The 193,591-nt window shown below is 37.3% G+C and carries 159 protein-coding genes and 2 riboswitches; of the genes, 68 read left to right on the top strand and 91 right to left on the bottom strand.

What is annotated here, in order from left to right:
- The first annotated feature begins 83 nt into the window (after nucleotides 1-83).
- From K5G00_RS09775 to K5G00_RS09825, 12 genes are all read left to right on the top strand, one after another.
- Nucleotides 84-389: a hypothetical protein gene (locus K5G00_RS09775; RefSeq protein ID WP_238765982.1), complete on the top strand. Its 306-nt coding sequence runs from the start codon at nucleotides 84-86 to the stop codon at nucleotides 387-389.
- Nucleotides 390-893: 504 nt separating this feature from the next.
- Complete coding sequence (locus tag K5G00_RS09780; protein WP_238765983.1) at nucleotides 894-1,670, top strand: hypothetical protein; 777 nt, start codon at nucleotides 894-896, stop codon at nucleotides 1,668-1,670.
- Nucleotides 1,671-1,688: 18 nt separating this feature from the next.
- Nucleotides 1,689-2,456: a fibrobacter succinogenes major paralogous domain-containing protein gene (locus K5G00_RS09785; RefSeq protein ID WP_238765984.1), complete on the top strand. Its 768-nt coding sequence runs from the start codon at nucleotides 1,689-1,691 to the stop codon at nucleotides 2,454-2,456.
- A gap of 35 nt (nucleotides 2,457-2,491) precedes the next feature.
- On the top strand, nucleotides 2,492-4,387 hold the full coding sequence (locus tag K5G00_RS09790) for an Ig-like domain-containing protein (RefSeq protein WP_238765985.1): 1,896 nt from the start codon (nucleotides 2,492-2,494) through the stop codon (nucleotides 4,385-4,387).
- 37 nt (nucleotides 4,388-4,424) lie between these two features.
- Nucleotides 4,425-4,940, top strand: coding sequence for a T9SS type A sorting domain-containing protein (locus K5G00_RS09795; RefSeq protein WP_238765986.1), 516 nt, complete (start codon nucleotides 4,425-4,427; stop codon nucleotides 4,938-4,940).
- Nucleotides 4,937-5,494 (top strand): hypothetical protein, encoded by a 558-nt coding sequence (locus K5G00_RS09800; RefSeq protein ID WP_238765987.1) that lies wholly within the window; start codon nucleotides 4,937-4,939, stop codon nucleotides 5,492-5,494. Before K5G00_RS09795 ends, K5G00_RS09800 begins: the two co-directional genes overlap by 4 nt.
- Nucleotides 5,495-5,700: 206 nt before the next feature.
- A complete protein-coding gene (locus K5G00_RS09805; RefSeq protein ID WP_238765988.1) occupies nucleotides 5,701-7,782 on the top strand; it encodes a tetratricopeptide repeat-containing sensor histidine kinase in 2,082 nt (693 codons plus the stop codon).
- Nucleotides 7,754-8,533 carry a LytR/AlgR family response regulator transcription factor gene (locus tag K5G00_RS09810; protein ID WP_238765989.1) on the top strand — a complete coding sequence of 260 codons (780 nt, stop codon included), beginning with the start codon at nucleotides 7,754-7,756 and terminating at the stop codon, nucleotides 8,531-8,533. The genes K5G00_RS09805 and K5G00_RS09810 overlap by 29 nt, the downstream gene beginning before the upstream one ends.
- 434 nt (nucleotides 8,534-8,967) lie before the next feature.
- A complete protein-coding gene (locus K5G00_RS09815) occupies nucleotides 8,968-9,654 on the top strand; it encodes a hypothetical protein (RefSeq protein ID WP_238765990.1) in 687 nt (228 codons plus the stop codon).
- A 67-nt stretch (nucleotides 9,655-9,721) separates the two neighbouring features.
- Nucleotides 9,722-9,889: a hypothetical protein gene (locus K5G00_RS09820; RefSeq protein ID WP_238765991.1), complete on the top strand. Its 168-nt coding sequence runs from the start codon at nucleotides 9,722-9,724 to the stop codon at nucleotides 9,887-9,889.
- 10 nt (nucleotides 9,890-9,899) lie between these two features.
- A complete protein-coding gene (locus K5G00_RS29745) occupies nucleotides 9,900-10,034 on the top strand; it encodes a hypothetical protein (RefSeq protein WP_262921324.1) in 135 nt (44 codons plus the stop codon).
- Nucleotides 10,021-10,458, top strand: a complete 438-nt coding sequence (locus K5G00_RS09825; protein ID WP_238765992.1) for a hypothetical protein — start codon at nucleotides 10,021-10,023, stop codon at nucleotides 10,456-10,458. Before K5G00_RS29745 ends, K5G00_RS09825 begins: the two co-directional genes overlap by 14 nt.
- A gap of 189 nt (nucleotides 10,459-10,647) precedes the next feature.
- Here the strand turns inward: K5G00_RS09825 and K5G00_RS09830 are convergent, their stop codons facing one another.
- The 5 genes from K5G00_RS09830 to K5G00_RS09850 all read right to left on the bottom strand — a co-directional run bounded on the left by K5G00_RS09830 (nucleotide 10,648) and on the right by K5G00_RS09850 (nucleotide 13,914).
- Complete coding sequence (locus K5G00_RS09830; RefSeq protein ID WP_238765993.1) at nucleotides 10,648-11,310, bottom strand: nucleotidyl transferase AbiEii/AbiGii toxin family protein; 663 nt, start codon at nucleotides 11,308-11,310, stop codon at nucleotides 10,648-10,650.
- A gap of 4 nt (nucleotides 11,311-11,314) precedes the next feature.
- Complete coding sequence (locus K5G00_RS09835; RefSeq protein WP_238765994.1) at nucleotides 11,315-11,830, bottom strand: helix-turn-helix transcriptional regulator; 516 nt, start codon at nucleotides 11,828-11,830, stop codon at nucleotides 11,315-11,317.
- A gap of 72 nt (nucleotides 11,831-11,902) precedes the next feature.
- Nucleotides 11,903-13,111: a site-specific integrase gene (locus tag K5G00_RS09840; protein ID WP_238765995.1), complete on the bottom strand. Its 1,209-nt coding sequence runs from the start codon at nucleotides 13,109-13,111 to the stop codon at nucleotides 11,903-11,905.
- A 276-nt stretch (nucleotides 13,112-13,387) separates the two neighbouring features.
- Nucleotides 13,388-13,690: a thioredoxin gene (trxA, locus tag K5G00_RS09845; protein ID WP_238765996.1), complete on the bottom strand. Its 303-nt coding sequence runs from the start codon at nucleotides 13,688-13,690 to the stop codon at nucleotides 13,388-13,390.
- Nucleotides 13,687-13,914: a hypothetical protein gene (locus K5G00_RS09850; protein WP_238765997.1), complete on the bottom strand. Its 228-nt coding sequence runs from the start codon at nucleotides 13,912-13,914 to the stop codon at nucleotides 13,687-13,689. The genes trxA and K5G00_RS09850 overlap by 4 nt, the downstream gene beginning before the upstream one ends.
- 169 nt (nucleotides 13,915-14,083) lie before the next feature.
- Here K5G00_RS09850 and K5G00_RS09855 point away from each other — a divergent pair, with 169 nt between their 5' ends.
- Nucleotides 14,084-16,897, top strand: a complete 2,814-nt coding sequence (locus K5G00_RS09855; protein ID WP_238765998.1) for a M16 family metallopeptidase — start codon at nucleotides 14,084-14,086, stop codon at nucleotides 16,895-16,897.
- 52 nt (nucleotides 16,898-16,949) lie between these two features.
- On the opposite strand, the gene K5G00_RS09860 is transcribed toward K5G00_RS09855, so the two are convergent.
- Complete coding sequence (locus K5G00_RS09860) at nucleotides 16,950-18,413, bottom strand: hypothetical protein (RefSeq protein ID WP_238765999.1); 1,464 nt, start codon at nucleotides 18,411-18,413, stop codon at nucleotides 16,950-16,952.
- Nucleotides 18,414-18,468: 55 nt separating this feature from the next.
- Between K5G00_RS09860 and K5G00_RS09865 the strand changes: the two genes are divergently transcribed.
- The 3 genes from K5G00_RS09865 (at nucleotide 18,469) to K5G00_RS30335 (ending at nucleotide 20,190) form a co-directional block, all read left to right on the top strand.
- The gene (locus K5G00_RS09865) at nucleotides 18,469-18,990 is read left to right on the top strand and encodes an O-acetyl-ADP-ribose deacetylase (protein ID WP_238766000.1); all 522 of its coding nucleotides are present in this window, start codon (nucleotides 18,469-18,471) and stop codon (nucleotides 18,988-18,990) included.
- Between the two features lie 6 nt (nucleotides 18,991-18,996).
- Entirely contained in the window at nucleotides 18,997-19,443 is a 447-nt protein-coding gene (locus tag K5G00_RS09870) for a YybH family protein (RefSeq protein ID WP_238766001.1), read from the top strand.
- 294 nt (nucleotides 19,444-19,737) lie between these two features.
- Entirely contained in the window at nucleotides 19,738-20,190 is a 453-nt protein-coding gene (locus K5G00_RS30335) for a cold shock domain-containing protein (protein WP_317235539.1), read from the top strand.
- A gap of 15 nt (nucleotides 20,191-20,205) precedes the next feature.
- Here K5G00_RS30335 and K5G00_RS30025 read toward each other — a convergent pair whose 3' ends face one another.
- Together K5G00_RS30025 and K5G00_RS09885 are read right to left on the bottom strand one after the other, a co-directional pair.
- A complete protein-coding gene (locus tag K5G00_RS30025) occupies nucleotides 20,206-22,902 on the bottom strand; it encodes an alpha/beta hydrolase family protein (protein WP_238766002.1) in 2,697 nt (898 codons plus the stop codon).
- A 192-nt stretch (nucleotides 22,903-23,094) separates the two neighbouring features.
- The gene (locus tag K5G00_RS09885) at nucleotides 23,095-23,796 is read right to left on the bottom strand and encodes an RluA family pseudouridine synthase (RefSeq protein WP_238766003.1); all 702 of its coding nucleotides are present in this window, start codon (nucleotides 23,794-23,796) and stop codon (nucleotides 23,095-23,097) included.
- A 604-nt stretch (nucleotides 23,797-24,400) separates the two neighbouring features.
- On the opposite strand from K5G00_RS09885, the gene K5G00_RS09890 reads away from it, so the two are divergent.
- Both K5G00_RS09890 and K5G00_RS09895 read left to right on the top strand, forming a co-directional pair.
- Nucleotides 24,401-25,528 carry a dipeptide epimerase gene (locus tag K5G00_RS09890; protein ID WP_238766004.1) on the top strand — a complete coding sequence of 376 codons (1,128 nt, stop codon included), beginning with the start codon at nucleotides 24,401-24,403 and terminating at the stop codon, nucleotides 25,526-25,528.
- Between the two features lie 47 nt (nucleotides 25,529-25,575).
- Nucleotides 25,576-26,043: a methionine-R-sulfoxide reductase gene (locus tag K5G00_RS09895; RefSeq protein ID WP_238766005.1), complete on the top strand. Its 468-nt coding sequence runs from the start codon at nucleotides 25,576-25,578 to the stop codon at nucleotides 26,041-26,043.
- 56 nt (nucleotides 26,044-26,099) lie between these two features.
- On the opposite strand, the gene K5G00_RS09900 is transcribed toward K5G00_RS09895, so the two are convergent.
- Nucleotides 26,100-28,349, bottom strand: a complete 2,250-nt coding sequence (locus K5G00_RS09900) for a DUF349 domain-containing protein (RefSeq protein WP_238766006.1) — start codon at nucleotides 28,347-28,349, stop codon at nucleotides 26,100-26,102.
- Between the two features lie 375 nt (nucleotides 28,350-28,724).
- Between K5G00_RS09900 and K5G00_RS09905 the strand changes: the two genes are divergently transcribed.
- A complete protein-coding gene (locus K5G00_RS09905) occupies nucleotides 28,725-29,201 on the top strand; it encodes an arsenate reductase/protein-tyrosine-phosphatase family protein (protein WP_262921325.1) in 477 nt (158 codons plus the stop codon).
- 19 nt (nucleotides 29,202-29,220) lie between these two features.
- On the opposite strand, the gene K5G00_RS09910 is transcribed toward K5G00_RS09905, so the two are convergent.
- On the bottom strand, nucleotides 29,221-30,606 hold the full coding sequence (locus tag K5G00_RS09910; protein ID WP_238766007.1) for an aminopeptidase P family protein: 1,386 nt from the start codon (nucleotides 30,604-30,606) through the stop codon (nucleotides 29,221-29,223).
- Nucleotides 30,607-30,898: 292 nt separating this feature from the next.
- On the opposite strand from K5G00_RS09910, the gene K5G00_RS09915 reads away from it, so the two are divergent.
- Nucleotides 30,899-31,621 (top strand): cytidylate kinase-like family protein, encoded by a 723-nt coding sequence (locus tag K5G00_RS09915; RefSeq protein WP_158870744.1) that lies wholly within the window; start codon nucleotides 30,899-30,901, stop codon nucleotides 31,619-31,621.
- On the opposite strand, the gene K5G00_RS09920 is transcribed toward K5G00_RS09915, so the two are convergent.
- The 5 genes from K5G00_RS09920 to K5G00_RS09940 form a co-directional block, all read right to left on the bottom strand.
- Complete coding sequence (locus K5G00_RS09920; RefSeq protein ID WP_158870742.1) at nucleotides 31,618-32,379, bottom strand: uracil-DNA glycosylase; 762 nt, start codon at nucleotides 32,377-32,379, stop codon at nucleotides 31,618-31,620. The genes K5G00_RS09915 and K5G00_RS09920 overlap by 4 nt on opposite strands.
- A gap of 83 nt (nucleotides 32,380-32,462) precedes the next feature.
- The gene (locus K5G00_RS09925; protein WP_238766008.1) at nucleotides 32,463-33,935 is read right to left on the bottom strand and encodes a DUF1080 domain-containing protein; all 1,473 of its coding nucleotides are present in this window, start codon (nucleotides 33,933-33,935) and stop codon (nucleotides 32,463-32,465) included.
- A gap of 42 nt (nucleotides 33,936-33,977) precedes the next feature.
- Nucleotides 33,978-35,324: an MFS transporter gene (locus K5G00_RS09930; RefSeq protein ID WP_238766009.1), complete on the bottom strand. Its 1,347-nt coding sequence runs from the start codon at nucleotides 35,322-35,324 to the stop codon at nucleotides 33,978-33,980.
- 313 nt (nucleotides 35,325-35,637) lie between these two features.
- Nucleotides 35,638-35,940: a hypothetical protein gene (locus K5G00_RS09935; RefSeq protein WP_238766010.1), complete on the bottom strand. Its 303-nt coding sequence runs from the start codon at nucleotides 35,938-35,940 to the stop codon at nucleotides 35,638-35,640.
- 19 nt (nucleotides 35,941-35,959) lie between these two features.
- Nucleotides 35,960-36,343: a diacylglycerol kinase family protein gene (locus tag K5G00_RS09940; protein WP_238766011.1), complete on the bottom strand. Its 384-nt coding sequence runs from the start codon at nucleotides 36,341-36,343 to the stop codon at nucleotides 35,960-35,962.
- Nucleotides 36,344-36,513: 170 nt separating this feature from the next.
- On the opposite strand from K5G00_RS09940, the gene K5G00_RS09945 reads away from it, so the two are divergent.
- A complete protein-coding gene (locus tag K5G00_RS09945) occupies nucleotides 36,514-37,983 on the top strand; it encodes a sodium/proline symporter (protein WP_238766012.1) in 1,470 nt (489 codons plus the stop codon).
- Nucleotides 37,984-38,026: 43 nt separating this feature from the next.
- On the opposite strand, the gene K5G00_RS09950 is transcribed toward K5G00_RS09945, so the two are convergent.
- Nucleotides 38,027-39,310, bottom strand: coding sequence for a right-handed parallel beta-helix repeat-containing protein (locus K5G00_RS09950; protein WP_238766013.1), 1,284 nt, complete (start codon nucleotides 39,308-39,310; stop codon nucleotides 38,027-38,029).
- 490 nt (nucleotides 39,311-39,800) lie between these two features.
- Here K5G00_RS09950 and K5G00_RS09955 point away from each other — a divergent pair, with 490 nt between their 5' ends.
- Together K5G00_RS09955 and K5G00_RS09960 are read left to right on the top strand one after the other, a co-directional pair.
- On the top strand, nucleotides 39,801-40,595 hold the full coding sequence (locus K5G00_RS09955) for an SDR family NAD(P)-dependent oxidoreductase (RefSeq protein ID WP_238766014.1): 795 nt from the start codon (nucleotides 39,801-39,803) through the stop codon (nucleotides 40,593-40,595).
- A 22-nt stretch (nucleotides 40,596-40,617) separates the two neighbouring features.
- On the top strand, nucleotides 40,618-41,685 hold the full coding sequence (locus tag K5G00_RS09960; protein ID WP_238766015.1) for a VOC family protein: 1,068 nt from the start codon (nucleotides 40,618-40,620) through the stop codon (nucleotides 41,683-41,685).
- A gap of 51 nt (nucleotides 41,686-41,736) precedes the next feature.
- Here K5G00_RS09960 and K5G00_RS09965 read toward each other — a convergent pair whose 3' ends face one another.
- The gene (locus tag K5G00_RS09965) at nucleotides 41,737-42,864 is read right to left on the bottom strand and encodes an aldose epimerase family protein (protein WP_238766016.1); all 1,128 of its coding nucleotides are present in this window, start codon (nucleotides 42,862-42,864) and stop codon (nucleotides 41,737-41,739) included.
- A gap of 171 nt (nucleotides 42,865-43,035) precedes the next feature.
- Between K5G00_RS09965 and K5G00_RS09970 the strand changes: the two genes are divergently transcribed.
- Entirely contained in the window at nucleotides 43,036-44,241 is a 1,206-nt protein-coding gene (locus tag K5G00_RS09970) for an L-serine ammonia-lyase (protein ID WP_238766017.1), read from the top strand.
- On the opposite strand, the gene K5G00_RS09975 is transcribed toward K5G00_RS09970, so the two are convergent.
- Nucleotides 44,236-45,033 carry a glycoside hydrolase family protein gene (locus K5G00_RS09975; RefSeq protein ID WP_238766018.1) on the bottom strand — a complete coding sequence of 266 codons (798 nt, stop codon included), beginning with the start codon at nucleotides 45,031-45,033 and terminating at the stop codon, nucleotides 44,236-44,238. The genes K5G00_RS09970 and K5G00_RS09975 overlap by 6 nt on opposite strands.
- A gap of 63 nt (nucleotides 45,034-45,096) precedes the next feature.
- Nucleotides 45,097-45,963, bottom strand: coding sequence for a hypothetical protein (locus tag K5G00_RS09980; RefSeq protein ID WP_238766019.1), 867 nt, complete (start codon nucleotides 45,961-45,963; stop codon nucleotides 45,097-45,099).
- 225 nt (nucleotides 45,964-46,188) lie between these two features.
- Between K5G00_RS09980 and K5G00_RS09985 the strand changes: the two genes are divergently transcribed.
- On the top strand, nucleotides 46,189-47,628 hold the full coding sequence (locus tag K5G00_RS09985) for an MATE family efflux transporter (RefSeq protein ID WP_238766020.1): 1,440 nt from the start codon (nucleotides 46,189-46,191) through the stop codon (nucleotides 47,626-47,628).
- A 100-nt stretch (nucleotides 47,629-47,728) separates the two neighbouring features.
- On the opposite strand, the gene K5G00_RS09990 is transcribed toward K5G00_RS09985, so the two are convergent.
- The 9 genes from K5G00_RS09990 to K5G00_RS10030 form a co-directional block, all read right to left on the bottom strand.
- On the bottom strand, nucleotides 47,729-48,226 hold the full coding sequence (locus tag K5G00_RS09990) for a hypothetical protein (protein WP_238766021.1): 498 nt from the start codon (nucleotides 48,224-48,226) through the stop codon (nucleotides 47,729-47,731).
- Nucleotides 48,227-48,245: 19 nt separating this feature from the next.
- Nucleotides 48,246-48,797, bottom strand: coding sequence for a PepSY-associated TM helix domain-containing protein (locus tag K5G00_RS09995; RefSeq protein ID WP_238766022.1), 552 nt, complete (start codon nucleotides 48,795-48,797; stop codon nucleotides 48,246-48,248).
- Between the two features lie 396 nt (nucleotides 48,798-49,193).
- Nucleotides 49,194-49,607: a DUF134 domain-containing protein gene (locus tag K5G00_RS10000; RefSeq protein WP_158870710.1), complete on the bottom strand. Its 414-nt coding sequence runs from the start codon at nucleotides 49,605-49,607 to the stop codon at nucleotides 49,194-49,196.
- Nucleotide 49,608: 1 nt separating this feature from the next.
- Nucleotides 49,609-50,682 (bottom strand): chorismate synthase, encoded by a 1,074-nt coding sequence (gene aroC / locus K5G00_RS10005; protein ID WP_238766023.1) that lies wholly within the window; start codon nucleotides 50,680-50,682, stop codon nucleotides 49,609-49,611.
- 217 nt (nucleotides 50,683-50,899) lie between these two features.
- Complete coding sequence (locus K5G00_RS10010; protein WP_238766024.1) at nucleotides 50,900-51,496, bottom strand: FKBP-type peptidyl-prolyl cis-trans isomerase; 597 nt, start codon at nucleotides 51,494-51,496, stop codon at nucleotides 50,900-50,902.
- A 133-nt stretch (nucleotides 51,497-51,629) separates the two neighbouring features.
- Entirely contained in the window at nucleotides 51,630-53,561 is a 1,932-nt protein-coding gene (locus tag K5G00_RS10015; RefSeq protein WP_238766025.1) for a DUF4465 domain-containing protein, read from the bottom strand.
- A gap of 96 nt (nucleotides 53,562-53,657) precedes the next feature.
- A riboswitch (cobalamin riboswitch) is annotated at nucleotides 53,658-53,865 on the bottom strand.
- Nucleotides 53,866-53,887: 22 nt separating this feature from the next.
- Entirely contained in the window at nucleotides 53,888-54,934 is a 1,047-nt protein-coding gene (locus K5G00_RS10020) for a YncE family protein (protein WP_238766026.1), read from the bottom strand.
- Nucleotides 54,931-56,889 (bottom strand): TonB-dependent receptor plug domain-containing protein, encoded by a 1,959-nt coding sequence (locus K5G00_RS10025; RefSeq protein WP_238766027.1) that lies wholly within the window; start codon nucleotides 56,887-56,889, stop codon nucleotides 54,931-54,933. Before K5G00_RS10025 ends, K5G00_RS10020 begins: the two co-directional genes overlap by 4 nt.
- On the bottom strand, nucleotides 56,889-59,234 hold the full coding sequence (locus tag K5G00_RS10030; RefSeq protein WP_238766028.1) for a T9SS type A sorting domain-containing protein: 2,346 nt from the start codon (nucleotides 59,232-59,234) through the stop codon (nucleotides 56,889-56,891). The genes K5G00_RS10025 and K5G00_RS10030 overlap by 1 nt, the downstream gene beginning before the upstream one ends.
- A gap of 68 nt (nucleotides 59,235-59,302) precedes the next feature.
- A riboswitch (cobalamin riboswitch) is annotated at nucleotides 59,303-59,482 on the bottom strand.
- Nucleotides 59,483-59,552: 70 nt separating this feature from the next.
- Here K5G00_RS10030 and K5G00_RS10035 point away from each other — a divergent pair.
- Nucleotides 59,553-61,883 (top strand): TonB-dependent receptor, encoded by a 2,331-nt coding sequence (locus tag K5G00_RS10035; RefSeq protein ID WP_238766029.1) that lies wholly within the window; start codon nucleotides 59,553-59,555, stop codon nucleotides 61,881-61,883.
- Nucleotides 61,884-61,890: 7 nt separating this feature from the next.
- Here the strand turns inward: K5G00_RS10035 and lgt are convergent, their stop codons facing one another.
- Nucleotides 61,891-62,706 carry a prolipoprotein diacylglyceryl transferase gene (lgt, locus tag K5G00_RS10040; protein WP_238766030.1) on the bottom strand — a complete coding sequence of 272 codons (816 nt, stop codon included), beginning with the start codon at nucleotides 62,704-62,706 and terminating at the stop codon, nucleotides 61,891-61,893.
- Nucleotides 62,707-62,729: 23 nt separating this feature from the next.
- Entirely contained in the window at nucleotides 62,730-66,050 is a 3,321-nt protein-coding gene (gene secA / locus K5G00_RS10045; protein WP_238766031.1) for a preprotein translocase subunit SecA, read from the bottom strand.
- Nucleotides 66,051-66,280: 230 nt separating this feature from the next.
- Between secA and K5G00_RS10050 the strand changes: the two genes are divergently transcribed.
- Nucleotides 66,281-66,472 (top strand): hypothetical protein, encoded by a 192-nt coding sequence (locus K5G00_RS10050; RefSeq protein WP_238766032.1) that lies wholly within the window; start codon nucleotides 66,281-66,283, stop codon nucleotides 66,470-66,472.
- Nucleotides 66,473-66,523: 51 nt separating this feature from the next.
- Here the strand turns inward: K5G00_RS10050 and K5G00_RS10055 are convergent, their stop codons facing one another.
- Nucleotides 66,524-66,994: a hypothetical protein gene (locus tag K5G00_RS10055; protein WP_238766033.1), complete on the bottom strand. Its 471-nt coding sequence runs from the start codon at nucleotides 66,992-66,994 to the stop codon at nucleotides 66,524-66,526.
- 261 nt (nucleotides 66,995-67,255) lie between these two features.
- Here K5G00_RS10055 and K5G00_RS10060 point away from each other — a divergent pair, with 261 nt between their 5' ends.
- On the top strand, nucleotides 67,256-67,768 hold the full coding sequence (locus tag K5G00_RS10060; protein WP_238766034.1) for a nitroreductase family protein: 513 nt from the start codon (nucleotides 67,256-67,258) through the stop codon (nucleotides 67,766-67,768).
- A gap of 4 nt (nucleotides 67,769-67,772) precedes the next feature.
- On the opposite strand, the gene K5G00_RS10065 is transcribed toward K5G00_RS10060, so the two are convergent.
- Nucleotides 67,773-68,915, bottom strand: a complete 1,143-nt coding sequence (locus K5G00_RS10065) for a pyridoxal phosphate-dependent aminotransferase (RefSeq protein WP_238766035.1) — start codon at nucleotides 68,913-68,915, stop codon at nucleotides 67,773-67,775.
- Nucleotides 68,916-68,996: 81 nt separating this feature from the next.
- Nucleotides 68,997-69,899: a fructosamine kinase family protein gene (locus K5G00_RS10070; protein WP_238766036.1), complete on the bottom strand. Its 903-nt coding sequence runs from the start codon at nucleotides 69,897-69,899 to the stop codon at nucleotides 68,997-68,999.
- A gap of 184 nt (nucleotides 69,900-70,083) precedes the next feature.
- Between K5G00_RS10070 and K5G00_RS10075 the strand changes: the two genes are divergently transcribed.
- Nucleotides 70,084-70,719, top strand: a complete 636-nt coding sequence (locus K5G00_RS10075) for a cyclase family protein (protein WP_238766037.1) — start codon at nucleotides 70,084-70,086, stop codon at nucleotides 70,717-70,719.
- Here the strand turns inward: K5G00_RS10075 and K5G00_RS10080 are convergent.
- The gene (locus K5G00_RS10080) at nucleotides 70,716-72,056 is read right to left on the bottom strand and encodes a hypothetical protein (protein WP_238766038.1); all 1,341 of its coding nucleotides are present in this window, start codon (nucleotides 72,054-72,056) and stop codon (nucleotides 70,716-70,718) included. The two genes, K5G00_RS10075 and K5G00_RS10080, sit on opposite strands and share 4 nt — an antisense overlap.
- 293 nt (nucleotides 72,057-72,349) lie before the next feature.
- Here K5G00_RS10080 and K5G00_RS10085 point away from each other — a divergent pair, with 293 nt between their 5' ends.
- Entirely contained in the window at nucleotides 72,350-73,426 is a 1,077-nt protein-coding gene (locus tag K5G00_RS10085; RefSeq protein ID WP_238766039.1) for an NAD(P)H-dependent flavin oxidoreductase, read from the top strand.
- Between the two features lie 29 nt (nucleotides 73,427-73,455).
- On the opposite strand, the gene K5G00_RS10090 is transcribed toward K5G00_RS10085, so the two are convergent.
- The 4 genes from K5G00_RS10090 to K5G00_RS10105 form a co-directional block, all read right to left on the bottom strand.
- Complete coding sequence (locus tag K5G00_RS10090) at nucleotides 73,456-74,034, bottom strand: DUF2179 domain-containing protein (protein ID WP_238766040.1); 579 nt, start codon at nucleotides 74,032-74,034, stop codon at nucleotides 73,456-73,458.
- Nucleotides 74,035-74,052: 18 nt separating this feature from the next.
- The gene (locus K5G00_RS10095; protein WP_238766041.1) at nucleotides 74,053-75,627 is read right to left on the bottom strand and encodes a peptide chain release factor 3; all 1,575 of its coding nucleotides are present in this window, start codon (nucleotides 75,625-75,627) and stop codon (nucleotides 74,053-74,055) included.
- Between the two features lie 132 nt (nucleotides 75,628-75,759).
- Complete coding sequence (locus K5G00_RS10100) at nucleotides 75,760-76,947, bottom strand: MFS transporter (protein ID WP_238766042.1); 1,188 nt, start codon at nucleotides 76,945-76,947, stop codon at nucleotides 75,760-75,762.
- A 101-nt stretch (nucleotides 76,948-77,048) separates the two neighbouring features.
- Entirely contained in the window at nucleotides 77,049-78,161 is a 1,113-nt protein-coding gene (locus tag K5G00_RS10105) for a gamma-glutamyl-gamma-aminobutyrate hydrolase family protein (protein ID WP_238766043.1), read from the bottom strand.
- Between the two features lie 140 nt (nucleotides 78,162-78,301).
- On the opposite strand from K5G00_RS10105, the gene K5G00_RS10110 reads away from it, so the two are divergent.
- Together K5G00_RS10110 and K5G00_RS10115 are read left to right on the top strand one after the other, a co-directional pair.
- On the top strand, nucleotides 78,302-79,120 hold the full coding sequence (locus tag K5G00_RS10110) for a prohibitin family protein (RefSeq protein WP_238766044.1): 819 nt from the start codon (nucleotides 78,302-78,304) through the stop codon (nucleotides 79,118-79,120).
- A gap of 56 nt (nucleotides 79,121-79,176) precedes the next feature.
- Nucleotides 79,177-79,662, top strand: a complete 486-nt coding sequence (locus tag K5G00_RS10115) for a PaaI family thioesterase (protein ID WP_238766045.1) — start codon at nucleotides 79,177-79,179, stop codon at nucleotides 79,660-79,662.
- A 107-nt stretch (nucleotides 79,663-79,769) separates the two neighbouring features.
- On the opposite strand, the gene K5G00_RS10120 is transcribed toward K5G00_RS10115, so the two are convergent.
- A complete protein-coding gene (locus K5G00_RS10120; RefSeq protein WP_158870665.1) occupies nucleotides 79,770-79,955 on the bottom strand; it encodes a hypothetical protein in 186 nt (61 codons plus the stop codon).
- Between the two features lie 249 nt (nucleotides 79,956-80,204).
- On the opposite strand from K5G00_RS10120, the gene K5G00_RS10125 reads away from it, so the two are divergent.
- The gene (locus K5G00_RS10125) at nucleotides 80,205-82,130 is read left to right on the top strand and encodes an OmpA family protein (RefSeq protein WP_238766046.1); all 1,926 of its coding nucleotides are present in this window, start codon (nucleotides 80,205-80,207) and stop codon (nucleotides 82,128-82,130) included.
- 4 nt (nucleotides 82,131-82,134) lie between these two features.
- On the opposite strand, the gene K5G00_RS10130 is transcribed toward K5G00_RS10125, so the two are convergent.
- The gene (locus K5G00_RS10130) at nucleotides 82,135-82,593 is read right to left on the bottom strand and encodes a c-type cytochrome (protein WP_238766047.1); all 459 of its coding nucleotides are present in this window, start codon (nucleotides 82,591-82,593) and stop codon (nucleotides 82,135-82,137) included.
- 49 nt (nucleotides 82,594-82,642) lie between these two features.
- Nucleotides 82,643-83,914 (bottom strand): PQQ-dependent sugar dehydrogenase, encoded by a 1,272-nt coding sequence (locus K5G00_RS10135; RefSeq protein ID WP_238766048.1) that lies wholly within the window; start codon nucleotides 83,912-83,914, stop codon nucleotides 82,643-82,645.
- A 137-nt stretch (nucleotides 83,915-84,051) separates the two neighbouring features.
- Here K5G00_RS10135 and K5G00_RS10140 point away from each other — a divergent pair, with 137 nt between their 5' ends.
- The 3 genes from K5G00_RS10140 to K5G00_RS10150 all read left to right on the top strand — a co-directional run bounded on the left by K5G00_RS10140 (nucleotide 84,052) and on the right by K5G00_RS10150 (nucleotide 89,195).
- Nucleotides 84,052-85,065 (top strand): GntR family transcriptional regulator, encoded by a 1,014-nt coding sequence (locus K5G00_RS10140; RefSeq protein WP_238766049.1) that lies wholly within the window; start codon nucleotides 84,052-84,054, stop codon nucleotides 85,063-85,065.
- Nucleotides 85,066-85,265: 200 nt separating this feature from the next.
- The gene (locus K5G00_RS10145) at nucleotides 85,266-87,749 is read left to right on the top strand and encodes an alkaline phosphatase D family protein (RefSeq protein WP_238766050.1); all 2,484 of its coding nucleotides are present in this window, start codon (nucleotides 85,266-85,268) and stop codon (nucleotides 87,747-87,749) included.
- Nucleotides 87,750-87,848: 99 nt separating this feature from the next.
- On the top strand, nucleotides 87,849-89,195 hold the full coding sequence (locus K5G00_RS10150) for an outer membrane protein assembly factor BamB family protein (protein ID WP_238766051.1): 1,347 nt from the start codon (nucleotides 87,849-87,851) through the stop codon (nucleotides 89,193-89,195).
- Nucleotides 89,196-89,261: 66 nt separating this feature from the next.
- Here K5G00_RS10150 and K5G00_RS10155 read toward each other — a convergent pair whose 3' ends face one another.
- The 10 genes from K5G00_RS10155 to K5G00_RS10200 all read right to left on the bottom strand — a co-directional run bounded on the left by K5G00_RS10155 (nucleotide 89,262) and on the right by K5G00_RS10200 (nucleotide 100,981).
- Entirely contained in the window at nucleotides 89,262-89,693 is a 432-nt protein-coding gene (locus K5G00_RS10155) for a DUF4890 domain-containing protein (protein WP_238766052.1), read from the bottom strand.
- 202 nt (nucleotides 89,694-89,895) lie between these two features.
- Nucleotides 89,896-91,824 carry a membrane protein insertase YidC gene (gene yidC / locus K5G00_RS10160; RefSeq protein ID WP_238766053.1) on the bottom strand — a complete coding sequence of 643 codons (1,929 nt, stop codon included), beginning with the start codon at nucleotides 91,822-91,824 and terminating at the stop codon, nucleotides 89,896-89,898.
- On the bottom strand, nucleotides 91,817-93,436 hold the full coding sequence (locus K5G00_RS10165) for a CTP synthase (protein ID WP_238766054.1): 1,620 nt from the start codon (nucleotides 93,434-93,436) through the stop codon (nucleotides 91,817-91,819). Before K5G00_RS10165 ends, yidC begins: the two co-directional genes overlap by 8 nt.
- 367 nt (nucleotides 93,437-93,803) lie before the next feature.
- Nucleotides 93,804-94,226, bottom strand: a complete 423-nt coding sequence (locus tag K5G00_RS10170) for an energy transducer TonB (RefSeq protein ID WP_238766055.1) — start codon at nucleotides 94,224-94,226, stop codon at nucleotides 93,804-93,806.
- A gap of 101 nt (nucleotides 94,227-94,327) precedes the next feature.
- On the bottom strand, nucleotides 94,328-94,834 hold the full coding sequence (locus K5G00_RS10175) for a flavodoxin (protein WP_238766056.1): 507 nt from the start codon (nucleotides 94,832-94,834) through the stop codon (nucleotides 94,328-94,330).
- Between the two features lie 10 nt (nucleotides 94,835-94,844).
- Nucleotides 94,845-96,893, bottom strand: coding sequence for an alpha-ketoacid dehydrogenase subunit alpha/beta (locus K5G00_RS10180; protein WP_238766057.1), 2,049 nt, complete (start codon nucleotides 96,891-96,893; stop codon nucleotides 94,845-94,847).
- A gap of 10 nt (nucleotides 96,894-96,903) precedes the next feature.
- Nucleotides 96,904-98,211, bottom strand: a complete 1,308-nt coding sequence (locus tag K5G00_RS10185; protein ID WP_238766058.1) for a dihydrolipoamide acetyltransferase family protein — start codon at nucleotides 98,209-98,211, stop codon at nucleotides 96,904-96,906.
- A 226-nt stretch (nucleotides 98,212-98,437) separates the two neighbouring features.
- Nucleotides 98,438-99,349 (bottom strand): dihydroorotate dehydrogenase, encoded by a 912-nt coding sequence (locus K5G00_RS10190; RefSeq protein ID WP_238766059.1) that lies wholly within the window; start codon nucleotides 99,347-99,349, stop codon nucleotides 98,438-98,440.
- Nucleotides 99,343-100,116, bottom strand: coding sequence for a dihydroorotate dehydrogenase electron transfer subunit (locus tag K5G00_RS10195; protein WP_238766060.1), 774 nt, complete (start codon nucleotides 100,114-100,116; stop codon nucleotides 99,343-99,345). Before K5G00_RS10195 ends, K5G00_RS10190 begins: the two co-directional genes overlap by 7 nt.
- A gap of 493 nt (nucleotides 100,117-100,609) precedes the next feature.
- Nucleotides 100,610-100,981, bottom strand: a complete 372-nt coding sequence (locus K5G00_RS10200) for a helix-turn-helix domain-containing protein (protein WP_238766061.1) — start codon at nucleotides 100,979-100,981, stop codon at nucleotides 100,610-100,612.
- An 856-nt stretch (nucleotides 100,982-101,837) separates the two neighbouring features.
- On the opposite strand from K5G00_RS10200, the gene K5G00_RS10205 reads away from it, so the two are divergent.
- A complete protein-coding gene (locus K5G00_RS10205) occupies nucleotides 101,838-103,028 on the top strand; it encodes a metallophosphoesterase (RefSeq protein ID WP_238766062.1) in 1,191 nt (396 codons plus the stop codon).
- On the opposite strand, the gene K5G00_RS10210 is transcribed toward K5G00_RS10205, so the two are convergent.
- A complete protein-coding gene (locus tag K5G00_RS10210) occupies nucleotides 102,999-105,884 on the bottom strand; it encodes a TolB-like translocation protein (RefSeq protein WP_238766063.1) in 2,886 nt (961 codons plus the stop codon). The two genes, K5G00_RS10205 and K5G00_RS10210, sit on opposite strands and share 30 nt — an antisense overlap.
- Before the next feature lie 96 nt (nucleotides 105,885-105,980).
- Nucleotides 105,981-106,682: a DUF975 family protein gene (locus tag K5G00_RS10215; protein ID WP_158870628.1), complete on the bottom strand. Its 702-nt coding sequence runs from the start codon at nucleotides 106,680-106,682 to the stop codon at nucleotides 105,981-105,983.
- A 172-nt stretch (nucleotides 106,683-106,854) separates the two neighbouring features.
- Between K5G00_RS10215 and K5G00_RS30030 the strand changes: the two genes are divergently transcribed.
- A complete protein-coding gene (locus K5G00_RS30030) occupies nucleotides 106,855-107,805 on the top strand; it encodes a helix-turn-helix transcriptional regulator (protein WP_317235541.1) in 951 nt (316 codons plus the stop codon).
- A 9-nt stretch (nucleotides 107,806-107,814) separates the two neighbouring features.
- Here the strand turns inward: K5G00_RS30030 and K5G00_RS10225 are convergent, their stop codons facing one another.
- The 7 genes from K5G00_RS10225 to K5G00_RS10255 all read right to left on the bottom strand — a co-directional run bounded on the left by K5G00_RS10225 (nucleotide 107,815) and on the right by K5G00_RS10255 (nucleotide 114,752).
- Complete coding sequence (locus tag K5G00_RS10225) at nucleotides 107,815-109,068, bottom strand: tetratricopeptide repeat protein (protein WP_238766064.1); 1,254 nt, start codon at nucleotides 109,066-109,068, stop codon at nucleotides 107,815-107,817.
- A gap of 39 nt (nucleotides 109,069-109,107) precedes the next feature.
- A complete protein-coding gene (locus K5G00_RS10230; RefSeq protein ID WP_238766065.1) occupies nucleotides 109,108-110,535 on the bottom strand; it encodes a M56 family metallopeptidase in 1,428 nt (475 codons plus the stop codon).
- Nucleotides 110,519-110,914 (bottom strand): BlaI/MecI/CopY family transcriptional regulator, encoded by a 396-nt coding sequence (locus tag K5G00_RS10235; RefSeq protein WP_238766066.1) that lies wholly within the window; start codon nucleotides 110,912-110,914, stop codon nucleotides 110,519-110,521. Before K5G00_RS10235 ends, K5G00_RS10230 begins: the two co-directional genes overlap by 17 nt.
- A 211-nt stretch (nucleotides 110,915-111,125) precedes the next feature.
- Entirely contained in the window at nucleotides 111,126-111,812 is a 687-nt protein-coding gene (locus tag K5G00_RS10240; protein ID WP_238766067.1) for an energy transducer TonB, read from the bottom strand.
- Nucleotides 111,813-111,843: 31 nt separating this feature from the next.
- Entirely contained in the window at nucleotides 111,844-112,536 is a 693-nt protein-coding gene (locus K5G00_RS10245; protein ID WP_238766068.1) for an energy transducer TonB, read from the bottom strand.
- Nucleotides 112,537-112,838: 302 nt separating this feature from the next.
- Nucleotides 112,839-113,609, bottom strand: coding sequence for an amidohydrolase (locus tag K5G00_RS10250; RefSeq protein WP_238766069.1), 771 nt, complete (start codon nucleotides 113,607-113,609; stop codon nucleotides 112,839-112,841).
- Between the two features lie 102 nt (nucleotides 113,610-113,711).
- The gene (locus K5G00_RS10255; protein ID WP_238766070.1) at nucleotides 113,712-114,752 is read right to left on the bottom strand and encodes a zinc-dependent alcohol dehydrogenase family protein; all 1,041 of its coding nucleotides are present in this window, start codon (nucleotides 114,750-114,752) and stop codon (nucleotides 113,712-113,714) included.
- Between the two features lie 439 nt (nucleotides 114,753-115,191).
- On the opposite strand from K5G00_RS10255, the gene K5G00_RS10260 reads away from it, so the two are divergent.
- Nucleotides 115,192-116,901 carry a histidine kinase N-terminal 7TM domain-containing protein gene (locus K5G00_RS10260; RefSeq protein ID WP_238766071.1) on the top strand — a complete coding sequence of 570 codons (1,710 nt, stop codon included), beginning with the start codon at nucleotides 115,192-115,194 and terminating at the stop codon, nucleotides 116,899-116,901.
- 50 nt (nucleotides 116,902-116,951) lie between these two features.
- Here the strand turns inward: K5G00_RS10260 and K5G00_RS10265 are convergent, their stop codons facing one another.
- Nucleotides 116,952-118,556 (bottom strand): fumarate hydratase, encoded by a 1,605-nt coding sequence (locus K5G00_RS10265; RefSeq protein WP_238766072.1) that lies wholly within the window; start codon nucleotides 118,554-118,556, stop codon nucleotides 116,952-116,954.
- A gap of 182 nt (nucleotides 118,557-118,738) precedes the next feature.
- Between K5G00_RS10265 and K5G00_RS10270 the strand changes: the two genes are divergently transcribed.
- From K5G00_RS10270 to K5G00_RS10300, 7 genes are all read left to right on the top strand, one after another.
- Nucleotides 118,739-120,259: an alpha/beta hydrolase gene (locus tag K5G00_RS10270; protein WP_238766073.1), complete on the top strand. Its 1,521-nt coding sequence runs from the start codon at nucleotides 118,739-118,741 to the stop codon at nucleotides 120,257-120,259.
- 172 nt (nucleotides 120,260-120,431) lie between these two features.
- Nucleotides 120,432-121,058, top strand: a complete 627-nt coding sequence (locus tag K5G00_RS10275) for a hypothetical protein (RefSeq protein WP_238766074.1) — start codon at nucleotides 120,432-120,434, stop codon at nucleotides 121,056-121,058.
- Nucleotides 121,051-121,356 carry a winged helix-turn-helix domain-containing protein gene (locus K5G00_RS10280; RefSeq protein WP_238766075.1) on the top strand — a complete coding sequence of 102 codons (306 nt, stop codon included), beginning with the start codon at nucleotides 121,051-121,053 and terminating at the stop codon, nucleotides 121,354-121,356. Before K5G00_RS10275 ends, K5G00_RS10280 begins: the two co-directional genes overlap by 8 nt.
- A gap of 49 nt (nucleotides 121,357-121,405) precedes the next feature.
- Nucleotides 121,406-123,364 (top strand): sialate O-acetylesterase, encoded by a 1,959-nt coding sequence (locus tag K5G00_RS10285; protein WP_238766076.1) that lies wholly within the window; start codon nucleotides 121,406-121,408, stop codon nucleotides 123,362-123,364.
- 90 nt (nucleotides 123,365-123,454) lie between these two features.
- Nucleotides 123,455-125,887: a GH36-type glycosyl hydrolase domain-containing protein gene (locus K5G00_RS10290; RefSeq protein WP_238766077.1), complete on the top strand. Its 2,433-nt coding sequence runs from the start codon at nucleotides 123,455-123,457 to the stop codon at nucleotides 125,885-125,887.
- Between the two features lie 129 nt (nucleotides 125,888-126,016).
- Nucleotides 126,017-128,431, top strand: coding sequence for a TonB-dependent receptor (locus K5G00_RS10295; protein ID WP_238766078.1), 2,415 nt, complete (start codon nucleotides 126,017-126,019; stop codon nucleotides 128,429-128,431).
- Nucleotides 128,432-129,214, top strand: coding sequence for a PhzF family phenazine biosynthesis protein (locus K5G00_RS10300; RefSeq protein ID WP_238766079.1), 783 nt, complete (start codon nucleotides 128,432-128,434; stop codon nucleotides 129,212-129,214).
- Between the two features lies 1 nt (nucleotide 129,215).
- Here K5G00_RS10300 and K5G00_RS10305 read toward each other — a convergent pair whose 3' ends face one another.
- Nucleotides 129,216-130,463: an outer membrane protein assembly factor BamB family protein gene (locus tag K5G00_RS10305; RefSeq protein ID WP_238766080.1), complete on the bottom strand. Its 1,248-nt coding sequence runs from the start codon at nucleotides 130,461-130,463 to the stop codon at nucleotides 129,216-129,218.
- A gap of 75 nt (nucleotides 130,464-130,538) precedes the next feature.
- On the opposite strand from K5G00_RS10305, the gene K5G00_RS10310 reads away from it, so the two are divergent.
- The 7 genes from K5G00_RS10310 to K5G00_RS10340 all read left to right on the top strand — a co-directional run bounded on the left by K5G00_RS10310 (nucleotide 130,539) and on the right by K5G00_RS10340 (nucleotide 137,197).
- Nucleotides 130,539-131,243: a class I SAM-dependent methyltransferase gene (locus tag K5G00_RS10310; protein WP_238766081.1), complete on the top strand. Its 705-nt coding sequence runs from the start codon at nucleotides 130,539-130,541 to the stop codon at nucleotides 131,241-131,243.
- Between the two features lie 202 nt (nucleotides 131,244-131,445).
- The gene (locus K5G00_RS10315; protein ID WP_238766082.1) at nucleotides 131,446-131,682 is read left to right on the top strand and encodes a hypothetical protein; all 237 of its coding nucleotides are present in this window, start codon (nucleotides 131,446-131,448) and stop codon (nucleotides 131,680-131,682) included.
- A gap of 133 nt (nucleotides 131,683-131,815) precedes the next feature.
- Entirely contained in the window at nucleotides 131,816-132,625 is an 810-nt protein-coding gene (locus K5G00_RS10320; protein WP_238766083.1) for an FRG domain-containing protein, read from the top strand.
- A 56-nt stretch (nucleotides 132,626-132,681) separates the two neighbouring features.
- Nucleotides 132,682-133,602: an aldo/keto reductase gene (locus tag K5G00_RS10325; RefSeq protein ID WP_238766084.1), complete on the top strand. Its 921-nt coding sequence runs from the start codon at nucleotides 132,682-132,684 to the stop codon at nucleotides 133,600-133,602.
- A 1-nt stretch (nucleotide 133,603) separates the two neighbouring features.
- Complete coding sequence (locus K5G00_RS10330; protein ID WP_238766085.1) at nucleotides 133,604-134,620, top strand: pirin family protein; 1,017 nt, start codon at nucleotides 133,604-133,606, stop codon at nucleotides 134,618-134,620.
- A gap of 275 nt (nucleotides 134,621-134,895) precedes the next feature.
- Nucleotides 134,896-135,543: a phosphatase PAP2 family protein gene (locus K5G00_RS10335; RefSeq protein WP_238766086.1), complete on the top strand. Its 648-nt coding sequence runs from the start codon at nucleotides 134,896-134,898 to the stop codon at nucleotides 135,541-135,543.
- 7 nt (nucleotides 135,544-135,550) lie between these two features.
- Nucleotides 135,551-137,197: an ArnT family glycosyltransferase gene (locus K5G00_RS10340; protein WP_238766087.1), complete on the top strand. Its 1,647-nt coding sequence runs from the start codon at nucleotides 135,551-135,553 to the stop codon at nucleotides 137,195-137,197.
- A 6-nt stretch (nucleotides 137,198-137,203) separates the two neighbouring features.
- Here K5G00_RS10340 and K5G00_RS10345 read toward each other — a convergent pair whose 3' ends face one another.
- The gene (locus tag K5G00_RS10345) at nucleotides 137,204-138,076 is read right to left on the bottom strand and encodes a tetratricopeptide repeat protein (RefSeq protein ID WP_238766088.1); all 873 of its coding nucleotides are present in this window, start codon (nucleotides 138,074-138,076) and stop codon (nucleotides 137,204-137,206) included.
- 147 nt (nucleotides 138,077-138,223) lie between these two features.
- The gene (locus K5G00_RS10350) at nucleotides 138,224-140,884 is read right to left on the bottom strand and encodes a WD40/YVTN/BNR-like repeat-containing protein (protein WP_238766089.1); all 2,661 of its coding nucleotides are present in this window, start codon (nucleotides 140,882-140,884) and stop codon (nucleotides 138,224-138,226) included.
- Between the two features lie 208 nt (nucleotides 140,885-141,092).
- On the opposite strand from K5G00_RS10350, the gene K5G00_RS10355 reads away from it, so the two are divergent.
- From K5G00_RS10355 to K5G00_RS10370, 4 genes are all read left to right on the top strand, one after another.
- Entirely contained in the window at nucleotides 141,093-141,770 is a 678-nt protein-coding gene (locus K5G00_RS10355; RefSeq protein WP_238766090.1) for a DUF6962 family protein, read from the top strand.
- A 16-nt stretch (nucleotides 141,771-141,786) separates the two neighbouring features.
- The gene (locus tag K5G00_RS10360; RefSeq protein ID WP_238766091.1) at nucleotides 141,787-142,323 is read left to right on the top strand and encodes a GNAT family N-acetyltransferase; all 537 of its coding nucleotides are present in this window, start codon (nucleotides 141,787-141,789) and stop codon (nucleotides 142,321-142,323) included.
- A gap of 177 nt (nucleotides 142,324-142,500) precedes the next feature.
- A complete protein-coding gene (locus K5G00_RS10365; RefSeq protein ID WP_238766092.1) occupies nucleotides 142,501-145,125 on the top strand; it encodes a DUF5916 domain-containing protein in 2,625 nt (874 codons plus the stop codon).
- A 122-nt stretch (nucleotides 145,126-145,247) separates the two neighbouring features.
- Nucleotides 145,248-145,931 (top strand): hypothetical protein, encoded by a 684-nt coding sequence (locus K5G00_RS10370; RefSeq protein ID WP_238766093.1) that lies wholly within the window; start codon nucleotides 145,248-145,250, stop codon nucleotides 145,929-145,931.
- 43 nt (nucleotides 145,932-145,974) lie between these two features.
- Here K5G00_RS10370 and K5G00_RS10375 read toward each other — a convergent pair whose 3' ends face one another.
- Nucleotides 145,975-147,153: a S8 family peptidase gene (locus K5G00_RS10375; RefSeq protein ID WP_238766094.1), complete on the bottom strand. Its 1,179-nt coding sequence runs from the start codon at nucleotides 147,151-147,153 to the stop codon at nucleotides 145,975-145,977.
- A gap of 227 nt (nucleotides 147,154-147,380) precedes the next feature.
- Complete coding sequence (locus K5G00_RS10380; protein WP_238766095.1) at nucleotides 147,381-149,987, bottom strand: glycoside hydrolase family 3 protein; 2,607 nt, start codon at nucleotides 149,985-149,987, stop codon at nucleotides 147,381-147,383.
- Nucleotides 149,988-150,094: 107 nt separating this feature from the next.
- On the opposite strand from K5G00_RS10380, the gene K5G00_RS10385 reads away from it, so the two are divergent.
- The 3 genes from K5G00_RS10385 to K5G00_RS10395 are packed head-to-tail and all read left to right on the top strand — an operon-like array spanning nucleotide 150,095 to nucleotide 151,855.
- A complete protein-coding gene (locus tag K5G00_RS10385; protein ID WP_238766096.1) occupies nucleotides 150,095-150,625 on the top strand; it encodes a YkgJ family cysteine cluster protein in 531 nt (176 codons plus the stop codon).
- A 5-nt stretch (nucleotides 150,626-150,630) separates the two neighbouring features.
- Nucleotides 150,631-151,401, top strand: coding sequence for an SDR family NAD(P)-dependent oxidoreductase (locus K5G00_RS10390; RefSeq protein WP_238766097.1), 771 nt, complete (start codon nucleotides 150,631-150,633; stop codon nucleotides 151,399-151,401).
- 34 nt (nucleotides 151,402-151,435) lie between these two features.
- Nucleotides 151,436-151,855, top strand: coding sequence for a DsrE family protein (locus K5G00_RS10395; protein ID WP_238766098.1), 420 nt, complete (start codon nucleotides 151,436-151,438; stop codon nucleotides 151,853-151,855).
- A gap of 62 nt (nucleotides 151,856-151,917) precedes the next feature.
- Here the strand turns inward: K5G00_RS10395 and K5G00_RS10400 are convergent, their stop codons facing one another.
- The 4 genes from K5G00_RS10400 to K5G00_RS10415 all read right to left on the bottom strand — a co-directional run bounded on the left by K5G00_RS10400 (nucleotide 151,918) and on the right by K5G00_RS10415 (nucleotide 154,071).
- Entirely contained in the window at nucleotides 151,918-152,139 is a 222-nt protein-coding gene (locus K5G00_RS10400) for a DUF2795 domain-containing protein (RefSeq protein WP_038562297.1), read from the bottom strand.
- Nucleotides 152,140-152,231: 92 nt separating this feature from the next.
- Nucleotides 152,232-152,789, bottom strand: a complete 558-nt coding sequence (locus tag K5G00_RS10405) for a cob(I)yrinic acid a,c-diamide adenosyltransferase (RefSeq protein WP_238766099.1) — start codon at nucleotides 152,787-152,789, stop codon at nucleotides 152,232-152,234.
- A 4-nt stretch (nucleotides 152,790-152,793) separates the two neighbouring features.
- The gene (locus tag K5G00_RS10410; protein WP_262921327.1) at nucleotides 152,794-153,495 is read right to left on the bottom strand and encodes an ABC transporter ATP-binding protein; all 702 of its coding nucleotides are present in this window, start codon (nucleotides 153,493-153,495) and stop codon (nucleotides 152,794-152,796) included.
- A 33-nt stretch (nucleotides 153,496-153,528) separates the two neighbouring features.
- Nucleotides 153,529-154,071 carry a hypothetical protein gene (locus K5G00_RS10415; protein WP_238766100.1) on the bottom strand — a complete coding sequence of 181 codons (543 nt, stop codon included), beginning with the start codon at nucleotides 154,069-154,071 and terminating at the stop codon, nucleotides 153,529-153,531.
- 37 nt (nucleotides 154,072-154,108) lie between these two features.
- Here K5G00_RS10415 and recG point away from each other — a divergent pair, with 37 nt between their 5' ends.
- The 3 genes from recG (at nucleotide 154,109) to K5G00_RS10430 (ending at nucleotide 158,551) form a co-directional block, all read left to right on the top strand.
- The gene (recG, locus tag K5G00_RS10420; RefSeq protein WP_238766101.1) at nucleotides 154,109-156,211 is read left to right on the top strand and encodes an ATP-dependent DNA helicase RecG; all 2,103 of its coding nucleotides are present in this window, start codon (nucleotides 154,109-154,111) and stop codon (nucleotides 156,209-156,211) included.
- A 70-nt stretch (nucleotides 156,212-156,281) separates the two neighbouring features.
- Nucleotides 156,282-157,034, top strand: a complete 753-nt coding sequence (locus K5G00_RS10425) for a DUF1835 domain-containing protein (protein ID WP_238766102.1) — start codon at nucleotides 156,282-156,284, stop codon at nucleotides 157,032-157,034.
- A 296-nt stretch (nucleotides 157,035-157,330) separates the two neighbouring features.
- On the top strand, nucleotides 157,331-158,551 hold the full coding sequence (locus K5G00_RS10430; protein WP_238766103.1) for an outer membrane beta-barrel protein: 1,221 nt from the start codon (nucleotides 157,331-157,333) through the stop codon (nucleotides 158,549-158,551).
- Between the two features lie 77 nt (nucleotides 158,552-158,628).
- Here K5G00_RS10430 and K5G00_RS10435 read toward each other — a convergent pair whose 3' ends face one another.
- The 20 genes from K5G00_RS10435 to dacB form a co-directional block, all read right to left on the bottom strand.
- A complete protein-coding gene (locus K5G00_RS10435; RefSeq protein ID WP_238766104.1) occupies nucleotides 158,629-159,948 on the bottom strand; it encodes an ATP-binding protein in 1,320 nt (439 codons plus the stop codon).
- Between the two features lie 35 nt (nucleotides 159,949-159,983).
- Nucleotides 159,984-162,344, bottom strand: a complete 2,361-nt coding sequence (locus tag K5G00_RS10440) for an eCIS core domain-containing protein (protein WP_238766105.1) — start codon at nucleotides 162,342-162,344, stop codon at nucleotides 159,984-159,986.
- Between the two features lie 7 nt (nucleotides 162,345-162,351).
- Nucleotides 162,352-163,179 carry an N-acetylmuramidase domain-containing protein gene (locus tag K5G00_RS10445; RefSeq protein ID WP_238766106.1) on the bottom strand — a complete coding sequence of 276 codons (828 nt, stop codon included), beginning with the start codon at nucleotides 163,177-163,179 and terminating at the stop codon, nucleotides 162,352-162,354.
- A 102-nt stretch (nucleotides 163,180-163,281) separates the two neighbouring features.
- Nucleotides 163,282-163,623: a hypothetical protein gene (locus K5G00_RS10450; protein WP_238766107.1), complete on the bottom strand. Its 342-nt coding sequence runs from the start codon at nucleotides 163,621-163,623 to the stop codon at nucleotides 163,282-163,284.
- A gap of 7 nt (nucleotides 163,624-163,630) precedes the next feature.
- A complete protein-coding gene (locus tag K5G00_RS10455; protein WP_238766108.1) occupies nucleotides 163,631-165,553 on the bottom strand; it encodes an eCIS core domain-containing protein in 1,923 nt (640 codons plus the stop codon).
- A gap of 15 nt (nucleotides 165,554-165,568) precedes the next feature.
- The gene (locus K5G00_RS10460) at nucleotides 165,569-167,023 is read right to left on the bottom strand and encodes a contractile injection system tape measure protein (RefSeq protein ID WP_238766109.1); all 1,455 of its coding nucleotides are present in this window, start codon (nucleotides 167,021-167,023) and stop codon (nucleotides 165,569-165,571) included.
- 1 nt (nucleotide 167,024) lies between these two features.
- Entirely contained in the window at nucleotides 167,025-171,260 is a 4,236-nt protein-coding gene (locus K5G00_RS10465; protein ID WP_238766110.1) for a PKD domain-containing protein, read from the bottom strand.
- Nucleotides 171,261-171,270: 10 nt separating this feature from the next.
- Complete coding sequence (locus tag K5G00_RS10470; RefSeq protein ID WP_238766111.1) at nucleotides 171,271-174,003, bottom strand: hypothetical protein; 2,733 nt, start codon at nucleotides 174,001-174,003, stop codon at nucleotides 171,271-171,273.
- The gene (locus tag K5G00_RS10475) at nucleotides 173,991-177,140 is read right to left on the bottom strand and encodes a baseplate J/gp47 family protein (RefSeq protein WP_238766112.1); all 3,150 of its coding nucleotides are present in this window, start codon (nucleotides 177,138-177,140) and stop codon (nucleotides 173,991-173,993) included. Before K5G00_RS10475 ends, K5G00_RS10470 begins: the two co-directional genes overlap by 13 nt.
- 13 nt (nucleotides 177,141-177,153) lie before the next feature.
- Nucleotides 177,154-177,564, bottom strand: coding sequence for a GPW/gp25 family protein (locus K5G00_RS10480; protein WP_238766113.1), 411 nt, complete (start codon nucleotides 177,562-177,564; stop codon nucleotides 177,154-177,156).
- A gap of 3 nt (nucleotides 177,565-177,567) precedes the next feature.
- Complete coding sequence (locus K5G00_RS10485) at nucleotides 177,568-177,861, bottom strand: PAAR domain-containing protein (protein ID WP_238766114.1); 294 nt, start codon at nucleotides 177,859-177,861, stop codon at nucleotides 177,568-177,570.
- A gap of 2 nt (nucleotides 177,862-177,863) precedes the next feature.
- Nucleotides 177,864-179,612 (bottom strand): type VI secretion system tip protein VgrG, encoded by a 1,749-nt coding sequence (gene vgrG, locus K5G00_RS10490; RefSeq protein WP_238766115.1) that lies wholly within the window; start codon nucleotides 179,610-179,612, stop codon nucleotides 177,864-177,866.
- A complete protein-coding gene (locus K5G00_RS10495; protein ID WP_238766116.1) occupies nucleotides 179,612-180,328 on the bottom strand; it encodes a CIS tube protein in 717 nt (238 codons plus the stop codon). Before K5G00_RS10495 ends, vgrG begins: the two co-directional genes overlap by 1 nt.
- Nucleotide 180,329: 1 nt before the next feature.
- Entirely contained in the window at nucleotides 180,330-180,488 is a 159-nt protein-coding gene (locus K5G00_RS10500) for a DUF5908 family protein (protein ID WP_238766117.1), read from the bottom strand.
- Between the two features lies 1 nt (nucleotide 180,489).
- On the bottom strand, nucleotides 180,490-180,921 hold the full coding sequence (locus tag K5G00_RS10505; RefSeq protein ID WP_238766118.1) for a phage tail protein: 432 nt from the start codon (nucleotides 180,919-180,921) through the stop codon (nucleotides 180,490-180,492).
- Nucleotides 180,922-180,924: 3 nt separating this feature from the next.
- Nucleotides 180,925-181,359, bottom strand: a complete 435-nt coding sequence (locus tag K5G00_RS10510; RefSeq protein WP_238766119.1) for a phage tail protein — start codon at nucleotides 181,357-181,359, stop codon at nucleotides 180,925-180,927.
- 27 nt (nucleotides 181,360-181,386) lie between these two features.
- Nucleotides 181,387-183,300: a phage tail sheath family protein gene (locus K5G00_RS10515; RefSeq protein WP_238766120.1), complete on the bottom strand. Its 1,914-nt coding sequence runs from the start codon at nucleotides 183,298-183,300 to the stop codon at nucleotides 181,387-181,389.
- 17 nt (nucleotides 183,301-183,317) lie between these two features.
- Nucleotides 183,318-184,193, bottom strand: coding sequence for a hypothetical protein (locus K5G00_RS10520; protein WP_238766121.1), 876 nt, complete (start codon nucleotides 184,191-184,193; stop codon nucleotides 183,318-183,320).
- Nucleotides 184,194-184,787 carry a DUF4255 domain-containing protein gene (locus K5G00_RS10525; protein WP_238766122.1) on the bottom strand — a complete coding sequence of 198 codons (594 nt, stop codon included), beginning with the start codon at nucleotides 184,785-184,787 and terminating at the stop codon, nucleotides 184,194-184,196.
- A gap of 343 nt (nucleotides 184,788-185,130) precedes the next feature.
- A complete protein-coding gene (gene dacB, locus K5G00_RS10530; RefSeq protein ID WP_238766123.1) occupies nucleotides 185,131-186,567 on the bottom strand; it encodes a D-alanyl-D-alanine carboxypeptidase/D-alanyl-D-alanine endopeptidase in 1,437 nt (478 codons plus the stop codon).
- Between the two features lie 95 nt (nucleotides 186,568-186,662).
- Between dacB and crcB the strand changes: the two genes are divergently transcribed.
- Together crcB and K5G00_RS10540 are read left to right on the top strand one after the other, a co-directional pair.
- Nucleotides 186,663-187,067, top strand: coding sequence for a fluoride efflux transporter CrcB (gene crcB / locus K5G00_RS10535; protein WP_238766124.1), 405 nt, complete (start codon nucleotides 186,663-186,665; stop codon nucleotides 187,065-187,067).
- Nucleotides 187,068-187,191: 124 nt separating this feature from the next.
- Complete coding sequence (locus tag K5G00_RS10540) at nucleotides 187,192-187,560, top strand: DUF190 domain-containing protein (RefSeq protein ID WP_158870511.1); 369 nt, start codon at nucleotides 187,192-187,194, stop codon at nucleotides 187,558-187,560.
- Between the two features lie 103 nt (nucleotides 187,561-187,663).
- Here K5G00_RS10540 and K5G00_RS10545 read toward each other — a convergent pair whose 3' ends face one another.
- The gene (locus K5G00_RS10545) at nucleotides 187,664-189,631 is read right to left on the bottom strand and encodes a metallopeptidase domain-containing protein (protein ID WP_238766125.1); all 1,968 of its coding nucleotides are present in this window, start codon (nucleotides 189,629-189,631) and stop codon (nucleotides 187,664-187,666) included.
- A gap of 366 nt (nucleotides 189,632-189,997) precedes the next feature.
- Here K5G00_RS10545 and eno point away from each other — a divergent pair, with 366 nt between their 5' ends.
- The 3 genes from eno to K5G00_RS10560 all read left to right on the top strand — a co-directional run bounded on the left by eno (nucleotide 189,998) and on the right by K5G00_RS10560 (nucleotide 193,350).
- On the top strand, nucleotides 189,998-191,296 hold the full coding sequence (gene eno / locus K5G00_RS10550; protein WP_158870507.1) for a phosphopyruvate hydratase: 1,299 nt from the start codon (nucleotides 189,998-190,000) through the stop codon (nucleotides 191,294-191,296).
- Between the two features lie 375 nt (nucleotides 191,297-191,671).
- A complete protein-coding gene (locus tag K5G00_RS10555; RefSeq protein WP_238766126.1) occupies nucleotides 191,672-192,508 on the top strand; it encodes a C-GCAxxG-C-C family protein in 837 nt (278 codons plus the stop codon).
- Nucleotides 192,509-192,750: 242 nt separating this feature from the next.
- Nucleotides 192,751-193,350, top strand: coding sequence for a MarC family protein (locus K5G00_RS10560; RefSeq protein WP_238766127.1), 600 nt, complete (start codon nucleotides 192,751-192,753; stop codon nucleotides 193,348-193,350).
- Nucleotides 193,351-193,591 lie beyond the last annotated feature (241 nt).

Genomic DNA, 193,591 nt, shown 5'->3' on the forward strand with positions numbered 1-193,591 from the left:
TTAATTTTACAGAACCAGAGAACAACTAATCCTCAACAGAAAAGTCAACAATATAAACCAGATAAAAAACGAGGATTCAGGTTATGAGAAAAAATTTGTCACAACAAAAGTTGCTGGAAATTTTGGTCGCTGAGATTGAACTTCTTCAGCAAACCACAAAAAACATTAAAGAAGTTGCTCCTGAAATTGCCAGGCAACTGCATGAACTACAAACTACAAAAATGAAGGTTGACCTAAATACAGACGAACTGGAACAGCTTTTGGAAGACTATAAAAAAGAGTTGAAAAAAAGTGCGGTTATTTCGAAGTGGTTTTTAGTGTTGGTTGGTATTATAGCTTTTTTGTCCGCAGTAATAAGTATTAAAATGTTTATTCCATATATTGATTAAACACATTTCAACAAGCAGTTTTCATTTTCGAATTTTTAAAATGAACTACCTCGGGGCGGAGCCCCGAGGTAGCAAACTCCATATGCTATACAAATATATTAGTCTCCTATCCAGAGGGGTGGGGTATTAAACCACATTATGAATAAAAAAATCTTAGTACATGACAAAAAATTAAATATCCGCCCTCTAAAGAAGGTGGACTTGATTAGCCCCTAAAAGGGGCCAGTTTACAGCAGAGCATAAAAACAAGATTAATATGAGTTTAACAAAAATAGATAGACAAAAACATTTCAAGCAAACCCAATTGAACATGACCACCCCCAAAGGAGGTGGTTTTAACAATTATAATAAAAAAGGGACTTTAAAAAAAATACAATTCAACCCATGATAAAAACTGTTCAAACAGAAAATAGTTCCATTCATCAAAAGAGTAACAAATATGTGCTTCCAAACTTAATTTAAGAGAGGTAGATTTGAGAAAAATAACCTTTAAAATTATTTTATATGAAAAAATTGTTGTTGACCATTTCTGTAATACTTGGAGTTTTACATCTTTGTATTGCACAAGATTTAATCACAAAAATAACAGGAGAAGACATTCAGGCAAAAGTTTTGGAAGTCAATCAAGGAGAGATCAAATACAAACGGTTTTCTAACCTTGATGGACCTGTTTTTACCCTCTCAAAAGCAGATATATTAATGATACGGTACGAAAATGGAACAAAAGACATTTTTTCAGTGCAGCCAACAAGACAGGCTACACAAAGAACTGTTCAAAAGACGAGTACAAATTCTCTATCTCTGAACCGTGGTACAGGATTAAAATCAGGGTATACGTCAAATGTAGAGATTGGTTATTGTTTTGGCGCAGGCGATTACCCGTATAGCAGATTTAAATTAAATGTAGTCGGTAATTACCAGATAAATCCACATTTCTCACTTGGTGCAGGAAGCGGATTGAGAGCTTATTCTGATATTGAAACACTACTAATGCCAATTTTTACACAAATAAGAGGTTATATCTTTGATAATAATATAAGCCCCTATGGCTCAGTTGATATTGGCTATTCAGTCAGTTTAACCGGAGACGGCATTGATGGAGGATTCTATTTTTCACCCTCATTGGGCGCAATTTTTAATGTCGCAAATAATTTGTGGTTTAGTTGTGGTTTGGGGTATGAAATGCAAAAGATAACCGAGCAGTGGCGATATGGTACTAATATATACGAAGATGATTATAAACTCGGAGCAATTACATTAAACGTTGGGTTAGTTTTTTAATAGATAACAGTGATTACAATGAAAACAAAATTATTACTTATAACAGGTGTAATTTGCCTGACAATAGCATCATGCGATTGGTGGGAGGCAGAGTCAAATAATGACGAAGACCTAATTCAAAAAGTAACCGACTTTGATGGCAACACATATAATGCTGTGAAAGTTGGAGAGCAAGTCTGGATGGCAGAGAACCTAAAAGTAACCCATTATCCTGATGGCAGGGAAATTCCATTGATAACGAACAATTATATATGGGCAAATCAAACAAACAATAATACATCTGATGCTTACTGTATTTATTTTAATGATATGAGCGGAGAAAAGGATATTTATGGCGCTTTATATACCTGGGCTGCTGCAATGGGGGACAATGCTGTTGCCAGCAGTCAAAATCCAAGTGGGGTACAAGGAGTTTGCCCCAGTGGTTGGCACCTGCCAAGCGAAAGTGAATGGGACGAATTAATTGACTTTGTCGGTGAAAATGGGTATGACGGCAAAGAGGCCGTTGTATTAAAAGCAACTGAAAAATGGACTTGGAATAATTTCGAAGATGCAACTGGTTGTGGAACGGATGACTATAACTTTGCAGCATTGCCCGGAGGTTCGAGGTTTGCGAGTACCGGAGAATCTCAAGGCATGGGATATAACGGGAATTGGTGGACAAGTACAAAAGGGAGCCGTAGTACCGACGCCATATGCTTCACAATGTATAACGCACGAATTGACGTGTCACGATTAGTTGGAAGTAAATCTCTTGGATTTAGTGTTCGTTGCGTTAAGGATTGATATTAAAAAAAATCCCAATTAATATTATATAGATAATGAAACGAATAATAAGACATAGTTCCCTTTTATTTATTTTATTATTATTCTTTTTTGGGTGTACCAAAGAAGAAAATGACAGAAATATCAGTCCAACTTGTGAGATTACTACACCGGTAAACGGAGAGGAGTACAAAAAAGGAAGCGTTGTGACGATATCTGCTGAAGCTCAGGATGAAGATGGCGAAATCGCAGAAATTAGGTTTTACATTGACGGCGTGGGAATGAGCAGTTCAACTTCTTTCCCTTATAAATACAACTGGGAGTCAGGAGAATCTGCACTTGGAAACCATACAATAAAAATAGTTGCCAGCGACGATTCGAATCTGGAGGCTTCAGATGAAATTATTATCACATTAATTTCCAAAACACTACCTGTGGTTTCAACAATAAATGCAACACAAACGAACCTCACAGAGGCCGCATGTGGAGGAAACGTTACTGACGAAGGCGATAGCCCGGTTATTATGCGAGGTGTTTGCTGGAGTATGGAAAACACACCAACCACTAATGATAGGAAAACTGAAAACGGGAGAGGTTTAGGAACCTTTTCCTCAGTATTAACAGCGCTCCAAGCGAACGCCGTTTATAAAATCAGGGCTTATGCAACAAGCGAAGTGGGAACAGCTTATGGAAACCTTATTACACTTGAACTAAAAGAAAATTTTGGGACACCAACCGTTGAAACAGGAATCAACTCTGAAGTTACAAGCAGCAATGCACAGTGTTATGGCAAGGTAATTAATCAGGGGAATAGTAGTATTATAGAACGCGGAATATGCTATAATAAAGAGGGAGATCCAACAACAAATGATCTAAAAGTCACAGTGTCTACAAACGGAGAAGGTGAATTTGTTTGTGAACTGCAAGAATTGAGTTCTGAAACAAAATATTACTACCGTGCTTTCGCTACAAATGAGCAGGGTACTGCCTATGGTGAAGTGAAAACATTCCAAACTGCTCAGGCTCCTCCTGCACAATGGGAGTTTATCGCTGATCTTGAATACGAAATAGATGGTGATTTATGGAATCAGGTTTCTTCTGACAGTATTTTGTTTTTACTGAACAACAGCCTTTATGTATTCGACCTTAAACAATTACAGCAATCAAAAATTTGTGATTTACCGTATTCTTTTAGAGAATTAACAGACAATGTCTGGGTGTCTCCGACCATGATTAATTATAATTCAGGCATTGTTCATATTGGACTTGGAGCAACACTGACAGGTTATATATATACATCAGATGGTATTTGGACTTATAATACTAATTCTGGCATATCCGAACAGGTATGGAGCCCGGATTACGCACATTATGTTGACCAGTTTTGTTTTAAAATTGGCCGAATTTTCTTTTTTGGTGGTGGTTATTGGGATCAAAATGGAACATTAACTACTGCAAAAAATGATTTTTATTGCTTTAATTATATGACAAATGAGGTATTAACGAGAACTTCTCTACCCAGCCAAATAGAATCAGTAACAAGAAATAATTGTATGACAATTTCATCTGAAAGAGACGTTGGTTACATATTCTTTAATAGCACAAGTGGATTAGGTGAAGGTCAGTTAGAAAATGAAAACGAGCTTTATTCTTACTCAGAATCAGACAGGATATGGAAGTACATAGGAGAAATTGACGAACGAATACAATACGGTAGGTATCTGGGGGGATTATTGAATTTCAAAAGCATAAAACTAACACATTTTGCTTTTAACGATGAAATTTATGTCATTGAAAACAATACGACTTATAGGTTTAACCTCGAAGAAAATGTTGTTACCCCTCTGATTGCATGCCCTGTGGACGATGATGACATAACCCTGATGTTTCAATGCGACAACATGTTGTATTTTATAAAAAATAAAGAATTGTGGGGATTAAAATTGAACTAAAGCTAGTCTTTTTGACAACATATAAACCAATATGATCATGGAGAATTATAAAATAAAAACATTGATTATTATCTTCCTATTGTTTACTTTCTTAAACGATTTAAAGGCACAAAACTTAATTATTAAAGACATTGATGGTACAACAAAAGCAATACAATTAAGTTGGATAAAAAAAATAGCCTTCTCCTCCGGGAAACTAAAAATACAAACCTTAAGTAATGAGAATCTAAATTTTACAACTAATCAAATAAAGCTCTTAAGTTTTAATGATAATATCTCTAATTCGATTTCGCGTACAACAAATTATAAATCACTTTTTGACTGCTACCCCAACCCAGCCATGAGTATTCTATATTTGAAAATTAATTCTCCCGTAAGAAAAAATGTAGAAGTAAAAATTATTGACCTTAATGGCATAAGACATTTCAATAAAGAATTTAGAATTCTGGAACCTTATATCAAAATTGATTTATCAAGCTTATTGGATGGAATATATTTCATTCAGGTTAACAATTATGAAATTATTGAATCAAAAACAATTATTAAACAATGAAGAGGATTTTATTTATATGTGCTCTACTTTTAATAGCCAAGTTTGGAGCTGCACAAGATACTATGTACGTTATGAGATCTGGTCAGGTGTTAGAAATGTATAGTACAGAAGAAATTGATAGTATAATTTTTTATAAACCTGAAATTTTAAATAGTGATAGATGGATTACATTATCTTCGCCAATAATTACAAATACAGGGGTACATCCTGCGGATTCGATGTGTTATGGTGGAGCATTTAATATCTATTACCTTTCCTTTACTCATAATGATACACAAGGAGTTATTGCATCAGATCTACATAATTTAATTATTCAATATGAGTTTGAAAACAATGGGTGTCTCTCAACATGGAACATTTCTAGAGCTGATACATACTTTGCAAATTATCCCATTACAAATTCTCAAAATACAATATCTATACCTTTCGGATGTAGTTTGGGGGATACAAACTCTAATTGGTGTAAAATATCTCTTATTGTTCGAGATATAGTTAATAATCAGGATACTTCGAATAAAATCTACTTTTTTATCAGAAGAGGAGTTAACTATTGATCAGAAATAATAGCCTTATACTCTTCTAAAGTTTGAAATACAAAAGAAAAACACTTTTTGAACTACTCTTAATCAATGTTTAAATTATAATTAATAAAAACGATAGAATCAGTTTAGGTAAACACTTGTGACATTTAATTTATACTTTCGAAACAGGTTAACAATAATAATTGTTGATAGTCAACCGAACCTTTAACTGATTTTAAATGGACCCTGTAATAAAAGCCATATGTATATTACTGCTGTTTTTTTTAACATCCTCATGTAAAAATAATGCTCAATACCAGCAATCAACTGGCGAAAAAATATCAGCCACCGATTCTATTTTAAACAATTTAGTAAGCCTGGCAAATTCTTATCCCGATTCTGCCCGAAGGGAAATACGTGAATACATGGATGACCCGTTTTTTTCTAAAGACAGTAACCTTTATTATCATCTGCTTAAATATTATGGAGGATTGGTACACAGTTATGGTGAGATCGACTCCAGTAATTACTATTTATTGAAAGCTTTAAAGTATTGGGAAAAACAAAAAACAGAAAAAGGACAATACACACATAGCGTTGTATTAAACAACTTAGCTTTCAATTATTTTACCTTGGGATTAATCGATTCCAGCTTGTATTATCATAATAAGGCTATTGAAATAGCAACAGCCGGCAGTTATAATGACATTCTGATTTCAACATTGCTCTCAAAATCCAACTTATCCAGGTCGAGTGATAAGTATGGAGAAGCAATAGAAAGCATTGAAAAAGCAATTACGGTTGCAGATATAGAAAAAGACAGTGCGGGGATGATTTCCAGTCTTCAGGCCTACGCCGATTTATATGTAGACTGTGGCTTTTATGAAGAAGCAGAACAGCAGTTTCGGGAAGCATTGAAATATAAAAAACATTTTACTCCTTATTCAAAATATGCTCATTTTAATAGTAAAGGACGCATGTATTATTTGCAAAATGAGTACGAAAAGGCTAAAAATGAATTCCTTAATGCATATAAACAATGGGATTTTATTGATTTATTTTCAAAACTTTTAATTTCAAACAATCTCGCTGAAAGCTATTTATATTGTAGCAAAATTGACTCGTCAAGAATTTACCTCAATTTTTTACAATCACAGCTACCGGTTTTTAAAGGAATACCTGATTTTGAATTTAATTATTATAGCCTGCGGGGGGAGTATTTTGAAAAAAAAGGAGATTTAAAGAAGGCGGCGGTATTATTTCTGAAGGCTGACTCTGTTGGGGTGTCAAACAGTATTGATGTGGTATTAAATAAACTTCATACTCAAAGAAATGCTGAGCATTACATAAAAATAAATAATTTCAAAAAGGCGTATGATGAAGTACAAAAATACAATCAGTTAAACCAGAATATTTTAAAAGAGAATAACCGAAAGCAAATATCTGCATTAAAGTATCGCTACCAAAGAGATACAACTTTAATCAAACAGCAGGAAACGATACTTCTTAAAGACGCTGAGGTCAGAAATTTGGCCGAAAGGCAAAAATTAATTGTTATTATCGTTTTGCTTCTTCTATTCATAACTGGAGGATTTATTTTTTGGAGGAGAAATTCCGAGAGAAAAAAAAGAGAAATGCTGGCTTTAAAATTTACAAATGATATTGCAGCTTTACGGATGGAAAGTACCCGAAACCGTATCAGCCCTCATTTTATGTTCAATGTATTAAATAGTATTGTAAAAAAGAAAGGCTCAATAGAAGAGGTGGAAACCAGTTTAAAAACTTTTATTGGTTTGTTACAATCTAACCTGATAAATATTGATTCGTTAGGAGTTCCTCTGAGTCAGGAGTTAAAATTTGTGAAAGACTTTGTTGCTCTGGATAACCTCAGATTTAATTCAGATGTTGAGTATATTGAGGAAATTGCAAAGGGAGTTAATCTGGAAATGTTGATTCCTTCCATGAGTATCCATATTCTGGTCGAAAATGCCATTAAACATGGATTAAGACCTCGGGAAGGAAAAAAAGTTTTAACTATTTCTGTAAAATCTGACGGACGAGGAACAACCATAGATGTGAAAGACAATGGCGTTGGAAGAAAAGCAAAATATAAGACACATGGTGCGGGAGTTGGTTCCAAAGTGTTGAATCAGTTTATTTCGATAATAAATCAAAACAATAAAGAGCAAATACAAATGGAGTATATTGATTTGATCGATGATCTCGGTGAAGCGATGGGGACCATTGCCCGACTATTTGTTCCGAACCATATAAATCTAAATTTTCTGAACCATGAATTATCAAAAAATAGCAATAATTGACGATTCTTCCGCCAATATTAAAGATTTAAAAGAAGAACTTGCCCGATATCAACATATTAAAATTGTAGGTAGTGCAACCCAACGGGAGCAAGCTATCAGATTAATAAAAAATGAAAAGCCCGATGTTGTTTTTCTTGATGTTCAGTTGGAATTGGACGGAATTACCGGCTTCGAACTTTTACAGGAATTAAAGGAATTGGAATTGGTAAACTTTGTCGTAATTTTCTATACTGCTTACGAAAAATATGCCATTGAAGCAATCCGGGCTTCTGCCTTCGATTTTTTATTAAAGCCAATTGACCCTATTCAATTATCTATTGTTATTTCACGCATTCAGGCAAACCCGGTTTTTAATACCAATATAAATGTCGAGAAATTGATCAATCAGTTAAGTCCTTCACCTAAAGTTGCCTTACAGACCATTAAGGGCACCCGCTTTGTCAAACACCAGTCAATTGTTTTTATTCAGTTGGAAAACAAAGGAAGAGTAGCCAAACAAGTCGTTGTAAATTTAATTGACGGAGAAAAAATAAAACTTGCCGGGAATATTACCATAAATGGCATGTTGAAAAAAATCGATAACAACGACTTTTTTAAAATCAGCAGACAAACAATTGTTAATATACATTATCTGGATGAAATTGAAAACTCTTCTGACATATGCAGAATGGCAAATCCTTACAGGGGAGTTGAATTAAAAGTTTCCCGGAACCATATGAGCGAATTAAGGAGAAAGTTTAGTTTATCTTAATTCGCTTTTACAGCCAATTTTCACATTAATGCAGCTTATTTATCAATCTGCAGTATTGGGAGAATGAATTGTTTTTACAAAAAAAAAAACAGAATTATATTTTATCTGGGAGAAGTTGTGAATTACACAGTAATCTAAATTTATTTAGAAATCACGAAGACATATACATTTTCTGGTAAGGTTGGCTATGACATACAGAGACTCTATCTTGTAAAAAAAAACTCAATTGCCAGATATAAAAAAGCGATCAAAAATCTCATTTTTTTCTTATTTATTTGAAAATTTCCGTAAATATTGGCCCATTCGTCGCTTTAATTTCACCGTTCAGGTACTCAAGGTTTCTTTTCAACCCTCAAAGACTAAAATCCGGCTTTTAACAAGGGCAGTTTTGGCTTAGTTTTAAGGTAATTAATAACCTTAAAAAACAAAAAATCATGAAAAAAAGAAATCTATTTTTTATTGGAATTACATTGGTTAGCAGTATCCTATTTCTCAGCTGTGGAAAAGATGACGAAAGTCTTATAGAAGAAAATGGCTTAAGCAAGGACATTAACGACTTTATGCCACAGGCTATCCTTGATACCATGGAATCGTTGGGGATGCCAATTTTTACAGGGGGCAATCCTCGAGATATTGAGGGCACTTATTTGGTCTCTCCTGGGATTCTTTATGCCAGCAATATAGAAGGCGATGAGATCGGTGAAAGATACGCGGATGAAAATCTATCTTTTTCATCTCAAAATAATAGCAACCTTTCCCTAACAATTAAAATAAATGATTGGTCATCTGAGGGCGAAGAGACAGGAAGTTATATTGTTGGTGACAATAACGAATTTTCAGTATTTACAAAAATGATGATGTACGATAACGAAGTTAACGACTCAGCGTTGATATCGTATACCTGTTCAGGAACAATTAGCGAAGATGGGATTGAAGACCTATTTGAATGTCTGGTAATGATAGACGATTTTGGCGATCCAAACGACCAATATATAGAAATAGGCGCAGCCAGGGTATTTTATGATGAAGATGGCTTGGCAGAAAGAATGGAAGAAACGAAATCCGCCGTTATTGGAGATGATATAAATTATAAAAAACTAAAATCTGCAACAGAGAACTAATTCCAATAATGTTGCATTTTGTCATATTTATCAATCATAAATTACTAACAAGAAACATTAAATTATCATGGAAGTAATAGGAATAATAATTGCAATTATTGTAGGTATTGTTATAGCTCAAGACGCAAATAAAAGAGGGATGAACGGAACCCTTTGGGGAGTATGTGTGGCTCTCTTAATGATTGTATTTTTGCCCATCTACTTCATCGTTCGTAAACCCAAAGTTTTATATTAAAAACATTATTATGATACGTGCAATACAATACCTGACCTTAAAAATATGGGAAGGGACATTTAACCCATGGATGCTAATTCTATTGGTGGTTGCCGGGATTATTTATCTAATAAATAGAAGGATATCGTCCAATGAGACTAAATAATGCAATAAAGATATTACTATCATTTATGGCAATTGCCATAAATGATAGTGCATGGGGGCAACAAAGCCCAATAAATGGAGAATTTATCGAATACAAGGAAAACGATGGAACGATAACAGCCCTTTTTCACGGTCAGGTAAAATCAAAAACAAATATTAACAAAATAGTTGTTGATTGTTTGAGAAAATCGGGAGAGGCAACAAAGAATGTGACCTTAAACAACCTGGGTTATGCCGATGAGTTTTTTATTGGTCCTGAAGAAGGGTGGGTTTGGGAATACGAAGACAAAATTAAGGTTACCTGTGATGATGGGAGAAGCCCTCCGGTTTTCAAAAGCTTCCGGCATAAAACCATTCATTCCAAAACCGAAAGAGTTGGTTTTCTCCACCACATATGCCAAATTCAAAAGATTCAACCTGCATAAACTCCGGTTAAAACTTTTTGAAATCCCGCACCAACACTTCTGTTTTTTTTTCATTCATTCTTTATTCCTTTTCCTTTTGAAAATTTTACGAAAATGTTAAAGGAAGTGTTTACGGGGTTGGATGAGAACACTCTCCCCCTACGAATATATACCGACACCCAAGGGACAGCAAAATAGAATAATCTGAATCTAAGATTGCTCTTTGCTTAACGTCTCAATTGCTTCAACAAAATCCAACTTAATGAGTTCCCAATATTTACCTTTTAAGCAAATTGGTTCGAAATCATTATCGGCTATTTCAAAATTGGTAAAGTTTCTGAATATTTCATCAGCATCATGCGAGTATGGGTAACGCTCTTCATGCAACTGGATCATTTGAGGGATTGAATAGAAATCTAACAACTCGTGTAAATCCCAAAAGTCTTTCTTCCGTGCTCCACGACTTACTACATCAATCTTCATTGCAGTTATGTCGTAGAGAGTTGCCAGCCTAATATTGTCAGTCTTTAAAGCAGGTTGTATGAAAGGATCGGTATAAAATAAATCAAGCTTGATACTTTCTTCAGCAGAATTACCTATAAAATACGACTTGCCCATTGCAACCGGTACATCAGGAGAATCAACGTATTCAAAATTATCTTTTAAATATTTATCAATAGCATCAAAATTTATTTCGCCATAAGGAGCCTCGGTAAATAAATCAATATCAACGGATTCACGATGTCCCAATTGCAAACTTAACGCAGTACCTCCAACCAATCGAAATGGATCAAAAATTTCTTGCTCCATCAACCATGATAAAATATTCTTCAGTTGAGGCTTTACCGTTTTGTATTTTAATTGGCTGATCATTTACTCATCGGAGATATTTCTCCATATTGCTTTCCATTACTGAGGATCGATTTGAGATATGAGCTAAAATAGTTTGAACTTCTTTTTTACCATAGAAACGAATTATCTCCATAATTTCCTGACTGTTGCCCCGCTCAAATATGCGTCTAATTACACTGGCTTTACTCTTTTCCCAATTAATCGAATTAAGGTCTGTATCCCAAAATAAAACAGGTCTCAATAGTCTTAAATTAGGGTGATATTTTTGGGCTTGCTTTTTCTTTTGTTGTTCAATATCGTAATAGGCTTGTAAAACAGAAAAGAAACTTTCGTCTATACCTAAAGCATCGCCAAGTCTAATGGATAGTGCCGGATTGATGCGACGTTTGCCTTTAGTAATATCTCCTAAAAGTTGAGGGTATTCTCCAATTGTCAAGGCAATACGTCTTTTGGGAAGTTTTCTCTTCTTTAACTCCCTATCAAGAATAATTCCCGGATGTATCCCCTTTAATAATGTGATATTTTCTTCTATGGTGCTCATGATAATAATAATTACAAATATAAACAAATTTGTTTACATTGAGGTGTATTTAATTTTGAGAATACTTTAATTCTATAGCAATACTTCCATGGCTTCATCGACAAGTGAATTATCAAGTTCTTTCAGGTAAGCCTGAGTAATTGCCAAATTTTGATGTCCCATCGATTCACTGATAATATCAGTAGAAATTCCTTTTTGCTTTAGGCTGTTGGCATAGCTATGCCTGGCAACATAGCTTGATACTGATTTATTTATCCCACATAATCCAGCAATTTCCTTTAAATCTTTATTGTATTGCTTTAATGTTTTTTTCTTCCTGTTTTCGATTTGAGTCGGGGTTAGTTTATCTTTTAGCAGTATTGGAAAAACATAACTCGTACTACTCTTCTTATTTCGGTAATATTCCAAGATCTTTTGTATAGGAGGCAGAATCTTGATATGAAAGTTTGTTTTAGTTTTTGATCTTATATAGTATATTCTGTCTTCTGATACATCTTTCCACTGAAGTTTCATCATATCTGCAAAGTTCATTCCTCGTGTATAAAAGCTGAAGACAAAATAATTTCTGGCATTTATGAGCCGCTGATGACTTGTCAGGTCTAGGTTTATCAACTTTTGAACTTCTTCAAATGAAAGAGCTTTTTTAAGTCCCCGCCCTTTTAATTTGGAAACCTTATATACTTTGAACGGATAAACGTTTGGCTTTATCAATTCCCGTTTTATTGCAGAATTAAAAACCGCCCTAATCGTACGCATTTGCACGCTTATTCCTCCGTCAGTCCCCTTTCTTGATCTTAAATAAGCCTCATATTTCTCCAGAAAAGCCGGGGTAATATCTTCAAACAAAAGTATTTTTCTATTCACATATTTTTTAACTGATTTAGACGTATCTCGATATATTCTCGCATTCCCAGTCCTCCCTGCTTTTTCCATTTCGGCAATGAGCTCTTCCCAGAACTTAAATATGTTTTGGTGAACTGGATTAGCACTTATGCGAATTTCTCTTTCAACTTCCGACAAAGTATAACTTCCCTTTCTCTGATGCAGTTCTGTAACAATACCCGTGGCCTGGTCAATAAGTTTGAGCAATAACCGATTTTTATTCAAATAATTTATTGAGTTTTGATTGAATACTCCCTTTTTTGCATTCCATTCCCTTATTTCTGCGGTATACGGAGTACGAAAAAAGATAGAATTTCTGTCCTTGGAAATACGTAAATAAATCGGATATTTACCGGTAGACAACTTCTTTTTCCTTAAAACAGCCTTAAAACTAATCATTTACATATATTTTGGGTACAACATAGGTACAACAAATGGGTATTTAAAGGTAAATAAATAATATTTCATAGCAAACTAAAAACACATTTTATATTGTTTTACAGATACATACAAACATATGACAATTTATGAAAAATGAATATTTCTGTCTGGGGGGCGAGGGGTCGCAAGTTCAAATCTTGTCATCCCGACAAAAGAAAAAGCCGGTTAATCCCGGCTTTTTCTTTTAACTTTCAACAAACGATTAAAATACTTTTTATTCAGAGGTTTCTAAAACTATTCGCAAATGTCTTTGATTATTTCTTTTAACTCACTGGCATGCCTTACCCCCACTCCAGTCCATTGCGGCATTCCGTTCTGAAATATAATCAATGTAGGAATACTTTTAATTTGGTATTTTGAAGCGATAAAAGGATTACGATCTACATTGACCTTTATTATACGTACTTTATCTTTCAAATCTTCCTTTACCTCTTTCAGAATTTGCGGAACCTGCTTGCAGGGGCCACACCAATCGGCATAAAAATCAACCAATACCGGCCGCTTTGATTTAATTATGCTCTGAAATTTTCCGTTCACTGTTTTCCTCCTTCTTTTTCTTTTTTTCTGACCAAAATGTCATTTACAAAATCCCCGGCCAGATATCCAACTGCCGTTCCCCATAAAGTACTCCAATACCACACCGAACGAATCGGGCAAGTACCATTTAAGCATCCAACAAATCTCCAGTACAAAAAACCGCCAACAGCACCTGCAAAAGCAAGAGCGAACTGGACTTTATATTTTTCAACTAAGTTTTTCATATTATGTAGTTAATAAAACAATAGAGAAAACTTTTGGTTTTTTAGCCCCCAATCAATAATAATTATTACGGATAGAGATTATTGAAAGCAAGAAAATATAAACGAATATTCAACGTTATGTTGGTATTAATTTTGTTAACTTCGTTATATTATCAACTTATCACCAGTTATGAAAAAAATCAGTATCTTTTTTGCAATTTCTTTATTAATCGGTCTGTTTTCTTGTACGACAACCGAAAAATCAGACGAAAAGCTAACGATTTCTTATGAGCAGTATGAGCTTGCAAACGGGCTCAATGTAGTTCTGCATCAGGATAAATCAGATCCTATTGTTGCTGTTGCTATTCAGTATCATGTCGGCTCCAATCGCGAAGTTCCCGGGAAAACAGGATTTGCGCATTTGTTTGAGCATATGATGTTTCAACAGTCGGAAAATGTAGGACAGGATGAGTTTTTTAAAAAGATTCAGGGAGCCGGAGGAACTCTGAACGGAGGAACAAACTACGACGGTACAATTTACTACGAGGTTGTTCCTAAGAATGCACTTGAAATGGCACTTTGGTTAGAGTCAGACCGAATGGGATACCTCGAAAATACGGTTACAAAATCGGCTTTTGCGAACCAACAGAACGTAGTTCAAAATGAAAAAAGACAATCTTATGACAACCGCCCATACGGATTTAATAATCTGTTGATTGGCAAAAATCTGTATCCGGAATCACACCCGTATAATTGGACTGTAATTGGAGAAATGGAGGATTTGTTTAATGCAACGGTTGAGGATGTAAAAGAATTTCACTCAAAATATTATGTGCCAAATAATACGACACTTGCTTTGGCCGGTGATTTTGAAATAAATGATGTAAAACCGCTTATTGAAAAATATTTTGGTGAGATTCCGGCAGGCGAAAAAGTTGTAGACATGGAACCGATGCCTGTTACTTTAAAGGAAACAAAAAAACTATATCATGAAGATAATTTTGCAAAAACTCCGCAGCTAACCATGGTTTGGCCAACTGTTGATGAGTATACTAAAGATTCGTATGCGTTGCAATTCCTTGGGCAAATATTAGCCGGCGACAAAAAATCACCTTTCTACAGGGTAATCGTAAAAGAAAAGAAACTTGCTCCGAGAGCAGGTGTTTATAACAGTTCACGAGAATTGGCGGGGCAATTTACAGTTTCGGTAAATGCGAATGTAAATACCAGTTTAGCGGATGTTGAAGATGCTGTTTTTGAGTCATTTAAACTATTTGAAGAAGAAGGAATTACTGAACGCGATTTAGAAAAACAAAAAGCAGGCTTGGAAACAAGTTTCTATAATAACATTAGTTCAGTATTGATGAAATCATTCCAGTTGGCCAGTTACAATGAATATGCCGGTTCTCCGGGGTTTATCGAACAAGATATTGCAAATATCAAAGCGGTTACAATTGATGACATATTAAATGTCTATGAAAAATACATAAAAGACAAACCTTTTGTTTCAACCAGCTTTGTACCCAAAGGACAGGTTGAGTTAGTGGCCTCAAACTCTTTGGATGCAGGCATTGTAGAAGAAAATATTCTGGAGGCTACGGAAGTGGACCAGTCTACAATTACGGAAGAAGAAAAAATCAAAAAAACGGTTACCAAATTCGATCGCACAGTTGAACCGGAAAAAGGTCCTCAACCTGAGCTGAAAACTCCGGAAGTATGGACAGACGAAATTACTAATGGAATAAAAATTTACGGAATTGAATATAATGAATTGCCTCTTGTTCAGTATTCTATTTCGATGGATGGTGGGCATATACTGGAACCAAAAGAAAAGGCAGGAGTTGCCAGTTTTCTTGCCAGCATGCTAATGGAGGGAACGGAAAATAAAACACCAGAAGAATTGGAGGAAGAAATAGATTTGCTTGGTGCCAGAGTAAATGTATACGCCGGAACCGAAGGAATGCAGGTATATGTAAATAGCTTAACCCGGAATTTTGAAAAAACACTCGCTTTGGTGGAAGAAATTTTGCTGAAACCACGATGGGATGAAGAGCAATTTGAACTTGTAAAATCAAGAATGATTAATAATGTAAAAAGAAACGAAGCCAATCCCGATTATCTTTCCTATGTTACTTTTAACAAGCTTGTATTTGGCGACGATAATATTCTCTCCGTTCCGTCAGAAGGAACTGCAGAAACTTTGGAGTCAATTACAATGGAAGATCTGAAAGAATTTTACAAACGCACATTTTCACCATCGGTTGCGCGAATGCATGTTGTTGGCAAAATTAGCCGGGACCGCGTAAAAGAAGGATTGCAGAGTCTTTCAACAAACTGGAAGCCTTTTAATGTTGAAATTCCAGAACTTGAGCAACCCAAACTTCCGGGAAAATCGAAGATTTATTTTGTTGATGTTCCGGGCGCAAAACAGTCTGTGATTAACATTGGGCACCCGTCAATTACACATACATCTATCGATTTTCAGCCTGCAACGGTAATGAATTATAAATTGGGAGGAAGTTTTAACGGAATCGTAAATATGATCCTGCGTGAGGAAAAAGGCTTCACTTATGGTGCACGCACTTATTTTCAGGGGGGAAAGAATTATGGTTATTTTGTCGCTGCTGCAAGTGTGCGTTCATCAGCCACTGAAGAATCGGTTCGGATTTTTAAAGAAGAAATAGAAAAATACAGAAATGGAATACCGTCTGAAGACCTCCAGTTTACAAAAAGTGCGCTCATAAAATCCAATGCTCGTGGTTTTGAAACATTGGGAGCACTTCATAATATGTTAACAGAAATAAGTAATTACAATTTGCCTTTTGATTACGTAAAACAAGAGGAAGAATTTATCAATTCGCTAACAGTTGATGGACATCAACAATTGGCGCAAAAACTTATACAACCTGAACACATGTATTATGTGGTTGTTGGAGACGCTGAAACTCAACTTGATGCTTTGAAAAATATAGGGTTAGGCGATCCGGTTTTGGTTGAATTGTAGAAAAATAGAGTAAAAATCAATAATAATGGCCCGGTATTTCCGGGCTTTTTTATCAATTAGCCACAATACGCAGAGCAATCATTTCTTTAAAAGGAGGAATTGATAATTCTCTTTTTTCGTTTTTATCTTGTTTGAAAAATCCTTTTTTAAACGTTTTTCCATTTAGCGGAGAAATAAGCTGGTAATTATAATTTCCTTTCGGGAGGTTTAATTTTATTTTTTCCAGCTCGTCGCCGGTGAAAACTACAGCATATTGTTTCCCCTGTTCTGATATACATTGACTTTCTGCGCCGGGAGAATGGTATACCGTCGTAAAATCAGGTGCCATTTTAACAAAATTGAACGATTCTATAAAATTTTTCAAAATCTTTAACTGGCTCCGCAAATTGGCGCCGCCTCCCCCAGGTGCAATATTTTGTCCGGTGCCATCCTCCTTTCCTACAAAAAATGAATAGTCAAGATTATTAAAAACTGCTCCCCCTGCTAAAATAAACTGCCAGGCTTGCCGTAAATAAGCTGTATCAGAACTACCTGCAAACCCCGATTCGTCAAAACTTACAGGCCGGTGCCATCCGTAATTTAACCAAACAGCTTCGGGCCAAACATAGTGGAAGTTAAGGATAGACACCTTCGCATCAACCTGCGCAAGAGAATGTTTGAAGTTTGTGTAATTCTGTGCAATTAAATGTTTTTTTGGTAGCTCGGATTCCGTCTCAACCACTACACTTGAAATTTCTTTTTGCCATTCCAATGACGCTTCGGAAGCCTTTTTAGCCCATTTAAACCAACCTCCCTGTTCCGGGTCTAATGTTCGCAATGTTCTCATTCCCTTCTCCGGATTATCAGCCCAGGGTTCATTTTGAATTTCATAAAAAACGTTGTCGAATGTGTTTAACTCAGTAACAATTTTTTTTACCAGTTCTTTTTGAAATTCAATCAATTTCCCGTTTTGTAAAGTATTGGATTCTCTTCTACCCAAATCTCCGGGGAGATTATTTATATTATTGCCCGGATTAAACGGATCCCTTGTCCAATTTGCATCCTGATACGTAGAACAAAAAAAGGTTACTTCAACAAAAATATTCAACCTGCTTGCCAACGAAATGAAATTTCGAAGTCTTGTAAAGTAGTCAGGATTCCACTGCGACAAATCAAACTTTTCTTCAGCTTCAAAAAGTCCGGGTTCGTTCACTCTTTTCCACGGCGCCAGAAATTTTCCTGTTTCCGGCGCAAGAGTATTATTTTGAATACCAAAACTACCAGGAATCTCAACATACGAACCGGTAAAAATTCTTGTATAATTCATTCCTGTTTTGTTCAGTTCGTGTAAATATTTTTCGTAATCGAAAGCAGAATTTAAAACAGCCCCGTAGTGTTCCGCTGATGTTATCAGAATAACCGGTTTACTTTTGTAAGTAAAATAATGAGGATTTTTAGGATGTAACGCAAGTGGTTGATTTTTAGCAGAGATAAATGTCAAAACTAAAACAAAAAATAAGACAATTCGTTTGTACATGGCATCAGGCTTTTCTAAATTTATGACATAAATGTAAAAAATATCAGGATAATAAATGAAAGAATTTCAAAACAAGAGAATAAAACTCCATAGAGGCGATATAACAAAGTTACAAACGGATGCAATTGTAAATGCTGCTAATAAGTCGTTGCTCGGTGGAGGAGGTGTAGATGGCGCTATTCATCGGGCAGCAGGAAAACAACTTTTGGAAGAATGTAGGGCATTAAATGGCTGTGAAACTGGTGATGCAAAAATTACCAAAGGATATAATCTTTCGGCTAAATTTGTCATCCACACAGTTGGTCCGGTATGGAACGGAGGAAAATACAATGAACCGGAAAAGCTTGCTTCCTGTTACCGGAGAAGTTTGGAAGTAGCTGAAGAAAACAATCTGATAACTATTGCCTTTCCAAACATTAGCACCGGCGTTTACGGATATCCAAAGAAAGATGCTGCAAAGATTGCTATTCTTGAGGTTTCCGGATTTTTATCAAATAAGGATACAATCAACGAGGTAATTTTTTGTGTATTCGATAGCGAAAACTTTGAGATTTATGAACAGATTTTAAATTCATAACTACAGGTGAAAACAATAAAAAATACTTTACTGTTTTTTGTAATTTTAGCAGTTTTCAGCTGTCATCAGGACGAAAAATCCAGCGTTGAAGAACTTTTCGAGGCTGACAGGCAATTTTCAAAAGCTGCTGAAACGATAGGCTTTAGAAAAGCGTTTGTAGAATTTGCGCGCGCTGATGCCGTTCTTTTACGCGAGAACAGCTTGCCTATTGTTGGGAAGATGGCAATTAAAGATTTGTTTAGCGGGGAAAGTCCCGAAAATATTCAATTTTTTTGGCAACCGCTAAACGGCGAGGTCGCAGTCTCAGGAGAATTAGGTTACACCTATGGAATCTACACGATTAAAAGTGATTCTGTCGTTCAGAAAGGAACTTATATCTCAGTTTGGAAAAAAGACAAAGACGGAAATTGGAAATATATTCTCGACTCTGGCAACGAAGGAATCGGTGAGTAAAATTAATTGATTTATCCGTTGGAAAGCGACTCTCAGTCTATCTGCACTCGGTTTGTGTTTCAAGTTTTAAGTTAGCTAAACTCAAAATAAAATATTACTTTTGTACGACATGCCAGATTTGAGAATTTGCGTTTTTACTAATTCCTGCTCATTATTAGTTTATTATCGCCCTTTTTAAAATCTAACATTTTTCACGCAAAGAGATTGTTTGAAAAGATTTTATCTTTCGGGTTTTGATTAAACAGGAAAAAATTTCAGACTGGAAAATTAGAATATTGAAATTTTAAATATTATATGGGAAGATCACAAGAGACATTTAACAAAAAAGAAGTAAGAAATAAAAAAGAGAAAAAAAGAAAAGAAAAAGCTGCAAAAAGACAGGCGAGAAGAGAGACGGAAAATAAATCGAGCCTTGATGATATGATTGCTTATGTGGACGAAAACGGGATGATTGTAGACACTCCGCCAGACGAAAGTGATAAAACGGAAGTTAAATTGGAAGATATAGAAGTTAGTGTTCCCAAAGGAGGTTCAATGGTAGATGAAGATCCTGTTAAAAAAGGAGTTGTTACTTTCTTTAACGAATCAAAAGGATATGGATTTATCAAAGAAAAAGAAACCCGGCAAGATGTTTTTGTCCATATTAACAACCTCACAGAACCGATAAAAGAAGGCAACATGGTTACCTTTGAAATTGAAAAGGGACAACGCGGGCCAACTGCCGTAAATGTGAAACTTAATAAATAGAAATACTTTGGGCTGTTAATAGCCCGTTTTTTCGCCTTTTTCAGTTGCTGGAACACCTTTCTCCATCCATTCAGGAATTGGTTCGCCTTTTAAATAATGATTAAAAAACTGGAACATTCTTTTGCTTAAATCGATGCGGTTTGCCCAACTCTCTTCTTTTAAGTTGTGCGGTTCATTATTATAAGATAACAACCAAGCCGGTTTGTTAAGCCTTCTCATAGCAACAAAAAGTTCAATTCCCTGGTACCACGGCACTGCTCCGTCATCGTCGTTATGCATCATCAACAAAGGTGTATTTATTTTTGGAACAGAAAACAATGGCGAATTTTCTAAATAAAGCAAGGGTTTATCCCACAATGTTCCTCCTATCCGACTTTGTGTATGTTCATATTGAAACATTCTGCTTTTCCCCGACTGCCATCGGATTCCACCATAAGCGCTTGTCATATTACTTACAGGTGCGCCAGCCATGGCTGCAGCAAACATATCTGTTTGCGTAACAAGATAAGCAGTTTGATAACCGCCCCAGCTTTGCCCTTGCAGGCCGATTTTATCCTTATTAATAAAATCATATTTATGAATTAAATATTGGGTTCCGCTAACAATTGAGTTAAATGCACTTTGCCCCGGATATCCTACTTTGTATGTTATATCAGGAACGAAAATAAGATAACCGTTACTTGCATAAAAGGTTTTGTTAATAACAGAACGACTGGGCGAAGGATGATAGTGTTGATTCAACGATTCAGAGCTTCGTTCATAAAAATATACGATCATCGGATATTTTCGGCCGGGATCAAGATTTTCAGGTTTGTAGAGCAAGCCTTTTAATTCTTCTCCTGAAAACGAATTCCATTTTACCAGTTCAACATTTGCCCAGTTGTATTTGTCTTGTTGCGGGTTGGCTTCCGATACTTTTTTTGAATGTTTAAACTCAAGATTACTTGTCCACAAATCGGGATAAGTTTCGATGTCCTGCTTTCTGAAAATTATTTTATCAGCCTTTTTAGCTTTTTTTAAATCAGAAAAAATATAATTATCCATTATAACATATTCAATATCTTTTAGAGAATTGAATTGAATGCCGAAAAAACCACGCGACATCGTTCTCTCATCAGTCGCACTTAATAAAACAGGTTCAGTTTGCGGAATATATTCCAAATCTTTATCGAGTTTTAAATAGCGGAGGCGCGTATTATTTCTGCGTCCGAAAGCTTTTGTAATATTAACAGGAACCCGCTCGCCGGACGGATCCAATTTCCAAATGTCGTAACGATCATAAATATAAACAAATCTGTCGTCCTGGCTCCATCCTGCAATTCCATATGGTGGTGGATCTGAAGGAGAATCATGCCATTCGTTATAAAACGATACCGGTAAAACTTTTGTAAGAGAAATAGTATCCTGAAGATTCGCATCGTTCGCTAACGAATAGTAACTGCTGTCAACAGGTTCATACCACAAAATATATTTGCCGTGGGGTGACAGGCGAACCCAGCTTTTTCCCTTTAAAACCAATCTTTTTATACCTGACTCTATGTCGATAACATAATAATCTTTCAGATTTTCACCTGTCCAACTGGAAGCACGTATGTACGGTGTGTCATCAACTCCGAGTCCAACATCACCGTTTCCCTTTTGAATAGTTGAAACCTCCCTGATTTTTATATCGGCCAATTGAATATATCGGTTTAAATTAACATGATAAACGCCCAGAAAAGTCCGTTTTTTTTCTTTCTCTGCTTCCACCTTTTGTTGTGGCTGAAGTCTTTCATCTCTCCAGTTCCAGACGTCCAGGTTGGGTTTATCTTCTTTAAGTAGAGTATCTTTAGGTGCCGGAACAGGACTTTCTGCAACTCCCAGATACAATTTTGAACCATCCTGCGAAAAATACAGATCTCCATTTTCACTGGGCGACCAGCCAACTGGAACGCCGCTCGTGTATTTATCCAGCACTTTAGATGGAGGCGTTAAATTTTCTCCATAATATAAAGAGTAAACTTTTTCTTTCACAGTATCCTGTGAACAAAGAAAAGCATACTTTTCTCCTGTTTCATTTGAAACGATTCTTTTTATCCACCCTTCTGTTGAAAAAAGTTTATGACTGATTCCGTTTTCAGTATCAAATACAAAAAAATCAGAGATAGTATGAATAGAATCATCCGCTTGCGTAGAAAAATAAATGGCATCACCCAGTTTTGAATAATGGTATTCAGTCACATTTTTATAAACAGAAGTATCACCATTTTGAATTTTGAAAAGAGTTAAATCATCTCCGGAGTTTTCTCTTTTGTTTGCATTTTTCTCGATGTCTGCTGTATCTTTCACTGTTTCTGACATAAATGCAACCCATTTTGAATTCTCTTCAGGAAGTTTATAAGAATTTAAATTAGGAAATTTATAAATCTTTTCTTTTTTTATGTCATAAATACCCAAGCTATCCTGTGGCATTTTATCCTTTTTAACCTTGTCTTTCTTTGCCTGGCGAATAGCTGACTCGGGTTGCTTTATTTTAAAAACAATAAAATCATTTTCGGCTCCAAATGTTGCAGCGTAACCACGGGGGATAGTATCCGATTTATTTCCGTCGTATATTATTAGATCTCCGTCGCCTTTCTGAGGCACCCTTTCATAGGAAATATAGTCACCATTGTATGAAATGTTTCCATTTGAAAGAACATTCCAGTCTTTGAAATCTTCTATTTGAAGCACCTTCTTAGGAGTTAACTGAGCAAATAAAAAGCCCGGGAATAACAGTAAAATCGAAAAAAATATCTTACTCTTCATTAGAGATGGCAAATAATTCTTATTAAATATAAACCGATTCATTCAAAAATAATGATTTAATTAAATCCCTCTATTCAAATGACAATTATTCCTGATAAAAGTTGAATATACAGCACATCAAGCCTGGTAGTGCTGCAAAACCTGTTGAAATTCTTCGGGTAAATCAGAAGTAAAAGACAATTCTTTGCCTAAAACAGGATGTTTTATTTTTAATTGCCCGGCATGGAGGAATAAACGTTTTACTCCTGTCTTTTCTGTTATTATTTTGTTTAATGTAAAATCGCCGTGATGGGTATCACCAAGTATATCGAAATGGTTTTGAGCAAAATGTTGCCGAATTTGATGCCAGCGTCCGGTTTCAGGTTGAATTTCAACCAAACTAAGGAGAACATTTTCCTTTTCTTTATATGATATGCCAGTCTGAACGGTTTGAAGTGTTTTAAAATTTGTAACAGCCGGCTTTTTAAATTTTGATTTCTTTTTTACAAGTACCTTCGATTCAAATTTTCCCTCGCCAGGATTTCCCTGAACAATAGCAAAGTAAGTTTTCTGAACTTCCTTTCGCTCAAACTGAAGTGTAAGTTCTTTTGCTATCTCCGACGAAAAAGCAAGTACAATTACGCCCGAGGTTTTAGAATCCAAGCGGTGGACATTATAAATCCACCGTTGAGTAATTTCTCCTAGTAATTTTGTGAGATAAGGGGCATCGTGCGGCATAAAATCATTTTTATGTACAGGCAGGTCTACCGGCTTTTCAACAGCGATGAATTGCTCATCCTGAAAAATTATAGGGATGCTGAAAGATTCGTTATTTGACATTTATTACTTACTGGTGGTTTATTTCTTTTATTTATTATTCGTTCAAAAATAGATGAATTATTGAGAATCTGACGTAAAATCTTTTGTTCATTTCGCGATATGTTGTAAAGTCAACTTTTTCAGAACGTTTATCTAGCCGAATAACATTTGATAATAAATACTTTGGTTTATTGATAACTGCTGTAATAGCAATAAAAATGAAGCTGAAAATGTTCAGAATAAACGGCAAGGTTGTTTTTTTATATTCAGTCTGTTTATAACCAGAGAAAACTTATTTAAAAGGAGAAACAAGTGAGGTAGTGCTAAAATCAATTGTTTTTCTGATTCTGATATAGTTTTTACCAGGTATTTCTTTTGGGTAACAACAAATTTGCATTGATAACTTTGTCTTTGGGAGGAGCGAGCTTATTCTCGCTACCAGTTAATAGAACAGAATGGTTTTTATTCTGTTTTTAAAATTTATTCCGAATACCGTAAAAACTCATTTATTAAAGCTTTAAGAATAATTAATTTTGAAGACGAAAGAATTCAGCTTGTTAAAAATCATCCTCGGTATTGGAATTCTTTCTAAAAAAGACAAAAAATTAATTAATTCAGTTGTAAAATGAGTTGCAACAGACGTAATTTTATAAAGAAATCAACAATAATTACTTTCGGAGGAATGGTATTCCCCGGGTTAACATATTCAAACATGAAGGGAAAATTACCGGCACACGGATTAAAGCTAAGTTTAGAGCCATATAATTTACAGCTAAAACATGTTTTTACAATAGCAAACAGTTCCCGGAAAACTACTCCGGTTATATTAACAAAACTGGAATGTAGCGGATACACAGGCTTGGGAGAGGCATCACTGCCGCCGTATCTTGGCGAATCGCAACAAACGGTCACCGAATTTCTGTCACGTTTAAATCTGGAACAATTTAGAGACCCTTTCAGAATGGATGAAATTCTGGAGTATATTGATGAAGCAGCTCCGGGAAACTATGCAGCAAAAGCGTCAGTTGATATTGCTTTGCACGATTTAGTCGGGAAAATTATGGGGCAACCCTGGTATAAAATATGGGGCTTTTCATCAGAAAACACTCCAAATACTTCATACACGATTGGCATCGATAAATCGGATGTTATAAAAGAGAAAGTAAATGAGGCGGCAGAATTTAAAATATTAAAGGTAAAACTCGGGCGTGAAAACGATAAGGAAATGATAGAAACCATACGTTCTGTTTCAGAAGTTCCTTTATGTGTGGATGTTAATCAGGGGTGGAAAGATAAAAAAATGGCGCTTGATATGGTAGTATGGCTAAAAGAAAAAGGTATTGAGTTTATTGAACAGCCCATGCCAAAAGATCGAACCGATGATATTGCCTGGCTGACAGAAAATTCACCGATTCCGATTATTGCCGATGAAGCGGTACAGCGACTTTGCGACGTAAAGAAAGCCGTTGGAATTTACTCAGGTATCAATATAAAACTGATGAAATGTACCGGTATGCGGGAAGCGCATAAAATGGTTAATCTGGCCAGGAATCACAAAATGAAAGTGATGATTGGTTGTATGACAGAAACCTCATGTGCAGTCTCTGCTGCTGCACAGCTTTCACCCAAAGTTGATTGGGCCGATCTGGATGGTAACCTTTTGATTGATAATGATCCTTATACAGGCGTTAAAATTGTTAACGGGAAAATTACACTTCAGGATACGCCGGGAATCGGAATTAGCAATTCTTAACTTTTCAGGGTAAACCAAAGTGAGGGTGAAATTGTCATTATTGTGTTATGAAGACTATAATTGTGATGATTTTATTAAGCGTTGGATTCTCTGCCTGCGGGCAGGTTTCGAAAAAGAATCAGAAACAGCCAACCGAAAAAAGTGATACTATGAAGTTTAACCAATTAACGGATTTTGAGGAATATGTAATTCTTGAAAAAGGAACTGAACGGCCTTTTACCGGGAAATACGACAAATTTTATGAGAAGGGAACCTACGTTTGCAAACGCTGCGGTGCTGCATTGTACCAATCAACAAGTAAGTTTAATTCAGGTTGCGGATGGCCCAGTTTTGACGATGAAATTGAAGGTGCTGTGAGAAGAACCCTTGATGCCGATGGCCGCAGGACTGAAATTACCTGCAACAATTGCGGGGGCCATTTAGGGCATGTTTTTTTGGGGGAAGGTTTTACCGACAAAAATACACGGCACTGCGTTAATTCAGTATCGCTTGAATTTATTCCGGCAGAAAAATAAAAAAGGAGAATTGTAAAACAGTTCTCCTTCGGTTTCAAATTTAGTTTAGTTATTTTTTATTCGTTGGCATCCAAATCGTCGATTACCCGAATCTTTTCTTTTAAAAACTCAATTTTTTGTTTTGTATTTTCAATTTTCTTTTTTACGTCTTCTATAAGCGACTCCGCATTTTTTGATTTGGCAAAGAACCCAATATTATTGTCAAGCAAAACGAGGTCGTTTTCAAGTTGTTTTAGTTTATTCATATACTTGTCGCGTTCCATTCTCATTTTACTCTGCCCCCTTCCCGATTCAGAGAAGGAAGACATTTTACTTCTGAATTTTAAAAGATTACGTTTCTCTTCATCCAGGTTTAATTCATCAAACAGGTCATCAATTGCCTTACGGAAACGATTTTGAACATCGTCTTTCTTTTTAATTGGAACGTGTCCAATTTCTGTCCATCTGCGCTGGAATGATTTTAATTTTTTCAGATTCTCATCAACGTCTTTTCCTGGTCTAAAATCTTCCACCTCACGAATCAATTCGTCTTTCAATTTCAGATTGTCAACCTGTTCCGAATCGATACCAGAGAAATGTTCAGATTTTTTATCAAAGAAATAGTCACATGCTGCGCGGAAACGTTTCCAAACTATGTCGGAGTGTTTTCGTGGTACAGGACCTATTTCTTTCCACTTTTTCTGAATATTAATAAAATCCTGGGTTGTTTTTTTCCAATCAGTACTATCTTTCATCGACTCTGCCTCGTTGCAGAGTTCAATTTTCATCTGAAGATTATTTTGCTGAAGTTCTTTATTTTTTGAATAGAATTCGCGCTTTGCATCAAAAAATTTGTCACATTCGGTACGGAAACGTTCGTAAATTTTATTATTGTCTTTTCGTGGGGCAAAACCAATTGTTCGCCATACTTTTTGAAGTTCAATTAACTCTTTCGATTTTTCGTCCCACTCCTTATGACTGGAAATTTCCAATTGGTTTATCTCTTCAACCTTTTCGCAAAGTGCTGTTTTGGCTTCAAGGTTTTTCTTCTGCTCGTGCTTCCTGTTTTCAAAAAACTCCTGATGCTTCTTATTTATTTTTGATGTTGCTGCTTTAAAACGTTCCCAAATATCATCTTTGTTTTCAATAGGAACCGGTCCAATTTCGCGCCAACGCTCGTGGTATTTCTGGAGCGTATTAAATGCCTTAATTATTGATGGTTCAACTAATAATTCTTCGGCTCTTTCGCAGAGTTTAATCTTAGCCTCAAGGTTCTTTTTTAAATCGAGATCGCGTAATTCCTTGTTGATTTTGATATAATCGTAGAAGTTTTCAACATGAAAATGATAAGTATCCCACAAATTTTTCATTTCCGACTGAGGTACCAATCCAATCTCACGCCATTTTCGCTGTAAATCCCTGAATTCCTGAAATGTTTTGTTTATCGATTCCTCATTGTTAATCAAAGCTTTTATTTCTTCAATTACTTCATATTTTAATTTCAGATTTTCCTCTTTTTCAACCTCAAGCTTTTTGTTGAATTCAATTCGAATTTGCCGGTATCGTTTGAGTAAATCTTTGATGTCCTGCTCATAGGGATCTTTTTCTGCTCTGAATTCTTCAATATTTCCACCTTCTTCCAGAAATTTCTTTTTTTGTTCCTCTAAATCGGTTTTCAAATTCCGGTAGAAAGTGGATTTAATAATATCAATTTCATCTTTTACGTCGTGACTCCCGTTGTTATCCAAAGCATCTCTCATCGCGTTTACCAATTCAACCTGAGAATATTTTGTATAATCCGGCTTTTCCTCTTTAATTTCTTTTATTTTCGCCTCGCTCTTTAGATGAGCAGTTGCTTTTGATTCGGTCTTATCTTTGTCGGGAGATTTATCATCTTCTGCGGCTTCATTTGTAACAGTTTCTTCCGCCTTTTCCTTTTCCTCTTTTTTCTCCTCTGTTTTGTTGTCTTCCTCTTGAGGAGCAATCTTTTCTTCTTTTGGTGAAGCAGCAGCAACAGGTTCACTTTGTTTTTCTGCTACTTGTTCTTCTTGCTCTTCCGAAATTTCTTCCTCAGTCAACTCCTCCGCTTTTTTATCCTGCGGAACTAATTCGTTCTTTTCATCAGTCTCCTCTTCCGTTTTCTCTTCCTGAATCTCTTTATTTGAGGATTCAGTAGTATCTGATGACATAACATTTTCTTCTTCAGAGGATAACTCATTTTTATTTGTTTCTTCCTCTGAAGGTAACACATTCTTTTCAGAATTTTCCAGATCAGCTTTTTCCGTATTTTTTAACTCTTCTGAGTTTTTTAGATCTTTAGGTTCCATTTACAAACTTTTTGTACCATTATAAAACGGTGTGCATACTATGTTTCAGCTACGAAAATAGACATTTACCACTTAATACTCAAAGTTTTTAGTTTAAAATCTATTATCTGTTTGTGGGGTTTTGGTCATTTTTTTTTAATAAAAATCTTAAAGGTTGTTTTAAATTGAAAATGTTAACTGAATTAATCTTTTCTTCCGATGAAGTAACAAACAGTAATTTTTTTAATGATGGTGATATTACAGAAAGAGGACACATGTTCTTAAACAATGTTGAATAACATTTGTAAAACATTAATTTTCAATGCATAATACATCAAAACTAATTTTATATAATTTTCTTTTTCCTTATATTGATCGCTCAATTAAACTATTTTTTTGACAACTAACTTCTCTATAAAACCAACACAAAATGGGATAAAAATCTTTTTTCTAAGCAATCAAAATTCGTGTAGAAGCCAGATGGCCGAAGCAGTTCTAAAAAGTTTTGATAAATTCCAAGAATTGGAGATTTATTCGGCAGGAATTGCTCCTGTAAATCATGTAAGCCCTGTAGCCATTGAAGTTATGGCTGAAATTGGAATTGATTTAAAACAAGGTGCTCCTGAACATTATTCAAAATTTTCTGATCTCGAATTTGATTATCTGATTACTGTAGGTGATGGTACAGCAGATCAGTTAAAACTACCACCGGTAAAATTCAAACGTAAAATGCATCTTGGTTTTCACAATCCTTATAAAAGTTTTCGCGACCGGGAAGAACTAAAGGAAAAATGCCGTGAAATAAGAGATGAGATTAAAATTGAAATGGACTATTTTTATCACAGGATACTGAAAAAAAAAGCAGCCTTTTAAAGCTGCTTTTTTGTTTATCTTATGAAACAATTGATTCAATCTCATCAGGTTCTATAGGTACCCGTTTCCCAAGAATACGACTCCCCTCTTTAGTAACCAGAAGGTCATCTTCAAGCCTAATTCCGCCAAAATCCCGGTACTCATTCGCTTTTTCAAAATTGATAAAATCAGCATTTATTTTTTCTTTTTGCCACTTGTCAATTAAAGCCGGAATAAAATAGATGCCAGGCTCGTTTGTGATTATAAAACCGGATTGTAGTTTTCTTCCCAAACGCAGATATCCTGTTCCAAACTGGTCAACTGGCCTTGTTTCATCATCGTAGCCCACATAAATTTGTCCTAGATCTTCCATGTCGTGAACATCAAGTCCCATCATATGTCCCAGCCCATGAGGAAAAAACATTGCATGAGCCCCATTTTTTACCGCCTCTTTTATATCTCCTTTCATCAAACCCAACTCTTTTAATCCAGATGCAATAGCTTCCGCAACCGCCAAATGAACAGAAAGATATGTTACTCCCGGCTTTGTGAGTTCCCGCGCTTTGTTGTTTGCAGCCAATACGATTTCATAAATTTCACGCTGTTTCTGCGTGAATTTCCCTCCAACCGGTACTGTTCGCGTAAAATCTGATGCATAATGCAAGGAGGATTCGGCTCCTGCATCGGTTAGCATTAACTTTCCCTCCTCCAGGTAGTTGTTGTGACTATGATTGTGTAATGTTTCGCCGTTTTGAGTGAGAATAACAGGAAAAGAAACCATTCCTCCTCCCGAGTTGGCTATGCCCTCGATAATTCCTGTAATCTTTTGCTCCCAAATTCCGGGTTGAGCCATTTTCATCGCAGTAACATGCATTTCGTAACCCGTCAAACACGCTTTCTCAATTTCATCAATTTCTACCTGTTCTTTTATCGAACGCAAATCAACGATAGCTTTTATTAATTCAACCGATGCATACTCATCAATTCTTAACGCCGAAATCCCCAATAATTTTTCAAGAAACAATTTGTTTTCTCCACGGTATGGAGGCGTATAATGAATTTTTCTTCCCTGTTTAATCGCCTGATTAATAAAATCGTATAATTTAGAAAGCGGTGCTGTATTTTCAATGCCAACTTTTTGGCCATTCTCATTTAGTGAAACCTGAGGTCCCATCCAAATGATATCTTCAATCTCTACATCATTTCCAAATAGATATTCTTTTCCGTTATCAAAATCGATTATACCGGTCAACCCGGGAAAATCGAGCCCGAAAAAGTAAAGAAATGTACTGTCCTGTCGGAAATGATAGGTATTGTCCAGACAATTCATTGGTGATTCAACATTTCCCGGGAGTAAAGCAATTCCTTTTAATTTTTTGTTTTTAAGCGCTTTTCTTCGATTTCTATAAATGTCTATCTCAAACATATTTGTTTTTTTATATGTTACGAATTTAAACTGTTTTCCGCTAATCCTTTTTATCTAGAATTAGTAAAAAATACGAGAATTTAAAATTAATCGGTTTCCCTGTGACTATCGATGACAGTTGTCATTTCAATAAAAATATTATCATAATATTTTAAATATCAAAACTTTAATATAGTATTATAAAACACGCAGCGTGCATGGTATCGAATTTGCATCAAAAATCCTACCCCTTTTTACAAAAAAAGTTATAACCAATTAAAACATTCAGCCGTAAAAACAAACAAAAAATATCATGGGCAATTCATTAATGATTTACTTAAACAAACGCCTTAAGGAAGAAGACTCCTATATGAAAAATCCCGCTACAACAGCTGGTCCAGTAATTACAATTTCGCGCGAGGTTGGATGTAACGGGCTAAAACTTGCCAATCTAATTAACGACCGTTTGAACAAAGAAAAAATGTGTTCAGTTTGGAAGGTTTTAAGCAAAGAGGTTTTTTCTCAAAGCGCAAAAGAGTTGAACTTAAAACCGGAAAGAGTGCGGAAAATATTCAAAGAGACAAATAAATATACCTTTGATGAAATCCTGAAAGCTTTCAGTGATAAACAGTTCAAGAGCGAAAAGAAAATCGTCAAAACGGTTTCAGATGTAGTACGAAGTTTTGCAATTGACGGACACTGCATAATTGTTGGACGCGCAGGCCATCTGATTGCAAATGACATAAAAAACGCTCTTCATCTGCGGCTTGTAGCTCCGCTTGAATACCGGATTAATGTTATAATGGAAAATAACAAACTAAACCGTGAAGAAGCAGCCCATTTTATTCAGCGTGTAGAAAAAGAAAGGATTGTATTTCGTAAAGCAATTTTGCAGGGACAAAACATAGAAGATACTTTCGATTTATTGATAAACAGGGCGTCATTTAGCGACGAAGAAATAGTCGATATTATAGAATATACCGTAAAAGAAAAAGGATTATTAAAAATGAACCAGCCTAAAATGGAATTTTACTAAAAAAGTGTTTTCTCTACATTGAATTTATTTTCCAGGTTGAAGCCCGTCCAGTCTATTTCATCTTTTAATTGTTCAAAACAATTGGTTTTTCCAAATAAAAAATCAGTATCCCTGTCGGTTTTATCATAGCACATCATTGGATGCTGACTTATAACTTTGCTTTCTATTTTTAAGTTTCGGGTAGCTTCCAATGCGTGTACTCCCCACAAAAACCATGTTATTTTTGTATGCTCTTCGCTCACAAATTTCAGCAACGTTGAAGTAAAGTTATGCCAAATCTCTTTATGACTTCCAGGTACTCCGGGCTCGCATGTAAATGAAGTGTTTAATAAAAGTACACCTTCACTCTCCCAGTGTTTAAAAAGTTTATCGGGTGAAAGAATTGGAAATTCATTGTCAAATTTCGTTTTAAGTTCATTGTATTTTAAAACTTTTCCTGAATAAGCCTTATACATTGCCCGTAGAATGTTTTTTAACGAAATATTTTTAAACGGTTCATTCCATGATTTCAGAGTCCCGACCTCAAAAGCACGACCCGTTGCTACCTCAGGCTGAGGATAAGGATCCTGACCTAAAACAATGACTTTTACAGAACTCAGGGGCAATTCGAAGAAACGCAGAACTTTTTCTTTTGAAGGTGTATAACTTTCCTTAGAAATCTGAGATTCAATATCTAAAAGAATTGCCTTGTTCTTTTTGTTCAAAAAAGATTTCCAATCATCATGGATATTCAAATTTTTAAGGAAGACAGATTGCATTTTTTGGTTTTGTCTTTATGGAAAATCAGCGGCCAACTTTTGGTCAACCGCTGAACAATATGATTAATAAATTTCTTTTTGGTTTATCCTGTAATTTTATCCGGCAAACCTTTTACATTTATTGGTTTCTTTGCGTCGGGTTTAATTTCAAACATATCGTTCGGAGTGAGTTTGCATTCTTCAATCATTTGAAGGCAATACTCCAATTCGCCTAAATCACGTCCTGTATTATTTGTTCCAAATGAAAATTTCAAACCGGCTTCTTTAGCCATTTTAATCATTTTTGCACTCGGAACTTTGTAACGCGCGTTAATTTCCAATGCGACATTATTGTCAGCTAAAACTTTTATCACCCGCTTCATTCTTTCTTCAGTCCATAAATCTTCATATTCGTCCATTATTTCGGCAGGAAGGACAGTCGGATTAACATAGATATCAACGGGTTCCTGAGAGAAAATAGACTCAATCTTACCTACCAGTTGTTCCATAAATTGTTGTTTGTCATCTACCCACACTTCTTCGGGAATCCAAATACGTGTACGTCGTCCTTTGTAGTCAGTAAATGTCATTGCATCGGTAAAAACATAGTCAAATTTTGCAACCGCTTCTGACGAGAATAAAGTGATCCATTCTCTTCCTTCTGCCTGCATCCCTTTAAACGTAGGACTATTTTTCACATCATTAATGTATTCGAACAAAGTAGAATCGTTGGTTACCGGAAAATGTAAACCACAGTTCGGAGCGATTCCGTAATTTATTCCCAGTTTCTGTGAGTTCGCAACTACTTCGTTCACCGTTAATCCTCCTTTTAAGTGTACGTGGAAATCAATAAAAGGAAATCCGGCTTTCATAAGTTTTGTTATAAGCGTGTCCCATTCTTTATCAACTTCCGGCTCTGTTTTCTCTCCTTCCGGAAGAGGTTTAACACGAATATTGCGGTAATACGTTGTACTGCCGGGATCGTGAGCTTGTAATGCAAAAGTCCCATGACTCAGTTTGCAACTTTCTCCACCTTCCCATCTCCAGGGATTTTCAGGCTCGACATATTCATTTACTTTAATATCGTTTACAAAAATCTCGACTTTATTTTCCACTGCTTTAATCCGCATTGTAAACCATTCGCTATCACCAGCCAGTGAAAAGTATACATTTCTAATGTTATAAATACTTCCGGTTTTTCTGCGTTCGGGATTAGTTTCTGAGCCTCTGTAAGTATTATTTACCTGGATTTCATACCCGTTTGCCGGCCAACCTTCTTTTTGATATTCTGTATGAATAAATATTCCTGAATTCGAATGTTCCATCGCTTTTACTTCCGCTTCAAACTCAAAGTTTTTAAGGTCACCATTGTAAAAAAGATGGGAACGCTCTCCGGCGCATTTAATCATCCCGTCTTCAACTGTAATACTTTCCTGATTTTCGCCGGCCTTTTTCCACCCGTCTAAATTTTCACCGTTAAAAATGGTATTCCACTCTCCCGTTTCTAACCTAGGTTGGCATGAAAATAATGTTGCAAGGAAAAAAAAGTAAGCAAAATAGATTGTTGTTTTTTTCATGATAATTTTAGCTTATGGTTATTTTATGTTGGCGAACCAAAACTAACTAAAATCTTGCACATTTGTATAGTTGTCCTGTGGATTATCTGCTTTATAAGCCAAAAACAGTGCTGCCAGAATTATCAATGCCAAAACGTAAAATCCGATAGAATAATTTTCGGTTTTCAAAAATGAAAAGCTTAAAAGCATAGGCCCCAGGGCACTTGCAAAAACAATCAGTGACATCACAAAACCTGTAATTCGACCCAGATTTTCGCGCCCGTAAAAACGTGGCCACGTTACAGCCATCAAAACATTGTATAAACCACTGGCAATTCCGTTACCCAAAATAAATCCAAAATAAAATATTCCTCCGTTTAAATTTGCAAGACAAACCAGTGCCAGAATCTCTCCAATAAATATCAGGTACAACAGGTATTTTAATTTTATGCGGTCGCTCACCCAACCGCCACCCAATGAAAGGGCAACAGAAATTACTGAAACAGGTATAAACACCGCCAGTGCTTTTTCGCGGCTTAACCCGGCATTTTCAAAAATAGAAACAAGGTGAAAAGTAAATCCGGTTATATATAGCGCATACATGGCAAGCGGAATAGAAAATAACCAGAAACTCATCGTCTTTTTTGCTTCGGATAATGTAAATTGTTTAAATGGTTTTATAATAACGTCGTGTTCTTTGTTTGCATGTTTTTCACCATCGGGGATCATGTCTAAATCCTCAGGGTTATCGCGAAAAAATAAAAATACAAACAGCACAAAGAAAATACCGATAAAAGCCGCCATTAACAGCCATGCCATTCTCCAGGAAGTTCCCTGAATCAACATGTCGAAGGTAAGTGGTGCAACAGAAAATCCAAGTGCCACAAAAATAGCGGAAATTCCGTTTACAAAACCTCTTCTGGCCACAAACCATTTCATCAACATATTCCGTGAAACCATCGTTAAAACTCCCTGTCCGGAAAAACGTAACATAAAAAACAGAATCATCAAAACAGCAACAGCAAATCCGATGTAAAAACCTGAATTGATATCGGAAACAAAGAAATTAATAATTCTGTCTGATTGACTAAGAAGTATGAGGATAAAGGCCAGGGCAACTGCCACAATCATTCCTACCCATCGTGCACCATATTTATCGTACATTTTACCTGCCCAGGTCAATACCAGCGAACTACCTATTGTACCAACCATATAGGCAGTACTTAACTGCGTGCGGCTAATTCCAATGGCATCAATCAAATAATCAGTAAATGTAGATACACCCGTTGTTTGCCCGGGGGCACTTGCTAACACACCAACTGTGGAAGCGAATAAAATAATCCAACCGTAAAAGAAAGGAATTTTATTTGGCGAAAAAGGGAAATTGTTAAGTTGCGTTTTTAACTTCATTCCAAAATTTTTTACAAAGCTAAAGTATGTTTGCCGCAAAAAAGGATTTGAAAGTCTTTTTAAACAAAAGGTAAGATTGCGTTAACTTTAATAGCTGACAAGCAGACTGCCAAAATTTGATTTCAAGAAACGATAGATTGTTACAAAAGATAAAAAAATACAAAAAATCATTCGAGGTTAAACCCGGCATGGCTAACAACGGCTCCCCAAACAGAGTTTGCTTTTCTTTTACAGATAAAAAATAAACGGCTAACGAAAAACATACCAACAACCCAAATCAGAGCCCCGAAGGAATAGGAAATTCCACTTTTCGTCAATAAAAACCAGCCCGAAATGAGATATGTGAATGAGTACAAAATCCACGCTGTCGGCCACCAAAGCTTTTTCCTTCGCCTACTGATTTGGCGAAGGCACCGCGAACTACATCTCGGAAAAACAGTTCCTCACCAACAGGACTAAAAATCATTATCATCTCGATGGAACTGTAACCTCCGGCTACATTAGCCTGCAAAACCAAAATAAACCGGGGAACACAAAGAAGCAAAATCAGGAGAATTCCAAATTTCCAGTTGAATTTGAAAATTTTGCTCCACGTTTGTCTCAGTTCTATTTTCATGATTCGATTAACACATGTTTTATGAAAATAATAAACTGAACCGGGGTAAAAATATAAAGCCGCCTGTAGTTACTGCAACAATAGCGGCGACTAAAACAGCTGCAGCTGCAATATCTTTTACTTTTCCAATTTTTTCATTTTGACCGGGAGAAACAAAATCGGCAAGGTTTTCTACTGCCGTGTTCAGAATTTCAGTAATAATCACAAAAGCTATCGCAAAAATAAGCGCCAGCCACTCAAAACAAGATAACTGTGCAAAAAGTCCCGAGACAATAACTAAAATAGTTGCCAGCAGATGAATGCGGAAATTGTGTTCCTCTTTTGCAAAAATTTTCAAACCGCGAAATGCATAAACAAAACTTTGGATTCGCCCGGGAAAGGAAAACTTTTTATGATTTTTCATTTTGAGGTTATTTTTTATAAACACAAATGTAAAAGAATAATAATGAATAATCATGTCAAATACAGCGCGTAACAATTTATTCGGTATTAAAATCCCTGGTATCCGTTCTGATCTCCCACTTTTCCTAATTCTTTTTTATCTTTATCCGCTTTCAAACAAATTATCAATCCATGATCATCGTTTTTGTAGCCTATATTATTGTATTAATCGGAATTGTTGCTTATTCAGCACGCCGTTCAAAAACCAATGACGACTTCGTTTTAGGTGGAAAAAAAATCTCAGGTTTTTCACTGGCATTGTCTGAGCGTGCAACCGGCGAATCGGCCTGGTTGCTGCTGGGATTGACCGGAATTGCCTATTCTGAAGGGATGGCAGCCATTTGGATTGCAATTGGATGCGTTTCGGGCATTCTTTTTTTGTGGACATTTTTGGCTGAGCCTTTGCAAAAACTAACGGCTGAAACAGGGGCACTAACTGTTCCCGGACTTTTTTCTAAAAAATTTAAAGGAACTCAACGCAGTTTTGGAATTTTGTCGTCGCTAATTATCATTTTCTTTTTTGTGCTCTATATTGCAGCTCAATTTAGTGGAGCGGGTAAAATATTTAACGACACCTTTAACATAGACCCTTTCTGGGGGATGGTTATTGGTTCGGCTCTGGTAACAGTTTATACAATGCTGGGCGGATTTATTACCGTCGTTGCTACGGACGCTTTTCAGGCTGTGTTGATGGTGGTAACCTGTGTTGTGCTTCCCATTGTTGCTTTAGGAATTGCCGCCACTTATAACATCAGTATCGCTGAGGCGATGGCTAATGCCGATTATTTTGTTCCGCTGAACAGCACCTCTGTAAAACAAGCTACAGGTGGATTACTGATTGTAAACGGATTGAGCTGGGCATTTGGTTATACCGGACAACCGCAACTACTCACCCGAATGATGGCAATGCGCAATAAAAAGGAAACTCGCCAGAGTCGCTGGCTTGCTGTTATCTGGACACTTCTGGCTTATATCGGTGCTTTTATGATTGGAATTATCGGTTATAAGTTAGTTGTGGCAGGCGCTTTGGGTGATGCTGCATCGAGTGTTGCCAACGATGCAGAGAAAATTCTGCCGGCGATGGTCATGACCTTGTTAAACCCGATTTTAGCCGGGATTTTACTTTCAGGCGCTGTGTCTGCTATGATGTCAACCGCTTCTTCACAATTGATGGTGGTTTCCTCGTCGATGACCGAAGATTTTTATCTCCATGTAACCCGGCGGAAAATTGAAGAAAAAAGAATGCTGGCGTTAAATAAGATCTTGACTCTTGTTGTTGGACTGGTTGGTTTTCTGTTGGCAATTACCATGGAGGATACGGTTTACGGATTGGTTTCGTATGCATGGAGCGGAATTGGTGCTTCATTCGGACCTGCGATTGTTTTGCTTATTTTTTGGAAAAAGTTTTCGCGGGCAGGTGTTTTTGCCAGCCTGATTACGGGCACGTTATCGGCAGTGATTTGGAAAACCTGGCTTGCTGATCCAACAGGAGTTTCCGAGCGTTTGGCAAGCTATCTGTTGGCGCTTTTTATGGCTATTTTGTTCAGTTTGCTTGTGCCAGAAAAAGCCCCCAGAAATGCTAGTCAAATTTCAACGAAATAACAGTCTTTACATCAAATCTTATATCAACTGGAATTCGATAATTCTATTCTGATTTTTTAGCAGAAACCATTTCACCCAGTTCATGCTTGTCAAAATTATTGTCAATAAGTTTAGGCTGAAGTCCATCGGGATGTATGTAAATAGCAGCCTTTTGAGTTCCGGCAGAATTCTTAAACGAATTTTTTTTCAATACCAAATCTTTGGCCGGAGAATTGACTGAAAATCCATAACCGCCACCATTTATTCCGTTGTTTTCAATTATGTTTTTTACAAAAGTATTTCGGTGCGGTGCATTGGCTTCCCGTTCGCCGCGCAAATGAACACCATCGCTTTTGTTGTCGAAAATATGATTATTTTCAAAAAGGACGTCGACATCTTTGTGCCCGGTGCAAATGCCAAAGCGTCCGTTACTATGAAATTGATTGCCTGTGACCTTACTTTGATAAACCCGCCAACAAATAAATAGTCCATCCTGATCGTTATTATGTACATCGTTATTAGCAATTACCGAAAACGGAGACCCGGTTCCGGGATGCAGCCCCGTATTTCCACTTCCCGAAATTTCGCTGTTTTTTATGGTAATATTTTCAGTGATCTGCCAACTTATTCCTTCTCCGTTAAAATCTTTAACATGCACATTGTCAACTGTTATCTTTTGAGATCTCAAAATAAGGATTCCGGCGCTATTGCAACCATCGGCAAAAAAGTTTTCATCACGGTTTCCATCAGCTGTTAAGTTTGATATTTCTGCATTTTCTGCATCTAACACCTCAATAACCGACGAAGCATTGGAAACCAATCCGTTCTTGTCAGATCGATAGTCGCGAATCAGTCCTTTATCGATATATATCACATTGTCAACAATGTCTGTAATATATGCCGTTGATACGTTCCAGCAACTGCTGTTGTCTGCATCAGTAACCTGAACTTTCATTCCAACTTCAAAATCATCTGCATTTTCTACTGTAATTTTTAATTCTCCATAATCGGCATCAACCGTGAAGTTTGTTTGCACACCTTCTGCTCTTTTTAAAATCGTCTCCTTTCCGGAACCGGTAAGTTTTACATTCGACTTTAACCGCACCGGTGCAACAATATTATACGTGCCGGAAGCAAGTTTTACCACTCCTCCGGTTTTAGCTACATAGTCAACAGCGAACTGAATGGATTGATTGTTGAATCCCTGAACATCAGCATCTTTTCCTCCGACAGTTATTTCACGACCGGCAATTTTTGGGGTTACCAGGGCATCCGCTTGAGGAGATTGAGCCCAGGCTGTTACAACCAAAGAAAAACTAAAAAGCGACAGGAAAAATATTGTTTTCATTTTTAAAAGGTTCTAGTAAGCTGGTTTAAAATTATTGGTTAGTTTTTACAAATTTGTAAAAGTTAAACCGTAACGGAAGATAAATGTTTAATTAGCTAAAAACAAGTGTTAATACAAAAACTATAATTTTACTCGATGAAAAAATGATAGATACAATTGCGGAATATCTGAAAACATAGGCCCTGAGACGAAAATCATTCAATAGAGTGTAAACCCTGTTTCGAGTACTTTTCAAAAGTTTAAGTTCTCTTTCTATTCTTGCCATTCCCGTTGGGTAAAGAGTTAAAAACGAACTAAAAAATTGGAAATCGGAAAAATTAAATCGATATAGAAATGAAAAAAATGCCTGGAAAATGCTTCAAAAAGATGGAGACAAAATAAGGCAAATGGTAAAGTTTAATTCAAGTAAAGCCCTTTAACGTTTCTTAAACTAAAATCGTCATGGTTCAAAAAAATATTATATTATCTTCGTACGCGCTGATTTTATACAATGCAATTTAATAAAAAAACTATTTGGATAACCGGGGCATCCTCTGGAATTGGAAAGGCTATTGCTTTAAAAATTTCGAAGGAAAAATCACATCTTATTCTCTCTGGAAGAAATAAGGAGGAGCTTGAAAATGTCGCACTTGTTTGTAAACAAAACGGTAGTGAAACGACTGTTTTACCTTTCGATTTAGGCGACGAAAAGTCGGTTGAAGAGGCAGTAAATAAAGTGTTTTCTAAAGATATTAATATCGATGCACTTTACCATTTCGGCGGAATCAGTCAACGTTCTTTTGTAAGTGAAACCCCTTTGTTTGTAGATCGTAGAATATTTGAAGTCAATTATTTTGGGACGATCGCGCTTACCAAAGCCATTCTTCCTAAAATGATTCAAAGCGGAGGAGGACATCTTGCGGTTACCTCAAGTATCGTAGGAAAATTTGGGTTTCCGTATCGTTCTTCCTATTCGGCGTCGAAACATGCTTTACATGGTTTTTTTGAAAGTTTGCGCGCCGAAAATGTGCAAAATAACATAAAGGTTTCAATCATTATTCCGGGACGCATAAAAACAAACATTTCAGTAAATGCCATAAATAAAGAGGGAAAAACACACGCAACAATGGATGACGGGCAGAATAAAGGAATGTCGGCAGAGAAATCAGCTAAAATTATCTGCAAGAAATTGAAACGCGAGAAAAAAGAAATACTGGTGGGAGGAAAAGAAATAATTATGGTTCATATAAGGAGATTCCTTCCAGTTTTATATTACAGGTTGTCGTCAAGAGTAAAACCTTTGTAATACGATTTTAAGAAAGTAAAACATGGTAGTAAAAATTAACGGAATACAACAGTTGGGGGTTGGAGTTGAAGATGTTCACGAAGCCTGGAAGTGGTACAGAGAACATTTTTCGATGGACATACGAATGTTTGAAGACGAAGCGGTGGCGGAGTTAATGCTGGCCCATACCGATGGTAAACCAAGAGCCAGACATGCTGTTCTTGCGCTTAATATGAGAGGTGGCGGAGGTTTTGAAATTTGGCAGCATAAAGGGAAAAAACCTAAAACTGCCGATTTTGAAATACAGCTGGGGGATTTGGGCATTAATGTGGGGAAGATAAAAACTGACAGTGTAAAATCCGCTTACAAGAAGTTTTCCGACGAAGGTTTGGATTTACTTACCAAAATAAAAAAAGATCCTGCAGGCAATGATCATTTCTACATGAAAGACATTTATGGCAATATGTGGGAAATAAAAAATCAAAAGGAAGTCTTCAGAAAAAAAGAGAAATCGGTTAGCGGAGGAGTTTTGGGCGCTGTTATCGGTGTGAAAGATATGGAAGAAAGTCTTCCCGTTTACCAGGATATTCTACAGTACGACAAAGTTGTTTATGATAAAACCGGGGTTTTCGAAGATTTTAAGGGTATTAAAGGTGGAGATAAAAAATTCAGAAGAGTATTGTTAAAACATTCTGATGTCAAAAGTGGTGCTTTTAGTCCGTTTTTTGGCCAATCGGTTATTGAATTAGTACAGGCTATTGAACGGGAACCAAAAGATATTTATGAAGGAAGAATATGGGGAGACCCGGGTTTTATTCATCTTTGTTTTGACATAAACGGAATGGACGCATTCAGAGAAAAAGTAAAGGGAATGGGACATCCGTTTACCGTTGACAGTGCAAAAGCTCTGGAGTCTTTTGATATGGGTGAAGCAGCAGGCAATTTTGCCTATATTCAGGCGCCGGAAGGAACGCTGATTGAATTTGTGGAAACCCATAGAATCCCTCTTATGAAAAAGCTGAACTGGTATCTCGATTTCAGAAAAAGAGGAAACCATCCCCTACCCAATTGGATGTTAAAATTGTTTCGCTTTAAACGTGTGAAAAAATAAAAAGTCCGGTAGAAATCATTCCGGACTTTACAATCTATTTTTATATTTTTTCTATTCCTTTACCGAGAATTTGTAAATCGTTGTAGAATTCAACTCCTCTCCTGGTTGTAACAAAGTAGAAGGAAAGTCAGGTTGATTCGGGCTATCGGGAAAATGTTGAGTTTCCAGACAAAAACCAGTACGTTTTGTATAAGCAACACCACTTTTGCCAATTTCAGTCCCTTTCAGATGATTGCCTGTATAAAGTTGAACTCCCGGTTCTGTAGTAAACACTTCCATATATCTCCCACTTTCCGGTTCAAAAGCACTGGCAGCAAAAGCAAGCTCGCCATCCTCTTTGTTGATTACATAGTTAAAATCGTAACCTGAACCATATTTTAGCATTTCATTGTCGGCGTCAATTCGCTCTCCAATAACATGCGGTGTTGTAAAATCAAGTGCTGTTCCGCGAATATCAACAATCTCGCCGGTTGGTATCATTCCGGCATCAGCAACCGGTGTTGATTGATTGGCATTAATAACCAAAACATGATCAAGAATATCGCCGTTCCCTTCACCTCGTAAATTAAAATAACTGTGGTTGGTTAAATTAAAATGGCAAGCTTTGTCTGTGGTTAACTTGTAATCTATTTTAAGCTCATTGTCGTCGGTCAACGTATAGGTCACACTTACTTTTTTGTTACCGGGAAAGCCAAATTCACCATCAGGACTTTCAAGACTAAAAACTGTAATGTTCCCGTTTTTTTCATAATCCCATACTTTGCGATACCAGCTATCGGGGCCAGAGTGCAAACACGCTTCTCCATTGTTTACAGGGAAATGATACGTTTCGTCTTCGATGGTAAATTGCGCATTTGCAATTCGGTTCGCGAACGGACCAACCACCGCTCCATGACTGGCTCCATACTGTTGGTAATCATCTACCGATTTAAAACCCAGCATAACATCAGCATAATTTCCGTTTTTATCGGGCACATAAATCGATACAATTTTAGCACCATAGTTGGTTAACACAACCACCATTCCATTGTCATTTTCCATTGTGAAAGCACGAGTTGTTTTTCCGTCAATAATACTTTCAAAATCAGATTTTTTGTAAGGCATTTCAATACTTTTTTGTTCTGAAGAATTACAGGCTGCAAAAAAGGCAATTAATAATATCAGGCTTAGGTTTTTCATAATCATTAAAAAATTTTGGATTAAAAATACAAAATAGCGTGAAATAGCCGGATAATTTCAAAAAAAGATCATTTTTTCATTCTTATTAAAAACGTTAATTAAACATACATTTAGCATAAATCTTTGATTGTTTCGCGGGAATGTTATTGATTTGTGTTTTAAAATTGAAATATGGAATCGATTCGGGAAATATACAAAATAGGTCATGGTCCTTCAAGCAGTCATACTATGGGGCCGAAAAAAGCGGCTGAACAATTTTTACAGAAAAATTCAGGCGCCAGTCGTTTTGCAATTACACTTTTCGGAAGTTTGGCTGCCACCGGGAAAGGCCATTTAACAGATAAAGTCATCCAGGAGACCTTTAAAAACGAAAATTTTGAAATACTTTGGGAACCCAAAGTATTTTTACCCAAACATCCGAATGCGTTAAAATTTGCGGCTTTTAACGAAGAGAGTACATTGTTAGATGAATGGACTGCATACAGCATCGGAGGTGGTGCCATAATCGATGATTTTTCAGAAACGGAAACAAAGGAAATATACCCACACAAAAATATGGATGAAATCCTAAAATGGTGTAATTCCAACGGAAAACAGTTTTGGGAGTATGTAATCGAATATGAAGGTGAAGAAATCTGGTCGTTTTTGGAAGAAGTGTGGGATGTAATGGAATCGAGTATAAAAAATGGTCTTGAAAAAGATGGTGTTCTTCCTGGTGTTTTAAAACTTCCCCGAAAAGCGCAGTCGTTTTATTTAAAAGGGCAAAATTTTGCTACTCCTTTTAAACGAAGGTCGCAACTGTTTTCCTATGCTTTGGCGGTTTCTGAAGAAAATGCCTCGGGCGGTAAAATAGTGGCGGCGCCAACCTGTGGCGGAAGTGGTGTGCTCCCTGCTGTTCTGAAATATTTCAAAAAAGTATATAAAATTGAAAAAAAGGCCATATTAAGAGCTTTGGCTACTGCTGGTTTATTTGGTAACCTGGTTAAAACCAACGCGTCAATCTCAGGCGCTGAAGTTGGTTGCCAGGGAGAAGTCGGAACAGCCTGTGCAATGGCATCGGCAGCAGCTACACAATTGATGGGAGGAACAATCTATCAAATTGAATATTCGGCTGAAATGGGACTGGAACATCACCTGGGACTGACCTGCGATCCTGTTGCCGGACTTGTTCAGATTCCTTGTATTGAAAGAAATGCGTTTGCTGCCGAACGTGCAGTTTCACACAATACCTATGCATTAATGTCAGATGGCCGCCATCGTATTAGTTTTGACGAGGTGGTTGAGACCATGTATACGACCGGAATAGATTTACAGAGCAATTATCGTGAGACTTCTTTGGGAGGACTGGCACGCTGGAGCGCTTCGCCAAAGTCATAATTCGGCAAAATTTTGGTTTTTATTGGGAAAATGAATTTTTATTTTGTCGCCTTCATGCCATTTTTTGGCAATAAATGCATAATCCCCCGCAGGAGCAGTATATTTAACACCTTCAACAGTGACTGTCGCTCCGTCGGCCCAGCTTGGAATTAGAACAAAAACTTCAATATACCGGTTTTTTTCCATACTAAAACTTACGGAAATATCCCCTGAATCAGGGAAGTTGGTTTCTTGTTTTATTTTTACTTTGCCGTGTAGTGTGTGTTCATATTGAAGTTCAGCCGGAACAAAAAGATTGATATGAACGTGGTCTACATTTTTTGTAAATATGTATGAAGCTACTAAGTTTTCAATTTCTTCGGATTCGTCTTCTGTATTTGTTTTAAAACCGTTAAGAACGATATTCTCCATTTCTTCTGCATATTTTGCTTTGCCCGTAATTTCCATCAAAGTTCCGTTTATTTTAAACCACAAAACCGCATCATTCAAATTTAATTTTGAATGATTCATGTTTGCAGCAACTTCGTTCCAGGCTTTTTCAAAATTTTTGAGGTTAAAATTTGAATCTTTGGAAAGATACATTTCCTGAAACCGGTTCAATTCTCTCAAATATTCGCCGGATCCCGCATATTCTTCGAAAGTTAAATTAGAATCTCTATTGGATAACGCTAACTGCCCGGATATTTTCACCTGATCTAAAGTTACCTTTTCAGAAACCGGCTCAGGAAAACGATTTTCTCTACCACACGAAAGGAGAAAAAAAATAACGGATAAATACAAAAATCGATTCATGACAACTCAATTGTTCTGTTTCAGCATTAGTAACGTTATTCTACTGAATCGGTTCATCCGGGTTTAAAAAATTGTTTTTTGAATATACGAAGCCAGTTTGGAAAAAGAATCACTGTCAACAAGCTTTTCGTAAAAACCTACATAAAATATTTGATTTGAATTAAGCAACGGAGTAGCATTTCTTCCTCTTCCGAAACCAAAAACAACCATACCATCTTCCGATTGCAATCCGCTTTCCGAGTCGCCTAAAAAACCAAAAGTGTCAGAATTCTTGTCTGCTCTTTTTTGTACCAAAAACAGAACTCTATTGAAATTCTGATGCCCAAAGAAAACCCAATCCCATTTTCCATATTCTTCTTCGCCCTTTAAATAATCAGGCATTGATGTTTTTAATCCCTTTTGTGTTCCCCAATATTGTTGTTCTGGATTAAACTCTCCTCCCGGGACGCCTTCATATAGGAACCAATAATTTCGTTCGGAGGCTGGAGTACTTAAAACCTGGATTTTCATATACTTTTGAAAAAACTCATATTGCCATTCCCATTTTCCACTCATACTTTTTATGCGAATCCGGTTTTCTCCATCGTTAAAACACATTACCTTTTCATATCCGGGATGGCCGGTTCCGTTATCATCGCCTCCGTAAACAAAATTTGGCATTCCCCTGAAATCACCCGCCGCTGATTCAGGATATTTTTCTTCAGCTAATCTTTTCCACTGAATCCAATCTTTCCCTTGTTTGTCAGTTAGCGATGAAATCCCTCCAGAATATTTATCAATAAGAAAAGTAGCATTTGATATTTCCACTTTGTAATGTAACCGTTTTTGAAATGTAATTTCTGAAATTTTAACCTGTGCCTGCGCCGTCGGCACAAAAAGAGAAACCCACAATGTCAGGATAATAAATCTTATTTGTATAAATTTATTCATTTTGGTATCACATCTGAATAAAAAGTTTTGCTGTATTTCCCATTTTTTAATGAACAACTAAAATTACAAAAAAATAATTCCATATATTTGCACCATTACTAATTAAAAAAAGCTACAATGAAACTCTCTATTTTCATTTCCGTCATGTCCACGCTGCCGTGCTAGAGCAGTTCAGAGAGATTTTTTAAGTAGTTTATTCACCTTTTTTCATAATTTTCACATATCATGTCAGGCAAAAAAATAAAAGTTTTGTCTTTAACGAGATTTAAAAAGTTAAATTTTAAAGTGATATGGCAGGATATAAAAGAAGCCATATCAGGAACCGAACGCGATTTTACCGAAACCAGCCTTGGACAAGCCATTTTTATCCTTGCTGTGCCAATGGTTTTGGAAATGATAATGGAGTCGGTTTTTGCAGTTGTTGATATTTTCTTTGTTTCAAAACTCGGCGCCGATGCCGTGGCAACCGTTGGAATTACAGAATCGGCAATGACAGTAGTTTATGCCATTGGAATGGGATTGAGTTTGGCTACAACTGCACTTGTTTCGAGACGGATTGGAGAAAAAAACAAAAAGCAGGCAGGAGTTGTTGCTTTTCAGGCAATAATGGTTGGTGTTATTATTTCAGTTTGTATTGCCATACCAGGCATTTTGTTTGCCGGTGAGTTTTTAAAATTAATGGGAGCTACCGACAGCATGGCTGACGAAGGATACATGTTCCCGGCAATTATGTTCGGAAGCAATATGGTAATCATGCTGCTTTTTATTATAAACGCAGTGTTCCGGAGTTCCGGCGATGCGGCAATTTCGATGCGCGTAATGTGGTTTGCCAATATTGTAAATATTATTCTCGACCCGCTGTTAATATTTGGTTACGGGCCATTCCCTGAACTTGGATTGGCAGGTGCAGCAGTGGCAACAACAATAGGAAGAGGTTTGGCCGTTATCTATCAGTTTTATTTGCTGTTTAGGGGAAGCCATCGTATCCGTTTGTATTGGCACAGTTTAAAAATACGGGCAAATGTGATGGCAAAACTTATCAGAATCTCCGGAGGCGGAATATTACAGAACTTAATAGCAACATCGAGCTGGATTTTACTGGTTCGTATCATTGCAGTTTCGGGCCCGGAAGCACTTGCGGGCTATACCATTGCCATCCGCATAATTATTTTTGCACTGTTGCCGGCCTGGGGGTTAAGTAATGCAGCGTCGACACTGGTAGGCCAGAATCTGGGAGCGAAACAACCGGAAAGAGCTGAACGTTCGGTGTGGATCACCGGCTATATAAACATGATTTTTATGGGCAGTTTGGGAGTATTCCTTGCAGCTTTCCCCGAGTTTTTTATTCGTCTGTTTATCGCAGATGCGGCTGTTGTTCAAAATGGTACAATGGCATTGCGAATCATCAGTTTCGGATTTCTCTTTTATGCACTGGGAATGGTTCTGGTACAAGGATTTAACGGTAGCGGAGATACCAACACACCTACCCGGATAAATCTGATAAGCTTCTGGCTGTTTGAAATTCCATTGGCTTATTTTCTGGCTATTGTTATGAAAATGGGATTAACCGGAGCCAGTATTTCCATTGTTGCTGCGGAAACACTGCTGGCTTTAATCGCCCTTTTTATGTTCAGAAAAGGCAAATGGAAATTGAGAGAAGTATAGGTGTTTAACCAAATCATATTGTTTATTTTCTTCGGACAGGGGATAAAAAAAGCCGGCTGTAAAAACCGGCTTTTTTTAAATATTCTTAAGTGCTCTGTTTTTAAAGCTCTTTTACTTTAACGCCTTCAATAAAATAGACAATTTCAGCTTTATCCTGAGACTCGGCTATAATTTTGTGCGCCTGTGCCACTTCAGCATTTTCTTCTGCTTCTGAATCAGCTTCATGTTCGCCCGGATTATGTGCATCAGCTTCCGTTTTAACTTCTTTCAATACGCCAACAATTTCAAGTTCGCTTCCCATTTGCTCCTGACTGAAAGCCCCGATTTTTTCTCCGGCCTCGATTCTGATGTTGATTTCTTCGTTACTTCCCATCAGAAAACAACGTTGTCCCCCGTGCTGACAAACATGCATAACTGTTCCTTTTACAACCACTTCTTTATCAACAACATCAGTGGCATTTTTATATAAATCATCAACGGAATAAACAACTGCTTCAACTTCCGGAGCTGCAGTTGTTGTTTGCTCCTGATTTTTCGGGCTGTTTCCACAACTAAAAAGAAACAGGGCAAATAAACTAAATAATGCTAATTTTCTCATTTACGTATAATTTTAAGGTTTACATGTACACAATTACAAAAAACAAAGGTACAACAATTCCAGCAATTGTTAACCACCATCCCCAGCGACTAAAACCTCTTTTCCCCTTCAATAGGAATAAGCCGGAAACAGCTACAAAAATTAAAACTGTTGCCATAATATCACTTACCCACTTCCAGAGTGTTCCAATAGATGCCTTATGCAATTTATTCATTTCGAATATTACCGGACGTTTCTGCAAATAGTGCATAGTACCCTTCCCTTTTTCCGGATTAATTACAATTTCACCATTTTCTATAAAAATCTTTATCATTCTCTGGTTGTTCAGATAATGCTTTTTGTAGACCACCTTTCTGTCGAGTGATTCTAAAACCGACTTGATTTCATCAGCGCTCGCATCGGCGTTCAAATTTCCGGTGATTTGAAAATCGGTAATAAATATTTTGTAATCAGGATTAAAATCATGCCTGTGATTTAAAAATATGCCTGATAAACCATACACCACTGTCATTGCTACAATAAAATAACCAAAATCACGATGTAAAATGCGCAATAATCTTCTAATTTTCATTTGGAAGAATTTTTTTGTTGCGAATATATTACTATTTGCAAAAACCTAAGGGAAAAGGATTAAATATTATTATTGATAAATATAGTTGTATAAAATTCAAAAAATAAAGTAAATCGGTTTAGCTAAAGTAGCCTGTTTTAACATCTTGTATAAATTTCAAAAAGGTAGCACAATAATCATTGGCACTAACATATTGTTAAAAAAAGCATATGTCAAGTTACTATTGTTAAAAACAAAATGGAATTATACTGGAAATTAACACCTTACAATATTGACAAAGTGCTGGTATTTTCATAACTTGTATATTCCTAGTATACTAGGGCTCTGGTTTTATCACAACTTAATTGGGTGCCACCGGCTATTGAGCCGGTGGTTTTTTTATATACTCATGCAAATTCAGGAAGTATAATATTCATTTAATGAAATAACATCTTCAGAGCTGCAAACGGGGCAACTAACTCCCTCTTCGGCATAATGATTAAAACTGGCCTGGCAGGAGTTACATTTAAACCAGTTTTTATCAAAATAAATATCACCACCTCTGAAAATTATGTCTCTTCCTTCCACAAACGCAGTAGCCACTTTATTTCGTGCCTCTTCATAAATACGCGTTAATGTTGGCCTCGAAATGTCCATATGAACCGCCGCCTCTTCCTGCGTAAGATTCTGGTAATCGAGTAAACGAATCGCTTCATATTCTTCCAGAAGAAGATGAACTTCGTTTGATTTTCTTCCCCGAACACCAAAAACCGACATTCCCTTAATCACAGGGGGTACCTGAATCCTTCTGTTACGTTTTCTTCTAGGCATATTAAATAGTGTTAAGTTTGCTCAATAAAAAATGATCTGCTAAAACCATAGCTGCCATAGCTTCCACAATGGGTACTGCACGTGGCAATACACACGGGTCATGTCTTCCTTTCGGATTTATCGTAATTTCATTGTTGCTCTTGTCAACTGTTTTTTGCTCTTTTAACAATGTTGCAATGGGTTTAAAAGCAACCCGGAAATAAACATCTTCTCCATTTGAAATTCCTCCCTGAATTCCTCCTGAATTGTTTGTTTTTGTTCGCACACCGTCCGCTGTTTTTATAAAAACATCGTTGTGCTGCGAGCCACTGAGTTTTGTTCCTTCAAAGCCGGAACCATATTCAAAACCCTTAACGGCATTTATTCCCAACATAGCAAAACCCAGGTCGGCGTGAAGTTTGTTAAAAACAGGCTCGCCCCACCCTGCCGGAACACCTTTTGCAACACCGGTAATTACACCGCCAACTGTATCACGATCTTTTGCAGCAGCCTCGATTCTTGTTATCATTTTTTCTGCTGTTTCAGAATCGGGGCAACGAACTATATTATCATCTGTTTTTGACAAATCAATTTCAGTATACGATTTTTTTAGCTGAATTTCTCCAACCTGCGATACAAAAGCCTGAATCGATATTCCCCGGCTTGCAAGAATTTGTTTGGCAATTGCGCCGGCTACTACACGGGCAATCGTTTCACGGGCAGAAGAACGGCCTCCTCCGCGATGATCACGCGTACCGTATTTTTTTGTATAGGTATAATCGGCGTGCGACGGACGATATATATCCTTTAAATCGTTATAATCTTTTGAGTGCTGGTCTTTATTCCAAATGGCAAAAGCAATGGGAGTTCCCTGTGTTTTTCCTTCAAAAACTCCTGAAAAAAATTCAACCTGATCAGCCTCTTTGCGTTGGGTAGTAATTTTAGACTGCCCAGGTTTTCTGCGGGCAAGGTCTTTTTGAATTAAATCAATATTCAGGTCCAGTCCTGCAGGACACCCGTCAATTATACCACCAATCCCTCTTCCGTGCGACTCGCCAAAAGATGTTAACCGAAAAATTTTTCCAAATGTATTCACTTATCAAAGTTAATTAAAAACTTCTGTTCACAGCTTTTTGTATAAAACCCTAAGGATACAATTTTCATGCAGAACCGCGTATTTTCCGGTAACTCCTTTCAACTTATGGGTTATAAAAAAGTTGTTCCAGAATATTAAAACAAAAACCTCGTTTCCTGGTTCAACAAGAAAACGAGGTTAATGTTAAATAAATTGAACTAATAATCAAAATATCTTATTAACAGCCACAACCACATCCACCATTAGAATGGTCAGAGCTGCATGAATCTTCCGTTCCGCAACCGCCGCTTCCACATCCGCAACCGCCTCCTGAAAGTACCTGAGAAAGCTCTTCTTCTGACGCTTCTCTTACTTCCAAAACTTTCCCGCTAAAATGTAAATCTTCTCCGGCAAGCGGGTGGTTAAAGTCCATTTTAACAGTATCATCATTTACTTCAAGCACAAGACCGTTCAAGCGCTGGCCATTACTGCTCATCATGGGAACCATATTTCCCTCTTTAATCAATTCTGAGTCAAAGTTACCATCCACTAAAAAAACCTGTTTGGGCAACTCCACAACAGCATCCTCGTTTACTTCACCGTAAGCATCGTTTTTTTTCAGCTTAATTGTAAATGGTTCTCCCTCAGTCAAACCAGCGAGGTGTGACTCAAACTTTGGCAGCATAACTCCGGCACCATATAAAAATTGTAATGGTTGCGCTTCTGTTGCCTGCTCAATTACCTCTCCCTTCTCGTCGTCGATTCGTAAATCGTACGTTAACGTAACCATCGAATATTTACCAACTTCTATGGATTGTTTTTCAACTTCTAACATATAAATGATCTTTTAAACTTTATTGCAAATAAACACTTTTTAAATCAATGAACAAAATACAAAACTGTCTTTTTATGTCATTATTAACAAATAAGTATTTTATGTCGCTTTTTGTTCAAAGAACGTAATATTGTTACAATTTTACAACTTTCTCAGTTCTATATTCTGAATTTGATTTTACTTTCAGAAAATAAATTCCGGCCGGTGAATTTTGCAAAGCTGAAATCTTTAAATTTTGATTTAAGATTGTTGTATTCCTATAAATAATTTTTCCCGAAATATCATATAAAACAACCTGTTCGGCATTCGAAGGAAGCTCAATACTGAAATCTGATTCAACAGGATTAGGATATACTTTTATTTCTTCGCCATTTTCAGAAATAAAATCAGATGAAACCGGAACTGAAACATACATTTCAAAAGTGTGGTAAACTTTTTTTCCGTTTGAAGTGGCCGAAATTGTAATGTTGGCAGTACCCGTCATGTTTTCAGTAATATTTAATGAAAGTAAGGTTTCCTGCGCATCTGGTGTTCCGCCCTGAACGATGGCTCCAATAAGCAAATCCTGATTGTCAATAGTTTCGAGCTGAATAGTCATTTCTGAATCGTCGTTATCGGGATCCGAAAAAACAGAATCAAGTGAAATATAATAAACATGATCGGGGTAAGTTGCATCGTCAATTGTTGCTACAGGATGTAAAATCTCTGGCGCCAAATCCTGGTGATTTAACTGGTCGATACAAAAATAAGCTGGCGTATTCATTCCCCAGTCACCAACATCGGAAGAAGAAAGGTTGAATTTTAACGCTGCAATATCTCCCAGCGATGATAAATCAAGCCATTTCCAATCGTTTATAATATAGTCTTCAGAGCTGTTTTCTGACCTGAAATCGGCCAGATAGTATTCTATTGTGCCCGTTGTGTCGCCTGCCTCAGAAATGCCAAAAATGTCAACTTTAAACCAGTCAGGATCAGTGCCATTTTCACCTCCAAATTTTTTTGAATAGGCATCACCGTTTTTCATCGATAAATATGCGTAAGTTGAATTGGTAATATATAATCCGGAAACAACTGTTTTTTCAAAGTTGATTTCAGAGTCCATCGAAGCATATGAAACTGCGTATGTTGGAGTTTCGAGAGCCCCGCTTCCATGCACAGCACTGTACTGGTTGCTCCATCCTTCGGTTTGATTATCAGTTATATTTGACGCTGCAAAACCACTCCAGCTGCCCCACTCTGTATTGTAATCATTCAGAAATGTAAACCCTCCGCTTGTAAAGTGCCCGGTTTCGTCGGAACCGTTATAAAAACTTTCTGCTCCCAGTTCCAGATTTTCAAAATCAGCTTCTGCAAGCATTTCCGGTGTGTCTGGTGAGGTTCCGTTAAAATCATCGATACAAAAATAGGCCGGAGTATTCATTCCCCAGTCGCCAACATCACTTGACTCCAACCCGATAGAGAGAGAAACAATTACACCTAAGCTACTCAAATCGAGCCATTCCCAGGTTTTTAAAATATAATCGTTCGCTGAATCATCAGACGTAAAATCAGCAAGATAAAAATCAACGGCTGTTTCATTTCCAAAAATGTCAGTCGCGGAAACCGTTAACTTAAAATAATCGGGATCTTTACCATCTTCTCCCCCAAATTTTTTGGAATAGGCATCTCCATCCTTCATTGAAAGATACGCGTACGTTGAATTGGTCACATAAAAACCGTTTAGTTGAAGGGGATTTTCAAAAACCATATCCAATCCTCCCGACGCGTAAATAACAGCATAATTCTTAGATTGATGGCCTGAAGCAGTTATCGCGCTGTACTGATTTCCCCAGCCGGCTGTTACAGAATCTTTCATGTTTGAAACAGAAAAGCCCGCCCAGCTTCCCCAATCGGCATTATAATCGTTTGGAAATACAAAACCGCCACTTTTAATTTCTCCGGAACCATCTGCTCCATTCCAATAGGAATCGGATTCCAGAACCACATCGTCGAAAGTTGCTACCTGCTGGGCATTTACAGAAAACAGGGTAACCCAAAACCCTACAAAAAAGTAAATTTTTTTCATTGTAAAATTTTTTAGTTCAACAAATCATTTTACAATACCAAAACCCATGGGAAAATTATAAGGTAAATTACCTCAAGCTTTTGGTCCCGAAAGCTTTTAATATTGTTTTAAATGGCAGGTCTTCTGGCTTGTCCCAATTGGTGGCTGCCTTCCCGCTCCGATAATACGGAACAGTGGCGAGGGTTGCTACCAACATGAAAGACTTACAGCTGCGGGTACAGCTCCGGAATTCTTGCCGGTTATTTTGGCAAGTCACCGGATTCCCTTTTCATCTCCAAAGAGAACCAATTCTTTATAAAAATAGATCTAAGTTTCCTAAACCTGATTCACCTGAACAAAAAATCAGACGGATTTACCCCAACCTTAAAAGAGTCGTTTAAAACTCCTGATTGAGAATACCGGTAAATAATTGCATCCTGAGTATAATCTATTGCATCGGAAACATAAATCTCGTTGTTATTAGGGTTCAGTCCCAGACTGTAAAAAAGTTTATCCGCACCTGAAATAAACGCAGAATCGGGCAAAGTTTTACTTTCAACAGCCATTTTACAAACTCCCTGGTTTATAAAATACAATGTGTCTTGGGTGTTATTCAGTTCCAAATCGTAAGGATTAGAGTCGTCTTCAAATCGAAGAATCTTTTCAACCGTAAAAGTCTCAGGATCGACCCTTGTTAATGCAGGCTGTTCATTTCCCGCTGATGAACCTTCAAAACCGCCATCAGAAAAAATCCATAGTTTCCCGTTTTTATCCACTTTTAAATCTTTGGGCTGAAGCGGTACCTCTATTTCGTCAATCAATTCATCTTTTTCAGAATCTATAACCAGAATTTTATTGTCGTACGACCAGCTGGAGATGTATACGTAATTTCCAACTTTTGCCATTTGTTCTGAAGTATGTTCCTCTGAAAGATCAATTTGCCCTGTTTTTTCTAATGTTGAAGGATTAAAAACAGTAATATGGTGAGCATACAAATCAGAAATATAAGCTTTCTCTTCCGTGATAAAAAGAATATAACGTGGTGAAGTCAATCCGGTTATTGCCCCTTTAAACGCTGCTGTTTTGGGATCTATCACATATATCTTTCCGGAATTATTGGCCACAAGAAACAACGAATTTCCGTTTAAATACATCGACTGTGCCACGTCACCCAGCGGGACATTATTGCGGGCATAAAATAAATCATTTTGAACGCTTTTTGTTTTATAATTGTAAAATGAAAGCGAAGCATTTCCGTACATAAAATTTCCTTCACAACTTATAAATACTCCGTTTTCAGTATCAAGATCAAAAAACACAGTTTCGACCGGCTCGTCAGTACACGCTGCCAGGAAAAGGATCGTAAATAATATGTAAGCTATTTTTCGAATCATTTTTTATAGTTCAAAGCCATTGAAAAAGAATAATACCGGCCAGGCATGGGGCGCCATAAAATACTTTGGTAGTCTTCATTAAAAAGATTTTCTGCTGTAAATTTTATATTCATACGAAAAGAATTTATTTCCAATATTTTATCCAACGAAACCTTGCTTAGCCAGTACGGATTTAAAACCCGCTCGAACTCAGACTCTTCATTGCTTGAATTGGTATATCTTTTTCCTGTGTATTCCACATCAAATTTTAATGTAAAATTTTTAACTGAAGCGGCGGCGAAAAGATTTCCTTTATGTTTGGGAATGTATATCAGCTGTTTTCCGCGCGATTTGTCAACCGAACGCATCGCATTTTGATTTGTAGTATGTGTGAAAGAATAGTTTCCTCCCGATTTTAATTTGAAGTGTCTCAAATTTTTGTCTGCTGAGAACCGGTACTCCGCCCCTCTCGACAAAACTTCTTTTACATTGTTTGCTTCCCAATAATATGCACCACTTTGCGAAGGTTGCCAAACAATCCAATTATCAATAAAAGAAACAAAACCGGTTATTTCATTATCAAATGAAAAGTGGCTGTTTTCTGTTTGCCAGGATAACGACAAGTCACCGGTGTAGCCGTCTTCCGGCAAAAGGTCGGGGTTTCCACCGGGCAACCAAAACAAATCATTTAAAGTGGGTTTGTGGTAATTTCGTGCTACATTTGATTTTAACAACAATGGCCATCTTTTTGTTACCTGCCACTCAAAACCAGCACTCGGAATAAAGGGTTCTACATGGTTGTCATAATTTTCAGAGCGCATCAACATAAAAGCAGCAAAACGATCGGATGGTTTCATGTGCCAATTAAAGAGAAGACTGGTTTCGAAACGTTCCTTTTTGTAGCCTTCGCCAGCTATTTTGTTATTAATTTGTACTTCGTAATAATTTATATCTGCACTAACTGTAGCATAGGTTTTCTCATTAAATTCTCTAAAAATCCTGAGATGATTTTGAAAGCCTTTTTCTTTACTTTTAGAATTTTCATTAACAAAATTAAATTCAGGCGTTGCCCGGTAATAATTGAGTATTGTCGAATTTAATCCTGTAAAAAAATGATAATTAAATTTATCAGTATACTTTTTTATATCGTACTGAACCCGAAGTTGATCGTCTTTTTGATATTCTTCCCTCTCGCTACCTTCGTATGACATTAATTGAGGCAAATTTCTGTCGCTTTTTTGAAACCATATGCGTAGAGACATTATTTCGCTGTTAAATGACCGGTAATAAAATTCCTGCAGAATACCGCCTTTTGAGTAATCCGCATTTTCTAAAGTGTCATTCCGTTGTGGAATAACGCCATGGTTATAATACGGGAAATTATTTTCAGAACCTTCGTAAAACAAGCGGGTACTTGATTTTAAACGACCACCGCCAAGCAAAACCTTTACGAATGTTTTTCGCGTTTGAAAAGAGCTTGTTTCAAACAATCCGGCCAATTCCAGGTTTGTATCCCAGTTTATTTGGTTGTTTAAATGAATACTTCCACCAAGCGCCCCGCTGCTTTCGGCCATAGAACTCCCTCCGTGAAGCAGGTAGACGTCATCGGCAAAAAAAACAGGCAGCAACGATAAATCTGCAATTCCGTTCATTGGAGAATTCAGGTTCATACCATTCCATAATACCTGTGTGTGTGTGGCGGCAGTTCCCCGAAAACTTGCTGTTGCTGATGAACCGCGCCCGTACGACTTTATAAAAACCGGAGTGTACTCCGAAATTAATTCAGAAAGAGAAGTAGTTAAAGTTGCGATCCTTGCCATCGAATCAGGACGAGTTAGTTTTAATCCGGCTTCTTCCACTTTTCGTTTGGCGAGTACTTTTACTTCTTCAATATGAATGGTATCGGTCAGATTCTGCGCTTCTACAGTTGTAAAAACCAATATTAAAAAACTGAATATCAGAAGTTTAATTCTCATTACTTTTTAATGAATTTAAATGTTTTAACCTTCGATTTTTTAACAATTTTCAACATATAAATTCCGGGATTAAAATACTGAACATCAATATTTTTGCTAGTTGTAAAAGCCGATTCTGACCATATATTTTTACCATTCATATCAAAGATATACATTTGTGCACCAGCCAAGTTTTTTCCATTGACAATCAATTTACTATCAACGGGATTTGGGAATATCTGTGTTTTCAAATCAGCAAAACTCCGGTTCGAAGTAATTATTTTCTCAGATATCAAAACTGCATCTGTTTCTGAATAAATCGTTAGCGGAGGCGAGGAAGAAATAAGAACAACTGCTTTTCCTGATTCATCTGAAAAATAGTTTGTTTCCCAAGTAAAAATTTCCTGGTTATAAACAGGAACCAATTCGGTTTCCGTAATCACCCCATCTGAAAATGTGCATGCGGCTTTTTGCAGTGTTACTTCAACTTCATCGTTTATACTGGCCGAGTCTTTATTCACATTCATTTGAGTAAAATTCCAGGGATTAATAATTTCTGAAATGTGATACAGCACAATGGTGTCACCATCTGCAATATCAACTTTATCAAAATCATTTAAATACTGGCTTCCTTTTACACGAGCAATCCAAGCCTTTGCAAAGGCAACCGGAGCTGTTTTTCCGCCCCAACCGTATGTAAATTCGCCTTCTTTCTCAACAGAATATAAATAAAGTTTGCCTCCAGAATTTTCATCATCGCGCAAATCAAAATTGACACCAGATTTCTGAAGCCCGGAAACTACTGCATGCGCCAATACATGATGTTCAATTCCTGAAAAATCATTGTTCCGGTTTTCAACAAAAGCATTTAAATCCGGAAGTCTCACCTCAATTTTTTGCAGCGGTATAATATTTTCTGTTTCGGTTTTTGCTGTAAAGTATACATGAATAATGTCGCTTTCTGATGATATCTTAAAACTGACTGATTTTTGAATAAACCCCTCCATCCGAAAAGTGATGGAACCATTTCCCTGTTGCGAAGCCACAAAGTAACTTTTTCCTTCGATTTCAATAATACTACCGACTCCCGGTGTTTCCAACTCAAATTGAATTTCAGCTTCCAGTTTATCTTTGTTATTATCGAAAACATTGGCAGCAAGTAGCACCGTATCACCAATATATACCGATGATAAATCGGATAAGATCTCAATCGAATCAGGAGCAACTACATTTATTTTGGTGGTTTTAGCCTTGCCGTTTGAGGAAACAAGAATCTCTGTCATTCCGATATTTTCAGCGTTTAAAACTCCTAGAGAGTTAACTGTAGCCACTTCCTGATTTTGTGATATAAACGAAAAAGTTGACTCTTCTAATTTCCCATTCTGAAAAAATGCAGCCTCAAGTTGTAATGTTTCGCCGACAACTATTTTTGATTTATGATGAAACACAACCAACAGTTCACTGTCACCCGACATTTCTGCATTTGCATCTACATCAACAAGGTAAGCCACATCAGTAGAAATTTCGCCCAGCCAGCCTACACTGGCAAGATTGCCTGTTGTTATTTTTACAAAATGAATGGAGTCCAAATCCACATAATTTCCATGGTCATCAACTGCCCACGAAATATCTATGGGGTCTCCACCAGCACCCTCAGTTTCATTTGTATACGGATTGTCCGGAATGCTTAAGTCTACTCCCTGTTTTCTTGCATGAACATCGGCATACCCAAAATCCAGAGCTTCTGTAACGTATTGTAGAGGATTTGAACTGTCAACTGCAGGTGCGAGTAATGTGCCTTTAAAAGTAACTGAATCCTGTGGATAACCTGGAAAAAAAATGCTTGTTGGGTAATATTCCTGCGTATTATAGCTATTTGCTTTCAAAGTTCCGGTATCACCCAGATTGTCCTTCCAAAAAATATTACGCGTTGTGGTTTTAAAATAAGTAATACCGTAATCAGTTCTGGTTCCCGAATGAAAATGCTGGCTGCCTTTTATTTCATACCAGGTGTCATCTGCTATTCCGTTTTTATTTTTATCTTTCATTACCCACACCACACCTGGCTCCGATGAACCGCTAAAAGCATTTCCAAAAATGGTAAAGTCAATTCCGTATGGATTTTCAGGATCATTTACACAGGCCTCTTTAAACCCCACCACAATAGTTCCGCCAAAGCTGCCCAACGAAACCATGTTGGTTCCTTCTGCAGGCATATTTTCAGCAGCCTGTGGTGTCCCGATAGACTCAATGTTAATGTGTTGTCCCGGCGCTGGTTTATATTCCATTACCCGGTTGACTACATTTTGCGAAATGGCAAAATAGGGTATCCCAAGAATTGCATACAATAATTTTATTTTTTTCATTCCCCTTTGTTTTTAAAACCATGGGGAAATAAAACTTCAGGTATTGAACCGTCGCTTTTATTCCCGAAAGCATTTTTTTGAAAATGGCAGGTCTTCTGGCTTACTCTTTTTTCCGCTCCTTCCCGTTCATTTGAGTTAAACAGTGGATAATGCCGAAAAATTATGAGCTTACAGCTGCGGGCACAGCTCCGGTTTTTCACCGGATTCCCTTTTTACATTTTTAATGAACCATTTTTCGTCTGCAAAGTTATATATAAATTATTAAGAATGATTCTAAATAATATGTATCTTTACAATTTTAAAATTAAATCAATCAAAATGAAAAAGAGTATACTCTATATTATCCTGATTACGTTACATATCAGCAGCACAGTTAAAGCGCAAGTAAACAGCGATGCGGTAATCACCGGCCACGTGGTATCGAATGGTGAGCATCTTCCTTTTGTAAATATTTATCTTGACCGAACAAACTACGGTACAACTACCGATGTTACAGGTCATTACATGATGGTAGACCTCCCGGTTGGAAAATATACATTGGTAGCCAAAATGGTTGGTTATAAAACCGCTCAAAAAGAAATTGAGTTAAAAGCCGACGAAACACTTGAAATAAAATTCGATCTGGAAGAGGAATTTATTCGTGTGGATGAAGTTGTAATCACCGGAACCAAAACATTTAAAAGACAGACTGATAACGCTGTAATTGTAAATGTATTGGATGCAAAATCTATTGAAAATATTGCAGCACAAACAGTTTCTGAGTCATTAAATTTCCAGCCGGGATTGCGTATGGAAACCGATTGTCAAACCTGTAACTATTCACAACTCAGAATGAATGGTCTGGGTGGTGCTTACAGCCAGATTCTGGTCAACAGTCGTGCCGTTTTCAGTCCTTTAACCGGTTTGTACGGATTGGAACAAATGCCATCAGAAATGGTAGAGCGAATAGAAGTCGTACGCGGTGGCGGCTCTGCGTTGTACGGTTCCAGCGCTATCGGCGGGACTGTAAATATCATTACACGGATGCCACAACGAAATTCATATGAAATAACCACCAATGCTTCTGTTGTGGGAGAAGATGCGGCTGATCTGTCGGTTCATGGAACACTAACTGCATTGTCGCAGAAAAGAAATGCCGGTGTTGCTCTTTACACATCTTACCGCAAAAGAGACATGTATGATCACAACGGGGACAATTTTTCTGAAATGCCCAAACTGGAGAATAATTCCTTTGGCTTAAATTCTTTTTTTAATTTGGATGAAAATCAAAAACTGGAGGCCAATTTTTCAAGTATGTACGAATACAGATACGGAGGTGAAATGGTGGATAAACCAGCTTACCTGGCAACACAATCCGAAGAGAGAACACATAACGTACTGATGGGAGGAATCAATTACGATTATATCAGCGATAACAACCAAACCAGTTTTTCACTTTATTCAGCCGGACAATATACGGGCCGTAAACATTTTACAGGAATAGCGCCAGATGACAGTGAGAAACTAACTAAATACAATTTTAATCCTCCTTACGGAAGTTCAATAAATTATACCGTACAATTTGGCGGACAGGTCAATCATTTGATACATAACTTTATAAAAGGTTCAAACAACATCACTTTTGGAGCGGAATACAAGGTAGATGATGTTTGGGACGAAATTGAGGCGTACAATTACCTTATTGACCAAAATGCCCGAAACTTTGGAAGCTTTCTACAAAGTGACTGGTCGCTCACAGCCAAAACAACATTGTTAACCGGTGTTCGTGCCGACAAACATAATTTTGTTAAAAATCTTATCCTGAATCCCCGGATTTCATTTTTATATAAACCAAATACAGATGCGCAGTTGAGACTTTCCTGGTCAACTGGCTTCCGTGCGCCGCAAGCATTTGATGCCGATATGCATATTGCTTTTGCCGGTGGTGGTATTCAAACGATTCAGCTTTCTGATGATTTAAAAGAAGAAAAATCACAAAGCTGGAGCGCTTCATTAAATTGGGACAAGCCAACGGAGAAACATATTTTTGGCTTTACTATAGAAGGTTTTTATACCCGCTTAAATGATGCTTTTATTCTGGAAGAAATTGGTACCACTGAAGATGGAAATTCAATAATGGAAAAACGAAACGGAGGACAAAGCAATGTTCGTGGTATTACGCTTGAGTTGCGTGCCAATTATAACCGTAAAATCCAGCTGGAAGGTGGTTTGACCCTACAGAAAAGTCAATACGAAGATATTGTAGCCTGGTCGGAAGAATTGCCGGGGACAAAAGACTATTTAAGAACTCCGGAAACCTATGGTTATTATACCTTTACCTGGACTCCAGGGGCTAAATTCAAAGCTTCTCTGGCCGGTATTTACACGGGAACCATGTTCGTTCCACATTATGGTTTGACTGACGACGCCGGAACGCCGGAGCAGGATATACTATTTAAGTCGCCCTCTTTTCTTGAAAACAACCTGAAAATTTCTTATACATTTAGTAGTATTCGTCTTGACTCTTCTATTGAGCTGTTTGCCGGAGCAGGAAATTTATTTGATCAATATCAGGATGATTTTGATTCGGGTAAAAACCGTGACAGTGGTTACATCTATGGCCCCGCGAAACCCAGAAACTTTTTTATAGGAATAAAAATTTATAATTAATCTGTTATTAACCGTTCTTAAATACTTTTTCGGGAAGTTTCATTGCCCTTACAATTAGGAATGCTCCAATCAATACAAAAGGAACACTTAGCCATTGCCCCATATTTAACGCCATTGTGGCTTCAAATGCTTCCTGATCTTCTTTTATAAACTCGATAAAGAAGCGGGCAATAAAAATCAGCACGAAAAATGCTCCAAGCAACAAACCCGGGCGATTTTTTGCGCTTGTTTTTTTATAGAGAAGTATCAAAACTATAAAGGAAATAACATAGGCCAACGCCTCATAAATTTGGGTAGGATGTTTAGCCACCAATTCGCCGTTACGTTCAAAAATAAATCCCCAGGGAAGCTCTGTCTGGACACCGTAGATTTCGGAATTCATCAAATTTCCTGTTCGGATAAATGCCCCTACAAGCGCAGTTGGAACGGCAATTCTGTCCAGTGTCCAAAGTACAGTTCGTTTTGTTACTAACCTTGAATGAATCCAAAGGGCAATAATTATTCCAAGTGCTCCCCCGTGACTGGCCAAACCACCATGCCATACCTTAATGATTTCTTCCGGATGTTGTGAATAGTAATCCCACCCGTAAAAGAATACATGACCCAAACGTGCACCAACAATGGTTGCGATTATAATGTAAAAGAACAGGCTCTCAATCCACTTTTGCGGTACTTTTTCCGATTTTAACATCCATTCTCCAATATAATACCCAATTAAAAGGCCAGAGGCAAATAACAATCCGTACCATCTTACTGAAAGTCCCCCGATATGAAAAATCTCCGGATTAGCATTCCAATGGATAAAACTTAAAATTTGAATCATTTTCTATATTTTGATTTTAGATTTTATGCACCTGTCCGGCCGTGACATTGTTTATATTTTTTTCCACTTCCACATGGGCACGGATCATTTCTCCCTACCCTCTTTTCGACTTTAACCGGCTGTGGTTTCGACTTTTCCTGAGTTTGAGTATTTGCTCCCTCCATCGGGTTATCCACATTCGGAAGGTCTGATTTTTGTGTTTTGTACCGGCTCATATCCGTTCGTTTTCTGGCTTCCGCTTCCCTCACCTGATCCGGACTTTGAATCGGAATCTGCCCCTTCATTAATGTGGAAACCACATCTTTATTGACCTTGTTAACCATTACTTTAAAAAGGTTAAACGATTCAAATTTGTATATTAAAAGTGGATCTTTTTGTTCATAGGTTGCGTTCTGAACCGACTGTTTTAAATCATCCATTTCTCGCAACTGTTCCTTCCAGGCCTCGTCGATGGTACTAAGCACAATCTGTTTCTGATATGATTTTACCAGTTCCTTCCCTTTGTTCTGATAGGCTTTTTCAAGGTTACAAATAATCTGGAATACCCGTTTCCCATCTGAAATTGGAACTACGATATTCTGATACTGTTGCGATTTGGTTTCATATACATTTTTAATTACCGGATATGCCTGTTTCGAAATGGCTTCAACCTTCCGGTTGTAACCCGCAATCATTTTTTCATAAATTGCTTCGGTAATCTCTGTGGTATTCATCTTTTTGAACTCGTCTTCAGTAACCGGAGATTCAATGGAAAGTAGCCTCAAAAGTTCCATATTAAAATCCTCAAACATATCGGAGCCAAAATATTCATTTACGAGCTCTTCTACTGAATCGTACATCATGTTCAAAACATCCACTTCCAAACGCTCACCGAAAAGTGCATGTTTTCGTTTTTTGTAAATCACTTCACGCTGCGAGTTCATCACATCGTCATATTCCAGCAACCGTTTACGGATTCCAAAGTTATTTTCTTCCACCTTACGCTGCGCCCGTTCAATCGACTTTGAGATCATGGAATGCTGAATCACCTCACCTTCCTTCAAACCCAAACGATCCATCACACCGGAAATCCGATCGGAACCAAACAAACGCATCAAATCATCTTCAAGTGAAACATAGAACTGCGAAGAGCCCGGGTCTCCCTGTCTTCCGGCGCGTCCTCGCAACTGCCTGTCAACCCTTCTGGAATCATGCCGCTCTGTGCCAATAATTGCCAGTCCACCGGCCTTTTTAACTTCCGGCGTTAGTTTGATATCGGTTCCACGACCTGCCATGTTTGTTGCAATTGTTACTGTACCTGAACGTCCGGCTTCAGCTACAATATCAGCTTCACGCGCATGCAATTTCGCGTTCAAAACGTTGTGCTTTATACCGCGTATTTTTAACATTCGGCTCAACAACTCCGAGATTTCAACTGATGTTGTACCAACCAAAGCAGGTCTTCCTTCTCCGTTCAGCTTTACAATCTCATCGATTACCGCATTGTATTTTTCACGTTTTGTTTTGTATACCAAATCTTCCCTGTCATCTCTGATAATTGGCCGGTTTGTAGGAATAACAACTACCTCCAGTTTGTAAATATCCCACAATTCTCCTGCTTCTGTTTCTGCTGTACCGGTCATACCGGCCAGTTTGTGGTACATTCTGAAATAGTTCTGAAGTGTAATTGTTGCAAAAGTTTGAGTTGCTGCCTCAACTTTAACCCTTTCTTTTGCCTCAATTGCCTGATGTAAACCGTCGGAATACCGACGTCCCTCCATTATACGACCTGTTTGCTCGTCTACAATTTTTACTTTATTGTCGATTACAACATACTCCACATCCTTTTCAAACATGGTATATGCTTTCAATAACTGATTTATTGTATGAACACGCTCAGATTTTACAGAATAATCCTGTAAAAGCTTGTCTTTTTTTTCCAGTAAATCATCTCTTTCCAACCCAGCATTTTCCAGTTCCGCCATTTTACCTCCCATATCGGGAAGAACAAAAAACTCCGGGTCATCAAAACCGGCCGAGATCAGATCAATACCTTTATCTGTCAATTCAACCGAATTTTGCTTTTCTTCAATGATAAAATAAAGAGGATCGGTAACAATATGCATATTTTTATTGTTCTCCTGCATATAGAAGTTTTCCGTTTTCTGGAGTATACCTTTTACACCCTCTTCGCTCAGAAATTTTATTATTGATTTGTTTTTAGGAAGACCTTTGTGTGCACGCAAAAGCAATAATCCCCCTTCTTTTTTCTCTTCGTCGCTGGCATTTTCTTTTGTGAGCAATTTTTTTGCATCAATAAAAATACGGCCTACTAAATCGCGCTGAGCTTTATAAAGTCTTTCTACGTAATCTTTTAATTCTTCAAACTGTTGATTTTCTCCTTTGGGAACAGGTCCGGAAATAATTAATGGTGTACGTGCATCATCAACCAAAACCGAGTCAACCTCGTCGACGATAGCATAATTGTGTTTTCGCTGAACCAGATCTTCAGGATTTATTGCCATATTGTCGCGCAGATAATCAAAACCAAACTCATTGTTGGTTCCAAAGGTTACATCAGCGTTATATGCTTTTCTTCGCGCTTCTGAGTTCGGCTGGTGTTTGTCGATACAATCTACACTTAAACCGTGGAATTCGTAAATTGGCCCCATCCACTCCGCATCACGTTTTGAGAGATAGTCATTTACAGTTACTACGTGAACTCCCCGACGTGCCAAAGCATTCAAAAAAACAGGCAAAGTTGCAACAAGTGTTTTACCTTCACCGGTTGCCATTTCAGCAATATTTCCCTGGTGAAGTACCACACCTCCGATTAACTGCACATCGTAGTGAACCATGTTCCAGGTAATCTCACTTCCTCCGGCAATCCATTTGTTATCCCAAATGGCTTTATCTCCTTTTATGTTTATACTGTTACGTGTAGCAGCCAGGTCTTTGTCAAAGTCGTTTGCTGTTACTTCAATTTGTTCATTATCGTTAAAACGGCTCGCTGTTTCTTTAATAACAGCAAAAGCAGTAGGAAGAATTTCATTTAAAACTTCCTCTATTTTTTCATCAATTTTTTCTTCGATCTTATCAATCTGCTCATATATCTTTTCACTTTCCTGAATATCAACCTCTTCAACTTTTTCTTTTAACGATGCGATTTCATTCTCTTCAGGTTTTATTCTCTCGTTAATTATTTGCTTCAGTTTGTCTGATTCTTTTCGTAAATCGTCGTTTGAAAGCTTTGTGATACGGTTGTATTCTTCTTTTATCTTTTCTACGATTGGCGAAACTTCCTTAATATCTCTTTCTGATTTATTTCCCAGTAATTTCCCCAAAACTTTGGTTACAAAAGCCATTTCTAAAATCGTTTAATCATTATAATATATGCCAGTGCAAATGTAGTTAATTGTAAAGGCTTAAAAAACTAATAAATTCAAAATAATAATAATTGTGCCAAAAAGATAAATTCCTTAAAACCGGTCATATTTTCCGTTTTTAGATTAAGATTGTGACAAAAAAGAGAGGTTCGGTGAATTGAGATTTATTCTCATACTCAAAATTTGTACTTTCGTAAAGCTTTAAAACCATGAGTGAAATAAAAAATATAAAAAATACCTGTTTTGTTTGTCATAGTGCAGTTACTTCTGAGAATTCAGAATTAAACAAAGAGGTTTTCCTTCCTGTATGTAATATGTGCAAAGGCAGCGATAAAGAAAAAAAGGCAGTGGAAGAACAACTCGACAGTTTGGCCGACGGCTTGGTATGCGGATGTATTTAAACAAAAAAAACCGCAGTTTCCTGCGGTTTCAAAAATGCTGTCTAATATTGCTTAATTTAAAAGATGAGTGTAGTCATCGTTTACCAACATAGGTAAGTAACTGGCAATTAGCCCTAATGCTGTTTCGTCAGTAACTTTGTTTGGTGTAATAATCTCCTGACGTTTCATTTCGTCGCTACTCAAAACTGCGTTGCTGATTTTTTTGGGAACATGCCTCCATGAATTTCTAATTTCTTTAGCTCCAAAACCATCTGAAGTACTGGCATAGCTTACATCAAAATATTTTGAATGAACCACATACTCAACCCCTTCCAACGTTTTGCGTTTCATAACTGTTACAGGCAACTCATTTGAATCGTAACTAATTGTCCAAACCTGCTGAATTTTTTTACTCATAAAAATGTCATCAACTGTTGAGATTTCATAATCACGGAACTCTTTTCTCATTCCTGTAGCATGTGCAGAAACTGATACAACAAATAGGCTAATAATTAGAAAGGATACTAAACTTAACTTTTTCATGACTTTAAAATTTAATTAATTATTGTTTTCTGTTTTGTTTCGTATCCATAAGACGATTAAGTCTCAAAGTCGTTTCACTTAATTATACTGCTAAATAACATGTTTACTTGTCGAAAAGATCTTGTATATTTTAATTCTTCATATTATTTAGATTTAATAAAAATAATTTAAACTCAAAAATGCCATTTAATAATAGATTGTAATTATTTTTGGCTTTTTGCTTACACTATAAAATTTAATAAAATACAAAAAAGTCTTAAAATGGAGTTTCAAAACCTGATAAAAAACCGTTTTTCTGTTCGAAGTTTAAAAAATACAGCCATTGAACCGGCAAAAATAAACATGATTTTAGAGGCTGGAAAATTGGCTCCTTCGGCTGTTAATTTTCAGCCCCGGCATTTTATAGTGGTTCAGCAAACCGAAAATTTAAAAAAGATAAAAGCTATTTATCCACGCGAGTGGATAACCTCCGCTCCGGTGCTTATAATTGCATGTTCTGACCACTCAAAATCATGGAAAAGAAGATTGGATGGAAAAGATTATGCTGATATTGATATTTCAATCGCTGTCGACCACATGACTTTGCAAGCTGTTGAAATTGGATTAGGAACCTGCTGGGTTTGTAATTTTGATGCAAAAAAATGCTCTGAGTTATTTAATATTCCTGAACATATTGAGCCTGTTGTGATATTACCGCTCGGATATCCCGATGTTTCAGCTCCCCAGAAAAAAAGAAAAACACTGGAAGAAATCACACACTGGGAAACTTTTTGATTTTTTAGATTCTAATTTTTAAATATTTCTCAAGCCGGTTACACCCCTCTTCTATATTTTCAATAGAATTGGCGTAAGAAAACCGAAGGAAACCTTCTCCGTTTTCACCAAAATCGACACCGGGTGTAACTCCAACATGTGCATTTTCGAGAATGTGGAAAGCCAGGTTGTAACTGTTGTTTGACAAATGTTTCGCATTTACAAAAACGTAAAATGCCCCAGTTGGTGGTACCAAAATATTAAATCCCATTTTCTGAAGCCTGTTAACAAGATATTTCCGACGCTTGTCATAGGTTTTTCTCATCTGCTCAACTTCTATCGCGGCATTTTTAAGGGCAGAAACTCCTGCTCGCTGAGCGGTTGAACTTGCACATATAAAAAGATTCTGTTGCAACTTTTGCATGGGGCGAATATATTCTTGTGGCGCAATTACATACCCCAGTCGCAAACCAGTCATAGCATATAACTTTGAAAATCCATTTAAAACAAAAGCATCCTTTGAATATTCTAAAATGGAATGAGCACGATTTTCGTAAACCAGTCCGTGATAAATTTCATCGGAAATAACAGGAACATCAAACTTAAGCAAATCCTGCATAACTTCCGGAGATAACAGATTTCCCGTTGGATTCATCGGACTGTTAATCAGAATAGCCTTTGTTTTTTCTGAAATTCTTTTACAAATTTCTTCCGGACGGTATTGAAAACCATCTTCTTCATAAACAGGAATCTTAACAGCTTTTGCCCCTATAAAACGAATAAAATTCTGATAACAAGCGTAGCCCGGATCGGAAAGTATCACTTCGTCATCAGCTTCACACAATACGCCCAGTGTTAATAAAATTGCAGGTGAACTTCCGGAAGTAACAATAATCTGTTCAGGAGAAACAGTAACATCATATTCCCGTTTGTATTTTTTTGCAATTTCTTCTCTTAATTCAGGATCTCCCAGACTGTGGGTGTAGTGGGTTCTTCCTTCAGTATAAGCCTGATTTACAGCTTCAGAAACACATTGAGGTACATTAAAATCGGGTTCTCCCACTTCGAGATGAATTACATTTATTCCTTTTCTCTCCATCTCTGCAGCTTTCTCCATCACCTCCATTACAATAAAAGGTTTTATCTCTTTTGCCTTTTGTGTTATCATTGCTCGTTTTTTGGTTTTGGGAGCTAAATTATGCAGAAATTGATGGTTCAGCAATACCATTTCTCATATTTACCTGATTTATTATATATAATAACGGGCAATCTGATATGCCTGGCTTTGGTATCCGCCTCCGAACAAATAATAATGATTCAACACATGGTACAACTGGTAAAGTTGATTTCTGTCTCGCCAGTCAGAAAACAACGGATTTACCGAATTGTAGGCATCGTAAAAACGCTGACTAAAACCACCAAACATTGTCATAATGGCAAACTCCATTTCCCGGTCGGCATAATATGCGGCCGGATCAATTAAGGCCGGACCTTTTTCTGTAATCATGTAATTGCCAGACCATAAATCGCCATGAATTAAAACCGGTGTTGATTCTTCAGGTACCAGCGCGGGAATTCTGGTCAATAGCTTTTCATAAGCCTGCATTTCAGAAGCGGGTAAAGGTCTTTCATCCTGAATCAATTCGAGCAAAAAACCTAAACGATTATCGCGAAAAAACTCAGCCCAGTTTTTGTTCCAACGATTATTTTGCTGCGTGGCCCCACAATAATTATCGTTGTAAAAACCATTATTTTTGTTGGTATATTTATGAATGACAGCCAACCCCGCTCCCAGTTTCTCGTCGTCACCCGCTTTTGAATATCTTGGCGGTAAAAATTCCTGTACCAAAAATCCAGGGGTATTATCCACCATTTTTGAGGCAAAAACTTCCGGAACAAGTATTTCCTCATTCGCCACTTTATTTAGCTCTTTTAGACTTTCAGCCTCGCGCAAAAAAATATCTGCAGCACAGTTTGCGTTCCACTTCAAAAAAAACTCACCCACATTTGTTTTTATTTTCGATGCATGATTGATACATCCTCCTCCCAAAGAGCCGGAAGATTGAATTTTAACATTCTTTTCAAATTTTTTACTTAGCGCTTTTTCTACTTCTTCCTCAATCCTCAAAGATTTGTTTTGAAACAAACTCATAACAACCTGTTAATATTATAAGGTTAAAAGATAAAATAAAAACAGGCAAAAACGGATCTTCTTATATCATTATTTCCTTATTATTTTCGGATAGCCGTTTGTTTTCTCTTTTTGTTGAGTAAACTATCTTATAATTTTTTTACAAACCCATAAAAGATAATTAGTTTTGAACAAAAACCTGTGAATGAAACTTTACGATTTAACACATCGATTGAATAATGAAAGTCCTGTCTATCCGGGAATCTCTTCACCTCAATTTACTGCCGCTGCAACTATTGAAAAAAATGGCTATCGTGAAACCCATTTCAGATTTCACTCGCATTTGGGAACGCATATTGATGCTCCTGCCCACATGTTAAAAGATGGCCTTTTTCTGAATGAAATGAATGTTGATTCTTTTTTAGGACAAGCATTGATTATTTCTGTTTCATCTGACGTTCAATTTATTGGGAAAGATATTCTGGTGAATTACAAAAAATCGATTTCCAAAACCGATTTTGTACTTTTCAAAACGGGATGGAGCCGCTATTGGGGCAAAGAGGAATATTTTGGCAGATTCCCTGTTTTGAATTCAGAAGCGACGGAATATTTGCTTTCTTTTAAATTAAAAGGTATTGGTTTTGATGTCATTTCCGTTGACCCGATGGAAAGCAACGATTACAAAAATCACTATTCCATTTTTGAAAAAGGTTTGATTATTATTGAAAACCTTGTTTTTCCTGAAAGCCTAAAAGAAGCTACAGGAGAATTTTCCTGCTTTCCTTTAAAATATGAAAAAGCAGATGGTTCTCCTGTTCGGGCAATATTCAGAGTTGATTAGACAGATATTTCTGTAACTCCCTTTTCTAGATTAAAACACAAAAGAGACTCAGAATTATCGGAATAAAATGAGTTTGTTTTTATTTCATTTTTTTTCGAAACCTGATTTAAAACGATCTGATTGTTGATTTTAACCTTACGAACCCGACCGTTTACTTTTATCGTAAAATCGTTGGCGGCAAAAGGTGCTTTTAAACGGATAGTCTTTTTGTCAGCCTCAATAGTTGTTAATTCTTTTGCTGCCCAATAACGCGAAATCTCCGCAAGTTTCATCCAAATTAAATGGTCGTATTTTTGATTCAACCGATGCACCACCTGTTTTAAAATATTAAATCCAACTTTTTCGCCATTGTAATAAATTCCGGGCCAGTGACAAACCATAACAGCGGGCTCTCCTGAATCAATAACCTCAACCATCCTTCCCTGTTGTAAATCGGGTGTAATAAATTTATTCACATCGCCGGGTACCAATCCATCCCAGCCGCCAAACCAGTCTCCGGTACACCCCAAAATTGAAACCACACATTTAGGATCGTCTGTATCTAAATCGGAAGGAAATCTTACTTGCGGGGCAACACTTTTATCCTTTTCTGTATACAAATCCCTAAAATAATGTGGAATTTCAGCGCTATAAACATCGCGAACTGCTTGTAAAGTTCCCAATGCGAGATTATCCTGATTCCGTCCGGCATACCCACCTGGAGTTGTTATTCCCTCACAAGGCAATCCTGCTTCCTTTAAAATATTTAACGCATATGCGTGATATGCTCCCAACTCATCAGCACTTTTATTTTGGCTCCACTCCCAGTTTTCCATGTATTCAGGCGTTGCATGCGGAAAAGGTTTTCCGGTTTTAATATCAATCACCCGGGTATGGCTAACCATTTCAGGGTGAATATCCCAATTGGGCATAATAATCTCGCGAACAAGATTAAGACTATTCTGCAGTTCTCTTTCGGTCCATCCTGGAATAAATCGACTCACCCACCCTGTACACGCCGGATAGGGAACGATGCTGTATTTTCCTTTCACGCCATTCTCTATCGCCCATTCACCGAACTCGCGAACAAAACTATCCGGAATTTCATGCGGCAGCTTTCTCCAGTTCTGTTTGTAATTTTCAGGGAAAACCTCAGCAAATTGCGGAATTCCGTAATAAGCCATGTTTACAAGTGTAGTAGAATCATCTATAATCAGACTTACTGGTACGCGATTTCTAGGATTAACAACTTCGATATTGACAGATTTTTGCTGCGAAAAGCTAATTCCGGGAACAACTGCCATCGCTGCCCCTGCTTTTACTGTAGTATTTAAAAAACTACGCCGACTGGTTTTCATAATTTCAAAAAGTTATGTTTTGTAAGTTAAATAAAAATGAGCTTGACTACAATCCTTGTTAAAAATATTTTTAAAAAAATATGCGCTGAAAACCTGAAAATATGGTTTAAAAGTTCAAAAAAAGAATACTGAAAGCAAATCACAAAAACCTTTCAAAAAACTTATTTTCAAACTTTTAGAATAAACATACAACAATATATCGTACCGGTAATTAAATCATGTCTAAATAATAATTGGTCAATTTCGCGCGATGATTACAATTATCTTTGCCAAATTCACATCAAAAACTAAAAATGAAAGTTTTAAATATTGGAGATTTAAGCATTAAACTTCCGATTATACAGGGAGGTATGGGAATTGGCATATCAATGTCAAAGCTTGCTGCAGCAGTCGCAAATGAAGGAGGAGTTGGCGTAATAGCTGCCGTTGGAATAGGAATGTTTGAAAAGGACTACGCTCGCGATTTTATTGAAGCAAATATCCGGGCATTAAAAAGAGAAATTCAAACGGCGAAGGAAAAAACAAATGGAATTATAGGTGTAAATATTATGGTAGCACTGACCAATTTTTCGGATATGGTAAAAACGGCTATTTCGGAAAAAGTGGATATTATTTTTTCCGGTGCAGGCTTGCCAATGAACTTACCGGAATTTTTGACAAAGGGTTCAAAAACCAAATTGGTTCCTATTGTTTCTTCCGGAAGAGCAGCCGAAATTTTATGTAAAAAGTGGAAACAACTTTATGATTATTTGCCTGATGCTTTTGTTGTTGAAGGTCCAAAAGCCGGCGGGCATTTAGGTTTCAAACGCGAACAACTGGATAATCCTGATTTTGCTCTTGAAAAACTGGTTCCTGAAGTTGTTAGTCATGTAAAACCCTTTGAGGAGAAATACAATAAAAATATACCGGTAATAGCTGCCGGTGGAATATATACCGGCTCCGACATCAAAAAAATTATGGATTTAGGTGCATCGGGGGTGCAAATGGGAACACGGTTTGTAACAACCGATGAATGCGACGCTTCACAGGCGTTTAAACAAACCTACATCGATTCAAAGGAAGAGGATATGGAAATCATTCAAAGTCCGGTTGGATTGCCGGGAAGAGCCATAAGGAATGAATTTATTGAAAAAATTAACCGCGGAGAAAAGAAACCGGTAAAATGCCCTTATAAATGTCTGAAAACCTGCAATTTTGAAAAAACACCCTATTGCATTTTCGCAGCTTTAATGAGTGCTATGAAAGGAAACTTTAACGGTGGATACGCTTTTGCAGGTTCGAATGCATTCAGATCATCCAAAATAATTTCCGTAAAAGAAACTTTTGATTCAATAATAAAAGAATTTAAAGAGGCGATATCGGTTAAATAAGAATAGGAAGACGGTAAAAGCCGTCTTTTTTATTTTCCTTTTCGGATGCGGCGGCGAACCGGTTTAGGATGATACACTCCGCGACTAACTGATTTTACATCCTCTATGGAATAAAAAGCATTTGGATTGGTTTCTTTTACAATCCGCTCTACCTTTTGAATTTCTGTTCGTTTAATGATGCTGTAAATAATGCTTACACTTTCAGAGCCTCCCTGTGCACTGTGATGTGTAATTCCGTACCCGGCTCCTTTTAAATTGCTTATTAAGCTGGCAGCTTCTTTTCGTGTTATAATCTGAATTTTTACAATTCCAACGGCAAGTTTCTCTTCAATTATCAAACCGATATAATTCCCGGTGGCAAAACCTCCCGCATAAGCAAAATAACAAGCCCAGTTGTCTAAATCCTGAAATATTTTAGAAATAGCAACCAGCCAAATAAATACTTCAAAAAAACCTAAAAAAGGTGCCCATGATTTCTGGCCTTTTGAAACCATAACAATACGAATGGTTCCAATTGTAACATCAAAAATTCGTGACAGGAAAATCAGAAAAGGAAGCACAAAATAAGTAAAAGTCGAACTGTCATAGAAAGTATCAAGAATGATCATTTTTTCTATCAAAGGTATTTAAAATTCTGATGTAAAATGAAATCTTATACCCTTAAACTCGTCCTGCGCCATTTGCAAAATAAAAGATGAATCGGCCATAAAAACATCTCTTCCCAATTTGTCTTTAGCCATTTTTTGGTGCTTTCGTTTTTTAAATTCCGTAAGAATTTTTGGGTCATCCGATTCAATCCAACAGGCTTTATACATTGATAGTGGTTCGAAACGGCATTTGGCATTGTATTCATGTTCCAAACGATATTGAATTACCTCAAACTGTAACTGTCCTACAGTACCAATAATTTTGCGACCGTTAAACTGGCTTGTAAATAACTGGGCAACTCCTTCATCCATTAGTTGGTCAATTCCTTTTGCCAATTGTTTTGATTTCATCGGGTCTGCATTTTCAATATACCGGAATAACTCAGGTGAAAAACTGGGAAGTCCCTTAAAATGAATCTCTTCGTTATTCGTAATTGTATCGCCGATTATAAAGTTGCCGTTATCGGGAACGCCGATTATATCGCCGGGAAAAGCCTCTTCAACTATTTCTTTCTGAGATGCCATAAAAGCTGTTGGGCTGGAAATACGCACTGTTTTCCCGGAACGGATGTGTTTATACATCTTATTTCGTTCAAATTTTCCGGAACAGATTTTTACAAAGGCAATTCTGCTGCGGTGATTCGGGTCAATATTGGCGTGAATTTTAAAAACAAATCCTGAGAAACCATTTTCATCAGGTTTTACTTCACGTTCCTCCGCAAAACTGGGTTTTGGCGACGGTGCAATTTGTAAAAATGCATCCAGTAATTCCTGAACACCAAAATTATATAATGCCGAGCCAAAAAATACCGGAGCCAAATCGCCGGCCAGATATTCTTCACTATTAAATTCAGGATAAACCCCTTCTACCAATTCCAGCTCTTCGCGCAGTGTTTCTGCATCTTCACCAATATGATCTTCCAGGTCGGGACTGGTGATGTCCTCAAATTTTATCCGCTCTTCAATTTCCTGAATATTTGGATTAAAAAGCTTTAAACTACGATTAAAAATATTATAAACACCTTTAAAATCGGGTCCATTGTTTATTGGCCAGCTTAAGGGGCGAACCTGAATTTTCAGCTGTTCTTCAATCTCATCCATCAGAGTAAACGAGTCACCCGCCGGACGGTCCATTTTATTTACAAAAACAATAACCGGCGTTTTACGCATCCGGCAAACATTCATTAGTTTTTCTGTCTGCGGTTCTACTCCTTTTGCCGCGTCAATAACAATAATAACACTATCAACCGCGGTGAGGGTGCGAAACGTGTCTTCCTGAAAATCCTGGTGACCGGGCGTGTCAAGAATGTTTACTTTGTAGCCATCGTATTCAAAACCCATAACAGAAGTAGCAACAGAAATACCACGCTGGCGTTCGATTTCCATAAAATCCGATGTAGCACCTTTTTTTATTTTATTGCTTTTCACCGCACCTGCAACACGAATAGCTCCGCCAAAAAGCAACAATTTTTCAGTAAGTGTTGTTTTCCCCGCATCCGGGTGGCTCACAATCCCAAAGGTTCTTCGTCGTTTTATTTCATCCAGAAATTTCATATAACACCCTATTATTTGAGGCCGCAAAAATAGTAAAGATGTTTGAAGTTTAATACTATATGCAAAAAGATTGTATCTGCCTGGTATTGGAAAATTCTTCTTAAGACAAATCTCACTTACAACAGCTGATACTTAGCCTTCGTTTTGTAAGGCTTTCACTTTGGCTACTAAAAGTGTAATCCCGATTCCAAAAATGCCAATAACCGCATAAGAATAACGCAATCCAAAAGCTTCTGCAACAAAACCGATAAGCGGCGGCCCCATCAGAAACCCCAGAAAACTTACACTTGAAACGGTTGCCAAAGCAATTCCTGGTGGAATTTTTTGTTGTTTGCCTGCTGTGCTGTAAACAGTAGGTACAATGCTGGAAACTCCCAGTCCTACTATCATAAATGCAATGGTAGAAGGAATAAGGTATGGAAAAATAACAGAGGTAAAAAGCCCGCCTGAAATCATAACTCCGCAAATTTGCATTAACCGTTTTCTACCTATTTGGGAAATCAGGTAGTCAGCCAGAAAGCGGCCTGTTGCCATCATGATCATAAAAGATGTATACCCCAGAATAACCAAAGAATCAGGTGCTTTTACTACGTCTTTAAAATAAACCCCACTCCAGTCAAACATAGCTCCCTCGCTGGCCATACTGAAAAAACCTATTATGCCGAGTTGCAGCAAAATCCCGTCGGGTTTCATAAAAAATTTCCGACGTGGTTCATTTTTCCCTTTGTGTGCCTCACTGCGCAACAAATAGGGATAATTAATTTTTACAATGCCCCAAACAATCAGAATTATTACGACAAAGTGCCACAATGGAGCCACTTTCAAATTTACCATTACCAAACCAATAAGCGCTCCTGTAAATCCGGCCAGACTCCAACCGCCATGAAATGAAGCCATAATTGGGCGGCCATAAAGGCGTTCAGCTGCAACTCCCTGAGTATTTACGGAGATATTACACATGTTTCCAAAAATACCAAAAAGAAAAAGTACAACCGCCAATTGCCAGCCAGCCTGCACTAATCCAATACTACTTAAAGCAAAAGTGTAGGCAGGTAAAGCAAATTTTAAAACATTATGACTACCAAAACGGGTAACAAGCTTTCCTGAAAAAGGCATCATCAAAAATTGCCCGACGGGAAGTGCAAACAGAATACTCCCAAAAACACCGTCGCTAAGTTGAAGCGTTGTTTTTATATCCGGTATACGACTTGCCCAGGAAGCAAAGGCAAGCCCCATACAAAAGTATACCAAAGAAACCGCCAGCCTCGCCCGCTTTTTATCAATCGTCAACTCCACGTTACCAAGTGCAATTCCCGTCATTTTCCAATTTTTGTAATAAGAGGGCAAAATTATGAAAAGCGGGATATCTGGTTATTACGGTGGATAAATATCGATGATACGTTAAGAAATTGAAAACGACTCTATCTTTTAGTCTTTGCTTTTCTGATGATTTTAGAGATGTGTTCCCAGTAACGTTCGTGAAACTTAACACTTTGTTTTCCAATAATGTCGTTATAACTCATCGCTTCATCTTCGGGATGAAACTTCCTCATATACAAATCTTCGTACAGCCCCGGAACTTCAGGGTGAAACTGAACAGCAAAAACATTGGGATAAACGCTGTGAACAATTCCTTCAACAATTTTTCCATCAGGAGAAAGAGCTGTTACTTCCAATCCTTTTCCAAGCTTTTCAGCAGCCTGATGATGACTGCTGTAAATACGCGGCTCCCAGCGTTTCGAAACCTTTACAACATCACCAAAAAAAGGATTATCAGTAAATCTTATCGTATGAAGATTTATTCCCATTAGTAACGTATCCTGAACAATCTCCTGCCAGTAGTTACGATGCAAATTTGCACGGCCTATTTTTAAAGCTGCTTCAGGATTTTCGGCACCAAAAATTTCAGCAGGGATATCCTGTATCAACGTCCCGCCAGTAGCTACATTCATTGTTTGCATTCCCAGACAAAAACCTGTAACCAAATACTTTGGTTTTTTATTTAAAAAAGGCTCATATTGCTCATTTCGGTAACTCCCCAGAAGATGAAAAAGAAAAGTAGTTTCAAAGTAATGACGGCCAGGGTCGGTTACAATCGACCGTGTATTTTCTTCCCCGTATACGCCGGGAGGAATATCAGGCCCGCCAAAAAAGAACACTCCCACTGAATTTTTAAAAATCAATTCCAAATCTGGTGTACACTCATTTTCCTTAAAAAGATTATCCTCAGTTAAATCTCCCTTTATTTCATGTAAATAAAAATTTTTCAGATTGTTTTCTTCAATATATGCTTTGGTTTGGTCGAAATCGTAGTTCTGTCCTTCAAAATAAACGCCTACAAACCGGGTTTTCCCTTTTTTTATATCAAGTAAACCGGCATTTTCAAGATAGCGAACTGTTTGTAAATTCCTGACTGTTGGATTAGTAAGAAGGACATACTTTTTACGGTTATTAAATTCCTGATGAAAAAAATCCTGGGCACTCGTTACAACAACAGTAAAAGCCAGAAATAACAGAAATATACTCTTTTTCATATTGTCGGGTATTTGAATTCAAATATAATAATCATAATCGTTACAAAACAGTTTTTACTTATTCAATGAATAAAGTGGTTTTATAATTTGCAGACTCCCCAAACTTTGTAAATTTGTGATTAAACAAAAAACTACTTATTATGAAATTCAATTTTAAGACTTCTTACATCGTTATTGCAGTTGTGGTTTTAATTGTGCTATTGCTGTTTAGCGGGCGTATGTTTTTGATAATAGAAGCCGGAGAACGAGGTGTAGTTTTCAGACCTTATACAACTGGTTTAGATAAAGAACATGTTTATGGTGAAGGTTTTCACATTATTGCACCATGGAATGACATGTACATTTACAATGTTCGTGAGCAGCAGCGTGAAGAAACCATGGATGTACTGGATAAAAACGGTTTATCAATTAATACAGATATTACCGTAAGGTTTAATCCTATTTATGATAAAATAGGATATTTACACGAACAATTTGGAGTCAATTATATCAACGTGTTGGTTGTTCCCGAAGTTCGTTCCGCTGTGCGTCAGGTTGCCGGACGTTATACCGCTGAAGAAATCTACTCAACCAAAAGAGCCGAAGTAGAACAAACGATAAAAGATGAAACACGCAAAGTTTTGGAAGAAAACCATATAAACATGCGCGCGTTACTTATTCGTTCTATTAATTTGCCCGAGCAAATAAAAGGAGCCATTGAAAGTAAACTGAAACAGGAACAAGAGGCATTGGCTTATGAATTCAGGTTACAACGTGAAGAATCGGAAGCAGAACGCCGCAGGATTGAAGCAGAAGGGATTGCCAACTATAACCGGATTATTAATGCCAGTTTAACAGACAAAATCCTGCAACAACGAGGCATTGAAGCAACCATTCAACTGTCCGAATCGCCAAATTCCAAAGTGGTCGTAATTGGAAGTGGCGAAGACGGTCTCCCGCTAATTTTGGGAAACAATTAAAAATGCAATAATTCAACAGGCTGGTTTCTCCAGCCTGTTTTTTTTAAATCAATTTTATGAAAAAAATCAAAAATCCTTTTACTGAAAAAGATTCGTCAAGAAAAGAATACAATTGTTTTGGCTGTTCGCCTTTTAATGAGATGGGATTAAAACTGGAATTTTGGGAAAACGGCGATGAAATAGTTGCCAAATGGACGCCGAGCAAATCGATGGAAGGATGGCTGGGGGTTTTACATGGTGGAATTCAGGCTACACTGGTTGACGAACTTGCCGGATGGATTGTTTTGCTTAAAAAAAATACTTCGGGAGTAACTTCTTCTTTAAATATTGATTATTTAAAACCAGTTTATATCTCTAAAGGTGAAGTAACTATAAAAGGTAAATTGACTTCTACTGAAGGAAGAATTGCCAAAATAGAATGCACTCTGCTCGACGGTGAAGGCAAAGAATGCCTGCATGCAAAGGCCGATTATTTTTGTTTTCCTGAAAAAATTGCAAAAGCAAAATACCACTATCCCGGCATCGAGGCATTTTACGAATAAAACAAACAGGAATAATCCTTTGTCGGAAGTCTGGGGTAAAAACTATATGTTGAAATTTTATCTCATTTTAATCTTGCGAAAAAAGTTGGAGACTGGAAAAGATTCGTCTATTTACGTTTCTTTTTGAATTTTTCGTAGTTCTGAAAATCATCATCTTCATCTTCGAAATCTTCATAAATTGACAATCTTTTTTTGGAGCTTTTGCTTTTGGAGCTACCTGCTTTTCTGTTTGAATTAAAATCGGAGTCATCTGCAAAACGATGATTACCTTTTTTAATAATCTTTTTCTTCATTTCTTTTGAAAGTTGCTTAAAATAAAAATAAAGTGTTTAAATAATTTAATTTCATACAGCCGAAAAATAAATATTTTTTACTTATCTGCACATTCTGTTCGAAAAAATTTTTACTTTTCTTTCTCATTGAAAACTAAACGTTTAATTTTTATAACGTTTGATTTGAATTTCTGGTTTATTCCCTTGATCGCTTTTTATGGGGAAATAGAACATTCTTTTAATCGTTTATCGAATAACAAGTTAATAAAAATGAAGCAAAATATGCTACTGAAAAAATTCCTGTTTCTCATTTTTATATTCTTTTTTATAACTCCCTTTTTTTCAGAAGGACAATCAAATCAAAGAATTCAAAAACAGTTTGATAATGCTTTGCTATATTATAAAAATCAGGATTTTTCGTCAGCTATTGGAGAGTTGAATAAAATCATAGAAAAAGATTCCGGCTTTCAGGATGCTTATCTTCTATTGTCAGATGTTTACAAGGAAATGAAAAACGCTGAACTGGAAATCAAAAATCTTATATTGGCTCAGAATATTGCAGAAAAACCACTCATAAACTTTTATCTGGCTGAAGCTTATTTTTCGTTGGCTAATTATAAAAACGCACTTCTTCATTATAAGATCTATTTTGAAAGCGGAAATATTTCAGAAGAAAGAAAATCTGAAATTGCAAGACAGATAGAAAACTGCAAGTTTGCAATAAATGCAAAAAAGAATCCTGTCGATTTTAATCCTCAAAGATTAAGCGACAATATAAACTCGAATAACGACGAATACTGGCCAGTCATTTCATTAGACCAAAAAAAGCTTGTTTTCACCCGCCTGATAAGAATCCCGGGACGGATTCCACAGGAAGATTTTTATTTTTCTGAGTTAAATTCTGCAGGCTGGAATAAGGCCCAACCAATAAGCGAAATAAACACCCATCAAAATGAAGGTGCTGAAATACTTTCTGCCGATGAGAAATTACTGTTTTTTACTGCCTGCAACCGATACGACGGTAAAGGAAGTTGTGATATTTATTATTCGCGTTTTACGAACCAGAAATGGACGCAGGCAAAAAATGCAGGAGTGCAGGTAAATACCGTAAATTGGGAGTCGCAGCCTGCTTTTTCCTCCGACAACCGCTTTTTATATTTTTCGAGCAACCGAAACGGTGGAATGGGAAATAAAGACATCTGGAAAATTGAGTTTAAAGGATTTGATCCGATTGGAAATATTATTTGGGGAGAACCTGAAAATTTAGGGAAGAATATAAATACAGAGGGAAATGAAATTTCGCCTTTTATTCATCCAAACAACAGGAATTTCTTTTTTGTTTCCGACTTCCATACCGGAATGGGCGGTTATGATATATTTACATCTAAATTATCTGCCGATTCTGTTTTTTCAAAGCCGGTGAACCTTGGATACCCCGTCAATACACAAAACGACGAACAGGGCTTGAATATCAGCGCCGATGGAAGAAACGCCTATTTTGCTTCTGCACGCAATGAAAATTCAGGACTGGATATTTACAGATTTGAACTCGACGAAAGCATCAGGCCAACTCCTGTTACATATGCCAAAACAAGTGTGATTGATGCTAAAACAAAGCAGGCAATCCGTGCAAGCATTAATTTAGTTGATCTTTCAGAAAGCAATAATGTGCGGGTAGAAAAAACCGATGATTCAGGAGAACTGCTGGTTTGTATTCCTTTAGGAACAAATTATGCCTTCAATGTTTCAAAAGAAGGATATTTGTTTTATTCGCAGGCTTTCCGCCTTGAAGATGTAAAAACACTTCGTGAACCATATATTTTTACTATTGAACTTCACCCCGTTGAATTGGGAGCCGAAATGAATTTGTATAATATCTATTTTGAAACCGATTCATTTTCTATTTTATCAAAATCAGAACCTGAGCTAAATAAGCTAATCGGCTTTTTGGAGAATAATCCTTCATTGTTGATAGAAATCCAGGGACATACAGACGATACAGGAAACCAGGATAAGAATGAGGAGCTTTCAGAAATGCGTGCAAAATCGGTGGCAGAATACCTGGTAGAAAACGGCATCAACAAATCTCGTCTTAGTTCAAAAGGATTTGGACAAAACCAGCCTGTTGCAAGCAACGAAACAGAGGAAGGGCGCCAGCTGAACCGGCGCACAACAATTAAAATCCTTGGAAAATAATGTTCTACTTTCTTAATTTTTGTACATCTTCCGGTAAAATCGGACCGGAATTATTTCCAAAGCTGCTTCTCACATAGCTTAAAACATCAGCAATTTGTTGATTGGAAAGATGCGCCTGGGGAGGCATAATACTATTGTATATTTCTCCCTTAACTTCTACTTTTCCTGACATACCTTCCAGGATAATTTTTATTAGCTGTTCGGGATCACTGTTTACAAAATCTGATTCATAAATCGGAGGATGCATTCCCGGCACTCCTGAGCCATCAGCCATGTGACAAACCAAACAAACAGAATCATACACTTTTTTTCCAGGATGTTCTTTTTGTGTGGCCGCTTTTTCAGTTACCTGAGCTGACTGGTCGGGTTGCGAAATAACTGATTTTTTATTTTTTTGATTATTCCCTCCGCAGGCAGCAAAAAGAACTGCAAACATCACTAAAACCGCAAACTTATATTTCATTGGTACCATTAATTAAATAAAATATTTTTGGTTAATTTTTTTGATCAATTTATGATGAATACATGATTTTCCATACTTTTCCATCAATGCTATCAACTACATACAAAGCGCCATCGGGGCCCTGTGCCAATCCACAAGGCCGGTGTTCCGCATCACGTGTACTCAATATGTTTTCTGTTCCTGCAAATCCGTCTGCAAAAATTTCCCAGTCTCCCGATGGTAAGGAGCCATCAAAAGGAATAAAAACTACAAAATACCCCTTTTGTGGTTCGGGCGCGCGATTCCATGAGCCGTGAAAAGCAATAAAAGCACCATTCTTGTATCTTTCCGGGAACATATCGCCGGTGTAGAACAGCAAATCGTTTGGAGCTAAATGCCCGGGAAAAGCCATTATCGGATCCGACTTTGTTTCACATCTGCCCTGTATTTCACCATCGCCGCCATATTCCGGTCCCAAAACCTTCTTTTTCTTGAGTTGATCATAATAACAATAAGGCCAACCAAAATCAGAACCTTCAGTAGCCAGGAATAATTCTTCGGCTGGTAATTCGGCATTATCTTCAGCGTCATACAACTCGGGAAAAAACTGGTCGAGCTGATCGCGGCCATGTTGAACCACGTATAGTTCGTCAACGGCGGTATTCCAAAAATTGGCCATTCCGTTTCTGATTCCGGTTACATAACGAACTCCATCAATCATTTGCTCCTGGTTCAAAACATCATCCTTAAATTTCCATGTGCCACCTGAGTTTTCAAGCAACGGACACGGATCCATTCCAGGCGAACCCTTTGTTCTTGATTGTTCCATGCAGGCATTCGACGGCGCTCCCACATTTACATACATATTTCCTTTTCCATCAAAAGCCATAGGTTTTGCTTCATGTTGACGTTCATTTGGAAAACCACGGGCAATCATCTGCCATTCATTTCCCGGAACAAGTTCTCCTGGTGTTATCGGGTAGCGGACAATAGCTGTATCAGCGCCAAAGTATAAATATCCTTTGTGCAGTTTTATTCCTGTACCTGTGTGCTCTCCGGTGTATTCAACAATATCTGCTTTTCCATCTCCGGCGGTATCTCTTAAACAAACAATACCTTTATTATCCGCTTGCTGTCTGAGAGAAACATAAATGTCACCATTGTCGTTTACTGTTATGTGCCTTCCATTTCCGATTTCGTCAGCAACTACCAGGGCTGAAAATCCCTCGGGTAAAGTTAAACCTCCATTGTCAGGATCGGGTACTTGAGTTGCTTTGTGTTCCTGTTGACCACAGGAAAAAATTAAAAACGAGATAAGAATTGCGGGAAATAAATTTTTCATGATTCGTTTTTTTAATTCTGTTTGTTTAACGCGATAATCACACAAAAGTTCAGAAATATTTAAGTTAAAAAATTTAATACCTGTTTTATAGTTTATCTCACAAACACTTTTATAATTTTGTCCTGAACTACTGAGAAATGAACAGGTATTTACGTATAAATCACGATTCCGAAATTCCAAAATATAAACAGGTTGTAAATATTATTATTTCCGATATCGAATCGGGGATTTTCAAAAAAGGACAACGTGTTCCGTCGATTAATGAGACAAGTGAAGATTTATTACTTTCGAGAGATACGGTTGAAAAAGCGTATGTTTTTTTAAAAAAGAAAGGTATTCTTTCATCCGTTCGTGGAAAAGGTTACTATGTTAATCAGGTCAGCGTATTCAAAAAATTGAAAGTGGCTCTTATTTTGAATAAGCTAAGTAACTATAAACGAAGTATTTATTATTCGTTGATTGAAACTTTAGGCACCAAGGCAAGTGTTGATGTTTTTATATACAATTACGATTTATCGCAATTTGAAGATATTATAAACGACCAGATTTCAAGCTACGACTATTTTATAATACTCCCACATTTTAAAAGTGATAATCAACAGGCTGTGAACATTATAAAAAAAATTCAAAAAGAGAAAGTTCTTTTAATCGACCGGAATATAGAATCTTTAAAAGAATATCCGGTTGTTTACCAGGAATATGAAAAAGACATTCAGTCTGCACTTGGAAATGGTATTGACCTGATTCGGAAATACAAAAAAATAAATCTTGTTTTTCCTTCAAATCAATATTATTCCCGATACATTGTTCGTGGGTTTCAAATATTTTGCCAGGTAAACGATTTGCCTTTTTCTATTATTGAAGAGTTTAGCGATAATAACGTGAAAAAGGATGAAGCGTTTGTTTTGGTTTCTGATGAAGATTTATACCAATTTATCAAAGTCTGCAAAAGCAATGATTGGAAGCTAGGGCGCGACGTGGGTGTTGTAGCATACAACGACAACTCAGTAAAAGAAATCTTGGAGGATGGAATTACCACCATCTCAACCAATCACGATGAAATGGGACGTATTGCGGCTGAAATGATAGTAAACAAGAATTTTTACCGGATTAAGAGCCCATTTACATTTATCAAGCGTAATTCACTCTAAAAATTATTCTCATTCATTCTTTTAGAAATATAGTGTGAGAATAGAAAAATAATCTGATTGTATTGTAGTAAATTTAATTTTCAAATATTTTAAGTTTGTTTTATTCTCAAAAAGTATATGTGTTTACGCATAAAAATTCGTCAGTAAAATAGACGAAAACCTAATATTTTTAGTTGTATAAATTATCTAAACCAATTAAAATGAAATTTTCAGGAATTGCTTTAATTGTTTTTTTACTTTTCACGGTTTCTTGCAAACAAAAACTTGAGTTTAAAACTGATTTCGATCAGATTAACGACAGAATCTGGGTTGGAAAAGATTTCTGGTCTGTTCCGTTGGAAGATTGGAAAGTGGAAGACGGGAAACTATATTGCGTGGGCGAGGTTCAAAATTCAAGGGTAAATCTGCTCACCCATGTAATTTCTGAGGAAATGGGCGATTTTAAATTGTCAGCAAAAGTAATGCTCGAAGACAAAGGAAGTGCGCCGGGTTCAGCAGGTTTTCTGGTTGGAATGAAAGACGATGAGGATCCTGACGTTCGGGCTGCCTGTTATTTTGGCGGCGGAATAAAAGCAGGTGTTAATTTGAACGGCTATGCTTTTTTGAAAGACAAAAAAGTAGATTTACCCGAAGGTTTTGATTTTGATGAATTTACAATTACTGTTACGGGGAGCACAACAAAGTTAAAACTCGATGTAGTTGATAAAAACGGAATAAAAACCGAAGAGCTCGTTGTGGATGGTGAAGGAATCCAGGGACTGGTGGCCATTGCCAATAACTTGCCGATGGGCGAAACAGAAAAATCGGGAAAATCAAAATTCTCTTTTGATGATTTTGAATTTTCAGGATCAAAAGTAATTGAAAAACAGGAAAATGCGTATGGTCCAATTCTTTGGACGATGTATACTCTGAGTAATAAAACGGTTAAACTGATGGCTTTACTCCCGCCTATAGGAAACAACGACAACCAGGAAGTGAGCCTTCAATTAAAAAAAGAAGAAAACTGGGAAACCATTGCAAGTAAAAGCATTGAACCAAATTCCAGAACTGCAGTTTTTAAACTCGAAAACTGGGATGACACAAAAGATACAGAGTACAGAATTGAATATATTGAAACCGATAAGACAGGCAAAAAAACTCCTGATTATTATGCCGGTACCATTCGTAAAGACCCGGTTGATAAACCTCTAAAATTTGGTGGTTTAACCTGTCAGTTTCATTTTGGGTTTCCATATACACCATTGGTAGAAAATCTCAAAAAATTAAATCCTGACATTCTTTATTTCTCCGGTGATCAGATTTATGAGGGAAATGGCGGGTATGGAATAAAAAGGGCGCCTGAAGATGTTGCGATAGTCAATTACCTTGGAAAATATTATATGTTTGGCTGGGCATTCAGAGATTTATTACGTGACATACCAGCCATATGCACCCCCGACGATCATGATGTTTTTCATGGAAATTTATGGGGCGAAAGTGGAGTTGCCAAACCGGGTGGTGCAGGAAGTTCTGACACGCGAGGTTTTATGCAGTCGGTGAAAATGGTAAATGTTGTTAATCGTACGCAATGCGGGCAGTTACCGGATCCGGTTGATCCTACGCCAATTGAGCAGGGAATGAGCGTTTGGTACACTGATTTAAACTACGGAAGAATTAGTTTTGCCATTGTAAGTGACCGCATTTTTAAAACCGGTCCGGAGGCCGTTTCCGATTGGGAAGGAAGACATGATCATATGGTTGAACCGCGCGAAGACCTTTCATTTCTGGATAAACCAGGCGTCAAACTATTAGGCGACAGGCAAATGAAATTTCTTAACAATTGGATTACCGACTGGAAGGATGTGGATATGAAAGTTTTGCTTTCTCAAACTGTTTTTGCTAATGCCGCTACACATCACGGCGGATTGGAAGGGTATTTATACGGTGATTTAGATTCAGGAGGCTGGCCAAAGTCGGGCCGGGATAAAATAATAAAACTAATGCGTAAAGGAGCTGTTTTTCATATTAACGGTGATCAACATTTGCCAACGCTGGTGCAATACGGGTTGGAAGATTATCGTGATGCCGGGTGGAGTTTCTGTACTCCCGCAATTGCTGTAATGTATTTACGCTGGTTTTTACCCGATGAAATCGGCTATCCGGTGCTCGATCGCCCGGAACATGGTTATCCGAACACAGGAAAATATACCGATGCATTTGGAAATAAAAATTATGTATATGCCGTTGGAAACCCCGGGAAAATTACAATCGATAGTGAAAGCCGGTATAACCACGCTCAGATTCGTTCTTCCGGTTTTGGCTTTGTGACCTTTGATAAAGATGAACGGTCAATAAAAATAGATGCATGGCGCTTTAAAGCAGACGTTGATAACCCTAATCCTGTACGTGACGAATTTCCCGGCTGGCCAATAAAATTGTCACAATTCGACAATTTCGGAATGGGTGCTGAAAATGTACTTCCTGAAATTGTGGTTGATAAACCCAACCAGATGATAGAAGTGAGAAAATCAAGTAGCAATGATTTGATTCGTATATTCAGAATGAAAGGAAATTCAGTACAGGTAAAACTGTTTCATCCAGGCACCTTTGATATTAAAATTGGTGAGGGCGATAATATAAAAGAGTTCAAAAATCTAAAAACAGAAGCAAAGAACAATAGTCAAAAAATAGCAGTAGAATTTTAAGTTTAGTTAGAAAAGAAAGCACACAAAAGTCCACCCAATTTTACCGGGTGGATTTTTTTATGCAATTTTAGCAGAATCAAAAATCAACTTTCACTATTTATGAAAATAATTGCTTTTACTTTTCTGTCTGTTTTTTCTATACAAACTCTGTTCTCTCAAAATAACTATTTAAACCAATGGCCCGGTTTCAGGGGCCCCTTTGCAAAAGGATTTATCGAAAATTCTGCAACGGTTGAAAACTGGAATCTTGGAACAGGGGAAAATATTTTGTGGCAAACTCCCATACCGGGTTTAGGACATTCATCTCCCGTTGTCTGGGACAACAAAATTTTTGTAACAACTGCTATCAGTGGCTCCGGGGAAAATTATCTAAAAGTCGGATTATATGGTGACGGAGATGCTGTAGATGATGATTCGGAACATGAATTCAAAATTTACTGTCTGGATAAGAATACTGGAAAAATTATCTGGGAGCGGTTGGCTTTTAAAGGCACTCCAGCTGTAAAACGACATACCAAGGCCTCCCACGCAGATTGTACTCCGGCCACCGACGGCAAACATGTTCTTGCTTTTTTTGGCTCGCAGGGATTGTATTGTTACGATTTTGAAGGAAATTTAGTCTGGGAAAAACAACTTGGAAAAATGAATTCCGGTCCATACAACGCTCCTGAATTGGAGTGGGGATTTTCAAGTTCACCAATCATATACAAGGGAAAGGTAATCGTTCAGTGCGATTTTCTTGGCGATGGTTTTCTGGCTTCATTTGATGTTGAAACCGGCAAACAAATATGGCGTACCTCTCGCGATGAAGTTTCGACTTGGAGTTCGCCAACTGTTTTTGAAAAAGGCGGAAAATCACAAATTGTTGTCAACGGATGGAAACATATGGGAGGCTACGATTTTGAAACCGGTCGGGAAATTTGGAGGATGAGCGGAGGTGGTGATATACCTGCTCCTACTCCAGTTTTTGAGAACGACCTCATTTTTATCAATAACGCGCACGGCAGATTTGCTCCTATTTACGCAATTACCCCTTCTGCAAAAGGCGACATCACACTTGCCGAAGATGAACTGTCAAACGATTATATTGTTTGGAGTGTCAAAAGAGGAGGTGCCTACATGCAAACGCCGCTGGTTTACCGCGGATATTTGTACAACCTGCAGGGAAATGGCTCGTTAACTGTTTACAAGGCAACAACGGGAGAAGAAATGTACAAACAAAGCCTGGGGGCAGTCGGAGGATTCTCCGCATCGGGAGTTGCATCAGGTGACAATTTATATTTTTGTGCAGAAAAGGGAGATGTTTTTGTCGTAAAAGCTGGCGAGGAGTTTAAAGAAATTCTACATACTACAATGAATGATGTTTTAATGGCGAGCCCTGCCATATCCGAGAATGTCATTTATTTTCGTGCTCAGAAATCGCTTATTGCTGTCGGCACAAAATAGAACCAGACTAAAAAGCAAAAAGGCTGTTGTTTTAGATCTCAACAGCCTCTTTATGCCTTTGGGGCTCTATTGTTGTCCACCAAAACCACCTGGTCTGCCCTGCCCTCTTCTGGCTCTCATTTCTTCCTGAAAAATTTCATATTTTCCCCATTGGTCGTCAGTTAAAATAGTTTTCATTTTTTTATTTTGTTCCTCACGTGCTTTTTGCATCTGTTCACGCATGGCCTCAAAATCACCGCCACCCTGCCCACGCATCTTACTCATATTTTCAAAATTTTCGATGGTAAGGTCGTAAACCTGTTTTTGCTGATCTTTACTAAGATCTAACTGCTCAGTTAACCTTTCAACCTGACGTTCAGCTATTTCTTCCGGATCAAAATTTCCCCGATCTCCAAAACCTCCGGGGCCAAACTGCTGCGAATTATTATTCCCCTGATTGCCGCAGCCAAAGGCAATTCCGATAAATAAAATCGTAACAAAAAATAATGTCTTGTTCATTTAGTTAAATTTTTTGAGTTAAGAATTCTGTTAATCACTTTTTGAATCCAACTTTGTGTTTTACTTTTTAAACGTTTTGATTCAATTTAAATACAAAAGTTTAATATGAGATTTTCTATTTTTTTGAATTAAAGCCAGAGGAATAAAAAAACCCTGCGAAAAATCTTCCGCAGGGTTTTTTTTACATATTGTAATTCTTCTTTTATTTCTTCGGCATCTGCATTCCTCGTTGTTTAGCCATGTCTTCCAAACGTTTTTGGAAATTTGACTTTTTAGTTGGCTTCTTTTTATTTGCCTGCAATTGTGCCCTGATTTTATCTTCATTAACAAACGAACGAATTAAATAAGTCTGTCCAATTGTTATCAGGTTTGCAAGGAAATAATAATAACTCAACCCGGCCGGATAGCTGTTCAGAATAAAAAGGAACATCACCGGCATCATGTACATCATTGTTTTCATACCAGGCATACCCTGAGTCGATGTAGTTTGCTGATTCAGTCTGGTATAAAAAATGGTTGTTACTGTCATTAACAGACAGAATAAACTCACATGGCTTCCGTATATAGGAATATCAAATGGCAACTGTACTATGGAATCGTAAGTAGACAAGTCGGTAGCCCACAGGAAACTTTCTCCTCTCAACTCAATTGAAGTCGGAAAGAAAAAGAACATCGCAATCAAAATAGGGAATTGAAGCACCATTGGCAAACACCCCCCCATCGGATTTACTCCAGCTTTTCGGTAGAGTGCCATTGTGGCCTGTTGTTTCTCCATTGCCTTGTCGGTACCGCTGCCAAATTTTGCATTAATCTCATCCACCTCAGGTTTTAAAGCTTTCATTTTAGCCTGAGACATATAAGATTTGTATGTAAACGGGAATAGAATCATTTTGATAAACACGGTCAGTAATAAAATGATAATCCCGAAATTTCCGATGTATTTACGCAGGAAATTAAATACAGGGATAATAACATATTTATTTACAGGACGAACAATGGCATATCCAAGATAAATCTGGCGTTCCAAATCAATATCATATTGTTTCAACGTTTGATAATGATTGGGACCAAAATAAAATTGCAGCCCTATATTTTCCTGAGAATTACCTTCATAAGGGAAAGCAATATCAGCTGAAAAATTCGCTAAATAATCCGGATTATCTTCGTATTTGTTTTGTCGTATTTGTGCATTTGGAAAAGCATCGTCAGCAATTATAGTCGAACTGAAAAACAATTGTTTAAAGCCAATCCATTTAACACGAGTACTCAAATCTTCATCGTCGTTTTTATTTTGCGACAGGTTATCAACTTCGTCTTCAAAAAATTTGTAAGTGATATAAGTATTTCTGTCTTCTCCAAAACGCGAAGCCCTCTCCTGGCGCGGTACATCAAACGACCAGGCAAAATTTAAATAAGACTGATTTGACGCAATATACTGGTCCATTCCATTCATATTTAAATCAAAATCAACCATATATGAATTGTAATTCAGCGTATAAACGTATTCCATGTACTTCCCGGGAGCGGGCTCAATCCTGAAAGCAATTGATTCTTTTCCTCCGGGATTTTCTTCATTAAATTTTATTCTGCCTTCGCTTCCGCGTTTTACAGAAGGCCCTGTTATGACTGTATTTTTTCTCTGCGTATTGGTTTTAAAATAAAGTTGTTCCGTTTGTATACTTCTGTTTTGTGCAAAAAAGTTTAATCCAAAAATTGTTTCCGGACCATCAAAAAGTATAAGCGAATCCCCTTGGTATGTTTTATAACCTTTTAGCAGAACAGAATAAATTCGACCACCTTTACTTGAAAAAGTAACCTTCATTAAATTATTTTCAAGCGTATAAAATTCTTCCTGCCCAACTGCACTATTCCCAAATGCGCCAAATTCATCCATTTTCTGTTGTGCCAAAATCCCGGCATCTTCAGTAGAATCTTTTTGAACTTTGTCCTGATTTTTCTGAACTTCAGCTTCCTGTTGAGCTTCGATCGCTCTTTGTGTTTCCACCTGTACAATCGAATCACGTTTTCTTTTGGCTGCTTCTATTTCTTCTTTTGATGGTTGATTTATAAGCGAAAAAACCACCAAGATGGCAAATATGAGAACAATCCCAATAATTGATTTTTTATCCATTTTTATTATCTTCTACTAAAGCGTTTTTTATAAAATCTACAAATAAAGGATGAGGATTCAGAACCGTACTTCGGTATTCCGGATGGAACTGCACACCAACAAACCACTTATGTTTGGGTATCTCCATTATTTCCACCAAATCAGTATCCGGGTTCACCCCAACAGGAATCATTCCCGCTTTTATATATTGTTCTTTGAATGTGTCGTTAAATTCGTAACGGTGACGATGCCGTTCAAAAACAGTCAGTTTATTGTACGCTTTACAAACGTTTGAATCTTTTTTGATTATCCTGCATTCATAAGCTCCCAAACGCATTGTTCCGCCGTAATCGGTAATCCCTTTTTGGTGTTCCATTAAATCAATTACCGGATATGGCGTTTTCGGATTCATTTCAGAAGAATCTGCTTCACTCAGTTTCAAAACGTTTTGAGCAAATTCAATAACAGCAACCTGCATTCCGAGACAAATTCCGAGGTAAGGAACATTTTTCTCCCTCGCAAATTTGGCAGCTAAAATCTTTCCTTTCATCCCTCTGTGGCCAAAACCCGGGGCCACGATAACACCATTGAGGTGAGAAAGCTTTTTAATGTAATTGTTTTGTTTTAATGTTTCGGAATGAATCCAGTTAATATTTATTTTACAGCGGTTAACAGCACCAGCATGAACCAGAGACTCTGCAATAGATTTATATGCATCATGTAATTCAACATATTTGCCGACCAACCCAATCTCAATGGTCTGCGTTGGATTTTTAAGCTGAACCAAAAAATTATTCCATGCAGAGAGATTAATATCTTCGTTTACAGGTAAATCCAGTTTCTTAAGAACAGTCAAATCCAGTTTCTCTTCCAACATTTTTAAAGGAACATCATAAATGGTTGGGACATTAACCGACTGAACCACAGCCTCAAGAGCTACATTACAAAACAATGCCACTTTTTCCCGAATTGAACTGTCGATATCATGTTCTGTTCTTAAAACAAGTACATCGGGCTGAACCCCAGCTTCAAGCAAAACTTTTACAGAGTGTTGAGTAGGTTTTGTTTTGAGCTCTCCTGTTGCTGCCAGATACGGAACCAGGGTAAGGTGAATTACCAATGCTTTTGATCCTAATTCCCATTTTAACTGGCGAACAGATTCGACGTATGGAAGCGACTCAATATCACCAACTGTACCACCAATTTCAGTAATTACAATATCGTATTTTCCTTTTGAACCAAGAATTTTAATTCTTCTTTTGATCTCATCGGTTATATGGGGAATAATCTGAACCGTTTTCCCTAAATAATCCCCCCGCCTTTCTTTACTTATTACTGACTGATATATTCTTCCGGTAGTTACGTTGTTTGCCTGAGATGTTGGTGTATTCAGGAAACGTTCGTAGTGTCCCAAATCCAGGTCGGTCTCAGCACCGTCCTCGGTAACAAAACATTCACCATGTTCATATGGATTTAAAGTTCCGGGATCAACATTAATATATGGATCCAATTTTTGAATTGTTACATTATAGCCACGCGATTGCAGCAATTTAGCCAGCGAAGCAGCTAAAATACCTTTACCAAGCGACGAGGTAACACCACCTGTCACGAATATGTATCTTGTATCAGCCAATTTTCAAGAATTTTTGGTTATTAAAAGGTGACAAAATTAATCAATAAATACGATTTGAAAACATAACTCCATGCAAATTGAAAATTTATAGGAATAAAATAATAACCTTTTATTGTTGATTACTTGTCTACTTAACAATAATAGACTTGATTTAAATACAATAATTAAGTTACCTGGCACCGTTGCACAAAATATTCAAACGTACTATTTAATACGCAAACAAAATCGCACCGTAATCCAATCATGACAGAATGACACTCCCTTGATTTACTTTTGTAAACAACACAAGAATAGCTAAATACATTTGTATAATTATTTTATTTTTAGGTAATTGTGGTTAAAAAAATCAGGTAATAACAAGAAATTTCTATTTCTTAATTTGAATTGAGTAAGAATAATTCTTTGTTTTGGATTTATTTTCAACGTTGTCATCTGTTTTTTTACCGGTAATCTTATAATGAATATTGTTCTCAGGCGGCAGTTTAAAATTTATTTTGAACCTTTTTTTTGTTTTTAGCCGTATTCCCTGATTTTTAACACCTCCAAAACGAATATTTTTAATTAACCGCGTGGCTTCTTCATCACACCCGTAACCCAACCCTTTTTGAATTTGTATTCCTTCAACATCGCCATTATCATTTATTTCAGCTACTAAATAAACAATACCTTCAACACGATGTGCAACCGCCTCTTCCGGGTAGGCTAAATTTTTTTCAATATACTTTTTTAACGCTTCTTTTCCTCCCGGGTATTCCGGGAGTTTAATAAATTTCTTTTCTGTCTTTTTCACAAATAATGTGTTTAACCAAATGTAGCAAAATACGAGACAATAAAAAAGGCTGCCTTTTCTCAGGCAACCTCTCTCAAATCTATCTAAAAGTCTTTATTCTATTACTTCATTTCCTCTTTTAATTGTTCTATCCAGGTCTGAATTCTTTTCTGCGTTAGACGTGCCTGGTTTTCCTGATCTAGAGGTAATCCGACAAAGATATCACCTCTTTGTGCTCTCGACGATTCAAAAGTGTAACCTTCTGCAGGAATTTTTCCAATCACCTTCGCCCCACACTCCTCCAGTATTTCAACTAGTATTCCTACTGCATCGCAAAAATTCTCCGGATATCCTTTTTGATCACCCAACCCAAAAACAGCAAAAGTTTTATTTTTTAAATCCATATCCTCCAACTCAGGCACGAATTCATCCCAGTAGTTTGGAAGTTCGCCATCAAACCATGTTGGTGCACTGAGTATAAAATTATCATAACTTTCCATAGTCTCTGTTGTAATTTCCTCAGCATTTATGGCATCAATCTCATCTTTGCCAAAAACATCAATAATCTTTTCAGCAACTTTTTTCGACTTTTGAGTATGAAAACTATATATTATTGCAGTTTTGCTCATGATTTCAAATTTAATACTTAACTAATTCTTTTACGGCATTATATATTTTTTCCGTATTGGGAAGTATAGCCTTTTCCAGAATACGGTTAAAACCAACCGGTGTAAATGTTGAACCAACTCTTCGTACCGGTGCATCCAAATATTCAAACGCATTTTCCATGATAAAAGAAGCTACTTCGCCACCAAAGCCCCCATGGACTTTATCTTCATGAACAATCAACACTTTATTCGTTTTTTTCACGGTTTCCAAAACCGCTGCTTCATCCATCGGAACCAGCGAACGCAAGTCAAGGACTTCAACACTTACTCCTTCTTCCTGCAATTTTTCTGCTGCCTGTAAACTCAAATGAGTTGTATTCCCGTAGGTAATAATTGAAATATCAGCACCTTCCCTTCGGATTCTCGCTTTCCCAAACGGTACTTCAAAATCATCGGGAACAATAGTTGCCGCCTGTGGTGCCTGGTATAAGGCCTTGGGCTCCATAAACATCGTCATTCCTTTTGAACGAATCGAAGTTCTCAACAAACCAGCAGCATCATCTGCAAACGATGGATAAACTATCCGCACACCAGGTATTGCTGCCAGGGAACCTTCAATATTTTGAGAGTGATACATTCCTCCACCGATATACCCACCCGAAGCCAGGCGAATGGTTACATTCGGACTAAATTTTCCATTCGATCGCCAGTAATCATGACTGGTATCGACATACTGTTCCATTGCCGGCCAGAAATAATCAGCGAACTCAGCTCCTTCAACTACCACTCTGATTTTTTCATTGTAACGCGACATTCCATTTGCGGTACCAACAATAAAGTCTTCAGCAATTGGAGCGTTAAACACCCTTTTCGCGCCAAATTCATGCTGCATTCCTTTTGAAACATTAAATATGCCTCCTTTATCTTTGTTGGCCATATCCTGCCCCCAGATAAATGTGTCAGGATTCTCTCTGAATTCAGTTTTTAATGTTTCATTCAAAGCAGTAATCATTTTCTTTTTTTCTCCCTCTGCATTGTGTAATCCATCAGGATACTTTTGAGAAACATACGGTTCAGGCACAACAAAATCCAAAATGGAATCGGGATCTGGATCGGGTGCTGACATCGCAGCTTTATGCGCCGCTTTTATTACTTTTTTGGTATCTTCTTCAAGTGTTTGAATTTCTTCTTCAGTGAAACGTTTATACCGGATTAACAAGCGTTTAAATTTTGCAAGCGGATCGTATTCTTCCACATAATTCCGTTCTGATTGGCTGCGATATAACAGGTGGTCATCGGAATTGGAATGTGAATGCATACGCACACAGTTGGCTTGAACAATTACCGGTTTTGATTCTTCTATCGCATATTTTTTAGCCTCTTCCATTGCATTCATCGAGTCAAAAACATCTTTCCCGTTGCAATGGATGATTCTTAAATTTTTGAATCCTGTGAAGTTATTGGCAACCTTTCGTTGTGCCGTTTGGTCTTTTTTAGGGACTGAAATTCCATATCCATTATCCTGGATAACAAAAATTACAGGTAATTCTTCCTTATCTGCTCCGTTTATGGCTTCATAAACATAACCTTCACTAACCGAAGATTCTCCCTGACCACTTATTGAAACCGCTTTTTCCCCATAGTATTTAATGGCTCTTGCTGTTCCAACAGCATGTAATGTGTGGTTCCCGGTTGACGAAGAGACACTGTGAATATTCCACTCCGGTTTTGCCAGGTGGTTCGACATGTGTCTTCCACCACTTGACGGATCTGTTGCTTTTGAAATACCATTTAAAATAATTTCCTCTGCTGTCATTCCAGCAGACAGTGCTGTCAGCATTTCACGGTAATATAAAAACAAGTGATCTTTATTTTTTTCAAAAACCTGTCCAACTGCAAGCTGAATCCCATCGTGACCCGCGTAAGGTGCATGATATGACCATCCGATAGCTTGTTTCAGATAGTTTGGGGCTTTATCGTCAATTGCACGCCCAACCGAAAGCAAACGAAACCATTTTTCGAGTGTTTCCTTCGGCGTCTTTTTTATTGAATAAATTTTTGGGATGTCTTTATCTGTCATTTTCCTTGTTTTAAATTGAACGATTAATATCAAACTGCTCCAGATTATCAGCAATCTTTCTCAGGAATGCACCTCCAAGCGCCCCATCAATAATTCGATGGTCGTACGACAATGAAAGAAACATTTTATGTCGAATCACAATGGCATCGCCTGTAGGAGTTTCCATTACAGCCGGCTTTTTTTCTATGCTACCGGTAGCAAGAATGGCAACCTGAGGCTGATTTATAATTGGTGTTCCTATTATGTTTCTAAAAGTTCCAAAATTCGTAATGGTAAATGTACCTCCCTGTATTTCTTCCAAAGAAAGTTTATTGCTCCTGGCTGCATCTGCCAAACGATTCAATTCCTTTGTTATCCCAAGCAAATTCTTTTGTTCCGAATTCTTAATTACCGGGACAATCAAATTTCCATCAGGCTTGGCAACTGCGATACCAATATTAATATCCTTCTTCATAATGATTTTATCACCATCAACCGACGAATTTACCAACGGAAATTCAGCCAAAGCAGCCGCTACTGCTTCAGTAAAAACCGGCATATAAGTAATTTTTTCGCCATATTTTTTCTGGAATTCATCTTTGTACTTATTTCTCCAGAAAACCAACTCGGTAACATCTGCTTCAACAACAGAAGTGACATGCGGAGAAACTTTTTTGGACATTACCATGTGGTCAGCAATCATTTTCCGTACACGATCCATTTCTATAATCTGATCGTTTGCACCAATCGAGACCGGCATTGGAGCATGTTCTTTTGTTTCAGATACCTTAGCTGCTGATACTTTCTTTTCTGTTTGTGCGGCTGTTTCAACTTTTGCTTCTCCTCTGTTTTCAAGGTAGTCCAAAATATCTTTTTTCTGAACTCTTCCATTTGCGCCGGAACCTTCAATGGTTTCAAGCTCCTCCAATGAAATATTTTCTTCTTTGGCAATTGTTCGAACCAAAGGAGAGTAAAAACGGTTTGAAAGTTCTCTTACATTTTTCTGTTCATCAGTGCTTAAAGCGGCTTCTTTTTCTAACTCTTGTTCTGATTCTTTACTTTCTTCAATGCCAGCGTCTTCATCTACACTTATTTCTCCGCTCAGATTCACAACAGCCAAAACTTCGCCTACCGGAACCAAACTATCCTCCGGAAACAAAATCTTTTCAATAATACCGTCAACCGGCGAAGGAATCTCAGAATCAACTTTGTCTGTAGCTACCTCAAACAGCATATCATCTTCTTCTACTGTATCTCCTTCTTTTACAAACCATTTTGTTATCGTGCCTTCCTGGATACTTTCGCCCAGTTTTGGCATTATAATATTAAATTTTGACATAACTTTTTAGGTTTTTTTTCATACTATTTGTAATTTACACATACAATAACATTAGGTAAATTGAAATGTTCACATTACAATTTCAGTATTTAAGATTTTTTTATATCAAATTTTTCTATTGAAAATTTAAACCATCTATAAGTTACAAAAATGTCGTAATTTTTGAAAAAAAAACAGGGGAAAGAAAACTTTTGAAGATGCACCAAAACAGAGCAAAAGTTTTTTTTTACATTTGTAAACAACCAGTTAATTCACTGGCTGATTGAATTTTATGTCTCTCTAGATATTCTTTAATTCCTTCAATTATCTGAAGAGGAATAAATGGATTTTTAAAAATAGCCGTACCAACTTGTACTGCAGTAGCACCGGCCAGCATAAATTCAATTGCATCTGCCGCATTCATAATTCCTCCCATTCCGATAACAGGAATTTTTACAGCATTGTACACCTGCCAGACCATTCTTAAAGCAATAGGCTTTATTGCAGGACCGGAAAGTCCACCAGTGACAGTTGAAAGGAGCGGAATCCTTTTTTCAGAATCAATGCTCATTCCCAAAAATGTATTTACAAGGGAAACGCTATCGGCGCCCTGCCCTTCCACCGCTTTAGCTATCTCAGTAATATCTGTTACATTGGGCGAAAGCTTAACAATAAGCGTTTTATCATAAACCCGCCGTACTTCTCTTGTAACTGCCTCAGCACTTGGGCAACTAATACCAAAAGACATCCCCCCTTCTTTTACATTTGGACATGAAATATTTAATTCTATTGCCGGAATTTTGTCCAATTCGTTGACTTTTTCGGTTACCGCGATATATTCTTCTACCGTGGAACCATTTACGTTTACAATTAATGGCGTATTATAGTCCTTGATCCTTGGGTATATATTTTCAATAAAATAATCAACCCCTTTATTTTGCAGGCCCACTGCATTTAACATTCCGGAAGCTGTTTCAGCCATCCTTGGATAAGCGTTCCCGTCTCTGTTTTTCAGAGTAGTACCTTTTAATAGTAATCCCCCCAATTGACCAACATCGTAAAAATCGGTTAATTCTTCGGCAAAACCCGACGTTCCCGATGCTGTCATTACAGGATTTTTCAAATCCAGATCATGTATTTTTACATTTAAATCTACCATTTCAATTCCTTTATATTAAATACCGGTCCTTCTGTACATATGCAAAGATTTCCTTTTTGTGTTGGCTCGATACAACACAGGCAAACACCAAATCCGCATGCCATAAGGTTTTCCAGAGATACTTCACAAAAGATACCTTCCGTTTGAGCTATTTTGGCAACAGCTTTCATCATTGCATCAGGGCCACAGGCATAAATTTTACTGTAATTGTTTATTTGCTCAAATATGGAGTGATGTGTAACAAATCCTTTTTCACCTAAAGAGCCGTCCTCTGTGGTGTAATGTAAATTTCCGTATTTAGCATAGTCAGAAACATCAATATGCTCCTCTTTACTTCGGGCACCAAGTATAATATCGACGTTTTCTTTAACTAATCCTGTTTCTTTTGCCAGAAACAACATGGGTGCCACCCCACTTCCACCTCCTATTAACAACACCTTATCTTCCTTTTCAGGATAAGAAAAACTCTTTCCCAGGGGATATACTATATTAATGGTGTCTCCCTCTTCTATCTCTGTCAATTTTTTTGAACCACGGCCTAATATTTTAACAATCAGAGACATGGTATTTTGAGTGTAGTCTACTTCAAAAACAGAAAAAGGCCGACGAAGAAAAATTTCCTTTGAATTTTCCACCTCTACGTTTACAAATTGTCCGGGTGCTATCTGCGGTAACGCTTTTTTTGAAAGCAATTTAATCAGGAAATTAGATGAATTTAAAGCTATATTTTTAACTACTTTAAACTCTTCAACAAACTTTCTACTCATCTTAAAAAAATTTGTGCACAAAGATAGCCAATAATTTTAGTAACAAATAAACCGGACAGCAATGTATGAACAAAAAAAGCCGTTATACTATTTTATAACGGCTAGCAACTTCTGTACTCTACGATCTACTAAAATTAACTAAACAAAATTGGGTTTGTAATCACGTTGTATATTTATTATTTAACACCTTGTCTTTTGTAAACATAGATACAAATGTAAATAAAAATATTTAATGCACAAATACAAATGTGAATAATGATTATATTTCTGTTGTTTATTTTTGTGAAATACTTCATTGGAACGGATATATTTATGTAAAAAATATTTAAACATGACAATATAATGCAAAAGATTATCTATGAGTGGTTTATGATTTAGCTTAGTCATTAAACCAAAATAGCCACTTCTAATAAGTAGCTATCTGTATTACCTTTTGTATACTTTCTTTGATTTTTATTTCAAATAGTACGTCTGGAATACCTGAATTTTTGATCTATTTATTATAGGAAACAAATGTACCGTCGTTATATAACAATACTATTTTGTCTATTTGCTTGTTATTATTATTATTAATTAAATAATTTGAGTGCTGGGTACTTTTATTTTGAGTTCTCTCTTCTAAACCTGCTTCACTTTTCACGAGCTGTTCTTCTGCTTTTTCTATCATACTTCCTTCTCCTGTTAATAGCCACCTGGCATTCAACTCAGGAAATACAACAAGCATCTTTTCAATCAAAGAAGCTCCTGGCTTATTTCTGCCATTCAGGATATGAGAGATATTTGAACGCTGCACTTCAAGAACAGAAGCCAGCTCTCCTGCTGCTATTCCTTTATAATCAATAAATTTTTGAATTCGCTCTTTCATCTCTGTTTGATTTTATGTGTCAGAAGCTGTATTCTATCTTTAATAGAGATAGATATACAAATGTAACTATTTTATTTAAAATTACAAATAAATTCACATTACCACTTTACAAATTTGGTTTATAAAAAACGTTAAAACTATTCATTTTATATTATAATTTAGATAAGTTAAATTTCATAATTTGCTTAATATTAATATATTATATCTAAAATCAATATGGAAAATCAGTCATTTTCCGACATGTGAGAAATAATTATTATAAAAAGCTTAAAATAAATATATTTAAATAACTGATTTAGTGAATTATATAATTATTTATTATTAATTAGTAGTGGCTAGAGTGACACCAATTTAATTTCTAAAAACTATTGTATAATTACTACTAGTTTGGTTTACTTTTATAAAGTTTACTACTTTTTCAGATGAACAAAATTGAAATATTAGTTCTACCTCATGAATAAAACCTATATACTTTTATGTACAAGGACACGAAACATATGTAAACTCATATTGCTGTTCGTTAGGATTATACATTATTGTTTCAAAAGTAACATCCATAAACATTGTTAAAGAGGATAGGAAATAGCTAATTTTCACCGTCAACTGTCCTAATTAATGAATGCAGACCGAGATGCAATATTCATATTAAATACGTTTTTTTATTCAAAAATTAGCATTAACATAGCAGGAACAAAAAATTGATGTATATCCAGTCACAAAAAGAAAAATATTGGATTCTCATGGACTTAAAATATAGAAATATTTAAGACAAGTTATTATTGATGTGATACTTAGTTAATAAATTAAGTAATTAAAAATAGTTGAGAAAAAATAGAAATAGATAAAATTAAAAAAAATGCGATCGTTTCAACTGCTATACATACTCCTTTTTGCAGGATTTTACATCCTTGTATGTTTGGGAGCTTATTTTAACCTCGGAAATCTTCTTCGAAACAAAAGTTTTAAGATTGGCTATTGGGTGTATGTTATTATGTTTATTTTCTTTTTTGTTTTTTTATATATCTATCCCAACCAGCCGGGAGAAGCAGATAATTATTTTACTTATTTTTACTTTAATGCGTTTCTGTTTATTGACCTGACATTGAAGATTGTTTTAAGTTTATTTTATGTGTTAAGTAAATTGTTCAGAAGTGGAAAAGTCGTTCCTTTTGCAGGCCTTATCATTTCAATTGGCCTGGGCCTAACAATGCTTTGGGGTTTATCTGCTGGAAAAAATAAGATAAAAACTAAAAATGAAGAACTTTATTTTGCCACGCTTCCTGAAGGGTTTGAAAATTTCAAAGTGGTCCATATCTCAGATATACATTTAGGTAGTATAAGAAAGTCAAGCAGGTTATTAACTGAAGTAGAAAAAGAAATCAGAGATGTTAACCCGGATTTGATTCTGTTTACCGGCGATTTGGTCAATAATTTTTCATATGAAACCGAGGGCTGGAATGGTATTTTTAATAAGTTAAACTCCGGAGGAACAAGCTTTTCTATTCTTGGAAACCACGATTATGGTGATTATATGAATTGGAAAACCGAATCGTTAAAGAAAGATAATTTTGAAGAAATTGTGTTGTCAAATTCAAATCTTGGATTTCAGCTACTGCGAAATGAAAACAAAGTTATTTATCGAGGTACCGACTCCATTTTTGTGGTAGGTGTCGAAAACTGGGGGCATCCGCCTTTTCCACAATATGCTAATCTGGAACGGGCAGGAAAAGGAATTCCTAATGATGCTTTTAAAATTCTAATGACACATGATCCTGCTCACTGGGAAACTGTTGTAAAAGAAAATGGACACTACCAGTTAACCCTTTCAGGACATACACATGGTTTACAATGGGGAATCAAGTTAGGCGGAATTCCTTTTAGCCTTGCTTACTTAACCCGGAAGAACTGGGGCGGGGTATATCAGGATGGAGACAATTTCCTTTATGTAAATACGGGACTCGGAACTGTGGGAATTCCCTGGAGAATTGATATGCCGGCAGAAATAACCGTATTTACACTAAAGCGAGCTAAAATTGACCGAGAATAATAAATCGAAGTACATATTGTTTAATTCAGGCAGATACGATCCACGCAGACCGATACTTGCAGGAGCATAAAACCTCAGAAAGTTAACATCGCCTGTTATTTCAATTCCTACAGAAGAAATATCTTTAGAATATCTTCCAACTATTTCCCCATCATCGTAAACATTTCCTTTCAAGCGGGCAAAATCACCAAAAAAGGAACCTTTAACTCGCTGCAGATACAAGATACCAGCCAAACTCCATTCGGGGTAAAATACCGGAAACTTGTAATCAGTGCCCACTGTGTACATTTCGGTTGTGCTAATTCTACCCCAGCCCCTTGGGTATCTTATAACATCGGAAAAGCTAAAAGACTCACTGATATTCTTATCCTGAATTCCCCCATAGATTCGAATCCCGTGATTCTTCATCAAACCCGGCAAGTATAAAATTGATTGTAAAACACTTTGGTTCCCCAGATCTGTCTCTCCCGACGGCGAATGCTGATAATAGCCGTCAAGCACAATTCCAAAATCAGGATAAACGTCCATTGATGCCTGTTTTAAAAGCTGATGATAATATAACCTGTATGTAACAGACTGAAAATTTCCTTTAAAGAAATTGTCGGGGGTCGATGGATTGTGTTTGTAACTGGTATATTCGTATTGGACCTCTGGCTGAACGAGTCTGTTAAACGGTCCTCTTGTCAAAGTAAAAGGTACGCTAATATTTGCTTCGGCACTTGTAATTTTCCATGTAAAGTCCTGCAAAGTTGTATCCTGATGTATAATTTCACCTTGCTCATTTTTTGTTTGTCGAATCTGATAATATTGTGAAGCCCTGTTTCCCTTACTAATTTCAAAACTCAAAACAGGATACCAACCTTTGTATGTATACCTGGCATAAAACTGCCCCGTTTCTTCTGTAACATCCCATTTGTAACCAAAAATAGTTTCAGCGGTTCCCAGCTTATTTTGTGACATAATACTTGCTCCCGGCGTAATTTCATATGAATTGACGTCGACAAATGCCGGCGCCCAACTATGAAAGTTAAGTAAATGTGCCTTTTTATTGTATTTTTTTGAGCCGTACCTCAAAGTGTCGGGTACATCGAAATCGGGAATACCAGGTTCTTGTTTAGCAAGCTTTTCAGCAAGAAGGTATCGGCCTCTTTGTACATTTGTTATTATAACCGGGCGTGTTTCATTCAGTTTTATTAAACTAAAACCATCAGAAGTGTAATTGCTTAAAAGAATTTTTCGGTTCTCTGAAATGGCCGGGTATTCAGCTCCAAATCTTGGTTCGTATAAATAACGTATATTCTTGTCATTTAAATTATATGAATACAAACCATTCTTACCGGAGTAGCTGCTTATAAAATATAACGTGTTTCCTTCAAATATTAATTGTTTTATTTCACCCAAATCACTGTCTACCAATATTTCCATATCATTTTCCAGGAGGTCTATTTTGGCCAGTTTTTTCCCGTTTTTTGTTAAAACAACAACCGCCATCTCATTCTCATTCAACCATTCGGGTGAAAAAAAATAGTTGTTATTCTCTGATTGAAAACGATGGAGCAATTCTCCCGATGGAACAGAATAAACAGAAACAAAATAGTTATTTGAGAAATCTGTTTCGACCACTGCAACACTCGATTTGTCGGGAGATATGGAAGGACTAAAACCTTTAAACTCCGGATAAAACTCAGCCTTTTTCTTATTGTCAAGATTTAAAATTCTTATTAATGATTTTCCACTATGCGACCAGCGGGGATCAGGTACCTGTTCGGACCAGACAAGTATATTTTCCCTGTAATCAACTGATTCGTTAAAAATAGTTCCGGGGAAAAAGAGATCTTTCTCATTCCCGTATTTGTCAATAGATACAAATCGGCCTATTTTATCGAGAGATGTTTTGTACGAAATTATCAATGAATCGTTTAACCAATGATTATATTTATAACTGGTAAACCTTGTATTCTCTCCTGATATTTTTTGAAATGAGGCTGATGAGTATTTTTTATCTTGTTCTGTCCAAACTGTTTTCAAACTGTCAAAAACAGCTTGGTAGAACTGAACTTTGTTTTTTCCTGTAATTTTTTTCAATGTTGAATTAAACGGAGAAAATGCAAGAAAGCGTTGTCGTCCGACATTTGTCAGCACAGAATCCCAGATTTCAGTACCGTATCTTAAACGACCATTTCCTACCAGGTAGTAACCTAACTTATAGTGATTGGGAACAAAATCCTTGTAGGAGCCATTATAGGCTTTGTCGTAGGAATAAATTCCTTTTTCAACTACCTGCGCCTTATGTTCCATTAAAAAAGAAGGGAAACGTCCCCGCCCATATTTGCTAAGTGCCGTTTCAGTAGCAACTGCATCTCCTTCAATAAACCACCATGGCAAATAACCACCAAAAATAAGTGCCGTTCCCTGTTCACCCAGAATTGCTTTTATGAGCCCGGGGATTTCGCTGTTAATCTTATCAACTTGAACGACATGCCTGAATTCGTGTAAAGCCAATTGCTCCAGCCAATCCTGCGGATAAATATCCTGATGAGGAGTAGTATAAAATTCAGCTCTTTTAGGTGCCCAGGCCACCAGTCCATTTGACTTTACGGTTTGCGTATGAAGAATAACAGAGATTTTTTTTGGTTTGTGTTTTAAAGAGTGGCCTCCGTAGTTATAAACTTTTTCCAAAACCCACGTCAATTTTTGTGCCTGAGTTTCATAATAGTCCGGATAAATAATCTGAAAATTAGTTGTATTGATCTGTCTCCATTTAATAGAAGCAGGGTCTTCGCCTGTTTGAAAATACTGGGCTTTAGATACCACAAAACAAAACAATAAAACAACAGGGAAAAACAATTTCTTCATTCAAGTAGTTTTAGTTTTCCAAAATACGCAAAGAAGTTTAATAAAAACAAAAAGCCCGGAAAAATTCCCAGGCTTTTGTTTTGCTTGAACTTGCTTTTATACTTCGTTAACACCTAGAATGGGTATTGGATTTTCATCATCATCCTGATTTAAAATGGATTGATATAAAGTTGCAAACGCTGAATGTATCCACATAAATGAGAGGAGAACACCCACAAAAAATGCAATTAATCCGCCAATAAAAATAAATATTGAAATTACTCCCATCCAAAATACTTTCCAACCGTGTCCTTTTGTCATTTGCCAGCTTCGTTCAACCGCTTTCATTGGTTCAAGATTTTTATCCATTACCAGCAAAGGCACAAAAACCAATCGGCAGGCAATTATTATTCCGGGAATGATGAGCATTACAAATCCAATCATAACCAGGGCAAATACAATAAGATTAGCCAACACAATGTTTAAGTAGTTGGTTCTGAATCCTTCAAACAACAGTTTGAGGTCAGCTTCTTCATTTCTCATGGCTTTGAGAAACAGGTATTTTTCACCAAAATTTATTACCGGCATAAACATAAACGAATAAGCCAGGCCAAAAATCATTAGCGGTAATAATACTAAGGCTCCCCAGCCCAAATTGCCATCTGCTTTCCATCCAGCTCCAACCGGACCATTGAGAATTCCTGCAATTATTACTGCTACGAGCAGATAGAGAAATGCATTATCAAACATCTTTCGCCAGCCGTAGCTAAAACTCCCACCTATACTTGGTGTCAAACTTAAATATTCCTGATTGTTCATTTTGTTGTTTTTTAAAGTTTCTGTTTTCTGTTAATTCTGAATCGAAATTACGGTTAATTGTAAAAATAACCTTCCAACTTTGGTAGGATTTTGTATATTCACTACTTTGGTAGTTAACTGTATAACAGGCGACTTTGTATTATTGCAGCATACTACTTAAGTTGAAAGAGAAATGCAAATTGAGATTCTAGCTTATATTGTTACTTTTATTATAACCGCAGGATTGGCTGTGATCGGAATCTCAATCTCATACCAACTTTACCAGGGCAACAAAAAAGTAATCTTTCAAATACTGCTTTATCAGCAAATTTTTCTTTTTTCTTTTTTCATATATGGAATTTGGGGAAATATGGTCATTCGCCAATTAATTGCTGATTTTAATCTTAATGCAGAACTAAATGGCAAGCTCGCTTTGTTTATTCCTATGATTGGTATTCCTTTTTTGGTTGTTAGCTGGTTTATGTTGGTAAAATTTGGATTTAATCTGAAGGGATTTCGCATTCCAAAAGGATTTATTTACAGTTTTTTCCCCTTGTTAATATTTGTTCCCTTTATTGTTACCTTTTTGATACATAAAGGTAAAATAAGTACGCCGGCAGATCCTGATCTCTTTATCATACAAATTTTGCTATTGCTAAACCTAATTGTACAAGCTTTGTTTTTTGCCCCTTTGCTGAAGTCAGATAAAAAAGGAAACGAAAGAGATTTCTATATTCATAAAAAATATCTTGCTTTGTATTTGCTAGGTATTGTTATTTATTCTGCTTCCTTGAATTTTTTCCACATTTTCGGATATATTTCAACCTGCATATCAATCCTCTTACTTTTTGGAGTAAATATTCTGGTTCCTCTTTTTTTTCAGATTGAAATGAAATCAAATCCTACAATGGAAGAAGAAAAGAATATCGATTTTTCTACTTTTTGTAACTTGTATGAAATTTCAAAACGGGAGGCAGAAATCATTCTTGAAATTTGTACGGGAAAAACAAACAAAGCGATCTCCGAAAAACTTTTTATTACTTTGCAAACTGTAAAAGACCACACCCACCGAATTTATACTAAAACAGGCGTAAAAAGCAGGGTTCAACTAGCTAATCTGGTACGGGAAAAAACAGGAGGGTAACACTAAATTTTATTCGTCAAAAAACATGTCTTCTTTTATTTTTTCGATGCGGTCTTGCGCGTAATTAAAATTTCGTGCTTTTGCTCCACCTTCTTTTAAATATATTTGATAATAGTTTAAAGCCAGCGTTTTATTGGCATTAAATTCTTCATAGGTAGTGGCAATCTCAAAAAGCACTTCAGGATTTTCGGGATCCATTTCATTCGCTTTTTTTAATGCAACTATCGATTCTTCGAACTTTCGCTGTTGACCAAAAATCTGCCCAAGATGATGATACATTTCAGGAAGGTAAGCTGGAGTTGCCGATTCGATTGCTGCTTTCATGTATGCCTCCGAATCCTCGTATTCAGCTAAACGTTTATAGTTGAGGCTCAAATAAAATAACACATAAGGATCGTTGGCAACTTGCTCTGCACAGATATCCAGAATTGATATCGATTTTCTTTCATCTCGGTCAAAATAAAGACTAATTCCGTAATTCATTAAAACCTTATATAACGAGTCGCCGCCAAACATAAAAGAATTTTCATAGGCACTTCTTGCCTCGGTGTATTGTTTTGACGAAAAATAATAATCGGCCTGTTCTTCAAAAAACTGGGCATCTTCCGGAAAATTTTCCATTCCCCGCTCGATTGTTTCCTGTATTTTACCTGATGGCGGCAATAATTTATACAACCTTATTAAATTAAAATAAGATGAATAATCACGCGGATTGGCTGCGATAACCTTCTCGTACAATGCTACTGCGGTAAAAACCTGCTTCCGCTGATATGCACAAAATGCGAACTGTTTATTCCAATATACGTTTGTAGTATCAACACTATAGATTTGCTCGAATATTGAATATGCTTTATTGTAATTTTTTAGGTTAATATAGTTTCGTCCCAATTTTGCTGCCAATGCCAAGTTATCAGGATCAACTTTTAGAGCTCTTTCATAATATGGAATAGCGTCGATATAATTTCCTAAAATAGAATGTGTTTCAGCAATTTCATCTAAAATATCAAAATTACCTCCATCCAATTCATTTGCGCTTTCCAATGCAGAAATTGCTTCAGAATACATCTGGAGTTTGTTATAAATCAATCCTTTCTTTAAATATAAGTCTGTTTTTTTATCTTCTTTTAATTCCTGCTCAATGAGTTGCAAAGCTTTATTGTAGTCTTTATTTAGAATTAGCAAATCTATTTCTTCCTGAGAAAAAGCAAAACCAGACAGAATTACAAAAAAAAGGAGAATTAATTGTTTATTAAAATTATCCATATCAGCTTTATAAAGAAGTAGTTTAACTAAAAGTTTTCATCAACTGTCTTCATCCATCGAAAAATTAATCGGCACCGTATAATTAACATTTACTACCTGCCCCTTTTGTTTTCCGGGTTTCCACTTGGGAAGACTGTTTACAACACGAAGTGCTTCTTTGTCTAACGCAGGGTCTACACCGTGGTCAATTTTTGCATTTGCGATTGTTCCGTTTTTGGTTACTACAAAAGAAACAAATACTTTACCCTGAATTCCTTTTTCAACAGCGACTTCGGGATAAATAATTGCATTGGCAATATATTTACTTAGTGAATTTTCACCTCCCGGAAATTCGGGCATATCCTCAACAATTAGAAAAACTTGCTCATCAGAATCTAACTGAGAATTCTCAAGCTGGCTTTTTTGAGGAGATAAAACAATATTGTTTCCAACACTATCGTACATGAATTCAATGTTGGAGCTTTCGGAAAGTAAATTTTTTATTTTTTCAATGCCGTCGACAGCTCCTTCAATCTTTAATTTTTGATCTAAAATAGTTACTGTCATTGAGTCATTTTGCTTTACAGGAGTCATTTCATATGATTCTTTTTCTTCGCAGGCAAAAACGATAACCAATCCAACCGCAGCCAAAACACCAAAAATCATTTTCCCGTTGGCAAATTTTGAAGATCTGATTCTTGACATCATTTTAATGCGCCTTTTTATCAGCGAATAATTGAAGTTATTGGCAATTTCAAAATCATATCCAACAAATTGGTTTAAAAGCAGTTTCTTATAAAATCCACGCTTAACCCCCGACTTTAATACCGCCTGATCGGCCAGATATTCATGGTTTTCACGAATTGATCTTCGTAACATCCACATAAATGGATTAAACCATTGAAATGCAGAAAGTATTTCAAGAAAGATAATATCAAATGTATGTCCTTGTTTAATATGTTCCAACTCGTGCGCCAGCATTTTATGGTAACTAATATCTTTTTCCTGCGCCCGATGGACAAAAACATAACTCAGAAAAGAAAAAGGGCTAGTCTCTCTGTCAAGCAGAACAAGTTTAAAACCCTCGTATTTTTGAATTGGATTTTTAAAAATCATATACGTTAGGTCTCCAACCCGAAATAAAAACCGGTAGAGAAAAAAAGTTACTCCAAGCAGATACACTAGAATCAGAAAATTAGCTGAAAGAATTGCTTCTTCAATCGTCCCTGATAAATCTTTTCCATAAACCGTAACTGCTTCTATGAGGTTTTTATACGGTGTTACGGTAATTTCCTCCAACAAAACCGGATTTGCGCTAAAAATCTGAAACTTTAAAAACGGCAGAACAAGTGAAAAGACAATCGCCCCCAACAAAAAGAAACGGTTGAGTTTAAAAAAAGTCTCTCTTCTCAAAAATAAAATATAAATGAGAGCAAGTACGGAGAGACTAATGCCGGATTCAAGAATAAAATTAATCGCGTGATTCATTTTCAGCAGAATTTTCGTTTTCCAAATCGCGTTTTACATCCTCTGCCAATTCATCAAAATCAGCAAGACTCATGTTATCTTCTTTGGCAAAAAACGACACCATCTCCTGGAAAGATCCACTAAAATAGTTCCTCATAAAATTCTTCATAAAAGACCTGGTATATTCCTTTCTTGATATTAAAGGAAAATATTCGTGGGTTTTTCCATAGGCATTATGATCGACAAATCCTTTTTTCTCCAGAATTCTGATAATTGTGGAAACCGTGTTATACGCAGGTTTTGGTTCAGGTATTTTATCGATAATATCTTTTACGAACGCTTTCTCCTGTTTCCAGAGAAGCTGCATTATTTGTTCTTCCGCTTTTGTAAGTTCCTTCATACTGATTAAAAATTTGATAAAGTACAGCTGTTCCTGTAACAAAAACTATACCTAAAACTAATAGATTAGTTTTTAAACTAGCAGTTTAGTTATTTTAGTTGAAATTTTATAAAAACCAAAACCTTCGGTCAACACCGAAGGTTTAATTAAACAGGTATACATTTCCTGCTTGTATAAAAATAAGTATATGGATTTTTTAACCGTTATTTTTTTACTGAAGTTGAAAATTAATTTTTGCATGGTAGTAAACTTTTACTGGCCTTCCTCTTTGTTTTCCCGGCTTAAACCTCGGGAGACTGTTGATCACCCTGAGCGCTTCCGAATCCAATGATGCATCTACTCCGCGGAGAACCTCCGCGCTGCTTGCATTACCTTGTTCGTCAACTACAAACTTTACAAAAACGGTTCCTTCTATACCATTCTCTTGTGCAATAACAGGATACTTAACTGACTTGGATATAAAATTATATAACGCTTTAATTCCGCCCGGAAACTCTGCCGGCTCTTCAACAATAGTAAATATTTCCGGTGCTTCCTCCTCTTCTTCCTCCATTGTTTCAATTACAGGAGCAACGTCGATAATAGTTTCATCGTCTGCTTCCGAATCTTCAATTTCCAGTTCGTCTTCGATTTCAACATCATCATCAACAATGTTCAAAACTTCAACAACTTGTGGTGGTGGCGGAGGTGGTGGTTTTACTTCAGGCTCACGTGTTACCGGAATAAATTCTTCTTCTACAACCATAGATTGAATTTCTCCCAGAGAACTAACTTTGGTTGGTTTTGTAGTCCATTCAAAAGCCAGAAGCGTGACGCCCAAGGCCACAACCAAACCAAATAAAAAAAACATGTTTCTTTTATTTTCAAGGTCGGCCTTTGCTGATTTTTTTTGTTCCATTGCTTTAGCTTTTTAAAGTGTGACAGTTTTATTATTGCAACTGAAAATTAATTACTGCATTGTAATACACTTTTACCGGTTTTCCACGCTGTTTTCCGGGTTTAAATTTTGGAAGACTGTTTATCACACGTAGTGCTTCGGAATCCAATGAAGAATCTACGCCACGAAGAACTTCTGCCCTGCTTGTATTTCCTTGTTCATCGATTACAAATTTTACATACACTTTTCCCTGAATACCGTTTTCCTGAGCAATCACCGGATAATTTACATGGTCACTCAAATATTTATATAAAGCCCGGTCGCCTCCGGGAAACTCAGCAGGTTCCTCAATGATATTAAATAAAATCTGCTCCTCCTCTTCTTCCTCTTCTGCCATAGTAGTAATTACCGGATTAATATCAATTGCTGTTTCGTCATCGATTTCACTATCTTCAATTTCCAGTTCATCCTTAATTTCAACATCATCATCCACAATGTTTAAAACTTCAACAACTTTTGGTGGCGGTGGCGGTGGCGGTGGTTTCACTTCAGGCTCACGTGTTACCGGAATAAATTCTTCTTCTACAACCATTGACTGCATTTCTCCCAGTGACGCAGCTTTATTTGGCTTGCTGGTCCACTCAAATGCGAGAAGTGTGACACCTAAAGCTGCAACTAACCCGAATAAAAAGAACATATTCCTTTTATTCTCAAGATCGGCTTTTTGCGATTTTTTCTGTTCCATAACTTTTAAATTAATGTTTAACAATTCTCTTTCCTCGTTCGAATTCTATATTCAGCCTTTGTCCGCAGCCATTTTTTTTCATTTCTATGTAAACAAACATAAAACTAAATATTTAGTTTTCAAACTAAAATATTAGTTATTTTTCAAATCCCAGCACAAACTACTCACATACAGTAAAATATAAAACTAAAAGATTAGTTCACTTATGAAAAATCCAAAAGGAAGGCTTGAGGAGAAAATAACATTGAGAAAATTATTGGTACACGCAGGAATTAAAACCGATATTGATTTTGTATATAAAACTATTCAAGAATAGAGAATTTATCCATGTCATCCAGTAGTGAAAAATTCTCTCGAAATTGATGTAATTCAGAATATGATATCGAAAAAGTCCGGCTGGTTTCAGTTTCACCTAAAAAATCGCCAAAGCCTTTAGGTGAAATTAAAGTCGAATCTCCCAAGTAATTTATTCCTCCTCCATCGGTACCGATACGGTTTACACCAACACAATACGATTGGTTTTCTATAGCTCGTGTTGTGAGTAAATTTTTCCATACATGGTGCCGGGGCGACGGCCAGTTCGCCATAAAAATTAACACATCATATTTTTCTGTATTCCTGCTCCAAACCGGAAAACGTAGATCGTAGCATATCAAAGGACAAAATCTCCAGCCTCTGAATTCAAGAATCAATTTTTTGTTTCCCCGGGAATAATGGTTATGTTCACCTCCCATAGAAAAAAGATGCCTTTTATCGTAGGTTCGAATGGTTTGGTCAGGATAAACCCAGACCGCACGGTTATAAATCTTCCCTTCTTCTTCGATTATTAGACTTCCGACAATTGCAGCATCTGTTTGCGCGGCCATCTCTTTCATCCACCCGACAGAATTCCCATTCGTGGTTTCTTTAAGTTTTTCAGGTGCCATAGAAAATCCAGTGGTAAACATTTCGGGAAGAACAATTACATCGGTTGGCTCCAGATTGGAAATCATATCCAAATATTTTTCCAGATTTCCCTGAATATCTTCCCAGATAATGTTGGGTTGAATAAGTGTTATCTTTAAATTTTCCATTCTGTTTTACAAAAAAAACAAATAATTTCAGAATTGTCTGTTTTTGTTTTTGCAATAGTATACAAATTGGAATTTGGTTCTACTTTGATGCTTAATCTTCTCCTAAAATTTATCAATTACAGTAACTCCCAAATTTTCAAACTCATCCATATTTACCAGGGCATCAGCAGTTTCTTCCAGCGAAATGGTTTTACCGACCAACAACTCAGGTTTTAATTTGCCGACTTTTATCATTTCAAACATTTCAGTGTATCTGAATGCCTGCATGCCATGACTTCCCAAAATCTCCAACTCATGAGCCACCACCATGTCCATCGGAATTTTAGGATGTTTGTGATCACCGGTCATTAAACCGATCTGGATGTGTTTCCCACGTTTTCGCAAACAGCTTACCGAATTAAAACAAGTTTCCTGACTTCCCAATGCGTCAATAGAAACATGGGCTCCACGGGTAGTCAGTTTCTTAATTTCTTCGGGCACATTTTTAACTTTTCTTGAATTGACTAAAGCAATGGCTCCTACTTTTTTTGCCAGTTGAAGCTTTGTGTCGTCAATATCAACAGCAACCACATTAGCGCCGGCAGCTGTAGCAATCATAATCGCAGAAAGTCCGACACCTCCACAACCATGAACAGCTACCCACTGCCCTGTCGAAACTTTTCCTTGGTCGATAACGGCACGAAACGACGTTATAAAACGGCATCCCAGGCTGGCAGCAGTCACAAAATCAATTTCATCGGGTAATTTTACCAAATTAACATCTGCATATTTAATTTCAACAAATTCGGCAAAGGACCCCCAGGCTGTAAAACCCGGCTGAAACTGGTTATCACAAACCTGATGATTTCCGGATACACATTCAGGACAATGTCCGCATCCACTTACAAACGGCACAGTCACCCGATCTCCCGGCTTCCAATTTCTAATTTCAGTCCCGGTTTGCATAATAACTCCAGCCAATTCATGACCGGGAACATGTGGCAAAATAATATCAGGATCATGCCCCATCCAGCCGTGCCAGTCGCTGCGGCAAAGCCCTGTTGCTTCAACTTTTACAATTACACTGTCAGCCAAAACTTTTGGGTTGCGAACCTGGTGAATCTCAACCGGCCCCCGAAACTTTTCATAAAGAATTGCTTTCATTTTTCAAATTAGAATAAATATAAAACCGAGAATCTTTTATCTGTTTATTTTAAATTTCTTTTGTTATACAACGAGTGAGTTCAAATGTAACAAGAAGAATAAATTATTCTGAATTCATACAAACCTTAAATTTGGTTATCATTTTTTTAATATAAAAGTATCAATCATTTTTTAATATTTTATCACTAAATTTATCCGTCTGAATCCGGAACACTTGACGGAAAAGATCTCCGTTATTTTGTAATAAAGAATAAATCATAAATTGAATAAATACTGAAACAAAGCCAGATTGTTGTCCTTGTTCACAAAAAGCCAGAATCAATTATTATTATGTATCTTAAAAAATCAACGGAAGCTGTTTGGACAAAATGTTTAAACTCTTATTTTTATAATAAATGGTCGACAAATTAATTTAAAAGGAAATTAAGCAATAATCCCGATGATAGATTCATGGCAAATAACTCCATTTTTCTTTTTTTATCTTATTGTGGCAATTTTGTCGTTTGTATTGGCTGCTACCGGACTAAAACTTCGCGAAGTAAAAGGGGCCAAATATTTTAGCATGATGGCTGTTGGAACCGGTTTTTGGTCGCTGGGATACCTCTTAGGTTTTTTCAATACGGATTTGACATGGAAACTTATAATGTTGCGCGTAGAGTATTTTGGAGATATTTGTTCAGCTTTCTTTTGGCTCTTATTTGCAATATCATATACACAGTACGAACAAAAACTATCAAAATTACAAACGCTTTTGCTTGCTATTGTTCCTGTATTTACTTTTATACTGGTTTTGACCGTGTCACAACATCATTTTTTTTATAAATCTTATGATGTTGTTTTGAAAGACAACCTGTTCCTTTTCGTCAAAGAATACAATATTGGCTTTTATATATGGCTTGTTTACGCCTATATTCTTATTTTAAGCGGTGCATTGATCTTTATTTGGGGAATTTTGCACAAACCAACTTTGTATCTCAAACAAATCATCCCCATTGCAGCATCGGTTATATTAATAATAGTTCCAAATATATTGTATGTCACAAAGAACAACCCAATAGCCCCGTATGATCCGACACCACTTTCTTTTTTTGGGATTGGAATAATTTTCATTTTTATTTTAAAACACTATCAATTGTTTGATCTGGTTCCTGTTGCACACCATTTGGTCTTTAAGAATGTAAAGAGTGGAGTGATACTTATAGATAAAAACAAGCGTATTTTGGAAATGAATCCGGCGGCAGAAGAAATAGTGGGAAAAACACAAAATGAGGTCTTGGGAAAAACCCTTTCAAAAGTTTTCACAAAATATAAAAAGCTTATCGATGCGGTTGACGATGTCGCCAAAAAACCAATTGAAATTGAGATGGGCCATAAACGGACATTTGAACTTCAAACAACACCTTTAATTGACTATACCAGGAATGTAGCAGGCAATATTATCATGTTATATGACATCACCGAAAGAAAATATGCATTAGACGAACTTGATGCTTTTGCACGTACCGTTGCCCACGACTTAAAAAATCCATTGGCTGTACAGTTAAATTTTATGGAATTATTGATGTCCGACTATTTGTCGAACGAAGAAAAAAAAGATGCACTTAACTATGTCAATAAAAGTGCAAAGGAGATGGTAGATATTGTTGATTCACTGTTGTTACTGGCTAATGTGCGCGACCAAAATACGCTCAAAATTCAGCCTCTAAATATGAATAAAATTATCGACAAAGTTTTATCGCGTTTAAATATCGATTCTTTTAAAACTGCTCCCCGTATTATCCGGGCAAAAGATTTCCCGGTTGTTTTGGGATATGCTCCCTGGGTAGAGGAAATATGGGGCAATTATGTATTAAACGCGTTAAAATATGGAGGCGACCCCCCAGTAGTAAAAATTGGCTCAGAAAAGCATCAGTCTTCCGTTCGTTTTTGGGTAAAAGATAATGGAGAAGGCTTAACGATAGAAGAACAAAACCTTTTGTTTAAAGAATTTACCCGGCTAAAAAGACATATATCAAAAACCTCAGGCCATGGTCTGGGACTTTCCATCGTCAGGAGAATTGCAGAAAGATTAGGAGGTGAGGTTGGGGTTGAAAGCGATGGGAAAACGGGTTGTACTTTTTATTTCACTTTACAGGAATATTCAAAGTAACAATAAATCCGGCACACAGGCACCGGATTTATTATTTCAAGTATTTAAGATTACAATTCGCTAAAGAAATCATTCCCTTTATCATCAACAATAATAAACGCGGGGAAATCTTCTACTTTTATTTTTCGAACTGCTTCCATTCCCAAATCGGGGAAATCAACTACTTCAACCGATTTGATGCTGTCTTTTGCTAAAATCGCTGCCGGCCCCCCGATAGAACCGAGGTAAAAACCTCCGTATTTTTTACAGGCGTCGGTAACCTGCTGCGAACGGTTTCCTTTGGCCAGCATTACCATTGAGCCACCTAAACTCTGGAACAAATCCACATATGGATCCATACGCCCGGCTGTTGTTGGCCCAAAACTTCCGGAAGCCATTCCCTTTGGAGTTTTTGCCGGGCCGGCATAGTAAACCGGATGATTTTTAAAGTATTCAGGCATTGGTTTGCCCTCGTCAATCATTTTTTTAATTTGTGCATGAGCAATATCACGGGCAACAATCAATGTACCTTTTAGTTTCAAACGTGTTTTTATTGGATATTTGGAAAGCTCTTCCCTGATTTTTTCCATTGGCTGATCCAAATCAATATCAACAGCCGGTTGCATGTGAGGCGCTTCCTTAGGCAGGAAACGGGCAGGATTCTTTTCCAACTCTTCCAGAAAAATGCCATCTTCAGTAATTTTGGCCTTAATATTTCTGTCGGCGCTGCAACTCACTCCCAGTCCAACCGGACATGAAGCTGCGTGACGAGGCAGGCGGATAACACGTACATCGTGAACAAAATATTTACCTCCAAATTGAGCTCCTACTCCACTATCCTGACAGATTTTCTCCACTTTGGCTTCCCATTCCAAGTCACGGAATGCCTGTCCCCCTTCGTTTCCTTCGGTTGGCAGATGATCAAAATAACCGGCAGATGCTTTTTTTACTGCTGCCAATGTCGCTTCTGCCGAAGTACCGCCAATTACCAAAGCTAAATGGTACGGAGGACATGCCGATGTTCCCAAATCTTTAATTTTTTCCTTTACAAATTTGGACAGATTTTCTTCTGTCAGCAACGATTTTGTTTGCTGGTACAGATATGTCTTATTACCGGAACCACCGCCTTTAGTCACAAATAAAAATTCATATTTGTTTCCTTCTTCAGCATAAATATCGATTTGAGCTGGCAGATTTGTCCCTGTATTTTTTTCTTCCAACATCGAGAAAGGAACCACCTGTGAGTAGCGTAAGTTTCTTTCGCTATAGGTATCATAAATTCCTTTTGACAATTTTTCTGCATCGTTCACGCCTGTATACACATTCTCCCCCTTTTTGCCAACTACAATTGCGGTTCCTGTGTCCTGACATGTGGGAAGTTCTCCTTCTGCAGCAACAACCTGGTTGACCAGCATCGTGTGCGCTACAAAACGATCGTTGTCAGTAGCTTCAGGATCTTTAAGAATTTTGGCCAGTTTTTCAAGGTGTTTGGGACGTAAATAAAAAGACACATCTGAAAATGCCTGTTTGGAAAGAAATTCCAATCCTTCAGGGTCTACTTTTAAAATTTTCCGTCCGTCAACCTCAATTGTTGAAACATAATCCGTAGTTAATAACTTGTATGGTGTTTCATCTTTTAAAATTGGAAATGGTTTTTGATATTTAAATTCAGTCATGGTAAATATTTAATAAAATCAATTTCTTTTGACAAAGATATTACTATTCATTTTTTTTACTTTTGATTTTCACAAAATCTGTTTAAAGTTTAACTTTTCTAAATTAATTCATAAAAACAGGTTAAACTTTCAGGTTTGATTTTTATCTTAAAAACGGAAATATTCATAAATCAACTTTACAGATGAAAAAAGCAATCATAATTTTTCTCTCTTTGTTTATCATTCTCCCGGAAATTGTTGCACAGACAAGTTCGTTAAAAGTAAACACTACCGTGTCAAAACAAGTTCGGGATAATTTTATCAACTCCGGGCGGATATTCCTTTTTATAAATCCCAATACAAGAGGTGAACCACGACTAAATACTTTCCCAAGCCAAACCAACTATATTTTTGCTACCAATATCGAAAATTGGGAGGCAACATCTGCGTTTACTTTTGACGGTAAAACTGATGTTATAAAATCTGTTGATATCTCTCTAAACTCTCTTCCTGTTGGAAAATATAGAATTCAGGTTTTATGGGATCAGGATATACAGGAATCAAGAATAAATGCACCAGGAAATTTATATAGTGATGTGGTGGATATTGACCTTCAACAAAATAAAAGCATTGAGATTCCATTAACAAAAATTATTTTACCACGAAAATTGGTTGAAAATAAATATTTAAAGGAGGTGAACCTGAAAAGCGAACTCCTCTCTAACTGGTGGGGAAAAGATATGTTTGTAAAAGCGGCGGTTTTGTTGCCCAAAAGCTTTTATAACAAACCCGACAAAAAATACCCGGTGAGGTATAACATTGCCGGTTACGGAGGAAGATACACGCGTGCAAACAGACATGTGGAAAACAACTCGTTTATGGAGTGGTATCTTTCAGAAGAAGGACCTGAAATGATTACTGTTTTTTTAGATGGCGAAGGTCCCTTTGGTGACAGCTACCAGCTCGACTCAGACAACAGCGGCCCCTACGGAACTTCTCTTACAGAGGAGGTTATACCCTATATTGAAGAGAATTATCGTGGAGTAGCGATTCCTGAATCACGTTACCTGGACGGTTGCAGCACAGGAGGATGGGTATCACTGGCCTTGCAACTTTTCTATCCTGATTTTTTTAACGGTTGTTTTTCTTACAGCCCCGATCAGGTTGATTTCGAAAATTGCCAGTTAATAAATATCTACAAAGACGACAATGCTTTTTATAACGAATTTGGGTACCTGCGCCCTCTCGTGCGAGATGTAAACGGCGAGCCAATGGTTTCTCAAAAAGATTACATTCAATTTGAAAATGTCCAGGGAAGTTCTGACACATATCTTAATTCGGGTGGACAATTTAGTGCCTTCTCTGCCCTTTTTAGTCCCAAAGGAGAGAATGACTTACCCAAACCCCTCTTTGATCCTGCTACCGGCAAAATAGACAGGCAAGTTGCCGAGTATTGGAGAAAACATGATTTAAAAGACATGGTGGAAAACAACTGGGAAACACTGGGTCCGAAAATTCAAGGCAAAATCTGGATTTGGGTTGCGGATATGGATCACTTCTATTTAAATCCTGCCATGCGCGCATTTGATGCGATGTTATACCGAACAGATGACCCGAAATCTGATGCGACGATACATTTTTCGCCCATGAAAGGTCATTGTGAAGAATATGATTTTATTAAAGTCTACCAGCAAATCCAGGAGAAGATAAATCCAGATAAATAATAAAAGACAGTTATAAATCTCTGAAGCATTTATACAAAGTGCTTCGTGGGAAAATCTTTGTTTTTTACCAAGGCGTATCTGCCTGACATTTTTGCTTTTGCAAACATTTTTTTGTTCGAAAATTTGGTTTGTATTACAAACTAGTTTAATTTAGTAAACAAAACCAATTATCATGGAAAAAGCAATAGACCAAAAAGAAACTTTAGACGCAAAAAAATCTCTGCAAATTATAAATGCAACTATCGAGACATCAAAAAAATTGCTTACTGATGATGGATTATTACTTATCTGCTGGGGATTTGTATTTTCTTTTGGCAACTTATGGAGATATTACAAACAGGCCGTTTTAACTGCATGGTGGATAAGAAATATTCTTGACACATTACAAATCTTGTTTGGAATCGCGGTAATCGCTCTAACCGCCTATTTTATCTTTTTCAGAAAAAAGAAAGCAATAACTTACACAGCCATTTCCACGCGTTTTGTTTGGATTGGTGTTATTATCGCTCATAACATGATGGTACTTATTACAAAATATATTTTAACGGATATAAATTTTGCTCTTCTACAACCGCTCCAGTTGGTACTAATTGGATTTGCTTTTTTTGTCTCAGGAGGAATTTACAGGTATTATCTTCTTTCTGTTAGCGGAGTTATAATGTGGATAGCGGCAGTAACTGCAGCAAGATTTTCTTTAAACGATCAATTTTTGATTCGCGGTATTGCAGAAGTTATTTGTTTTATCATTCCCGGAATTTTGATGTATACTTCGCAAAAAAAACAAACCGCCCATGTTTAAAGATCTCGATCCGCTTTTGCATTCACAGGTGCGCCTTTCGATAATGTCAATCTTGCTGCCCTTAAAATCGGCTGAATTTTCATTTTTGCTGGAAAACATTGAAACAACAAAAGGGAACCTGAGCTTTCAACTATCAAAATTAAATGAGGCAGGATATATAAAAATCAAAAAGTCTTTTCGGAACAACTACCCCTTAACCACAATAAAAATCACCGAAAAAGGAATTACAGCCTACGAAAGCTATGTTGCGGCAATTTCTGAATATTTTAAAAAAGCTTCGGGTCCCGGAAACGACTAAAATCATTTCCTTAATTTTTCATAGATTTGGTAAAAATAAAACTTATCTGATGAAAACATTATTACATATCACATTCACTTCTCTCCTTCTTGTTTTTTTATCTCATATCGTAAAAGCAGACGTAAAACTTCCCCGTATTTTTAGTTCAAACATGGTTCTTCAGCAAGGAATTGAAATCCCGGTTTGGGGGTGGGCAGACAAAGGCGAACAGATAATGGTAATATTTAACAAGAAAACCATTCGTACAAAAGCAAATACTGAGGGTAAATGGAAAGTAAATTTACCGGTACAGGAATACGGCGGGCCACATACATTGACTGTAAAAGGTAAAAATACGATTGTTTTTGACAATGTGCTAATTGGTGATGTTTGGGTATGTTCAGGGCAGTCGAATATGGAGTGGAGTGTCGACCGAAGCAAAAATGCTGAAGAAGAAATTGCCTTGGCAAATTATCCGAAAATCAGGCTGTTTACTGTTCCTAAAACAGTGGCGCAATTTCCAAAAGATGATATTTCGTCGGGAGAATGGGTAGAATGTTCTCCAGAAACTATCGGAGGTTTTTCGGCCGTCGGCTACTTTTTTGGAAAAAAACTACAAACCGAACTCGAAGTCCCTATTGGTCTGTTACATACATCATGGGGCGGCACCGTGGCTGAAACATGGACAAGCGCTGAGACAATTTCAGACGACCCCGATTTTAAAGAAATGTTGGTTAAGCTGCAACAGATGAACCTCGAAAACTACAAAGAACAAAAATTGGAAGAAGTAAAAAAGATTCTTGGCGGTGAGTTTCCTACTGAAGACAAAGGAATGGAAAATGGGAAACCGGTGTGGTCGGCTCTTGATTTTAACGACAGCAACTGGAAAACCATCAAAACTCCAACTTACTGGGAAGCACAGGGATATATGGACATTGACGGAATTGGCTGGTACCGCAAAGAAATTCAGTTAACGGAAGAGCAGTCGCAAAGTAACCTCACACTACATTTAGGAAAGGTAGATGATTCTGATATTACTTTTTTAAATGGGATAGAAATTGGTAAAACAGAGAATAAATACAATGAAGAGCGCATTTATACCGTTGACAAAAAGTACATACAACCGGGAAAAAATATGATTGTTGTGCGTGTTGACGATACCGGTGGGAATGGAGGAATTTGGGGAGACCCCAAAGACCAGTTTATAGCGATAGGAAATGAAAAAATGGATATTTCAGGTGACTGGAAATTCAAAATCTCAAAAGCTTCGGTGTCTGCTGTAAATATAGGGCCAAACTCCTATCCAACGCTTCTGTTCAATGGAATGATAAATCCGCTTCTTCCTTATGCAATAAAAGGAGCAATTTGGTACCAGGGAGAATCAAATGCAAGCCGGGCAAAACAATACCAGCGTATTTTCCCAGATCTGATTGAGGACTGGCGTGCGCAGTGGAATCAGGGAGATTTCCCTTTTCTTTTTGTTTCCTTAGCCAACTATATGAAGCCGGTTGAAACACCCGCTGCAAGTGAATGGGCAGAATTACGCGAAGCGCAAACCAAAACCTTATCTTTACCCAATACAGGAATGGCAGTTACAATCGACATTGGCGAAGCAAATGACATTCACCCTAAAAACAAGCAGGATGTTGGGAAACGGCTGGCTTTAAATGCCTTAAAAGTTGCATACGGTAAAGAAATAGTCTTTTCAGGCCCGATGTTTGAATCGGTTGAATTTAGCAAGGGAAAAGCAACTATTGTCTTTTCAGAAACCGGTTCGGGTCTGAAAGTAAAAGATAAATATGGATATTTAAAGGGATTTGAGATTGCCGGGTCCGACAAAAAATTCCACTGGGCAAAAGCAGAGTTGGCAACTAACAATTCTGTCGTGGTTTCTGCAGAAGAAGTAGAAAATCCTGTAGCAGTTCGCTATGGATGGGCTAATAATCCGGACGACCTGAATCTGTATAATAAAGAAGGGCTGCCGGCAAACCCCTTTAGAACCGATGACTGGCCCGGAATTACAAAATAAAATCGTTAATGTTGGTTAAATTTCATTTTTCTTTTTGTCTAATTTACAATAAGGGTTACATTTGCGTAAAATTTGACTAAAGAAAATAAAATGAGATTTGGATTTTTTGACGACCTCAACAGAGAATATGTAATAACCAGCCCAAAAACCCCCTGGCCATGGATCAACTATTTAGGCAATGATGATTTTTTCAGCCTAATATCAAACACAGGTGGAGGATATAGCTTCCACAAAGATCCACGATTCAGGAGAATTACCCGTTTCAGATACAACAATGTACCCATTGACGACAATGGAAAGTACTTTTATATAAAAGAAGGTGAAACAATATGGTCGCCGGGATGGAAACCGGTTAAAACAGAATTGGATAATTATGAATGTCGCCATGGGTTGGGCTATACAAAAATTTCAGGAGCAAAGAATCTACTTTCCGCATTGGTAACCTATTTTGTTCCACTGGGTAAATCTGCCGAGATTCAGCGTGTTCAGTTAAAGAATAATGGTACTGTTCAAAAAAGACTCAAATTGTTTTCATTTGTTGAATGGAATCTTTGGAATGCATTAGATGACATGACAAATTTCCAGAGAAACTATTCCATTGGCGAAGTTGAACTCGACGGCTCTGCGATATATCATAAAAGCGAATATCGCGAACGCAGAAATCACTATGCATTTTATACTGTAAACAAAAAGATCGACGGGTTTGATACCGATCGGGAATCATTTGTAGGATTATATAATTCTTATGCCGATCCGGATGTAGTTCGTGAAGGCAGATCAAAAAATACAGTGGCCCACGGATGGTCGCCCGTTGCTTCTCATATGCTTGAAATTGAATTGAATCCGGGAGAAGAAAAAGACCTCATTTTTATTTTGGGGTACATAGAAAACAAAGATGAAGAGAAATGGGAATCAAAAAAAATAATCAACAAAACAAAAGCGAAACAACTTATTTCTGAATTAAATACTCCTGAACAAATTGAAAAAGAGCTATATAAACTAAGCGAATATTGGACCAAATTACTTTCCAATTTCCAGGTAAAGAGCCATGATAAAAAAATGGATCGTATGGTTAATCTCTGGAACCAGTATCAGAATATGGTAACCTTTAACATGTCTCGTTCCGCGTCGTATTTTGAATCGGGAATTGGCCGTGGAATGGGATTCCGCGATTCGAACCAGGATTTAATCGGCTTTGTGCATCTAATACCTGAAAAAGCTCGCGAACGAATTTTAGATTTAGCTGCCACGCAGTTGGAAGATGGTGGCGCTTATCACCAGTACCAGCCACTTACAAAAAAAGGAAATTCCGATATTGGCGGGAATTTTAATGACGATCCACTTTGGCTGATTCTTTCAACTACTTTATACATCAAGGAAACCGGCGATTTTTCCATTCTAAAAGAAATGGTCGCTTACAATAACGATGAAAGTAAAGCACAACCGCTGCTCGACCATTTAAATCGCTCTTTTTTTCATGTAACAAATAACCTGGGACCGCATGGTTTGCCGTTAATTGGTCGTGCAGACTGGAACGACTGTCTAAACCTGAACTGTTTTTCAAACAACCCCGATGAATCGTTTCAAACTACAGAAAATAAAACAAACGGTGTCGCCGAGTCGGTGATGATTGCCGGAATGTTTGTACTTTACGGTAAAGATTATGCTCAATTATTAAAACAACTGGATAAAACTGTTGAGGCAGAGTTTGTGTTCCGGGAGGTAGAAAAAATGAATCAGGCCATCGCCCTGCGCGGATGGGATGGTGAATGGTTTTTAAGAGCTTATGATTTTTATGGTAAAAAAATAGGAAGCACCGAAAATAGAGAAGGAAAGATTTTTATAGAATCAAACGGATTCTGCACTATGGCGGCAGTAGGAAAAGAAAAAGGCTGGCCGGAAAAAGCACTTGATTCCGTAAAAAAATATCTTGATTGCGAATACGGAATTGTATTGAATAATCCTCCCTATTCAGAATATGATCTGAGCAAAGGAGAAATTACCAGTTACCCGGAAGGATATAAAGAAAATGCCGGAATTTTCTGTCACAATAATCCGTGGATTATAATTGGCGAAACCGAAGCCGGCAATGGAGACCAGGCTTTTGAATATTACCGGAAAATTTGCCCGTCCTATTTGGAGGAGATTAGTGATTTACATCGTACAGAACCTTATGTTTATTCGCAAATGATTGCAGGTAAAGATGCGTGGAAACCCGGCGAAGCAAAAAATTCGTGGCTCACCGGAACTGCAGCCTGGAACTTTTTTGCCATCTCACAACATATCCTCGGAATTCAACCTGATTATGACGGACTCGTGATAAACCCGTGTATTCCCAGAAAATGGGATAGTTTTTCGATACAGCGAAAATTCAGAGGAACCACGTACAATATAAAAGTCTCAAATCCTTTACATCTTTCAAAAGGCGTAGCGGAAATTTTCGTTGACGGGAAACCAATCGAAGGAAACAAAATTCCGTTACAATCGGAAAGTAGTTGCGAAGTGCTAGTAGCATTAGGATAAATCTGGTATTATTTTTTCCGCTGCTCATAACACTTTGTACGGCGGGAATTAAAAAATCCGCTCCTTCAAACAATTTATTTATCAATAAAAAGTTGATAATAAAATCGGATTATTAGTTTTGTGTCCATAATGAATGTCAGACTACTTTTTCTCTTATTATTTATTGTCTCGCTGCAAATTAAAGTACTGGGACAAAGCAATAATGCAACTTTAAAGGGGACGATAACGGATGAAACCGGCATCCCTCTCGACATGGTAAACATTGCCCTGAAAGATTATCCTATTGGAACAAGTTCAAACCGAAAAGGAGAATTTTTATTGCGGATTCCGGCGCAAAAAGAGATAGTAGTTGTATACTCATCGATTGGATATGTGCCTGTTTTAGACACGATTCTTGCTGACATTGAAGAAGACGTTTTCAGGGAAATATCGATGAAAATTCTAAATCAGCAGCTGGGAGAAATAACAGTTCAGGAGCAGCGCCGAAATTCAGGAAACGTTACCCGTCTGGATCCCAAATTTGCCTCCATTCTTCCCGACGCCTCAACTGGTGCAGTTGAAGCACTAATTAAAACATTACCCGGCGTTTCAACAAATAATGAATTGAGCTCGCAATACACCGTTCGCGGTGGAAATTTCGATGAAAATCTGGTATATGTTAACGATGTGGAAATTTACCGTCCTTTTCTGATTCGTTCAGGCCAACAGGAAGGAATGAGTTTTATTAACAGTGATTTGGTTTCAACAATTAGTTTTTCTGCCGGAGGATTTGATGCAAAATATGGCGATAAAATGTCGTCGGTATTGGATATAAAATACCGCAAACCAAGCGAATTCAGAGGTTCTGCTTCGGCGAGCCTTCTTGGAGCCTCGGCACATTTTGAAGATGTTGCATTAAAGGGAAGATTAGCACATATTTCAGGAATTCGCTACAAAACAAATCGTTATTTACTCGGAAGTCTGGATGAGCAGGGCGAATACGATCCAAATTTTATCGACTTTCAAACTTATATCACTTACCAGTTTTCTGAAAAATTTGATGTTTCCTTTCTGGGGAACGTAGCTCAAAATGAATACAAATTTATTCCGCAAACCCGTGAAACAACTTTTGGCACCTGGACAACACCTTTAAATACAAAAGTTTATTTTGACGGACAGGAGATTGATGACTTTCAAACTTATCTTGGTGCAGTAACGGCAAACTATCATCCAAATCGAAACCTGAATCTGAAACTGATTGCTTCAGCTTATTATGCAACAGAGGAAGAAACCTACGACATTACAGGTCAATACTATTTAAACGAACTGGAAAGAAATATGTCATCAGAGGAATTTGGCGACAGCGTTCTGAACCTCGGTGTCGGAACATTTATCAATCACGCACGTAATTATCTTGATGCAACTGTTTACAGCTTATCGCACCGGGGAGCGTACAATTCGGAAAAGCACCTGTTAAACTGGGGAATAAAATATCAGCATGAACAGATTGATAATAAAATAAACGAGTGGATTTACCGGGATTCAACCGGTTATTCAATTCCGTATTCCGATACAGAAGTCAGTTTATTTTACTCACTAAACAGCAAAAGCAACACAAACTCTAACCGTTTGACCGGCTTTATTCAAGACACATACAGTTTACCTGTTTCCAGCGGAGATTTGTACCTCACCGGAGGAATTCGTTTTCATTACTGGGATTTTAACGATGAAATATTACTCAGCCCGCGTGCAACAATACGCTACTACCCTGATTGGGAAAATAAAATTTCTTTTAGTTTATCCACGGGATTTTATCACCAGTCGCCTTTTTTTAAAGAACTGTTAAATACCGATGGCAATATAAATTATGCACAAAAGGCACAGCGCTCATTCCAGCTTGTAGCCGGAACCGATTATATTTTTAACGCCTGGGACCGACCATTTCGTTTCACTGCCGAGGCTTATTACAAAGATTTATACCGTTTAGTTCCTTATCAAATCGAGAACGTTCGGATACGGTATCTGGGAGAACAGGAAGCGAAAGGTTATGCAACCGGTTTGGATATGAAGATTAATGGCGAATTTGTAAGCGGGGTTCAATCGTGGGCTAGTTTATCCATCATGTCGACAAAAGAAGATATTAAAAATGATGGTCATGGATATATTCCCCGTCCCACCGACCAATGGGTGAATTTCAGCCTGTTTTTTCAAGATTATCTACCGGGAAATCCCTCTTATAAAATGCAGCTCTCCGGGTTTTACGGAGCGCGCTTGCCGGTTGGTCCGCCAAACTCGGAGCGTTATATGGATACATACAGAATGCCGGCTTACAGAAGAATCGATTTAGGATTTTCAAAGGTGATCATAAGTGCAGCAAATCCGGTTAACAGAAACTTATTCCGGCATATTAACGACATGTGGTTGAGCCTGGAAGTATTTAACCTGTTAAACATTAACAATACAATTTCGTATTTTTGGGTATCAAGCAATTCCGGCGATCAATATGCCGTACCTAATTATCTTACATCCAGAAAAATTAATTTAAAACTCACGGTTAAATTTTAAATGGAACTTACAATTTATAAAGTAGATGCATTTTCAGACCGGCCTTTTTCAGGTAATCCGGCAGCTGTTGTGCCTCTGGAGAGTTGGCTGCCCGACGAAGTAATGCAAAACATCGCGTTGGAAAATAATCTTTCGGAAACGGCATTTTTTATTCCCGAAAAAAATGATTTTCATATTCGTTGGTTTACACCTGCCTCCGAAGTAAAACTGTGTGGACACGCTACACTTGCAAGCGCTCACGTATTATTCAAACATTTAAATTATAATAAACCTGACATTCGTTTTAATTCGTTAAGCGGAGTTTTAAAGGTAAAAACAAATCATAATATTCTTGTTTTAGATTTCCCGGTTTCGCCAATTTATGAAATTGAAATACCAGAGAATCTCAAGACTGCATTTAATATTCAGGCCAAAAAATGTTACCGGGGAAGAGATGACATTATGTTGATTTTTGAGAAAGAACGGGACATTTATAATCTGGTGCCCGATTTTCAAAAAATTCTTGCTTCCAACACACGGGGAATTATCGCAACAGCCGCATCAATTGATTTTGATTTTGTATCACGCTTTTTTGCCCCGGCGGTTGGAATAAACGAAGATCCGGTAACAGGGTCTGCTCATACAATGCTTATTCCCTATTGGTCAGAGAAATTAGACAAATTAGAAATGAGTGCCAGGCAGGTTTCAAAAAGAGGTGGAATTTTACATTGCAAATCGTCTGGTGAAAGGGTTGAAATTGGCGGAAAAGCAACCACTTTCCTAACCGGAACAATATTTTTATAAATCAGACTTCTTTTATATTGTAAACCATTAAAGCATCGCCGTGCCGAACATACAAACGGCCATCTTCAATAACCGGATGTGCCCAGTGTTCCATCGTCCCCATTGGAACTTCAAAACGATTTACAATCTCAATTTTTTCAGGATTTGCTTTCATTAATGCAATTTCACCATCTCGTTCCGCGTATCCATAAAACATTCCATCGGCATAAATAATTGCCCCACCTCCCAAATCTTTATTTTGAACGATCATTTCACCTGTATTCCAGCTCAATACTTGCCAATCGTTTCGCAAGTAGCCCGAAGCGTAAATACAGGTATCGAGTTTTATTAAACCTCCCATAAAATTTCTCAAACGTTCATTTCTCCACAAAACCTCTGCATCTTTTCCATCTTCCGAAAGTTGTATCAGAATCATACCCGAAGTATCACCTCGATCGGGAGTAGCTACCAATATCCTGCCATCAGAATAAACCGGAGTGTTTGCATGTATTTTATTTCCTTGTGTATGTTCTATCCGCCAGTACATTTCACCTGTGTCAGCGTCAATTCCCATCACCGATTCGGATGTCATACCAACCACCAAACGCTGATTATTATAATTAATTAAAATCGGAGAATTATAAGTTGCCTGCTCGCCGTTTCCAGTCGAACTCCATATTTTTTCGCCTGTAAAGCGGTTTAATGCCACCACATTGTTTTCTTTTCCCCCGGGGATACATATTAAACGGTTTCCATCGATCAAAACCGACTCGGAGTAGCCAAACTGAATAATTGAATCAACCCCCAAATCATCAACAAAATCAACCGACCACACTTCATCCCCATTTTCTGTATTGAGACAGTACACCTTCCCCATTCCACTTTCAAAATACATTAAATCGTCAACAATTGTTGGTGTAGAACGTGGACCATGAAACATCAGGTTATAATCCGGGCCGTATTCTTTTTCCCAAAGCAAATTACCATTTTTATCAAAAGAATATAATGTACCGTTTGAATCAATTGTATCTTTCATTCCGCTTACAAAAACATTGTCGCCGGCAATTGCCACACTGGAATGTCCATAGCCGAGTCCTTCAAAAGACCAAAGTAATTCCGGGCCATTTTCAGGCCATTTTTTTAACAAACCTGTTTCCTGGTATATTCCGTCACGGTTAGGTCCTCGCCATTGTGAAATTTGTGTCTTCTTCTCGGAACACGCGCTAAATACAAAAACAAATCCGATGATAAAGAAAAAAACTCTGGTCATATTGTTTTGGTTTATTTATTAAATTTATACTGTTGGTAAATATAAGTATTACTTTCGTTGAAAACATTACATGTTATGAATGACCCTTTTGGATTAGCTATAAATGATTTTTACCGGAAAGGAAAAGCTCCCGATATAAAAGTCGACAGCAACTATACAAAGGACGAACACATTTCTGTATCCCATTTTTTCAGGGATGAAAATGAAATGCCGGAAATTGAAAAAGCTGCTTTAAAAAAATGCAAAGGAAAAGTCCTTGACGTTGGAGCTGCCGCCGGATGTCACTCTTTAGCGCTTCAAAAAAAAGGGTTTAACATTACTGCACTTGACAAATCGGAGTTGTCAGTTGAGATAATGAAAAAAAGAGGAATTCAAAAGGTTATTTGCTCTGATATTTTTGAATACTCCGGAAATACTTTTGATACTGTTTTGCTGTTAATGAATGGAACCGGAATCGGCGGAACACTTGAAGGATTAAAAAAACTTTTCCGGCATATAAAAACATTGTTGTCCGAAAACGGACAAATTCTGATCGACTCATCGGATATAAAATACCTTTTTGAAGAAGACGACGGTTCGCTTTGGATCGATCTGGCCAGCGATAAGTACTACGGTGAAATGAAGTACAAAGTCAAATATAAAAACGAAACAGATGAATTTAACTGGCTTTTTATCGATTATGATTTATTAAATAAAACGGCACTCAATACCGGATTAAAATGCGAACTGGCTGCATCGGGCAACCATTTCGATTACCTGGCCAGAATTTCATTGAAATAGTTTTTTAAAAAACAGCTAGAATCACATAAAAAATCAATCTCTTTTCATAGACCATTTTGGGGCATTGGCAGAAAAATACGGCTTATTCACAGATAATATTTCCCCATTTACCCTTGTTTCCCTAATTTGGTAAAGAATTTGAAATTCAAAACAAAGCCTGAAAATTAGTGTAAGGATTTACTTCCACAAAAATGAAAAACAAATGAAAGCAATTATTTTAATCTCCTCCATTTTTTATATTCTTGGTTTAAAAATCGGGAATAAAATCGACATTGTAAAAAAAGCAAATCCGGTTGAAAAAATTATCACAAATTGTATTACTCCGTCAAAGCCGTCAAAGTCAATCCAGTTTGAACAAAAGGATATTGAAAAGGCACAACCTGATTCATTAAAAGGTGGAACAACACAACATGAAGACCCGGTTCTTAATGGCAAATAATATTGAATAACGCTTTCCGAAAACAAAAGCAAATTTTCGTTAACAGGAGACCATATTTTATGGTTTCCTGTTTTTGTTTTAGTAAATTGGTAGATCAAAAATCAATTTAGTCAACATCTCATTTATTCGCGAAATGACCTGTAAAATAACATCAAACGACACCGTAATTGAAAGCTGGACACAACTGGTTGACGAAGTATACCACGATGCATGGAAACCACAGATGGGAAGATTCAGAAGTGATTACGCATTTCGGGGCTTATCGGACTGCAGCTACCAGCTAAAAAGCAGTTTTTTAAGAAATTGCGGAGAACATCCTGAGCTCGAATATCACATTCTGAGAAATTTTCGCAAATATGCGCGAACAAGTGAGCCGAGCTTAACAAATACACAACTTCGCTCGCTTGTGTTGGCACAACATCACGGATTGCCCACCCGCCTGCTCGATTGGACCTACTCCCCTTTTATTGCCATGCATTTTGCAACATCGAATACTGAACATTACAATATTGACGGAGTAATTTGGAAAGTGGATTTTGTTAAAGTGAACCGATTAATTCCAGAGCCACTAAAAATCCTTCTTGAGCAGGAAAAATGTAATGCCTTTACAGTTGAAATGTTGGAATCAGAATTTTCTAATGTTCAAAAATTCGACGAGGAAATTGGCCACGGAAATGTGCTCTTTTTTGAACCTCCGTCCATTGACGACAGAATCGTAAATCAATTTGCCCTTTTTTCCATTATGTCAAACCCAATCTCCATTCTCGATGATTGGTTAACAAACCACCCTGAAGTATATCGCAGAATTATTATTCCGGCAAAATTAAAATGGGAAGTTCGTGACAAACTCGACCAGGCGAACATTACAGAACGTGTATTATTTCCGGGACTGGATGGTTTGGCAAGTTGGCTGAAAAGACATTATCAACCAAAAAGTATTTAATTTGTTGATATAGTTGTTACTATCGATTTTTGAAAATAATAACCAACTCAGAAATTATGGAAAAGATAAAAATGAATCGCCGAAAATTTGTTGGGGCTTTATCACTCGGAACAGCACATCTTCTATTCTCAAACCCAATATACGCTGGATTTTCACAACTTTCCTCGATGGATCCGTTGCAAAAAGTGAAACTTGGGAACTCGGGACTGGAAACTACTTTACTCGGCGTTGGAACAGGAGTTCACGCATCAAACAGAACCTCGTATTTAACCCGGCAGGAAGACGAAAAAAGCCTTGCGCTGCTGAGATATGCGTACGAAAGAGGATTTAGAAATTTTGACTGTGCCGACACTTACGGAACACACGGAATGATGGCAAAAGTTCTTCCTAAAATGAACAGGGAGGAAATAACAATTACTTCTAAAATCTGGGTTCGTGGAGGTGGAATTCCGGAAACAGAAAGACCTGATGCTGATGTGGTTGTTGAACGGTTTAGAAAAGAATTAAATACCGATTATATTGATTTGGTTCAAATTCATTGTATGGTTGATGAAAATTGGACCGAAACACAGAAAAAACAAATGGATATTCTGGAGAATTTAAAGTCAAAAGGAGTAATTCGCGCACATGGCGTTTCCGTTCACTCGCTGGATGCAATGAAAGATGCATTGGAAAGTCCTTGGGTTGACGTTATTCACGTCCGGATAAATCCTTACGGAATAGCCATGGATAAACCGGATCCGGAAGAAGTGGTGGAAGTAATCCACAAATTACACAAAGCCGGCAAAGGAATTATCGGTATGAAACTGGTTGGTAACGGACAATTGAGGAACGATAGTAAAAAGATTGACAATTCGCTTCGTTTTGTTCTGGGACTGGGAAGTGTTGATATGATGATTGTTGGATTTGAAGAAAAAGAGCAAATTGACAATTATCTGGGAAGAGTTGAAAAAGCACTAAAAGAAATGAGAAGTTAACATGACAGAACCAATTTTACGAATTCAAAAATTAGGGTTTCCCTGGGTAACACAGGATCCTTTTCTTTTTTGTGTCCATCACCTCGATTATTACCCTAAAGGAAATGATAAACTTGGTCCGGATGCTTCTTTACAAAGAAGAAATTTAGGAAATGACTTTGTTGTAAAAGATGGCTGGCGAATGTACCATGGAACAGAAGTTCCTGGTTTTCCGGTTCACCCGCACCGGGGTTTTGAAACCATTACCTTTGTTTTCAAAGGTATGGTAGACCACTCAGACTCAAACGGAGCAGCGGGCAGATACGGCGAACGCGATGTACAATGGATGACAGCCGGGAGCGGACTGCAACATTCCGAAATGTTTCCTCTATTAAAAAAGAATGAAACAAACACCCTTGAACTTTTTCAAATATGGCTAAATCTGCCCGGAGAAAAGAAATTTGTAAAGCCTGCATATAAAATGTTATGGGGAGAAGAGATTCCTTTAATTGAATTCACTGATGATAAACACAAAAAAACATCGGTTGATGTTATTGCCGGCAAAATTGAAAATATTTCTGCACCTGAACCAACACCTGATTCCTGGGCCTTTAATGAAGAAAACAATATAGCAATCTGGCAAATTACAATGGACGAAGATGCTTCCTGGAAGATTCCTGTTTCAAAAGAAAAAATCAATCGTTCACTATATTTTTTTGAAGGAAATTCGATTCAGATAAACCATAAAAAAATTGAATCAAATCATTTGTTAGAGTTGGACTCAACACAGGAGATAACAATCCACAATGGAAATACCTCCGGCAGGTTTTTATTACTGCAGGGTAAGCCAATTAATGAACCCGTGGTACAATACGGGCCGTTTGTAATGAATTCAGAATTGGAGATAAAACAGGCGTTTTCCGATTACAAAAAAACGCAATTTGGTGGTTGGCCATGGCCTGAAACGGGAATGGTGCACGGCAAAGAACGCGGACGTTTTGCAAAAATGGAGAATGGTGAAGAAATTCTAAAAGATTAGTTACTCCTAAAGAAACAGTTAAAAAACTGAAAATAAAGTATTTATAAAATATTATAAAAAAATCCCGGTCCTCTGACCGGGATTAAACCTATGTAAAGAAACACAACGTAAAGTTGATGATTCCCTTTTTAGACTCACCAAGTTATCCAATGTTTAAAATAGAAGAATCTTTTTTTTAAATTTTTATAATGAATTAAAGATTCGATAAAATAAAAGATTGTTGTAGATTCCGTTTTTTTTAATGAATTTTAGCCACCTGGAAAATATAATGCAGCATGAAGAGACTATTTTATGATAACCGTTACTTTTTTATTCCTTACCTGCTTTTTGTAATTCTGTGTACTATTTTATTGGTTGTATATACAAAAACAGACCTTCATATTTTATCCAATGAAGCAAACTCTCCCTTTTTCGATGTTTTTTTTAAATATGCAACTTATTTTGGCGACGGAGCAGTGATTGTGCTGCTTGCTCTTACTCTACTATTCATAAAATTCAGATATGCCCTGATATTCCTAACAGGCAGCCTGGTAACAGCTTTAATTGTAAACATCTTCAAAAAGGTTATTTTTAACGAAATGTATCGTCCTTCAAAATATTTTGAATTGTATGAAAATTATAAACTTCATTTGGTTGAAGGTGTAAAGTTACACTCACTGCAAAGCTTTCCTTCCGGCCACACAGCCACTGCTTTTAATCTGTTCTTAATGATGGCATTGATGGTCAAAAATAATTTTCTAAAGTTTATATTTTTTATACTGGCGGCACTTGTAGCATATTCACGAGTGTATATTTCACAACATTTCCTTATTGATATCACTGCTGGTTCGATAATTGGAGTTATGTTAATAGTATTAACCTGGCTTTCGTTTGAAAAAATTGACAAACACTGGTTAAACCGCTCTTTTATCCGGCGCTCGTAAAATTAATATGATAAATAAAACTCATCCACTTAAAATTGAACTGTTTATTGTTGCCGTAGCATCAATTCTATTCATTCCTTTTCTGGGAGGCGTTCATCTTTTCGATTGGGACGAAATTAATTTTGCCGAGGCCGCCCGTGAAATGATCGTTACCAAAAATTACCTGACGGTTCAAATCAATTTTCTTCCTTTTTGGGAAAAACCCCCTCTTTTTATCTGGATGCAGGTTCTTTCAATGAAAGTATTTGGAATAAACGAGTTTGCGGCACGATTTCCAAATGCAATTTGCGGCGTGCTTACTTTGCTGGTAATTTTTAAGATAGGCCGAAGAATTCACCACAATCTGTTTGGACTTTTGTGGGTACTCGCATTTGCAGGCTCTGTCCTTCCCTTTTTCTATTTTAAATCAGGAATCATTGACCCGTGGTTTAACTTGTTTATTTTTCTAGGAGTTTATTTTCTGGTCTTGTATTCTTCTCCGGAGAATACAAAAAGAAAACAAAACATTTTTTTTGCCGCCACTTTCGCCGGATTTGCGATTTTAACAAAAGGGCCCGTTGGATTTTTACTGATTGCGCTCACAGCGGGAGTTTTTTTGATTCTTGTCAGATTTAAAGTGAAGGTAAAAATCACTGAAGTCTTGCTTTACTTTTTGATTCTGGCGCTGGTTGGAGGCTCATGGTTTATTATTCAGATTTTGACAGGTCATTACGATACGGTAGTTGAATTTATTGTTTATCAAATCAGACTGTTTCAGACCCAAGATGCCGGACATGGTGGTTTTTTTGCTTATCACTTTGTAATGCTTTTTTTTACTGTCTTTCCCACATCAATTTTGGCGTTAAAATCATTCAAAAGAGAAAACATCAACGATGATTTTCACCGTTTAATGAAAAAATGGATGCTCATCCTGTTTTGGGTCGTCCTTATTCTTTTTTCCATTGTAAAAACAAAAATTGTTCATTACTCTTCCCTCGCCTATTTTCCGTTGACATTTTTGGCAGCCAACTTTGTTTACCGTGCTTCAGAAAATAAACAAATCTGGAAAAAATGGATTTCCGGATTATTGATTTTTGTTGCTGTGCTATTTGCCCTCCCGGTCATCATGCTCCCTTTTGTTGATAAAATAAAAAACAAAATTATCGCAAAAAACTGGATTCACGATCAGTTTACTGTTGGAAACCTGCAGGCAACCGCAAACTGGAATGGTTTTGAATTTATCCCCGGAATTTTCCTGGTTGTTTCTGTCATTCTTATTTTAGTTCGGATTCCTAAAACCGATGTGCTAAAACGAGCTATTTATCTATGGGGAACGACACTCATCTTTACTTTTTTTGTAATTACACTGGTAGTGCCCAAAGTAGAAAAATATTCACAAAACGCCTTGATCGAATTTTTCAAATCCCATGCCGAAGAAGATATTTATTTAAAAAATATTTATTTTCGATCGTATGCTACCTATTTTTATGGTGAAACAACACCGCCTCAAAATAAAAATTTCTACGATGAAAAATGGCTTCTAACCGGCAATATTGATAAGGACGTTTATTTTGTAACCAAAATTCACCGTGCCCAAAGACTGGAAGAATATCAGGATATAAAAAAAATCGGAGAAAAAAACGGGTTTGTATTTTTTAAGCGGGAGGCAAAGTAAACAATATCAATTTAGATATTTTTTGTAGTAGTTCGATTTTTCTTCATTCCCAAAACGGGCATAAATATTGGCCATATAACCTGCATACTTTTCTTCAGGATTTATTTCCCAGAGTTTTTCAAAAAATGGCAACGCTTTTTTAAAATCGGCGGTAACCTTTTCCAGTTCTTCTAATAAAATACGATATTGTTTGGTGGTTTTATTTTTATTGTATTTCTCCATTGCCTCTTTGTATCGATTTTCAGCTTTCACGTAAAACTTTTTGGCATTCCACTCTAAAGCTTCAATATTCTGTGAATCTTTTTCAAGAATAATCAATGAAAGAGAATCGCACACTTCCGTGTTCTTTTTTTCCAGGTTTATTTGAAAAAAATTCTCCTGATTTGCCAGTTCATTCTTTGAAGTTTGCTCCAATTTACCCCAGACTGTAAGCGCCTTATCAAACATTTCTATTTCATAGTAAATCTCAAAAAGGCGGGCATTGATTTCACTCAGGTTTTCATTAAAATTTTCAGTATAAAATTCCAGAGCACTTAATTCTTTTGAAAGATTATCTTCTGTACGAAATATTTTAGCAAGTGATGCATACATTTCTGCACTTGAAAAATTCTTATACCGTGCCTGGTCAAACCAATTTACAGCAAGCTCATTATTGCCAACCTGGAAAGCTGATTGTGCTGCTTTTGCATAAGATGCACCATTTATTTCTTCAGCAGGTTGTTGGTTAAAATACTGTTGCCAGCTTTCTACTGCAAGATTATGATTTCCCTGTAAAGCTGCATTTTCAGCATTATCTTTAAAAGAAGTTAACGATTTGGGCCCGCTGCAGGCAGTCAACACGAAGATACCAACGACTAATATATATATTTCTATTCTCATAATCAATTCATTAAAAGCCGACAAAACTAACACATTTTATTTTTCTACCATATTTTGTGTCAACTTAAAATCGATTTTCAATTTTCTGTTTCAACAAAAAGCCCTGCCAGGAAAGGCAAGGCTTTAGGTCGCTATTTTCAATTCAAACTATCTTCTCCACTGAGCTTGAGTAATACTAAATTCTTTTTCACCGGAAAAATCTGAACCGGTAATTTTTAATTTATACTTTCCCGGCTCTATCATTTCGTCTTCATTCAACATCAAATCCCAGCTAAAGAAATTTAATCCTTTGTCGGCATTAAAGTCAAAACTTTTTTCAATTGAACCATTTTCACCAATAATCTCGACTGAATATTTTCCTTCACTTCTCAAATAAAACGAGGCATACAAATCCTTGGCTGTTCTGCGAAACCACCTACCCGGCCGAACTGGCAAACGACAATCTTCAATTGTTAATATTTTCCCGGCTGTTTGCGGATCGATTTCGGCAACTTCACGAATAAAGCGAATATCCATCGCCCAGGCGCCGCGCCCGTGTGTTCCAATTACTGCATAATCTTCACGTGGATGAATGACCAAATCATGAACATAAGTGGTTGGTAAATTCCCCGGCAAACTACTCCAGCTTTCACCACGGTTTAATGATATATACACACCATAATCAGTTCCCACATAAAGAATATTCTCATTCACCGGATCTTCACGAATCACATTTACGGGGCCGCAAGGAATATTGCCCGTAATATCTTCCCAATTCTGGCCATAATCTTCCGATTTCCAAATGTATGCCGCAAAATCATCATCACGTTTTCCATTCTGGCTCATGTAAACACGGCCTTCAGCAAAACGAGATGCTTCCATTTGCGAAACCCATTTTCTGAAAGGCAATTTTTTGTTTATTTCCTGCCATTCGGTTCCACTATTTTGGGTTACCCAAACACGCCCATCGTCTGTTCCAGCATAAATTAATCCAAATTTTAAAGGCGATTCTGAAATGGTGAAAATAGTCTGATATGGAATATCTCCTTTTTTATCTGCGTCGTTATAAGTTAAATCCGGACTGATTCTCTCCCAGGTTTCTCCCTCGTTCATCGAACGGTGGACAAATTGAGTCCCGTGATAAATGATTCCCGGATTGTGCGGCGATAAAATAAACGGAGCCAGCCACTGACCACGCAATTTGTCTACTCCATCGGGTGTTGGCGGCATTATATTTTTGCTTTGGCCAGTCTTCATATTCGTTTTTGAAATGGTTCCGTAAAATCCTGCTGAATATACTTTATCCGGATTATTCGGGTCGATAAAATGGTTACTGCCTTCTCCACCTGGTGCGCTTTCAAACTCAACAGGTTGAATATTGTTTCTTCCGCGGCTTAAATCAACCACTCCCCGATAACTTCCATGATCCTGCACTGAGCCATAGACATGAAACGGTTCCGCCATATCGACGTTAATATTAAAAAATTGCACCAGTGGAAGATTGTCGTAAAATGTCCTGAAATTTTCCCCGTCATATGAAATTGCAACACCTCCGTCATTTACATTCACTATATAATCTGTATTTTTCGGATCAATCCACAAACCGTGGTGATCCATATGCATTCCGTCAAGGGTTCGAAAAGTTTTTCCTCCGTCTTCCGAAACATTCAAATACAAGCCCAAAACAAAAATCTTATCCGGATTTACCGGATCAACACGCATTTGTCCAAAAACCCATCCATAAGTTCCGGAAAGCCCTTCCATATATGTGTTTTTTTCACTTACCTGACGCCAGTCTTCCCCTCCGTTATCCGAACGATAGACTGTTGCTCCCTTTATTCTCCCGCTACTGGGGCGTCCGTAAGCATCAGACTGATCTTCACCAGTTTCATTTGGCAATTTTTCATAATTGTCAATAAATGCGTACAAAGTGTTTGGAGAACTTTTACACAAATCAATTCCAATTCGGCCTCGGAATTTTCCATCAGGAAGTCCACTGTTTATTTTTTTCCAGTTCTTTCCACCATCTGAAGTTTTAAAAATGTTACTTCCGGTGTAGTCGTCCTCGTTTCTTGGGTCATTCCATTTTTTTCGAATTCTTTGCCATGTTGTGGCATACATTATTTCCGGATTTTCAGGATGAATTATCAAATCATACGCACCGGTTTTTTCATCAACATAAAGAATCTTATTCCAACTTCTACCTCCGTCTTCTGTTTTATAAATACCTCTTTCTTTGTCGTTTGTCCATTCATTTCCACCGGCGGCAACATAGACCACGTCTGAATTTTCAGGGTGAACCAAAATTCGGGCTATTGTATTTGTATTTGTTAGTCCGAGATGTTCCCAGATTTTTCCTGCATCTTTTGATCGATAGATCCCTGCCCCTGCATTTGAGCTGCGAAAAATATTTGCTTCTCCTGTTCCTGCCCAAATTACATTTTGATTTTGCGGATCGAGTGCCAAATCACCAAAAGCTGTCGACATACCATGTTCAAAAACCGGTATCCAGGTAATCCCTTCATTTTTAGTTTTCCAAATTCCTCCCGAGGCACCAGCCACATATATCGTATAATTTTCTCCCTTTGGGGTTACCACTTCAACATCAGTCATCCTCCCACTCACATTTGAGGGCCCAATAAACTGCCATGGTAAATTTTTAAATACCGAATTTTCAGTTAACTGTTTGTGTTTCTCATACGACTCCGCTCGCTGTTTAGCTGATGTTTTTTCAACCACCTCTTGAGAAAAGGCTGAATTGTTACAAAAAACAACACTTACAAAAAATAATAAAAACAAATTTAATCTTGTCGTTCTCCTATTTGTCATGATTGTAATTATTGAAGTAAATATTACTGCAATCTAATTATAAAAAATTAAATATGCTGCTACCAATCACTCGATTTCAAAATAAAAGCAATGAAAATATTTTGTTAAAACATTATAAATCTTTTTTTGGTTAAATATATATGTTCAATAACTTTAAAAAACTTAAAAACATCAGAACCACCAAATTCTGAAAAATTTATATACTTATATGGATGAAATAAATTCGATCGTTTTAGGAGGAATAAGAATAGATGAACCAATAGTTACCATTACCGATTTGCTGGTTTCCGTGCTGTGTTTTATATACGCGTATAAAATTCACAAAAGCGGAAAGAAGGAAAAAACTTTTCTATATTTCAAGATTTACTTCTTTGTAATGGGAATTGCTACCATGCTGGGAGGATTAATTGGTCACGCATTTTTATACGCTTTCAACTTTTATTGGAAATTACCGGGTTGGATTACCAGTATGATTTCAATTATGTTTGTTGAACGTGCAGCTATTGAGCATACCCGGATATGGTTGAAAGATTCTCTCGTAAAGATCTTTGGAATTATTAATATTATAGAATTTCTCACATTTTTAACACTTACTGTTGTCACTCTAAATTTCTTTTATGTTGAATTTCATTCGGGTTACGGATTAATGTTTGTTGTTCTTTCTTTGGAAGGATTTCTTTTTCTCAAAACCAAAAATATTGCAACTAAATATTTACTTACAGGCGTAGCGTTTGCAGCATTGGCTGCAATTTTCTTTATGAACAAAATATCACCACACCAATGGTTTAATTATCTATCTGTTAGCCATGTTTTAATGGCTGTTGCCGCAACTTTTTTTTATCAGGGAGCCAAACGAATCGACATGTCGTCAGCAAAAATTAGCTAGATTTGGTATAAAAAAAATGAAACTTGAAACTAACCGCCTGCAACTTTTTGAAATTTCATGGGATGATTTGGAAAAAATCCATGAATTACACTCAATTCCTGAAGTAGACGAGTTTAACACCCTTGGTATTCCGGAAAATATTGAAGTAACCCGAAAAATTATTTCGGCAGATATTGAAAATCAGTTAAAAAAAACTCGTTCCCGATTTTGCTGGAAAGTTATTATTAAAGAGAATTCTGCCTTTGCCGGATTGGCTGGAATGACACTCTCAAATGACCGTTTTAAAATGGGTGAGTTTTATTACAAACTTTTTCCAAAATTCTGGGGAAATGGATATGCAACCGAAATCGCCAGAGAATTAATATATTTTGGATTCTCCGAATATAAATTACACCGTATAGAAGCCGGTGTCGCTACAAAAAATTTAGCTTCGATAAGAGTTCTGGAAAAAGCGGGGATGACCAAAGAAGGTATCCGAAGAAAAATATTACCTATCAGAGGTGAATGGATAGACAATTATCATTATTCCATCCTCGACGAAGAAATAAAATAATCTATTCATTTTAAACAAAATTCACCTTTCACAAACAGAAAATAAAAAAAACAGAAAAACCTTATAAGTCTACAAATCAACCACCAACGATTACTCCTTTAAAATTTAATAACTGAATTTTACAAAAAGCTGTAACAAGAAAACATTTTTTTAGTCTTACCAGAAAAGCCTAACCTTATGAAAATTGCTGTTGTCGTTGTGTTTTTTCTATCCGTTATTTTTGCTTCAGCACAGGAAATAGAAAAGAAGAACTACTATTCAAAACGAATTAACGATTTAAATCTCACAATTGATGGTTATTTGGATGAAACAGAATGGCAAACAGCCCACTGGAAAAACCAGTTTACACAGTACGAACCTTCCGAAGGGAAATCTCCTCACCAACAAACAGAGTTTGCAATTTTATATGATGAAAACAACCTTTACGTGGGAATAAAGGCACTCGACAAAAGTCCGGACAGTATTTCGATGCGGTTAACCCGCCGGGATGAAACTGACGGTGATTTAGCAGGAGTAATATTTGACTCATATCATGATAAAAGAACCGGATTTGCTTTTATTGTTTCTGCTGCCGGAGTAAAATCAGATTTTATTCAGAGCAACGACGGAGACAACGAAGACAGCACCTGGGATCCGATTTGGTGGGTAAAAACATCAAAGAATAGTGAGGGATGGAAAGCAGAAATGCGCATTCCATTAACACAATTACGGTTTGAAGAAGGCGACGAACAAGTTTGGGGCTTACAGGTTTTGAGGTTTATTTTCAGGAAAGAAGAGCTGTCAACATGGCAACCTATGAAACGCGACGTATCAGGCTTTGTCTCCCAATTTGGGACAATGAGCGGAATATCAGGCATTAAACCTAAGAATACACTAGATGTAATGCCATATGTTGTGGCCCGTGCCGAACGTTTTGAAAAAGAATCGGAGAATCCTTTCAGAGAAAGTGGAAAGAAGAACGGACTGGATATAGGATTGGATGCAAAATTGGGGTTGACAAACTATCTTACGCTCGATCTTACTATTAATCCTGATTTTGGGCAAGTTGAGGCGGACCCCTCAGAGGTTAACCTTTCTACCTTCGAAACATTTTTTGAAGAAAAACGTCCGTTTTTTATTGAAGGGAAAAACATTTTATCATACCGATTAAACTGGGGAGATGGCGACCAGTCTGCTGAAGGTTTATTTTACTCCCGGAGAATTGGAAGAAGACCCCAATATTGCCCTGAATTAGAAGACGAGGAATATGCTGAAGTTCCTGATTTTACCAAAATTATCGGAGCAGCAAAAATTACAGGAAAAACAAAAAAGGGATGGTCTATTGGGATACTGGAAAGTGTAACTGCCGAAGAAAATGCTAAAATAAAAGGAATTGCTGACGGAAAAAAACAGGTGGTTGAGCCACTGAGCAACTTTTTTGTAACTCGTATTCAAAAAGATTTTAATGAAGGAAATACTTATATCGGTGGAATGATTACTGCCGTTAACCGAACAATAAACGATCCACATCTCGAGTTTTTGCATAAAAGTGCTTATACGGGAGGTATGGATTTTGTTCATAAATGGAATAACAAAAATTGGATGATTGACGCTGGCTTTTTCTTTAGCAAGGTAAACGGCACGGAAGAAGCAATTACAGCAACTCAAAAGTCGTACATTCGCAATTTCCAGCGACCTGACGCAGATTATATGAAATTGGACACTACACGAACATCGCTAAGTGGTTACGGAGGTAAGTTTACAATTGGAAAATTAGGGGGCAACCTAAAATTTGCTGCACTGTTCTCGTGGAAATCCCCGGGGCTGGAATTAAATGATATAGGCTACGCACAGCAGGTAGATCAGATTTTACAGGCATTCTGGATGGGGTATCGTATTTATGAACCGTTCTCTATTTTTCGTCAGGTGAGTCTGAACATTAACCAACATACCGTTTATGATTTTGGTGGAAATCTGCTGGCACCAGGGGGAAACATTAACGGATACTTGCAATTCAAAAATTATTGGGGAACATTTTTTAGCACAAATATAAGTGGTAACCAACTATCCAATTCCGCACTTCGTGGAGGCCCGGCTTTAAAAATACCTGGTTATAAAAATTTCTATTCAGGTATTTTTACCAACCAGCAGAAAAAACTGAGCTTTGAACTTAATACAGGCTTTAATGCCAGTAATGTAAAAGGGTATAGAAACATCAGCAATTATAATATTTCAATCGGATACAGACCAACACAAACACTTTTAATAAGCTTGTCACCCGGACTAAACAACTACAAAGATGACATGCAATATGTAACACAGATAGACTACAGTAATAAAAAACGATATATTTTTGCGCATATCGACCGAAAAACATTAAGTATGTCTCTCCGAATGAATTACAACATTACTCCCGACTTAACTATTCAGTACTGGGGACAACCTTTTATTGCAACGGGCAAATACATTGATTTTAAATACATTACCAAAAGTAAAGCAAATAAAGTAATAGACCGCTATCACCTTTATGCGTCAAACGAAATAGTTCTTAATAGTGATACCTATTTTATTGACGACAATAAAAATGGCAGCGCTGACTACAGTTTTGATAAACCAGATTTTAATGTGAAAGAATTTCTTTCAAATCTGGTTGTACGTTGGGAGTACCGTCCTGGTTCTACTGTATTTTTAGTATGGTCTCAAAATAGAAATAATTCTGTTAACAACGGAACTTTTAACTTTTCACACGACATAAACGGACTTTTTGATGTAAAAGCAAACAATATATTTTTAATAAAATTTTCATACCGACTCGGTCGGTAAGGCTCATGAAGGGAAGCTATACGTAAAAGCACAGATATTTAAATTCTGTGCTTTTTATCGTTAAAAATGTACTTTTCAAAAAACAAATCCGTAAATTTATTTCGTTATCTCATCTAAAATCAATGAAAAACTATTTCAGAAATTATCCTCTTGCAAAAACAGGTTTCTTCGTAATACCTCTCGTTGTTTTCACCATAGTCATGGGAATTTTCTTTCCTGGATCAGCACCTGAGCATTTTAGCAGCTTTATTATCGCATTTGAATTTGCCCAATCTCCGGATGATATAAATCTTTTGCTTAGTCCGCTCTCGGTAGAAGAAATCCGACAAGTAGATGTTGGAAATTATATCGATTTTGGTTTTATGATTGCTTACACCGCATTACTAATCACTGCTTTGGGGAAGTGTGCTCAGCTCCTCAATAAAAAGATATTGAAAACCGGAATTTTTATCGCAATAGTTGTTCTGATTAGTGATGTTGCTGAAAATATTTTTTTACTTAGGCTGACAAACAATCATATAAATCAATCACTGAATAGTGAAATAATGTCAAATTTGAGCTATCTCAAAATCTTCACGTGGACAAAATGGATTTCGCTGTCGGTTTTATTCACTTTTTTTTACGCACTGGTATACAACCTGAGATGGCTTTTTAAAATAATAGGGGTTATTTTTCTATTTCCCTTACTCTATCTTATTGCAGCTCCGGAACAAACCCCAGAAATGCTCACTAACTTTACCAATTCAATTTTTTTATGCTTTATAACCCTAATTGTTTTCCTTTTTCTGTATAGAGAAAGGGCATAAAAAAAGTTGCCTTACTGAAGCAACTTTTTTGTCATTCAAATTTTCATTTATGGGCAATCGGATCTGCGTCTCCGTCCGGGTCTCCATCTACATAACCGTCGGTATGTAAATTTCCATTTGAGGCTAGTAATAATCCGCAAACATGTGGTGCAGCCATTGATGTTCCACTCATTGTTGCATAAGCTCCTCCTTTATATGTTGAAAGGATTGAAACACCTGGAGCACAATAGTCAACATGTTCTCCATAATTAGAAAAATATGCCCAATAATCATTGCTGTCCATTGCAGATATTGTATACAGGTTAGTTCCTTCCGCTCTCGCCGGCGAATGATTATCAGCATCATCGCTTTCATTTCCGGCTGCCAATGAAACAAAAACGCCTGAAGCTCCCAGCGATGCCACTGCTATATCGACAGGTTCGTATACTCCACCTCCCAGACTCATATTTGCAGCATCTCCTGCTGTTGCATTTGCCTTAACATAATCGACACCAGCAATAATTGTTGAATAAGCACCAGAACCTTTTCTGTCCAAAACTTTAACCGGTACAACTGTAGCCCCAGCTGCAACTCCGATAACGCCAATTTCATTATCAATTGCACCAATAATTCCGGCACAATGCGTACCATGTCCGTTATCGTCATCAGGAGAAGAAGTTCTTGGTACGTAAGTTACTCCTGAGGCTGCGTCAACGTTAAGATCACCATGATCCAAATCTATTCCTGTATCAATTATCCACGCCTTATGACCGCCAGTATAAGATACACCGCCCCCCACTCTGTCGATTCCATAAGGAATTGATTCGGCAGGAGGATCCGAAGGCAATGTTCCCGGTTTTTTTAAAGTAACCATTTTATCGGGCCAAACACCTTCAACTCCAGGGGCATTTACTATTTTGCTTATTTCATTTTCGCTGACATTTACAACTACTCCTTCAACTGCCGCACTAAAAACCAATTTAGGTGCAGGCAGATCAACTTGCGCGTTTTCAAAAATCAATTGCGCCCTGCTTAAAACAGCTCTGTCGGCGAATTCTCTAGTTTTATAAGCAGATTTTAATCCTTGATTTTCAAAATAAACGATATACTGCCCTGGAATAATCTTTTCTGTAAATCCAACAGGGTCTTCGTCTGGGGCCATAATTTGAAGATCTTCTGTCTTCTCACACGATGAAAAAACAACAGCAAGTGCAGCAACAACTGCGAATAAGATTTTTCTCATTTTGTAAAGATTTAATAGTTAAACAGATGGTTTTGCTTAAACAATATATCGATTATTTCACAAAATGACACTATTTTATAAATGATTTTTATAAACATTTGATTAAATTCAACGAAATAAAACACTACATAAAAGCATTTTATAGTTAACCCAAAGCATTTACCGCCAGATATTTCAAAAAACCTCGAAAATAAAGAGCCTCTTTTATAATCTACAGCGAATTATAATTATTCTTCAAACTTATTCTTGCCTGTTAAACTTATTTCTTTTGAAACAGAGTCCGAACCGCTCATACCAGGTTGGCCTCCTCCTACTGAAATAATAAATTTTCCGTTTTCAATCACTCTTTTGTTTTCCGCGCCTATTAAAGAAAACTGCCGGGGTTCCAAAATAAATTCAATAATCTGCGATTCACCCGGTTCCAGATAAATACGTTGAAATCCTTCCAGTTGAACAATTGGCCGGGGAGTTGAAGCCTCTTTATCTTTGATATACAATTGTACAACTTCATCACCCGCCATTTTTCCTGTATTGGTTACTCTAACTTTTACCGGCACATTCTTTCCAATTTTTGTTTTTGAAGGGATATTCAAATCCGAATATTTAAAAGTTGTGTAGCTTAGTCCGTAACCAAAAGGATACAGAGCTTCGCCAGTGAAATATTTATAAGTTCGCCCCTGCATGTCATATTCATCAAAAGCAGGAAGTTGGTCGATTGACTTGTAGTAGGTGACAGGTAATCTTCCCGCAGGATTGTAATCACCAAACAAAACGTCAGCAACTGCATTTCCTCCCTGCTGACCAGGGTATCCGGCTGAAATAATAGCATCCAGGTTCTGGTCAGCCCAGTTAACTGCAAGCGCACTTCCGTTTAATAGTACCAAAATGGTTGGTTTTCCAACATTTTTAATAGCCGCCATCAATTCACGTTGTGTTTTTGGTAATTTCAGATGTGTACGATCGCCACCGGCAAAACCATCCACCTGGATAGGCATTTCTTCGCCTTCAAGCCGTTGCGACAAGCCCATAACTAAAATTACTGCGTCTGCCTCTTTGGCAACTTCAACAGCCTGCTCCTGCATATCCGGATTTGGAATTGTCCACATTAATTTTGCATCGCCGTCGCCAAACCAATTTTTGTATTCGTAAACAAACTTATATTTTTTCCCCGCCTCCATTTTTATTTCCTTTTCATGGTGGAAAGCATGGTGTTCGGTATTATGACTTAATATTTTTTCACCATTGAACCAAACCTCAAGTGTTGGCATCCCCCAGCAACCAATTTCGTATGTTCCTGTTACAGGTGGCACGATGTAACCTGTCCAGCGGATGCTAAAATCGTCGTCGGGTAATTTTGGTGAAGGAGAGCCTGATTCCCAGTAAAAATCAATATTTGCATCAGTCCTTGTAAAAGTCGGCTCACCTTCCAGTTTTGCATTCGCGAAATATTCTGCTGTCACACCAGGTTCTCCCTCTTTATTCACCAAATATTGCCCTGGAATGGGATGAAGATTGTGAACCCCTTCTGCTAAATGACAACCTTCAGCAAAAAGAATTTCTGTATTTTTCAATTTATTTTTTAATCCCTGTAAAACCGTTACCGGATGTTTTGGGATTCCATTGTAATTTCCAAGTAAAGCTTCCCAGTTATCAGCGTTAGGACCAATTACCGCAATTTTCTTTGTATCTTTTGAAAGCGGCAAAAGTGCTTCTTTGTTTTTTAACAGAATAATACTTTTTTGCGCAGCCTCCAAAGCCAGCATATCATTTTCTTTTGAAGTATTTACAGAAAAAGGAATTTGGGCATAGGGCACATCAGAGTCAAACATTCCAAGTTTAAAACGCGCCGTAAACAACCGTTTTACTGATACATCGATTTCACTTTCTTTAATTATACCGCGTTCCACAGCCTCCCCAAGATGAGCATATGAAACACCACAGTTTAAATCTGTTCCATTTTTTACGGCTATCGCAGAAGCTTCCGCGGCATCTGCAGAATAGTCCTGAAACTGGTAAAAATCTGAAATTGCCCAGCAATCTGATACCACATAACCATCAAATCCCCATTCATTTCGCAAAATATTCTCCAGAATTGGATTTGCACAACAAGGATACCCCCGAAACTGATTGTACGCTCCCATCACCGAATAAACACCTCCATCTTTTACCAAGGTTCTGAATGCCGGCAAATAGGTTTCATGTAAATCGCGCTCGCTAACCAATGCATTAAATTCGTGACGTAAGGTTTCAGGTCCAGAATGTACAGCATAGTGTTTAGCTGTGGCTACAACTTTTAGATAATTTGGATCGTCGCCTTGTAATCCTTTTACAAATTGCAATCCCATCTGGCCTGTTAAGTAGGGATCTTCGCCATAGGTTTCGTGGCCTCTTCCCCACCTCGGATCACGAAAAATATTGATATTGGGAGACCAAAATGTAAGCCCCTGATAAATGCCTCTTTTTCCCCGGCGTACAAACTCGTGGTGTTTTGCCCGGGCTTCATCGGAAATGGCGGTTGCCACCCGAAACATTAATTCTTTATCCCACGAACCGGCAATAGTTATCGATTGCGGAAAAACAGTTGCATAGCCCGCGCGCGCAACACCGTGTAAACTTTCATTCCACCAGTTGTACTCCGGAACCTGCAAGCGCTCAATGGCCGGTGCAGTATAAACCATTTGGTCGATTTTCTCTTCCAGTGTCATCTGGGAGACCAAAATATCAACACGATCCTCAACAGGTAAATTAGTATTTAAAAACTCAAAATTTACATCCTGAGCTGTTGCTGAAAAAGCAAAAATTGAAATAATCAGGCCTAAAAAACTTTTTTTCATAATTTGGTTATTTACTGTTCTGTTCTGGTATGGTAAAAATAATGATTTGATTTTATTCCCTACAAATAAATTTGGTGTATTTTAATTCAATTGCCTAATTTTCGGCCATGAAAATAAATTCAAAACAAAAAGACAACTACAACAAACTCCGCAAAGAAATTGACTCGATTTCAGCAAAACTTGAAAATGAGCATAAAAAACACTTAAGTTGTAAAAGTGGCTGTGATTTGTGTTGCATGGATTACAGCATCTTCCCGATTGAATTTTTCTCGATTCTGGGAGAATTAAAAAAGGAGAATTTTCAACCTGATACTTTAGAGAAAAACAAGAGCAAAAACGAATGTATCTTTCTAAAAGAACATCGTTGTACTATATACCCTTTTCGTCCGATAATATGCCGAACCCACGGACTACCTCTGCTATATGCTAACCATGAGGGAGAATGGGAACTTTCAGCTTGCGAACTCAATTTTACAAAGTTTAGTTTTGAAGAGTTTACTGTTGACAACACATTTCCCCAGGACAAATTTAACAGCAAATTATACCTTTTGAACAAAGATTTTATCACTCAACTGAATGATAAAAATTTTTCGGAATTTGACCTTATTCCAATAAAAGACCTAATAAAACAAATGTAAATACTATGGATACACTTTCATTATTTAACTTAAATGGAAAAACTGCCTTAATAACCGGTTCAGGCAGCGGGATTGGATTTGCTTTGGCCAAGGGACTGGCCGGAGCCGGTGCGAAAATAATCTTGAATGGCAGAAATAAAACAAAACTCGAAGAAGCAAAACTCAAACTAAAAGAAGAAGGGACAACAGCTTTTTCTCTTGCTTTCGATGTTTCAAATTTAACAGAAACGAAAGATGCTATTAAGAATTATGAAAACTGCGAAGGCCCTATTGATATTTTGATTAATAACGCAGGTATCAATATTCGTGGCCCGTTTGAAAAGTTTGATGAAACAGACTGGAAAAAAGTGCTGGATATTAATATCAACGGGGCAATGATTGCTTCCCAGACCGTGGCACCTTTTATGATAAAACGAAAAGCCGGTAAAATAATTAATATCTGTTCCATGCAAAGTGAACTGGGACGTCATTCAATTGTTCCGTATGCAGTTTCAAAAGGTGGGATAAAAATGTTAACCAAAGGTTTATGTGCCGAATGGGCTAAGTACAACATACAGGTCAACGGAATTGGCCCCGGCTATTTTGAAACGGAACTTACCCGGCCACTAAAAGAAGATTCTGAATTTGACAGCTGGTTAAAAAACAGAACTCCATCGAACCGTTGGGGCAATGTTAAAGAGTTAATTGGATCAGCCGTTTTTTTGGCTTCTGATGCCAGTAGCTATGTAAACGGACATATTTTGTATGTTGACGGAGGCTTGCTTGCCACCGTATAAAAATGTAAATTACATTACATTAAATCAAAACAGCATGAAAAAATTATTTGTATTATTAATTGCAATCCCCTTGTTTACAGGGGCTTTTGCGCAAACAGAAGATAAAATGGAGGATAACTCAAACAAACTGGTAGTGCTTTGGACAAGTGGTGATCCGGATGTGGCTGAGAAAATGGGATTTATGTATACGTACAATGCAAAAAAACAAGGTTGGTTTGACGAAGTTGTATTGATTGTCTGGGGACCATCAGCAAAACTCTTAACCGAAAATAAAATGTTGCAGGATTATGTAAAAGAAATGCAAAAAGTGGGAGTAACAGTTGAAGCTTGCACTGCCTGCGCACAAATGTACGGAGTTAATGACCAGCTTTCAGAAATGGGAATTGATGTTAAAGGAATGGGCGGTCCATTAACAAATTATCTAAAAGAAGGCTGGAAGACGCTCACTCTGTAAAATCAAAAAAAAGAAGCATTTGCCGGTTGACAAATGCTTCTGCTATCTTTTGTTCTACTTGCTTAATACTCGTCTTCATTAAAAAAGAAATCGTCTTTACTTGGATAATCCGGCCAAATATCTTCAATACTTTCATACATTTCCCCTTCGTCTTCAATTTCCTGAAGATTTTCAATTACTTCCAAAGGTGCTCCGGAACGAATTGCGTAATCAATCAGTTCATCTTTTGTTGCCGGCCAAGGGGCATCTTCCAATTTCGATGCCAGTTCTAGAGTCCAATACATTTACTGAATTTTAAGCGGTTAAACTCATTTTTAACTTAGCCGCGAATATAATAAAAAAATGAAACGAAAAACAAATGCTCAAAAATTTTTTATCAATGCTTCCAGGGTGTTTCTTCAAAACCATTGTCAGCAGCCAGTTTACGCGCCATAATAAATAAAAAATCAGACAGTCTGTTTATGTATTTAATAATTTCCTTTTCAACAGGCGCATGTTCCGAAAATTCAAGGATACGTCTCTCAGCGCGCCGGCACACTGTTCTTGCTACATGACACTGAGATACAACAGTATTGCCTCCCGGAAGAATAAATTGTCTAAGTTCAGGGAGGTTCTTTTCCAACTCATCAATTGCACTCTCTATTTCCACTATATCCTGTTCTTTTACCGACAAAGAAAGAGTAAATTCATTCCCTTTTTTGTCAGAAGCAAGCCGAGATCCGATATTAAATAATTTATTCTGAATCTGAATTAGATATGTATTCTCATCCTCAGGCAGATGGTGGGAGCGCAATAAACCAATCCATGAATTTAGTTCATCAACTGTCCCGTAAGCTTCCAGTCTGAAATCGTATTTTTTCACCCTGCTTCCGCCAACCAACCCGGTTGTTCCGTCATCTCCTGTTTTGGTGTATATTTTAACTTTTTTACTCATCGAACTAATATACCGGATTTTTATTAATTATATCCGATTCTATTTCTCCATCTTTTAGTTTTACAATACGATGCGCGTGCCTTGCAATATCTTCTTCGTGGGTAACCATTACCAAAGTGTTTCCTTTTCGGTGAATCTCAGCAAATAACTTCATAATCTCCTCTGAGATTTTTGAATCAAGGTTTCCCGTAGGCTCATCAGCCAAAAGTAATGAAGGTTTATTAACCAACGCTCGAGCTATTGCTACTCTCTGCCGTTGGCCACCCGACAATTCGTTGGGACGGTGTTCCATCCTGTCTTCCAATCCAACATCAGTCAAAATTTGCTCTGCCCTGTTTTTTCTTTCATGCTTCCGTATTCCCGAATACACCAAAGGTAACATCACATTTTCAAGAGCTGAATTTCGTGGTAACAGGTTAAATACCTGGAAGACAAAACCTATCTCTGAATTTCTGATTTCGGCCAAACGGTCGTCAGACAAACGACTCACATCTTTCCCGTTTAAAACATATTTCCCGTTGCTGGGTGTATCAAGACAGCCCAAAATATTCATCAAAGTAGACTTCCCTGAACCCGACGCTCCCATAATTGCTACATATTCTCCCCGGTGAATATCGAGCGAAACCGAACGCAATGCCCTGACAACCTGTGTACCTACCCTATAGTTTTTAGTGATATTTTTAATGTGTATTATTTTCTCTTCCATATTTCCAGTTTTAATTATAGGTAAACAAGCTGGCTATTTTATTACATAATGTTGCGATTGAAATTTTTCATCAAATATAATGAAGTCCGCTGTTAAAAGCTCAATCAAAATTGTCCCATCTCCTTTTTCAAGCAAAGGTTTTAAAGTGTAGTTTTCCTTTTTGTCAGTCTTTTGTTTGAGAAAAAAGTACTTCCCGTATTCACAAAAACTTTTTACAATTACATCTGGCTTTTTTCCAAAAATAAAAAAAGCACTTTTTATTTCGATTGTTGATTTTTCTTTCCTAAAAAACTCAGTACCAACACTTTTAAAAACAGTTTCAGAGTTAAATTTTTGAAGCACTCCGGTAACATCAACAGAAATACTTTCATCACAAAAAACATGACAGGGTTGAAAATAGTTTAACAGCCGAAAAAGCAACTTTATTTGATTTTTTTCCCAGGTGCCTTTATTCATTTTTTCAATTTCATCAAAAACATAAAAACCAGCTGAAACAAATAAAACATTGGTTATCAAATTATATACAAATGGAGAATGAATTCCAAAACCCTTTTTATTACTTCTAATTGTTTTCAATCCACTTTGTTTTTAAATGATATAATTATATTTGTTTATGCCAGAATTTCTCGACCAAGATATAAAGTTTCTTCCGGGAGTTGGCCCCAAAAGAGCCGAACTTTTGAACAAAGAGCTGAGCATAAAAACGTTCAGAGATTTAATCTATTATTTTCCGTTTAAATACATCGACAGAACAAAGTTTTACAGGATTGCCGAGATTCATTCGCAAATGCCTTACATTCAAATAAAAGGCAAAATCCGCGCTATAGAAACTGTAGGTACTAAAAACAAGGAACGTTTATCTGCCCGCTTTTTTGATGATTCGGGAAGCATTGAACTGGTTTGGTTTCGGTCGGTAAAATGGCAAAAAGAAAATCTCAGTTTAAACAAAGAGTATATCGTTTTTGGGAAGCCATCTGATTTTAACGGCAAACTGAACTTGGTTCATCCTGAAATGGAAACCGAGGAAGAAATGCAGTTAAAACCTGTGGGCCTTTTTCAGGGATATTATGTTACCACTGAAAAAATGAAAAACAAATACCTCACTTCCAAAACGATAAACAAATTTCAACTTACGCTTATTCAGCTTGCAAAGAATAAGATAAGAGAAACACTTCCGGAACCACTTATTCACAAACTAAAACTCACCTCGCTTGAAAGGGCGCTGACAACCATTCATAAGCCGGAAAATACAATTGATTTAAAAAACGCAACTTTTCGTTTAAAATTTGAGGAACTTTTTCATATTCAGTTAAAAATTCTGGCGCTGAAAAGCAAACGTGAAAGTAAATTCAAAGGCTTTAAATTTGAACACGTCGGATATAATTTTAATACATTTTACAAAGATTTTTTACCTTTTGAACTTACGGGCGCTCAAAAACGAGTGGTAAAAGAAATTCGCCGGGATGTAAACCGTAATGTTCAAATGAACCGGCTTTTACAAGGCGATGTAGGCAGCGGAAAAACACTGGTTGCATTATTAACCATGCTTTTGGCAATGGACAACGGATTTCAAAGTTGTATAATGGCACCTACCGAAATTTTAGCACAACAACATTTCCAGTCAGTTTCGCAATTTTTGCAGGGAATGAATATTGAAGTCGGATTATTAACCGGTTCAACCAAAACCAAAGATCGAAAAATTTTACATGAAAAACTCGAAAGTGGGGAACTTCAAATTTTAATTGGCACCCACGCCTTGATTGAAGATGTTGTTGTTTTCAAAAATCTTGGTTTAGTTGTAATTGACGAACAACATCGTTTTGGCGTTGCCCAGCGAGCCAAACTGTGGCAAAAAAACGATTTGATTCCCCCGCATATTCTCGTAATGACAGCCACACCAATTCCACGCACCCTTGCAATGACGGTTTATGGCGATTTGGATGTTTCAGTAATAGATGAACTGCCTCCGGGACGAAAACCAGTTCAAACCTGGCATTTTTTTGAAAACAAACGCAAACAGGTGCTCAATTTTTTACGACAACAACTGGAAAAGGGAACACAAATATATATTGTTTATCCACTGATTTCGGAATCGGAAAAAATGGATTTTAAAAACCTTGAAGATGGATACAAACAGATAAAAGAGGCTTTTCCTGATGTTGAAATAAGTATGGTTCATGGAAAACTAAAACCCAACTTTAAGGAAAAAATGATGCAGGAATTTAAAGCCGGAAAAACCCGGATAATGGTGGCAACAACAGTAATTGAAGTTGGTGTTGATGTTCCAAATGCATCGGTTATGGTAATAGAAAGCGCAGAACGTTTTGGTCTTTCACAACTACACCAGTTGCGTGGAAGAGTAGGGCGAGGAGCCGAACAATCTTATTGCATCCTGATGTCTTCGTACAAAATTGGCACGGAAAGCAAAAAACGAATGGAAACCATGGTGCGCACCAACGACGGTTTTGATATTGCCGAGGTCGATATGAAACTACGTGGCCCCGGCGACATTGAAGGAACACAACAATCCGGAATTGGTTTCGACCTTAAAATTGCTAACCTTGGCAAAGACGGCAAAATCCTTGAACTTGCCCGAAATACTGCCTCCGAAATTCTCAGTGACGATCCGAATCTGTCTAAAGAAGAAAACCGGCTTTTATTAAAAAATCTGCTTGCTTCAAAAAACACAGATTTCGACTGGAGTTCGATAAGTTAGCCAGTTCCTAAAAAACGATCTTGACGTTTATTAATTTGAAATATAGTCACAAGCATTTTTTGAAAATTTTATGAAGAAACAATATCACATATTAAATGGAGACTCACTTAAACAGCAATTTCCCAAAACTATTGATGGAGAAATTATTGTCGCCAGGGAGTGTTTTGTAGATGGAAGTGTGGAAGGAGAGCAACTGGATGAGTTGTTTGCTTCCAGGGCCAGATTTCTTTATCAGAATTACAAAGAGCCTCAAAAGGCTTATTACAATAATGTGGTTCCTGAGTTTCAAAAAATTCAAAATATAAAAGACAATTCCGATATTAACCTTTGGTTTGAGGATGATCTGTTTTGTCAGGTGAATTTTTGGTTTGTTGCAAGCCTTCTGGAAAAAACAATTTGCAGCAGTAATACGGTATATCTTATTAGACCCAAATCTCATAACCAATATGGTTTTGCAGGCTTAAATCAATCTGAATTAATTTCAATTTATAAAAAAAGAGTACTTCTGACTCGTTTGGATAAAGTAGCAGGTCTGTGGAAATCATATCAAAACAATAATAAAGAAGAATTAATTGCTGCGGCCCGTCAACTAAAAAAATCATTTCCCTTTATCCTTCCTGCAGTACAGGCACATATTGAAAGAATACCAACAAAAAACAGTCCGGGCAGGCCCGTCCTTTCTTTGTTGGAAATAATGAACGATTTAGATACAAAAGAATTTGGACCGGTTTTTAGGGAATTCTGCAAACGGGAAAATATTTACGGATTTGGCGACTTGCAGGTAAAAAGGCTTTTTGATGAAATTAATAAGCCTTCGAATTAAAAAGTTCTGGTTTATTGTCAATAGAATAATATTATCTCCAAAAACCAAAAAGGATTGATTCAAATAACAAGACTACTTTTTTATAAATTTCTATCTATATTAGTACGGTTGAAACCAAAAACGAACAAAGAACTTTCAAAAAAAATTGAAACAAAATAACGCCAAATATAAACAATCTCAAACCACGGAGTAAAAGTTGCTTTCCCTCAATTAAAACAGGCCGCAAATGAAATTATTATAAAACACATACACCTCTTATAAATTTATCTACTAAAAAAATCAAACACTAAACTTTCATGAAAAAACAACTATTAACTGTTGCGCTATTAACAATCGTTTGTATCCATTCATTTTCTCAAATTTTATTTGAGAAAGGATATTTTATCAGTGCCTCAAACCAAAAAATCGACTGTTTAATTAAAAATATGGATTGGAAAAGAAACCCTGTTGAATTTGAATACAAACTCACACAATCTGCAATGCTCCAGACAGCAACGATTGAGACAGTAAAAGAGTTTGGTATCAATGGAGTTTCCAAATATACCAGAGCTATGGTAAAAATTGACAGATCTTCTGATAACATAAATTCTATGAGTTCTGAAAGAAATCCTGTCTTCCTTGAGAAACGACTTTTTCTCAAGGTACTTGTAGAAGGGGAAGCTTCATTATTTCTTTATGAAGATAAAAACCTGACCAGATTCTTTTTCAAAAATAAGGATTCCGAAGTTGAACAACTTGTATTTAAGCGCTATAGGTTAAATAATAAGATTGGTAAGAATGAGTATTACAAGCAACAACTTCTAAATAACTTTAAATCTCAGAATTTATCGTCAAACGATGTTAGATATATAAAATATAACAGAAAAGATTTAGAACAATTTTTTATAACAGCCAACAATCAAACAGGCACTGAATATTCAAGCTACAATTCTGTTGAAAAAAAAGAGCTTTTTAATTTATCTCTCCGACCGGGATTAAACGCAAGCAGCTTGGCGGTACAAAATGCCTCATCAGATTTTAGGAACGTTGATTTTGAGAATAAATATGGACTCAGATTGGGTATCGAAGCTGAGTTTATCTTACCTTATTATAAAAATAAATGGACTATAATAACCGAACCAACTTTTCAATATTATTCTTCAACCAAATCTGAAACAAAAAATATTTCAGGAGGAGAACTCATTTCAGAAGTAAATTACCAATCAATTGAGATACCGGTTGGAGTACGTCACTATTTTTACCTCAATGAAAAATCGAAATTCTTCGTAAATGTTTCCTATATTTTTGATTTTAGTAGTAATTCATCTATTGAATTCACAAGAAACGACGGTTCTTTACTCAGCAAACTTGAAATAGAACCAAGACGAAACCTGGCTTTGGGTATTGGTTATAAATTTAAAGACAAATATGGCCTTGAATTGCGATATTTAACTGACCGGGAGCTTTTAGGCAGCCATGTTCAATGGAGTTCTGAATACAGAACATTCTCTGTAATTTTCGGTTATTCGCTGTTTTAACAAGTATCACAACGTTACAGCCGGGTATTCAGGAGAAATATAGAACGTAGTATCAGATTCCTTGCCGCGCACTTCCTTTAATCCATACGAATCATCTTTCCTTCTTTCTGATATTCCTTCTGGATTCCGGCCATTAAATCAGTTTGGGAAATGGTTGTTGATTTATTCTCAAGCGTTTTAAGTCCGGCGTAGTGAATAACATTAACAATATTAGCACCCGTTAAATCGTATTTTTGCGCCACATCTTTCAATACAATTTTTTTATCGAGCTTTACATGTTCAGGAAGGTAATTTCCCCATAATGTACGTCGCTCAGGAACACCTGGATTTTCAAATTCAACCATAGAATTAAAGCGGCGTGTAAACGAAGAATCGATGTTGTTTTTCAGATTAGAGGCGAGAATAACAAGACCAGAATGAGATTCGATACGTTGTAAAAGATAAGAAACTTCCTGGTTGGCATATTTATCGTGGGCGTCGCGTACGTTGGTGCGTTTGCCAAAAATTGCGTCTGCCTCGTCAAAAAACAAAATCCAGTCTTTGTTGGCCGCCTTGTCAAACAACTTGGAGAGATTTTTTTCTGTTTCGCCAATGTATTTTGAAACCACCATGGAAAGGTCAATGCGATATACATCGCGGTTAGTATATTTTCCCAAAAGGCAGGCCGTCATTGTTTTTCCTGTCCCCGGCGGCCCATGAAACAACACACGAAATCCCGGTTTTATTTTGCCTTTCATTCCCCAGGCATTCAACAAAGTATCGTTATATCTTAGCCATGTCTCAATCTCTTTTATTTCCAACATTGTTTTTTCCTGCAACACCAAATCGTTCCATTCCAACTCAGTTGTAATTCGTTGCGCCGGGAAATCGCTGCTCATACCTGGTTTTGAAATTTTGCCTGAAATAAATAAATCAACATATTCTTCGTCAAGTAAAATGCGCCCGCTCATTTTAGGTTCGCCATGATTTGTAGGTTCGAGATACAATACATTTTTTCGTGCAAACAGGTGTTCATCCTCAAAAACCCCGGCAACTTCAACCCTCTTTTTTAAATCTTTTCCGGCCAGAATGTAAAGGGCTGTCTCGCCTGTAGGTAAAATACCGCGATGATTTTTACCTTTAATGCCGCCAAATTCGGGGAAGTCACCACCATTGGGAAGATAAGCTGAAATAAGCGGCCCAAAAAATCCGGGATCGATATACGGGATAAGCGCCAGAAACAAAACTACTACTTCTGTAAAAGAAAGCCGGTTTTCAAGAATAAACTTCGAAAGTTCCGATTGGTCCATATCCTCCTGTTGAAAAACGGGTAAACGCACTTTATTTCGTTTAAATTCCAGTTCAAAACGCGACTGTATTACTTTCGTTAAATATTCAGGAACTCTTGATGGTTTCATTTATCCGGTCTGTTTTGTATAAATCTGACAACGGTTTACTGACACACATTGTTTTCAGGATTTACTTCATCCATCACCAAAGTAATATTCTCATCTACAATTCGAGACACATACACCATAATATCCGCTCTTCGGTATAGCTGCCAATCATTTTGCGGATCTCCTGTTTCTGCGAGTCCTTCTTCCGAACCCCGGCTTTCTTCATCAAAGTCAACTTCACTGGCCGGTGAACCCTCTTCACACACGCCGGATGGATAAATCGATACCGGAGGCAGCAAATCACTATAGGTATTTAATCCGTCATACAATTCAAAACTTGTGTTTTGTGCCCTTTCCATAGCCAGCGACATATTTTCTTCCGCTGCTCTCTCTTCCGTTCCGGCACCACGCCATATTGGTGAAGCATGCCCCACAACTGAAATAGAAATCGAAGTAAGAAATGGATTATCAAGATTATTGGAAATTGCACCAACAATCTCGGCCAGTGCAGCCTCGTTATTTTCAGCCAGTGCCCCTGAATGTAAGTCACTGCCGGCCGTATTAAAATATACGATTCGGGATACCAGCTGTTCGGTATACTGTGCCATTTCGGCTGTATCGCATTCTCCCTCGTGTGGTTGTATCTCTCCCGGTTCGCCTTCAAAACCACCAACTGAAAACTGACCTCCTCCCTGGATAATATTTATACTTGGTAAATTCAAATGCCCTCCCAGTTCAAGCCCCAAACACGCACCTGATGTATTAAAAAACAAATCATTCTTACCTGGAATAAGCAAGTAAAGGTAGGCCGCATCAACACCTGCTGTTAGCCCCAAACCTGAACTAACCCCGATTGACTGCTCGATGGTGCCACCTTCAAAATCTTTTGGTCCATACCAATCGGGAGTAGGATCCGGATCTGCCGAGCCGGAACATAATTCCTCATTTCCAAAGCTTGATGATACAGCAGGCCCAATGGAAGCACTGATTGAACACTCGCCTGAAAGTCCTGCATTAATTTGCACATACCCCTGCTCGAAGGTCATTCCAATATTGTTGGAATAACGAAAAACCACATAACCACCTCCTATTCCCAATTTCAGGAAACAACCTAATTTTAACTTACCAACCGGCGTTTCGAGGGCTCCGCCCAATCCTGCACCAACTGCGGCAATATCATCTGAATCGCCAACGGCAGCAATAACATTCATAGTATAGTGGTGTTCTACATCACTTTCAGGGTTTAGATTAAAATGATCTTGCAATTCATTTACCCGGTTTTTGTCATATCGCATCCATTCGTTTACCAAATCCAGTTCATAATTGTTTATACCTGCTACAGAACCAGTGCCGTCCATAATCAGTCGTTGAATTTCAGTGTGGGTAAACGGGATTACATAAATCATAGACTCTGTACAATAGAAATCGGTATTGTAAATTGAATTAAATGACGCCAATAAAGGAGAGATAGTTGGAATCGTACTACTCACTGCCGGGTTATCCCAATTTTCCTGATTTCGCCACGATTCCCAATCCTGCACGTCGTCATGAAAAGATCTCAAAAAATCCTCTATTTCAATAACGCTTGATTGCTCAATGTCTCCACATTCTGTTGGCAAGGTATCATTGACATCAAGTGGAGGATCGGTATTTTGAGGCGCTTCGGTGGCCGGGTTGTCCTGCTTTTGAATCACACTTCCTTCCAACTCTTCAAATGGACATGAATTGTCGTTGCAACTGCGCTGAACACGATCAGGTTGTTGTTGCACAACATGAGTCAGCTCATGAGCCAATAATTTCTGCCCCGATTTTGAATCAGGTTGATATTTTCCTTCATTAAAAAAAATATCATTTCCGGTTGAAAAAGCTTGCGCTCCCAGACCTTTATTTAGTTCTGCAGAATACGCTCCTGTATGAATATTAACATCCGAAAAATTAGCTCCGATGTTATTTTCCATTTTACGGCGCACAGTTGAATCCAGTTTCTCCCCGCCTCCTTTTTCAGAATTTATTGCATCTTCAGTTTTCTTCGAAACAAATTGAGATGAAGACTCCGTGCTAAACATAAGAGTTGTGTTACCTTCTCGTTTCGTCTGCAACTCCTCGTCTGAACAATCCGGGCATAATTGCAACTCATCCTCGTCCTCGTCCGACTGTAATAAAACGGTTTCTTGTTCGGCAGTCTGAACCGAAGGATTTACCTTATTAAAGCTCGAATTTCCGGAAGAAGCAAAAAACGGCTGAATTCCTGTATCTTTGCTTTCGGTAACGTGTTCTGCAGCTTTGTCAGCCTCCACTTCAAACTTATCGCCCTGTGTACCCACGTTCATTTTAGGCTGAAAAAAGGGCATATTCTTTTTATTCGCTTGAGAAGACGAATTTGAAGCAGACTTTGTATTTTCAATTCTGTTTAGCATATATTATTTAGAGATTTTGAAAACGCTCATAGGCTTTTTTTAGTTTTTCGTCATATTTATTGGCGGCAAAAGAAGGTCCGTTATAACCACGTGCAAACGAGGCCCAGTTTTTTGACTTTAAATGGCGGATCAGATTATTTTTTTCAAGATATCTGCCAAAGGCCCCCAGATGCTCGCGCTCGTGCTCATACATTTTTGTAACAAAATCATCAACAGAAGCATATCCCAATGATTTATAATGATACCCCATAATTTGAAAAGCCCCCCAGGAAGCGGAAGCATATGCGGCTTCTTTAAATCCGGGCTCAAGTGAAATTGACACTGCCTTTTCCAAGCGGCCATACTCGCCTGCACCTCCCAGATAAAAGTTACGGGTCCACTTTTTATACAATACGTCTTTATTTTCCTCATTTAATGCGCTTTCAGGCGACAAATTAAGTTTCACCAACTGACGCCAGAAAATATGTCCTTCAAACAAAATTTTGGGCCTGCCATCATTTAAAAATCCGCTTCCACGACTTTCTATCTCATTCACCGCCTTTACTGCTGCCAATTCCACGTCGTATTGTTTTGCAAAATCATTTAAATCCTGCTCCGACAATAACTTCTCGTTGAAATCTCCTGTGTTATTTTCCTTCGATTCAAATTTCGCCCAGGTTTTTGAGCCTACAATTCCATCCGCCACAAGATTATTTTTTCTTTGAAAGTCTTTTACCGCAGTCTCGGTTTCTTCACCAAAATAGTCTGAAACCGTAATCTTGTATCCAAGTTTCACCAGCTTTTGTTGAAGAGTTAAAACCTCTTGCCCATTGGAACGGAATTTTATTGTTTTCATATTTTTATCTTCAGCTTATATTATTTATTCATCTCTTACAAACAAGATTTACGTTTTGAGAAAATTCTAAACTATCACTTTATATTACTGCGAAGAAGCCTTCTATTCTTCAACTACAATTTCTTTCTCCCTTACAAGGTCAAACCATTTTAGCTTTAGCCTGTAATTTCCTGAGCTGGAAAACAATCCTTTTCCCAAAGGCCACTCAATCCTGGCAGGTTTTCCGCATAAAATCTTAAGATTGGTTATCGTGCCATTTTGCACTGTCAAATCCCATATAACACACTGTTCATTGTTTATAAACAGCTTTGTATCTGATATATCGAAGGGAATACTTTCTTCTCCTTCGCAGCTAATTTTTAACCCCACTTTAAATTCAGAAAGTTGGTCGAGTTTTACTCTTTCAGAATTTACAAGTAAATCAATATGTATTTTATCGTTCATACTTAGTTTAAAAAACAGTATTGTTTATAAACCGGAGAACCGACGCACCGGCTTTATTAATCATCATTGTACCTCCCGGAAACATAAAAAATGCTTGTACCGTATTGGTAAACAAGCGTCCCTGTGCATCCGATTCTCCATCGATTTTATATCTGTTTGGAATTACCCACTCAAAAGTTCCAAAAGAGAACGGTCCCGGAACGCCATGCCAGGCAGCGTGGTCTCTTAACCCGGTGTTATTATCGTTGAAAGGCAGGTAGTCAGGATTCGGATGATGAAAAATGGTTGCTGCTGCGAACCGATTAAAATAACCGGAAACATTTGTTGCAGGTCCGGGGACTTCGAGCCACTGTGTGCGTCCAAAATTCACATTCAAGGGATTTACAGTTACATTTGTTAACATACAGGCACCAGCCGTTCCTGCAGGGATCCCGTGACGTGTCCCTACAACCATACTTAAATTATTTGGAGGAATTACGGTAAAAGGAAACACTTTTGTTCCTCCCGGAGTTGTGAGTGATATTACTGGATTTGAAGCAGTTGGTGGTGCTTCCCAAACAATATTTGAGCCGGTATTCATACCAATGATGTGTCCATCGGAAACTGTCCAGGTACCCGATGTATTGGCTGTAAAACGTACACGCTCTCCTACTCCAACCGTAGTTCTAGTATCGGGAGAACCATCTGGTGCATTTTTTAATGTTTCTGAAGTTATAACCGGAGGAGTAGTTGGCGGCGGAACTGCCGGGACCGCCGGAGGTAGGGCTGGTGCTCCGCCTGAATACAAAGCATCAAGCGCCGACATGGTATTAGCTCCGAGAACGCCATCAGCACCGAGAGAAGAAGCACGCTGAAAATCCATCAAGGCTCCTCGCGTTTCGTTTCCAAAAATTCCGTCTACACCAAACTGTAGCAGCGAAAAACCAGCATCGACCAAAGCCTGTTGCATAAGTGTTACAGCTGTCCCTGAGTCACCGTTCTGTATTACTCTTTCACCATCAAAACAAGCCTCTAAATCAGCATTTCCGGAAAAACGTGCCGCAGACAAATCATGACCGTCGCCAATTGTCATTTGCAAACGCGCAGGAATCATCGCTTTCTGCTGAATGGTATGGGTTAGTTCATGTGCCAGTAAATGTTTTCCCTCATTTGACTGAGGATTATATTTTCCTTCGTTAAAATAAATGTCATTCCCATGTGTAAAAGCTTGTGCACCGAGCTCTCTGTTTAATTGAACTGCTTTTGCATCCGTATGAATACTAATATGGCTAAAGTCGGCCCCAAAACCTTTTTCCATTTCGATCCGGGTGTTTTTATCGATTTTGTTGCCACTTCCCGACTTACTTTTTATATTTTGCTCGGTAACAGAATTTACGGATCTGCCGTTCCCATAGGGTTTGGTCTGCAACATTTCTTCTTCCTCCTCTTCGCTTTGTCCGGCAACAAATAACTCATCAACAGGGCCTTCTGCTGCTTCACCTGTCTTTGGCTGTAGTTCTTCTTCCTCTTCATCCTGTTCCGGCTGCATTTGTGCCATTTCTTCCTCCTCCTCAATTGGCTGTGTTTGTGCCATCTCTTCTTCCTGCATTTGGAACTGAAGGGATAACTTTGTCTGCAATTCTTCTTCGTCTTCTTCCTGTTTCTGAACCAAAGGTGTTACTGTTTCAGCGATTGGCTTTTCCTGTATAAGCCAACCTTCAGTATTTGAATAAGATGAAGCTCCCGGACTAAAAAAATGCTCGGTTTCGGATTGAGACTGATTAACCACTTTGTCGGCTACAGCGTCAGCTTCCAACTCGTATTTATCGCCTGGATGCCCAACAGAAAGTTTTGCCTGCCCACCGAAAAACCCCGAGCTATTCCGGGCCATAAAAAATGGAGATTTTCTTCTGAATCTGCGTTTTCCACTATGAATTTTTGTTCTCATCATTTTAACTCTAAATACCTACCAATCGACGTATACTAGCCTATCCATCCACGGAATTTTAACCATTGACAAATTCCACGGTAGTTTATCCAACAAAACATCCAGTGCTTTCCGTTCCACGACAAGATTGAAATTTCGTTCGTTTTGAATCAATTTTCCATCACGCTGTAGAAACGCTTCCCTTAATCCATCCGGCGAAGTATTTTTTAGTACCTGCCAGTGTTTAATAGCGTCTTCCAATAGATTGTTTACTTCATTTTTTATTTTTGGAGAGATTAAGCTTTCTCTCTGAACCGGCATTTCTAAAGGGAGCCCGCATAAAAACTTTTCAAAAACCAGATTGGCTTCAAAAACATTTTCTTCCCCGGTAGCCATAAAATGTAATATTTGAGTTGCCAATTCCTTTTTACTCTGTTTGAGCTTTCCTGTTTTATCAATGATGTTCAATTCACTATAAAAAGATTTTAAAAAGGGATGCAGCAATATCACACCAGCATTTTGAACCGCGATTTCATCTTGTTTTTTATTAAAAAAATATTCTTCGCTTTTCTTTTTTTGTTTACTAATTTTTCCAAACAGTTCAGGAAGCGTTTTTTCCATTGCCACAATGGAAAGGCTCTGGTTTAATATATTCTGAAATTTTTTATTTGACAACGTGCTTTCGCGCGTTGCAGTCAAAAAAAGTTTAAAAAAAAGAGAAGCTTCTTTTTTATCTTTTTGAGGCCACCCTGAAACTGATTTATGAAGAAACTGAAACCAACTTTCAATTGTATCAACAATCAATTCAACGGGCTGATAAGTTGAAACGATGAAGAGAATTTGTAACCATTTTGCAGCGAATAATCCGTTATTATTTTTTAAGGATGATAAAATTTCTGTTTTCCTGTCTTTTAATCCTTGATTTAAACCTACAAGAAAAATAACTGCCAACTTCGGAGAGAACTGATTTACAAACCTCTCTACTGACTTGGGGTTTTGTGTGAAAATTTGGATTAGCCGATCAAAGAATACATCATCCAATTGAACTGTTTTTACCAATACGTCCTGTTCAAACTTTACAATTTGCGTCTCTCTGCCATACCAGGGTAAATATCCATTTTCAAGAAAAAAAAAGAAAACCTCCTGATTGTTTCCGGATTCTGAAAGTAGAACAGAATTTGAAGATTTTTTTTCTATTTTAAACTGCTTAGCAGATTTTAGCTGATGGAGCAATTGTTTTTCAAACTGCTCTACTATTTCAGTTTTCCAAAAAGATTTGTCTTTCGAGACAGAAACCCCAAAATCAATATCCAGACTTGCTATCCGCGAAATCAACTCTGTGGTTCCATATTTATCTAATAATCTTTCAAGTTCAGGCAAAACCTCATTCTTTAAAAACAAATCGATGTTGTTTTTTATATTATTTGCCTCTTTTACATCAGAAGTATTTACCTCCACAAATAGCTTTTGAATGATATGTTTTGGTTCTGTCAAACTAAATCAGATTTTCTTCCATTATTACTTTAAAATGTTCTTCCAAAATTGCTCTCCCCTTAATTTTTTCACCCCAGATTTTTATAAACTCTTTCAATTCATCGGAGAAGAAAATCTCACGTTCTCTTAGTCCTCTCAGCAGGGTTAAAATCAACTTGAACAGTTCAGCAAGTTGGTCGGCAGAAGCATCAATAACATCGGCATTTTGGCAACCTAAAATATTGTAGAACAACTTTAACTGCAATTCAAATAACCTTAGCAATTTCGGGAATTCTTCTCCGTCACGGTTTCCTGACATTTCAATAACCATTGATGCTGTTTGCTGCAACAATTCCAGGAATTGACTTCGTAATTTTTCGTTATTCTTTCCGGCCAGATAATTATCAATATCGTTTAATACACCTTCTTTAAATTTATCAGTACCTCCGTAAATTTTACTGGTCGACATCCAGATGGGAACTACAAGATTGGAGCCCGGAAGATTTTGAGTCTGCAAAACTTCCAAATCTTTCTGCATTGCTATTTTTGCATCTTCCGTACAAGTATTAATCAATTCTGTCTGGAACGTAATAAAATCAGTCATATTCGAGCCACAGGTTTCACTGATGGCTTGCAAAGCCAAACGCCAGCTGGTTGGCGTATTTTCTGTTAATTCAATGGAAACTGGCGACGTATCGCTGCGTTCAATTTTTTCTCCGTTAACATTCCAGACAAACGAACTTGCTCCGGTTGAGTTATTGGTAAGAACAAGCTCATTCCCAACCTGCTCAGGTTTAAACGATGCTACCGGAGCCTTATTTACAGTGACTTTCAAACCGGAAAGTTTTCCGTTTAACAAGAACTCAATTTCTCCCGATTCCGCATTTGCAGGAACAAATACAAAACTTCCCGCGGAAATCTGAGTAACACCCTGCCCTTCAATTTTGGCTTCAGCTCCGGCAGGCGTTATTTCAAATGGGTAATTTTTTTCATCATTTTCGCAGAATGAGTCTTCCGGTAAAGCTATTTGTACATCAACTTCTGCAAAAATAATTTCATGTTCAACCGTCGACTGACAAATTCCATTTTCCGCTGTTACAGTAAGCGAAACAGTAACTTTATTTTCGTCGTTAACAGGCAAAGTATATTTGTGTGTCGGATTCCTGTCGGTTGAAAGATTATCATCGCCAAAACTCCAGAGGAAGCTTGCTCCATCCAGATTTCCTGTTGGTTTGAAAGTAATCTCCGTTTGAGAGGTTGGTGATTCAGGTACTTCAAAATCAAACTCGATGGCTCGATACACAGTAATTTCGCACGGTGTAATCTGGTCGTTCACAGTAAAATGAATGGTTTTCCCGATCATTTCATCAGGGAAAGCATTTTCATCAAAAACGAGCTTGGTTCCGTCAATGCTCATGCCTTCAACTTCCTGGTCGGCTTTAATAACGCCATCGGCCGGAGAAACATCAAACAACAAAGGACTGGTATCCTGTCCTAAACAGAAGTGGTCTTTTTCCAGGCGCAGTGAAACTGGTTTTCGTTCCACAATAAAATTCACCGGAGCACAGTCGGAGCAACACATGTATGGTAAAGCAAAATCTGCCACCACGGTATTGTTTGGCAAATCGGTTATTCTTGCTGCCCTGTTGAGGATTTCTGTAATTCGTGTATTTGCCAGTAATTCTTTTTCAGAAAGCGCCTTTTCTGTAAGCAATTCTTTTGGATTAACATTTTCTGCTCCCAGCAGTGAAAGTCGGTTTACCGGATTCACATTTGCAACCTCCCTTACAACCGAGATTTCCCGGGCTGCACTAACATTAGTTAATACATTTCTTCCGGTATTCAATTTCGTCTTGTTCAAATAAATTAAAAAGAAAGTGCCGCCTGGCTCAACACCGGCTTTGTGTTCCAATCCGGGGTATTTTTCAACAAACTTCGAAAGTTTGAGACGGACAATAATTTTTTCCTTCCGCTTGTTGATTTCTTCAAGCAGCACTTCCAGTTTTTTAGCTGAACAACAAATTGCTGAGAGTTGTGTGATTAAAACGCCCATCAAAGCTTTTAAAGCCGATGAGAGTTGTATATTCTGATAACGGGCTTTCATTTTTTCCACCCGCGAGCATAATTCTTTTAAAGTAAGTTTGTATTCATCAACTTTTACAACATCTATATTCGTAAGAATACTTGGCATTTTTTGCGCAACAATATGTGCATAAGCCATCAGTTCAATTGACCTGTCGATTACAAATTCTTTTAGTTCCGGTTGTTCTGCCCAAACTTCGTCGCTTATTTTTTCAGCAACCAAATTGTCTGCCCTGGCAATAATATCATTTACCGAACCTCCTTTGGTTTCAACCAGTGCCCTTTTCATCACGCTTCCCAAAGCATTTTCATCAACAATTAAATGGTCTGAAACAATTTCGCTGCTTTTGGTTGATGAAACCGTAAAATCCGAAGTTGCTTTTGAAACAATGCCTACATTCACATTTTTGTTTATCAGTGTAAATGTGTCATCATCCACTTTATTGGAATCGGTCAACAGATTTAACGAAGAAACTCTTTTCGCACCGATCAAATTTTCCCTGATATTTTTCCCGGGCTCGTCGGTTCTGAACCCAGAGAAAAACTCGGAGACTTCACCCAATACACAATCCTGTTCTGCAGTCCAGGCACGAAGTAATACGTTTAAGTCTTCAAATTCGCACTCGTAATCATCAATATTTAGGGTCTCAGTATTAATGTTTACCGACAATGCTTTTACATCAAAAGCCAACCCGTATTTTACTTTTAATTCTTCAATTTCTTCCAGTGCCACTTTGTAGTCTTTTCCCTGATGACCTTCAATCCGGAAAAAATCAAAGCGGTCGATATTAAACGCCAACGGTTCCTGTACTTGTGGCGATGTTGATAACAAATCGGAGTGATAACTCAAATTTGTATTCGCTTTATATTTTTCTGTTTTTTCTGCATTCCATTGTTTTAAAAATTCTTTCTGAATGTTGTAATAGAAAGGAATAGCGCGATAACCTAAATCGGACAATTTATTTGATGGTGTAATTTTTATATCACCAGCGGTTGTCTGAAAGCGAAGAACAAGTTGAAACAAACGAAAAACCAAACTTCGGCACTGTTGAATCAGGTCTTTTTCCCCATTTAAAATTGGCGATTTATAAAAGCTGTGGCGGTAATTATGAACTTCCTCCTGAATTTCATCCAGACTTCCCAACATCAAATGTTTTGGAAATGCATTAATATCCGGGCAACATTCTTCTTTTAACGACAAGAGTAATGTTTTGATTTCATTATACGTATCCACCACATCTTTCACACAATCGTAGCGATATTGCACATTAAACGGAACGTTGTATGCATTGAAATTGGTAATTCCTTTTAACGTTCCGAGATACAACGAAAGGTTTGAATTGGAAATATTAAGCTGCAACAATGTGCCAAAATTCTTTATAATTTTTGAAATTCCGTTAGTCAAATTGGTCATCAATCCATCAGAATTTAGAGCTAGATGATAAGCCCGTTTTAACTCGTTGTAATTGGAAGTATTTAATTGATTTAAAACTACCCGACGAACAGCAACATCTGGTAAATCAAAATACGCATTAACAACATTGTGTTTTGAAAAAATCGAATCGAGACTTAAAATAAAATCCGCATCATTTTTGGAAACCAGTAATACACGAAGTCGTGCTACCTGTTCAATTCCCTGGTTATCGCAGTCGATGGCAGTACACAAATCTCCTTCTTTAGGATAGGATTCCAAATACAACAAAACCACTTTATTTTGCAGGTCGACAACCGTGCTTAACGCGTTTGAGCCCTCTATATTCTCAGGCAGAATTTCCCACATTTCAATGGGCACTTCCTGGACAGATCCATCAACTGTTTCCAGCCTTTTGAAAAAACGATAATTGGCAAAACTGTCTTCAAACTTTTTCACCCACGAGAATTCCATTTTATCCAAATCGATGGATTTTAATAGGGATTCAGGAATATTTTTTCGGAGGTTAATTAAATCGCCGTCGGTGGTTACACCTGCCCCTTGCGTTATTGTGATGGAAGGTTTCGAGGCATTGAATTTCAGGTTAAAACCACAAACGATTCCAACTCCGCTCAACAATATCCGCGATAAACGATCCTGATCTTCAAAATAGTTTATAAAGCTGTTTAGCTGGTCTTTTGTTAATACCTGGTCATCGACAAACGTATTATACTGTGTGGTAATTTCGGTTAATTTTGTTGCCATAACTTTTCAATTAAAGGTTTCCAAGATTGGTGCGGCCAAGTATTATTTTGCCATCCAATTCTTCATCTTCATCATCGCAATCGATTAATTCTCCTGACGGATAAATAGAGTTCAATTCGCTCAATATTTTATTTAATGCTTTTAGTTTTGTTTCGTCCTGTTCCTGCCCTGAATCGGTTTTTGAGTGCAGGAAGTCTTTATAAATTTCCTCAAACTGAACCAGATCATTTTCATCATCCGGCACCTGGCCTTTTCTGTGTCCTACCCAACAAACACGCGCCAAAATATGCGCCGGAAGTTCTTTTCGGATTAAATCTTCCAAAAACTTCCGAAAATCGGGATTTGAAAAACGATAGGTATAACCCGGAAGGACAACGGTTACACGGAAAGAATACGGATCGACAGGTTCGCAGCTTTCGCAGTTGTTGGTACAGATGGGCATAAACTCATCGAGTGGGATGTTACTTTCTGTAACATCCGGACGCAGCAAAATATGTTCAACCAGAAACATGCCTTCTTCTGAAAAATCTTTGGTCATAAACTCAATAATTTCCAAAATAGCATTTTTCAATTCTTCCTGGTTTTCGTAATACGAATACTGGCGTGCAATAATCCGGTCGGTGCTGTAACCCGGCGCTTCCAGATTAATTACATCAAATGAATATTGCCCGGTGGGAGAAACCTGAATTTCAAAATTTCCAATTTCATCTTCGTCATTTACCGGTGAAAGAAATGCTTCTTCAACCACTTCCGGTGATGTTTCAATAATTTTCACAACTGCCAGATACAATTCCTTTTGCGCCAACGATGGATAAGCATAATTTTCAGTAGCAGACAAAATGATATCGCTATTTTTATTGCGAATCCGCCAACGGTAAACTTTTTTGTCATCATCTTCGTCTGGATCATAAATTTCAACGAATGTATTTGACAAATTCCGGCGATAAAAATCTTTCATTCCAATTAAGCGTGCCAACCGTTTTTGCACCCCTGAAACATTCGAAGTATTCCACAAGCCAATTTCCGGATGTTCCGGCGATTCGGGTAAATCAGACTGGTTAAAATAATTAAAGGCGCTCCCCCGCCCTTTGCTGGTTTCAGGGTAATCTTGCAGAAAACTTTCCTTTGAATTCAGAATTACCTGGCTGGACGCACTTCCGTACATTTGTTTCATCAAAAAAGCAAAGTCGCTGAATTTTTCAGCAAAACGTGCCATCAAATGGTCGAGCAACTTATTCTTACGTTCAACAGGATTGTCCAGTTCGGCAAATAATTCGTCCGTTAAATTTGCATCGTTGTTCACCGGGTAATTTTTCACCAAATCTTCAAATCCTTTAATATCTTGAACAGCCTGTGTAAAATAGGTCTTTTTTAGCTGGTTATCTACAGATAGTAAGTCTTTTACTTTGGCAAGGTGGGCAAAATAACTGGCCAAAATCTGGTCAAAAAACAACAGGTAGCCTTTTAATTGTTTTGCCTGCGATTTTCGTTGTATTGAAACATGTGGCGGCAATCCTGCGCGACCAATTCCATATGTATCCGGAAAATCATTCTGAATGGTTGTTGTTTCACCCGTACTCAGATAAACACCTTCAGGAATTTCAGGTTCCATTCCAACTTTTGCCAGTTCTTGTTCGTCTTTTTCGGCCTGTTTTATTGCATCAAGGTAGCTTTGTACTTTTATTTGATTTACATTCACCGGCAGAACACCTTTGTAATAACTAAAAGCGCTGTCGGAACACAATGCGGGCTTTTTACCTTCTTCCACACAAATCAGCCAGTTGTCGGTTTCATCTTCTGCATCAGCACAATTATTTATGGAAATCTCCTTGATGTTTTTTACACCATCAACCGCCATAATCAACTGAATGATATCTGACAAACGAACTTCGGTACGCAGGCTGGCTGCTTCCAATTCTTTTGTATCAATAAAACCATTGGTTAGAAACGGACCTTCAAAAATTTCGTCGGTTGCATAACCTTTGGAAATCATTTGTTTCAGGGAATAAAATTTCACAGAAGGCGAAAAATAATGGTCAAGCGCTCTCAAAATATTTGCGTGAACCAGTTCTTCATCCGTTTCAGGGAATAACTCAATACTTGCACAAACCGCAATTTTATGTTCGCCAACTTTGTAGATATCAATCAAATCTTCACACAAATTCCGATTGGAATGATAAAGCGTTTCAATTTGCTTGTTTACTTCCTTTTCCAGGGTTTTTGTGGTCACATCCTCAGCGTAATCAACAATAATAGAATACAATCCTTTTAACTTGAATTCTTTTTTAAAATCGGGATGCGTTGAATTAAAATCTTCCGAATTATAGGATAGCTTATCGTTTTTACAATCTACATAAACGGTTTTATCATAGGTTTTTAACCAACAATTTTTTACACCTTCCAAATCAATAAACAGTTTTCTGTAATCCAGTTCATTTACAGGTTTCGTGGGCAAAATATCAGACGCCGGAAAGAATTGTTCTCCTATTTTCTGAGCCGCTTCATTTTCAGGAGCCAAAATGTTTTCAAGTGGCATATCAAGCCGTAATCCCAAATCTGTAATGGCATATGACAGCATTTCAAGAATTGTGATTCCCGGGTCATGCTCATTATAATCTGTCCAAATATTCCCCGAAAGCTGCTCAATGTATTCCTGTCCTTTTTTTCGAAGAAATTCGTAGTCCAAATCATCATTTGTGGCTACCTTTTTCGGAATGGTTGTATATTCATTTAAGTCTGACATGTTTCTTCCGTTTCAGTAATTTCTGTACAACTTTTTACATCGGGACTCAAACTGTGTTGTTTGGCGGAAACCAGAATGGCTTTGGGGCTCGACGGAGCTACTTTAGTCAGGTTGCTTTCCGACCCTTTTTTCAACTTTACATCTTCAACGTAATCAACGTATTTCAGTTTTTCGATGTAGTTGATCACCAAACTCAAATGCAAAGTCACACCAAACTCAATGCTCGCCGTTTCTTCAAATGCCCACGGTGACAATAATCGGGTAATATCTTCATTCAACACTTTCAGATAATAATTCACGTCGTAGCCTTCAAAAAATTTCACTTTCAAATCAACCGTGACTTCTTCGTAATCAGGATTAATAACTTTTGCATTTACATGAAATGAATTCAGTTTATTGACGTGATTTTGAATCTTATTCAATGTTGCTTTACTCACACGGGGTTGATAAATATCGAACACATTTTTATTGACAATGTCGGGAATAACCACCACCAAAACATCGCCGGGAGATAAAAATGAAGTTTCTGAACTGTGATTCAGACATTTCACTTTATGAATTTCAGGAAACTCCTGCAAAATAATGTGTTCGTAATCCCACAAAGTAATTGCCCTGTTTTTGTGGCGCAAACGTTCGCTTACCCGGCGGTAATAATTCTCGTCCGACTCTTCGGGCTTTCCGCCAAACGATGAAAATGGTTGTGCAATTCCTTTTACTGTGGCCACGCGCTGAATGAGCTTTGAAATAGTGTCTGCTTTCAGTCCGTTTTCCAAATGGGAAAGTTCGTTTCCATTATTTAAGAATTCAGCTAAAACTGCCTGCGCCTGAATGGATATAGCTTTGCAAACTGCGTCATAATTTTTATGAATTTTCACCTTCACCCAAACAAAACCCGACGGTAATTTTGTATTGTTTTGTGTGGTTTCTTTCGGAACTGAAAATTTTACAATTCCTGATTTCAAAAAGTTATCGGTTTCGTTTGAAATGATATAATTTGAATCGAGCCTTTTCCATTCATTCTGACAAAGAATCGACCATTCTGCTTTTTGTTTTCCAACAAAAGAATCCGCTAACGGATTTTCACTTCCTTCCAGAACCTGCACCAGCAAAGAAACTTGTTGCAAATTTTTAACGTTTTCCAAACCTATATACAATTCACCGCCTTTACAATACGTTGGAACGAGATATTCCTTTTTATCATTTGCAGCTAAAAAATTCAACTGATTTTTCAAATACGGATGTTCTTCTGATTGCCCAAACGGATGTTCATGGAAAAGTGTGAGCGAATTATTATTGTAATTTTCAGCAGAGGAACCCAAAATCATATTTGTTTCGGCTGTATAATTCAGCGTGATCGCCTCAACCATTGGTGTATAAGGCTCATTTGGAACCAAAACATCATCATCGTCGCTGCTAAATGCCAAAGCGTAAATTCGTGGGAAAAGCTCGTGCAAAAACGACTGGTTAAGCGACAATCGAACTGGTCCGTTTTTATCTTCCTCATACGAAGAATTTGTTACCTGCACATTTGTCTTGAAAATATCTTCGTCTGCATCAAACAAAATGTGATTTTCTTCAACCGTTTCCCAATCTTCCTTGTTTAGAATCTGAACATCAGCCTTAAAATGCTCGTCGCTGCCTACAATTAAATTTGAAGGCGTGGTATTAAACTTCCAAATTTCCTCAGCTTCAATCCAGTCAAACATTCCTCCAAAAAATTTCGAAGTATTTGCCTGGTAGAGATAGTCAGTTCGGTAAGCAAAATAAAGATCTACAAATGCATCGTAGTCGCCTGTTTTTTCCGGTGTATTTTTCCATTCGATCTCAAAATTAAGGTCAGTCCAGTTTTTCTTAAACAACTCCGGGTAGTTGACATAAAAGTTGGATTTTTTAACCGGCTGCGTACTAAAAGGATAAAAGGGTTTTTCGGCGTTTAATGTGCCAATATCGCTTTCCAAACCGAGACTTTTTACTCCTCGGACATCGATATTTATTTTGCAATTATTGATTTCTTTTTCAACCAATTTCCTGTACAATTCAAAACCATCGGTGTTTTCCGTTTTGAAAAGCACGCGGCAAACCGGAAACTGCGAAACAAATTTCTCACCCAGAACTTCTGAATTATATGCAACAACCGAATCCTCTTCTTTTGGAATTTGAAAAGCCAGTTTCAAAACTTTTTTTGAAGCACTTAAGCCGGAAGTAAAAACGACCTGCCCCTCACTGTCCAACACTGTAGGTTGAACAGTAAAAGGGCCAAGCCATTCTTTTTCACCTGAACAGTAAACTTCAAGGTTCTCCCGAAGAATACTGGTGGAGATTGATTTAATGTTGGTTTTAAATTCAACGGTTATTAATATATTTCTTTGTCCTTCCTGCAATTCCAAAATTTCTGACGAAAGCGCAAACCCAACTTTGGCATCCGGCAATTCAGGATATTTGGTGTCGCCATAAAATCCAAACGGCCACCATTTTATTTCATCATCCGGAAAATCGCCACCAATTCCATCGTATGAATTTGCAACAAAAGCTGCTTTTAATTTGTGGTTTGTGTGGTCATTGTAAATACTCATCAAACCAGACACTGTGCTTTTGTTGGCAATTAATTCTTCCGTTGTTTTATAAATCCGTTTTATCCCGGTTGCGTCTTTTCCCCCATCAAGCTCTGTATCTTGTGTAATTTTTTCATCAACCACACTTTTTGCCAGTTCAAAAATGATGTGCACTTTGTCAGGAGTCACAGGTAATTTTTCTATTTGTAGAATCCGATGATAATAAAAATCGAGATGCCGTTTTGTTAATTTGTTAAACCGTTTTTTAGAAAACTCAAGTAACTTTATAAAACTGACAAACAGCGCCAGGTGAGGCGTTACATTTTTGCCTTCATTCACCAGGCTTTGAAAATCTTCCAGATTTTCATCTTTGATAAAAAAATCCTGCCAGTCGGCTGACGGATCCTCGTTATTAATCGTATTAAAATAGTTTACGTGTTTGGCAAAATGATATGCAAACTGCATCCATTTTTCAAGGCTGAAATCATTTAGTTTTACCGAATTCGGATCCAGCGCCTCGATATAACGTTGCAGTTGCCCTGTGCCTTCACGTCCTGATAATATGTCTTTGCCGCATTTAGCCATAATTTCGATTTACTTAGAGTTCGTTTCCTTCCTCTTTATAAAATGGGTAAACCATGTTCTTTCGCGAGTTGGTGGTTCGTATAGTATAATCAAGTTTAATCAGTAAAACACCGTTTAATTCGTCCGATGGGTCAATTTCAACTTTATTCAAATCAATACGAGGTTCATGGTAAAGAATAGCTGTTTTAATTAAATCAGTCACGTAAGTTTTTAATGTAAGATTGAGTGGTTTAAACAATAACTCATCAAGATTACATCCATAATTTGGAACCATAACCCGTTCTCCCAACCGAGTGGAAAGCAAAATCTCAAGGCTGCTTTTAATGTCTGTTTCATCTTCCAGCATTTTTACTTTCTGAGCTCCCCTGTTAAATTCAGGCGGAAAACTCCAGCCTCTCCCTAAAAACGATTTTGTTGTTTCCATAAACTAACCTCCAATTTGTACTGTTGGATCTCCTGCGATTATTGAACCTCCATGCGCGGTTAAATCTCCCATTCGGGCAGCAGGTTTTCCTCCAATTAAAACCGTTGCAGAGCCTTGAACAATGGTATCAGGTGGGCCGGTGCAAATGGCCATATCGCCCACTACTGCGGCCGGCATTCCGCCTATAAGCACTGTTGGCACTCCGGGTGAAATAATTGGCCCGCCAACATGTGGGACTCCGCCCGGATTTACCATCGGACAGGTGTGCATATCTGTTAATCGCGCTGCTGCTCCCATAATTAATTAATTTGAACGATTGAACCTTTTATCACTGCATTTGCACTGGTTGAAACTTCTGCACCGGCAGAACCTTCTGCTTTAAACTGTGCTCCTGCCTTTAGTTCGACATTTGTGCTGCTTTCCATTTTCATGTCGGTGGAAGATTTATAATTGATTTCCGACGCGCTTTCTATGGTAATTCCGTTGGAATCCATTTGAATAAAATTGCCGTTTTCGTCTTCCAGCTTTATTCCGCCTTCATCATCGCTGATTACCATTTTATTTCCGTTAGGTGTTTCCAGTGTCACACTCACTTCATCATCGTTAAAAATGAATTTCATCTCACTGCGGGTCACAAAACCTTTTTCATGGTTATCATCAGATGCTGCTATCGGTGCAGGTTTAGCACTGCTATTCATCATTCCCAAAACAATAGCATCGTTCGGGCTTCCGTTAATAAACCCGACAATTACTTCGTCTCCGATTTCCGGCCTAAAAAAAGAACCACGATTTTCACCGGCATCGAGTGTTGCCACCCGCGCCCAAATTCCGTCAACTTCATTGTCGACAATTGGCAACCTGACCAAAATACGGTCTTCACCATCAGGGTCATTTTCCAATTGTGTAACAATTCCAATCTGCAATCCATTAACAGCTGCAAGTAACCCAGCTGCTGGCTGATCATTGATATCAAAGGTTTCGGTAAACCATTTTGGATTGATCCCAAACTCAGCGTCTACTGTCCAGTTTCCTTCTGTTATCTGATGGCGAACGGCGGAGATGTAAACTTTGCCATTAAAGCGGTCGCCAACGCCTTCCAACTGAATAGTAGTATTTGGTTTCACTGCCGGAACTCCCTGAAATTTTATCTTACCTCTTGTTTTTGAAAGTTGATTAAAAAGCGATTTTGCATCTGCCCACTCTTGTAATTCAACATCGGGAGCGCCGCCTCCGCTTTTTAATTCCAGGTTTTCCAAATTTATTACTGCAGCCAAATCATCAACTGAAATATTTCCGTTTAGATTTACTGAAGCATCGTTCGCTTCAATTTCCAGCAACTCCTGATCAGAAAAATTCCAGCCATAAGAAGTTACTTTTTGGAATTGATTTCGCGCATCCATTTCCGCATCGAACTCTAAAAGTGTAGCACCAAACGAAACCGTTTCCACAACGTCTTGCTCAACATCGGGCTTTTTAACGGTAATTTTTCCATCGTCCACAATTAACACCTTCCCGTTTGCCTGCGCACGGGTTACACAAAAATCCCAGTCGGATACATTGTACTGAACCAATTCGCGATGATTGACATTGGTTGACTCTACATCTTTTTCCAATCCATACGAATTGATAATTTCTTCAATAATATCGCTGTCGGTACTTTCGTAGAAATACTTATTTTTTCGTCCAATGCTGAGTTTAACTGCCTTATCTTTGCATTCAACAATTAAATACGACTGGCTGGAACGAATTTTCAGATTGTGTTTAATAACCAAACCTTTAAAAACCGTTTCCTCATCGGAATGATAGCCTGCCTTAATTTCCACTTCCTTACCGGGAACAAAGAGTTCATCGTTACTCAGTTTGAAATCCTGCGATACCGGGTCTCCATCCATCAAAATAATTTTTGCCGTTGGAATCCGGTTAATTTCCTTCTCAACAACAACATTCATTACCTGAAAGGATTTTGAAAGTTCTTCTCCATCGACCAAAATTTTATGTGTAACCAGGTCAGCAGAATGTGACGTATTTATAACTCGTTGTTCTGGCATTATTTTGCTTTTTGTATGGGTGGAAAAAAGATAGACTGTCCGGTTTCAAGCTTTCTGAAATTGGTGATGTTATTCGCTTTTGCCACTTCGAGGTAATATTTTGAATCGCCGTAAATACGAAATGCCATTAATGGAAGCGTGTCGCCATCTTTCACAATCCGAACGTGCGTCAAATCAGGCGAATTGTTGTTTTCCATTGCCACCCGCAGGTCGTCTTCAACAAAACCCTTAAATTTTGCTTTAGCTACCGCCCTCAGTGGTGTTCCGTCTGATTTAAACAGCTTAAAGGTGACATCCATTTCACTGAGTGTTCCTTTAAAAAGAAGCGTTCCCCACGAAATAATCAGGTAATTGGGTTTGTGTTCATCGCCATTATAATCAAGTACAACTTTTTTGAATTGTTCAATATCGTCGATGATTCCGCCACCTTCGTCTTTGAATATTTTATCGTCGGAACTCCCGGCAGCACCGTAATCAGTTATTACACCGGTTCTGTCAAAAACAAATTCCAGATCCAAATCCTCCGGCAAAGCCTTGTTAAAGCGAGGTGAAGCTGCACTTGTCCCGGAAGCCTGATCATCATTCTGTTCAATTTTATATTTGAATTTATAGGTTTCAGGATTTAGCATTGTTCGAAACTCGCCTTCAGAAACTTCTTCTGAAAACCGCTCGTCTTTATATGCTTTTATCTGCAGTTTTATCAATTCTCCACTCATTTTAACGCTCCTTATTTTTCGACAGAATTTCCATTACCTGCTCCACACAAGCCGCAATAATTTTATCCTTTTCATTTTTTTGATTTTGAACCGGATCAGATGATTGCGGTTTGTCATCCACATTTATTTTGATATGCAATTCTTTAATCTCAATAGGCATTTTACTGAATTTTAAAATAGTTGTAGGCCAACTCAATCGTTTCAATTACCAATTTACTTTCTTCGGCATTAAAATCGGCGACAACCCATTTCAATGGGTATGCATGAACGATATTCCACACCATTAAAGGTTCATGTTCTTCGTTCAGTAAACTAATGGTAATATTAGTAGGTGTAATGTTAAAATCCTCCACTGCCTCCCTGCACCATTTAATAAGCGAAGAATCAGTTACAAGGCCGCGTTTTAAAATCAAATTAGGGAAACTGGTTCTCACCGGGAGTTTGTGCTTAAAACGGTTTTCTCCCCCTTCAGCAATTTCTTCGGTGGCAAGTTCGATGGTTAACCCCGACACCGACTGAAATTCAAATTCACTCTTCAGATTGGCAAATTCAACCTTAAAATGAAAACCTACCGGAGGATAATAATTCGCCATTTTTTATTCGTTTTGAATGGTTAAACCTTCGTGTACCAATTCCAAAGTTTCGATGGCGACTTCACTACCGTCAGCTTTTAAATCAGTTGACTGAACTTTTAAAGGCCATGCGTTTTTTAACTTCCATGTAATTACCGGTTCATGTTCTTCATTTAGCAAGCTGATGGTAATATCGCGGCGTTCAATGGTATTTAGTTTCACTGTATTCCACCAGTTGTAATATTCATTGTCGGTGGCAAATGTTCCGCGTTTCAATGTAATATTGCTAAATTTTTGCATTCCCGGCATTTTTACTTTTGAATACTCGGGACTTGCCCCGTGCCTGTATTCTATTACTTCTGTTTCCACATCCAATCCGGAAACTTCGGTAAATCCTATTTTTGTTCCACCCCATTCAACCTGAAAGTGGAATTTGACCAATGGATAATTTGTAGCCATAACACTATTTTTTTAATTTTTTACTGATTAAGATTCCTGCATTTTGTGTGAAAACTTGAGAATAATGAATTCAGCAGGACGAACAACCGCCATACCGATTTCGACATGCATATATCCGTTTAGAATATCCTGGGCAGTCATGGTTTGTCCTAAACCAACACGTACATAATACGCCTGATCGGGTTTTGCCCCGGCTAATGCGCCAGCTCTCCATTGCAGTGAAAGGAAATTCTCAATCATTGCACGGATTTTCACCCATGTATTAGCATCGTTGGGTTCAAAAACAAATTGAGCCGTAGCTTTTTTAACCGACTCTTCCACCATATTGAAAAAGCGACGAACAGGCACGTAACGCCATTCATTGTCATTTCCGGCCAGTGTGCGGGCTCCCCAAATTAATGTACCTTTCCCTACAAAAGGACGAATCGCATTTACCGATTTTCCGGCAACTGTATCCACATTCAAACTTGCCTGATCTTCATGAGTAATGTAAACAGCTGGCCCTTTTACTGATGCTATACTTACATTTGCCGGAGCTTTCCATACGCCGCGGTTATTATCCACCATTGCGTAAATTCCAACAACAGCGCCACTGGGCGGAAGAACTACACCCTGCTGTCCAATAGCGTTTACAATCCCTTTGTAAACCGGATCGGTTTGAAACAAAGTATCTGTTCTTTCTTTATAAATTGTTTCCAGTTCATCATAAAATGAATTAAAAAGCGCGGTTAAATTTGCCAGCAAAGCACGGAAATAAGGTGCTGCGCTTGCTGCAGTTTGTGTTGCCTGGAAAATATTATTATCATCGGTGGCAGGTGCGGCAAAAGTTAGTGGTGCAAAATCAGTATTAAAATCATTTCCAATTAAAGGTGCATCCCAGGTTGGAGATGGTGCATCGCTGTTTGCCGACTGACTGAAATGATTGTAATCAAATAGCAAGGTAAGCAACTGGTGAAAATCTCCATCGGCTTCCACATAACTGCTAAAAGTTGCAGACGCAGAGTCAGTGGTTCCGTTGTCCGCAAAAGTCAATGCAAAAAAGTCCTGAAAAAACTGGTACAAATCACCGGCTGCGCTACCCAGTTGTGGCCGACTGGTAATATCTCCCATCGTTGGTACCGTTACCGATGATTTTGCGTCAATGTCTAAACTTATGTTTTCGATAGAACTCACCAATGCAGTATTAAACAGGCTGGTGATATTGGCAACGGGTGCTCCGTTTTTTGTGTAGGTTCCACCAACAATCGTATCATAATTCACATTAAACGGAAGCGTAGTTTTCAAAAACGGATAATAGGCTGCCCCGTATTTCAAGTAATTCATTCCCACGTTATCTCTGAAATCAGCAACCGGATCGTCTGAGGCAGTAATTTCCTGATCACCATCAACAATATCCATCACAGCAAAACGATCCTGTAATTTATTACACTGTTTTAACATAGCAGCATGAATGGCTCCTGCTTTATCAAGAGCCAGATGAACCGTTTCAGGAATTACCAGCAAAGTTGGCAAATCCTCTTTTTCCAGTGAATTCAATCCGCTTAACAATTCTGAATCGCTAACACCAGTGGTATCGGTGTTAAATGCGCCAACCGAAACAATGTAACAATCTCCACCTCCGTTGGCATAAAACATACGAACAGAGTCATACAACAAATTGATACTTTCAATATTTGTCTTCTTTACGGAATTGTCTGAGTTTAATTCAATTTCAAGAGTTGTAGGTTCAGGAGCTCCTCCAAAATAAAATTCGTATTCGGGAAGAGAACCTATTTTAACAGGTTTTACAATGCTTTCTGCATGATAATCCACACCGTCAACGACGGCGGCTTTCGTATATCCCACAAAAGCGGGTATAGCTGTCTCAACTTGCGCTACCGACGGCGGAAACTTTGAAATTTCCTCGACATAAACGCCTGGTGTTTTGTACGAAGTTGCCATAATTTAAATTTTTAGTTTTACATGTATATTTCTGAGTAATAATTATTGTTTGGTATATCAGGTTTTAGTGCCCGCACTCCGGGATTGGGAAGTTCAACTCCACCTAATTCAATGGAAATAAATCCATTTTGAGTGAGTGGATGAACTGATTTGGTGATTAAAACCTTCGAATTACCATTTTCTTTTTTTACATCGTCACCTCCTGTTACAGTCTGGTTATCTTCGAAAATATAGCGCCACGTGGTTTCCCTGTTTTTTAGATTGATGTCAAACGATTGTGAAGGTTCAGGAATTTTGTTTTGCGCATTTGTGATGTCCAGTGAGTTGTTATCTGCTTTTACAAAAATGCGAATCAGGCCCAGAAGATTCATTTTTTCTGAATCCTTTAATTTCTCCATTTCATCCTCAAAACTATCTTCGGAAAGAATAAAGTCTTCATCAACATGAAAATTGCCAGCAGCTTTATCAACTAAAGGGAAACTGTTCGGTTCTGTGTTCAAACGGCGGTTTGACAAATAATATAACTTACCGGCATTTTCGATCTTTAAATCGGTATAATTATAAAACCCGGAATCTTTTGTTTTAAACAAAAAGGTAAAAGCCAGTTCGTCTTCGAGTGCAATGAAAGGTTCATCTTCATCATCACCGGTAACTTTACTCCAAACAGAAAAACCGGTTTCAGATGCTTTAAAAACCAGATTGTATCCTTTTATTACCTGTTGAGTTTTTGCGTCGGGCTGAATTCTGAAAACAGTATTGACATCATATAAATTTAACTGAACTTTTTTCTCGTTGTCCGTCATCGATTTATATTCCGCCGTACCTTTATTCAAAAAATAAAGATGAAGAATATTCACTTTAAAAAGTGGCATATATTTTACGGAAAAAGCCATTTACAATATATCTTTTAAATCTCCACCAACATGAGTAATTACTTCTGACGCAGAGAGTTTTTTATCTTGTTTAATTTGAATAATTTGTACTTTATACATAACCGACGGTAACTGCCGGCCACCGAGAGTTCCCCAAATATTGTTGAGTTCTTCAAATCCGGGAGTGTACATTTCCAAAATAAATTTGAAATATTCCAGCACATCGAGGGAAACATTGGTACGGTTGTATACCGTGTTGCCCGAAGTAAAAACCTTTTTACCCTGAAAAAACTCGATTACCCGCGAAATACTTCGCAATGATTTATCGTAGGTGTCGCAATTAGCGCTAAACAGAACATATAAGTTGAGGTTTACAGGAGGATTAAAATATTCAGTTTTATTGTTACTGATTTTGTAGCTGGGAACATTTTTAAGAGTCGATTCTTCTTCCAGTCGTACAAGTGTCATGACAACTTTATCCTCTACTTTTGTTGCATCATCGCTGCCCGACTCCCACAATGCAATGTTATCCAGTGTTATAATCTTTCCCAGTCCTGTTTTGACAAAATAGGCTTCTACCTGTTCTTTTAATATTTGTAAGGTGTCGTAAATCATTTAAAGTCTATTCTCAGCTGTCTATTTCCAAATACCCGTCAGATCTTATTTTGATTTACACGCAGACAGACATAAAAATCCTACATTAAGACCCAAAAATCTTAAATAATAGAACTTTTTACAGTAAAACTGATTTTACTTTTGATTCTATTTCGCGTCTCTCGAAAATTTTTATCTAAACCCGAAAGTTTAGAATGATCTAATGGTTTCGCTATACAAGTTACGACTTAATATATAACAAGTCAATGCCTATTCTTAAATCAATTCTAAGCAATACTTATTAAAGACTATAAAACAATCACTTAGAAAAAAAAAAGATTAAAATACTTTTAACTGAAAATATTCAGAAAGTAGTTTTAACTGTTTCCAACAGGTTTTGAATCTTACCAATGAGTTTTGAATGCGAACCATCAAATTGATTGACCATAAAAGAGAAAGCAACTGTTTTCCCTGAATCCACTTTCAAATAACCGGCGTAACATCTTACCCGCGTCATTGAACCACTTTTAGCTTTCAAAGTATTTCCCTCAAATACCCTTGCATCAAAACCATAAAGGGTTCCGTTTGCCGCTCCCGGTAACGAGTTAAAAAAAGCCGTTGAATATTTACTTTGATTATGCATGTATTTCAAAAGCGAAACAAACTGTTTTGGAGAAATGGCATTAAAATGCGACAAGCCGCTTCCGTCTTCCATAAAAAACTGCCCTTCAAGTCCTTTGGATTTCCAAAAATGTTTGATAACTGCAATTCCTTTTTCCCTGCTCCCCTCTCCTGTTGTTTTGACCGCAATTTGTTTTACCAAATGTTCGGCAATCAAATTTACACTTTTGTAGTTGAGTACTTTTACAATTTCAGCTAAAATAGGTGATTCCTGGATATAAACAATTTGAAGTTCCGTTCTATCTACTTTTTTAAACTTAACTTCTCCTGAAATAAAAATCCCGGATTTTGCCAAATGTGAAATAAAATCTGCTGCCATCAGCTTCTCGGGGTTCTGGTCAGAAGCTTTGATGGTAAAAGATTTTCTATTTTTGGGAATGGTTCCTCTGATAACTCTTTTATTATCCAGCGGACTTCCGAAAACAAAGGCTAAATCACGATTTTCATCGGATGATAAAACTTCGTTCTGAATTTCCAATCCCTCAATTTTGGGGTATGTTGAAACGATTTGGGTTGGCATTCCTGCTTTTCCCTGAGAAGAAAAAGTAATGCGGAACATGTTATCATAAACTGATAATGCAGATGGCCCCGCTCCATAATAATTTCCCATGTCTTCCCAAATCCAGGTAGGCGGTATTTTTTCCGAGTCATAAAGTGAAACATCTAAAACTAAATCACCTTTGATTTCTTGTATTCCGGCATCTTTTATCTTTTGAACCCATTTATCCAAAAAATCAGGATGTTCATAAAAGTCTTTAAAGTGAGCAGATCCAAGCACAGGATCGCCGCCTCCAACCACAACCAGGTCACCATTTAAGGTATTTCTGTTAATATTTCCGGTGTAGCCGATTTTTGTTGTAAAACGATAATCGGCACCTAAAACCTCAAGTGCTACAGCCGATGTCACCAACTTCATGGTTGAGGCGGGTATCATTAATTTGTTATTGTCAAAATTGAATAGTATCTCATCGGAATCCAAATCACTAACCTGAATTCCAATTGTAGCATTTTTATAATCTGAATCGGTAAGCAATTTCTGAAAAACTTGTTCAATGTTTTGCTGTGCCGGAGAAAATATATGGATAAATAATATGAGAACAGTAAAAATCCTTCCTTTCATTTTTATTACTTTTGAATGCTTAAAAATAACAGTTTATAAAAGCTTCGTGGAAATTTTAGTGTTAATCTTAACATCTTTCAATCCTCGCGCTTAAAATGGCAATACTAATTTACAACAAAATGATACGTACCTTATTACTTGTTGGCACCGGCGGATTTATTGGAAGTGTGATGCGCTACCTGATACAAATTACTGTTGAGAAGGGACTTGCCAGCACTTTCCCGCTGGGAACAATGATTGCAAATATTGCAGGTAGTTTTATAATTGGTGTTGTTTTTGCTTTGGCCGAAAAAGGAAACCTGATGAACGCAGAATGGCGCATGTTTCTTGCAGTTGGGTTTTGTGGCGGTTTTACTACTTTTTCTTCTTTTGCCTATAATAATTTTACCATGCTGAGGACAGGCACGTTTGGCCAATTTTTTTGGAACGTTGGAGGAAGTCTGTTTTTAGGAATTTTAGCAGTCTATCTCGGCGTAATTTTGGTAAGAACGGTATTCTGAATACACATACTAAACAGTTAAAATTTGGCTACAGACAGCAAGTTCCAAATTTCAAATAAACAGTTTTATCTTTTTTAATGAAACTTATATTTTTTTTCCGTGTAAAAACATAGAAAAAAATACCATGAATATTTCAGGGAAAGCGGGAATTTTAAAGATATATATTGGTGAATCAGATAAAGTTCACGGGCGGCCTTTGTTTGAAGAGATCGTTTTTAAAGCACGCGAAGCAGGGCTGGCGGGTGCAACCGTTTACAAAGGAATTATGTCGTTTGGGGCGAGCCATTCCATTCATACGCAAAAAATTTTTGCACTTTCAGTTGATATGCCCGTATCAGTTGAGATTACGGACAACAAGGAGAAACTAAACGAGTTTCTGAAAACAGTAAACAACTTGATGGACCATAGTAAAAAAGGCGGACTGGTTACATTTCAGGAAGTGGACGTTTTACGCTACGAAGTTGGAGAGAAATACCGGATAGTAAAAAAATAGCCGGTACTCATTTGAAGTTGAAACAGCAAAAGCCGCTCCCTATAGTTGGAACGGCTTTATTGATTGTATATAACAGTAGTTATTAGGTTTCCTTTTTTAAGACCTATGGTATGACATATGAAGCCTCCATCTTTTTACTGGCATCGCTTTCTGAAACAGCTGTCAGAGTTATTTTGACATCGCTTTTTTCGCCATCTTCTTCGCTAAAATAAACAGGAATAGAAATTTCTTCCCCTGATGAAACAACCACCAATTCGTTCAAAATTTCGGCTTTTAAACCTTCTCCTTCAGTACTTACCGCCAAACGATAAATATCATTATCAAAACAGGAGGCATCCAAACCTGCTTTTTCTTCTTTGTTTTTCAGCGTAAAAAGAGCAACACTTTCCTTTGTTGTTTTTGGTGCGGTTAACTGAAAATCTCTTTTTGCAGCTCCGCTTCCATCAAGCGATTTAACGCCAATAGTATAAGAAAGGATGCCTTCCTGGTTTCTATGTAAATCAATAATATAAAAATGAAGCCGGTTATACGGGTCATCATACTCAAATTCACTGCCCGAATTCAATCCGGCATGGAAAAGTGCATCATTCAACTGGCGGTAGTCGGCAATTGTACGCATAACCTTTTCGCCATTGGGTTTAACGTAATCCACCATATTTATGTCTTCCGGATGAGCGTCAATAACCCAGTTAAAGCAATTAAACTGATTTACGCCACCATTTCGGCTCTCTTTGTCCCTGTTCTTTGCGAGCAATACTCCATTATCCGGACAATAAGAGTCGTAGCCAATTCTCTGAACCACTTCCAGAGAATAATAATCGTAATTTGGTATTCCCGGGGAAAGTGGATTCTCAGCAGGGTCGTCAACCGGTGTTCGATCATGCGGTTCTTCTCCGTCAAGTTCAACAATTACACCTGCATATTCTCCTTCAAAGGGTTCAACTGCGCGGGCAGTGATGTTTGCAACTGCAAGTCCCGTAACAGCCAGACTATCACGACTCAGTCTTAAAATATCATCTTCGGTTAAAAAATCATTTTTCATCCTGTTACGAACCATAAGCCCGGCTGGCATTGAAGCTCCGGCAATTGCGGGAACCACCCAACGTTTATGCGGACCTCCCGGACCATTAAAACAGCCGCGGTCCATCATATCCCAGGGACCGGAACCAGCTCTTCGATAAGGTTCTACATAAGGATTATTATTATTATCTCCTATCCTAAAAGCATAATGCCCCAGCTCATGTGTAATTGTTCCTGAGTTTTCGCCCTGACGAATAGATGAAATTCCCCATTGCATTGCACCTGCTTTCCACGATGTCCAGGGCACATAGCGGGTGGCTACCCAACGCGGTTTATCCGGATTCGGATTTCCCCATTCCGGTGGAATATCTTCTTTTGAATTAAATTTCATTTCGCCAAACTCCTGCCAAACACCGGTTTCATCATAACTTGCATAAATTCGTAGAATCGCGTCGTAATTTTTCCTCAAATCTCCATATTCTGCACGCCACAACGAATCCACATCACGTTCCATCCTTCCTTTGGGTTTACTTCCATCGGGAGTAAAATCATTTTGTCCCCATTCGTTTAGACCATATTCCCAAAGATTTTTAGGTAACTGGTAAGGTCCATATGCATCAACCTCAGTAATACCGAATTCACCCCGAGACTGTTCCATCCAGTAACCATTAATTGTTTGGCCATGATTTACATCTGATGGTTTGATAAAAAAATCGCGATAAAATTGAGCAACGTTTTCCCTTTTAATCGGATCTATTTGCGGATTACCAAATAAATCAGACCCTTTGGGCTGAGTAATAACAAAAGGTTGATCAGGAAAATCAACCGCAATCAAAGCCATTTTAAAACCCCGTTTTGGTTTTATCGACGGATCAGCCCAACTTATTTCTGGAATGGGTTTATAGTCATCCCAGGTCATATCATCCTGATCCTGCACCATTTGAGGATCTAAAGGACCAATTTTTTCCACAGATACTTTTTTTTCTTTTTGTGAACATCCCCAAAAAGCTAAAAGCGACACTAGAATAAATAATACAGGTATTTTTTTCATATCATCACTAAATTAATTCAACGATTCTCAAAAAAGGCAATAATACACTTATCAAAAAATGACAAAAAACACATTTCACCAAACACAAAGAAATTTTCACCACAACCCTCATAGATAATTTCTATCAAACAAAGCAAAAATCCAACATTTAGACAATTCATCGAACTATAATATAAAAAAATACAGACCTTTTATAGTCTCAATTTTTAAGTTAACCCTATATGAAATATTGGTAACCTTTTTGTTTTGCCTCCGTTTGACATAAAACAATTTGCTATCTTTGAGCTGCTTTTAGCAAATTAGGAGTAACAACCTGATTTTCTGATAAAAACAACAAATAAGTTAAACAATAAAAAACTACTCACAATGTTAATTAGCGACGTAAAAGCAAGAGAAATCCTGGATTCTCGCGGTAATCCGACAGTTGAAGTTGAAGTATTATTGGAAAGTGGCGCTTTTGGCCGTGCTGCTGTTCCGTCGGGAGCATCAACCGGAGAAAACGAAGCACTTGAGTTGCGCGACGGCGACAAAAGCCGTTACCTTGGAAAAGGTGTTTTGAAAGCTGTTGAAAATGTAAATGAAGTAATTGCCAAAGAAATTATTGGCATGGACGCTACTGACCAGGTAGCTCTCGACAGCAAACTACTTGAATTAGACGGTACAAAAACAAAATCTAATTTGGGTGCCAACGCAATGCTGGGAGTTTCATTGGCTGTAGCTAAAGCTGCTGCTGATTATTCTGAACTTCCGCTTTACAAATATATTGGTGGAACCAACGCAAAAACATTGCCTGTTCCAATGATGAATATCATCAATGGTGGTTCTCACTCTGATGCTACTATTGCATTTCAGGAATTTATGATTCGTCCTATCGGTGCTCCTTCTTTCCGTGAAGGTTTGCGTATGGGAGCTGAGGTTTTCCACGCTTTGAAAAAAGTACTGGCAGCTAAAAACCTTTCAACTGCAGTTGGCGACGAAGGTGGTTTCGCTCCAATGTTAGGTGGAACTGAAGAAGCTATCGATTCAATTCTTACTGCAATTAAAAATGCAGGTTACAAACCAGGTCGCGCAGAAGACGGTGGCGATGTTTCTATCGCTATGGACTGTGCTTCTTCTGAATTCTACAAAGATGGCGTATACGATTACAGCATTTTTGAACCAAACGGAGTAAAACGTAATTCTGACGAGCAAGCTGCTTATCTTGCTGAATTGATTGCAAAATATCCTATCGATTCTATCGAAGATGGTATGGATGAAGGAGACTGGGACGGATGGGTAAAACTGAACGCAGCGATTGGCGACAAATGCCAGTTGGTTGGTGACGACCTCTTCGTAACTAACGTTGAGTACCTGCAAAAAGGTATCGAATTGGGTGCTGCGAACTCAATCCTTATTAAAGTAAACCAAATTGGTACTTTAACTGAAACATTAGACGCTATTGAAATGGCTCACCGTGCAGGGTACACTTCAGTAACTTCTCACCGTTCAGGTGAAACAGAAGATGCAACAATTGCCGATATCGCAGTAGCGACTAACTCTGGTCAGATTAAAACCGGTTCTTTGAGCCGTTCAGACCGTATGGCAAAATACAATCAATTACTTCGTATTGAAGAAGAACTGGGTGCAAGCGCGATCTACGGATACAAAAAAATCTATAAGAAATAATCTGAGATTATTACGATAAATAAAAGCCGGCTCTTTTTATGGAGTCGGCTTTTTTGTATTATCTGCATTGTTTATGCCTTTTGAGCATGCTCTGCTGAACTTGTGTCTTGTTAAATAAAAGGCAGTCAGTTCTCATTTAAAGAATTCCATTCCTAATCATATCGAATCTTAAAAAATAAGAATACTGAGCCTTTTCTGAAAGCCTTTGTAACATGGTTTTACAGATAACTTTTCTATCGAAATAAATCGAACTTCTATTACTTCTTTGTAAAATTCCACCAGGTATTTTATCTTTTAATAAAAATTTTACTGGCATTTGCTTAAAAAATTGCATATTCGATCGACTTTAGATACTATTCGTTAAAATAACCAAAAATGAAACGACGCAGTGCAATGAAAATAGCAGCCGGAGCTATTATTGGAGGTGGAGCCGGCGTTTTAACACTTACCCAGGCTTTTAAACCCGAGCCGCTTCCTGAAAAAACGCCTCAAAAACTTGAGCCGGAAAAAAGTGAAACCAATTGGGAATATACTTATTTGGATCCCTCAGTTTCAGGTCAAATTGCTTATGATCAATACAGTGTCGGAAGCTGTATGTATGCAAGCTTTTATGGAGTTGCTTCTCAAATTGCCGAAAAACTCGGAGGAGAATACGCTTTATTTCCTTTTGATATGATGAAATACGGACATGGTGGTGTTGGAGGTTTTGGAACATTATGCGGTGCGCTCAACGGAGCTGCAGCCTTAATTGGCCTGTTTGTTGGCGATAAAAAGATGCGGGATAGTTTGATAAACGAACTGTTTCAATGGTATGAAAACACGCAGCTCCCGGTATTCAAACCCCGAAAGGCTGCTATGGATTACACCCCTGCCTCCTCAGTTTCTCATTCTACACTGTGTCATGCTTCTACAACTAATTGGAGTAAAGCATCCGGTTTTAAAGTTGACAGCAATGAACGTAAAGAAAGATGCCGACGTTTGTCGGGCGAAGTAGCTGCAAAAGTTACAACTATACTCAACAGCTTCTTTAACGATGGCTACGTAACCGTTTATCAAAATAACGATAATACAGGCACTTGTTTGACCTGTCATGGCAAAGAAGGTAAATTAAACAACATCAGTGGAAAAATGGATTGCAATTCATGTCATACAAAATCTGTTGCTCATAAACTATTTGGAGACGTACATTACAAGTACATGAAAGCAAAATAGTTTCAAAAAAGGTGGAATTAAAAAATTTTAATTCTCTGATTCAATAAAAATGTTTTGAACCGTTCCGTCCATGCAAACCATGCATTTACGCTAAAAAGTAAAAAAAGGAAGGAGAAAACTCATCCGGACACAGATTAATCAAAACAGAAAATCCGTTGTGAAATTTATTGTCAAACCATCAATTTGATGGTAACTTTGCGCCTGTCTGAGATAAAAAACAAATATCAAAACGAAACAAAAATATGATTTCTTCCATTATTGAAATACTCGTGATGCTAAATCCTTTTGCCTTATTTCTTTACCTCGAACCTATCCGGAAAGATTTAACACACAAAAGTTATTTGCTCGTAATTTTTAAAGCATCGTTGATTTCATTTTTTGTTTGTTTGCTTTTTTTCTTTTTTGGCGACGTAATTTTCAGAAAAATATTTGCCATCAATTTTGAATCATTCCGAATATTTGGTGGCATAATTATCTTTTCTTATGCCTATATTTTTATCGTTCGCGGCGAAAAAGCGCTTATTATGATTAAAGAAAACCTTGACGATTTGGCTTCAGAAATTGCTTTACCTTTTATGGTTGGTGCAGGAACCATTTCACTCAGCATTTTGCTCTCACAAAAACATTCCTACGTTATAGGCTCTTTGGCTTTAATTATCATTTTCACTGTTAACTTCCTCACTTTGTTTCTTTTAAAGAAATTTAGAGACAGCATTGAAAAACGAAAGTTTAAAAAGGCTTTCGATAAAAACATGGAGGTATTGCTTCGTTTAAACGGCTTTTTTATTGGTGCGATTGGGATAAATATGATGTTAACAGGAATAAAGAATATGTTTTTTTAGTTGATCAAACTATTCTCCAAAAAGATAATATTTAAGCAAAAAACATACTCCCAAAATTTATTTTAAACATTGAAATATTACTCGGATCGCTCTTCTCTATAGCGCAGAGTGATTAAAAATAAGTTACTTCTCTTCAAAACTTTTTCTAACTTATACCAATTTGAGTATATAGTGTCGCTTTATTATCTTTGAAGCATGGGAAGACAAAGCAAATTCAATATAAAAGAGGATTTAAAAGAAC

Source organism: Maribellus maritimus (assembly GCF_022267315.1).
Classification (GTDB): Bacteria; Bacteroidota; Bacteroidia; order Bacteroidales; family Prolixibacteraceae; genus Draconibacterium; species Draconibacterium maritimum.

Coding starts and splice junctions, on each gene's coding strand:
- K5G00_RS09915 (WP_158870744.1), top strand. CDS start 30,899: ATGGGCAATTCATTAATGATTTACTTAAACAAACGCCTTAAGGAAGAA.
- K5G00_RS10465 (WP_238766110.1), bottom strand. CDS start 171,260: ATGGCAACAAAATTAACCGAAATTACCACACAGTATAATACGTTTGTC.
- K5G00_RS09925 (WP_238766008.1), bottom strand. CDS start 33,935: ATGAAAAAAACAACAATCTATTTTGCTTACTTTTTTTTCCTTGCAACA.
- K5G00_RS09920 (WP_158870742.1), bottom strand. CDS start 32,379: ATGCAATCTGTCTTCCTTAAAAATTTGAATATCCATGATGATTGGAAA.
- K5G00_RS10230 (WP_238766065.1), bottom strand. CDS start 110,535: ATGAATCACGCGATTAATTTTATTCTTGAATCCGGCATTAGTCTCTCC.
- K5G00_RS10130 (WP_238766047.1), bottom strand. CDS start 82,593: ATGAAATATAAGTTTGCGGTTTTAGTGATGTTTGCAGTTCTTTTTGCT.
- K5G00_RS10305 (WP_238766080.1), bottom strand. CDS start 130,463: ATGACCAGAGTTTTTTTCTTTATCATCGGATTTGTTTTTGTATTTAGC.
- K5G00_RS10100 (WP_238766042.1), bottom strand. CDS start 76,947: ATGACGGGAATTGCACTTGGTAACGTGGAGTTGACGATTGATAAAAAG.
- K5G00_RS10440 (WP_238766105.1), bottom strand. CDS start 162,344: ATGCTAAACAGAATTGAAAATACAAAGTCTGCTTCAAATTCGTCTTCT.
- K5G00_RS10425 (WP_238766102.1), top strand. CDS start 156,282: ATGAAGAAACAATATCACATATTAAATGGAGACTCACTTAAACAGCAA.
- K5G00_RS09790 (WP_238765985.1), top strand. CDS start 2,492: ATGAAACGAATAATAAGACATAGTTCCCTTTTATTTATTTTATTATTA.
- K5G00_RS10395 (WP_238766098.1), top strand. CDS start 151,436: ATGAAAAAATTATTTGTATTATTAATTGCAATCCCCTTGTTTACAGGG.
- K5G00_RS10185 (WP_238766058.1), bottom strand. CDS start 98,211: ATGTCAAAATTTAATATTATAATGCCAAAACTGGGCGAAAGTATCCAG.
- K5G00_RS09850 (WP_238765997.1), bottom strand. CDS start 13,914: ATGAAAAACTTAGTTGAAAAATATAAAGTCCAGTTCGCTCTTGCTTTT.
- K5G00_RS09950 (WP_238766013.1), bottom strand. CDS start 39,310: ATGAAAACAATATTTTTCCTGTCGCTTTTTAGTTTTTCTTTGGTTGTA.
- K5G00_RS10500 (WP_238766117.1), bottom strand. CDS start 180,488: ATGCCTATTGAGATTAAAGAATTGCATATCAAAATAAATGTGGATGAC.
- K5G00_RS10345 (WP_238766088.1), bottom strand. CDS start 138,076: ATGAGAATAGAAATATATATATTAGTCGTTGGTATCTTCGTGTTGACT.
- K5G00_RS10190 (WP_238766059.1), bottom strand. CDS start 99,349: ATGGTAGATTTAAATGTAAAAATACATGATCTGGATTTGAAAAATCCT.
- K5G00_RS10405 (WP_238766099.1), bottom strand. CDS start 152,789: ATGAGTAAAAAAGTTAAAATATACACCAAAACAGGAGATGACGGAACA.
- K5G00_RS10520 (WP_238766121.1), bottom strand. CDS start 184,193: ATGGCTTTTTCCGTAAAATATATGCCACTTTTTAAAGTGAATATTCTT.
- K5G00_RS09910 (WP_238766007.1), bottom strand. CDS start 30,606: ATGTTTGAGATAGACATTTATAGAAATCGAAGAAAAGCGCTTAAAAAC.
- K5G00_RS10105 (WP_238766043.1), bottom strand. CDS start 78,161: ATGAAAAAGAGTATATTTCTGTTATTTCTGGCTTTTACTGTTGTTGTA.
- K5G00_RS09810 (WP_238765989.1), top strand. CDS start 7,754: ATGAATTATCAAAAAATAGCAATAATTGACGATTCTTCCGCCAATATT.
- K5G00_RS09890 (WP_238766004.1), top strand. CDS start 24,401: ATGAGTTGCAACAGACGTAATTTTATAAAGAAATCAACAATAATTACT.
- K5G00_RS30335 (WP_317235539.1), top strand. CDS start 19,738: ATGGGAAGATCACAAGAGACATTTAACAAAAAAGAAGTAAGAAATAAA.
- K5G00_RS10125 (WP_238766046.1), top strand. CDS start 80,205: ATGAAGCAAAATATGCTACTGAAAAAATTCCTGTTTCTCATTTTTATA.
- K5G00_RS10450 (WP_238766107.1), bottom strand. CDS start 163,623: ATGAACGATAAAATACATATTGATTTACTTGTAAATTCTGAAAGAGTA.
- K5G00_RS10325 (WP_238766084.1), top strand. CDS start 132,682: ATGGAAAAGATAAAAATGAATCGCCGAAAATTTGTTGGGGCTTTATCA.
- K5G00_RS10075 (WP_238766037.1), top strand. CDS start 70,084: ATGAAACTTTACGATTTAACACATCGATTGAATAATGAAAGTCCTGTC.
- K5G00_RS10355 (WP_238766090.1), top strand. CDS start 141,093: ATGGATGAAATAAATTCGATCGTTTTAGGAGGAATAAGAATAGATGAA.
- K5G00_RS09895 (WP_238766005.1), top strand. CDS start 25,576: ATGAAGACTATAATTGTGATGATTTTATTAAGCGTTGGATTCTCTGCC.
- K5G00_RS10340 (WP_238766087.1), top strand. CDS start 135,551: ATGATAAATAAAACTCATCCACTTAAAATTGAACTGTTTATTGTTGCC.
- K5G00_RS10510 (WP_238766119.1), bottom strand. CDS start 181,359: ATGGCTACAAATTATCCATTGGTCAAATTCCACTTTCAGGTTGAATGG.
- K5G00_RS10320 (WP_238766083.1), top strand. CDS start 131,816: ATGACCTGTAAAATAACATCAAACGACACCGTAATTGAAAGCTGGACA.
- K5G00_RS10080 (WP_238766038.1), bottom strand. CDS start 72,056: ATGAAAACCAGTCGGCGTAGTTTTTTAAATACTACAGTAAAAGCAGGG.
- K5G00_RS09820 (WP_238765991.1), top strand. CDS start 9,722: ATGGAAGTAATAGGAATAATAATTGCAATTATTGTAGGTATTGTTATA.
- yidC (WP_238766053.1), bottom strand. CDS start 91,824: ATGGATAAAAAATCAATTATTGGGATTGTTCTCATATTTGCCATCTTG.
- K5G00_RS10505 (WP_238766118.1), bottom strand. CDS start 180,921: ATGGCGAATTATTATCCTCCGGTAGGTTTTCATTTTAAGGTTGAATTT.
- K5G00_RS10110 (WP_238766044.1), top strand. CDS start 78,302: ATGAAATTCAATTTTAAGACTTCTTACATCGTTATTGCAGTTGTGGTT.
- vgrG (WP_238766115.1), bottom strand. CDS start 179,612: ATGCCAGAACAACGAGTTATAAATACGTCACATTCTGCTGACCTGGTT.
- K5G00_RS10350 (WP_238766089.1), bottom strand. CDS start 140,884: ATGACAAATAGGAGAACGACAAGATTAAATTTGTTTTTATTATTTTTT.
- K5G00_RS10250 (WP_238766069.1), bottom strand. CDS start 113,609: ATGGAAAATTTAAAGATAACACTTATTCAACCCAACATTATCTGGGAA.
- K5G00_RS10360 (WP_238766091.1), top strand. CDS start 141,787: ATGAAACTTGAAACTAACCGCCTGCAACTTTTTGAAATTTCATGGGAT.
- K5G00_RS09975 (WP_238766018.1), bottom strand. CDS start 45,033: ATGAATCGATTTTTGTATTTATCCGTTATTTTTTTTCTCCTTTCGTGT.
- K5G00_RS10275 (WP_238766074.1), top strand. CDS start 120,432: ATGGAAAAAGCAATAGACCAAAAAGAAACTTTAGACGCAAAAAAATCT.
- crcB (WP_238766124.1), top strand. CDS start 186,663: ATGGCAATACTAATTTACAACAAAATGATACGTACCTTATTACTTGTT.
- K5G00_RS10145 (WP_238766050.1), top strand. CDS start 85,266: ATGAAATTTTCAGGAATTGCTTTAATTGTTTTTTTACTTTTCACGGTT.
- K5G00_RS09965 (WP_238766016.1), bottom strand. CDS start 42,864: ATGAAAAACCTAAGCCTGATATTATTAATTGCCTTTTTTGCAGCCTGT.
- K5G00_RS10155 (WP_238766052.1), bottom strand. CDS start 89,693: ATGAACAAGACATTATTTTTTGTTACGATTTTATTTATCGGAATTGCC.
- K5G00_RS10135 (WP_238766048.1), bottom strand. CDS start 83,914: ATGAAAAATTTATTTCCCGCAATTCTTATCTCGTTTTTAATTTTTTCC.
- K5G00_RS10025 (WP_238766027.1), bottom strand. CDS start 56,889: ATGAGAATTAAACTTCTGATATTCAGTTTTTTAATATTGGTTTTTACA.
- K5G00_RS09960 (WP_238766015.1), top strand. CDS start 40,618: ATGGTAGTAAAAATTAACGGAATACAACAGTTGGGGGTTGGAGTTGAA.
- lgt (WP_238766030.1), bottom strand. CDS start 62,706: ATGATTCAAATTTTAAGTTTTATCCATTGGAATGCTAATCCGGAGATT.
- K5G00_RS10480 (WP_238766113.1), bottom strand. CDS start 177,564: ATGGAAACAACAAAATCGTTTTTAGGGAGAGGCTGGAGTTTTCCGCCT.
- K5G00_RS09945 (WP_238766012.1), top strand. CDS start 36,514: ATGATCATCGTTTTTGTAGCCTATATTATTGTATTAATCGGAATTGTT.
- K5G00_RS10240 (WP_238766067.1), bottom strand. CDS start 111,812: ATGGAACAAAAAAAATCAGCAAAGGCCGACCTTGAAAATAAAAGAAAC.
- K5G00_RS09825 (WP_238765992.1), top strand. CDS start 10,021: ATGAGACTAAATAATGCAATAAAGATATTACTATCATTTATGGCAATT.
- K5G00_RS10225 (WP_238766064.1), bottom strand. CDS start 109,068: ATGGATAATTTTAATAAACAATTAATTCTCCTTTTTTTTGTAATTCTG.
- K5G00_RS10015 (WP_238766025.1), bottom strand. CDS start 53,561: ATGAAAAAAATTTACTTTTTTGTAGGGTTTTGGGTTACCCTGTTTTCT.
- K5G00_RS09955 (WP_238766014.1), top strand. CDS start 39,801: ATGCAATTTAATAAAAAAACTATTTGGATAACCGGGGCATCCTCTGGA.
- K5G00_RS09805 (WP_238765988.1), top strand. CDS start 5,701: ATGGACCCTGTAATAAAAGCCATATGTATATTACTGCTGTTTTTTTTA.
- K5G00_RS10255 (WP_238766070.1), bottom strand. CDS start 114,752: ATGAAAGCAATTCTTTATGAAAAGTTTCGGGGGCCGGTTGAGATTCAC.
- K5G00_RS10070 (WP_238766036.1), bottom strand. CDS start 69,899: ATGAGTTTGTTTCAAAACAAATCTTTGAGGATTGAGGAAGAAGTAGAA.
- K5G00_RS10435 (WP_238766104.1), bottom strand. CDS start 159,948: ATGAAACCATCAAGAGTTCCTGAATATTTAACGAAAGTAATACAGTCG.
- K5G00_RS09970 (WP_238766017.1), top strand. CDS start 43,036: ATGGAATCGATTCGGGAAATATACAAAATAGGTCATGGTCCTTCAAGC.
- K5G00_RS09780 (WP_238765983.1), top strand. CDS start 894: ATGAAAAAATTGTTGTTGACCATTTCTGTAATACTTGGAGTTTTACAT.
- K5G00_RS10180 (WP_238766057.1), bottom strand. CDS start 96,893: ATGACAGATAAAGACATCCCAAAAATTTATTCAATAAAAAAGACGCCG.
- K5G00_RS09930 (WP_238766009.1), bottom strand. CDS start 35,324: ATGAAGTTAAAAACGCAACTTAACAATTTCCCTTTTTCGCCAAATAAA.
- K5G00_RS10310 (WP_238766081.1), top strand. CDS start 130,539: ATGAATGACCCTTTTGGATTAGCTATAAATGATTTTTACCGGAAAGGA.
- K5G00_RS10380 (WP_238766095.1), bottom strand. CDS start 149,987: ATGAAAAAAAGTTTTTTAGGCCTGATTATTTCAATTTTTGCTTTTTCA.
- K5G00_RS09980 (WP_238766019.1), bottom strand. CDS start 45,963: ATGAATAAATTTATACAAATAAGATTTATTATCCTGACATTGTGGGTT.
- K5G00_RS09835 (WP_238765994.1), bottom strand. CDS start 11,830: ATGAGCACCATAGAAGAAAATATCACATTATTAAAGGGGATACATCCG.
- K5G00_RS10445 (WP_238766106.1), bottom strand. CDS start 163,179: ATGAAAACAATAAAATTCCGTTCCAATGGGCAAGAGGTTTTAACTCTT.
- K5G00_RS10065 (WP_238766035.1), bottom strand. CDS start 68,915: ATGATAACACAAAAGGCAAAAGAGATAAAACCTTTTATTGTAATGGAG.
- K5G00_RS10245 (WP_238766068.1), bottom strand. CDS start 112,536: ATGGAACAGAAAAAATCGCAAAAAGCCGATCTTGAGAATAAAAGGAAT.
- K5G00_RS10035 (WP_238766029.1), top strand. CDS start 59,553: ATGAAAAAGAGTATACTCTATATTATCCTGATTACGTTACATATCAGC.
- K5G00_RS10030 (WP_238766028.1), bottom strand. CDS start 59,234: ATGAAAAAAATAAAATTATTGTATGCAATTCTTGGGATACCCTATTTT.
- K5G00_RS09775 (WP_238765982.1), top strand. CDS start 84: ATGAGAAAAAATTTGTCACAACAAAAGTTGCTGGAAATTTTGGTCGCT.
- K5G00_RS10195 (WP_238766060.1), bottom strand. CDS start 100,116: ATGAGTAGAAAGTTTGTTGAAGAGTTTAAAGTAGTTAAAAATATAGCT.
- K5G00_RS10210 (WP_238766063.1), bottom strand. CDS start 105,884: ATGAAGAAATTGTTTTTCCCTGTTGTTTTATTGTTTTGTTTTGTGGTA.
- secA (WP_238766031.1), bottom strand. CDS start 66,050: ATGGCTTTTGTAACCAAAGTTTTGGGGAAATTACTGGGAAATAAATCA.
- K5G00_RS10295 (WP_238766078.1), top strand. CDS start 126,017: ATGAATGTCAGACTACTTTTTCTCTTATTATTTATTGTCTCGCTGCAA.
- K5G00_RS10400 (WP_038562297.1), bottom strand. CDS start 152,139: ATGTATTGGACTCTAGAACTGGCATCGAAATTGGAAGATGCCCCTTGG.
- K5G00_RS10365 (WP_238766092.1), top strand. CDS start 142,501: ATGAAAATTGCTGTTGTCGTTGTGTTTTTTCTATCCGTTATTTTTGCT.
- K5G00_RS10475 (WP_238766112.1), bottom strand. CDS start 177,140: ATGGCTAAATGCGGCAAAGACATATTATCAGGACGTGAAGGCACAGGG.
- K5G00_RS09815 (WP_238765990.1), top strand. CDS start 8,968: ATGAAAAAAAGAAATCTATTTTTTATTGGAATTACATTGGTTAGCAGT.
- K5G00_RS09860 (WP_238765999.1), bottom strand. CDS start 18,413: ATGTACAAACGAATTGTCTTATTTTTTGTTTTAGTTTTGACATTTATC.
- K5G00_RS10150 (WP_238766051.1), top strand. CDS start 87,849: ATGAAAATAATTGCTTTTACTTTTCTGTCTGTTTTTTCTATACAAACT.
- K5G00_RS10560 (WP_238766127.1), top strand. CDS start 192,751: ATGATTTCTTCCATTATTGAAATACTCGTGATGCTAAATCCTTTTGCC.
- K5G00_RS10545 (WP_238766125.1), bottom strand. CDS start 189,631: ATGAAAAAAATACCTGTATTATTTATTCTAGTGTCGCTTTTAGCTTTT.
- K5G00_RS10410 (WP_262921327.1), bottom strand. CDS start 153,495: ATGGAAGAGAAAATAATACACATTAAAAATATCACTAAAAACTATAGG.
- K5G00_RS10235 (WP_238766066.1), bottom strand. CDS start 110,914: ATGAAGGAACTTACAAAAGCGGAAGAACAAATAATGCAGCTTCTCTGG.
- K5G00_RS10540 (WP_158870511.1), top strand. CDS start 187,192: ATGAATATTTCAGGGAAAGCGGGAATTTTAAAGATATATATTGGTGAA.
- K5G00_RS09830 (WP_238765993.1), bottom strand. CDS start 11,310: ATGATCAGCCAATTAAAATACAAAACGGTAAAGCCTCAACTGAAGAAT.
- K5G00_RS10050 (WP_238766032.1), top strand. CDS start 66,281: ATGAGTGAAATAAAAAATATAAAAAATACCTGTTTTGTTTGTCATAGT.
- dacB (WP_238766123.1), bottom strand. CDS start 186,567: ATGAAAGGAAGGATTTTTACTGTTCTCATATTATTTATCCATATATTT.
- K5G00_RS10000 (WP_158870710.1), bottom strand. CDS start 49,607: ATGCCTAGAAGAAAACGTAACAGAAGGATTCAGGTACCCCCTGTGATT.
- K5G00_RS10330 (WP_238766085.1), top strand. CDS start 133,604: ATGACAGAACCAATTTTACGAATTCAAAAATTAGGGTTTCCCTGGGTA.
- K5G00_RS10525 (WP_238766122.1), bottom strand. CDS start 184,787: ATGATTTACGACACCTTACAAATATTAAAAGAACAGGTAGAAGCCTAT.
- K5G00_RS09935 (WP_238766010.1), bottom strand. CDS start 35,940: ATGAAAATAGAACTGAGACAAACGTGGAGCAAAATTTTCAAATTCAAC.
- K5G00_RS10215 (WP_158870628.1), bottom strand. CDS start 106,682: ATGAACAATCAGGAATATTTAAGTTTGACACCAAGTATAGGTGGGAGT.
- K5G00_RS10290 (WP_238766077.1), top strand. CDS start 123,455: ATGAGATTTGGATTTTTTGACGACCTCAACAGAGAATATGTAATAACC.
- K5G00_RS10555 (WP_238766126.1), top strand. CDS start 191,672: ATGAAACGACGCAGTGCAATGAAAATAGCAGCCGGAGCTATTATTGGA.
- K5G00_RS10055 (WP_238766033.1), bottom strand. CDS start 66,994: ATGAAAAAGTTAAGTTTAGTATCCTTTCTAATTATTAGCCTATTTGTT.
- K5G00_RS10175 (WP_238766056.1), bottom strand. CDS start 94,834: ATGAGCAAAACTGCAATAATATATAGTTTTCATACTCAAAAGTCGAAA.
- K5G00_RS10385 (WP_238766096.1), top strand. CDS start 150,095: ATGAAAATAAATTCAAAACAAAAAGACAACTACAACAAACTCCGCAAA.
- K5G00_RS09855 (WP_238765998.1), top strand. CDS start 14,084: ATGAAAAAAATCAGTATCTTTTTTGCAATTTCTTTATTAATCGGTCTG.
- K5G00_RS10455 (WP_238766108.1), bottom strand. CDS start 165,553: ATGATGAGAACAAAAATTCATAGTGGAAAACGCAGATTCAGAAGAAAA.
- K5G00_RS10285 (WP_238766076.1), top strand. CDS start 121,406: ATGAAAACATTATTACATATCACATTCACTTCTCTCCTTCTTGTTTTT.
- K5G00_RS09940 (WP_238766011.1), bottom strand. CDS start 36,343: ATGAAAAATCATAAAAAGTTTTCCTTTCCCGGGCGAATCCAAAGTTTT.
- K5G00_RS09985 (WP_238766020.1), top strand. CDS start 46,189: ATGTCAGGCAAAAAAATAAAAGTTTTGTCTTTAACGAGATTTAAAAAG.
- K5G00_RS10085 (WP_238766039.1), top strand. CDS start 72,350: ATGAAAGTTTTAAATATTGGAGATTTAAGCATTAAACTTCCGATTATA.
- eno (WP_158870507.1), top strand. CDS start 189,998: ATGTTAATTAGCGACGTAAAAGCAAGAGAAATCCTGGATTCTCGCGGT.
- K5G00_RS30030 (WP_317235541.1), top strand. CDS start 106,855: ATGCAAATTGAGATTCTAGCTTATATTGTTACTTTTATTATAACCGCA.
- K5G00_RS10495 (WP_238766116.1), bottom strand. CDS start 180,328: ATGAGTGGAGAATTGATAAAACTGCAGATAAAAGCATATAAAGACGAG.
- K5G00_RS10485 (WP_238766114.1), bottom strand. CDS start 177,861: ATGGGAGCAGCAGCGCGATTAACAGATATGCACACCTGTCCGATGGTA.
- K5G00_RS09840 (WP_238765995.1), bottom strand. CDS start 13,111: ATGATTAGTTTTAAGGCTGTTTTAAGGAAAAAGAAGTTGTCTACCGGT.
- K5G00_RS10300 (WP_238766079.1), top strand. CDS start 128,432: ATGGAACTTACAATTTATAAAGTAGATGCATTTTCAGACCGGCCTTTT.
- K5G00_RS10095 (WP_238766041.1), bottom strand. CDS start 75,627: ATGAAATTTCTGGATGAAATAAAACGACGAAGAACCTTTGGGATTGTG.
- K5G00_RS10315 (WP_238766082.1), top strand. CDS start 131,446: ATGAAAGCAATTATTTTAATCTCCTCCATTTTTTATATTCTTGGTTTA.
- K5G00_RS10515 (WP_238766120.1), bottom strand. CDS start 183,300: ATGGCAACTTCGTACAAAACACCAGGCGTTTATGTCGAGGAAATTTCA.
- K5G00_RS09900 (WP_238766006.1), bottom strand. CDS start 28,349: ATGGAACCTAAAGATCTAAAAAACTCAGAAGAGTTAAAAAATACGGAA.
- K5G00_RS09885 (WP_238766003.1), bottom strand. CDS start 23,796: ATGTCAAATAACGAATCTTTCAGCATCCCTATAATTTTTCAGGATGAG.
- K5G00_RS10115 (WP_238766045.1), top strand. CDS start 79,177: ATGAAAAAAATCAAAAATCCTTTTACTGAAAAAGATTCGTCAAGAAAA.
- K5G00_RS09995 (WP_238766022.1), bottom strand. CDS start 48,797: ATGAAAATTAGAAGATTATTGCGCATTTTACATCGTGATTTTGGTTAT.
- K5G00_RS09990 (WP_238766021.1), bottom strand. CDS start 48,226: ATGAGAAAATTAGCATTATTTAGTTTATTTGCCCTGTTTCTTTTTAGT.
- K5G00_RS10370 (WP_238766093.1), top strand. CDS start 145,248: ATGAAAAACTATTTCAGAAATTATCCTCTTGCAAAAACAGGTTTCTTC.
- K5G00_RS10470 (WP_238766111.1), bottom strand. CDS start 174,003: ATGTCAGACTTAAATGAATATACAACCATTCCGAAAAAGGTAGCCACA.
- K5G00_RS10205 (WP_238766062.1), top strand. CDS start 101,838: ATGCGATCGTTTCAACTGCTATACATACTCCTTTTTGCAGGATTTTAC.
- K5G00_RS10010 (WP_238766024.1), bottom strand. CDS start 51,496: ATGTTAGAAGTTGAAAAACAATCCATAGAAGTTGGTAAATATTCGATG.
- K5G00_RS10200 (WP_238766061.1), bottom strand. CDS start 100,981: ATGAAAGAGCGAATTCAAAAATTTATTGATTATAAAGGAATAGCAGCA.
- K5G00_RS09865 (WP_238766000.1), top strand. CDS start 18,469: ATGAAAGAATTTCAAAACAAGAGAATAAAACTCCATAGAGGCGATATA.
- K5G00_RS10140 (WP_238766049.1), top strand. CDS start 84,052: ATGAACAGGTATTTACGTATAAATCACGATTCCGAAATTCCAAAATAT.
- K5G00_RS10390 (WP_238766097.1), top strand. CDS start 150,631: ATGGATACACTTTCATTATTTAACTTAAATGGAAAAACTGCCTTAATA.
- K5G00_RS10260 (WP_238766071.1), top strand. CDS start 115,192: ATGATAGATTCATGGCAAATAACTCCATTTTTCTTTTTTTATCTTATT.
- K5G00_RS10090 (WP_238766040.1), bottom strand. CDS start 74,034: ATGATCATTCTTGATACTTTCTATGACAGTTCGACTTTTACTTATTTT.
- K5G00_RS10060 (WP_238766034.1), top strand. CDS start 67,256: ATGGAGTTTCAAAACCTGATAAAAAACCGTTTTTCTGTTCGAAGTTTA.
- K5G00_RS10430 (WP_238766103.1), top strand. CDS start 157,331: ATGAAAAAACAACTATTAACTGTTGCGCTATTAACAATCGTTTGTATC.
- K5G00_RS09785 (WP_238765984.1), top strand. CDS start 1,689: ATGAAAACAAAATTATTACTTATAACAGGTGTAATTTGCCTGACAATA.
- K5G00_RS10265 (WP_238766072.1), bottom strand. CDS start 118,556: ATGACTGAATTTAAATATCAAAAACCATTTCCAATTTTAAAAGATGAA.
- K5G00_RS10020 (WP_238766026.1), bottom strand. CDS start 54,934: ATGATTCGAAAAATAGCTTACATATTATTTACGATCCTTTTCCTGGCA.
- recG (WP_238766101.1), top strand. CDS start 154,109: ATGCCAGAATTTCTCGACCAAGATATAAAGTTTCTTCCGGGAGTTGGC.
- K5G00_RS10120 (WP_158870665.1), bottom strand. CDS start 79,955: ATGAAGAAAAAGATTATTAAAAAAGGTAATCATCGTTTTGCAGATGAC.
- K5G00_RS29745 (WP_262921324.1), top strand. CDS start 9,900: ATGATACGTGCAATACAATACCTGACCTTAAAAATATGGGAAGGGACA.
- K5G00_RS09800 (WP_238765987.1), top strand. CDS start 4,937: ATGAAGAGGATTTTATTTATATGTGCTCTACTTTTAATAGCCAAGTTT.
- K5G00_RS10335 (WP_238766086.1), top strand. CDS start 134,896: ATGAAGAGACTATTTTATGATAACCGTTACTTTTTTATTCCTTACCTG.
- K5G00_RS09795 (WP_238765986.1), top strand. CDS start 4,425: ATGGAGAATTATAAAATAAAAACATTGATTATTATCTTCCTATTGTTT.
- K5G00_RS10270 (WP_238766073.1), top strand. CDS start 118,739: ATGAAAAAAGCAATCATAATTTTTCTCTCTTTGTTTATCATTCTCCCG.
- K5G00_RS10280 (WP_238766075.1), top strand. CDS start 121,051: ATGTTTAAAGATCTCGATCCGCTTTTGCATTCACAGGTGCGCCTTTCG.
- K5G00_RS10375 (WP_238766094.1), bottom strand. CDS start 147,153: ATGAGAAAAATCTTATTCGCAGTTGTTGCTGCACTTGCTGTTGTTTTT.